The sequence below is a fragment of the Streptomyces sp. NBC_00557 genome (assembly GCF_036345995.1).
GTDB lineage: Bacteria > Actinomycetota > Actinomycetes > Streptomycetales > Streptomycetaceae > Streptomyces.
This window is the reverse complement of sequence record NZ_CP107796.1, coordinates 1,255,562-1,486,247: the sequence shown is the minus strand read 5'-3', so window position 1 is coordinate 1,486,247 and position 230,686 is coordinate 1,255,562. Positions and strand designations below refer to the sequence as shown.

General features: G+C 72.1%; 175 protein-coding genes and 6 pseudogenes (2 of these 181 cut by a window edge). 85 read left to right on the top strand and 96 right to left on the bottom strand.

Annotated elements, in window-relative coordinates; translation table 11 throughout:
* The 3 genes from OG956_RS05855 to OG956_RS05845 form a co-directional block, all read right to left on the bottom strand.
* Window positions 1-1,598, bottom strand: partial view of a DEAD/DEAH box helicase gene (locus OG956_RS05855; protein ID WP_330336866.1) — the 5' portion only. Its footprint begins 1,588 nt before the window's first position; only the first 1,598 of its 3,186 coding nucleotides appear in the window; its start codon is at window positions 1,596-1,598; the stop codon falls past the left edge of the window.
* A complete protein-coding gene (locus tag OG956_RS05850; protein WP_330336865.1) occupies window positions 1,591-2,400 on the bottom strand; it encodes a hypothetical protein in 810 nt (269 codons plus the stop codon). The genes OG956_RS05855 and OG956_RS05850 overlap by 8 nt, the downstream gene beginning before the upstream one ends.
* A gap of 178 nt (window positions 2,401-2,578) precedes the next feature.
* The gene (locus OG956_RS05845) at window positions 2,579-3,016 is read right to left on the bottom strand and encodes an ATP-binding protein (protein WP_330336864.1); all 438 of its coding nucleotides are present in this window, start codon (window positions 3,014-3,016) and stop codon (window positions 2,579-2,581) included.
* Between the two features lie 153 nt (window positions 3,017-3,169).
* Between OG956_RS05845 and OG956_RS05840 the strand changes: the two genes are divergently transcribed.
* Together OG956_RS05840 and OG956_RS05835 are read left to right on the top strand one after the other, a co-directional pair.
* Window positions 3,170-4,000 carry a helix-turn-helix domain-containing protein gene (locus OG956_RS05840; RefSeq protein WP_330336863.1) on the top strand — a complete coding sequence of 277 codons (831 nt, stop codon included), beginning with the start codon at window positions 3,170-3,172 and terminating at the stop codon, window positions 3,998-4,000.
* Window positions 3,997-4,194 carry a DUF397 domain-containing protein gene (locus OG956_RS05835; protein ID WP_330336862.1) on the top strand — a complete coding sequence of 66 codons (198 nt, stop codon included), beginning with the start codon at window positions 3,997-3,999 and terminating at the stop codon, window positions 4,192-4,194. Before OG956_RS05840 ends, OG956_RS05835 begins: the two co-directional genes overlap by 4 nt.
* A 4-nt stretch (window positions 4,195-4,198) precedes the next feature.
* On the opposite strand, the gene OG956_RS05830 is transcribed toward OG956_RS05835, so the two are convergent.
* From OG956_RS05830 to OG956_RS05815, 4 genes are all read right to left on the bottom strand, one after another.
* Window positions 4,199-5,851, bottom strand: coding sequence for a hypothetical protein (locus OG956_RS05830; protein ID WP_330336861.1), 1,653 nt, complete (start codon window positions 5,849-5,851; stop codon window positions 4,199-4,201).
* 112 nt (window positions 5,852-5,963) lie between these two features.
* Entirely contained in the window at window positions 5,964-10,100 is a 4,137-nt protein-coding gene (locus OG956_RS05825) for an Eco57I restriction-modification methylase domain-containing protein (RefSeq protein WP_330336860.1), read from the bottom strand.
* Window positions 10,100-13,132 carry a helicase-related protein gene (locus OG956_RS05820; protein ID WP_330336859.1) on the bottom strand — a complete coding sequence of 1,011 codons (3,033 nt, stop codon included), beginning with the start codon at window positions 13,130-13,132 and terminating at the stop codon, window positions 10,100-10,102. The genes OG956_RS05825 and OG956_RS05820 overlap by 1 nt, the downstream gene beginning before the upstream one ends.
* A gap of 45 nt (window positions 13,133-13,177) precedes the next feature.
* A complete protein-coding gene (locus tag OG956_RS05815; RefSeq protein WP_330336858.1) occupies window positions 13,178-18,427 on the bottom strand; it encodes a DEAD/DEAH box helicase in 5,250 nt (1,749 codons plus the stop codon).
* A gap of 176 nt (window positions 18,428-18,603) precedes the next feature.
* Here OG956_RS05815 and OG956_RS05810 point away from each other — a divergent pair, with 176 nt between their 5' ends.
* Window positions 18,604-19,569, top strand: a complete 966-nt coding sequence (locus tag OG956_RS05810) for a serine/threonine-protein kinase (protein ID WP_330336857.1) — start codon at window positions 18,604-18,606, stop codon at window positions 19,567-19,569.
* A gap of 7 nt (window positions 19,570-19,576) precedes the next feature.
* Here the strand turns inward: OG956_RS05810 and OG956_RS05805 are convergent, their stop codons facing one another.
* From OG956_RS05805 to OG956_RS05790, 4 genes are read right to left on the bottom strand one after another with little or no spacing between them, the layout of a single operon-like run.
* The gene (locus tag OG956_RS05805; protein ID WP_330336856.1) at window positions 19,577-22,573 is read right to left on the bottom strand and encodes a pPIWI_RE module domain-containing protein; all 2,997 of its coding nucleotides are present in this window, start codon (window positions 22,571-22,573) and stop codon (window positions 19,577-19,579) included.
* Window positions 22,570-26,175, bottom strand: a complete 3,606-nt coding sequence (locus OG956_RS05800; RefSeq protein ID WP_330336855.1) for a hypothetical protein — start codon at window positions 26,173-26,175, stop codon at window positions 22,570-22,572. Before OG956_RS05800 ends, OG956_RS05805 begins: the two co-directional genes overlap by 4 nt.
* Window positions 26,168-27,343 carry a restriction endonuclease-related protein gene (locus OG956_RS05795; protein WP_330336854.1) on the bottom strand — a complete coding sequence of 392 codons (1,176 nt, stop codon included), beginning with the start codon at window positions 27,341-27,343 and terminating at the stop codon, window positions 26,168-26,170. Before OG956_RS05795 ends, OG956_RS05800 begins: the two co-directional genes overlap by 8 nt.
* Entirely contained in the window at window positions 27,340-28,983 is a 1,644-nt protein-coding gene (locus tag OG956_RS05790; RefSeq protein ID WP_330336853.1) for a PD-(D/E)XK nuclease family protein, read from the bottom strand. Before OG956_RS05790 ends, OG956_RS05795 begins: the two co-directional genes overlap by 4 nt.
* Window positions 28,984-29,133: 150 nt before the next feature.
* On the opposite strand from OG956_RS05790, the gene OG956_RS05785 reads away from it, so the two are divergent.
* Window positions 29,134-30,621 carry a serine/threonine-protein kinase gene (locus tag OG956_RS05785; protein WP_330336852.1) on the top strand — a complete coding sequence of 496 codons (1,488 nt, stop codon included), beginning with the start codon at window positions 29,134-29,136 and terminating at the stop codon, window positions 30,619-30,621.
* 5 nt (window positions 30,622-30,626) lie between these two features.
* Here the strand turns inward: OG956_RS05785 and OG956_RS05780 are convergent, their stop codons facing one another.
* The gene (locus OG956_RS05780) at window positions 30,627-32,654 is read right to left on the bottom strand and encodes an N-6 DNA methylase (protein WP_330336851.1); all 2,028 of its coding nucleotides are present in this window, start codon (window positions 32,652-32,654) and stop codon (window positions 30,627-30,629) included.
* Between the two features lie 1,007 nt (window positions 32,655-33,661).
* The gene (locus OG956_RS05775) at window positions 33,662-34,216 is read right to left on the bottom strand and encodes a DUF6308 family protein (protein WP_330342750.1); all 555 of its coding nucleotides are present in this window, start codon (window positions 34,214-34,216) and stop codon (window positions 33,662-33,664) included.
* 552 nt (window positions 34,217-34,768) lie between these two features.
* Between OG956_RS05775 and OG956_RS05770 the strand changes: the two genes are divergently transcribed.
* Genes OG956_RS05770 through OG956_RS40190 form a run of 3 tightly spaced genes read left to right on the top strand, consistent with a single transcriptional unit; the run spans window position 34,769 to window position 36,888 of the window.
* Window positions 34,769-35,095, top strand: a complete 327-nt coding sequence (locus OG956_RS05770; RefSeq protein ID WP_330336850.1) for a hypothetical protein — start codon at window positions 34,769-34,771, stop codon at window positions 35,093-35,095.
* Between the two features lie 25 nt (window positions 35,096-35,120).
* Entirely contained in the window at window positions 35,121-36,059 is a 939-nt protein-coding gene (locus tag OG956_RS05765; RefSeq protein ID WP_330336849.1) for a UvrD-helicase domain-containing protein, read from the top strand.
* Window positions 36,019-36,888: a 3'-5' exonuclease gene (locus tag OG956_RS40190; RefSeq protein WP_443065534.1), complete on the top strand. Its 870-nt coding sequence runs from the start codon at window positions 36,019-36,021 to the stop codon at window positions 36,886-36,888. The genes OG956_RS05765 and OG956_RS40190 overlap by 41 nt, the downstream gene beginning before the upstream one ends.
* Here OG956_RS40190 and OG956_RS05760 read toward each other — a convergent pair.
* From OG956_RS05760 to OG956_RS05715, 10 genes are all read right to left on the bottom strand, one after another.
* On the bottom strand, window positions 36,848-38,272 hold the full coding sequence (locus OG956_RS05760) for a DUF6177 family protein (protein WP_330336848.1): 1,425 nt from the start codon (window positions 38,270-38,272) through the stop codon (window positions 36,848-36,850). The genes OG956_RS40190 and OG956_RS05760 overlap by 41 nt on opposite strands.
* Window positions 38,269-42,273, bottom strand: a complete 4,005-nt coding sequence (eccCa, locus tag OG956_RS05755) for a type VII secretion protein EccCa (RefSeq protein ID WP_330336847.1) — start codon at window positions 42,271-42,273, stop codon at window positions 38,269-38,271. The genes OG956_RS05760 and eccCa overlap by 4 nt, the downstream gene beginning before the upstream one ends.
* Complete coding sequence (locus tag OG956_RS05750; RefSeq protein WP_330336846.1) at window positions 42,270-43,193, bottom strand: MinD/ParA family ATP-binding protein; 924 nt, start codon at window positions 43,191-43,193, stop codon at window positions 42,270-42,272. The genes eccCa and OG956_RS05750 overlap by 4 nt, the downstream gene beginning before the upstream one ends.
* Window positions 43,194-43,545: 352 nt before the next feature.
* Window positions 43,546-44,910: a type VII secretion integral membrane protein EccD gene (eccD, locus tag OG956_RS05745; protein ID WP_443065533.1), complete on the bottom strand. Its 1,365-nt coding sequence runs from the start codon at window positions 44,908-44,910 to the stop codon at window positions 43,546-43,548.
* 13 nt (window positions 44,911-44,923) lie between these two features.
* Window positions 44,924-45,232 (bottom strand): hypothetical protein, encoded by a 309-nt coding sequence (locus OG956_RS05740; RefSeq protein WP_330336844.1) that lies wholly within the window; start codon window positions 45,230-45,232, stop codon window positions 44,924-44,926.
* 248 nt (window positions 45,233-45,480) lie between these two features.
* The gene (locus OG956_RS05735) at window positions 45,481-46,347 is read right to left on the bottom strand and encodes an immunity 49 family protein (RefSeq protein ID WP_330336843.1); all 867 of its coding nucleotides are present in this window, start codon (window positions 46,345-46,347) and stop codon (window positions 45,481-45,483) included.
* Window positions 46,348-46,358: 11 nt separating this feature from the next.
* Window positions 46,359-48,848 (bottom strand): hypothetical protein, encoded by a 2,490-nt coding sequence (locus OG956_RS05730; protein WP_330336842.1) that lies wholly within the window; start codon window positions 48,846-48,848, stop codon window positions 46,359-46,361.
* Between the two features lie 2 nt (window positions 48,849-48,850).
* Complete coding sequence (locus tag OG956_RS05725; RefSeq protein WP_330336841.1) at window positions 48,851-49,249, bottom strand: DUF6507 family protein; 399 nt, start codon at window positions 49,247-49,249, stop codon at window positions 48,851-48,853.
* 65 nt (window positions 49,250-49,314) lie between these two features.
* Window positions 49,315-49,626, bottom strand: a complete 312-nt coding sequence (locus OG956_RS05720; RefSeq protein ID WP_330336840.1) for a pore-forming ESAT-6 family protein — start codon at window positions 49,624-49,626, stop codon at window positions 49,315-49,317.
* A 55-nt stretch (window positions 49,627-49,681) separates the two neighbouring features.
* Entirely contained in the window at window positions 49,682-50,014 is a 333-nt protein-coding gene (locus OG956_RS05715) for a hypothetical protein (RefSeq protein WP_330336839.1), read from the bottom strand.
* A gap of 408 nt (window positions 50,015-50,422) precedes the next feature.
* On the opposite strand from OG956_RS05715, the gene OG956_RS05710 reads away from it, so the two are divergent.
* The 4 genes from OG956_RS05710 to OG956_RS05695 are packed head-to-tail and all read left to right on the top strand — an operon-like array spanning window position 50,423 to window position 55,348.
* Window positions 50,423-51,163, top strand: a complete 741-nt coding sequence (locus OG956_RS05710; protein ID WP_330336838.1) for a class I SAM-dependent methyltransferase — start codon at window positions 50,423-50,425, stop codon at window positions 51,161-51,163.
* 5 nt (window positions 51,164-51,168) lie between these two features.
* Window positions 51,169-53,814: an SUMF1/EgtB/PvdO family nonheme iron enzyme gene (locus tag OG956_RS05705; RefSeq protein WP_330342749.1), complete on the top strand. Its 2,646-nt coding sequence runs from the start codon at window positions 51,169-51,171 to the stop codon at window positions 53,812-53,814.
* Window positions 53,815-53,843: 29 nt separating this feature from the next.
* Window positions 53,844-54,077 carry a hypothetical protein gene (locus OG956_RS05700; protein WP_330336837.1) on the top strand — a complete coding sequence of 78 codons (234 nt, stop codon included), beginning with the start codon at window positions 53,844-53,846 and terminating at the stop codon, window positions 54,075-54,077.
* Window positions 54,074-55,348 carry a hypothetical protein gene (locus OG956_RS05695; RefSeq protein ID WP_330336836.1) on the top strand — a complete coding sequence of 425 codons (1,275 nt, stop codon included), beginning with the start codon at window positions 54,074-54,076 and terminating at the stop codon, window positions 55,346-55,348. The genes OG956_RS05700 and OG956_RS05695 overlap by 4 nt, the downstream gene beginning before the upstream one ends.
* 143 nt (window positions 55,349-55,491) lie before the next feature.
* Here OG956_RS05695 and OG956_RS05690 read toward each other — a convergent pair.
* Window positions 55,492-56,169, bottom strand: a pseudogene (locus tag OG956_RS05690) (HAD family hydrolase).
* Window positions 56,170-56,373: 204 nt separating this feature from the next.
* Between OG956_RS05690 and OG956_RS05685 the strand changes: the two are divergent.
* Together OG956_RS05685 and OG956_RS05680 are read left to right on the top strand one after the other, a co-directional pair.
* On the top strand, window positions 56,374-56,568 hold the full coding sequence (locus OG956_RS05685) for a helix-turn-helix domain-containing protein (RefSeq protein ID WP_330342748.1): 195 nt from the start codon (window positions 56,374-56,376) through the stop codon (window positions 56,566-56,568).
* Window positions 56,477-56,813, top strand: a pseudogene (locus OG956_RS05680) (FAD-dependent oxidoreductase); the annotation flags it as partial. The gene OG956_RS05685 and the pseudogene OG956_RS05680, both read left to right, overlap by 92 nt.
* Before the next feature lie 488 nt (window positions 56,814-57,301).
* Here OG956_RS05680 and OG956_RS05675 read toward each other — a convergent pair.
* Complete coding sequence (locus tag OG956_RS05675; protein ID WP_330336835.1) at window positions 57,302-58,201, bottom strand: replication-relaxation family protein; 900 nt, start codon at window positions 58,199-58,201, stop codon at window positions 57,302-57,304.
* A 622-nt stretch (window positions 58,202-58,823) separates the two neighbouring features.
* Here OG956_RS05675 and OG956_RS05670 point away from each other — a divergent pair.
* The 5 genes from OG956_RS05670 (at window position 58,824) to crcB (OG956_RS05650) (ending at window position 61,096) form a co-directional block, all read left to right on the top strand.
* Complete coding sequence (locus tag OG956_RS05670; protein ID WP_330336834.1) at window positions 58,824-59,069, top strand: hypothetical protein; 246 nt, start codon at window positions 58,824-58,826, stop codon at window positions 59,067-59,069.
* Window positions 59,070-59,373: 304 nt separating this feature from the next.
* The gene (locus OG956_RS05665) at window positions 59,374-59,592 is read left to right on the top strand and encodes a hypothetical protein (protein ID WP_330336833.1); all 219 of its coding nucleotides are present in this window, start codon (window positions 59,374-59,376) and stop codon (window positions 59,590-59,592) included.
* Between the two features lie 300 nt (window positions 59,593-59,892).
* Window positions 59,893-60,375 (top strand): fluoride efflux transporter CrcB, encoded by a 483-nt coding sequence (gene crcB / locus OG956_RS05660; RefSeq protein ID WP_330336832.1) that lies wholly within the window; start codon window positions 59,893-59,895, stop codon window positions 60,373-60,375.
* On the top strand, window positions 60,372-60,725 hold the full coding sequence (locus OG956_RS05655; RefSeq protein ID WP_330336831.1) for a DUF190 domain-containing protein: 354 nt from the start codon (window positions 60,372-60,374) through the stop codon (window positions 60,723-60,725). Before crcB (OG956_RS05660) ends, OG956_RS05655 begins: the two co-directional genes overlap by 4 nt.
* A complete protein-coding gene (crcB, locus tag OG956_RS05650) occupies window positions 60,722-61,096 on the top strand; it encodes a fluoride efflux transporter CrcB (RefSeq protein WP_330336830.1) in 375 nt (124 codons plus the stop codon). Before OG956_RS05655 ends, crcB (OG956_RS05650) begins: the two co-directional genes overlap by 4 nt.
* A gap of 96 nt (window positions 61,097-61,192) precedes the next feature.
* Here the strand turns inward: crcB (OG956_RS05650) and OG956_RS05645 are convergent, their stop codons facing one another.
* Window positions 61,193-61,609 (bottom strand): DUF6233 domain-containing protein, encoded by a 417-nt coding sequence (locus OG956_RS05645; protein WP_330336829.1) that lies wholly within the window; start codon window positions 61,607-61,609, stop codon window positions 61,193-61,195.
* 266 nt (window positions 61,610-61,875) lie between these two features.
* On the opposite strand from OG956_RS05645, the gene OG956_RS05640 reads away from it, so the two are divergent.
* The gene (locus OG956_RS05640; protein ID WP_330336828.1) at window positions 61,876-62,103 is read left to right on the top strand and encodes a LexA family protein; all 228 of its coding nucleotides are present in this window, start codon (window positions 61,876-61,878) and stop codon (window positions 62,101-62,103) included.
* A 6-nt stretch (window positions 62,104-62,109) separates the two neighbouring features.
* On the opposite strand, the gene OG956_RS05635 is transcribed toward OG956_RS05640, so the two are convergent.
* On the bottom strand, window positions 62,110-62,925 hold the full coding sequence (locus OG956_RS05635) for a class I SAM-dependent methyltransferase (RefSeq protein ID WP_330336827.1): 816 nt from the start codon (window positions 62,923-62,925) through the stop codon (window positions 62,110-62,112).
* A gap of 54 nt (window positions 62,926-62,979) precedes the next feature.
* Between OG956_RS05635 and OG956_RS05630 the strand changes: the two genes are divergently transcribed.
* From OG956_RS05630 to OG956_RS05610, 5 genes are all read left to right on the top strand, one after another.
* The gene (locus tag OG956_RS05630; protein ID WP_330336826.1) at window positions 62,980-63,699 is read left to right on the top strand and encodes a GntR family transcriptional regulator; all 720 of its coding nucleotides are present in this window, start codon (window positions 62,980-62,982) and stop codon (window positions 63,697-63,699) included.
* 167 nt (window positions 63,700-63,866) lie between these two features.
* Window positions 63,867-64,160, top strand: coding sequence for a hypothetical protein (locus OG956_RS05625; protein ID WP_443065532.1), 294 nt, complete (start codon window positions 63,867-63,869; stop codon window positions 64,158-64,160).
* The gene (locus tag OG956_RS05620) at window positions 64,157-64,423 is read left to right on the top strand and encodes a hypothetical protein (protein WP_330336825.1); all 267 of its coding nucleotides are present in this window, start codon (window positions 64,157-64,159) and stop codon (window positions 64,421-64,423) included. Before OG956_RS05625 ends, OG956_RS05620 begins: the two co-directional genes overlap by 4 nt.
* Before the next feature lie 501 nt (window positions 64,424-64,924).
* Window positions 64,925-65,803, top strand: coding sequence for a hypothetical protein (locus OG956_RS05615; protein ID WP_330336824.1), 879 nt, complete (start codon window positions 64,925-64,927; stop codon window positions 65,801-65,803).
* Entirely contained in the window at window positions 65,800-66,174 is a 375-nt protein-coding gene (locus OG956_RS05610; RefSeq protein WP_330336823.1) for an ASCH domain-containing protein, read from the top strand. Before OG956_RS05615 ends, OG956_RS05610 begins: the two co-directional genes overlap by 4 nt.
* On the opposite strand, the gene OG956_RS05605 is transcribed toward OG956_RS05610, so the two are convergent.
* Entirely contained in the window at window positions 66,156-66,455 is a 300-nt protein-coding gene (locus tag OG956_RS05605; RefSeq protein ID WP_330342746.1) for a helix-turn-helix transcriptional regulator, read from the bottom strand. The two genes, OG956_RS05610 and OG956_RS05605, sit on opposite strands and share 19 nt — an antisense overlap.
* A gap of 765 nt (window positions 66,456-67,220) precedes the next feature.
* Between OG956_RS05605 and OG956_RS05600 the strand changes: the two genes are divergently transcribed.
* From OG956_RS05600 to OG956_RS05585, 4 genes are all read left to right on the top strand, one after another.
* Complete coding sequence (locus OG956_RS05600; RefSeq protein ID WP_330336822.1) at window positions 67,221-68,948, top strand: fatty acyl-AMP ligase; 1,728 nt, start codon at window positions 67,221-67,223, stop codon at window positions 68,946-68,948.
* A 168-nt stretch (window positions 68,949-69,116) separates the two neighbouring features.
* Window positions 69,117-82,817: an SDR family NAD(P)-dependent oxidoreductase gene (locus tag OG956_RS05595; RefSeq protein ID WP_330336821.1), complete on the top strand. Its 13,701-nt coding sequence runs from the start codon at window positions 69,117-69,119 to the stop codon at window positions 82,815-82,817.
* A gap of 57 nt (window positions 82,818-82,874) precedes the next feature.
* Window positions 82,875-85,448, top strand: coding sequence for a thioester reductase domain-containing protein (locus OG956_RS05590; protein WP_330336820.1), 2,574 nt, complete (start codon window positions 82,875-82,877; stop codon window positions 85,446-85,448).
* Window positions 85,445-86,584 carry an alpha/beta fold hydrolase gene (locus OG956_RS05585; RefSeq protein WP_330336819.1) on the top strand — a complete coding sequence of 380 codons (1,140 nt, stop codon included), beginning with the start codon at window positions 85,445-85,447 and terminating at the stop codon, window positions 86,582-86,584. Before OG956_RS05590 ends, OG956_RS05585 begins: the two co-directional genes overlap by 4 nt.
* A 241-nt stretch (window positions 86,585-86,825) precedes the next feature.
* Here OG956_RS05585 and OG956_RS05580 read toward each other — a convergent pair whose 3' ends face one another.
* The 18 genes from OG956_RS05580 to OG956_RS05495 all read right to left on the bottom strand — a co-directional run bounded on the left by OG956_RS05580 (window position 86,826) and on the right by OG956_RS05495 (window position 105,213).
* Window positions 86,826-87,119 carry a hypothetical protein gene (locus OG956_RS05580; protein ID WP_330336818.1) on the bottom strand — a complete coding sequence of 98 codons (294 nt, stop codon included), beginning with the start codon at window positions 87,117-87,119 and terminating at the stop codon, window positions 86,826-86,828.
* Window positions 87,120-87,446: 327 nt separating this feature from the next.
* Window positions 87,447-87,653 carry a hypothetical protein gene (locus OG956_RS05575; protein WP_330336817.1) on the bottom strand — a complete coding sequence of 69 codons (207 nt, stop codon included), beginning with the start codon at window positions 87,651-87,653 and terminating at the stop codon, window positions 87,447-87,449.
* A gap of 74 nt (window positions 87,654-87,727) precedes the next feature.
* Window positions 87,728-88,402 (bottom strand): polysaccharide deacetylase family protein, encoded by a 675-nt coding sequence (locus tag OG956_RS05570; RefSeq protein ID WP_330336816.1) that lies wholly within the window; start codon window positions 88,400-88,402, stop codon window positions 87,728-87,730.
* A gap of 833 nt (window positions 88,403-89,235) precedes the next feature.
* Window positions 89,236-90,069, bottom strand: coding sequence for a hypothetical protein (locus tag OG956_RS05565; protein ID WP_330336815.1), 834 nt, complete (start codon window positions 90,067-90,069; stop codon window positions 89,236-89,238).
* 85 nt (window positions 90,070-90,154) lie between these two features.
* Entirely contained in the window at window positions 90,155-90,667 is a 513-nt protein-coding gene (locus tag OG956_RS05560; protein WP_330336814.1) for a hypothetical protein, read from the bottom strand.
* Window positions 90,640-91,914, bottom strand: a complete 1,275-nt coding sequence (locus tag OG956_RS05555; protein WP_330336813.1) for an MlaD family protein — start codon at window positions 91,912-91,914, stop codon at window positions 90,640-90,642. Before OG956_RS05555 ends, OG956_RS05560 begins: the two co-directional genes overlap by 28 nt.
* Window positions 91,911-93,203, bottom strand: a complete 1,293-nt coding sequence (locus tag OG956_RS05550) for an MCE family protein (RefSeq protein ID WP_330336812.1) — start codon at window positions 93,201-93,203, stop codon at window positions 91,911-91,913. The genes OG956_RS05555 and OG956_RS05550 overlap by 4 nt, the downstream gene beginning before the upstream one ends.
* Window positions 93,200-94,309 carry an MCE family protein gene (locus tag OG956_RS05545; RefSeq protein WP_330336811.1) on the bottom strand — a complete coding sequence of 370 codons (1,110 nt, stop codon included), beginning with the start codon at window positions 94,307-94,309 and terminating at the stop codon, window positions 93,200-93,202. Before OG956_RS05545 ends, OG956_RS05550 begins: the two co-directional genes overlap by 4 nt.
* A complete protein-coding gene (locus tag OG956_RS05540; RefSeq protein ID WP_330342745.1) occupies window positions 94,306-95,286 on the bottom strand; it encodes an MCE family protein in 981 nt (326 codons plus the stop codon). The genes OG956_RS05545 and OG956_RS05540 overlap by 4 nt, the downstream gene beginning before the upstream one ends.
* 260 nt (window positions 95,287-95,546) lie before the next feature.
* Window positions 95,547-96,587 carry an MCE family protein gene (locus OG956_RS05535; protein WP_330336810.1) on the bottom strand — a complete coding sequence of 347 codons (1,041 nt, stop codon included), beginning with the start codon at window positions 96,585-96,587 and terminating at the stop codon, window positions 95,547-95,549.
* Entirely contained in the window at window positions 96,584-97,837 is a 1,254-nt protein-coding gene (locus OG956_RS05530) for an MCE family protein (protein ID WP_443065531.1), read from the bottom strand. Before OG956_RS05530 ends, OG956_RS05535 begins: the two co-directional genes overlap by 4 nt.
* Before the next feature lie 5 nt (window positions 97,838-97,842).
* Window positions 97,843-98,667 carry an MlaE family ABC transporter permease gene (locus OG956_RS05525; RefSeq protein ID WP_330336808.1) on the bottom strand — a complete coding sequence of 275 codons (825 nt, stop codon included), beginning with the start codon at window positions 98,665-98,667 and terminating at the stop codon, window positions 97,843-97,845.
* Between the two features lie 3 nt (window positions 98,668-98,670).
* On the bottom strand, window positions 98,671-99,441 hold the full coding sequence (locus OG956_RS05520; protein WP_093478077.1) for an MlaE family ABC transporter permease: 771 nt from the start codon (window positions 99,439-99,441) through the stop codon (window positions 98,671-98,673).
* Window positions 99,438-100,367 (bottom strand): ABC transporter ATP-binding protein, encoded by a 930-nt coding sequence (locus OG956_RS05515; RefSeq protein WP_330336807.1) that lies wholly within the window; start codon window positions 100,365-100,367, stop codon window positions 99,438-99,440. Before OG956_RS05515 ends, OG956_RS05520 begins: the two co-directional genes overlap by 4 nt.
* A 128-nt stretch (window positions 100,368-100,495) precedes the next feature.
* Window positions 100,496-101,569: a sigma-70 family RNA polymerase sigma factor gene (locus OG956_RS05510; protein ID WP_330336806.1), complete on the bottom strand. Its 1,074-nt coding sequence runs from the start codon at window positions 101,567-101,569 to the stop codon at window positions 100,496-100,498.
* Window positions 101,570-101,671: 102 nt separating this feature from the next.
* Complete coding sequence (locus OG956_RS05505) at window positions 101,672-102,649, bottom strand: lytic transglycosylase domain-containing protein (protein WP_330342744.1); 978 nt, start codon at window positions 102,647-102,649, stop codon at window positions 101,672-101,674.
* A 200-nt stretch (window positions 102,650-102,849) separates the two neighbouring features.
* Entirely contained in the window at window positions 102,850-103,341 is a 492-nt protein-coding gene (locus tag OG956_RS05500) for a DUF3293 domain-containing protein (protein WP_330336805.1), read from the bottom strand.
* A 162-nt stretch (window positions 103,342-103,503) separates the two neighbouring features.
* Window positions 103,504-105,213, bottom strand: a complete 1,710-nt coding sequence (locus OG956_RS05495) for an MFS transporter (protein ID WP_330336804.1) — start codon at window positions 105,211-105,213, stop codon at window positions 103,504-103,506.
* A gap of 476 nt (window positions 105,214-105,689) precedes the next feature.
* On the opposite strand from OG956_RS05495, the gene OG956_RS05490 reads away from it, so the two are divergent.
* From OG956_RS05490 to OG956_RS05470, 5 genes are all read left to right on the top strand, one after another.
* Window positions 105,690-106,520 (top strand): SDR family NAD(P)-dependent oxidoreductase, encoded by an 831-nt coding sequence (locus OG956_RS05490; protein ID WP_330336803.1) that lies wholly within the window; start codon window positions 105,690-105,692, stop codon window positions 106,518-106,520.
* 24 nt (window positions 106,521-106,544) lie between these two features.
* On the top strand, window positions 106,545-108,131 hold the full coding sequence (locus OG956_RS05485; protein ID WP_330336802.1) for a Na+/H+ antiporter: 1,587 nt from the start codon (window positions 106,545-106,547) through the stop codon (window positions 108,129-108,131).
* Between the two features lie 143 nt (window positions 108,132-108,274).
* Window positions 108,275-108,835, top strand: a complete 561-nt coding sequence (locus OG956_RS05480; protein WP_330336801.1) for a DUF2243 domain-containing protein — start codon at window positions 108,275-108,277, stop codon at window positions 108,833-108,835.
* On the top strand, window positions 108,835-109,668 hold the full coding sequence (locus tag OG956_RS05475) for a cytochrome c oxidase assembly protein (protein ID WP_330336800.1): 834 nt from the start codon (window positions 108,835-108,837) through the stop codon (window positions 109,666-109,668). The genes OG956_RS05480 and OG956_RS05475 overlap by 1 nt, the downstream gene beginning before the upstream one ends.
* Window positions 109,669-109,962: 294 nt before the next feature.
* A complete protein-coding gene (locus OG956_RS05470) occupies window positions 109,963-112,395 on the top strand; it encodes a SpoIIE family protein phosphatase (RefSeq protein ID WP_330336799.1) in 2,433 nt (810 codons plus the stop codon).
* A 21-nt stretch (window positions 112,396-112,416) separates the two neighbouring features.
* Here the strand turns inward: OG956_RS05470 and OG956_RS05465 are convergent.
* From OG956_RS05465 to OG956_RS05435, 7 genes and pseudogenes are all read right to left on the bottom strand, one after another.
* Window positions 112,417-112,923 (bottom strand): annotated as a pseudogene (locus tag OG956_RS05465) (aminotransferase class I/II-fold pyridoxal phosphate-dependent enzyme); the annotation flags it as partial.
* 6 nt (window positions 112,924-112,929) lie between these two features.
* Window positions 112,930-113,949: a 3-oxoacyl-ACP synthase III family protein gene (locus tag OG956_RS05460; protein WP_330336798.1), complete on the bottom strand. Its 1,020-nt coding sequence runs from the start codon at window positions 113,947-113,949 to the stop codon at window positions 112,930-112,932.
* On the bottom strand, window positions 113,946-114,599 hold the full coding sequence (locus tag OG956_RS05455; RefSeq protein WP_330336797.1) for an SRPBCC family protein: 654 nt from the start codon (window positions 114,597-114,599) through the stop codon (window positions 113,946-113,948). Before OG956_RS05455 ends, OG956_RS05460 begins: the two co-directional genes overlap by 4 nt.
* Entirely contained in the window at window positions 114,571-116,319 is a 1,749-nt protein-coding gene (locus tag OG956_RS05450; protein WP_330336796.1) for a thiamine pyrophosphate-binding protein, read from the bottom strand. Before OG956_RS05450 ends, OG956_RS05455 begins: the two co-directional genes overlap by 29 nt.
* Entirely contained in the window at window positions 116,316-117,332 is a 1,017-nt protein-coding gene (locus OG956_RS05445; RefSeq protein ID WP_330336795.1) for a GlxA family transcriptional regulator, read from the bottom strand. The genes OG956_RS05450 and OG956_RS05445 overlap by 4 nt, the downstream gene beginning before the upstream one ends.
* A 155-nt stretch (window positions 117,333-117,487) precedes the next feature.
* Window positions 117,488-119,104, bottom strand: coding sequence for a sodium/solute symporter (locus tag OG956_RS05440; protein ID WP_330336794.1), 1,617 nt, complete (start codon window positions 119,102-119,104; stop codon window positions 117,488-117,490).
* On the bottom strand, window positions 119,101-119,703 hold the full coding sequence (locus tag OG956_RS05435) for a DUF485 domain-containing protein (protein WP_330336793.1): 603 nt from the start codon (window positions 119,701-119,703) through the stop codon (window positions 119,101-119,103). Before OG956_RS05435 ends, OG956_RS05440 begins: the two co-directional genes overlap by 4 nt.
* Window positions 119,704-119,978: 275 nt before the next feature.
* On the opposite strand from OG956_RS05435, the gene OG956_RS05430 reads away from it, so the two are divergent.
* Together OG956_RS05430 and OG956_RS05425 are read left to right on the top strand one after the other, a co-directional pair.
* Complete coding sequence (locus OG956_RS05430) at window positions 119,979-120,986, top strand: NADP-dependent oxidoreductase (RefSeq protein WP_330336792.1); 1,008 nt, start codon at window positions 119,979-119,981, stop codon at window positions 120,984-120,986.
* Window positions 120,983-121,789: an SDR family oxidoreductase gene (locus OG956_RS05425; RefSeq protein ID WP_330336791.1), complete on the top strand. Its 807-nt coding sequence runs from the start codon at window positions 120,983-120,985 to the stop codon at window positions 121,787-121,789. The genes OG956_RS05430 and OG956_RS05425 overlap by 4 nt, the downstream gene beginning before the upstream one ends.
* A 102-nt stretch (window positions 121,790-121,891) precedes the next feature.
* Here the strand turns inward: OG956_RS05425 and OG956_RS05420 are convergent, their stop codons facing one another.
* A complete protein-coding gene (locus tag OG956_RS05420) occupies window positions 121,892-122,806 on the bottom strand; it encodes an RNA repair domain-containing protein (protein ID WP_443065530.1) in 915 nt (304 codons plus the stop codon).
* A 354-nt stretch (window positions 122,807-123,160) separates the two neighbouring features.
* Between OG956_RS05420 and OG956_RS05415 the strand changes: the two genes are divergently transcribed.
* The 5 genes from OG956_RS05415 (at window position 123,161) to OG956_RS05395 (ending at window position 133,111) form a co-directional block, all read left to right on the top strand.
* Window positions 123,161-124,123 (top strand): SDR family NAD(P)-dependent oxidoreductase, encoded by a 963-nt coding sequence (locus OG956_RS05415; RefSeq protein ID WP_330336790.1) that lies wholly within the window; start codon window positions 123,161-123,163, stop codon window positions 124,121-124,123.
* A 372-nt stretch (window positions 124,124-124,495) separates the two neighbouring features.
* Complete coding sequence (locus tag OG956_RS05410; protein ID WP_330336789.1) at window positions 124,496-127,114, top strand: LamG-like jellyroll fold domain-containing protein; 2,619 nt, start codon at window positions 124,496-124,498, stop codon at window positions 127,112-127,114.
* A gap of 188 nt (window positions 127,115-127,302) precedes the next feature.
* The gene (locus OG956_RS05405; protein ID WP_330336788.1) at window positions 127,303-128,289 is read left to right on the top strand and encodes a hypothetical protein; all 987 of its coding nucleotides are present in this window, start codon (window positions 127,303-127,305) and stop codon (window positions 128,287-128,289) included.
* A gap of 50 nt (window positions 128,290-128,339) precedes the next feature.
* The gene (locus OG956_RS05400) at window positions 128,340-130,187 is read left to right on the top strand and encodes an HSP90 family protein (protein WP_330336787.1); all 1,848 of its coding nucleotides are present in this window, start codon (window positions 128,340-128,342) and stop codon (window positions 130,185-130,187) included.
* A 2-nt stretch (window positions 130,188-130,189) separates the two neighbouring features.
* The gene (locus tag OG956_RS05395) at window positions 130,190-133,111 is read left to right on the top strand and encodes a hypothetical protein (RefSeq protein WP_330336786.1); all 2,922 of its coding nucleotides are present in this window, start codon (window positions 130,190-130,192) and stop codon (window positions 133,109-133,111) included.
* 84 nt (window positions 133,112-133,195) lie between these two features.
* Here the strand turns inward: OG956_RS05395 and OG956_RS05390 are convergent, their stop codons facing one another.
* The 3 genes from OG956_RS05390 to OG956_RS05380 form a co-directional block, all read right to left on the bottom strand.
* On the bottom strand, window positions 133,196-133,333 hold the full coding sequence (locus OG956_RS05390; protein WP_330336785.1) for a hypothetical protein: 138 nt from the start codon (window positions 133,331-133,333) through the stop codon (window positions 133,196-133,198).
* 61 nt (window positions 133,334-133,394) lie between these two features.
* Window positions 133,395-134,477 (bottom strand): DNA polymerase III subunit beta family protein, encoded by a 1,083-nt coding sequence (locus tag OG956_RS05385; RefSeq protein WP_330336784.1) that lies wholly within the window; start codon window positions 134,475-134,477, stop codon window positions 133,395-133,397.
* A 63-nt stretch (window positions 134,478-134,540) separates the two neighbouring features.
* Entirely contained in the window at window positions 134,541-136,571 is a 2,031-nt protein-coding gene (locus OG956_RS05380) for a serine/threonine protein kinase (protein WP_330336783.1), read from the bottom strand.
* A 666-nt stretch (window positions 136,572-137,237) separates the two neighbouring features.
* Here OG956_RS05380 and fusA point away from each other — a divergent pair.
* A complete protein-coding gene (gene fusA / locus OG956_RS05375; RefSeq protein WP_330336782.1) occupies window positions 137,238-139,310 on the top strand; it encodes an elongation factor G in 2,073 nt (690 codons plus the stop codon).
* A 344-nt stretch (window positions 139,311-139,654) separates the two neighbouring features.
* Window positions 139,655-139,999, top strand: coding sequence for a hypothetical protein (locus tag OG956_RS05370; RefSeq protein WP_330336781.1), 345 nt, complete (start codon window positions 139,655-139,657; stop codon window positions 139,997-139,999).
* Between the two features lie 35 nt (window positions 140,000-140,034).
* Here the strand turns inward: OG956_RS05370 and OG956_RS05365 are convergent.
* Window positions 140,035-141,201: pseudogene (locus OG956_RS05365) on the bottom strand (ROK family protein); the annotation flags it as partial.
* 104 nt (window positions 141,202-141,305) lie between these two features.
* On the opposite strand from OG956_RS05365, the gene OG956_RS05360 reads away from it, so the two are divergent.
* From OG956_RS05360 to OG956_RS05335, 6 genes are all read left to right on the top strand, one after another.
* Complete coding sequence (locus OG956_RS05360; protein WP_330336780.1) at window positions 141,306-141,785, top strand: hypothetical protein; 480 nt, start codon at window positions 141,306-141,308, stop codon at window positions 141,783-141,785.
* Window positions 141,786-141,909: 124 nt separating this feature from the next.
* Complete coding sequence (locus OG956_RS05355; protein WP_330336779.1) at window positions 141,910-143,226, top strand: ABC transporter substrate-binding protein; 1,317 nt, start codon at window positions 141,910-141,912, stop codon at window positions 143,224-143,226.
* Window positions 143,227-143,234: 8 nt separating this feature from the next.
* A complete protein-coding gene (locus tag OG956_RS05350; protein ID WP_330342743.1) occupies window positions 143,235-144,224 on the top strand; it encodes a carbohydrate ABC transporter permease in 990 nt (329 codons plus the stop codon).
* A 34-nt stretch (window positions 144,225-144,258) separates the two neighbouring features.
* Entirely contained in the window at window positions 144,259-145,098 is an 840-nt protein-coding gene (locus OG956_RS05345; protein ID WP_330342742.1) for a carbohydrate ABC transporter permease, read from the top strand.
* A 38-nt stretch (window positions 145,099-145,136) separates the two neighbouring features.
* A complete protein-coding gene (locus OG956_RS05340; RefSeq protein ID WP_330336778.1) occupies window positions 145,137-146,501 on the top strand; it encodes a GH1 family beta-glucosidase in 1,365 nt (454 codons plus the stop codon).
* Window positions 146,502-146,755: 254 nt separating this feature from the next.
* Window positions 146,756-148,633: a discoidin domain-containing protein gene (locus OG956_RS05335; protein WP_330336777.1), complete on the top strand. Its 1,878-nt coding sequence runs from the start codon at window positions 146,756-146,758 to the stop codon at window positions 148,631-148,633.
* Between the two features lie 145 nt (window positions 148,634-148,778).
* On the opposite strand, the gene OG956_RS05330 is transcribed toward OG956_RS05335, so the two are convergent.
* Complete coding sequence (locus OG956_RS05330) at window positions 148,779-149,693, bottom strand: YceI family protein (protein ID WP_330336776.1); 915 nt, start codon at window positions 149,691-149,693, stop codon at window positions 148,779-148,781.
* Window positions 149,694-150,206: 513 nt separating this feature from the next.
* Here OG956_RS05330 and OG956_RS05325 point away from each other — a divergent pair.
* The 4 genes from OG956_RS05325 to OG956_RS05310 all read left to right on the top strand — a co-directional run bounded on the left by OG956_RS05325 (window position 150,207) and on the right by OG956_RS05310 (window position 155,294).
* The gene (locus OG956_RS05325; protein ID WP_443065529.1) at window positions 150,207-152,105 is read left to right on the top strand and encodes an adenylyl cyclase; all 1,899 of its coding nucleotides are present in this window, start codon (window positions 150,207-150,209) and stop codon (window positions 152,103-152,105) included.
* A 361-nt stretch (window positions 152,106-152,466) separates the two neighbouring features.
* Window positions 152,467-153,177, top strand: a complete 711-nt coding sequence (locus OG956_RS05320; protein WP_330336774.1) for a hypothetical protein — start codon at window positions 152,467-152,469, stop codon at window positions 153,175-153,177.
* Between the two features lie 34 nt (window positions 153,178-153,211).
* Window positions 153,212-153,937, top strand: a complete 726-nt coding sequence (locus tag OG956_RS05315) for a YcnI family copper-binding membrane protein (RefSeq protein WP_330336773.1) — start codon at window positions 153,212-153,214, stop codon at window positions 153,935-153,937.
* Window positions 153,938-154,178: 241 nt separating this feature from the next.
* Entirely contained in the window at window positions 154,179-155,294 is a 1,116-nt protein-coding gene (locus tag OG956_RS05310; protein ID WP_330336772.1) for a protein kinase family protein, read from the top strand.
* An 83-nt stretch (window positions 155,295-155,377) separates the two neighbouring features.
* Here the strand turns inward: OG956_RS05310 and OG956_RS05305 are convergent, their stop codons facing one another.
* Window positions 155,378-156,169: a CDP-alcohol phosphatidyltransferase family protein gene (locus tag OG956_RS05305; protein ID WP_330336771.1), complete on the bottom strand. Its 792-nt coding sequence runs from the start codon at window positions 156,167-156,169 to the stop codon at window positions 155,378-155,380.
* 107 nt (window positions 156,170-156,276) lie between these two features.
* Here OG956_RS05305 and OG956_RS05300 point away from each other — a divergent pair, with 107 nt between their 5' ends.
* The 5 genes and pseudogenes from OG956_RS05300 to OG956_RS05280 form a co-directional block, all read left to right on the top strand.
* Window positions 156,277-157,266, top strand: a complete 990-nt coding sequence (locus OG956_RS05300) for a zinc-dependent alcohol dehydrogenase (RefSeq protein WP_330336770.1) — start codon at window positions 156,277-156,279, stop codon at window positions 157,264-157,266.
* 111 nt (window positions 157,267-157,377) lie between these two features.
* The gene (locus OG956_RS05295; protein WP_330336769.1) at window positions 157,378-157,776 is read left to right on the top strand and encodes a 6-pyruvoyl trahydropterin synthase family protein; all 399 of its coding nucleotides are present in this window, start codon (window positions 157,378-157,380) and stop codon (window positions 157,774-157,776) included.
* Entirely contained in the window at window positions 157,749-158,954 is a 1,206-nt protein-coding gene (locus OG956_RS05290; protein ID WP_443065664.1) for a glycosyltransferase family 4 protein, read from the top strand. The genes OG956_RS05295 and OG956_RS05290 overlap by 28 nt, the downstream gene beginning before the upstream one ends.
* Window positions 158,951-160,045 (top strand): class I SAM-dependent methyltransferase, encoded by a 1,095-nt coding sequence (locus tag OG956_RS05285; protein WP_330336768.1) that lies wholly within the window; start codon window positions 158,951-158,953, stop codon window positions 160,043-160,045. Before OG956_RS05290 ends, OG956_RS05285 begins: the two co-directional genes overlap by 4 nt.
* Window positions 160,042-161,157, top strand: a pseudogene (locus tag OG956_RS05280) (lysylphosphatidylglycerol synthase transmembrane domain-containing protein); the annotation flags it as partial. The gene OG956_RS05285 and the pseudogene OG956_RS05280, both read left to right, overlap by 4 nt.
* A gap of 425 nt (window positions 161,158-161,582) precedes the next feature.
* On the opposite strand, the gene OG956_RS05275 reads toward OG956_RS05280, so the two are convergent.
* A complete protein-coding gene (locus OG956_RS05275) occupies window positions 161,583-162,371 on the bottom strand; it encodes a creatininase family protein (protein ID WP_330336767.1) in 789 nt (262 codons plus the stop codon).
* Between the two features lie 38 nt (window positions 162,372-162,409).
* Here OG956_RS05275 and ribA point away from each other — a divergent pair, with 38 nt between their 5' ends.
* Complete coding sequence (ribA, locus tag OG956_RS05270; RefSeq protein ID WP_330336766.1) at window positions 162,410-163,081, top strand: GTP cyclohydrolase II; 672 nt, start codon at window positions 162,410-162,412, stop codon at window positions 163,079-163,081.
* Window positions 163,082-163,139: 58 nt separating this feature from the next.
* Here ribA and OG956_RS05265 read toward each other — a convergent pair whose 3' ends face one another.
* Window positions 163,140-164,372, bottom strand: a complete 1,233-nt coding sequence (locus OG956_RS05265) for a serine hydrolase domain-containing protein (protein WP_330336765.1) — start codon at window positions 164,370-164,372, stop codon at window positions 163,140-163,142.
* A 549-nt stretch (window positions 164,373-164,921) separates the two neighbouring features.
* On the opposite strand from OG956_RS05265, the gene OG956_RS05260 reads away from it, so the two are divergent.
* Complete coding sequence (locus OG956_RS05260) at window positions 164,922-165,368, top strand: PPOX class F420-dependent oxidoreductase (RefSeq protein WP_330336764.1); 447 nt, start codon at window positions 164,922-164,924, stop codon at window positions 165,366-165,368.
* Between the two features lie 48 nt (window positions 165,369-165,416).
* Here OG956_RS05260 and OG956_RS05255 read toward each other — a convergent pair whose 3' ends face one another.
* Complete coding sequence (locus OG956_RS05255) at window positions 165,417-166,295, bottom strand: NAD(P)-dependent oxidoreductase (RefSeq protein ID WP_330336763.1); 879 nt, start codon at window positions 166,293-166,295, stop codon at window positions 165,417-165,419.
* Between the two features lie 105 nt (window positions 166,296-166,400).
* On the opposite strand from OG956_RS05255, the gene OG956_RS05250 reads away from it, so the two are divergent.
* The 3 genes from OG956_RS05250 to OG956_RS05240 all read left to right on the top strand — a co-directional run bounded on the left by OG956_RS05250 (window position 166,401) and on the right by OG956_RS05240 (window position 168,159).
* A complete protein-coding gene (locus OG956_RS05250) occupies window positions 166,401-166,997 on the top strand; it encodes a TetR/AcrR family transcriptional regulator (RefSeq protein ID WP_330336762.1) in 597 nt (198 codons plus the stop codon).
* A gap of 153 nt (window positions 166,998-167,150) precedes the next feature.
* Window positions 167,151-167,732 (top strand): potassium channel family protein, encoded by a 582-nt coding sequence (locus OG956_RS05245; RefSeq protein WP_330336761.1) that lies wholly within the window; start codon window positions 167,151-167,153, stop codon window positions 167,730-167,732.
* Between the two features lie 85 nt (window positions 167,733-167,817).
* Window positions 167,818-168,159 (top strand): VOC family protein, encoded by a 342-nt coding sequence (locus OG956_RS05240; protein WP_330336760.1) that lies wholly within the window; start codon window positions 167,818-167,820, stop codon window positions 168,157-168,159.
* A gap of 18 nt (window positions 168,160-168,177) precedes the next feature.
* On the opposite strand, the gene OG956_RS05235 is transcribed toward OG956_RS05240, so the two are convergent.
* Window positions 168,178-169,536, bottom strand: a complete 1,359-nt coding sequence (locus OG956_RS05235; protein WP_330336759.1) for an MFS transporter — start codon at window positions 169,534-169,536, stop codon at window positions 168,178-168,180.
* A gap of 199 nt (window positions 169,537-169,735) precedes the next feature.
* Window positions 169,736-170,401 carry a TetR/AcrR family transcriptional regulator gene (locus tag OG956_RS05230; RefSeq protein ID WP_330336758.1) on the bottom strand — a complete coding sequence of 222 codons (666 nt, stop codon included), beginning with the start codon at window positions 170,399-170,401 and terminating at the stop codon, window positions 169,736-169,738.
* A gap of 165 nt (window positions 170,402-170,566) precedes the next feature.
* Here OG956_RS05230 and OG956_RS05225 point away from each other — a divergent pair, with 165 nt between their 5' ends.
* Together OG956_RS05225 and OG956_RS05220 are read left to right on the top strand one after the other, a co-directional pair.
* Window positions 170,567-171,460 carry a shikimate dehydrogenase gene (locus OG956_RS05225; RefSeq protein WP_330336757.1) on the top strand — a complete coding sequence of 298 codons (894 nt, stop codon included), beginning with the start codon at window positions 170,567-170,569 and terminating at the stop codon, window positions 171,458-171,460.
* Between the two features lie 32 nt (window positions 171,461-171,492).
* Complete coding sequence (locus OG956_RS05220) at window positions 171,493-173,280, top strand: bifunctional sugar phosphate isomerase/epimerase/4-hydroxyphenylpyruvate dioxygenase family protein (protein ID WP_330336756.1); 1,788 nt, start codon at window positions 171,493-171,495, stop codon at window positions 173,278-173,280.
* A 64-nt stretch (window positions 173,281-173,344) separates the two neighbouring features.
* On the opposite strand, the gene OG956_RS05215 is transcribed toward OG956_RS05220, so the two are convergent.
* Genes OG956_RS05215 through tkt form a run of 7 tightly spaced genes read right to left on the bottom strand, consistent with a single transcriptional unit; the run spans window position 173,345 to window position 182,248 of the window.
* Entirely contained in the window at window positions 173,345-173,932 is a 588-nt protein-coding gene (locus tag OG956_RS05215) for a histidine phosphatase family protein (RefSeq protein WP_330336755.1), read from the bottom strand.
* 6 nt (window positions 173,933-173,938) lie between these two features.
* Window positions 173,939-174,817, bottom strand: coding sequence for a phosphogluconate dehydrogenase (NAD(+)-dependent, decarboxylating) (gene gnd / locus OG956_RS05210; protein ID WP_330336754.1), 879 nt, complete (start codon window positions 174,815-174,817; stop codon window positions 173,939-173,941).
* Between the two features lie 2 nt (window positions 174,818-174,819).
* The gene (pgi, locus tag OG956_RS05205; protein ID WP_330336753.1) at window positions 174,820-176,481 is read right to left on the bottom strand and encodes a glucose-6-phosphate isomerase; all 1,662 of its coding nucleotides are present in this window, start codon (window positions 176,479-176,481) and stop codon (window positions 174,820-174,822) included.
* Between the two features lies 1 nt (window position 176,482).
* Window positions 176,483-177,409, bottom strand: coding sequence for a glucose-6-phosphate dehydrogenase assembly protein OpcA (gene opcA, locus OG956_RS05200; protein ID WP_330336752.1), 927 nt, complete (start codon window positions 177,407-177,409; stop codon window positions 176,483-176,485).
* Complete coding sequence (gene zwf, locus OG956_RS05195; protein ID WP_330336751.1) at window positions 177,406-178,989, bottom strand: glucose-6-phosphate dehydrogenase; 1,584 nt, start codon at window positions 178,987-178,989, stop codon at window positions 177,406-177,408. Before zwf ends, opcA begins: the two co-directional genes overlap by 4 nt.
* Window positions 178,986-180,131, bottom strand: coding sequence for a transaldolase (tal, locus tag OG956_RS05190; RefSeq protein ID WP_330336750.1), 1,146 nt, complete (start codon window positions 180,129-180,131; stop codon window positions 178,986-178,988). The genes zwf and tal overlap by 4 nt, the downstream gene beginning before the upstream one ends.
* Window positions 180,132-180,172: 41 nt before the next feature.
* Window positions 180,173-182,248, bottom strand: coding sequence for a transketolase (tkt, locus tag OG956_RS05185; protein WP_330336749.1), 2,076 nt, complete (start codon window positions 182,246-182,248; stop codon window positions 180,173-180,175).
* 146 nt (window positions 182,249-182,394) lie between these two features.
* On the opposite strand from tkt, the gene OG956_RS05180 reads away from it, so the two are divergent.
* Window positions 182,395-183,300, top strand: coding sequence for a helix-turn-helix transcriptional regulator (locus OG956_RS05180; protein WP_330336748.1), 906 nt, complete (start codon window positions 182,395-182,397; stop codon window positions 183,298-183,300).
* 46 nt (window positions 183,301-183,346) lie between these two features.
* Here the strand turns inward: OG956_RS05180 and OG956_RS05175 are convergent, their stop codons facing one another.
* Window positions 183,347-184,747, bottom strand: a complete 1,401-nt coding sequence (locus OG956_RS05175) for a glycoside hydrolase family 16 protein (RefSeq protein ID WP_330336747.1) — start codon at window positions 184,745-184,747, stop codon at window positions 183,347-183,349.
* Between the two features lie 233 nt (window positions 184,748-184,980).
* On the bottom strand, window positions 184,981-185,739 hold the full coding sequence (locus OG956_RS05170; RefSeq protein ID WP_330336746.1) for an IclR family transcriptional regulator: 759 nt from the start codon (window positions 185,737-185,739) through the stop codon (window positions 184,981-184,983).
* A gap of 214 nt (window positions 185,740-185,953) precedes the next feature.
* On the opposite strand from OG956_RS05170, the gene OG956_RS05165 reads away from it, so the two are divergent.
* Entirely contained in the window at window positions 185,954-187,291 is a 1,338-nt protein-coding gene (locus tag OG956_RS05165) for a 6-phospho-beta-glucosidase (RefSeq protein WP_330336745.1), read from the top strand.
* A gap of 69 nt (window positions 187,292-187,360) precedes the next feature.
* On the opposite strand, the gene OG956_RS05160 is transcribed toward OG956_RS05165, so the two are convergent.
* On the bottom strand, window positions 187,361-189,046 hold the full coding sequence (locus tag OG956_RS05160; RefSeq protein WP_330336744.1) for a carbohydrate binding domain-containing protein: 1,686 nt from the start codon (window positions 189,044-189,046) through the stop codon (window positions 187,361-187,363).
* 186 nt (window positions 189,047-189,232) lie between these two features.
* Window positions 189,233-190,360 carry an ATP-grasp domain-containing protein gene (locus OG956_RS05155; protein WP_330336743.1) on the bottom strand — a complete coding sequence of 376 codons (1,128 nt, stop codon included), beginning with the start codon at window positions 190,358-190,360 and terminating at the stop codon, window positions 189,233-189,235.
* A 320-nt stretch (window positions 190,361-190,680) separates the two neighbouring features.
* Here OG956_RS05155 and OG956_RS05150 point away from each other — a divergent pair, with 320 nt between their 5' ends.
* Entirely contained in the window at window positions 190,681-191,586 is a 906-nt protein-coding gene (locus tag OG956_RS05150; protein WP_330336742.1) for a metallophosphoesterase family protein, read from the top strand.
* Window positions 191,534-192,211, top strand: a complete 678-nt coding sequence (locus OG956_RS05145; protein WP_330336741.1) for a 4'-phosphopantetheinyl transferase family protein — start codon at window positions 191,534-191,536, stop codon at window positions 192,209-192,211. The genes OG956_RS05150 and OG956_RS05145 overlap by 53 nt, the downstream gene beginning before the upstream one ends.
* Window positions 192,212-192,242: 31 nt before the next feature.
* On the opposite strand, the gene OG956_RS05140 is transcribed toward OG956_RS05145, so the two are convergent.
* The 3 genes from OG956_RS05140 to OG956_RS05130 all read right to left on the bottom strand — a co-directional run bounded on the left by OG956_RS05140 (window position 192,243) and on the right by OG956_RS05130 (window position 193,924).
* The gene (locus tag OG956_RS05140) at window positions 192,243-192,470 is read right to left on the bottom strand and encodes a hypothetical protein (protein ID WP_330336740.1); all 228 of its coding nucleotides are present in this window, start codon (window positions 192,468-192,470) and stop codon (window positions 192,243-192,245) included.
* A gap of 225 nt (window positions 192,471-192,695) precedes the next feature.
* Window positions 192,696-193,235 carry a toxin-antitoxin system, toxin component gene (locus tag OG956_RS05135; RefSeq protein ID WP_330342740.1) on the bottom strand — a complete coding sequence of 180 codons (540 nt, stop codon included), beginning with the start codon at window positions 193,233-193,235 and terminating at the stop codon, window positions 192,696-192,698.
* Between the two features lie 32 nt (window positions 193,236-193,267).
* A complete protein-coding gene (locus tag OG956_RS05130) occupies window positions 193,268-193,924 on the bottom strand; it encodes a helix-turn-helix domain-containing protein (protein ID WP_330336739.1) in 657 nt (218 codons plus the stop codon).
* 254 nt (window positions 193,925-194,178) lie between these two features.
* On the opposite strand from OG956_RS05130, the gene OG956_RS05125 reads away from it, so the two are divergent.
* The 8 genes from OG956_RS05125 to OG956_RS05090 all read left to right on the top strand — a co-directional run bounded on the left by OG956_RS05125 (window position 194,179) and on the right by OG956_RS05090 (window position 203,820).
* The gene (locus OG956_RS05125; protein WP_330336738.1) at window positions 194,179-194,850 is read left to right on the top strand and encodes an MmyB family transcriptional regulator; all 672 of its coding nucleotides are present in this window, start codon (window positions 194,179-194,181) and stop codon (window positions 194,848-194,850) included.
* A gap of 202 nt (window positions 194,851-195,052) precedes the next feature.
* On the top strand, window positions 195,053-196,051 hold the full coding sequence (locus tag OG956_RS05120; protein WP_330336737.1) for a LacI family DNA-binding transcriptional regulator: 999 nt from the start codon (window positions 195,053-195,055) through the stop codon (window positions 196,049-196,051).
* A 141-nt stretch (window positions 196,052-196,192) separates the two neighbouring features.
* Window positions 196,193-197,542, top strand: coding sequence for an ABC transporter substrate-binding protein (locus tag OG956_RS05115; RefSeq protein ID WP_330336736.1), 1,350 nt, complete (start codon window positions 196,193-196,195; stop codon window positions 197,540-197,542).
* A 5-nt stretch (window positions 197,543-197,547) separates the two neighbouring features.
* The gene (locus OG956_RS05110) at window positions 197,548-198,504 is read left to right on the top strand and encodes a carbohydrate ABC transporter permease (RefSeq protein WP_330336735.1); all 957 of its coding nucleotides are present in this window, start codon (window positions 197,548-197,550) and stop codon (window positions 198,502-198,504) included.
* A complete protein-coding gene (locus tag OG956_RS05105; protein WP_330336734.1) occupies window positions 198,501-199,376 on the top strand; it encodes a carbohydrate ABC transporter permease in 876 nt (291 codons plus the stop codon). Before OG956_RS05110 ends, OG956_RS05105 begins: the two co-directional genes overlap by 4 nt.
* Window positions 199,377-199,410: 34 nt before the next feature.
* A complete protein-coding gene (locus OG956_RS05100) occupies window positions 199,411-201,015 on the top strand; it encodes a glycoside hydrolase family 13 protein (protein ID WP_330336733.1) in 1,605 nt (534 codons plus the stop codon).
* A 52-nt stretch (window positions 201,016-201,067) separates the two neighbouring features.
* Entirely contained in the window at window positions 201,068-203,245 is a 2,178-nt protein-coding gene (locus OG956_RS05095) for a discoidin domain-containing protein (RefSeq protein WP_330336732.1), read from the top strand.
* A gap of 179 nt (window positions 203,246-203,424) precedes the next feature.
* Entirely contained in the window at window positions 203,425-203,820 is a 396-nt protein-coding gene (locus tag OG956_RS05090) for a group I truncated hemoglobin (protein WP_330336731.1), read from the top strand.
* Between the two features lie 15 nt (window positions 203,821-203,835).
* Here OG956_RS05090 and OG956_RS05085 read toward each other — a convergent pair whose 3' ends face one another.
* The 3 genes from OG956_RS05085 to OG956_RS05075 are packed head-to-tail and all read right to left on the bottom strand — an operon-like array spanning window position 203,836 to window position 205,996.
* Window positions 203,836-204,765: a PDR/VanB family oxidoreductase gene (locus OG956_RS05085; protein ID WP_330336730.1), complete on the bottom strand. Its 930-nt coding sequence runs from the start codon at window positions 204,763-204,765 to the stop codon at window positions 203,836-203,838.
* Window positions 204,762-204,935 carry a hypothetical protein gene (locus tag OG956_RS05080; RefSeq protein ID WP_330336729.1) on the bottom strand — a complete coding sequence of 58 codons (174 nt, stop codon included), beginning with the start codon at window positions 204,933-204,935 and terminating at the stop codon, window positions 204,762-204,764. Before OG956_RS05080 ends, OG956_RS05085 begins: the two co-directional genes overlap by 4 nt.
* Window positions 204,932-205,996, bottom strand: coding sequence for an aromatic ring-hydroxylating dioxygenase subunit alpha (locus OG956_RS05075; RefSeq protein WP_330336728.1), 1,065 nt, complete (start codon window positions 205,994-205,996; stop codon window positions 204,932-204,934). Before OG956_RS05075 ends, OG956_RS05080 begins: the two co-directional genes overlap by 4 nt.
* A 242-nt stretch (window positions 205,997-206,238) precedes the next feature.
* Between OG956_RS05075 and OG956_RS05070 the strand changes: the two genes are divergently transcribed.
* The 3 genes from OG956_RS05070 (at window position 206,239) to OG956_RS05060 (ending at window position 209,730) form a co-directional block, all read left to right on the top strand.
* The gene (locus OG956_RS05070; RefSeq protein ID WP_330336727.1) at window positions 206,239-208,287 is read left to right on the top strand and encodes a phosphocholine-specific phospholipase C; all 2,049 of its coding nucleotides are present in this window, start codon (window positions 206,239-206,241) and stop codon (window positions 208,285-208,287) included.
* 66 nt (window positions 208,288-208,353) lie between these two features.
* Entirely contained in the window at window positions 208,354-209,217 is an 864-nt protein-coding gene (locus OG956_RS05065; RefSeq protein WP_330336726.1) for a phospholipid scramblase-related protein, read from the top strand.
* 177 nt (window positions 209,218-209,394) lie between these two features.
* Window positions 209,395-209,730, top strand: coding sequence for a hypothetical protein (locus OG956_RS05060; protein WP_330336725.1), 336 nt, complete (start codon window positions 209,395-209,397; stop codon window positions 209,728-209,730).
* A 61-nt stretch (window positions 209,731-209,791) separates the two neighbouring features.
* Here OG956_RS05060 and OG956_RS05055 read toward each other — a convergent pair whose 3' ends face one another.
* Both OG956_RS05055 and OG956_RS05050 read right to left on the bottom strand, forming a co-directional pair.
* Entirely contained in the window at window positions 209,792-210,751 is a 960-nt protein-coding gene (locus tag OG956_RS05055; RefSeq protein WP_330336724.1) for a hypothetical protein, read from the bottom strand.
* Entirely contained in the window at window positions 210,748-211,551 is an 804-nt protein-coding gene (locus OG956_RS05050) for a phosphatase PAP2 family protein (RefSeq protein WP_330336723.1), read from the bottom strand. The genes OG956_RS05055 and OG956_RS05050 overlap by 4 nt, the downstream gene beginning before the upstream one ends.
* Window positions 211,552-211,854: 303 nt before the next feature.
* Here OG956_RS05050 and OG956_RS05045 point away from each other — a divergent pair, with 303 nt between their 5' ends.
* Complete coding sequence (locus OG956_RS05045) at window positions 211,855-212,523, top strand: TetR/AcrR family transcriptional regulator (protein ID WP_330336722.1); 669 nt, start codon at window positions 211,855-211,857, stop codon at window positions 212,521-212,523.
* A 135-nt stretch (window positions 212,524-212,658) separates the two neighbouring features.
* Here the strand turns inward: OG956_RS05045 and OG956_RS05040 are convergent, their stop codons facing one another.
* The gene (locus OG956_RS05040) at window positions 212,659-213,735 is read right to left on the bottom strand and encodes a DUF2510 domain-containing protein (protein WP_330336721.1); all 1,077 of its coding nucleotides are present in this window, start codon (window positions 213,733-213,735) and stop codon (window positions 212,659-212,661) included.
* Between the two features lie 349 nt (window positions 213,736-214,084).
* On the opposite strand from OG956_RS05040, the gene OG956_RS05035 reads away from it, so the two are divergent.
* Window positions 214,085-216,769, top strand: coding sequence for an ATP-binding protein (locus OG956_RS05035; protein WP_330336720.1), 2,685 nt, complete (start codon window positions 214,085-214,087; stop codon window positions 216,767-216,769).
* A gap of 193 nt (window positions 216,770-216,962) precedes the next feature.
* On the opposite strand, the gene OG956_RS05030 is transcribed toward OG956_RS05035, so the two are convergent.
* The 8 genes and pseudogenes from OG956_RS05030 to OG956_RS04995 all read right to left on the bottom strand — a co-directional run bounded on the left by OG956_RS05030 (window position 216,963) and on the right by OG956_RS04995 (window position 223,256).
* Window positions 216,963-217,754, bottom strand: coding sequence for an SDR family NAD(P)-dependent oxidoreductase (locus OG956_RS05030; protein ID WP_330336719.1), 792 nt, complete (start codon window positions 217,752-217,754; stop codon window positions 216,963-216,965).
* A 64-nt stretch (window positions 217,755-217,818) separates the two neighbouring features.
* The gene (gene pcaDC / locus OG956_RS05025; protein ID WP_330336718.1) at window positions 217,819-218,946 is read right to left on the bottom strand and encodes a bifunctional 3-oxoadipate enol-lactonase/4-carboxymuconolactone decarboxylase PcaDC; all 1,128 of its coding nucleotides are present in this window, start codon (window positions 218,944-218,946) and stop codon (window positions 217,819-217,821) included.
* The gene (gene pcaB, locus OG956_RS05020) at window positions 218,943-220,286 is read right to left on the bottom strand and encodes a 3-carboxy-cis,cis-muconate cycloisomerase (protein WP_330336717.1); all 1,344 of its coding nucleotides are present in this window, start codon (window positions 220,284-220,286) and stop codon (window positions 218,943-218,945) included. The genes pcaDC and pcaB overlap by 4 nt, the downstream gene beginning before the upstream one ends.
* Window positions 220,283-220,885 (bottom strand): protocatechuate 3,4-dioxygenase subunit alpha, encoded by a 603-nt coding sequence (gene pcaG / locus OG956_RS05015; RefSeq protein ID WP_330336716.1) that lies wholly within the window; start codon window positions 220,883-220,885, stop codon window positions 220,283-220,285. The genes pcaB and pcaG overlap by 4 nt, the downstream gene beginning before the upstream one ends.
* 5 nt (window positions 220,886-220,890) lie before the next feature.
* The gene (gene pcaH, locus OG956_RS05010; protein WP_330336715.1) at window positions 220,891-221,664 is read right to left on the bottom strand and encodes a protocatechuate 3,4-dioxygenase subunit beta; all 774 of its coding nucleotides are present in this window, start codon (window positions 221,662-221,664) and stop codon (window positions 220,891-220,893) included.
* A 16-nt stretch (window positions 221,665-221,680) separates the two neighbouring features.
* Window positions 221,681-221,818: pseudogene (locus OG956_RS05005) on the bottom strand (3-oxoadipyl-CoA thiolase); the annotation flags it as partial.
* A gap of 38 nt (window positions 221,819-221,856) precedes the next feature.
* Window positions 221,857-222,501 (bottom strand): CoA transferase subunit B, encoded by a 645-nt coding sequence (locus tag OG956_RS05000; RefSeq protein WP_330336714.1) that lies wholly within the window; start codon window positions 222,499-222,501, stop codon window positions 221,857-221,859.
* Window positions 222,501-223,256: a CoA transferase subunit A gene (locus tag OG956_RS04995; RefSeq protein ID WP_330336713.1), complete on the bottom strand. Its 756-nt coding sequence runs from the start codon at window positions 223,254-223,256 to the stop codon at window positions 222,501-222,503. Before OG956_RS04995 ends, OG956_RS05000 begins: the two co-directional genes overlap by 1 nt.
* 184 nt (window positions 223,257-223,440) lie before the next feature.
* On the opposite strand from OG956_RS04995, the gene OG956_RS04990 reads away from it, so the two are divergent.
* Window positions 223,441-223,905, top strand: coding sequence for a MarR family winged helix-turn-helix transcriptional regulator (locus tag OG956_RS04990; RefSeq protein WP_330336712.1), 465 nt, complete (start codon window positions 223,441-223,443; stop codon window positions 223,903-223,905).
* A gap of 55 nt (window positions 223,906-223,960) precedes the next feature.
* On the opposite strand, the gene OG956_RS04985 is transcribed toward OG956_RS04990, so the two are convergent.
* Window positions 223,961-224,992, bottom strand: coding sequence for a DUF3048 domain-containing protein (locus OG956_RS04985; protein ID WP_443065528.1), 1,032 nt, complete (start codon window positions 224,990-224,992; stop codon window positions 223,961-223,963).
* 168 nt (window positions 224,993-225,160) lie between these two features.
* Here OG956_RS04985 and OG956_RS04980 point away from each other — a divergent pair, with 168 nt between their 5' ends.
* Window positions 225,161-226,351, top strand: coding sequence for a zinc-dependent alcohol dehydrogenase (locus tag OG956_RS04980; protein WP_330336710.1), 1,191 nt, complete (start codon window positions 225,161-225,163; stop codon window positions 226,349-226,351).
* A gap of 60 nt (window positions 226,352-226,411) precedes the next feature.
* On the opposite strand, the gene OG956_RS04975 is transcribed toward OG956_RS04980, so the two are convergent.
* Entirely contained in the window at window positions 226,412-227,488 is a 1,077-nt protein-coding gene (locus tag OG956_RS04975) for an ATP-dependent DNA ligase (protein WP_330336709.1), read from the bottom strand.
* Between the two features lie 74 nt (window positions 227,489-227,562).
* Between OG956_RS04975 and ligD the strand changes: the two genes are divergently transcribed.
* Together ligD and OG956_RS04965 are read left to right on the top strand one after the other, a co-directional pair.
* Window positions 227,563-228,582: a non-homologous end-joining DNA ligase gene (gene ligD / locus OG956_RS04970; protein ID WP_330336708.1), complete on the top strand. Its 1,020-nt coding sequence runs from the start codon at window positions 227,563-227,565 to the stop codon at window positions 228,580-228,582.
* A 179-nt stretch (window positions 228,583-228,761) separates the two neighbouring features.
* Window positions 228,762-229,889 (top strand): LacI family DNA-binding transcriptional regulator, encoded by a 1,128-nt coding sequence (locus OG956_RS04965; RefSeq protein ID WP_330336707.1) that lies wholly within the window; start codon window positions 228,762-228,764, stop codon window positions 229,887-229,889.
* Window positions 229,890-229,961: 72 nt separating this feature from the next.
* Here OG956_RS04965 and OG956_RS04960 read toward each other — a convergent pair whose 3' ends face one another.
* On the bottom strand, window positions 229,962-230,686 hold the 3' portion of the coding sequence (locus tag OG956_RS04960; protein WP_330336706.1) for a VOC family protein. It continues 67 nt past the right edge of the window; 725 of the gene's 792 nt are visible here — the last part of the coding sequence; its start codon lies off the right edge, out of view — the gene reads right to left on this strand; the stop codon is at window positions 229,962-229,964.

The window sequence follows — 230,686 nt, the reverse complement described above, 5'->3', positions numbered from 1 at the left end:
CGGCTCGTGACCAGGGGTTCCAGGGCGACCCGGAAACCGCCGCTGCCCGGGGCGCGCTCGCGCCGGGCCAGTGCCAGGATGCGGTCGTTCGGGGTCCAGTCCACGGACAGGCCGACCGACTGGCGGCTGCCGCTGTCCAGCCACTCGGCGATGACGTCCCCGTTGTCGATGAAGGGCGTCAGGAGCAGGAATCCCGCGTCCTGGGCTTCACGGTTGACCGTGGCGAGCAGCAGCTCCAGTTTGATCCCGCGCTTGTCCACGCCCAGGTGGTGCGCCTCGTCGGCCACGACCAGACACAGCGGACGCCCGATCTTCTCCTGCCAGCCGGACCGCAGCAGCAGGTCCAGTTTCTCCGGTGTCGACACCAGCACCCGGAACTGCCGCTCGCTGCGGTCGGTGAGCATGTCCGCTTCGAGACCGTCGAACTCCAGGGCCGGACTGACCCGCTCCACCCCGATCCCGAGGCCGGCGAAGTCGCGGCGCAGTCGCCGCGTCACCTGGTTCACGAGCGCACGGTTCGGGGCAACGTACGCGACCCAGCCGCGCTGCTTGTCGTAGGCGTTGAGCGCCTGGAGGATCCGGAACTGGGCGATCAGGGTCTTGCCCGCGCTGGTGGGCAGGCTGACGACCACGCTACGGTGCGCCGTCCTGATCAGGCCCTGCTCGGCGAGGGCCACGCGCTGCGGCGGCAGCACCTCGAAGATCGGTCGCGGCCGTCCCCGGTCGACGAGGGAGGCGACGAAGGCGTTCACTTCCGGGCTGACCGCGCGGGCCACCGTCCACAGGCTGTTGTCGACGATCTGGTCCGCCGTGGCCGTGAGCAGCCGGACCAGCACCTCCAGATCGGGGTCGGCCGAGGCCACCGCCGCTTCCAGCGCCCGGTCGCAGTGCGCCTGCACGCGCTGCCGTACCCCGTAGTGACGGCTGGGGCGCTTCTCCCGCATCAGGTGCCCGGTCGCCAGATACTCGGCGAGCAGTTCCGCCGTCTTGAGCAGGTGGTAATGGGCGGCCAGCGACCAAGCGGCAGGCCGGGCGTCGTCCCCGGCCCCCGCCAGGTACGCCTCCTCCCACGCCGCCTGGTCGTCGCGCAGCCCGGCGATGACATGGTCCAGTGCGTCGAGGTCCTCCCACCCGCGCTTGCGCAGCAGCAGCAGCCACGCGTCCGCGGTACCGCGCCGCACCCGGCCCTCCCAGTCCTCCTCCGGATCCGGTACGGAGGGCAGCTCGACGTCCGCGAGCAGCCGGGCCGCGAGCGGCGTCTCGTCGGCGATCCAGCCCAGGCAGGCGGTACGCAGCAGCTCCAACCGCGCCTCGGGAGAGTCCACCTCGGGCAGCCGCGCCCGCGCCAGGGCGAACATCTGCCCGCACAGCCGCCGCGTGGCCGGAGCCTTCGGATCCTCCGCGATGGCGTCCCACGCCAGCAGATCCAGTGCCCCCACCGCGAAGTCGACCGCCTCGTGACTGTCCGGTGAACCCTGGGGAACCTCCGCGTCGACCGCCCGCAGCGCCGAGCCGATCAGCACCCGCTGCGCCCGCTCACCGGCCTCCCGTACGAGACCCGGTTCGAGCGCGCCTTCAAGCCAGCCCAGATCAGCCACCGTCACCCACCCCCGCGTGGGCGGGCCAAGCGGCCATGCCGATCGGCAGGTACCAGGCGGTCAGCAGCGCGTGCATCGGCTCCACGACCGTCTTGGCCAGCTCGGCCGCCGGTCCGCTCAGGTCCGCGGCCACGGGAGCGGTGTCCCGCACCAGGCAGCCGAACAGCCGGAAGTCCCTGCCCTGCGAGCTGATGAAGCGACGGGCCGCGATCTGGTACGCACTCACATGCTCGGCGCTGCGGCACCGATGGCGCAGCCACTTCATCAGCGTGAAGTGGTCGTTCCCCTGCGACAGCCGCTTGAGCTGCTCGATCATGCCGTCCGGCCGGGCGGTCATCACCTTCGGCGGACTCTTCCCCTCCGACGACGACTTCACCTCGCCGAACAGCAGCGTCGCCGTCCCGTCCGCCACCCATAAGCCCACCAGGTCGGCGCCCGGCAGACTCGCCTTGCGGGTCCGCCGGTCCCGGGCGCCGTCCCACAGCCACACCGCGCCGTGCCAGTGCTCCAGCAGCACCTCGGCCAGGGCCTCGCCGAACTGCCAGGGTTTCGGCTCCGGCTCGGTCGCCAGCAGGGCGCCGATGAACTCGGTCTCCATGTCGGTCGTGGCCAGCGACCGTAACTCGGTGACGATGTCCCGGGTCGCCGCCAGGTCGCCGGCCCGCTCGGCCCACGGCCCAGCACCTAACTCCCGCATCACCTCGGCCGTCAGCCCGACACCGCTCCATGTCACGGCTCCGTCTGTGCCGCCGTACAACTCGATCCCCTGCGGGATGCGCGGTGCGGCGCTGCCTTCCCCCACGCGTACGTCCTTCCCCCCACCCGGCACCCCCGTGCCGGCCCTGTGCCACCGCCCGGCCGGGCCGGGTGGTGCGTCCGGCCACTGCTGAGCACGACGGTGTGATCAGGATTCTCTCCACCTCCCCGGCCGTTGTCCACGCCGTGTGTCCGTCTGTGGACGGACTGTCTCGCATTCCCCGTCAGGTGAGCGGGAGACATGCCCACACGGTTTTCCCGGAGGGCGGCCGGGGCTCCGTGCCCCAGCGGGTGGCGAGCGCGTCGACGAGGAGCAGGCCGCGTCCGGACTCGGCATCGGGGTCGGGGAGGGTGGTGGTACGGGGCTGGGGTTGACGGTCACCGCGAGGGTCGGCGACCTCGACACGGAGGGTGCCCGGCGCCTCGACGGTCAGCCTGAGGCGGAAGCAGCGGCCTCTCACCCGGCCGTGCGTCACCGCGTTCGCGGCCAGCTCGGCGACCACAAGGGCCGCGGACTCGCTGGTGGTGCAGGAGGGCGGCCAGCCCCACTGGGCGAGTTGCTGCACCGCCAGGAGACGGGCCAGGCGGGCCCCGCGCGGTGTGGCGCTGAGGAGCTGGGTGAAATGCCGGGTCGCCCCTGGGGTGGAGATCTGTGACTGCATGTCACCGAGCGTGGTCGGCTCGGTCTACGCTGACCAGGAATCCCTTCGGTACGGAGGGTGCGTGTACCGGTACGGATGGTGTTCCGTACGGGATGTCGGGCGTGACGTGAGATGGCGGTGACGTGACGGAGACGGAGGAGTCCCAAGAGTCGTATGACGAGGGGGGAGCTGAGCAGCGACCTGATGCGGGCGGTCGGCAAGCAGGTGAAGGTGCTGCGGGAGCGGGCCGGGCTCACTCAGCGGGAGTTGGGGGATCGGCTGGGGTACAGCGAGGATCTGATCTCCTCGGTGGAGAGGGGACGGCGGACGCCGCAGCGGGAGTTGCTGGAGGCGGCGGACGAAGTCCTCGACGGGCGGGGGCTGTTGAAGGCCACGGTTGGGGATGTGGAGAAGGCCAAGGCGAAGGCGAGGGTTCGGCATCCGGCTTGGTTTCGGGATTATGCGCGGTTGGAAGCGGGTGCGGTTGAGATCAACTTCTTCAGCACGGTTGCACCGCCCGGCTTGTTGCAGACCGAGGACTTCATCCGGACCCTGCTGAACGGTCGACAGCCCCTGCTGTCCGAGGAGACCATCGAACAGAGGGTGGTCTCGCGGCTCGCCCGCCAGGAGATCCTCACGCGGTGGCCGCCGCCCATGGTGACGGCCGTCATCGACGAGTCGGTGCTGCGGCGCAAACTCGGAGGACGCAAGGTGCGACAAGGGCAGTTGGAGCGCTTGGTCGAGCTCGGTCGGCTGCGCAACATCACTCTGCAAGTGCTGCCGCTCGACTGTGAGGAGAACTCAGGGGTGGACGGGCCGTTCGTGCTGCTGACCCCGAAAGGGAAGCAGCAAGTCGGTTACCTGGAGGTGCAGGGTGTCGGTCAGCTGATCACTGACGTGGAGGAAGTGCGTATCCTGGCCGCGCGCTACGGAAGCATTCGTGGGCAGGCCCTTACCCCGCGTGAGTCCCTCGCCCTGATGAAGGAACTGTTGGGAGAGAGATGAGCACTGACGCAACCTCGCCCGAACTCGCCTGGTTCAGGAGCACCTACAGCGGAGCGGAGGGCGGCGAATGCCTGGAGGTCGCCGCCGCTCCCGGTGCCGTGCACGTGAGGGACTCCAAGGACCCTGCCCGTGCCCAGCTCGCCTTCCGGCGCCGGGAGTGGGACGCGTTCGTACGGTTCGCCTCCGGACGTTGAGCCGTCAAGTCTTGGTGTTGGTGGGGTGCGGGCCGAAGTAACCCACGTACACAAAACCGGTGTTGGGGCCGTCGTCGTGGAAGTAGAGCCGTGGGGCCACCGTGTTGCCGCCGCCGATGCGGAGGTGGGCCTCCATGAACAGCTTCTTGCTCCGATCGACGGCTTCGGGAACCGGGAATGTGCGCTCACGGCGCCAGTCCTCGCGGCTCCCCACGGTCTTGGACTCCTTCATCTTGACCTTGCCCGCCGGGAAGGGGTGCTCGCAGTCGTCCGGCAGGTGGGAACACCAGTAGCGGAAGTCGCCGCCCGCCGTTCCGTCGGCTGACGCCGCGGCGTAGTCGTTGAGCGCGTGGAGGGCGTCCCAGGCGACCTCGACCCAGTTGCCGATGCACTGGGCGTCGAGTTCCCTGGTGATCTTGCGGTTGCCCGTGAAGCTCAGGTGGGGGAACTTGCCCATCCGGTCGAGGATCTCGGCGAAGGTGGCCGGGTAGTCGGCGGGTTCCTCGACGGGTGCGTGCGCGAGGTCGTACTGACCGGCCTTTTCGAGCCGTATCTGAAGGGCCCGTACCTGGCGCTCGGCGTGCTTGAGCTTGGCGTACAGGTCCTGGTTCTCGGCGGCCTGGTCGAACTCCTGCTCCGCAGCGATCTGGAGCTGCTGGCGCAGGTCGCTCAGGACGTCCCCGTAGGCGTTCTCGCGCTGCTCGGCCTCTTCGAGCATCTTGGTGAGGGTGGCGTTCTCCGCGCGGAGTTCGCTCAGGCCGGAACCGTGGGTCGCCGGGCGGGGGCGGGTGCGCTGGACGGGCAGGTTGTCCAGGGGCCCGGGGAGCGGTAGGCGCGAGGCCAGCCGCTGGGGGAGGGCCGCGAGGATGGCCGCCGCGCGTTTCGGGTTCGCCTCCAGCGTGGCCCGTGACATCACGAGGTGGCGCTGGGCGTCGGGTTGCCAGGCCGGGTCCACGCCCGGGAGGTAGGTGCGGATGCCGCCACCGAAGACGCGGTGGTAGTCGAAGGCGTCGTCGAACAACTGCTGGGCGTCCGTGGGGAGCACGTACATCACGGCGAGGCCGGTGAGGTGCTTGAAGGCCGGTTCGACGACCTTCTCGGTCCAGGCTTCCGGGTCCTTACCGAACGGCACGCTCGCCACGACGATGGGGAGCCGGCGGTCCAGGTCGCAGAGTTCCTCGATCACCTCCTCAACGTCGTCCGGCTCGATGAACTTCGGGACCGTGCCGACGTCGGCGAGACCGTCCTGGGTGTCGAGCGCGTCGAGCAGCAGCTTGGCTATACCGGGGATGTTGGCGCGGATGGGCCGCACGGTCGAGGACGCCGGAAGGTGCTCGATGTCGACCTGGATCCAGGTGCGGCGGTCGTCCTCCCGGGGGTCCGAGCGGACGACGAGCGTGGACTGCCAGGTGCCCGGGACCGGCCGCTCCTTCCACTCGCGCAGGCGCCAGCGGGAGTAGGCGCCGTGCCGGCCGGAAACGGTGTCGTAGTCGAGGGTCACCCCCTCGGCTATCTCGTTGCGGCCCTCGTCCAGGGCCGAGGTGTCGTATCGCTTCATCACCCCCAGCCAGTGGTGCAGTTGGCGATCCGCGATGGCGGAGGCCGTGACGAAGTCCTGCTTGGTCGACACGACCATGCGGTAGTTGCGTGGTTCCACGGGCGGCTCCTGGGCGGTGCGGGGTGGTAATGGAGACGCCGAGTACGGCGCACCGCTTGGGCGGTACGCCGGTGGGGGGTTGCTCAGGCGCGGTGGTGTGGTCGCGGTCGGGTCACGCCGGGTGGCGGGGGCCCTGGCCGGGGGGCGGGTCGAGGATGGTCTGGTAGGCGGTGCCCGTTCGTTTGGCCTCGGCCATGCGGTCGTAGATGTCGAGGATCAGGTTCTTGGTGCGGTAGGTGCCGTGGGCGGCTACGTCCTTGCGCTTGATGACCGGGAAGGTGTCCATGACGTACTCGACTTCTTCACGGTCGAGGCCGTAGAGGTGGAAGAAGGCCGCGTCCAGCTCGGCGCGGAGGAGAGTACGGCGCTCGTCGTTCCAGCGATACGGAGGGCCGCCGAGGCCGTGGTCGGTGGCGAAGTCGGCCATGTCGTATGAGGTGTAAACGAGTTCCAGCACACGGGGCGTGCACCAGGCGGCAAGGCTTGTCGGCTCAGGGTCCGGGAAGGGCAGTTCGGCATCCGGCTCGGGAACCGGGAACTGCATGACGTAGCCGTACGTCATGGACGTGCCAGCGACCTTCTGCCGGGCCACGTAGTCGAAGGCGAAAGAGGCAAGGACGGCCTGAAGCGTGGCGGCTTGGGACTGCACAAGCATGAGCGGGAACTTGTGGCCGACGCCGTGTGCCGGAAGAGCCGCCCCGATCATCGTGCGCGTATCGGTCGACCGAGCAATGTCCCGCCACCCCATCAGCCACCCACGGTGCCACTCCCGCTCCGCCAACCGCGAAGCCACCCCAGGCTCCTTGACCGGCTTGCCCTTCCTGTCCTTCTTCCCGGCGTGCACGTCGAGCTCCGGCACCCAGTACCGAGGCATCGGCACAAACGCAGGATCGTCATGCTGCTCCGCCGTCACTCGAGGCAGCGTCCCCATGTTGGCCTGCGCCTCCGTCTGGCCCTCGTACGTGCCCAGTCGGTGGTCGAAGTGGTGCAGCATCTTCGCCTCATACAGCGGCAGGTACCGCTCCCCGTCCCGCTCGAAGACGTTGCCGTTTAGGGTCCAGCCGTCCGCCGACAACTCCTCCTGCGTGCGGAACAGGTGGGAGTCGTTGGACATGTGGAACATCGTCATGAACGACAGGCCCCACGGGTTGCCGTCCGGGTCGTCCTCCCTGATCAGGACCGGCACCCGGCGGTAGATCCCCAGCGTGATCTCGGCGTCCCTGCGTGAGCGGAACACCGGCAGCGTGCCGGTGTTGGGGTTCACCAGCAGGATCTCCTCGGGTGGCATCGCGAAGCGGCGGCTCGGCAGGTCCTCCATGTACCGCGTGCTGAAGGCGAAGGACGCCTCCCGCACCCGCTCCTCCCGGCCCGCCACCGTCAGGAGGCAGAAGCGGACCCGGTGGTCCACGGCCCGGCTCAGCAGGAACGCCTCGTTCTCGAAGTCCAGGAAGGACGCGAGTCGCGCACTGCGCACCAGGTCGGAGAAGAACGGCGCTGTCGTCGCGTCCGTCGCGATGCCCGTCGGCAGCACCAGCCCGAAGCGCCCGTGCGGGGTGATGCCCAGGGACGCCGTTTCGGCGAACACGGCGTACGTGTTCACGTCACCACGGCCCGCCAGCGGGAAGCGGCCGGAGTCGCGCAGCAGGTGACTGATGCCCTCCGCCTGGCGCTTCGCCTCGACGAAGTCCGTGTACAGCTTGCGCTCCGCCGACTCCTCGCTCGTCATCAGCGCCTTGATCAGCCGCTCCCGGGCCGCCTTGTTCTTCGCGCCAGCGATCTTCTCGCTCCGCGTCGCGAAGAACTCCTGCTCCTGGAGCTTGACCCGCTCCCACGGCGGATTCCCCAGCACACAACTGAACCCCCCGCCCCACCCGGTCCGCTCATCCACCCCCGCGGCCGAGAAGTCGGAGTCCTCCGGGACGGAGAACACCTCGGGGAACTCCAGATGCCAGTGGAAGAACCGGTACTCGTCCCGCAGTCGGTAGACCTCGTCCCGCGTGCCCTCCGGCAGCTTCTCCCAGCCGCCCTCCCGCAACGCGAGCAGGCTCTCCAGCGTGAGGGCCGGCGGACGCGCTTCCTTCCTCTTCTCCCAGACGAACGCCGCACACCACGCGTCGGCCAGGTCCCGCTCACGGACGTACTCCGACTCGGGGTCCGCCGTCAGCGCCAGATACGCGTCCCGCTGCTGGTGCACGTGCTCCAGGTCGTCGTTGCGCGCGTTGGTGATGTCCGCCGCCGCCCGAGCCAGCTTCACGTTCGAGCCCGCCAGCGCCGTGACCGACGTGAACAGCTCGCCCTGGTGGACGCCCGACGACCGGGCCTGCCACGCCACCCGCTCCGCCGCGTTGCGCCTGCGCAGTGCCGTCACCCAGGTCTTGTCGTCGCCCTCGATCGGCTTGAACGCGTCGTCGGGCAGCCCCTCCGCCAGCAGCTTCGGCGTCGTACCGACCAGGCCGTTGCCGTGCCTGAGGTGCGAGTCGAGGAAGCTGAGCGGCTTGCCGGGCTCCAGGGACTCGATCCACAGGGAGACTTTGGCCAGCTCCACGGCCATGGGGTTGAGGTCCACGCCGTAGATGCACCGGCTGATGACATCGCGCAGGGCCGTCCTCGTCGCCTCCGCGCTCGGCTCAGGGGAGTCCGTCCGCACGGCCGCCAGACGCTTGGCGATACGGCGGGCCGCCGCGACCAGGAAGTGGCCGGAGCCGCACGCCGGATCGCACACCGTCAGGCGCAGCAGCGCCGCCTCCTGCTCCTCCCGGGTCGTGCCCGACTTGACCGCGTCGTCTATCACCGGGTCCAGGGCGGAGTCGAGCAGGCAGTCGATCAGCGAGGAGGGCGTGTAGTACGAGCCGGTCGTCTTGCGTTCGTTGCCGGCGAGCGTGCGCAGCTCGAAGCTGTTCGCCGCGGGGTTGAACCGGGGCTCCAGCTCCAGCAGGGACTCGTAGATCGAGCCCAGCTCCTCGGCGCCGAGGTGGCGGTAGTCCACGCGGCGCGGGCGGTTCAGCTTGGGGTCGACCACGACGGACAGGGCCTTCACCGCCGTGAACAGGGCCTCGTTGGACAGCTCCAGACCGTCGAGCACCGCGTCCTTCTCCGTGCGCTCGAACAGGCCGCCCAGGCCCGGCAGGCCGAGTTCCGGCAGGCCGCCCTCCTTGCCGAGGCCGTCCAGAACCAGGCGCAGGGCGTGCCACTGGTCGCCGTGCGGGCCGCCCGTGCGGCGGGTAGCCGTGCGGCGCAGACGGGCCGTGGAGAAGTACGCGTCGTAGCGCTCACGGGCCTCGGCCGGCGCGTCCGGCGGCATCAGCAGGCCGCGGTCCTCCGCCACGAACAGGAACAGCAGCCGGTACACCAGGTTCAGCAGCGCCGGACGCATCTCCCGGACCGTGACCTCGGACTCGTGGAGCTTCTCGCGGAGCCCGCCGTTGTCGGGGTGGGAGATGAAGCCGGTGCCGAGGGTGACCAGGGCCTTCTCCACGCCCTTGCGCAGCTGGTCGAGGGCGCGGGTGCCGCTCGCGATGGCCTCCGTGCGCCACTTCTCCAGCCAGCAGCCGGCCGGGCCGCTGTCGCCGTGGACCTCGACGCGGGAGCGGTGGGTCAGGCGCCACAGGAGCAGGAAGTCGGCGAAGCGGTCGCCCTCGAAGATGGCCTCGACGTCGAACTCGACGTACGCCGAGCCCACCATGGAGGTGGAGTCGCGCAGCAGGCGCAGCAGCCGGCCGTTGGCGAGCACACCCCACAGGGCTTGGTCGCCGCTGCGGTTGAGGTACTCCTGGAGCAGCGACTGCGGGGCCGGGCCGGGCAGCGTGGCGCTCCTGCGGTCCAGGTCGACGTTCCAGCCGGTCAGGTGCACGGGCGTGCCCTGCCACACGTGGCTGACCGCGAACCGCTTCTCGCCGTCCGCCGACGGCAGGCCTTCCCCGGGCGCGTCCGGCAGGCGGCCGTAGCCGAGCTGCTCGAACAGCGGCAGCAGCCAGCGCTCGACGGTGACGCCCACGGCCGGGATGCCGTCGTTCCTGTCGGCGCCGTCCTTGGCGAGCTGATCCTGGAAGGCCGCCCACACGCCCTTCAGGTACGACCAGGAACGCTCGGCGGCGTCCCGGACGGTGTCGTTGGCGGCGAACAGGCCGTAGTCGGAGGGCTGGGCGCCGGTCACGTCCTTGCCGTCGCGGACGCGGGTCAGCATGTCGGGCGGCAGCAGACCGCCCACGGTGAGGACGGAGTCGGTGACGATCGTCTTCGCGAGGCTCATCAGCGGGCTTCCCCGTTCGTGGTGGTGCCGGTGAGGACGGGGACCGGCAGGTAGTGGTACACGCCGAGCACGTCCGGGCGGCCCTGGACGGCGACGCGCAGGCCGCGGCGGGCCGGGCCGGAGGCGCCGCGCACGTCCCGGAAGGCGCCGCGCACCCGGCGGTGCGACTCCAGCAGGCGGGTCGCCAGCTCCTCGCCGTGCTGCTCCAGCGTGGGCATGAGGGAGTCGAGAGAGGACAGGATCTTCGTGATGTGGTCCTCGGCGAACTGGCGTTCCGTGTTCTGCGCCGCACGGGCGTCCAGCAGTGCGAACGCCTCCTCCTCGGGCAGCCACTCGGGGTTCGCCGCGCCGCCGCGGAAGGCCAGCAGGCGGGCGTCCTCGGCCAGTTGCTGAGGGTTCTTGTCGTCGCGGCGGGGCAGCGTGAGCTGGAAGCGGTAGCGGACCAGCAGGAGCGTGGTGCGCTTGGCCACCGCCGTCGTACGGACCACTCCGCAGCGGCGGGCCGGGCGCTGCCACTGCGGCATCCGGTCGTCGAGCGCCGCGTCGAGGACGAAACGGGCGACGGCCGCCACGACCGGGTCGGTGCGGGTGAGCGCCACCTCACCGCGCGGGGCGGTCGGCGCGTTGTGGAACGCCACCGGCCGGGGATGGCGCGGGCCGAGCAGCGTGCCGAAGGCGTCGCGCAGGGCGGCGGGCAGGGCGTCGGTGTGCAGGGTGAAGCCGTCCGGTTCGCCGCGCAGCGGGCCCGCGACGCCGCGCAACGCGGTCAGGGCGTGACGGGTGAAGCGGCGTACCTCCTCACCCGTGCCGAGCGACGCCCGAACCTCGGCGACCTCCTGGGCCACCTCCTCCTTCTTCACCGCGTGCTGTGCGTACCGGGAGCGCGACGCCTTCTCCCGCTCGGCGGCGCTCTGCCAGGCCTCGTGCAGGTCCGCCGCCTGCTTCCCGGCGACCGACTCCACCGCGAATAGGCCCTCCTGCTCGAACTCGGCCCGCTCACCGCGCAGGATGAGCCCCTCCAGGACCGCCTGCATCACGTTCTCGGAGGAGTCCGGGACGGGGACGGAGATGCCGGTCGCCTTGCGGATACGGGCGTGCTTGCGCAGCAGCACGTCCAGGACGATGCCGTCGATCGCGTTGTCGGAGCCGTACAGCGTGACCGCCTTGACGACGTCCCGGCGCTGCCCGAAGCGGTCGACGCGGCCCTCCCGCTGCTCGTGCCGGGTCGGGTTCCAGGCCAGGTCGTAGTGGATGACGGCGTCGAAGCTCTCCTGGAGGTTCACGCCCTCGGAGAGGCAGTCGGTGGCCACCAGCACCCGGCGCTCCGGGGGCGTCTCGCCGTCCTCGTCCTCCTCGGTCAGCGCGGCGATACGGGCCACCCGCTGGTCGGGGGAGAGCTCGCCGGTGACCGCCTCGATGGCGTACGCCTTCTTCCCGCTGCCCTTCTTGCCCTTGCCGCCCTTGTTGAGGGCCGCGTCCAGGTGGGCCTTGACGTACTCGGCGGTGGAGATGAAACGGCAGAAGACGATGGGGTTGTAGCCCTCGTCCAGCAGCTCCTGCACCGTGGCGATGAGCTGCTTCAGCTTGCGGTCCTTCGCCGGGCCGGCGAGCGCCTCGGCGGCCTCGGCCATGGTCAGCAGACGGGCGCGGTCCTCCTCGTCCAGGGACTGGGCGTCCGGGTCGGTGTCGCCGGGGACCAGCAGGGTGCCGGGGACAGCGTCGGCGGACTCGGCCGACTCGTCGTCGGCGGGGTCGGTGACCGTGCGGCTGCCGATGGCGTCGGCCTCGGTCACCGAGTCGGCGTCCTGCACCCCGGCCCGGGTGCGCAGCGTCTTGCCGACGGCGGCGGGGGAGGAGCCGAGCGCGCGCAGCAGGGCCAGCGCCGACCACCAGCGGATGCGCTGCTGGAGGGCGCCGTCCGCGCTGCGCACCGTCTCGCGGGCGTAGCCGAGCACCTCGTCGAGGAGGTTCCGGTACTCCGGGTGCAGCGTGTAGGAGACCTCGCGGGAGAGCCGGTCGCTCGGGAAGTTGGCGTCGTCGCGGAAGTCGTCGCGGATGTCGGCGCGGCGGCGCTGCACGAAGTGCCGGGCGAGCAGGGTGCGGCCCGCCTCGTGGTCGAGGCTGACCGACTCCAGTCTCTTGTCCAGCAGGCCGAGCAGGTTACGGAAAGGCTCTTCCTTGCCGCTGTGCGGGGTCGCCGTCACCAGCACCAGGTGGCGTGCGGGGTCGTCGGCGAGGGTGCGCAGCAGGGCGTAGCGCAGCTGGCGCTGCCGGCGGCCGCCGCCCGGGGAGGTGTCCGCGACGCAGGTGTGCGCCTCGTCGACGATCACCAGGTCGGGGCAGTTGTTGATGAACTCGTCCCGGTGCCGGGGCGACTTGATGAAGTCGGTGGAGACGACGTAGTTGCGGTCCGGGCGGAACACCGACTTCCCGTACAGGCGGCTGCGCTCCAGACGCCCGATCGTGGAGGCCAGCACCAGCTCGGCGTCGATGCCGAACTTGCCGCGCAGCTCCGCCCGCCACTGCTCCGCGAGCGCCGGGCTGCACAGTACGACCAGCCCGCGGGCGTCGCCCTGGGCCAGCAGCTCTTTGGCGATCAGCCCGGCCTCCACCGTCTTGCCGATACCGACGTCGTCGGCGATCAGCAGCCGCACGGTCTCCTGCCGCAACGCCATCAGCAGCGGCACCAACTGGTACGGGCGGGGCTCCACGGAGATGCCGGCCAGGCAGCGGAACGGGCCCGCGCTGGAGCGGAACCCGATCCGCAGGGCGCTGCGCAGCAGTCCGGCCGCCGCCTGGTCACCGAGGTCGGCGGGGCTCGGCGGGGCGAAACTGGCGTGCTTCACCGTCTCCAGGGCGGGCAGCACCCCGGCGATGTCGTCGTCGGTGCCGCCCAGCGGGCGCAGGACGAGCAACTCGGGCTTCGACTCGGGCAGCACGACCCATTCCCGGCCGCGGGCCCGCACCAGCGAGCCGACCGCGAACCGCTGTTCGCCGTCCCGGGAGGGCGCGGCGGTGGTGGACGACGTCATCGGTGGACCTTTCGGAAGAACGTGCGTGGTGCGGACAGAGGCAGGTCAGGAGGCGTCGGAGCCGAACACCGAACGGTAGCGGCCGACGACCTCCGACCAGTCGTCGTCATGACGGAAGCGGATGACGTCCCAGCCGTCGTCGTACAGCCGCTCCTGCGCGTCCTCGTCCCGCTGGGCCTGTACGTCGTCGTCGTGGTGCGGCCCGTCGATGAACACGGCCACCGGGCCGGTCTTCGTCTCGTACACGAAGTCCGGGCGGGACAGCGCACTGGAGACGAAGACCTGCTGCTTGTCGGGCAGCTTCAGGCCCTTCCTGGACAGGAAGGCGATGAACCGGCGCTCCAGCGAGCTGTCGGCGCCGTCCGTGAGGGCCTTGGCGCGCTCGTCGCGGGAGACGCCCGGGCCCGCGTCGGCGACCTTGGCTCCGGCGAAGCGCAGCAGCAGGTCCTTCACCAGCTTGCGGTCGATGACCTGGTGCCAGCGCTGGTTGCCGAAGGACAGCAGGCAGTCGTAGCAGCCCATTTCGCAGCGCGGGCCGCCGTCCCGGCCGCCCTTGTCCCTGCCGTCGGGCTCGAAGTGGGCGATCTCCAGAGCACGGGCCGCGGCCCGGCGCAGCGCGTCCGGCTCGGCCTGCAGGCGGCGCAGCACGCCCGCCCCGCCCTCGGCACTCTCGATGAACAGGATGCGGTCCCGCGGACCGTCGAGCGGAGGCAGCTGCTCGGTGTCCAGCTCGCCGTCCTCCAGCTCGAACTCCGCCTCGATACCCCGCTCCAGCGCGTACTGCAGCGTCACCGCCACCTCGGGGGCCACCTTCTCGGCGAGCTGGAGGACCAGGATGTTGCGGGTGTCCTGGACGTACGGGATCACCGGCACCTTGCGGTCCGCCTTCTCCGCGCTCTCCAGCCCGTCCTGCTCCTCGGTGGTTTCCTTGCCCGGCTTGTCCTGGTCCTTCTTGGCGTCCAGCCACTTGCCCTCGACCGGGTCCAGCCAGAAGCCGGAGCGCTGCTTGCTGCGCCGGTAGCCGAGGTTGGTCAGGCGGACGGTGGCGCTGTCGCCGTAGGTCAGCTCGGCGAGCTGCGCACCGTCCGCATCGAGTGCCGCCGCGTTCAGCGATCCGTCCCGCGTGCCGTGCTTGTTGAACTTGTACGACACCTCGACGACGTAGCCGGTGCGCTGCCGCTCCTCCTCGTCCGAGGAGATCCGGTCCCGGCGCTTGGTGAACACCGTGCGCAGCTGGAGCAGGTTGTAGCGGGCCTCGGTCAGCTCCCGGTGACAGAAGTCGCAGGTGTTCTCCAGCGTCTCGCCGGTGTGCAGGTAGCCGCAGTGCTCGCAGACCTTGGCCTCCTCGGTCTGCAGATCACCCGAGGCGCTGGTGGGCAGCTGGATGCGGTCGACCTGGAAGCGGCTCCCCTCGTGGTAGATGAAGGCACCCGGGCCGAACTCGCGGATCGCGATGAAGCGCGAGCGCTGGAGGTAGTCGCCGTCCCGGCCGCCGCGCGCGGCCCGCCCGGTGCCGGGGATGAACGCGGCCAGCGGCAGGCGGGGGAAGGAGTACCCGGGCAGGAAACCCTCGGAGGCCAGATACCGGTAGGGCGTGAAGTCCGACAGCAGGGTGCTGCCCGAGGTGTCCTCGTTCTTCAGCAGCTTCAGCTGCGTCTCCGCCTGGTGCCGGCGGCGCTCCGCCTGCGCGGAGGCCTCCTTGCCCAGCGTGTTGTCGAGGATGCGCCGGTGCTGGACCTCCCGCTCCCGAAGCGCCTTGAGGAACAGCTCCCGCCAGCGGCCGAGCGCGTTGTCGAATCCGCCCGGCGCCTTCTCCACCGTGCGTTCCAGCCACTGCTCGTCCCACCAGGAGGTGGCGCTCAGCCGGTCCAGCGACTCCTTCAGCACCGCGGTGGCCCGCTTCAGCGCCCGCCGCTGCGCCGCGGGGTCCCGGATCTGCTCGACGACGTGCGGGAAGAGCCGCAGCGAGGGCGTCTCGCCGTCGGCGTCCAGGATGTGCGGAATGCGCCGGCCCAGCTCCAGGCCCGTCTCCGCCAGCCAGATGGCGTGCACGTGCGAGCGCACCAGGTCCTCGTTGGCCAGGTCCAGGCGGGGCGGGGCCACCTCGCCGGCCACCATCAGGTGGGACAGACGGAAGTAGTACTGGTCGTGGCTGTTGCCGGTGGCGCAGTACGTCGTGACCAGCGCGGGCTGACCCTGCCGGCCGGCCCGGCCGCTGCGCTGGGCGTAGTTGGCGGGTGTCGGCGGCACGTTGCGCATCGCCACCGCGTTCAGGCTCGCGATGTCCACGCCCAGCTCCATGGTGGGGGAGCAGTAGAGCAGGGGCAGCGGGGTGCCGTTGCGGAAGTCCTCCTCGCGCTTCTCCCGGACCGGCGCGGGCACCTGCGCGGTGTGCTCACGCGCGAGCAGCCCGGCGAGCGTGCCGGCGACGTTCTTGTAGAGGTTCTTGAAGAACGGGTTGACCCGGGGACCCCGGTCCTTGCCGTACGTCCGGCGCAGCCGGTCCACCGCGCCGAACTCGTCGTCGCGGGCCGTCCACACCACCGCCGTGTGGTTGATGCGGTACCCGGGCGACTCCCCGCGCCCCGCGGGCACCTCGGTCAGCAGGCCACCGTCCTCCAGCACCTCGACCAGGTCGACGATCACCTGCTGCGCCTCGTCCAGGGTCAGGGCGCGGTCCATTGCCGGGAACCGGCCGGGCCGGCGCAGGAACTTGCCGAAGGCACCCCGGGCGGTGATGTTCATCTCGCTGCGGGACCGGTTCGGGCGGCCCGGACGCACGTACGCCGTGCCCGGAGGAGGCGGGGTGCGCTCGGTCTCGGCGAGCCCCCACGCGTCGTTCAGCAGATACGACAGCCTGCGCAGCTCATCGAAGTCGGACTGCTCGAAGTACGGGAAGTCCAGGGCGCGCACGCGCCGCAGCTCGTCCAGGAGGATGCGGGACAGCTCCGCGCGGGTGGCCGGATCGGCGGTGCGCAGCGGCCTGGACGCCTGCGCCCAGCGGTCCTCCTCCGCGGTGATCTCCTCCAGGTCCGCGTACTCCAGCCGCAGCAGGCCGGTCTGCTCCAGGTTGGGCATCGTGACCCGCCAGCCGCGCTCCAGGTCGAGGTACAGGCGGTACTCGACCACCTTGGCCAGGGCACCCAGGGTACGCCGGGCCTGGCGGGACCCCTCCTTGGGGTTCGCGGAGTAGTCCTGCGGCTTCAGGCCCAGCTTGGCGACCACCGCCGGTGCCAGGTCCTCGTGCAGCAGGCCCTCCTCGCCGGCCTCCGTCATGGCCTGGTAGAGGGCCCCGCGCAACTGGGTCACCAGGACGAAGTCGTTGAGGTGGCCGGCCTGGAGGCTTGCGTCCTGGCGGTTGTCGACGAACGTCAGCAGCTTGCGGGCGTCCTCGTCGAGCTCGCTGGGCGGCAGCTGCTTGAGGTGGCGCACGATGCTGGAGCTGATGACGGAGGTGGCCGTGGAGCGGCCCTCCTGGTCCATCGTCATCAGCTTGCTGAAGTCCTTACCGCGCGCGGACTCGTAGCTGACCCCGCAGTTGAGGCAGAACATGAACGGCATCGGGATGTAGGCCGCGTACAGGCCCTGATCCCGGTCGACGACCGAGCCGTCGGGCCTGACCCACACCGGTTGCGGCACGCGTTTCCGGCGGCTGTCGACGAGCATCTGGACACCCCGGTCCTCGTCCGACTTCAGCCAGCTGTCGGGGAAGCGCTGCTCGTCGATCGCCTTGCCGGTCTCGTCCGGCCAGGGGTTGTCGGCGCTGACGTACAGGTAGCCGTTGTCCTCGTCGTCCTCGGTGCGCGGCCGGAAGCGGTACGAGCCGTCCGCGCGCTCCTCGCGGGCCACGGTCAGGTACTCCTGGCCGCACTCACGGCAGAAGGACAGCGGCAGCAGGATCTTGTCCTTGGCGCCGGGCACCCGCACCTGGTAGGTGCGGCTGATGTACCGGGTCTGCTCGTCCTCCAGGGAGACGTACACCGAGTCGCCCTTGGACAGGAACTGGTGCAGCCGGAAGGCGAACAGCGGACGGCCGGTCTCCGGGTCCCGGGCCTGCGAGCCGGCGTGCAGCGTGTCACGGATGGCGGCCACGCAGTCCTCGTAGGACTCTCCGGTGCGCCCGGCCAGCTTGCGGGCCGCCCTCTGGACCGTCGTCGGCTCGGCCCGCACCAGAGCGCCCTTGTCCGGGCCGTCGGTGAGCGTGCGCAGCCCGAACTCGGTCTCGATCCAGGAGGCGAGCGGGTCGGCGGCGAGGACGTGGTAGTCGGTCGACGGCGCCTGCGTCCGTATGCGCTCGGCCAGTTCCGCGTCCAACGGGTCCTGGTCGCGCGTTGCACGCACCAGGGTCTCGCCCACGACACGCTCCGGGGTGACCGGCGTGGCGAAGAGGGTCGTCGCCACGTCCGCCACGGCCCGCCGCCGGTCCTCCAGCGTTCCCTGGGTCGACATGGTCGCCGAGGTACCCACCACCTGCAGGTCCGGTGCGGCACAGGCGTCGCGGACCCGGCGCACGAGCAGGGCGACGTCCGCGCCCTGGCGGCCGCGGTAGGTGTGCAACTCGTCGAGGACCAGGAAGCGCAACCCCTGGGCGGCGCGCATGAGGGCCTTGCGCTCCCGGGGCCGGGTGAGCATCAGCTCCAGCATGACGTAGTTCGTAAGCAGGATGTCCGGCAGGCTCTCGAGGATCTTCTCGCGCTCGTCCTCCTTCTCCTGGCCCGTGTACCGCGCGAAGGTGACGGGCTCCCGGCCCTCGCCGTAGCCGTGCTGCAGGAACTTCTCCAGCTCGTACTTCTGGCTGTTGGCCAGGGCGTTCATGGGGTAGACGATGATCGCCTGGACGCCGGAGGTGGCTCCCTGCTGCTTGGCGCGCAGCACACTGTCCACGATCGGCACGATGTAGCCGAGGCTCTTGCCGGAGCCGGTGCCCGTGGTCAGCACGTAGCTCCCGCCGGCTCGGGCCACCTCGATCGCGTCGCGCTGGTGACGGTGGAAGGCGATGGGGCGTCCCTGTTCCGGCGGGCCGTTCTTCTTCTTGCCCACGCGGAAGATCCGCTCGCACTCCGGGTGCAGCAGCCCTTCGGTCACCAGCTGACCGACGGTGCCGCCGGGGGCGAAGCTGGGGTTCAGGGAGAGCCACGGGTCGGGCCACTGGTTGCCCTGCACGAGCGCCTCGCGGACGGTCTCCTCGATCCGCTCGTTCTTCACGACGACGGAGCCCGTGGTGAAGTCCTGGTAGTCGGCGATCAGCTGCTCGTGCACCTTGAAGACGTCCACAAAACCCTCACTCGTTCCCACGCCGACCTGCACCGTTCACCGTAGCGGCTCGGGTGCTCGTGACGGGCCGGTAATCCCTGAGACCCTATGAGAGCACTGTTTGTGAACTCAGTCAACGTGTACGAGTGTTGAGAGCTGTGTACAGGGTCCGCTGGGTGATTCCTGGCCGTGCATGAGAGTGGCACACTCAGTCACCTATGGACATCGGAACGCTCATCGCCAAGCGCTATCGCATCAAGAGCCCCATCGGCCGCGGCGGCATGGGACAGGTGTGGATGGCGGACGACGAACACCTGGGCCGGCCGGTCGCCGTCAAGACGATGACGCCGACGAGCGGGCTGACGCCGGATCAGATCGCCCACGATGCCGGGCGGTTCGAGCGCGAGGCGAAGTCGGTCGCGCGGCTCGACCATACCGGGCTCGCGGCGGTCTACGACCTGGGTGTCGAAACGGGCACGCACTACCTGGTCATGCAGTACGTCCAGGGCCTCGACCTGGGTGATTACATCGCGGAACACGAGACGCTCACCCTGGAGGAGACCGCCGCCGTCGGTGTGCAGATCTGCTCGGTGCTGGCCGCCGCCCATGCCCGGAGCGTCGTCCACCGGGACCTCAAGCCGGGCAACGTGCGCATCCGCACCGACGGTGTTGTCAAGGTGCTCGACTTCGGCGTCGCGGCCATCCTCGACGCGGACACCAAGAAGCTCACCACGACCGGCGAACGGCTCGGCAGCTTCCAGTACATGGCGCCGGAACAGGTGCTGGGCGAACCCGTGGACCGTCGCACGGACCTCTACGCCCTGGGCTGTCTGATCCACGAAATGCTGACCGGCCGACCGGTTTTCGAGCACGAGTCACCGCTGATGGTGCCGAGCCTGCACACCGAGGCCGCGCCCGAACCACTGCGGGCACTGCGGCCCGACGTCCCAGAGGACGTCGAGCGCCTGGTACTGGAACTCCTCGCGAAGAAACCGGGCGACCGCCCCGCACACGCGGGTGAGGTGTACCGGCGTCTCGCCGCTCACCTGCCCACGCCCGGAAACCCGGAGGGGGCCCTGGTCCCCTGGGCCGAGGCGGATCCGTGCCGGCCGTTCCGCTTCCCCATGGCGCCGGACGCGCGGCCCGTCCGCCAGTGGGCCAGTGAGGCGGACGGGCCGCGGTAGCAGGGCCTCAGCGCGGCTCGGTCTCCTTCACATCTTCCGCAGAGGTGGGCTGCGCCGGGATCCCGAATGCGAGCTGCTCCCAATCCGCCCCCTCCGGCTCGGGAGCCGTCTCGACGCCCGGGGCCGCCCCCGTGTCCGGGTCGGCGTCGGATGCGGAGTCGACGGCGTCGGCCCCGTCCCCGCCGTCCTCGTTCTGGGTCGGCAGGACGTACTCCTGCGCGAGTCCCGCGAGGTGCAGCGGCAGCGGCAGGCTCAGTGCGTCCGGCAGGTCGGGGGCCTGCCGCAGCTGGTGCACGGCGAGCGCGAGCGCCTCCGGGACGTCGCCGTCGCCGGGGTGGCACCCCAGAACGGCGATCTCCACCAGCCCGGGGTTCCAGGCCGCTTTGTCCGTGTCGATGGTCACCTTGCCCTTGGTGTTGACGCGGGGCGCCAGCTTGTCGGCGGCGACCGACAGCTTGAAGGTGCGGGCCTTGGGCGTCGTGGACCAGAAGACGCGGGCCTTGTCGGGGTCCGCGGTCGGGTCCGTCCACAGGTGGGCGGCCAGACCGTTGGGGCCGTCCGGGTTCACGCCCCACCACTGGGCGGTCTCCCGGTTGCGTGCCGTACGCACCCGCACCAGCCGCAGGTCCGGGTCCAGGCGGCGCGAGGGGGCGTGACCGTCGCGGAACTTGTCCGCCACCACGGTGCCGTCCTGGAGCCACGTCCAGTGCGAGCGCATGTTCTGCCCGTGGGCCAGCAACATGGTCGGCGTGCCGCGCAGGGTGCGGCGTACCCGCTGGAGCCACTCCTCGGTCGCCCGCCGCTGCTGAGCCATGTCCGCCCACCAGGACGGCCGGGCCACCGGGTCCTCGCCGTCGCGCGGTGCGGGGACGAGGCCCTTCGGCACCTCGCACTGCCTGGTCAGCTTCAGCAGCATCACCGGGTACGGCACCCAGGCACGCGCCTCGTCGTCCCAGCCCTCCACCCGGGCCAGCCCCTCACCGGACGGATCCGGCGTGACCAGCACGGCAACGGGCACATGCCCCGCCCACCGGGTGCGGCTGCGCCGGTTCTTGCGCACCATCCACACCGCCGCGTACCGCATGCCGACGGGCAGACGCTCGCCGAGACTGTGCTCGGGGTGGACCCGCACACCCAGCTGCCGCAGTCCGTCGTCCCAGGCCTTCGCCGCGCGGAACTCCTTGTTCTTCTCGCTGTTGTAGCCCTTGGCCTTCTTCGGCACGGCCATGAACTGGGTGAGCACGCCCGCGTCCGCGCAACCCAGCCGCAGCGCGAACTTCGCGTCGTGGTCGGGGGAGGAGAAGTCCTTGGCCCGGTCGATCTCCACCAGGGCGAGCGTGGGCGCGGGCGAAGAGGCACCCTCCTCGGTGAGGAAGGCCGTCATCTCCCGGCGGCGGTCGCGGATCGCGGTGGTGACCGCGGCCCGCGAATGCCGGGTCCCCTCCGGCAGGGCGAGGTCCTGGCCGAGGGAGCGGGAGAGCCGGCGGCAGCACAGCCGCACGGTGAGTTCGGGGGACTGCCACTCCAGGACCACCGTGCCGTCGTAAGCCTCCTCGGTCGCCGGCGCGCCGCCGTCGCTCTTGAGATCCAGGTGCGCGACGAGCGCGTTGATCGCGGTGTCCCGCATGACCGGGGTCTGCCAGAGCAACTGCGCCTCAAGGGTGGGAAGTTCACCCGGGGAGATGTCATGGGGGAGGTGGCGCAGCGCGAAGGCCGTGCCGCTCCGCCGGGCCTCCGCGCGCCTGCGCTCCTCCTCGGTCTTCGCCGGTTCCTTGGAGGGCTCCTGGCGGGGGTTGCCGGGCGTGCTGCCCGACAGGCGGGTGCGGACCAGCGCGGGCACCGGCTCCAGCTGCTCCGGAAGGGCCTGCAGCGCCCACTCCACGATCTTCGAGCGCTGGTCCGTCATCAGGCCGGCTCCGACCTCGTGCGACCCCATGGCCGTGCTGTACAGGACCGCCGCCCGCATGTCGTCCGCCAGCCAGCCGGCCGGGTCGGTGAGGATGGCGTCGGCGTCCGGGAACGACTCCGTGAGCGACATGCTCCGCAGCATCCCGGCGGGCCCGCCGCCGACCCAGTCGTACCCGTCCCGGCTCCAGGCGAACCGCGCCACAGCGAACCGGTCGCTCGCCGGCGCTCCGGGCAGCCACGGCACGCGCGGGCGCAGCAGCACCGTGGTGCGGCGGCCGAACGGCAGGTACAGCCGCCCCGTCCTGGCGCTCACGCGGGTCGCGTACCGGCGGATGTGGCTGTGCACATGGAAGCGGGGCAGCGGGTCGAAGGGGACCGTGTGCAGCGTGATGTTCAGGACGACGGAGTACCACTCGGTACCCCGGCTCCCTTCGAACTCCAGCGCCTGCGAGACGAGTTCGGCGCCCCGGTCCATCGGCCCGCGCGGCATCGCCCGAAAACGCAGTCGGCCGCCCGCGAAGTCATAGGGCTCCAGGGCGAGGATCCGCCGGGCAAGCCAGTCGGTGGACAGCTGGAACTGGCGCGGCTCCGGAGCGGCCGTACCACCGCCGGTGGGCCGCTCGTGGCGCAGCAGCTCCACGGGGACGCCCTCCTGCCACCGGGGAGGGTTCTCCAGCAGCGACGAGCGGGTCTCGGACAGCAGCGAACGGAACTCGGGCTCCGGCCGCAGGTCCTTCAGCCAGGCGCCGAGAAGCCCCCTGAGCGCCGCGTCGGGCAGCGGATCGGGCACGTCCTCGGGGGCGTACAGCCAGAAGTCCGGGCCCTCCCCGCGGCGGCGGTTGGGGCGGGGCCGCACCAGGACGTCGGGGGCGAGCGCCTGCACGACCTGGTCCATGCGGAACGTGGGCACGGTCTCCAGCGGCTTGTCACGGCCCGCGTTGCACAGGGCCAGCAGAGCCCCGGTCCACTCCTCGGGAAAAGGCAGCACGCGGTACCGCTCGACCACCGAGGCGTCCGCGGAGACGGGACGTGCGGCGGCGGTGCGGATGGAGTCGTAACGGCGAGCCATGGTCGGGGCCTTTCTGGTGAAGGTCAAGACGTGTGGTGTTCGATGGCGCGCAGCGCCTTGTACAGCGGCGCGTACAGCAGCCGGGCGACCGCGGGGTCCGCCGGATCGGGGCAGTCGGGCGGCGGTGCGCCCTCCGCGAAGTAGGGGGCCAGCACGTCACGCAGACCAGTCAGAAGGCCGTCGTCCCGCGGGAGCGACGCCGCCGCGGCGCCGGGGGACAGCAACTTGGCCGTACGCGGCGCGAACCGGGCGTCCACGAAGACCACGCGGGCGGGCACCCCACCCCGCACCAGACGGCCGATGACCTGCCAGATCGTCACCAACTGGTCCCATGTGAAGGACGTCTTCTCATGGTCGGACAGGCGGGAGTAGATGTAGCGGCGGGACAGCAGCCGGCGCCACTCGGCGCGTGCCACGTGCCGGAAGGCCAGCCCGGCCGCGTTCAGGTCCGCCGCGTCCGTGACCAGCTTGCTGAACGTGCCCTGCGGCAGCCCGGGCTCGTCACGGGCGAACCGGGTCGCCCAGTCGTTGATCGCGAACACGGCCAGGGCGAGATCGTCCGGGCGCGGATGGGGCCGGGCCAGGAACAGCGCCGTGCCGAAAGCCGCGTTGCGCTGGGCGTTGAGGATGTTGTGCCCGCGCTCCACCGCCATCAGCGGAGCCACGAGAACCTCGGCCATGGGGTCCTGGGCGAACATGGCGAGGTCGCCCCGGCGCAGCGCCGTGACCCGGTCCGCCTCCGACCGGGGCGGTGCCGAGCCGCGTACGGCCTGCTCCAGGTCGGCGTCGTCGGCGGCCAGCACCCGGACGCGGCCGTGCCAGCGCTCCATCCCGTGCAGGACCTCCGCCGCGGTGTGTGCCTCCTTGTAACTGCCGACCAGGAGGATCGCCCGGCGTCGGCGGCTGTCGGCGACCCTGGCCAGTTCCTGCTCCAGCGGGCTCGGGGCACCGCCCCGGCCGGGGGAGCCGAGCCGGCTGACCATCGCCCGGCAGGCGGCGGGCCGGGCCTTCGGCTCGGTGCCCGACAGGCTCAGGGGACGTCCCTCGTCGTCGTACAGGAAGTGCGTGCTGAACTCCGACTCGCTCACGGCCGCCAGGGACCGCGGTGAAGGCGTCAGTACCGCGCCCACCGGGGCGACCACGTGCGCGCGTGTCGAGGTGCCCGCCCAACTGGTGCCGGACATCAGCACGACGTGCGGTCCTCTGCGCCCGCGGCCCGGGTCGGCCCCCACCTCGGGCAGGGAGAGCAGGAGTTCGCGGCCCACGCCCGCGCACCGGAAGAAACGCAGGGTGCCGCTGTGCCGCCCCTCGACATCGCGTTCCCGCTCGTCGGGCAGGTACTGGAACCCCAGGACGTTGCCCATCGGCGCCTCCGGGACCAGCGGGGCGTAGTCGAGCGGCGGACGGCGGGACAGCTCGTTGCCGGTCGAGTCCAGGTGCAGGGCCGCCTCGACCTGGGGCCAGAGGAAGACCAGCCGGTCGAGACGCTGGTGCAGGGCACTGAGCAGCAGCATGAACTCCAGGCGCCGAGCGGTCAGATCGAGCCACTCCTCGTCCTGGGCCCGGACGGACGCGGGGGTGCCCTCGAGCAGGGGGCGGAGCACGGCGAGGACCCGCTCGCGCGTGTCGGTGGAGGACAGCGTGGTCAGCAGATCCTGGGCCAGGCGCACCAGTTCGTCCGTCACGTTGCCGTACGGGCCTCGGCCGCCCAGGGGATCGTCCCGGAAGTCGTCGAACCGCTCGGTCAGTTCGGCGCGGTGGGCATCCACCTCCGGCCCGGCCGACTCGGGCTCCGGAGCGTCGTCCTCGTATGCCTCGTACAGCTCCGATTCGTCGGACACGCCGTCCGGAGTGCCGGCATCGGGGCCCTGCGAGAACCAGGAGCCGAGCAGCTTCTCCTGGAGCGTCCAGGGGCTGAAGTACTCGATGTCCGCCCACTCGCGCAGGTCCGCGTCGGAGATCAGCAGCTTGTACAGGCGGTCCGTGGCGGCGTGGACCACCGTGAGCGAGGCGGACCAGCGCTCGACCTCCTGGTCGGTGAGCGGCAGCCGGCCCTGCCGGGACAGCTCCTCGATACGGTGCGTCTGCACCTGATCCAGCCAGGACTCGGGGCCGGGAGAGACCAGCGTCGCCGACGGCGCGAAGATCTCGTCCAGCTTCATCTGCACCGAGTCGGCCTCGTCCACGACGATGATGTCGCTGCGCAGGCAGGCCAGTTCCAGGTGGCGCAGCCGCTCGTCGCCCAGGTGACGCGGCACGGCCGACTGCACCAGGCTCGCCGGATTGGCCACCCAGATCAGGGAGTCGACCAGCTCCCGGGCCGCACGGTGACGCGGGCACACGTACCACAAGGGGCACCCGTGCGGGGTTCCCTTCACCTCGGTCGGGCGGTCCTCCTCGGACGGGGACCGCCGCCGCCCCGGCCGGTAGGGCTCGGGCAGCGCGCCGGAGTCCGCCCTCTCGTCCTGCGTGCGCTTCTTCTCCGGATAGAGCGAGGTGCACGGCGCGTCCGCGAACCGCAGGGGCTGCGCCGCCTCGGTGCCGCGCAGAGCGTCCACCACGCACACCGTGCTCAGGTGGTCGAAGCCCGGGTCGTCGTGGTCCAGCAGATTGTGCACGCCGCGGGAGGCGAGCCGCCGGTGCAGCCGCTGCACATGGGTCTCCCGCGTGGTCAGACCCAGCACCGGTGTAGCGGTCAGCCCCAGATCGCGGAACAGGGCCGTCAGACGCAACTGCTCGGCCACGTCGCCCACGACGAGCGTGGTGCGCAGCGCCGGAGTCCGGCGGGCCCCCCAGACCGCGAGCAGCGTCATCAGGGTCGACTTGCCCGCGCCGACCATGCCGGCCAGGTGCAGCAGCCCGTCGAGCCGGAGATCGCCCTCGTGCGAGAAGCCCAGCCCGTCCGCGTCGCGCGGGAAGATGCGCAGCTCGGTGAGGCGGTCCTCCCAGTGGCCGGGGTTCTCCACCTCGTTCGCCCGCTCCGTCGCGTCCATCCAGCGGGCGGTCTCGACGAGTTCGGCCTGGCTGATCGTGAGCGGCTCACCCCTCCCCGGCCGTCCCGCCTCCGGGTCATGACCGGGAACGGGGTCGAAACGCAGCTCCTCAGGCAGCGTCACGGAGGTGGGACGGCGCCGGTCGACGAAGGTGGCGCGGCCGGCCGGCGCGAGGGGCAGAGCCTTGCGGGCCAGCGGAGGCAGCGCCGCGAGGGCGGCGTCGTACACGGCGAACCGGTCCGAGGCGACGGCCGGCTCGCGCCGCCGGGCCGGCCGGTCGAGCGCGAGGACCTCATAGGCCCGCAGCCGGTCCGGCAGACTCCGGTAGGTCTCCAGCGTGCGCTCCCATGCGCGGCCGCGGCGCAGGTGCCACAGCAGATGGCGGCCCGCGAGGAGCATGACCTCGTGCTCGGGACAGGACACGTATCCCCGGGCGTCGGCGAACCGGTAGCCGCCGAACAGGACGTAGGCACCGCGGACGGGTTCGTGGGGCGCGATGTGCTCCAGGATCCGCAGGGCCAGTTCCGTCTGACACAGCAGGCCGGGTTTCACGTCGCCGAGCTCGGCGGGCACCTCGTCCCACAGGCGGGCGAGCTCCTTGCTGACCGGGTGGTGCCAGCCGTCGCGGTCACGCATCGCCGGTCTCCTCCTGGTGCGTGGCTGTGCCGACGCGCGCGAGCCGGTCCTCGGCGCGGGCGAGCAGTTGGGTGTCGGTGAGCAACGGAACCCGGCGGGCGGCGGCCGGGCGGTTGCGCTCGTACGTGGCGATGTAGCCCGGCCGGTCGTCGACGCGGTCCTGCGGCACCACCCAGAACGCCTCGTCGTACCGGGGCTCCTGCGGCACCGGCCGGGCGGCCCGCCCCAGGAACGCCGGATGGGCCCAGTCCTTCACGTCCACCGCCCACACCCAGCCGTCGGGGAAGGTGACGTGCACGTCGTAGGCGTCGTACGTCGGCCACATCCGCACCTTCAGCCCGAGCTCGGTCAGGCGCCCTTCCAGGCGCACCTCCGCCTGCCCGGGACCGGTGACGAACTGGCGCAACGGCCTGGCCAACTGGAGCAGCTCACCGGCCTCCTCCTTCGCGATGCGACGCCCCACCGGCGGCCGGCCCCGACGGCGGCAGCGATCCCGCTCGCACCACCAGCCGCCGTCGTGCAGCGGCGTCAGCAGGGTGAGACACCGGCCGCAGGTCGCGTAGACGTCACCGCGCAGATAACTGTCCGGGACGGGACGGTAGATGCGGCTCAAAAGCTCCTTCACCGGGTCGAGCACATGGTCCATCGACACGGCCCACTCCTCGGCCGAGGTGAGGACGGGCCGGGTGACCAGGAGCCGCCGGAACTCGGTGTACGCGTCCTCCTCGCCGTACTCGCGGCACAACCGCAGCGCGGCGCGGATGATCTCACGGTCGTAGAGAACCAGCGCGCTGTCCGAGAACTGCTCCGCCCACTCGTAGCACAACTCGGTGGGGCGCGAGGAGTCCGGGTCGAGCAGCAGGTCGTCCGGTCCGGCCGCCTCGGCCGGCAGGTCCACCGGCCAGTCCGCCACCGGTCGCTCGCGGCACCAGGACAGCAGGTCCGGAAGGCTCGCCGGAGGCTCGGCCCCGCGCTCCAGGCAGGCCAGCACCGTCCGGTCGAGGGCGCGCTGCACCTCGGGCGGATAGGGCAGGGTGAAGGCTTCGGGGCCGGTGGCCGCGTCGAGCACCGTGAGAGCGGTGGCGAGTGCGCGCATGAGGGGGATGCCGCGATGGGCGGACCAGTCGGTGTCGTGCAGCGGCACTCCGTTGCCGGTCGTCGTGGTCACCGTGCCTCCAGGTGCGCCCGGCCGGCCGCGCAGTGCCTGAGCACGTCGCAGCCGTCGCAGTGGCCGCCGGGCGTCGGCGCGTAGGTCTCGTCCACCGCCCAGGGGCCGGCGAGCCCGGCGATGATGCGGCGCGCTTCGGCCAGGGTGTCGGGATCGCCGGGATCGATCTCCTCGCAGCGCGACTTCCCGGTCCCTTCCGCGTCCAGGTACAGCACCTCCAGCTCGATCAGCGACCGGCGTGGATCACCACCGGGCACTCCGGCGGACATCATCAGCACCGCGAAGGCGAGCTGCGGATACGTCTCCATCAACGCGCGCCCTTCCCAAGGGGGTTTCGCAGCCGTCTTCGTCTCGTGCCAGATCCAGCCTCCGGAGCGGGTGTACAGGAGGTCGGGGTCGGCGATCAGGACGACGTCCAGTTCGGGGTCGTACGCGGTCAGGCGCGGCTGCACCCGTACGACCTCGTCGGACGGCAGGCCGTCGAGAGGGCAGGCCCGCCGGTGTTCTGCGAGCAGGGCGAGGGCGGTCGGCAGTTCGGCGGGGGAGAGGCCGGGAAGGGTGTCTGGGAGGGGAGCCGTGCGACAGCATCCCTTCTCGTGACGGAGGTTGAGCCACTCGTCGACCGCGCGGCCCCTGCGGATCGGCTCGCTCTCCGGATCCCCCGACTTCAGGTGCAGTACGCGGGTGAGGTGGAACTGCGCCGGGCAGCGCGCGTGGACACGCAGGTCGCTCGCGGACACGGAGCGGCGGGCGCGGGGGCGGCGTGGCCCGGGGACCCCGAGAACGCCGGGAGCCCGGGGCAGCTGTTCGCAACCCACCAAACCTTCGCAGCGGGTGCAACTGGAGCCGGGGTTGAGCCGGTCGTTCTCGACTACCCGGCGCAGCACGGGCTTGGCGTGCTCGGTGAACCGCCGCTCGACCTCATCGGCGTCCCAGTCGGCCAGCACGTCGTGATCGCCGCTGCCGCAGCCGATGCCTACGATCCGGACGCGCTGCGGGCGGACGGTGCTGCCGGGCGCAGGACGGAAGATGTCCCTGAATGCCGGCTGGGAAGGGATGCCCGTCAGTGCCACGGCCGCCGCCTCCGCGATCTCGGCGGGCGGCCGGTCCCGCTTCACGGAATTCACGGACAGCAGCCATAGCTCGCGTTCCGACCCGTCGGCGGACGCGTACCGGCGTCCCCACGCCGTGCGCTCGTAGCGGATCGCCCCGCGGGCATCCGGTACCTCGCTCTGGGTGCTGGCCGTCCACTGGGCGCGCACCGGCAGGGTCGGCGGACGCCCGAGCACGCGCCGCTGCGTTTCGAGCGCCGTGCGCGCCAGCAGGTAGGAGCGAACGGCTGATTCGGTCCAACTCGCGTGACCCCCGTGGTACTTCTGATTCTTCAGAAGCCGCGTCAAAGCACTGTCGATGTCCTCTCCCTCGTGCTCGACCGCGTCCAGGACGCTCAAAACCGGCCCGAGAGCGAAGTCCTCGACGGGCTTGCCCCGCGGGCGCGGCGGAACCTGAGCGAGCAGGGCCCGGGCGCGCAGGGCGTTGCCGCGCGGGCAGTCCTGAGGGTCCTCGCGCAGCAGTGGCAGCGAAGTGCGGATGAGTCGGATGTCTCCGTTCGTTCCGGGCGGAGGCAGGTGGAGCGACACGATGCACCCCTTACGGGCGTGGTGAGGCGAGAGCGTCAACGCACCCAGGGAAGCGTATGTTTGTGAACATAGTCAAGCGATTGACTCGATGTGATCCGTGAACCGCTACAGTGTGGCTGACACCATGTCATGAACAGCCGGGGGTGAGGCGTGGAAGCCGGGGAAGTCCTCGACGACCGCTACCGAGTCAAGGAGGCGCTCGACCAGGGCGGCATGGGCACCATCTGGTCGGCCACCGATCTGGAAACCGGGCAGTCGGTCGCCGTCAAGGTGCTGCGGCTCGACGCTTACACACAGGGTCGATTCACTCCGGCAGAGCGCGCGCGACGCCGGGTCGAGCTGCTGAAACGGTTCGAACGCGAGGGCGCGATTCTCGAGGAACTGAAGCACCCTGGGATCCCGCGCCTACTGCACCGCGGCTACCTCGGCGAGGAGCCCCACCTCGTCATGGAATACGTCGAAGGGGTCAGCCTGCGCGAATTCCTGGACATGCGCCGGCCGTTCCCGTTCGACGCCGCTGTCGCCGTCGCCGTCCAGGTCGCCGAAGCCCTCGGGCACGCGCACATGAACGGTGTCGTGCACCGGGACCTGAAACCGGGCAACGTGGTCATCGCCTTCGCGGACGGGGCGGTGAAGCTGCTCGACTTCGGTATCGCCTACCTCACCGACCCCGACGCGACCCGTTACACCGCACTCGGTGCGACGCCGGGCAGCGCCGGGTACATGGCCCCGGAGCAGCTGCGAGGCCAGCAGGACATCTCCGCCTCGGTGGACCTCTACGCGTTCGGCTGTGTGCTGTTCGAACTCCTCACCGGCGAGAGGCCCTTCGAGGACAAGCCGGACCGGAACAGGGACACCCAGCACCTCGAGGACCTGCCGCCGCGCCTGCGGAGCATCAACATCGGCATTCCCGAGGAACTGGACGACCTGGCCTGGGACCTCCTCGCCAAGGCCCCAGCCGACCGCCCCGAGACCATCGACGAAGTGCTGGACGTTCTTCGTGACTTCCTGCCGAAGCCGGGCGACCCGGCCCCGGATCCGGAACTGGATCCGGACCCGACCGCACGCTATCGCCTGCGGGAGGGGTCAGTGGCAGACGCGGCGGGCACGCGGCTCACCCCCCGTGCCGCATCGCGACGTCCGGCCCGCCGTCGTGGCGGGTGGCTGGGACGCAACCAGTTCGCGGGACGGATCGCCCAGGCCCGGGCGGAACTGCTCGCCGACGGTCCTGGCGACCGCTGCGCCGAACTCCTCGACCTGCTGCCCAAGGCGGTGTCGGACTGGGGTGCCCGCGAGCCGGTCGTCCTGGAGGGGCGGCTGGTGTGTGCCGACGCCGCCCGGCTCGACGGTCGTACAGGTGAGGCGAAAGAGCAGTACGAGCAGGTGGCGCAGGACGGAGATCCCTCGGATCCTCTGGTGCTGGAGGCCCGCCTCGGGGTTGCCGAATGCCTCATGCCCGAGGGTGACTTCACCGGGGCGTTCCGCGGCTGGCGTGCGGTGGTGCACAGTCTCTCTCTCGTCGCCGTACCGGATTCGGACCGGCTGACGAGCCGCTGCCGTGAGGTCGCTGCCGAGCTGGCCGAATCCGGCTACGAAGCGCAGGTGACCGACATCCTCGCCCGGCTGCCCGAGCCGTAGGCGGATCATGCCCGAGGAAGCTGCCCCGCGGCCAGCAGGTCCCCCAGCGCGCGGCTCAGCTCGCCGCCCACGCTCTTCATGTCGGTGAGTTCGCGTTCGAAGGTGGTGATCTTCCGGTAGATCTCGCCGTACTGCCGCTGTTCCTCCAGCGTGAGCCTCGGGATGTGCAGACGCCGTACGTCGATGCGTGACGTGGTGGACGCGTGGGTGCCGGCCCTGTGCACATTGGCCGGGGCACGCAGGCAGCCGGACAGGAACCATGGGTCGAGGACCGCGGGATTCGCCCTGAGCGCCGCGAGCTGGGGCCCCAGGACGGACGGGGCGTCGGTGTCCACCCGTACGTCGAAGGCCCGGGCCAGCACCGAGACGATGACGTCCTGGGACGCTGTGACCGTGAGCGAGCCGTCCTGCTCGCCCGCCGCGACGGCCGACGTCGGGAGCCACAGCTGCGCCTGCCCGGACAGCGGAGCACCCGTGAGAACGCGCGCTTCGTCCTCCTGGCGTTCCCCGCGGCGCACCAGAGACTCCGGCAGCCCCTGCCCGGTCCGGATCTCCAGGGCTCCGGCTCGTTCCAGCTCGCCGACGCTGATGAGGGGAACCGTCTCGTCGCCGTCGGCGGGTACGAGTGCGGACAGGGCGTCGGCGGCATCGCGCAGTTCCCTCATATGCGCGTCGAACCGCGTCCAGAGGCGCCTGAGGTCGACGATGGTGGCGGCCCGCGTCCTCGGAACACGCCGTGCGGGCGTGAGGTCCACCTGGTCGTCCAACAGGTCGACCACGGGAACCGAGACGCTTCCCTGCGTGCTTGTGCCGCCGAGGACCCCCACGATCTGCGCCGTCACGGCGGACCAGTCGACGCCGCCTCTGTCGACGGACACGGAACCACCGCCGTGTGTGGTGTCCACGAACGTGAGCTCCGCTCGGTCTGCTCCGCCCGGGCCCTCGGCACCATCCGCGCACAGGATCCACAGATGCAGCCCGACACCGTAAGGCGGGGCGGCACCGGGCGGCAGGGCGATCACGGTCCGGAGCACGCCGGACCGCAGGAGACCGGCCCGGATCCGGCGACCCGCGCGGCGCGCCGCCACACCGGGCGGCAGCACGAGAACCGCGACGCCGCCAGGAGCCAGAGTTGCCGCAGCATGCTGAACCCAGGCGAGTTCCGGCTCGGTGCGCGGAGGCTGCCCGTACACCCAACGCGGGTCTGTGGCGAGTTCCGCGTGACCCCAGTCACGTTCGTTCGAGGGTGGGTTGGACAGGACCACATCGGCCTGCGCTCCGGGGTGGGCATCAGCCCGCAACGTGTCACCCACTGCCAACGAGACGTTGGACAGGTCACGCTCGGCGAACCCGCCGACCGCCAGGCGCGCCTTGGCCAGCTCCACAAGAACCGCGTCGCTGTCCTGGCCTAGGAAAGACAATCCCGCCGCACGGTCAGCACCCCACTGTCGGCCGGCTGCGACGAGCAACGTCCCCACCCCGCATGCAGGATCCAGGACGGTCCGTACTGGTCCTGGGTGGTTCATGGCTGCGGCTTGGGCCATGAGCCGGGCCAGCTGCACCGGAGTCGTCGTGATCTGCCGCACGTGGGTCCGGAGCCACCGCTCCAGAAGGAGGTCGAAGATGCTGTGCTTCTCGTCCGGCTCAGTCAGTTCGAGAGTGCGCTCCAGAAGGCGGGCCTGACGCTGATCAAGGAGCGGCTCCACCGCCGGCCTGCCTGCCTTGACGCTGCTCTGCCGGAGTCCTACCTGGGCCACCAGCAGGCCCGTCGTTTCCCGGTTGCCCAGGGACTCGTATTCCGGCCAGAGCCGGTCGAGCGGGTTCACCCCCGTCTTGAGTTTGTTCTCCCGCCTGAGCCACTCTTCGACTTGCGGAAGTGAGAAGTGCGGGCTTGTCTCGGTGCCGCCGACAGGGGAGGGAAAGTTGTCGTACCGTCGCCGCCAATTGCTGACGGCGGCGCGCCCTACTCCCGCGATGCGGGCGATCTCCGCCAGGGTGACGACGACCGGGGGCGACCCTGCGGTCGTGGACATGATCTCCTCCGGGGCTCGTGGCGGCCTCGCGCCCAATGTATCTGTGATCACCTGCGTATGAGGGGGCGCATTGTTTGACTGAGTTTACGCACATGCTGGTCCCACTCTGCGCACCTCGCACTGCTCGCTCGGCCGGTCCCAGGCGGTCGCATGTGCCGGTGGGCAGGTCCCAAGCCCGAGTGGAGGGCGATCCCTTGAAGTGGCTGTACGAGACGTGGGGTGATAAGTGTGTGCCTTTGGCCATGCGCGCCCTGAGCCCAGGCGATCTGTCTCGTCTGCCATCCATGTTGACCTCCTCGTCATGGTGTCTTCTTGCTGGGGGAGCGCTCCGTGGCCCGCGCCAAGTGCCGCCTACCACAGTTCGGGCCTCGGAGCGGAGCCTGCCGTAGCCTCCCGTTGCCTGGCTCCTCAGCGGAGGCAGGCGTCCACATCGCGGCTCGACCGAGTGCTCGGGTCGAATCAGAGCGGTTTCCTCTGACTGCCTCCGATCGCCTCTGCAACCTGTCCTAGCAGGTCACAGCCGGTCCAATCCCCCAAAGTCGCAGGTCAGAAAGGTGCCCCAGGAATACCCGGCGTACAGCCCGACTCGTCTGCCATTGGGGCTCTGACCAGGGGAAGCTACCTGGTCGGGGCCCCCTTGCATACGGTTGGGCTTCCCGCTTGTTGCCGGGGGGATTGTGCACGGGATGTGCACGCTGGTCCTGGTGCCGGGGGCCGTCGGGCTGCGGGATGGTGCGCAGGCGGGCAGTCCCGGCGGCGGGGGACAGAACATGGCATCGGAAAAATCCGCTGATCGGCGGCACCCAGCTAGTGATCCAGACCATACGCCGATTGAACCGGTACGCGGTCAGCGCTTGGCCATGGGCACGAGTCCTCGGCGGGAGCCGCGGTCCTCCGGCTCGCTCCGTCATGTGGGCGAGCAGCCCTGCCACCGTCGCAGACCAGCAGAGAATCGCGTCGGTCGACAAGCCTGGTTTGAGCGTGGCCGGAATCACGGCCGTGGCAGCTCAGGTTGCTACAGCCTGGCTCTGCTTGCCTTGGTGCATCCAAGCGATGACGTCGAATACGCGCAGAACGCTGATGTCTTCCCCGATGCCTGCCTTGCGACGGAGGTGGACCAGTTGGTTGTAGAAGGTGCCGTTGTCCGCCCGTAGGGTCACTGCCAACGAGGCCCAGAAGGAGTGATCGTTCTTCGGGAGCTGGAAGAGTTGTTTGACACGGATGTCGTAGATCGGGATCAGGTGGGGACGCTTGCGGGCCAGTAGCTTGCCTGCGATCACGGGGCCGCTGCCGTCGGGCTTGTTCGGATGCTTGTTGTCGGCCAGGCGTTCCCACAGCTCCCACGCGGGGCCGCCCTGTGCAATGAGGGCGTCGTTCCTAGGATCCTCCAAGCGGGCGTTGCGAAGGATGAGTGACAGCAGCCGCGCCCAGTGGCCGTCATGCTCGGTGAGCAAGTTGATGGCCCCGTGCGGGTCAAGGGAAACGCTGAGCATGGTGATGGCCACCAAGTCGTTGGAGTCGAAGCGGTCGGCGACCTGTTCGGCGTCACCGCCCCCGCCCAGGCGCTCGAAGTGCGCGCCGGAGTAGAACAGGTCGCCGTTTGCGCGCCGGCGGTGAAGTACTCGACCAGCAGACGTACAGCGTTCTCATCGTCCCAGTAGATGTCCGGGATGTTCAGTTCGGTCACCGCGAAGCCCCCCAGTGCCCTGCCAGTGGTGATCGGTCTGGCGCACGGTACACAGGTGGAGGCCATCCGTGGCTCACAGCAACAACGCTGCGCAGAGGAAGTGGATTGCTCGGGCCGTGTGCCTGTCGGAGGTCACGCTCGATGGCGTCGATCTGGTCGCCGAGTTGGGCGGGGCTGCTGTAGGAGAGGCTGAACACCCACCCGATCACGGAGTTGAGGTCCCGGACGAGGGTGTGGTCCCAGTGGGCAGTCTCGATCTCGGAGAAGGTAGAGCGGGCCAGGATGTGCTGGTGGCGTTCCTTGGGATGGGAGTAGGTGCCGGAGCTGGCGCGACGTTCGGGGCCGAGGTAGCCGTTGCGGGGCTCCGCCTGAGGCGAGGACGTCCGGGGCGGCCCCCTACTCCAGCTCCTGGGCCGACAGCCACTGCATGGTGCTGCTGCTGCCGACGGATGGCGGAGACGTGATGCAGGTCCTCGCGGTCCGCGACGGAGCACGCGCCCGTGACGAACTCGCCCGCTTCACCGTGGAGATCAACCCCGTCTCGGGCGGTGTCGAAGTCGTCGACCAGAGCGAGGTCAGCGAGAACGTCGTCCCGCTGGGCGACCGGGCTGTCCCACTCTTCGCGCGGTACGGCCACCGCGCCCTCACCGACCTCAGCGTGGTGCCGTCCCTGCTGCCGACCCTCGACAAGGTCACCACAGGGCGAGCAGCGGGACAAACTGCTCGCCCACAATCTTCCCGAACTCACCCGTGACGTCCTCCTCGCCCTGCGCGGCGGTATGGACCCGGACGACGTACGCTGGCACATCACGGACAAGTGGCGGGCTGACGAGGAGGTCAACACCGGCGACTGGGCGCGGGCAGCCAAGCGTGCCGTCTTCCAGGCGGAGACCGACGACGATGCGGTGCTCGACGCCTTGGGTAGAAGCTTCGACGCTTGGCGGCTGTTCCTCCACCCTGAGCAACACCGCATCGCTACAGCGGACGTCAAGGGCTCAGCGAAAGTGACCGGCGGCCCCGGCACCGGCAAGACCGTCGTCGCGCTGCACCGCGTCTGCCATCTCGTCGACAGGCTGCCGCCCGGCCACTCACGCCCGGTTCTTCTCACCACCTACAACACCAATCTGGCCCTGGACCTGAAGGAGCGACTGCGCCAACTCGGCGGCGACGAGCTGCTGCGCCGCGTCGACGTCGAGTCTGTTGACGCACTCGCCCACGAGGTCGTCTCGGAGTCCCGCCTGGACCTGGGCCTGCCCTTGGACGACGATGCGGCGATGGCTCTGTGGCACACCGTGCTCACCGAGACGGACCTACTGGCGTGCGACGCGGACTTCCTGGACGCCGAGTTCAGGCATGTAATCCTCGCCCATGGGTGCGGCAGCTGGGACTCCTACCGGCGCGTCACCCGGTCGGGACGCCCCCGCATCAGCACGGCGCAGCGCCATGAGGTGTGGCAGCTCGTCCAGGCCTACCGAGCTCACCTGGACGCGACGCGGCGGACCACGTATGCGCTCATCGCCGACCGGGCGGCCGGACTCGAGCAGCGCCGCATGGCCCGCGTCGAGGAGCAGGCCCGCTACAAGGAAGAGCAGGGTGGTCGGGACCTCGTCCACCGGGAGGCGGGCAGCGGGATGTGGCTGAAGCCCCGCTACCGGCACATCGTTGTCGACGAGGCGCATGGAGGTGCGTGGCCGGGCCTCACGCCGCCTCACTTTTAACTACCGCACCACCCGGCAGATCCTGGGCAGCGCCAACCGTCTCATCGAGGGCGAGCGTTTCGACGACCTGGACACCGGCACCGACAGCCTCGACGGCTATCGGTCCGTGCTGACGGGCCTCGCGCCAGCTCTGGTGTGCTCCGGATCGGCGGACCGAGATGCGCGCTGGCGCCGTACTGATCAAGGAACGCCACGAGCGTACGGCACGCCCTATTCGGCGATGGCCGTGAGCGTTCCCGACGGGGGCTCCGCGCAAGAGTTCGCCAACGTCTTCGTCAGGGAGTTCGGGCTGCTGGCCGTGGAACCCGGTAAGGACGGAGTCCGTCCCGGCCTGGACGCCGTCCGTATCGGCACCATTCACCGCTTCAAAGGGCTGGAGTTCCAGCGTGTGTTCCTGACGTCTGTAGGCGAGGGCCAGGTGCCGCACCAGCGGATCGAGCAGTACCGGCTCACGAATCCGGACCGCTACCGGCAGGAGGGACAGCGGGCCTCTCTTTGGTGTTCGTCGCCGCCACCCGTGCCCGCGACGAACTCGTCGTTACCTGGAGCGGCAGAGCCAGCCGCTTTCTCCCGTCCGACGCGGACGAGACCTCCTACCGCGCCACTGACCTGCTCAGGCAGGACGGACCGCCGTCCGGATCGTCCGGGTCCGCCGATGCCTGAGCCGACCCGGGGCCCCATGGGGCCTTTAGACGGTGCCCTACGTGGTGGGCGGGACCAGTCGCGTGTAGCAGCACAGCAATGCGGCGAGGCCGAGAAAGCCGCCTCCCACGCGAGGGCGAGGGCCTTCACACCGTGTTCGGGGTCCCGGACTTCAAGTGCGCGGTGAGGGTCTGCAGCGCTGGCCAGGCGTCGGCGTCGGTTCCGTTGCCGAGGGGATAGTGCAGGGCCGGGTTCGTTGTTGTGCCGAGTTGTACGGGCTTTATCGGGAGCGGGGGGCGGCGGGCGTGGGTGAGTCCTATGGCTCCGACGTCCCTGGCACCGAGGGTAAACGTGATCGGGATCGGTGGGGCGGTAAGGACGGGGGCCAAGGTCAGGTCGGCGCTGGCTACTGTCAGTGTGGTCAGCATGGTGGCCAGGCCGTGGGCGTCGACGAGTTCGGCGGCTAGGGGCTCGATGGCGTCCAGGGGGGCTTGTTCGGCTGTCGGGTAGCCGATGGTGAGGGTGACGTCCTCTGCGATGCCGGCCGTGGTGCGGGTGGTGCGGTGGGTCGCTATGGCCGGTTGGTCAGGGGGACCGATAACCAAGGCGTGGGTGGGCTGTGGGGAGCGGCTCCGGGCCAGTTCGGTCAGCTGACGGGGTGACCAGGGGAGGTTGATCGGCTCGGCTGTGCCCCAGCCGGTGGGTGGGGCACCGGTGAGGTGGCGCCATGCTGTTTCCAGCGCGGTGCCGAGCACGAGGTCGGTATTGGGGGAGCGGACGGTGCGCAGCGCGAGGGTGAGTCGGCGTTCTTCGGTGTGCTGTGCCCCTCGCGTGAAGGCGTCCGCGACCTTGGCCGGAGTGACCGTCGGTGCGAAGGTGCCGTTCTGCCAGGCGAGTACGGCGCCGGACAGGCCGTCGTAGTAGCCGCCTTCCGGATTCTTGACGACCCAGCGGTTCGGTGCGCCGACGAGGGTCATGCGCAGGGGCAGGGTGAGGCGGACGTGGGGCGGGGTGACGATGTGCAGGGCACGGCCGGTCGCTGCCGTTGAGCGCAGGATGTCGGAGAGCCAGGTGGTGAGAGGCAGGATCGAGCGGTCGGCGATGACCACCGCGGTGGACTCGGTGAGGACGTCGACGGCAGGCAGGGCGCCGTCCGGCAGCCGGGTCGCTGTGACGTCGTCGCCGTCCTGGGGTGTCTCCACGACTGCAGTGCGGGCCGCCTCTGGCGGCCAGGTTGTTCCGCCGAGCAGCATCGTCAGGCGTCCGCAGACGGATCCGGCGAGTGGTTCTGCAGCGGGGATGGCGGTGGAGGCGCGGGTCTCGGTCCACCAGTACGGCGGCTGTGGTGGGGTGATGTGCGGGCTGAGGAGGCGTTCGGCCTCGCCCGGTACGTGGACAAGGAGCGGGGACTCGACGGAGACCAGGGGGCGGCCGGCCGGTGAGCACAGGTGGATGACCGCGCCGTCGTCCGTGGTGGTCAGGCTCAGGTCGGGGCCGCCGGCGTACAGGGCGGCCAGCAGTGTCCGTGCGTCGGGCGTCTTCTCGGTGAGCGCGATGACGTCCTTGGTCATGCGGGCGTCTCCGTGGGTTCCGTCTCGTGTGCGAGGGCGGTCTGGATCAGCTGGTGGCGGCGGCCACGGCGGACCAGGGTGCCGCGGCCGGGCGGCTGGGGGGAGGCGTACAGGCCGGGGAAGAGCTGGCCTTCGGTGCGGTCACCCGTCATCACCAGGGCCGTGGTGCCGGTTTCACGCAGGGCCGTCAGAAATGGCTCATACAGGGCGCGCGAGGCTCCGGCGACCCGGCGGGCGACGACGAAGTGCAGGCCGATGTCGCGGGCGGATGAGATGTACGGCAGGAACGGGGCAAGGGGCTGCTGCCCGGCCGCGGTGAGGATGTCGTAGTCGTCGACGAGGATCACGATCCGAGGGCCGGTGAAGGACGGCTCGTCGGTCAGGGCGTCGGGGTCGGGGGCTTCCGGCAGGCGTTTGACCAGTTCGGTGGCGATGCCGGTGGCGAGTGCCTGGGAGAGGGCGGTGTTGTGCGCGTAGCCGCCGCGGTAGGGCTCGGGGATGACGCCGCGCAGACCGCGCCGAGGGTCGAAGATGCCGAAGACCAGTTCATCCTTGTCGTAGCGGTCGATGAGGGAGCGGGAGACGAGCCTGAGCAGGTTCGTCTTGCCGCACTCGTTGTCACCGAGGACGAGCAGGTGCTGGTCCGTGCCGAACAGGTCCAGGACGGTCGGGGAGAGGGTGTCCTGGTCGACGCCGATCGGGATCGCGCGCGGTTCCGCCACGGTGGAGGGCAGGCGCTGCGCGGGCAGCCTGGTCGGCAGCACCCGCACGGGGGCGGCGGGCTCACCGTGCCAGGTGGCGCGCAGGGTGGCCGCTGCCTGCTCCAGGGCCGGGCCGAGGCCGTCCGTGGTGGCTTGCGCGTCGATGCGGGGGAGTGCCGCCTGTGCGAACAGTTTGCCGTCCGTCAGGGCCCGGCCGGGGGTGTTCGCCGAGAGGGTCACGGAGAGTTTGCGGTCGACGGAGGAGTCGGCGGGGTCATTGAGGCGCAGTTCGATGCGGCTGCCGAACAGGGACTGGGTGGCGATGCGTACGTCGTTCCAGCGGAGCATGCCCGCCACGAGGTGGATGCCGTAGCCGCTGCCACGTTTGAGGAGGTCGGCGATGTCGTCGTCGAGGTGGGCGAACTCGTCGCGCAGGGCGCCGAATCCGTCGATGAGCAGCACCACGTCGGTGGAGCCGAGCTGGGGAAGTTCCCCTCGTTCGCGCAAGGCCCGCAGCTGCTCGATGGAGTCGATGCCCCGTTCGCGGAAGATTTCCTCGCGCTCGGCGAGCATGGCGCGTACCTCGGCGACGGTGCGGGCGACGCGCTCGTGGTCGGTGCGGGTCGCGATGCCGCCGACGTGCGGCAGGTTCGCGAGGGCGGTCAGTCCGCCGCCAGCCAGGTCCAGGCCGTAGACGGCGACGTCGCGTGGGGTGTGGGTGAGGGCGAGGGAGAGCGTGAGGGTGCGTAGCAGGGTTGTTTTGCCGGAGGCCGGGCCGCCGATGACGGCGGTGTGGCCTCCGGCGGTGTTCATGTCGTGCAGCCACGGGCCCTGCCACTGCCGGGCGGGATCGTCGAGAACGCCGAGTGGCACCTGCAACGCGCTGCCGGCGTGGGTGAGTCCGAGGCCGTCGGCGGATGCCTGTACCGGGCCGGCGGCCGTGTCGAGCGTGAGGGTTTCGGGCAGCGGGGGCAGCCAGATCCGTCGTACCGGTTCGGCGGCGTCGGTGAGCCGGCCGACCGCGACGCTGAGGACCGTCGGCCCCGTCTCGCGCTCACGTGGCACCGGGGCGTCCTCGCCCGGCATAGGTGTCTCTGCGACGGGGGTGTTGAACGCCGGATAGGGCTGGGCCAGCGGGTCGGCGTCAGCACCGCTGTCTCGTACGGCGGGGCCGCGGTACGCGCCCGAGACGAAGCCCGCCTTGAAGCGGGTGTAGGTGGAGGTGTCGACCTTGAGGTAGCCGAAGCCGGGCAGGGGCGGCAGGTGGAAGGCGTCGGTGGTCTCCAGGACCGTACGCGACTCGTCCGCTGAGAACGTGCGCAGACCGAGCCGGTACGACAGATACGTCTCCAGACCTTTGAGCTTGCCGCCTTCGATGCGCTGGCTGGACAGCAGCAGGTGGACACCGATGGAGCGGCCGATGCGGCCGATCGACAGGAACAGGTCGATGAAGTCCGGTTTTGCGGTGAGGAGTTCGCCGAACTCGTCGATGACGACGAACAGATGCGGCAGCGGCTCGAGGTCGGGCCGGGTGGTGGCGCGCAGGGTGCGGTAGTGGCCGATGTCGGCGACGTTGCCCGCGTCCTTGAGGACCTGCTGGCGTCGTTTGATCTCGCCGGCGAGGGAGGTGTGGACGCGCTCTACCAGTCCGGCCTGGTTCTCCAGGTTCGTGATGACACCTGCCACGTGTGGCAGAGAAGCGAACGGGGCGAAGGTGGCACCGCCCTTGTAGTCGATGAGCACCATCGCCAGGTCCTCCGGCGCGTGCGTCGTCACCAGAGCCAGGACGAGGGTGCGCAGCAGTTCGCTCTTTCCCGAGCCGGTCGCGCCGACGCACAGCCCGTGCGGGCCCATGCCGAGTTCGGCGGACTCCTTCAGGTCGAGCAGCACCGGCTGGTGCCGGTCGTCCAGGCCGATCGGCACCCGCAGAAAGTCCCGTTCCCCGCGCGGCGCCCACTGCCGGGCCGGGTCGAGGGCGGCCATGTCGTCGATGCCGAGCAGCTTCGGGAAGTCGACCGGGCCGGAGACGGGCGTGCCCTCCGCGGCAGACTCCGCGGACAGCCTCAGCGGCGCAAGCGCCCGTGCGAGGCCTTCGGCTTCAGCGAGGCTGGTGCGGTCGGCCGCTCCGTGCATCGTCACAACCTGCTGTCCGCGCAGGTCCTCCACTGTGACCTGGTCGCCGTCGACGGTGATGCGTACGGAGACGTGATCGGGTTCGTGGATCTGTTCGGCGAGCAGGTGCAGGACGGTGACGCCCATGTTGTCCAGGGCGACGGCGGCATCCGGACGCGGAAGCTCGACGGCGTTTTCCCCGTGCGCGTCGCTGAGGACCAGCAGCCGGTCGGTCAGAGCGAGCGCCTTGTTGTCGGACAGCCCCCGGCGCACTTCGGCCGCGTACGAGGCGCGCCGTCCCAGATCCGTACCGATCACCTGAGCCAGCTGAGCCATGCCAGGGGCGACACGACGCGCTGCGAGGGCGCCGTCATGGCTGTGCGGGTCGAGGACGTGCGGGAGCCACTTCGCCCACTCCCACTCCTCGATACGGTCCCCGGGGGCGGCGAGCGCGATGGCCACGTCGTCCGGTGCGTGGGTCACGGCAGCCTGCACAAGCAGGGCGCGGGCGACGCGCAGGACGCCCTCCCGGTCGCCGACGATGCTGACGTTGCCGGCCCGGTCCAGTGGCACGGTCAACGGATGGTCGGACACGGTGGTGTAGCGGGCCTGCAGGGCGCGCGCCTCGTTCAGCATGAACGGGTCGGGCGGTGTGAGCACGCCTCCGACCGCCTGCTGGCCGATGGTCAGCTCCTGCACGGGTACGTCGCCGACACCGACCCGCACGTGAAGGAAGTCTGTGTCCGTGCGGCGCCGCTCCCACAGCCGGGCGGGATCACGCAGGACGTCGTACAGGGCGGTGGGCGCGGGGTGGAGAACCCGGGCCACGCGGCGGCGCTCCCGCTCGGCCGCGCCCAACTCGGCGCGTAGTTCCTCCAGGTACTCCAGGTACCGCTCGCGCTGGACGCGCCGCTGCCGCTGGGCCTTGCCACGCTGCGACAGGAACAGAGCGACCGCACCGAGCAGCGCGATGACGAGCACGACGGCGCCCAGGCCCGCGAACTGACTGGACCGGATCACCGTCATCATCACGACCGAGCTCATGACACCGGCCATCGGCAACAGCGCGGTCGCCGGGCTGCCGGTCTTGCCCTCGGGCAGGTTCGGCGGCGGTTCGATCGTGCGGGCCGGCGGCGGGAGCAGGGGGCGCGTCGAGCGGGCCGGACGGTGGACCTGCTGCTGTGTCACCGCACCCGCACCGCCCTGTGCAGGGACTCGGCGGCGAGCTGGGTGGCCGCGCGGCGCGTGGCCGCACCCAGCCGGTCGGTCATGATCGGTCCGCCACCGGCCAGGTGCCGGTCGTAGGGCAGATGCACGAGGGTGACTCCGGTTTCCCGCAGGTGGGCCGTGGCGGCCTTCAGGTCGAGGTTCGCGTCGGGAGTGTTCGAGGTGAGGGCCACCACGGTGGAGGCCAGCGCGGCATGAGGCAGCCCGCCGAGCCAGTCCAGGACGATCCGGGTACCGCCCACGCCCTCCGCGGTGAGCGGGGCGACGACCACACGCGCGTGTGCGGTGTCCATCGCGGTGCGGGCCACCTCGCCGGGCAGTGTCTCGCAGTCGACCACCGTGACCGCGAAGTAGCGTCGTAGCGCGAGTGTGACGGTGCGGTAGGTCGCAACGTCCAGTGGGGCGCCCACCCGTCCCTGACTGGCGGGCAGCAGCCAGCCACCGTCCGCGACGGGCACAAGGTAGCCGGTGACGTCGGTCAGTTGCATCGACGGAGTGAGGATCCGGGCGAGCTCGACACATGACCAGCGGACGGACTGCGCGCCCATCCGCACCGGCAGCGTGCCAAGGGCGGCGTCCGCCTCGAGGGCGAGTACGGGATCGTGCCGGTAGTGGCTGAACGCCCGCGACAGCAGCGCGGCGGTCGTGGTCTTGCCGACACCGCCGCGGATCGACGTCACCGCGATCACGCGGCCCGTGGTCACCGGCTGCTGCACCATGCCGCCCAGTCGGCTCTCCTCGGCGACCTCCTGCGCGGCCGACGAGGCCAGCTTGCGCAGCGACCGGCCCGAACGCCGGACCAGCGAATCACCATGCTGTGGGGAACCGAGTGCGATGGCGAGGCGCGGGTCGAGCGTCGGCACCGGCTCCGGCGTCGCCATCGGCAGCCGGACCTGACGGGGCGGCCGTACGGCGGGAGGGGCGCTCGGAGACGGCGCGGCATGGCGCAGGCGGGCTTCGGCCGCAGGGCGTGATGGTGCCTGATGCGGCGCAAGCGGGAGGGGCGATGGGGCATCCGTGCGTGGATCAGGCTCGGTGGCACGCCCCGCGCTGGAGGCGGTGCCGGGCTGCCCCGGACGCGGACGCTCCTCATCCAAGTCGCGTACGGGCAGCGGAGGCCGAGCGTCCTCAGAGGAGGACTCCTGCCTGGCGTCGTCCTCGGCAGAAGCACGGTTCAGGTCGCGCAGCACGTCGTCCTGCCAGCGGCCTGGAGTCGTCATCACTGCCCCCTCCTCAGGCGAAGGTGCCCAGCAGCCGCCCGTACACCCCGAACACCCCGAGCAGCAGCGGGAACAGAGCGATCACAGCGGTCGACTCCAGCACGTCGCCGGCCTTGCGCAGCCGCACCCGCACATGCTCGGCGGGCTGCACGGCAAGCACACCCAAGGACAGCACGACCAGTACGCCGAGAACGGCGAGCGGAGCTGTCGGTCCGGAGTGCTCCAGCCACAACCAGGCCAGCCGCAACGCCACCACCATGGACGCCGCGAACAGCGCAACCACCTCCGCAACCAGCGGGTAGGCGCGCGCCCGCAGCGCGAGGACGAACGTGACGGTGACGGCCAGCGCAGCCGTCCATACGGTGATGGCACGCACCGCCAGCACTCCGGCGACGGCACCGGAGACCGCGGTGACGACCGTCGCCAGCGCCAACCCTCGGTGCGTGGCGGCCAGGGCGGCGGCCACCTGGTAACGACTGACCGATGTTCCCGAGGAGCGCCGGTCGTCCAACCCGGACAGTCCGGATGCGGCGAGCGCCAACCGCGGCAGCACCCCGAGCGCCACCACGGACACCACGGCCAGCAAGGCCCCGGCGCGAGCCGATTCACCCGCACTCGTACCACCCGCCTGGAAGGCGAGCGCGACCTCCCAGAACGCACCGGCGCCGGCCACGGCCCCTGCCCCCAGCAGAGCACCCCGCCCGAACGACGAGAACCAGCCGAGCAGCAGCAATGCCATCACGACGACCGAGAGCAGCGCCGCCAGCCGTACCGCCCCCGACCATGCTTGGGCGTCGGCCAACGCCCAAGCACCCTGGGCGCCCACAGCGGCACTCACCCCGACCAGAGCCGCGGCCAGTCCCTTGCGCCCGGCCCTGCCCAGCAGCACACCGGCCACCGCGGCGACCACGGCACTCACAAGGAGTCCCCATCCGGCGGCCCTGGCCTCGAAACCCTGCCGGGCGATGAACCCGGCGGCGAGTGCCCACACCACGCCCGCGCCCGCTGCCGCGATCCGCCGCGCCCGCGCGTCCCACCGCCAGCCCCGCACATCCAGATCGCCGGCCGCCTCGTCACTCACGTCATGGACCACCGGCGCGGACGGCGCATCCTCGACCCGCACCAGACGCAGCACAGCACCGTCGGGCACTTCGGCCGACTCCAACGTGTCATCCGGCTCCAGGGCGCTGCCGTCGGCCTTCACCAGATGCCGGACCAGGGGACGCTCGTCCACCCGGTCCTCGAGAAGCCGCATCACCTCCGGCAGCAACAGCCCGACCGGCTCCCGGGACGGCAGCACCAGATCCACCCGCCGTCGTTCACCGACCAACGTCACCCGACTCAGCGCCGTACGGTTCACAATCCCCCGGGATATCACGCGTTCGAACCTATCATCGAGCCGAATTCGCAGACTGCGGTGCTCCGTCGGCCTTACCGGAGGCGGGCGCGGAGGGTACGGCCGGGGCAGGCACCGACGTCCCGTAAGGCCCCTTCCCGATCACCCGGTGCGAGATGAACGACCACCCCACACAACCGGCGCACACCACCGCGGCGATCACCACACCCGCGAACGCCTTCCCGAGCCGCTCATCCACGGTGCGCCGCTGCCGCTGCGCACCGAACAACACGGCATCACGCAACCGACGCCGGCGGACCGCCACCGACTCAAGAAGCTGACTGTCGTAGTCCTGGGCTGACACGTAATGATTCCGGTTCGCTGGGGGCCACTGAGTTATCCACTGCGGTTGGCCGATCGGGATCCCTCACCGGGCCGTGCGGGGCTCGCAGTCATCGAACATGCTCTCTCATACCGCGTTGCAGACGCAATGCGGTACCGGCGCCAGCGACGCAGGCCGACGACGCCCCAGCCACGTCACTCTGTCTCCTGACCACCTTGCCCCAACCGGGGAGAAGTCCAGCGAGCGGTTCGAACATCTTGATCTTCCGTTCAGGTGGGAATATGTCCGACCCACCTACGTTCCAAGAGATACTTGGGTAGGTACTCGGACTCCACCTGAACAGGGATATCCGCGTCGAAGGCCATGCAGGCGACGGCGAGCGGACCCAGAGCCACCAACCCCTCACCGCTCTTGGCGCGCGCCTGGTCGGCAGACCAATACTCGCGGTGCCAGATGAGTGCGTCTGCCAGGGCCGCATTGAACCGTTCTGGCTCTCGCCTCTGGTAGCGATGAAAAACTTCAAGTGGTGGGTAGAGGATCTTCAACATGAGTTCGGCACTGGCGATGTGGGGTGCCGCAGGGTCCGTGCCGTTGATGGCGGTGAGCAGGGTATCCCAAGTCTCTCGGCGACCGAACCAGGCGTTCTGCAGGGTTTCCACCCATGCATAGATGTACTCATCGAACTCGGCTCCGGATTCTCGAAGAAATGACACAGGAACGCGGGCGAGTTGGTCGAGTCGATCGTTTTCACGGCAGATAACGGCTAGGTAGTACGAGGTTAGCCAGTTACCTGCGTGCAGATATTGTTGAGGGCCGGTCGCTGGGAGGTTCTTGACCTCGCCATTGATTCCGATGTGACATGGCACCGGGCCTTCCGCAGCAGTGCCCGAGATGAACAGGCCTGAACCAACTTGCATTGCGGTGACCCAAGTCCCCCACGTCGCGAACTCCTCTACCATGGGATCCGCCAGGCAGGACCATTTGGCCAGGGTCAGCGAGTAATCCAGGGCGTCGAAACGATCGAACTCTGAGGTTTCGAGCTCAGACAGCGCTTCTTCGACACTCTGGACGATCGGCTCCATGGCTTCGTCCACGTCCTCCACAGGGAAGTCGTGGCGGGGGATGCGGTTGACCACGTGCTCTTCTCTCAGTAGATCTGCACTTCTTCCACTACGGCCCCAGCATAGAGGGAACCGTTGGGTTCCTGGACCTTAACCAGGACATACCTCAACTTTCCCGCCTTCAGTGCGTTTCGGAACTCGCGTGCGAGCTTGGCGTCAAGGCCACCGCGTTTCGTCATCTCGGCCATGATGGTCCGCAGGTACAGGGTTGTGCCCTGCTTGACCCTCATGCCTTCTGCGCCGCCATCATCGCCTATGTGTGGATTCTCAGGGTCCTCAGGGTCAGCCCGCCCCAAGCGCCAGTCGAGGTCGTTCCCCGGCGCCTTGTCCTCGACGATCAGGATTTCATCGTTCTCGATCCTGTACGCAGCGTCGAACGAATGGGCTCCGTTGGGTGTCTTAGGAAGCGGGATGGGTTTTGGATCCCGGAACGTGATGGGAATCGCATGAAGCCTGGAGGCGTCCTCCCCGAGCCTTTCGGAGATCTTGCTGTTGGGAGGAACATCACCAAGCTGTTCTGCGTATGCCTTCTGAGCATCGGTAAGCGTGGTGTGGTTCTCGGGGGAGGGTGTCAGATCAAACGCTCTTTTAGCATTTGTGAGGTCTCGATAGGCTTGGCGATCGGCAGCTCTCTTGTCGAGAGTCGGCAGAACGTCGGCGGGTGCGGTGTGGCGAGCGAGCGGCTTAGCGCCAAGGCGAATTTCGGACGGACCGCTTGGCAAGTCGTGCTTGGCGATGAAACGCCCATGAGCATCCTTTGCGAGCTGAGGGAGCTCGACCCCGTCTACCAGCCCGACGTTGGGCTTCCTGCGTCCCAGAATATCGTAATGTTGTTTTCGCCACTCGGGATCTTCGTTGGCCTTCCGGACGTGTTCGTCTTGAATGGCCTTTCGCTCTGCTGGAGTCAGCTCGTGGTGGGGATCGTCATGGGTGCCATCGCCGTGGCTTGATCCAGAAGAACCGTGACTGCCGCTCCCGCCATTGGCTCCCGGGCGGTCAAACGATTGTGCTCCAGCGGTTCCACCGGACGAGCCTTCGTGTGAAGCCACGTGGCCGCCGCCACTGCTACCTGTCTCCGCTGGTGTCTGCTCGCCGACGTGAGTGGAGCGGCTGGTGTGTTCGGCTCGGGCGCCGGCACCGACCAAATCATGTGAGTGGTCCGCCAGCCGTGGCCCACTCAGCTCCTGGCGGTCGTCCGAGGAGAGTTCGTGCGTGGCTTCGTCGACGTGCTGCCGCAGGCTGCCGTCGGCGTTGAGGACGTGACCCTCGTCGGTGAGGTAGAGGATCTTGCCGGTGGAGTTGTCGACGTAGGGGATCGCGTTGGCCGGGATCTTGGGGGAGCGGACGGCGTCGGCCTGTTTGAGGAGGTCGGCTGTGACTCCGGTGTGCAGGTTCTTGAGCGTGGTGAAGGCGTCACCGACCTTGGTGAGGGCGAACGTGCCTGCCTTGCCGACGTACGTCATGGGGTCCATGAAGCGACCGACCTTGCCTACGGCCGACACTGCACGGACTGCCGCACCGGCCTTGCCGGCGTCCGAGGCGGCGGCGCCGACTCCGTCGGTGCCCACCAGGGTCAGCACGTTGAAGCCGAAGGCGCCAGCGGCTCGGCCCGGGTTGGTTTTCCACTCGTCCCAAGCCACGAGGCCTTTGGCGGCCTGATTCTGGGCGGTACGCGATTCGCGGAGCCAGGACGGGAGGTTTTTGTCGGGGATGAGGTACCAGGCGCCCATGGTGGCGCTGGTCAGGCCGGCGGCTGTGCTGAGCTTGGCGAGGTTGGTCCATGCCTGCCCGGCGGCGTCCGCGCCGTCCCAGCCGACCAGGGTGCCCAGGCCGTGGACGGTGGCCACCACGCCGTCGTGCCAGAAGCCGTCCCATACCTGCTTGCCTTGGTGGGCCAGCCAGGCCCAGCCCTCGTACTCCCGCTCTGTCGGCGCGCCCCAGGGAGTTTCCTTCGCATGGTCCAGGTCGGCGGCGTTGAAGCCGTACATGTTGCAGCTGTGGGAGCCGTCGTCGGCGATCAATGGACTGCCGCCGATCAGAGCCATGATCTTGTTGTAGGCCCTGCGCTCGGCGGCCTCGAAGGCGGCCACCGTGTGATTGACGTCGTGCCACAGGTCGTTGTTGTGGTTGACCTTGTCCTGGTCCTTGCGCCAGCCGTCGTCCCCGGAAACGGAGTTCACGAAGGCGGTCGCCTCCGCCTTCAGTGAGTCGAGTTTCTTCACCAGAGGCCGGACTTCGAGGCTGTAGTCCGACAGGGTGCCTGCGACCTTCTCCAGATCGCCGGCGAAGGCGTCGGACTTCTTCTGCACCGGGACGGTCGTGCTGAACAACTGCTCGGCCTCGGGCGCCGAGTAGAAGGAGGACAGATGCTGGAAGGTGGTGTGCACGTCTGAACCGGACGCGCGGAACTGGCCCGCGTCCGCGGTCAGCAGCATCACATCGGTGTCCAGGGTGTCCAGGTCACCGATGAAGTGCGGTATGCCCGAAGGGTCGATCAGCTTCGCCTCGTTGCTCACCGTCACCGGCCCTTCGCGCCGTGGCCCGTCTTACCCACGCCGGGCAGATCCACCGTCGGCTCCTTGGCCGCCTCTCGCTGCGCGTTCGCGGCGTGCTCGAGGTCACCGGCTATGTAGTGGCGGGTGGCCTGATCCGCCCCGTGGAGAGCGTTCGAGGTGCGCTTGGCGATGTACACAAGGTCCCGACTCCAGTGCTGCATGAACAGGCCCAGCGCCGAGCCGACCAGCCCGGCTGTGCTGGTGTATGGGCCGTACTGGCTGGTCAGTGTGCCGGCTGCGGAAGCGGCCTCCTCCAGGTTGCTCTGCATCGCACTGCCGGCGTCCGACATGTTCTTCGCGGCGGTGCCGCACTCGGACAGCACCTTGTACACCCCGGTCGGGTGAATGTCCCACCCCGTCACGGAAATCCCCTCGTCCCCGCTTTACGTGCCTGTCGGCGTTCGTTCGCCCGTCAAGGCCCCTGGCATCAGCCGATGTTGTCGACAGCCGCCTTCGCCTTGGCGAGGGTGGCCTGAGCGGTGCCGTCGTTCTGCTCCAGCGTGTTGCGGACCAGACGGATGATCTCGCGCACCTCAGCTGCGGCCCTGTGCCAGCGGACCTCCTTGCCGTGGTACTCGTCCGAGACACCGTCGGCCTCGAAGTCCGCCATCGCCGCCTTGACCGCCCGGTCGCGGTCGGTCAGCACGCGCTCCAACTGGCCGATGATGCCGGACAGGCTGGTCTGTACGTCGGCGGAGGCGCCGGTGTCGTACGAGCGGCGGTCTTGGTTCTGGGCCATGATCGAGTCCCCCTTGAAACGGTGGCGTCAGCGGTGACTTGCTCTTCGAGGACGGTTATCGCGCGCCGAAACGGGCGGCGTCGAAGTTGGCCATCCCCATGTTCTGGTGTGCGTTGTCGCCCAACTCGACGTCACCGCTGCCGAACGCCGTGTCCATACCGGACTGGCCGCCGAGGATCGCGCCCAGCGAGCTGTTCAGCTCCGCCGTGATCTCGTCGGCATGCGCCTTGAACGTGTCGAACGCGGCCTTGCCCGCCCCGTTGAACTTGCCCTCCAACGGTTCGGCCGCCTGGATCAGCAACCTGATCAGCGTGCCCAGGTCGTCACTCGATCCGGCGGTGCTCTTCCCGAGCTGCGACAGGGTCGTCGACCCCATGTCGAACTTCATCCACCCACCCCGTAAGCGTGTTGTGCGCTGGGACTGCTCAGTCGCCGCAGCTTCATCTGAGACCACCCAGAGTGCGCAGTGCATCGAACATCCTCTCGTACCCTGCGTTGCAGACGCAACGCGAAACAAGTCGACTTGGCGTGATCTTGTTCATGGGGTGGCTGTCGTGGGCCGTTCCGGCCTCCGGAACGAGGTCGTCCGCCTTGACCTTTGACCGATGAAGTGAGGTTGCTTCAGGCGCGAGGAGGTCGAACCGGTCGATCAATGTCCAACCGGCCAATTACGCACTGTTGCCGGACAACCACGCGCGATAGCCTGTCCGATGCCTTGTGCGGCATCACTGGCGAGACACGAAGTACACCGAGGGGGATCGTGGAGCGGCGCGACGTGCGGGGACACTATGAGAGGTTGGCGGCCGAGTACGACGAGCACTGGCTCTACGGTCCGCACTACGTTCCTTGGATGTCCGGCCGGATCGTCGAAGCGCTGCGGCTCGCCCCCACGGACCGGATCGCCGACGTCGGCTCCGGGACGGGTCTGTTCGCCAAAGAAGTGGCCAACCAGCTCCGGCCTCGTCATCCTCTTTTGTGCGTTGATCCGTCCGAGGCAATGCTCAGCCAGCTCGGCACGCCGCGTCCGGCCGACCTGATGCCGATCGTTGCTTCTGCCGAGGACATCGCCGAAGGTCGCAGGCGCCTGCCGTACGAACGGCTCGATGCGATGTGGCTAAAAGAGTCGGTGCACCATGTGGCTGATCCGGCTCGCACGCTGCGCGGCCTGGCCGATCAGCTTGCCCCAGGTGGCCGGCTGCTGGTGGTGATGCTCCCGGCCACCATCCAGTACCCGCTGTTCCAGGCGGCCCTCGCGCGCTTCGAGGAGTTGCAGCCGGACCCTGCCGTGATCGAGGGACATCTACGGGCGGCCGGGCTGGAAGCCAGTCTCAGCTATGTCGAGCATGAACTGCGTATCGACCGGGACAAGTACCTCGGCATGGTGAGTGCCCGTTACATGTCCCTGCTCTCCACCTTCAGCGACAGCGAGATCGAGAAGGGCGTCGAGGAGATGCGCGTCGCTCATCCGGAGCCGGTGCTGGTGTTTCCCGATCGGTTCGCTTTCGTTCTCGGCCGGCGGCGTGAGGAGTCGGTGTGAGCACGATGGTCGATGAACGGCTGCGGCGGCTGCGGAGTGAGCTGGACGATCACTCTCGGATCGCTGATCGACTCGGACTCGATCTGGAGCGGCCGTTACGGTCTCTCAATGACGGCTATCCCGAGAACGCGGTGGCCCTGGTCGGCAAGCTCACCGAGAAGCTTCTAAAAGAGTTGTGGCGTCACCACGGTGTCGAGGGCGATCCTTCGACGAAAGCCCTCAACGACCTGGTCAAGCGCTGCCGTCCATACATTCGCAGCAGCACGGTTCTGGATGCCCTCGACGACATTCGGCGGCTGCGCAACCGGTCCACGCACGACGGATACGACATCAGCGACGAGGACGGGCTGCTGGCGGTCCGCAGGCTCGTCGACGTGCTGGTCTGGTTCACCGACACCGGGAGCGCAGCGCTCCTCGGTGGTGAGCCCGATGTGGCGCCCGAGGTGGCGCGTCGCTGTGAGTTCCTTGCCGGGCTGTACGTCACCCTCGGCTATCGGCAGGCCAAGCGGTTCGTCCTCAGTCCGGACACCGTGTATCAGCTGTTCTGCCGTGAGTCGGGGATGCGGCTGGAGTACGTGGAGCTGATGCTCTCCAGGGACGCGGGCGACCTGAGTACCGTCCTTGCGTCGAAGGGAGGGGAACTGCTGCGGACTCGCTTGCCCAAGTTCACGCGGTTCGTCGTCCTGGACGACGACGGCGGTGCGGAGCCCGGCGCCCTCCATCGGATGCTGGGGCTGGACTTCCGGATCGTGCGGTACGACGGGTTCGTCGACACCCTCGTTAGTCTCGAGGCCCACCTCGCCGATCTCACTTCCGCCGACAGCCTGGGAAAGCCCCGGGCCCCTGTTGCCGCGGCGGCGCTGACGACCGACCCGCGCACCGGTGAGTCGAAGGTGGAGCAGTCCGGCGACGCGGCGGAACTCGTGGCGCGCCTGGCCCGCGGTAGCGCGAACGTCCTGGTCACCGGTCGTCCGGGGAGCGGCAAGAGCACACTGCTGCGCTGCCTTGCCGCCGACCCGGAGATCCGCCGCTTCCGCTTCTACTTCGACCTGAGTCTCAAACCGAAGGACGAACCCTTCTCCGAGTACGCGGCCCGCCTCCTCGCGCCGGCCATGACATCGGACCGCTCGCGCGCCTACGACCTCTTCCTTTACCTCATCCGTTCCGGTACCGCGCTGTGCGTGCTGGACGCCGTCGATGAAGGCGTCGGCGAACCGAGCCCCGCCGGCTTCCTGAGGCTTTTCACTGATCTGGCGGCCGTCCTGTCCGCGGAATCGGCGGTGGTCATGAGTTCCCGGGTGTCGTTCCTCGCGGACTCGCCGCAGGTACGTCAGCTGCTGGACAGCGGCGCGGGCCGCTCCGAGCAGCTGGTCGAGCAGATGTACGCCAACGGCCTCGACCCTTCCCGCGTACCGCACTTCCATGTCGTACGCCTGATCGAACCGGAGGCGACCCCTCTCGAGAAGCGCGTCGCGACAATGCTGAACCTTCCGGCGGGCAAGCCGCTTGCGGACATCCTGGGCGCTCACATCAAACGGACGCTGGCCGAGCGCGGTCGCCCCGAACTGGAAGGGCGGCTGCCCGCCGCGTTCGGGCATGCCTTCCTCACCGACCGCACCGTTTTCTCCCTCCTCGACATCCACCGGCAGCTGGGTGCTGATGCCTTCGAGGACGGACGCCTCGACCTCGACGCCTGTGTCCTCGACCCGCTGCTGCGGCCCGCCGGCCCTGATCACGTCGCCTTCGTGCACACGGCCTACCAGGAACTCTTGGCTGCCAGGTTTCTGACCGAGCCGGCGAACCGGGATCTGGCAGCCGGCCTTCCCAGCGGCGCCTTCCTCACCGAGCAGGTACGCGCATTCGTCGCCGGTATGCCCAGCGGCCCGGAGACCGACGACTGCGTGCTGCCTGCGGGCGCTTACCTGGTCGGGCCAGCCGAACGGCTTCTGATCCGCCGAGTCGAGCGCCCCGTTCGCTTCGATCGCCACGCGGTGACTGTCGCGCGCTACCGCCGCTTCCTCGACAGCCTCGATGCGGACGGAACCTCGCAGTGGGACCACCCCGACCAGCCGCCCGGCGTCACACACCGCCCTTGGACGGATCGATTGCGGCGGCCCGACTACTACGAGAACCCGCACTACGACGCCCACCCCGCCATCTGCGTCAGCTGGTGGAGCGCATACGCCTTCGCTACGTTCGAAGGCAAACGGTTGCCGACCTCACTCGAGTGGGAGGCCGCCGCCCGCGGCACCGACGGGCGCCTGTTCCCATGGGGCGACGCCCCCGACGCCACCCGTGTCAACTGCGCCGACGCATGGGTCGGCCGGCCTGTGGTGACGTATCAGGCGTGGTACCGGGACTTCGCAGGTGACGCTGTACGGCGGGCCGGGGCGACCCCCGTGGACGAGCGACCAGGCAACCGCTCCCCGTTCGGCGTCGTCGACATGGTGGGCAATTGCTGGGAATGGACGTCCACCAGCCTGGACGACCCCGGCGAGGCCGTCATCTGCGGGGGCAGCTACGACAACCCGATGCGGGCGGTGCAGGCGAGCAGCAAGGGCATCTACCGCAAGCGCGGCGCCAGCAATGCAGTCGGCTTCCGGTGCGTGCAAGACCTCGACACGCCACAGGCAGAGGAGACGAGGGCATGAGCGGAGGCGGTCAGCGTCACGGAACCATTGTGGACCGACGACCAAGCGGCGGCGGGATAAGCGGTGCGCTCGGCTCCTACATCGTCCGCGACGACGAGGACGAGCGGTACTACAGCTTCGACTACCGGCAGGTCGTGACCGAGGGATTCCGGACCATCCGCACCGGCGAACGCGTCCGCTTCCACGTCAGCACCGAAAGCCCCGACCGGGCCGAATTCGTCATCCGCCTCAACCAGCCCGACCCAGCCGAGTACTACCGGTGAATCCCCACGGAGCTCCCCTTCTTGAGAACGTCACGGGCGCGCGCCAGGAACTGACCGTCATCCTGCCCGTACGGCTGCTGCACGTCCCCAACTGGCCCGAAGGCCCCTTCCCCTTCGAGCTGGGCAGTCGGAGGACCGACGCCCGCACCCGGTCCACCTACTTCGCCCCGGCCTCAGCCCGCGCGATCTACGGGGCGCCCGGGCGGCCGCGTCGCTGGCACCTGCCCCTGGACATCAAGCAGGACGGGCTGCACCTGCTGGGCATGGAACTCCTCCGCGCCGCCACAGCCCGCAACCCGGAACACGCCCTGGCGGTCTTGCACTTGAGCGTGGAAGGACCGCTGCTACCCGTACTTCGCGCTCTGGCCGGCCGCCAGCCGACCCCGGACCCGCTCACAGGGCCCCTTGACCCAGCCGGTCTGCTCGCCGGCATCGCCGACGTCCGTGACCCCGGCGCACCCTTCGCGATAGCCAGGCCCTACACCATCGCCTTCATGACCCCAACGTCACAACAGACCCCCGCCCTCCGCCCCGGCCCGGAAGGCGCACTGCCTGCGAGCGCGGATCGCTGGCTGTGGCAGCTGGCATCGCGCTCCACCCCCGAGGACTTCCCCCTCCCCCCAGAGACGGCCGGCGAACAGCTCAAGGACGTCGTCAGGATCTCGGCAGACTGGAGCGCCCTCGTTCTACGCCAAGGCGCAGCGTTCCTCGGCCACCGAACCGACACCGGCGCCGGAGACTTCTTCGAATTCGCCGCCTTGCACTCCCGTACCGTCTATCTCGACGCCCTGCTCCTCGGCGCACTCCAGCGCGATCACATCGATGAGCTCACCGACGAGCTGTCCGAGGTGTTCAACTCAAAGCTCGCACGTCGGGTCGGCGCACTGGAGAGAAACATCGCTGTCTTTCGCAGCACCTACTGGCGACAGCACCTCACCGCACACGGGCCAGCGAACGACCTGCTGCTCGCCTTCCAGAACCAGCACAGGCTCCCTGCACGCTTCCACGAAATCCTCGCTGAAGCAGCCGACTACAGCAGACTGGTACAGACCCAGGAGAGCCAGCAGATCAGCGGCGCCCTGGGTGTCCTCACCATCCTCGGCTTGCCACTCGGCACGGCCCTCAGCATCCTGCAAGTCCTCGCCGACAACTCTGTGACAGACCTACTCATCGCTCTGGCACTGTCGATCGCCGCCACAGCCGGAGCACTCACCACACGGTACGGACGCCTGGTCCTGTCATCCCTACGCGGCGGGGACAGCGAGGCTTAGGAACTCCGTTGCGGATGATCACGGAATTACATGATCGTCGACAGTCGCCCAGCACCCGGGTCCACCTCGGAAACGCTCCCGTGTGCATCTGTGGCCCCGTCCGGCTGCGGCTGCCAGGCACCGCAGAGATCGGCGGGCCGCACCTACAGGCTGCTACCGGTGACCAGCTTCAACAGACCCTCGGTGGCCGTCAGGTCGGGAATCACAGCGTGGGCACCTGCCGCGCGCAGGTCCTCAGCGGAGCTACGGCCTGTCGCGACGGCGATGACCCGGACACCGGTGGCCAGACCGCCCTCTACATCGGCGGGGGTGTCCCCGATCAGAACGGTCTCCTGGAGCACGGCGGATGAGCTGAGGAGCGCCAATTCCACGAGCTCGGGACGAAGGTCGGCGTCCTCGCCGTAGGCGCCCCCGTCTCACTGGATGTGGGTGTCCAAGCCAAAGATGCTTAGCTTGATCTCGGCGACAGCACGCACGTTGCCGCTGACCACAGTCTGCCGCACCCCGGCAGCGTCGAGGGCGTCGAGGGCGGCTCCCGCACCGGGCAGGGCGTGCCCCTGCTCGCGCAGTTCGCTGGCGTGCCGGAGGTGCTGCGCTGTGAGTGCCGCAGCGAAAGGCTCGAAGTCGGCTCGGTCGGTGGTGAGGCCGTGGAGCTTGGCGGTCTCCCGGAAGATCACGGCTTCGGTGATGCCGTCGATCTTTGCTCGTCGGCGCATCGCCTCACCGGTCACTTCCTCGAACGCCGCGGCGGACAGCCTGCGTCCGACTCCGCGCGTGTCGATGAGTGTGTGGTCGATGCCCCACAAGACGAGCTGTGGCATGCGACGGGCCCTTCCGTACGGAACGTCCAAGCAGATGCGCTGAGTCCCCCAATCGCCGCGGACGGTATCCCCGACGCGGAAGACAGCCCTACCCTGACGAATGACGGAAGGGCTGATGGCCAATTCACCGAAGCTGCCTCTCGGGCGACAGGTCAGGCACTACAGGCGTAAGAACGTAACCGCTCACAGTCTGCCGTCGCGGGCCTGTGCGGGTTCACCGAGCGGTATCTGTCATTGATCGAGACCGGGAAGAAGACGCCGTCGCCCGATGTACTGGCCAGGCTCGCGTGGGAGCTGGGTGTGCCTGTTCTCCGAGGACACCGGCCTTTCCCCGGACCTGCTGTGCTTCTATCCTCATGGCGACACCGTCGTGCTGGGCGGCACAGCGATCGACAGTGAGGGCATCCTGGCCCCCGACGACAAGGCGGCGGCCGATATCCTCGTCCGCTGCGCAGAGGTCGAACCCCGTCTGGCCCAGGCCCGCGTGCTGGAGCACCGGATCGGTGCTCGACCGCCCCGTGCCACGATTCCGTGTGGAGAAGGACCTTTGGGAGGACGGCACCCTGATTGTGCACAACTATGGGCACGGAGGCGCCGGCGTCACGCTGTCGTGGGGATGCACAGAGGAAACTCGAGACCTGCTTCAGCCCGATGACCTGAGACTCCTGAGGGGGTGCGGGCCGCGCGCAGGCCGCACCACCCAATGGGACGTGGGGAACCACCTTCTGTCCCAGCAATGGGGGATGCCGGCACCGTCGGCAGGTCCGACTGCGCAGGGCCCTCGGTCGGTTGTGAAGCCAGGTGCGCATCGCCCGCTCAAGGATGCGCAACCACCATGTGCCCGTTGAGACGGCGGGTGTGCAAAGGCCTGGTGGTTGGGGCGACCATGGGCCCGACCACGGCAGGCAGGAGCGCGGCTGCGTGGGCTGCGATTCGTCTGCGTGTGCAGATTGCGCAGCCGTCCACCGGTACTGCGCATCTGCTGCGTGCTCGGTGTGCAGTTCCTTGCGCAGGGCTGCGGTCGGGGTTGTGGTCGGGTCCACGGTCGGGGTGGTCGGGCCTGTGGTTGGAAAACTCTGCGCAGCTGTCGCATGGAGGCGGTGGGTGCTGCGCAGCGGCTGCGCAGGCCGGTTTACACGTTCTGGGCCTGATTCCAGACCACTGTGCGGTCGGGGTCTCGTATGGGGCGCCACACTGGCTCGGACGGGCCGTTGTTGCGTAGGTCGGCAAGGGAAGCGGCCACAACGGGGACAGCGTGCACGAACCCGGCCACTGCCGGGTCGACGGCGGCCGCGTGCAGGGCGTGGATGCGGGTGGTGATGCCGGCGGGGCCGGTACCGTCGAGGACGAACAGGATGCGGGGGAAGAGCGGGTAGCGCCTTCGCCATTCCTCCTGCACCGGTTCCTGCCCGATGGTCGGCCGGTGGCGACCCGGGGCGGCGGGCACGTAGTGGTAGAGGCGGGCGTAGGCGGTGAGCTTTGCTGCCAGGCGTTCCGGGCCCATGGTGGCCCGGTCGACCTCGACGAATGCCCGCAGCATCGCCCCCTCGCCGTCGGCGGGTCCGCGCCGGTAGTACATCAGCGCGTCGGGGATGACGGCCTCACCACCGCCGATGGGGTGGTAGACCTCGGGCAGCCAGTCCAGCGGCCGGCACGACTCGCCGCGGCGGCGCGCGTCTTCGAGGAAGAGGAGCGCGGCCTCGGTCACCGTCAGAGTGTGTCCGACCCGCAGTCGCGCGGCAGTGGGATCGGACACCGTCTTCGGCGGCCGCCGCCCGCGCAACTCCGGCCACTCCGAGGCGATCTGCACGCCGTAGGAGGTGGGAAACCACGCGCGCAGCCGTCCGGCCTGGGGCAGGGTGATGCGGTCTATGAGTCCCTCATCGCGCATTTTGGCCAGCCGCCGCCGGGTCTGCTCGATGCGCACCTCGGGGGCGATCACCCGGTGCATCTGTTCGGTGGTGGCCATCCGGTACTGCGTCAGCACCGCCAGCGCTAGCCGGTCGCCACCGCCCGCGTCCACGTGGGTCATCGTCGGCCCGCCTCTCTCGTACGGGGCGGCGCCGTCCTGCCCGGCGCCGCGTATACCGGCTACAGCAGCAGGCGACCTCGACCGAAGGACCGACCACGAAGGCCCGACCACGGTCACGATGCAACAACACCGCCCCCGACCGTGCTGGCATCCCCGCCGATATCTCCTCCGACAACTGACCGCGCCCCGCCGCACCCTGGACGACGCAGCCGCAGGTCACCACGCCTTACCGACGGTGATCGGGAGCCCGACATCCCCCTATGCGCCTCTCGCAGCCGACCCTGAAGCAGAAAGAGAAGGGTTGGGGCGGGCTGGGGCCGGCGATCGGCACGGCGGGGGGTCGGGAGGCCTGGAGCTGTTGTTGCGCGTCGGCCGGGGCCTCCACGCTCAGCGCCGAGCAGGCCGGGCGCAGAGGGAGGACTGACGGGCGGGGCGCAGCGGAGGTCACACGCCATCCTCACGATGCCACGCCGCGGTCTCCTGACCGTGCTCGCGTTTATGCAGAGCGCAGAAGTCAGGCGCGAGCGACGTGCGGCGAATTGCTCGGGCCGTGGGACGTCGGCTGCTGCAGAGCGACGTGGGCGTTGAGCACTACAGCGTCGTACTTGAAGATTCTTGCCCGGTGCGGTCGGTCCTTCGGGGCCGGCAGGCCCGCCAGGACCGGCAGGGCCTGCAGGGCCGCAGGGGCCACCAGGCAAGGACGGCCGGGACGGGCACCTGCCCCGACGGCTACTCGTTGCAGGCTCCCAGCTACGACCCAGACGCCCTGGTCTGCCGGAAGGACGGCGCGCCCCAGCCGAGCGACAGCAACACGCCCACCACACCGCAGGCCCTCGGCCTCGACCCGCATCGCCGCCAGTACCTCTGAGCACTGAGCCCCCGCCGCCTTCGGGCAGCGGGGGCTTTCGACCCTGTGCAGGCAATAGTCAGAAGTCACGCGGGACTGATGGGCGTGGCAGCGAGAGGGCCAGTACCACTAGCGGGCAGACATGTTCCACCCCTCGAAAGAGTGAGGCGAGAGTAACAGCAGTAACACGCGGTTCAGTTGGGACTTCCCGACACTCACCCGCCACAATTTTCAGTGGGCTCAACAGAGAGCCCGCCGGGCTTCCTACGGCAACCGGCGGGCTCTTCACGGGTCATGTGTCACTTCGCAGAGACAAGGACCACGTATGCACGGTACACAGCCGTCCGCTTCGGGCGTGCTGCTTCCCAAAGGGATGCGCGTCACAGTCCTCGGCCTGATCGCTGGAATCGCCGGGCTCGTCACCGGAATCTTCGCTGGCACTGTGGGCGGCCTCTCGTTCTACCTGACCTGCGTCGCCGGGGCCGGAGCCGCCTTCGCCGTGTTCACCGCCGGAATGTCAGTGCTCGCGTACCTGCGCGAGTGACCGGTGTGAAGCCGACAGACAGCGCCCCCGCCGCCATCGCGAGGCGGGGGCATTTCGTCATGCCCGCTGACCGGGATTGTCGGCCTCGGCCGTGCGGCAGGCCCGGCATAACTGGTTCTCTGGGAAGAGGTGTGGGTCGTGAGAGACAGCCGGTATCCTCGTAGGCGACGGCGGCCCGTACACGGCCGTCGTACGGCGGTGGGGCTCGCCGGACCCGAACCGCGGCATTGATGCCGCCAACAGTCCCTACTTGCGATGGCGCGCACTCGTGTGCGGGTGCCCGGCGAGTAGGAGACGTGAGTGACATCCCCCCGTAGTCAGGCCACGGAGCCGACCGACCCGGACGTTGACCTGTCGGTGCCCGCCCAGCGCCGCGAGCTCGGGCGCGGGCAGGCACCGGTTGTGGCTGTCGTTGCGTTCGGCGGTGCGATCGGCGCGGCCGCCCGATACGAAGCCTCGCTGCTATGGCACACAGGCCCCGACGCTTTCCCCTGGACCACGCTGGCCGTGAATACGGTCGGGTGCGCGGTGATCGGCGTGTTCATGGTGATCATCAGCGATGTGTGGGCTGCTCACCGGTTGGTGCGACCGTTCTTCGGTACCGGCGTACTGGGCGGCTTCACCACTTTCTCCACCTACGCAGTCGACATCCAGCGCCTCGTCAACGCCGGCCACGCCCGCACCGCTCTCGTCTACTTGGCGGTCACCATCGTGGCTGCTCTCGCAGCAGTGTGGGCCGCTGCGACCGCTACCCGCCGCGTGATCTCCAGGAGGCAGCCATGACCAGACTGCACGGCACTGCCCTGCGGGTGACGATCTTCATCGGGGAGAACGACGCCTTCCACCACCGGCCGCTCTACAACGAGATCGTCCACCGCTCCCACAAGGCCGGGCTCGCTGGCGCGAGCGTCTTCCGCGGCATCGAGGGCTTCGGCGCCTCCTCGCTCGTGCACACCACCCGGCTGCTGTCGCTGAGCGAAGACCTGCCCGTGGCGATCGTCATCGTCGACAGCGAGGAACGCATCCGCGCTTTCCTGCCTCAGCTCGACGAACTGGTCACCGAGGGCCTGGTCATCCTCGACGACTGCGAGGTCATCCGCTACGCCGGCCGCGACGGAAGGGATAAGCGGTGAACTGGCTGCTGGTCATCGCAGGTGCCGTGGTCGGCGCGCCCTTGCGCTACCTGACCGACCGGGCCGTCCAGGCCCGCCACGACACGGTCTTCCCTTGGGGCACCTTCGCCGTCAACGTCATCGGCTGCCTCATCCTGGGTGTGCTGAGCGGAGCGGTCTCCTACGGTGGCGCTTCCCACTCGATGCAGCTGCTCATCGGCACCGGGCTGTGCGGGGCGCTGACGACCTACTCGACGTTCTCCTACGAGACGCTGCGGCTGGCCGAGTCCGGGGCGCGCTTCTTCGCCGCCGCTAACGTCGTTGCCAGCGTCGTAGCCGGGCTGGGCGCCGCGTTCACCGGCGTCGCCCTTGCCCAAGCCCTCTGGGTCTGAAGCTGCGGTCTTTCGGGGCAGCCGCCGATCACTCTCGCTGGTTCAAGGCTCTGGTCACAGCCCCTGTCGTACGGGCAGGGGCCTGGCAGGCGTCGTTCACTCGAGGATCCCCAGCTCGGTGTCCGGCCGGCAGAACTGGCACGGTTCGATGGTCGGGTCGGTAAGGGCTGCCCGTGCCTCGTCGGGCCGGATCCTGTGGGGGGTGCCCTCGATCATCGTGCCGTCAGCCAGGTGGATGACGGCGGGCTCGGGGCCGTACGGGGTGCGCTTCTGCTGGACGACGTAGCCGGTAGTCACCGGCGGGGGGGCGAAGCCGGGCAGTGGGCCACCGCCCTTCACCTTCCGTGCCGGCCGCTGCTGCCGGGGAGGCCGTGCGGCGTGCTCGAGCGCGACGAGGACGGCCTGCCGCTGGAGCTGCAGGTAGATGCCGACGGTCTCGTTCTCGGCGAGCTGCTTGTCGAGGTGCGCCAGGATCGCCCGAAGCCGGGGCGGGTCAGGGGGCAGATCGGACATGGCGTGCACCGTGCAGCGCCGCCCAGCCCGCGGACCGCCGGCCCTGCCAATACGGATGGAACAGCACCTCGGCTGACAGGTGGATCAGGCGCTGGCGCAGTGCGGTGCGTGGGCGTACGGCGAGCTGCTGGTAGGCGGCGCGCCACTCCTCTTGTGCGCGGGTGAGGCAATCATGTGTTCGATTTTTCTCGCATCTTCACGCGCGGGGAGTCGCGGGGCTTGCAGCCCCTCGTAGCCTTGCGTAGAAAATCGAACCCCAGATCTAATTGACACATGCACCGAGTGGAGTACCTGAGCAAGCGGCAGCAGCAGATCGGCAGGGCATCCATGAGGCGATCGCGGAGCGCGGGGAAGGCCCCACGCTCCGCGAGATCGGTGAGCAGGTCGGCCTCGGGAGCATCGGCTCGGTGCACTACCACCTGAAGCAGCTGGAGAAAAAGGGCGTCATCGTCCGCGAGTGCTGGCAGCCGCGCAGCATCCGGCTGGCGCGGTGACGGATCTCAGGCTGGTCGGTGCCCGATGCTCAGCAGGTGCGAGCTGGCGGCCAACAGCTCGGGATACGGCTCGGCCATGCGTGCCGCGGTCAGTGCCGACTCAAAGAGCGGGCTGTCCCTGAAGTCGCCGCCGGTGTTTCGTTCGGCCGCCGCGAGCATGGACCAGGCCGGCCCCTCGATACCGAAGACCTCGGCGTCTACGAAGCCGGCGGTGGCCACCTCGTCGCGCAGCTGCTCGCCGCTGTGGAAGTAGGCCGCGGTGAACGCCTTCTTCCCGTCGTGGATTTGCGAGGCCAGGATGTGGCCGATGCTCTTCTGCATCGGTTCCTTGTAGAGGTGTCCGAACGCGGCGTGCTCGAACAGGCTGGAATACCGGTTGATGCCGGCCGCCGCCAGCAGGCCGCCCGGCTTGAGTACGCGGTATGCCTCGGCGAGCGCCTGGTCGCGATCGGTGCGGGCGATCAGGTGGTAGAGCGGTCCGAGTAGCAGGACCACGTCGAAGGAGGCGTCCGCGGCCGTGAGGCTGCGGGCATCACCGATTTCGACGGTGGCGCCGGTTGCCTTAGCCTGAGCGACGTGCTGGGGGATCGGGTCGACGAGGTGCACGCTGTAGCCGTCCTCGACGAGCCAGCGAGCATGGGCGCCGGGGCCGCCTCCGACATCCAGGATGCTGGCCGGTGGTGTCGGTAGGTGCCGGCGCAGTAGCTCCTGGGTGCGCACCATCTCCAGGCGGCCGTCGGCTGTAGTGGTCAGCCTGTCTGCCTCGTCGATGGTCTCGGTGTAGAACCTCATGATCTCCGGCGCTAGCTCGGGAAGTGTCATGCAGGCATTCTGGTTCGCGACAAGTGGACCAGTCCAGTGATCGGAAACGCGCCTATGGCCCTACTGAAGTACGAACAGATCGCCGACGATCTTCGGACGCGGATCGCTGCTGGCGAGTTCGGCCCCGGCGACCTGCTGCCTTCCGGCCGTGACCTCGCCGAGCAGTGGGACGTGTCCAGGGCCACCGTAGTGAAGGCGTACGACGTGCTGAGGGCCGACGGCCTGGTCGTCGCCCGGCAGGGCGCAGGCTTCACGGTGGTCGAGACACCGATCGCCCGGCCCGCAGGCGGCCGTCGTGCCGGGACCAGCCGAGTCGCTGGCGGCGCACCCTTCCGCCGACTCGGCACGCCTGACCGTCCCGTGCCGCCCGCCCACATCGCGGAGGCGCTCGGACTGAAACCGGGTGTGGCCGCCCTGCGGCGCGCGCGGTTGGTGCTCCTCGACGACGGCGCACCCGGAACGCTGGTAACCGCCTGGTTCCCGCCGGACGTTGCCGACGCGGCGCCCCGCCTATCGCTTCCGGGCCCGATCGCCGAGGGCACGACGCACTACGTGCGACGGGAAACAGGTCGTGCGCCCTGCGAAGGGGTGGACATCACCAGAGTTCGCCTGGCCAGCGACGAGGAGGCACGACTGCTGGAACTGCAACCGCCTGCTGCGGTCGCTGTGGTGCTGCATACCGCCTATGACCAGGAACATCGCCCGCTGGTCTGCGAGGAAGGGGTGACGCCGTCGCACGTTTTCGAGGAGACCGAGACGTACTCGATGCGGTAGAGCGCTTCCGTGCGTGCTTGACTGGACCGGTCCACCGGTCCAGTCTCTTTTTCGTGCCGTTCCAGCGCACAGAGAAAGCACTTGCGCTGCGCCCGGCCACAGATGTCGAAGCCCGGCGACCGCTGACACGGCCCCGGGCACGGCCAACGCTACGAGGGAGCGTCGACATGGCACAGCGTATCGAGTGGCAATGGCGGGATACAGGGTCCGGCCCCGGTCACCACCAGAAGGTCCTTCTCCCCGACGGGACGCCGCACCTGCACGAAGTGGTGGAGGACACGGCGACGCGACGTATCGGCCGCGTCGTGGACTTCATCGGCGGCTACGTGCAGCTGCGGCCCCTCGGGGGTGGCCGCGAGTGGGACGCGGAGGCGCGCGCCCTGCGGCCGGTCGGCGGCGAGGAGGCGCTCAGCGCCGGAGTGGCCGCCGCCAACGCCCGGTCGCGAGGCGAGTGCCCATGACGACCACCGAGCAGGCGACGGACCTGTCCGTCGAGTGCACGCTGGCATGGCAGCCCGGCTACGAGATGGTGCACGGCCAGTGCCGCCAGACCGAGGACGTGCCGCTGCCGTTTGGTCGCGGAATCCTGCTCGTTGGGCGTTGCCGTTGCACCTGCCACCACGGCGACGGAGCCCGCGTGAAGACGGTCACCGGCCTCGCCCTGTACGTGGCGGCCGTGACCGGCCCCGTCCTCGCCCTGGTGCTGGCGCGGACCCCGCACTGACGCACCCCCCTGGCGGCCGCTCTGGCTAAGGGCCGCACCCCGCAGACCCCGTCTCATCAGGCTCCGCAAGACCTGGTGAGGCGGGCCCGCCCGTCCCGTCGGTGTTCCGCAAGACGCCGGCGGGACGGGTCTCCAGACCCCCGCCCTGGCCCCCAACCCTGGACAGGTCGAGCGCCAGGGCGGGTCCATCAAACCTCGGCGGGCGTACGGCAGCTCAGCGACAGACCCGCTGACCACTCCAGTCCCGTTCATGCACCTGGGAGTCGAGCATGACTGCTTATCCCGTTTCACCGAACACGGTGCTCGCGAACGCGCTCGGCGCTGCGGAGGACATTCTCGCGCCCTGCATACGGGTGACCGACCCGTCGCGCGTGGCGTTTGTAGTCGGCACCCAAATCAACGGGGTGCCTCACCTGGGTACCTCGCTCGTACAGTCCCTCTCCTTCGCCGCTGCTGCCCGAGTTCGGGAACGCTTCGGCACGCCCGTCGAAGTGATCTTCGGTGCCCTCGACAACGCGCCGCACGAGGTCGTCGTCGACCCGGCGTCCGGGCACCGGTACCAGCGGGCCTATCGCCCAGGCGCTCGGCGAGGACGCCCTCGCCGCCACCGTCGACGAGCTGTACCGGCCGCTGTTCGACGCCCTCTCCGAGCGGCTGTCGATCCCCTACGCGATCGAGATGTACTCGAGGCAGCAGGCCGACGAGCACTACCGGCGCACCTGGTTGCGCGCGCACCGCCGCATCGACGCCGCCCGCTGGTGGCTCGACCCCGCGCACGGCACCCCACACGTCCGTGTCCCCTGCCCCACGCCGGGCTGCGGATGGGCCGAGAAATACGCCCAGCGGACCCGCGTTCTCCTCGGCGACGAGCACGCCGAAGTGAACCCCGTCTGCCTGCATCACGGGCCGTACGAGGTCGTCATCACACCGGACGGCGGCGGATACCTCGACCTCGCCACTCTCTACCGCAACCTCGTGAAGGAACTCTCCGCGAGCGTGGATCGCGACCGGCTGTCCGTCATGGTCAAGGGGGGCGACTGGATGTTCGGCTCCAGCCTCGTCGACAACGCGCTGACCGCGATCGGACTCATGGCCGGGCAGCTCCCAACCCGGCTGTTCTGCCCGCAGGTCGTCACAGACACCGGGGCGAAACTCTCCAAGAGCCTCATCCGAGACGGCAAGGCCACGTTGCCCGACGGCTCCGCGCCGTGGATGCTCGACACCAGGATGTGGCCCGGCTCGTTGTCCGACTACGCAGACCGGCTGCTCGAGATGGCCGACGTGCTCCTGGCCGACCCGCGCCACTTCTTCCGCTCGTACTCGGCTGGCGAACTCGGCCGGCTGATGACCCAACCGACGAGGAGCGTCACCGCCCTATGAGCGACACCACAACCGCCCGCAGGCACGAGCTGAATCTGTACCGCAGGTACTTCGACCTCGTTGCCGCCGGCCAGAAGACGATCGAGGTACGAGTGCGGTACCCGCACCTCGCCGACATGGCCGCGGGCGACACGATCCGCTTCCGGATCAAGGGCACCGCCGAGACGTGCGACGTGCTCGTGAAGCGGGTCACCGCGTACGACGACTTCGAGGCGCTGCTCGACGGCGAGGGGCCGGCGAACGTGAACCCCACCGCAAGCCGCGCCCAGCAGCTCGCCAACATCCGGGAGATCTACCCGCCGGAGAAAGAGGCGCTCGGCGCCCTCGCGATCGAGATCGAGCTAATCGGCGGTCAGACGCTCGCCGTCTGAACGCCGGGCGCCCCCATGCGGCCCCGCTCGTCCGCTCCCCCCGAGGCGGATGGGCGGGGCTTCTCATTCCACGAGGCGGGACACGGCATGCTGAGAGCTTCGGCGATCAGCAGAAGGTCGGTCAGGTTCGGGGCGGTCTGGGCCGTCTCGTAGCGATGGACGGTCTTGTGGTCTCGGCCGACGCGTTCGCCCAGCTCCACCTGGCTCAACCGGGCTGCGGAGCGGGCGACTCGGATGCGCTCCCCGATCTCCCGGCGGCGGGTTAACACCCAGTCGGGCATGGGGTCGAGAGGCACTTGATCACGCTGAACGACAGAAGATCAGAAGTCTTTACCAGCGCTGGTAAAAGTGCAATGCTGCATTCCGCAACCACTTGAGCACCCAGTGGTCTCATAGCTCCCGCCCTGCCGTAGGTCCGCAAGCCTCGGCGGGGCGGGTTCGTCTTTCCCGCTCCCGAGCTGGTTCAGCCCTGAACAAAGGTCGCTGTCTCGGTGGCCCTTTGAAGGCGCCCGGGTCTCGGCAGTGGCGGTGCCGAAAGGGTGCCCGCCGCGCCGCAGGCTTGCGGACCCGTGGTGCGGCGGGGGTTCCCAGGCGCGGACGGTGGCTGTCACGCCGTCGCGTCAGAAGCCGTCCCGTGCCTGCTTGTTCTGGTGGGCCGGCCAGGCCCATCCCTCGTACTCCTTTTCCGCCGCTGCGCCACGGCGTTTCCTGTGCGTGGTCGAGGTCAACGGCGTCGAAGCCGTACATGTGCAGCTGGGACGGGTGAGTCGCCCCGGCGGAGGCGGCGGACAGTCAACTCCGTTTGGACACGCAGCGTTTACGTGCGTTCGACCCGTCGACCGGCGGGACTTGTTATGGTGTTACTCATTGGTAGCAAGCTGAGTGGGGGGCACGGGGGAGACCTGTGGCCATCTCGCCGCCGGGCAAGTGGCGAGACGGGCGACCTGGCAAGGGGGCCGGGTCAACGGCTTCTGGGCGCGGGGCGTCACGCAGCCATCGAACTCCAGTTCCCGCACCTGCTGACCCGGACAGGGGGGACTCGACACATGGCTCGTTCCCTGGTCGAATTACTGACCGTACACGCCCAGCAACAGCCCGACCGTACCGCCTACCGGTACCTCCTCACCGGCGACTGCGACGGGGACACTCAGGAGATCTCCTACGGGCAGCTGGCCCACCGCTCCCGGGCCCTCGCCGCCTGGCTCCAGGACCGCGGTCTGGCCGGCTCGCGCGCCCTGCTGCTCCATCCGCCCGGCCTGGAGTTCATCTCCGCCTTCCTGGGCTGCCTCGCGGCCGGCGTGGTCGCCGTGCCGGGCGTGCCCCCGCAGGGACGGTCGCAGAACCACCGCGCACTGATCCGGATGAAGCGTCTGATCGCCGACTCCGGCGCCGAGGTGATCCTCGGCGGCCGGGACGTCATCGGCGCCCTGGACACATGGCGCGAGGACCTGCCCGGACTGGACGCGGTCACCCGCGTCGCCACCGAGGACATTCCCGACGACGCGGCCGGCTCCTGGCACGCCCCCGACCTCACCGCCGACTCGGTGGCCTTCCTCCAGTACACCTCCGGCTCCACCTCCGCCCCGCGCGGTGTGGTGGTCACCCACGGCAACCTGCTGGACAACGAGCGGATCATCACCGAGCGGATGGGGCACACCCCGGACGCCCTCGCGGAGCACGGCCGGGAACTGATCCTCAGCTGGCTCCCCGTCTACCACGACATGGGCCTCATGGGCCCGGTGCTGAACACGCTGTACCTGGGCGCCACGGCCACGCTCTTCTCGCCGCTGCACTTCCTGCAGAGCCCCGGTCGCTGGCTGACCGCGATCAGCCGTTACCGGCCGCACACCAGCGGCGGCCCCAACTTCGCCTACGAGCTGTGTCTGAAGCACGCCACCGCCGACCTGGTCGACAGCCTCGACCTGAGCGCGTGGAAGGTCGCCTTCAACGGCGCCGAACCGGTTCGCGCGGCCACGCTGCGACGGTTCAGCGAGACCTTCCGCGCGGCCGGCTTCCGCCATCAGGCGTTCTATCCCTGCTACGGCCTGGCCGAGGGCACCTTGATGGTCACCGGCGGTGCGGTGGACGCCCCGCCCACCCTGCTGGAGGCCGCCGAGACCGGTCCGCACGCCGGCGAGGCCGACGCGGCCGCCGTGGGCTGCGGCCGGCCCGGGACCGGGATCACCGTGGTGATCGCCGACCCCGAACGGCAGGAGGAACTGCCCGAGGGCGAGGTCGGCGAGATATGGGTCGCCGGCGCGAGCGTGGCCCGGGGCTACTGGCGCAACACCCTTGCCACCCGAGAGACCTTCCGCGCCACCCTGTCCGGCCGCGAGGGCCGTTTCCTGCGCACGGGCGACCTCGGTTTCCTGCGTGACGGCGAACTGTTCGTCACCGGCCGCCTGAAGGACCTCGTCGTCATCGACGGGCGCAACCACTACCCGCAGGACCTGGAGCTGTCCGCGGAGTTGTCCCACCCTGCACTGCGGCCCGGCTGCACCGCGGCGTTCTCCGTCGACGCCGACGGCATGGCGGGCGAACAGGTCGTCGTGGTGGCCGAGGTGGCCCCCGAGACGGCCGGCGAGGCCGAGAAGATCAACGACCTGGTGCGCAGCGCGATCGGCCAGGCCCATGGCCTGTCGGTGCGGGAGGTGGTGCTGGTCCGCCCCGGCACCATCCCGAAGACGTCCAGCGGGAAGATCCAGCGCCGCGACTCCCGGGCGGCCTACCTCGACGGAACCCTCGCCTTGGTGGACGTGCCCGGCACGGGATGACCCCACCGCCGTCGGCGCGCCCGCCCGCGCCGGCCGCACGTCCGCCCTCCGCGGCCGTACGTCCGTCGACTTCGGCCGTACGTCACCCGATGTCAGCCGTACGCCGCTGCCGCATGCGGTCGTGCGGAATCCGCCCGCGTCACCGTTGCTTTGAGGACACCTGCCCAGATGCCTGCGAACGAGCCCCGGAAGCAGTCCACCATCACGCCCCTCACCACGGCCGAGGACGTACGGGCCTGGCTGGGGTCGGCCGTCGCCGAGGCCGCCGGACTCGACCCGCTGGCCGTCGACCCGGACCGGCCGATCGCGGAATTCGGGCTGGGGTCACGCCAGTTGGTGACGCTGGCCGGCGAAGTCTCCGCACGGACCGGCCGACCACTGGAGCCATCGCTGGTCTTCGACCACCCCACGATCGCCGCGCTGGCTCAAGCGGCCCTCGGCGAGCCGCCCGCCCCGGCGGCCGGCCCGGTCTCCGCCGCGGCTCCGCCGCGGGCGGCGGACGACGGCATCGCCATCGTCTCCATGGCCTGCCGCTTCCCCGGCGGCGCCGACGACCCCGAAGGGCTGTGGCGCCTGCTCGCCGCCGGCGAGGACGCCATCTCCGAGGTGCCGGCGGACCGTTGGGACACCCAGAGCCTCTACGACCCCGACCCCGAGGCCCGCGGCAAGGCGTACACGCTGCGCGGCGGCTTCCTCGACGGCATCGACCGCTTCGACGCCCCCTTCTTCGGAATCTCACCCCGCGAGGCCGACGCCATGGACCCCCAGCAGCGGCTGCTGCTGCAGACCAGCTGGGAGGCGATCGAGCGGGCCGGGATCGTCCCCGAGACCCTGCACGGCAGCCCCACAGGCGTCTACATCGGCCTGTACGACAGCGGATACCTCGCCTCCGCCTCGCTGGCCCAGCTCGACGGGCACGTCGGCACGGGCTCGGCGACCAGCGCCGCCTCCGGGCGCATCGCCTACACCCTCGGTCTGCAGGGCCCGGCGGTCACCGTCGACACCGCCTGTTCTTCCTCCCTCGTCGCCCTGCACCTGGCGGCCCGCGCGCTGGCAGCAGGGGAGTGCGACCTCGCGCTCGCGGGCGGAGCGAGCCTGCTGGTGACCCCGCGGGCACACGTGGAGTTCAGCAGGCTGCGCGGGCTGTCGCCGTCCGGGAGGTGCAGCCCCTTCTCGGCCGACGCGGACGGCGTGGTGTGGGCCGAGGGCTGCGGTGTGGTGCTGCTCAAGCGGCTCGCCGACGCCCGCCGCGACGGCGACCGGGTGCTCGCCATGGTCAAGGGCTCGGCCGTCAACCAGGACGGCCGAAGCCAGGGGCTGAGCGCCCCCAACGGCCCGGCGCAGGAACGCGTGCTGCGTGCCGCCCTCGACGCCGCCGGACTCGCACCGGACGACGTGGACCACGTCGAGGCGCACGGCACCGGCACCCGCCTCGGCGACCCCATCGAGGGCCGCGCACTGGCCGCCGTCTTCGGACCGGGCCGCCCCGCCGACCGGCCTCTCGGCCTCGGCTCGCTGAAGTCCAACATCGGTCACACCCAGGCCGCCGCGGGCATCGGCGGCGTGATCAAGACGGTGCTCGCCCTCGGGCACGAGCTCATACCGCCGTCCCTGCACGCCGAGACCCTCACGGAGCACATCGACTGGGCGCTCGGCGGCCTGGCCGTGCACGGCAGCGCCCAGGCGTGGCCGCGCGACGGCGACCGCGTGCGGCGGGCCGGGGTCAGCGCGTTCGGCATCAGCGGCACCAACGCCCACGTCGTGCTGGAAGAGGCACCGCGGGACGTCGTCGCACCGGCCCCGGCGGAGGCGGGGCTGCCCGGCCCGACGCTCTTCCCGCTCTCGGCCCGCACACTCCCCGCGCTCCAGGGACAAGCCGATCGACTGCACGCACGTCTCGTTGCCCGGCCCGAGTCGCCGCTGCCCGCCGTGGCCGCGACGCTCGCCCACCACCGCACCCACTTCGAGCACCGTGCCGTCGTCCAGGCGGCCGACCGGGACGAACTGCTGACCGCGCTGCGGGCCCTCGCGGAGGGCCGGCCCGACCCCGGCCTGACCGCCGGCCCCCGGCGGACGCTGCCAGAGGGCAAGGTGGCCTTCGTCTTCCCCGGCCAGGGCGCCCAGTGGGCCGGCATGGCACGTGACCTGCTCGAACGCGATCCCGTGTTCGCCGACGAACTCGACCGCTGCGACGCCGCCCTGCGGCCGTTCACCGTCTGGTCCGCGGCGGCGGTTCTGCGCGGCGCGGCGGGAGCCCCGTCCCTGGACCGCGTGGATGTCGTCCAGCCGGTGCTCTTCGCCGTCATGGTGTCCCTGGCCGCGGTATGGCGGGCCCGTGGCGTCCGGCCGGACGCCGTGATCGGGCACAGCCAGGGCGAGGTGGCCGCGGCCTGCGTCGCCGGCGCGCTCAGCCTCAGCGACGCGGCCGCGGTCGTCGCCCTGCGCAGCCGGGCCCTGACCGAGCTGTCCGGCACCGGCGCCATGGCCGTCGTCGCCCTGCCGCACAGCGAGGTCGCGACCCGCCTCGACGCTCTGGGCGGCCGGGTCTCGGTCGCCGCCGTCAACAGCGGCCGGGCGACCGTGATCGCCGGTGACGTGCAGCCGCTGGAGAACCTGCTCGCCGACCTCGAGCGGGAACAGGTCTTCGTCCGCCGCCTCGACGTCGACTACGCCTCCCACAGCGCCCAGGTCGAGCCCGTCCGCGCGACGATCCTCGACGAGCTCGACGGCGTGACCACGTACCCCACGCCGGTCGCCTGGTACTCCACCGTCACCGGCGAGCCGGTCACCGAGGAACTGGAGGCCGGCTACTGGTACACCAACCTGCGCGAACCCGTCCGCTTCGCGCCCACCGTGCAGCGCATGGCGGCCGACGGCTACCGCCACTTCGTCGAACTCAGCCCGCATCCTTCCCTGCTCACCGCCCTGCACACGATCGGCGAGGACTGCGGCCACGAGCTGGTCGCCGTCGGCTCCCTGCGACGCGAGGAGGACGGACCCGCCTGCCTGGACCGCGCCGCCGCCGAACTGCACGTCCACGGACGCCGGATCGACTGGCGGCGCCTGGTCCCCGACACCACCTGGGCGGACCTGCCGACCTACGCCTGGGACAGCCGGCGCCACTGGATCGCACCCGAGCCCGCGTCGCACGGCCCCGGCCTGTTCGACCGCGCCGCGCACCCGTTGCTCGGCGTCCAGTTGCAGTCGGCCGACGAGACCCGCTGGACCTTCCGCAACGAGTGGTCCCCGGCCACCGCCGCATGGCTGTCCGACCACACCGTGTTCGGCCGGACCGTGGTGTCCGGCACGACCCTGCTGGAGCTGTGCCGGGCCGCCCTCGCCGTGGCCCGCCCGGACGACCCGGCCGACGTCACCGACCTGCTGCTGCTCGCACCCCTCGTGCTGCCCGCCACCGGCACGGTGGAGGTGTCCGTCGAGGTGGTCACCGCCGGGCCGGTACCGGAGATCACCGTGCACGGCCGCCCGCGCGGGCAGGAGGCCACCGGCTGGACCTTGCACGCCACCGCCTCGGCGGCCGGGGCGACCGAGGCGGCGGGACAGCCGCCGGTCTGGCCGGAGGCGGCGGAGCCCGCCTGGAGCCCGGAGACCTACGAGCACCTGTCCGGGCTCGGCCTCGGTTACGGTCCGGCCTTCCAGGGCGCACGGGAGGCGGTGGTGACGGGCGCGGGCGAGCTGCTGGCCCGGCTGTCGCTGCCGCCCGTCGCCCGCGACCTGGCCGACCCCTACCCGGTCCACCCGGCGCTGCTGGACGCCGCGCTGCACGTGGCCGCGGCCCTCGAAGGGGCCGCCGCCTCCGACGCCAGGGTGCTCCTGCCGGTCGCCGTGGGCCGCGCCGCGCTCCCGCACGCCGGCGCCGACGACCTCACCGTGTCCGTGCGGCGCACCGGCGGCGGCGACACGGATCTCACCCTGGACGTGACGCTGTGGGACGCCGACGGCTTCCCGGCCGGCCGGCTGGAGGGCGTACGGCTGCGGGCCGCGAGCCCGGCGGATCTCGCCGGCGGTTCGGGCAACGGACGGCACCTGTACGAGGTGGCCTGGACGTCCGCGCCCGCGCCGGCCACGGAGGCGCCGGCCGGCGACTGGACCGTCGTCGGCGACCCGTCCGACCCGGACGTCGCCGGGGCCCTGCGCGGCCTTGAAGCCGCGCGGATCCCGTGCTCGGCCACGGGCGGCGAGGTGCTCGTACGGTTCTGGCCACGACCGGCCGAGGACGCCGAACCTGCCGCCGCGGCACGGGAGTTGGCGGAAGCGGCGCTGGCCGAACTGCAGACGCTCCTCGCACAGGAGCAGCCGCCCACCCGGACCGTCTGGGTGACGCGCGGCGCGGTCGCGGCCGGTGAGCGGGACACCGTGCCGGGCCTCGCCCAGTCGGCGCTGTGGGGTCTCGCACGCAGCGCCCGCGCCGAGCACCCGGACCTCGGGCTGACGCTGCTCGACCTTGACGGCGGTGATCCCGCGGCTGCCCTGCTCGCCGCCGTGACGCACGGGGACGAGCCCGAACTCGCCGGGCGGGCAGGCACCTTGCTCGTGCCCCGGCTCGTGCGCGCCCGCGCCGACGGCACCGATTCCGCACGCACGCCCGTCGACGGCACCGTACTGATCACCGGAGGCCTCGGCGCCGTTGGACGCCACATCGCCCGGCTCCTGGCCGAACGGGGCGTGCCCCGCCTGCTGTTGACGTCCCGGCGCGGCGCCGACGACCCTCGCGCAGCCGAGGCCACCGCCGAACTGACCGCGCTCGGCGCCGAGGTGGAAGTGGCCGCGTGCGACGTCGCCGACGCCACCGCCCTGGCCGGCCTCGTCGGCGACGTCGCCGGCGACCTCCGCGGCGTCGTGCACTGCGCCGGCGTCCTGGACGACGGGGTGGTCGCCGAACTGACCCCCGAACGCCTCGCGCGGGTGCTCGGCCCCAAGGCCGACGGCGCCGCCCATCTGCACCGGCTCACCGCGGACGCGCGGCTCGACCTGTTCCTGCTGGTCTCCTCCGCCGCTGGTGTCGTCGGCAACGCCGGCCAGGCCAACTACGCCGCCGCCAACGCCTTCCTCGACCAGCTCGCCCACCACCGGCGCGCCCTGGGACTGCCCGCCGTGTCGGTCTCCTTCGGCGCCTGGGCGGGTGAGGGCCTGGCCGCCGGACACGCCGACCTGGAGCGGATGGCACGCCTCGGCCACCGCGCCCTCACCCCGGAACAGGGCCGCGACCTCGTCGAACTCGCGCTGCGCCGCAGCGCCCCGCACCTGGTCGCCTGGGCGCTGGACCTGCCCCGCCTGCGCGAGAGCGCGGCCGGCGCGGGCGGCAGCGCGGGCGCGCTGTGGCGCTCGCTGCTGCCCGCGCCCCGCACCGGGCGGGACGGCGCGGACGCACTGGCGGACCGCCTGGCCCGGCTGCCGGAGGCCGAGCGCGCCGACCGCGTCCTGGACCTGGTCCGCGAGGAGGCCTCTCGCGCCCTCGGCCTGCGCTCGGCCGACTCCGTCGGCCACGACCAGCCGCTGCGCGACCTCGGCATGGACTCGGTGACGGCGCTGGAGCTCCGTCACCGCATCGGTGCCCGCCTCGGCACACGCCTCCCGGCCACCCTGCTGTTCGACCACCCCACCGCGGCCCGCCTGGCCGAGCACCTGCTGGCCACCGTGCTCGCGACGAGCGGCCCCGCCCCCCGCCGCCCCGCAGCCGCGCCGCACACCCGCACCGCGTCGCACGGCGAGCCGGTCGCCCTGGTGGCCATGGCCTGCCGCCTGCCGGGCGGCGTAGGCGGCCCCGAGGACCTGTGGCAGCTGGTCGCCGAGGGCCGGGACGCGGTCGGCCCGTTCCCGGCCGGGCGCTGGGACGTGGAGTCGCTGTACGACCCCGACCCGGAGGCCCCCGGCAAGTCCTACGCCCGCGAAGGCGGCTTCCTGGACGACATCGAGTCCTTCGACGCGGGCTTCTTCGGCATCACCCCGAAAGAGGCCGCGGCCATGGACCCGCAGCAGCGGCTGCTGCTGGAGACCGCGTGGGAGGCGCTGGAGCGCGCCGGGATCGTCCCCGCCGAACTGGCAGGCAGCACCACCGGCGTGTACGTCGGCATGTTCGGCAGCGACTACCTGTCGGGCTCCCGGCTCGACCAGCTGGACGGCTACGTAGGCACCGGGTCGGCGCTCAGCGTGGCCTCGGGCCGGCTTGCGTACGCGCTCGGCCTGCACGGCCCGGCGCTGACGGTGGACACGGCGTGTTCGTCGTCGCTCGTCGCGGTGCACCTGGCGGCTCAGGCGCTGCGGTCCGGCGAGTGCGACCTGGCGCTGGCCGGCGGTGTCACGCTCATGGTGACCCCGCAGACCTTCGTGGAGTTCAGCCGGCTGCGGGGCCTGTCCCCGACCGGCCGCTGCCGCTCCTTCTCCGACGACGCCGACGGCGCCATCTGGGCCGAGGGCGCCGGCATGCTCGTACTGAAGCGGCTGAGCGACGCGCGGCGGGACGGCGACGAGGTGCTGGCCGTGCTGCGCGGCACGGCCGTCAACCAGGACGGCCGCAGCCAGGGCCTGTCCGCGCCCAACGGCCCGGCGCAGGAACAGGTGATCCGGCGGGCCCTGGCGCTGTCCGGCCTCGAACCCGCCGACATCGACTACGTGGAGGCGCACGGCACGGGCACGACGCTCGGCGACCCGATCGAGGCGAACGCCCTGGCCCAGGTCTTCGCCGACCCCCGCCCCCGGAACCGCCCGCTGTACCTGGGCTCGCTCAAATCCAACCTCGGACACACCCAGGCCGCCTCGGGCGTCGCCGGGCTGATCAAAGTGGTGCAGTCGCTGCGCCACCGGATGCTGCCGGCCACCCTGCACGCCGGCGCACCCAGCCGGCACGTCGAGTGGGACGGCAGCGGCCTGCACCTGCTGCAGCAGGCCGTGCCCTGGCCGTCGGAGGCCGAGCGGGTCCGGCGGGCCGGGGTCAGCGCCTTCGGGATCAGCGGGACCAATGCCCATGTGATCGTAGAGGAAGCCCCACCGTCCGCGCCGGAACCCGAGCCGACAGGCGAACTCCCGTCAGACGAACGGCTGTTCGTGCTGTCCGGGCGGAGCGAGGCCGCGCTGCGCGGGCAGGCCGCACGGCTGGCACGGCACCTGACCGGGGACGTCGCGCTGCCCGACGTCGCCTACACCCTGGCCCGGCACCGCAGCCACTTCGCCTGGCGGGCGGCGGTCACCGCGAGCGACCGGGACGAACTGCGCGCCGTGCTCGACGCGGTGGGCAGCGGCCGGGCCCGGCCGGCCACGCCCCGCGAGGAGGAGACGGGCAAGGTGGCCTTCGTCTTCCCCGGGCACGGCGGTCAATGGCCGGGCATGGGGCTGGAGTTGCTGGCCGAATCGCAGGCGTTCCGCGAGGAGCTGACCCGGGTCGACGAGGCGGTGCAGCGGCACGTCGGCTGGTCGGTGCTCAACGTGCTGCGGGCGCCCGAGGAGTTCTCCCCGCTCGACCGCACCGAGTACCTGCAACCGGTGCTGTTCGCGGTCAACGCGGCGCTGGCCGCCGCGTGGCGGGCACTCGGCGTGGCCCCGGACGCCGTGGTCGGGCACAGCCTCGGCGAGATCGCCGCCGCGTACAGCGCGGGCGCCCTCGGCCTGGACGACGCTGTGGCCGTGGTGACCGGGCGGGCCCAGGCCGTCGTCCCACTGGTAGGGCAGGGCGGCATGGTCGCGGTGGAGCTGCCGCGGGCGCAGGCCGAGGAACTGCTCGCCCCCTACACGGACCGGCTGTTCGTCGCCGCGGTCAACAGCCCCGGCTCCACGGCCGTCTCGGGCGACGCCGACGCGCTGGCAGACCTGCGCCGCCACCTGGAGGAGCGGGGCATCGCCGTACGACCGCTGTCGACGCCGTTCGCCTCGCACACCCCGCTGATGGAACCCCTGCGCGAGGAACTGCTCGACCGCTTCTCCGGCATCCGGGGCACGCGGGCGTCGACCCCGCTGTACTCGACGGTGCTGGCCGAACCCGTCGCCGGCGACCGGCTGGACGCCGCCTACTGGTACGACAACCTCAGCCGGCCCGTCCGCTTCGCCGACACCGTCCGGCGGATGCTGGACGACGGCTACCGCTACTTCGTGGAACTCAGCCCGCACCCGTCGCTGCTGTCCTCCATCGAGGCGGTGGCGGCCGAGGCCGGGATCGACGTGGCCGGCGTCGGCTCCCTGCGCCGTCAGCAGGACGGGTCCGACGTACTGCTGCGCAGGGTCGGCGAGTTGTACGTCGCGGGGCACACGCCCGACTGGGCGGCGCTGTTCCCGCACGGCCGTCGCGTCGAGCTGCCGACGTACGCCTTCGCCCGCGAACGCCACTGGCTCGCGCCCGCCCCGGCCACCGCCACGGGCTCCTCACCGCTGTCCGACACGCACGTCCAGTCCAGTGACGAGCCCGACCGGCACCTCTTCCAGACCGACATCGACCTGCGCGACAGCCGCTTCGCCTATCTCGGCGACCACCAGGTGGGCGGCGAGGTCTGGCTGCCCGGCGCCGCCTTCCTCGACATGGTGCTGGAGGCCGCCACCGCGGTGCAGGACGGCGGCCAAGTGTGCCTGGAACAAGTCGAGTTCGTGCAGCCGCTGCGGCTCGATGCCGAACGGCCCGTGCGGGTGCAGCTGGTGCTGCGGCCTGCCCGGGAGGGCTTGCGGTCCTTCACGGTCGCCTCCGCGGCCGCCGGTGAGCGGAGCCCGCGGTGGGAGCGGCACGCCAGCGGCCGCATCGCGGTGACCGGAGAGCATCCCCCGGCCGACGCGCGGTTCGACGACGTACCGCTCGCGGCCGTGCGTGAGCAGTGCACGCAGGACGTGGACCTGCCGGCGGTGTACGCCGGTCTGACCGCCCTCGGCATCGACTACGGCCCCGCTTTCCGGGGGCTGGAGCACGGCCGCCGCGGGCACGCGACGGCTCTGGGCCGGCTGGCCGCCAGGCCCGCCGCGGGGCATCTGCTGCACCCCGCGGTCCTCGACGCCGCGTTCCACACGGCCGCCCTGCCCGGGGACGCTCCCGAGGGCCGGGCGTTCGTACCCGCCGGGATGGGAAGGCTGCGGTTCACCGGCCGGGGCACCACGCCCGCCTGGGCCGGCTGCGCACTGCGCTCCGTGTCCGGCGACACCGCCACCCTGGACCTCAGGATCTGGGACGAGGACGAGCAACTCCTGCTGGAGATCGAGGAGTTCCGGCTGGCCGCGCTCTCGCCGCTGGACGGCGCCCTCTTCGAGACCCGCTGGCAGCCGCGCCCGGCGGCACAGCAACCGCCGGTCAAGGGCAGCTGGCTGATCCTGGCCGACGACACCGGGGTGGCCGCCGCGCTCGGCGAACGGCTCGGCTCCTCGGTACCGCACGTCGTCGCCCGCAGGGGCAGCGCCTTCGCCGCCGAGGGACCAGGACGCTACGTCCTCGATCCGGCCGACCCCGGCCACCTGGCCCGGTTGCTGGAGGAGGCCTTCGCGGACGGGCCGCCCGAGCAGGTGGTCCAGCTGACCGCGCTCGACGCCCCGGCGATCGGCGACGCCGGATCGGCCGAGCAGGCGGCGCGGCTGTGCTGCCTGAGCACCCTGCACCTGGTGCGCGCCCTCGCGGGCCGCCCGCAGGGCCGGGCCCCGCGCCTGTTCGTGGTCGTACGCGGCAGCCAGGCCGCCGGTGACAGCACCACGGTGACCAACCCGCAGCAGGCGCTCGCCTGGGGCTTCGGGCTCGCGGTGGCGCAGGAGCACCCGGAGCTGTCGACCACGCTGATCGACCTGCCGCCCACCGGCGGCGTCGACGCCCTGTGGACCCAGCTCAGGCACGCCGACGACGAACGGCTCGTCGCCCTGCGCGGCACCGGCCGCCTGGTGCCGCGCCTGGCCCGCACCCGCCCGGACGACGGCGCCGGCGAGACCTCCGTGGACGGCGTGCACCTGATCACCGGAGGTCTGGGCGGCCTCGGCCGCGTCGTCGCCGAGCGGCTGGTCCGCCGCGGGGCCCGCCGGCTGGCCCTCCTGAGCCGGGGCACGCCGGACGCCGAGACCAGGAACTGGATCACGGGTCTCGAGGAGCGAGGCGTCACCGTCCACCTGGCCCGCGCCGACGTCGCCGACCGGGCACGTCTCACGGCCGCCCTGGACGCCGTACGCGACGCCTGCGGCCCGATCGCCACGGTCGTGCACGCGGCCGGCGTGCTCGACGACGCCACGGTGGCCAACCTGACCGACGAACGCATCCTGCGCGTCCTCGCCCCGAAGGTCCTGGGCACCGCCCTGCTCACCGAACTGGTCCCGGAGGCACGGAACCTGGTCCTGTTCGCCTCCGCGGCCGGACTCCTCGGGTCGGCCGGGCAGAGCCCGTACTCGGCGGCGAACGCCTTCCTCGACGCCTGGGCACACCACCTCTCCCGCACCGACCGCCGGGCGCTGAGCCTGGACTGGGGCGCCTGGGCCGGTGTGGGCATGGTCGCCGGGTCCGGCACCCGGGCCGCCGAGACCAGCCGCTCCGGACTGGTCGCCTTCCTGCCGCAGGAGGGCGGCGAGCTTTTCGAGCGGGTGCTGGCCACCGGCCGCCGCCAGCTCGCGCCGATCGCCCTGGACTGGGAGATGCTCACCCTCGTCCCGGACGCCGTGCGCACCCGCCCGATCCTGGGCGACCTGGTCACCGTGCCCACGGGCAGCGCCGCCTCGGACGACCTCGTCAAGAAGGTGTTCGCCGCGACGACCGACCAGGACCGCGCCACCTGGCTGGAGGCGTACGTCCGGGCCCGGGTCGGCGAGGTCTCCGGGGGAGCGGCCGACGTGTCGGCGGCCACGGCCCTGAAGGAACTGGGCCTGGACTCCCTGATGCTGGTGCGGCTGCGCAACGCCTTCGTGCGCGAACTGGGCGTGGAGCTCCCGGCCGCGGACGTGTTCGCCGCCTCCGACATCCACGGCCTCGCCCAGGCCCTGGCGGAGGGCCTTCCGGAGCAGGGGGCCGTGACGCGGCAGGACTCCGGCGATCCCGCGGGTGAGGTACCGGAGACCGAACTGCGGCCCGCGACGCGCGACGTCGTACGACTGCTGCGCAGCGCCCGGCCGGACATGCCGGACGCGGCACACGGCATCGGCCTCGCCGTACGGCTGACGGAGCCGACCACCGCCGAGACGCTCACCGGCATCCTCACCCGGCTCGTGGCGCGGCACGCGGCCCTGCGCACCGCGATCGTCACCGGCGCCGAAGGCGTCCGGCAGCTGCGCGTGGACCGGGAGCCGGCACAGCCGGTGCTGCGCTGGACGGCCGTCGAAGGCCCGGTCGACGCCGCCGAGCGGCTGCGCGCACTGCTGGAGCCGCCGTTCGACCTCGCGGGGACACCGCTGTGGCGGTTCGAGCTGGTGGACGGTGGCCCACACGGCCAGACCTTGGTGTTCGGCGCCCACCACGCGGTCAGCGACCTGCAGTCGTTGCTGCTCGTGGCCGGGGAGATCGACGCGGAACTGTCCGGCACCCCCCTCGACGCCGCCCTCACCAACCGCGACATCGCCCTGCTCATCGAGGCCCAGCAGGGCGGTGAGGGCGCGGGCGCCGAGTGGCGCGAGCACTTCCACGGCAGCGAACGGCTCGACCTGGAGCCGGACCGGCCGCGCCCGGCGACCCGGTCCTACCGGGCCGGCAGCGTGACCGTGACGATTCCCGACGGGCTCATGGAACGAGTAGCGGCGGCCGCGAGCAGGCTGGCCATCACTCCCGCCGCCTTCTGCCTGGGCACCCTGACGGCGCTGCTGGCCAGGAAGCGGGAACGGGAGCGGTTCGTGCTCGCCGTGCCCGTGGACACCCGCATCCACGCCGACGCGTACGACGCGGTGGGCTTCTTCGGCGTGCCGGTGCCGTTCCCGGCCGAGGTCCGCGCCGGCGAACAGGTCGCCGAGGTGCTGCACCGCACCGACGCGCGCCTGCAGCAGGTCCTGGCCAAGGGCGCCATGTTCTCCGACGTCCTGGCCACCCTGGCCCGGCAGGGCCTGCACCGGGAGAACGCGCCGCTCGTCGAGGTCTACTTCAACTACGCGCGGTCCTCGCGGCGCCTGACCCGGCTGGAGGTACTGCCGGCCGGCACCGGCTACTCCGACCTCGACCTGATGATCACCATGACCCCGGACGCGGCCCGCATCCGGCTCGACCACAACCTTGACATCCTGGACGCCGCGACCACCGCCGGACTGGGTGAGGAGTTCCTGCGGTTGCTGGGGGAGACGGCTGAGGACCCGGCGGTGCCGGCGCGCGCCGGCACCCGGGCTCCCGCCGGTACGCGGCCCGCGCCTCGCCGGTCCCTGGCCCTCGCCGCCACCTTCGCCCTCGGCAACCTCCCGCTGATGTGCCAGGCAGCCGTCGAGGACAGGGCCGAGGACGGCGGACTGGCCGTCACCGAGGCGCCGTACCACCACGTGCTCGCGAGCCTCCAGGACCCCTCCGGCGTCTTCGCCGACCCCGCCACGGCGGTGGGTGCAGTGCTGCTGCGCGCGGTGGACCTGGAGCGCTTCGGACCCGTCGACGACGCGCTGCTCGCCGAGCTGCGCACCGGCTACCCGGCCGCGCTCAAGACCCTGGCCGAACGCACCCGCAAGCCGCTGATCGTCGGCTTCCTGCCCGCCACCCGCCAGGAGGACCGCCTGACGCGGTGGGAGCGCGAGGTCGCCGCCGACCTCGCCGGCCTGCCCGGCATCGCGGTGCTCGGCCCCGACGACTGGACCCGGTACCACCCCGTGGCAGAACGCTTCGACGAGCGGACCGAGCGGCTGGCCCACCTGCCCTTCACCCCGCACTTCCAGGCGGCCGTGGCACTGCGCCTCGCCGAGGCCGTCCGCGCGGTGCTGCGCCCCGCACCCAAGGTCATCGCCGTGGACGGCGACGAGACCCTGTGGGGCGGGGTCGCCGGCGAGATCGGCCCCGAGGCCGTCGACCTGACCGGCCCGCGCGCCCTGCTCGCCCGCAGGCTGCTGCAGTGGCGGGAGGCGGGCGCGCTGCTGGCTCTCGTCAGCAACAACGACGAGGCCACGGTCCGCGCCGTTCTGGACCGCCCGGACAGCCTGCTGAAGGCGGAGCACTTCAGCGTCCTGTCGGCCGCCTGGGGACCGAAGCCGGGCCGCCTGGCCGAGGCGGCGCGCACGCTCAACCTCGGCCTGGACAGCTTCCTGTTCCTGGACGACAACCCGGCCGAGATCGCCAAGGTGCGCGCCGCGCTGCCGCAGGTGCTGTCGGTCACCTGCCCGGCCGCGGACGAACTGGAGGAGTTCCTGGGCCGGTTGTGGCCGCTGGTCCCCGTGGCGGCGACCGCCGAGGACGCGCTGCGGGCCCGGTTCTACGCACAGGAGCAGGAGCGGGAGGCCGTCCGCGAAACCGCCGGCTTCGAGGAGTTCCTCGCGCAACTGCAACTGGAGGTCGACATCCGGGCCCTGTCCGATGAGGACGGGCCGCGGGCCGAGCAACTCGTCCGCCGCACCAACCAGTTCACGCTCCACCCCCGGTCGGCCGACGGCGGCGACGTCGCCCGGTGGCGACAGCGGGGCGAGGTGTGGACGGCGGCGGCCCGGGACCGGTTCGGCGACTACGGCCAGGTCGCCCTTCTCGCCCTGTATGCGGACGGCGACCAACTGGACGTCCTGGGCTGGCTGATGAGCTGCCGGGCGCTCGGCCGAGGGGTCGAGGAACGCCTGTTGCGGTGGCTGGCCGACCGTGCCGAGGAACTGGGCTGCACGAAGGTCCGGCTGACGGCGGAGCGCACGTCGCGCAACCTACCGGCGCGGCGTCTGGTGGCCGCGCTCGGCGGAGGCGACCAGGACGACGAGCGCCTGGAGGCCGTGGTCACCCCGGACCACCTGAGGACATTCAAGTCCTGGGAGCAGCACTGAAGGAGCAAGGACCTTGCCGAGCAAGGGAAAGGACGTGCACATCGTGGAAAGGGTCTCATGCGTGACATGACGGAGGACTCCGGGCAGCGGGCGACCGCCGAGGCGATCGAGCGCGGTGGCGGCGGGCTCGGCGTGGACGACCTGCTGGCCAGGGTGATGCAGGCCGCCACCGGTGAGGGTTCCGGTGCCGCCCCCACCCCGGCCCGGGACGTGGACGGCCTGGCCGCGGCCATCGCCGCCGCGGCCGGCCGCTACCTGCCCGCGGGACACCTGTCGCCCGACGCCGACTTCTTCGACGCGGGGGGCACGTCCGTGCACGCCGTGGAGCTGGTCGCGGAGCTGGAGGGCGAGCTGGGCATCGAGTTCGACCTGGACGAGGTGTTCGCCGACGCCCGTCCGATCAGCCTCGCCCGGCGCTGGCTGGAGGCGGCCGGGTCGGAAGCGCCGAGCGGTGCCGCCGTGCCGCCCGTGCCCACGGACACCCAGGAGCCCACCGCCCGGGGCGCTCTGCCGGCGCCGACCGCCGGTGCGCTTCCGCCCTCCGCCGGCGCGGACGCTGTCGCGGACGCCGCCCCCGGGACGCTGTCGTCCTCCGGTGCGGATGCTGCTCCGCTCCCGACCGCGGGCGCGCTGCCGCTTCCCGGCGGGGACGCCGTTCCGTCCCCGGCCCCTGGCACCCTTCCGCTCTCCGCGGCGGGCGCTCCCGCGCCCCCCGCCCCCCGTACCCTTCCGATCCCGACCCCGCGCACCTCACCGGCGCTCCGCCCCCGTGCCGGCAGTGGCGACGAACGGTATACCAGGGCCCGCCACGAGGACCTCGAGCAGATCCTCGCCGATCTGAGCCTCGCCGACCGCCTGCCGTTCGCCGACGTGCCCGAGCCGCTGCCGCCCCGCCGGATCCTGCTGACCGGCGCCACCGGCTTCCTCGGCAGCCACATGCTGCTCGACCTGCTCCGGCACAGCGACGCGCATGTCTATTGCCTGGTGCGCGCGGCCGACGAGAAGGCGGCCGTCGCCTGGCTCGGCGAGGCGCTGAAGAGTTACCGGCTGCCCTGGTCGTCCGAGGTGCGGCGCCGGGTGACCGTGCTGCCCGGCGACATCCGGCGGCCGCGGCTCGGCCTGTCCGACGACCTGTGGCACACGCTCGCCCACGAACTGGACAGCGTCGTCGGCGTCGCCGCGGCCGTGGACTTCCTGCGCGGCTACCAGTCGCTGCGGGCGAGCAACGTCCTCGGCGCGCTCACCCTCGCCGAACTCGCGGCCACCGGGCGGCCCAAGCCGCTGCACCACATCTCCTCGATCGCCGTCTTCAACGAGGTCGGCATCACCTCCATGGGCGAGGACGACCCACTCGCCCACGTCGACCGGCTCATCTCGGGCTACGACCAGTCGAAGTGGGCCGCCGAGGTCGCCCTGCGCCGTGCCCGGGACCACGGCCTGGTCGTCACCGCGCTGCGCCCCGGCGGCATCGGCGGCCACACGAAGACCGGCGCCTGCAACCCGCAGGACCTCAGCAGCGGCCTGATCTCGGCCTTCGGCCGCTTCCGCACCGTACCCGCCTTCCGCTACCTGAACGCGGCTCCGGTGGACTGGGTGAGCCGGGTCGCCGTCGCCGCCGTCTGCGAGCCCGACGCCTGGGGCTACGACTACAACCTCACCGGCGTGCCCAACACCCTCGACGACGTCGTCCGTGACATGGCGTTCGGCGGCATGCACGTGCACGTCCAGGACTGGGACGAGTGGCGCACCGACGCCCTGGCCCGCCTGGAGGCCGACCCGGTACCCGAACTGGCCTTCCTCACCAGGGTGTTGCAGAGCCCCACTGCTCTCAAGCTGTGCGAGGCGACGCTGAAGGGCCCGGTGGCCGAAGGCGCACGCACCGCCGCGCTGGTCGAGGCTCTTGGGCTGCCGCCCGCGGCCCGCTACGACGCGCAGGCCCAGCTGAGGACCTTCGAGCGGCTCGCCGAGGACGGCCTCGCCCGGCTGCCGCACAAGGACGACCAGCCCTATCTGTGGTTCTCGGAGACGACACAGGGCAGCGTGGGGCCGGTCGGCGCCCCCGCCGACAGCCCCTGCTCCATGGAGCTCACGCTCTCCATCGCGAGCATGTACCAGCTGGTGAAGGAGCGCAGGGTGGACGTGACCGGCGAGGTCGTCTGCACCGCCGTACATCCCGAGCCGCTGACCGTCGAGCGCGGCGACCTATGGGTCCGCCCCGAGGAGGGGATCCCGCAGCAGCACGGGCTCAGGCACCAGCTGCTGCGCTACCGGCTGCGGTTGCGCGACGCCGACGGCGGCCACTGGTGGCTGGAGGGCCACAAGTACGCCCGGGCCCGCCGCGACCTGTGGCGGCAGACCCGCACGCTGACCGTGCGGATCGGCCGCGAGGGCGAACCGGCGAGTGTGGCCGGCGAGGTCGTCGTGCCCGCGGACTCCTACGTCCGCGACCAGATCGACGGCATCAAGGTCGACCCGCGTCTTACCGGTCAGGAGAAGCGGGCCGCCAAGCTGACCTGGCTCGCCTGGTTCGGCCTGGAGATGGGCCGCGGCCTGCTCGGCCCCTTCGCCCGCGCCACCGCGGACCTGCTCGACCTGCGCCGCACCCCAACCCTCACGGAGCACCACCGATGATCTTCAGGACGACCACCTCCCGCGCCGGCGGGCCGGCACTGCGCCGGGTCAGGACCACCGCGGCCCTGCGTCCGCTCCGCCACCGCCTCGACCCGGCCCGTGTCGAGGAGATCCCCTTCCGGGCGGACGACGGCGTCCGCCTCGGCCTGACCCGCATCCACACGGGTGCCGCGGACCGTCCCGCCGTGCTGATCCTGCACGGACACACCGCGTCCGCCGACATGTTCCTGCTGCCGGAGACCCGCAATCTGGTCGACGTCCTCCTCGACGACGGCTACGAGCCCTGGCTGCTGGACTGGCGGGGCAGCTGCCGGTTGCCGTACAACGAGACCGGCCAGAGGTACACGTACGACGACGTGGCCCTGTACGACATCCCCGCGGCCGTCAAGTACGTCCGCGAGTGCACGGGCGACCGCCCGCTGTTCGTGGTCGCCCACTGCATCGGCTCGCTCACGCTGTCCCTGAGCATGGCGGCGGGACTGGTGCCGGGCCTCGCCGGCGTGGTGTCCCAGGGTGTGTTCCTGACGCCGAAGCTCGCCGGCCGGACATCGCTGCGGATGTCGCTGGCGGGAGAGCTGCTGAAGACGCGGATCGACCACATCCCGGTCGACTTCCGCAAGGTGGGCCTGTGGTCGAAGTACACCCCGCTGTTCGCGCTGGCGTCACGGAAGGCGAGCTGCCCGGACCCCACCTGCCAGATCCTGCACAACTCCGCCTGGGGCACGGGCGCCTCGCTCTTCCTGCACGAGAACCTGTCCGAGGCGACCCACGACCGCCTCGCCGACCTCCTCGGCCCCGCGCCGCTGTGGATCCTGCCCCACCTGCGCCGCATCGAGCTGGCCCGCAGCGTGGTCCGCTGGCACGAAACCGACCACCGCTACCGTGACCTGCCGCCCAATGCGCTGGACGCGGCCGGCCGCATCGACACCCCCGTGCTGCTCCTCGCGGGCAGCGACAACGGGCTGTGGCTGGACTCCCAGCGGCTCTGCCACGACGTACTCGCCGACCGCCAGCCCCAGTTGGACGTCTCCTACACCGAGATCCCCGGTTACGGCCACCTGGACACATTCCTCGGCCGGGGCGCCGCCGTGGACGTCTTCGGGCACATCCTCGATTTTCTCGGCGGACGGCGGTGACGGACGGCTGGTCGGCCGACCATCGAACCCGCCGGTGACCGAACCACGCTCCAGGAAGCACCGCGTGCCGCAGCTCGCCGCCGACGGTGCGCGACGACGTACGACGTGGCTCCCGCCCCGGCATCGCGACCCGATGAGGACGGCGGCCCCGGTACGGCCGGCCAGCGGAGCAGCGATTGCGGCCCCGCCCTTTCGGGCTGCGCGCTGCATGTCCAGCACGTCGTCGGCCCGCCGGGCCCGTTCAGGTGCCGCCGTGCCCGTACGCGGAGTCGAGCCAGTTGGGCAGACGCTGGCCCTGGCGATCGGTGAGCATGGCCGCGAAGGACCGGACGTGCCGGGTGGTTGCGTCGAGGTCGGGGCAGTGGGCTCGGACGGTCTCGAGCTGGAGCGTTTCCGTCTCAGCGAGACTCTCCGGACAGTGGAGGAGGTAGGGCTTGTACTCGGTGACGACGGAGGTCCGGTTGCACCACGGGCCGCTGAGGAGCTCTTCTGGCGCCGCGGCGTCGGCAAGAGGTTGGACAGTGCGGTAGGTCATGCCGTGCTGCCTCTGGACGGAGCGTCGGCTGTGGCCAGCCTCCAGCAGTTCGCGGACGGCAGCGTGTCGGGCCCGAGTACGGTCGGCCAAACGGTGCCCGGCTTGCCACGGTGAGCCGGAGGGCTCATCGGCTGGGGCAGCTTCGGCCACTGATTGCGGCGCCTGGGGGACGAGGACGCGCAGGCAGCGGCGGTGCTGGGCGACGGCCCGCTCGATGGCCTCTCTTAGGTTGTTCCACAGATGGTCGATGCGTCTGGGTACCTGGTGCATGGGTCCGCATGCATGACCGGTTACATGAGTGGGGCAGCTCGTCGACACGACGGATGCTCACGGCGGGTCGATGCCCCACTCCGGTCGGCAGAACCGGCAGGCTCGATGGTGGGCGGTGAGCTTCTGCTGGGCGACGTAGCCGATCTTGACGGACCGCGGAGCGAAGTCCGGGGGCCGCCTCCCCGCCTTGCGGTGCGGCTTGCTGAGGCGCTCGGCACGGGCGAGCGCCCCGTGGACGCCATATACGACTTCCTGGACCGCCACGAGTCCCGCGCTGGGAAGCCGGCGGGACGTCGGCGGATGACCTCGCAGACGGCAAGATGCCGACAGCGTCGAGCTCAGGCCGGGAAGCCGTAGCCGTAGCCCTGAGTGTCCAGCTGGTTGAGGAGACGGGCGAGCGCCTGCACCGTCTGCGAACGGTCACCTCCGCCGTCGTGCATCAAGATGATCGCGCCGGGTCGCAAGTCCTGGTTGATGTTGCGCAGGATGCCGTCCACACCCGGGCGCCGCCAGTCGTTGGCGTCGTCGCTCCAGCCGAGCGGCTGCAGGTGGTTGGCGCCGGCTATCCCCCGGATCGTCGGGCTCCAGTCGCCGCCGGGTGCCCGGTAGTACATCAGCTTCAGGTCGTTTCCCGCGGCGTTTGTTATCTCGCGCTTGGCGTCGACGATCTCGTGGATGTTGTACTCGACCGACTTGCGGTCCTGCTGCTCGTCATGATGGACCGAGTGGTCGCACAGCCGGTCCCCGTCCGCGACGATCGCCTTGGTCAGGTACGGGTAGCGCTGGGCGAGCGGCCCGATCTCGCAGAAGGTGGCCTTGGCGTGGTGCTGAGCGAGGAGGGCGAGTACCTGCGGGGTCCACCGCGGGTCTGGGCCGTCGTCGAAGGTGAGCGCTACGGACCTGCCGCTGCCTTCCACCCCGTGGCCGACCAGCGCGTCGGAGCCCGCCGGAGCGCTCGGCAGTTGCCCGAAGGTGTTCGCCGAGCCCGATGGCGAAGCGGGCCTGGACGGCACCGCGGCCGAGCCTCCATTACGGCCGGACTGCGCTGCTCCTGCCGCGCGGTCGGATGCCGACGCGGACGGGGAAGCGTACGAGGGCGACGGCTCCTGGGACGACGAGTGCGCCCTGGAAGAGGACCGCGTCGTCGGGGGAGTCACGTTGTGGGGCGAGCTCTGAGGCGTGTGCCCGCCTGAGTGGTGCCCGCACGCCGTGATCACGGCTCCTGTGATCGCCGCAATGAGGGCGGTTGCCGTCGTCACTTTGATTCTGGCCAACGCCACAGATCTACCTCCGTCGGCACCACTCGGTGCGCACATCGGTGCTGGTACTGGTCACGTCGAGGCAGGGCTGAGCGCTGGCGCGCTGCCGGTCGACGGCACAGCGGCATCCGCAGTCGGGGTCCGCTGGTGACCTACTTCCCTGTGCGTCGGCGCCCAGGGGTTACAGGCCGCTCCAAGTGCTCCGGGGGTCGGTCTGGCGGCGGGCTTCGTCGCCCGGCCCCGGACCCCCGCTGTCGATGGAGATGGCTGGTACATCCGGTTTAGGCCTGATGTCCGACCACATTAAGGGAGGCGTGTCGCCGTGCTAATAATTCCGGTCTGTGATGAATGTCGCTTTGTTTCTGAGTTGTAGGGCCGGAGCCTGAAACAAGGCCGCCGGCATTGAATCGGAGCTGGAGAAGTCAGGGCCCGTAACATTGCCTGATCCAAGCTGCAGTAACTGAACGTGTAGCGGTCTGGTCCTGCGCCGGCGGGACGATCGCTCGGTGGCTGCCGTGGGCACCTGCGTGATCGTGGATCCCGTGACCTGGTCCAGCCAGCCCGGGAGGAGACAAGCGCATACGCCTTCACAGTGCGTCCACGCCGCTCACCTTCCAGCCGTCGGGGGTATGGGTGAGCGTCAGCCGGACCCGGTTCAGGTCCAGCCGGGGCTGCGGGAGCCGGGTGCTCCGGGTGACCTGGTTGACGAAGAGCAGGACGACGGCCCTGTCCGGTGTGGCCGAGACGACGGAGGCGGCGGGGGCGCCGCCGTCGGTGGGGGTGGCCACGGTCGCCTTCACCACGCCGTGGTACTTCGTCGCGGTCGGCGCGACCACCGTCTTCGTGGTCCTGCCGTACTGGTCGCGGAAGTGCCCGGTCAGCAGGGCACGGGCCCGGGCGAAGTCACGGTCCAGGTGGCGGTAGTCGTACGACAGCACGACCGGCGCCGCCTTCTGCGCGGCCGCGAGGGCCTCGCCGCGGGCCTGCTCCGCCTGCCGGCCCTGCCGGTACTGCGATCCGAGGACGGCGGCCACGGCCAGGGCCGTCACGAGGAGGACGCCCAGCACCGCGGTGAGCACACGCCGTCCGATCCTGCGCGGGGGCGGGGTCTTCCGCGGGCCGTCCTCGAAGGGTGCGATCTTCTCCGGGTCGTTCTCGACGGGCGCGGGATCCGTCTTGTTCCCGACGGGGGTGGGCTCCGGCTCCTCGTCGACGGGCGTGGGTTCCGGCTCCTCGTCGACGGGCGCGGGCTCCTGTGGGTCCACCCAGCCGTTCGCCGGGGGCTCGACGAGCAGGGTGCGGCCGGAGGCGGCTTCCTCTTCATGGCGGGCGGCGCGCTTGGCCGCCGCCCGTGCGGCCGCGGTCATGGTGCGGCGGGCGGGGGAGCCGGTGCCGCGGGTGCGGGAGGTCGGGTTCGCCACGGTGTCTCTCCTCAACGATGGCCTCAGTCATGGACGGTCTCGGCGATGGCCTCGGTCATGGCTCATCGACGGCCTCAGGGGCGGGTCAGCCGACGAACGTCACGTCGGACGTCAGCCAGCGGCCGGCCACGCGCACCAGGTCGAGCTGGAGGCGGTAGGTGCGCGCCTGGCCGTCGGGCGCGGCGGTGTTGGTCACCTTGCTGTCGGCCACGACCAGGACCCGGGCCGCGTGCGCGTCGGACCGCACGATGCCCGCTTCCAGGACCTGTCCCTCGGACACCGACTTGTTCTGGGCGACGAGCTTCGTCAGCTGGGCGGTCTGCGCGGCGAACTGCTTCTTGAAGTCGCCGGTGGCGCCCTGCAGCACCGCGCGGCTGTCCCGGTCGTAGTGCCGGTAGTCGAGCGAGGTGAAGTTCAGCGCCGACTGGCGGGCCGCCGCCAGGACGTCCTGGCGGCGCTGCTCCGCCGCGCGCTGGTCGGACAGCTTCAGGCCCAGCCAGACCGCCACGACGGTCGTCAGGACGGTGGCGGCGACGAGTCCCGCCGACAGCAGCCTGACGCGTGTGCCTGTCACGCCATCGGTCCCACGAGCAGCCATTGCCAGGACTCCTTTCCGAACACGGTCTGTTCGCCGCCCGTCGAGCCGATCTCGACGGGCGATCCGTCCGGGCCGGTCGCGGTGCCGGTCTCCGGGTCGTACGGCGCCACGAACGCGGCCCGGTGCGCGCCGGACGGACCGGTCGTCGCGCCCGGCGCGTTCTGGGCTCCGCGCACCGAGGTCTTGCTGCCGCGCGGTGCCGCGCAGTGCGCGGCGGTGTTCGCCGGGCGCGTGCCGGTGTCGGCGGGGTCGCGCCGCCGGGTGTTGTAGCCCTGGGTGCACGCGGGCGGGTCGTCGGCGTTCACGGTCAGCCCGAAGTGGGTGGTGCCGTCGCCGGGGATGACCGTGTAGCTGCCCGCGACCGTGAGCGGGAGCGTCACCAGGGCCTGTTCGACACCGGGCAGCCGGGCCAGGGTGATCTGGCCGCCGCTGATGAGGTTGGCCAGCAGGACCGGCACGTGCGGCCGGGTGGACTTCAGCAGGGAGTCCAGCTGCTCGCCGGCGGGCGGCGTGTTGCCGATCAGCCGGCGCAGATCGCCGTCGCTCGACTTGAGCTGCGCGGTGAGCGTGGCCAGGTCGCGGGAGAACGACTTGATGGCCGAGCCCTGGCCGGCCTGGGTCCTGAGCACCTTCCGCGAGTCCTCGATCAGCGAGACCGTCTGGGGGAGCGACGCGGACGCGGACTCCACCAGTGCGTTGCCGGAGTCCACCAGCCGGCTCAGGTTCGGTCCGGTGCCGGCGAACGCCTTGCCCAGCTCGTCCACGGTGACCCGCAGATCGTCCTTGCCGACCGACTCGACCAGCCGGTCGAGGCTGAGGACCAGGTCGGTGACCGGCAGCGGGGTCCGGGTGCGGCTGCGCGGGATCGGGCTGCCGTCCATGAGGTACGGCCCGCCCGACCGCCGAGGCTGGAGGTCGACGTACTGCTCGCCCACCGCCGAACGGTCGGCTACCACCGCGAGCGTGTCCGCCGGGATCCTCGGCGCGCCGTCCTCGATCTTCAGCGCCACCGACACCCCGGACCCGGTCAGCCGCAGATCGCCCACGCGGCCCACCGGCACGCCCCGGTAGGTGACCTCGGCGCCGGGGAAGACGCCCCCGGACTCGGCGAAGTCGGCGCGCACGGTGTACCCGCGGTCGAGGACGTCGTCCACGAGGCCCGTGTAGCGGGCGCCGACGTACGACACCCCGAGGGCGGTGACGGCCGCGAAGGCGAGCAGCTGGGCCCTGACCGTACGTGTGATCACGGCAGTATCCCCTTCAGCATCAGCTCGGCGAGGCCGAGGTCGGTCCCGGGCGGGAGGCGACGCGAGCCGGCCCCGGTGCCGTAGCCGGCGGTGCACACCGGCGGGCACAGCAGGGTGCTGCCGCCGGAGGGCGTCGAGGGCACGGCGGGGGCGGAGGGCGTGGAGGGCACGGGCGGCACGGACGGGGTGCCCGGCAGGGACGGCACGGACGGCAGCGGGGCGGGGGTGGGGAGGCCGGGAAGGTGCGGGGCCTTGGGGGCCGGGGACTTCCCGCCCTTGCCCGGCTTGCCGGTGACGTTGCCGTACAGGTCCGCCAGGTCGAGGTCGGCGGTGATCCTCAGGTTGACGTAGTCGCCCTTGACGGCGTCCGTCGCGTTGCGCGGGAACGGGTAGGTGGTGAGGAGTTCAAGCGAGTTGGGCAGGTCGTCGCCCGCCTTGTTCAGCTCCCGCAGGATGGGCTGGAGCTTCCTGAGGTTGGCGACGGTGTCGTCGTGGGAGGCGTTCACCACCTTGGTGCCGGTCTTGCCGAGTGTCGACAGGGCGGTGAGCATCTTCGTCAGGTCCTTGCGCTGGCCGGCGAGGGCCTTCAGGGCGGGCGGCATGGTGTCGACGGCCAGGGCGATCGTCTTCTTCTCCTTCTTCAGCCGCTTCGCCAGCCGGTCGACGCCCTCGAGCGCGCGCACGATCTGCGCCCGTTGGCGGTCGAGGCCGCCGAGGAACGTGTCGAGCTGCTTCAGCAGGGACCTGACCCGGTCCTCGCGGCCGCTCAGGGCCTGGTTCAGCTCGACGGTGATCGTCTTCAGCTGGGCCACCCCGCCGCCGTTGAGCAGCGCGGACAGGGCCGACAGCACCTCCTCGACCTCCGGGTTGCGGCCGCTGCGGGACAGCGGGATGACGTCGCCGTCGTGGAGCCGTCCGACGGGAGCGGTGCCGGCCGGCGGGGACAGGGCGACGTACTTCTCGCCGAGCATGCTGGTCTGCCTCAGATCGGCGACCGCGTTGCCGGGCAGCTTCACCGAGTCGGCGATCCTGAGCCGGACCCGCGCGTGCCAGCCGTCCAGTCGCACCTTCTCGACCGCGCCCACGGTGACGTCGTCGACCTTGACCGCCGACTGCGGCACCAGGTCCAGGACGTCCCGGAACTCGACGGTGACGTGGTAGGCGTGGCCGTCCGAGGCGGCGCCGCCGGGGAGCGGGACGTCGTACCAGCCGTTGAACTCGCAGCCGGTCAGCAGCAGCGAGCCGGCCGCCGCCCAGGCGGCCGCCCTTCCCAGGTGCCGCGCGCTCATGCCGGTGCCCCCAGGAGCCCGCCGAGGGTCTTGTCGACCGTGCCCGTCGACGCCGGGGCCGACGGCACCTCGGGCAGGGAGTCGAAGAGCTTCCTCAGCCCGGCGCAGCTGCCGTGGTCGTCGCCGGTCGTCTTCAGGATCGAGCAGAGCAGGGACGCCGGATCCTGCGGGCCCTGCGCGTTGTTGCGGGTGTCGAGGGTGCCGGCGGCGGGGTTGTAGGCGTTCTGCAGGTTCGACAGGCCGGTGGGGGCCACGGTCAACAGCTCCTGCAGCGCGGACCGTTGGGCGACGAGCACCTTGGTGACCTTGGCCAGGCCCTTGACGTCCGACGTCAGGGCCTTCTTGTTGCCCCTGACGAAACCGGCCACGTCCCCGAGCGCGGTGGCCAGGTACTTCAGCGCGGCGGCGAGATCCTCGCGCTCCCCGGCGAGCTGCCCGGCCACGGTCGCGAGGTCGGTGGTGAACGACCGCACGCTGGTGTCGTCCGCCGCGAGCGCCGCCGTGAACACCTGCAGGTTCCGTACGGTGCCGAAGAGGTCGCCGCGTCCGTCGGACAGCGTGGTGACCGCCCGGGACAGGTCCGCCACCGTCTGGTTCAGGTTCCTGCCCTGCCCCTGGAGGTTGTCGGCGCTCACCCCGAGCAGCCGGGACAGCGAGCCCTGCTTGTTGGCACCGTTCGGGCCGAGCGCCTCGGCGGTGGTGTGCAGGCTGTCGAAGATCCGGTCCAGCTCGACGGGGACGGCGGTACGGGACTCGGGGATGACGTCGCCGTCCCGCAGCACCGCGCCCTTGCGGTACACCGGCAGCAGCTGCACGTAACGGTCGCTGACCACCGAGGAGTTGATGATGGCGGCCCGCGCGTCGGCGGGGACCTTGCGGCCCCGGTCGTACTCCAGCTCCACCCTCACCCGGTCGCCCTGCGGTGTGATCTTCCTGACCTCGCCGATGCGGACGCCGAGGACGCGGACGTCGGATCCGGGGTAGATGCCGACGGTGCGCGGGAAGTAGGCCGTGACGCGGACCGGGCCGGGGCCCGGCCAGAGGGCGACGGCGAGGCCCGCGACGACCGCGAGCGCGGTGAACAGGGCCAGGAGTCTGCGGGTCATCGGGTGCCTCCCGTCCGTGGCGTGACCGGGGCGGCGACCAGGTTCTGGACGTAGGAGTCGAACCAGCGGCCGTTGCCGAGGGTGTTGGTGAAGAGCCGCACGTACGGCGCGAGGAGCTCGACGCTGCGGTCGAGGCTCGCCTGGTTGCGTTCGAGCATCTTCAGGAACGTGTTGAGGTTCTTCAGCGCGGGCCCGATCGCCCTGCTGTTGTCGTCGACCAGGCCGGACAGCTCGACGCCCAGCAGCGCGGAACTCTTCAGCAGCGTGTGGATCGCCGCGCGCCGCTGGTCGATCTCCTTGAACAGCGCGTCACCGTCCTTCACCAGCGCGGAGAAGTCCTTCGTGTGACCGGCCAGCACCTTGGTGACGCCGTGCGCGTGGTGGAGGAGCCCGCGCAGCGCCTTGTCACGGGCGGCGACGGTCCGGGAGATGCGTGACAGTCCCCTGATCGACGCCCGCACCTCCGCGGGGGAGTCCCGGAAGGTGAGGGAGAGGGTGTCCAGCGCCTTCGCGAGCCGGTCCGTGTCGACCTTCTCGCTGGTGGTCGTCAGGTCGCTGAAGGCCTGTACGACGTCGTACGCCGACACGGTCCGCCCGAGCGGGATCTCACTGCCCGGCCGCAGCTGGCCGGGCCCCTTCGGGTACAGGGCGAGGTACTTGGCGCCGAGGATCGTCTTGACGCGGATCGCCGCGCCCGTGTCGGTGCCGAACCCCGGGTGGCCCTTCACCTTGAAGGTGACCTTCACGTGGCCGCCGTCCAGGTCGACGCCCTCGACCTTGCCGACCTTGACCCCGGCGATCCGTACCTCATCGCCCGGCTTGAGCCCGCCGGCCTCGGAGAAGGCCGCGCTGTAGGTGTCGCCGCCGCCGATCAGCGGCAGGCTGTCGGCGTTGAAGGCGGCGAACGTGAGCAGCGCCAGGACGGTGAGGCCGACGGCGCCGACGACGACCGGGTTCCGCTCCCGGAACGGCTTCAGGCGTGGACGCCCGAACCGGATCCTGGGCAGCTTCGGCGGCAGGACGCGCACCTTGACCAGGGGTTGGGGGCGGGGCGCGCGCCTGGGCAGCAGCCTGGGGAGTCCCGGCAGCCGGGGCGGCAGGACCCGTACCCTGACCAACGGCTGGGGGCGGGGGGTGCGCCTGGGCAGCAGCCGGGGGATTCTCGGCAGCCTCGGCGGCAGGACCCGTACCTTCACCAGGGGCTCGGGGCGGCGCCGCCGTCCCGGGACACGCAGTCTCATCCGCCACACCTCGCCCGCGCCACGTGCAGCTCCGGGGTGATCACCTGCTTGGTCTTCGGCAGCACGATCCGGCCGTCGAAGTCGCAGAGGTAGAAGTTGAACCACGAGCCGTACGAGGCCGTCCCCGTCAGCTTGTCGAGCTTGTTCGGCAGCCGCTTCAGGACGCCCTCCACGGTGTTCTGGTTCTTGTTCAGCGTTCCGGTCAGATCGCCGAGCCCGGCGATGTCGTCCTTCAGCGGCGGACGCGCGTCCTTCAGCAGCCCCGATGTGACGTCGGCGAGGTCGCCGATGCTCACCAGCGACTCCCCGATGGGCTTGCGGTCGGCGGACAGTCCCGAGATCAGCCGGCGCAACTGCGTGAGCAGGTCGGAGAAGCGGGAGCCGCGCTTGTCGAGCGTCGCCAGGACGGTGTTGAGGTTGTCGACCACCGAGCCGATCAGCTTGTCGCGGTCGGCGAGGGTGGTGGTGAGCGAGGCCGTGTGCGCCAGGAGGCTGTTCACCGTGCCGCCCTCGCCCTGGAGGGTCTGGACGATCTCGGTGGCGAGCTGGTTGACGTCGCTCGGGCTGAGCGCGGCGAACAGCGGCTTGAAGCCGTTCAGCAGGGCGTTGAGGTCCAGCGCCGGCCGGGTCCTGGACAGCGGGATGGTGCCGCCCGGCCGCAGCCGGGCGGTGACGTCGCCGGGGCCCTCGGTGAGCGCGATGTACCGCTGCCCGACCAGGTTGCGGTAGCGCACGACCGCGTGGGTTCCCGCGAGCAGCGGCCGGTCGGCGTCGACGGTGAACGTGACCTCCGCCAGGGTCCGGTCCTTGATCCGGATGTCCTCCACCTGGCCCACCCGCACGCCGGCCACCCGGATGTCGTCGCCGGTCTCCAGCCCGGTGACGTCGGTGAACACCGCGTGGTAGGTGTCCTTCGGGGTGAAGGAGATGTTGACGACGGTGGCGGCGAGCAGCGCCGTCGCCGCGATCGTGACCAGGGCGAAGAGGCTGAACTTGATCAGCGGGGCGGCGGTCTGCCGGGCTCCTGACCTGCTCATGCGACGCTCACCGCCGTTCCGCGCGCGAGCGGGCCGAACAGCAGGGTCGCCACGGGCGGCACCCGGTCGGCGGGGACGCCCAGGACGGGGGCCACGAGGGAGCCGACGGCCCGCTGCTCGGCCCGGGTGGCGGACACGGGGGCGCCTCCGGGGAGTGCGCCGCCGGAACCTCCGGCCGACGTACCGTCGTTGAGACGGGGCTTCGGCCCGGGCACCGGCGGATGCGGCAGACCACGGCAGTCCGGCCCCGACCGCTCCCCGTACACCGGCTCCTCACCGGGCCGGTACGCCCCCTGCGGCCGGACCACCTCGAGGGTGATCCGCATCTCGCCGCCCCGGAACGCGTCCTCCGACGCCCTCTCCTGCCGGACCAGGCCCTGGAAGAGGCACGGGTACTCGGGGGAGTAACGGGCGAACAGCTCCAGCGTGGGGCGGGAGACCCGGCCCAGGGTGATCAGCCGGTCGCCGTTGCCGGACAGGAAGTCGTTCGCCGTGCCCGCCACGGCTGCGGTCGAGCGGAGCCCCGCGGCCAGCCGGTCCTGCTTCTCCACGATCGTCCGGCTGGTGGTGACCGTGTTGCGCAGGATCCGCATCAGGTCGGGCGCGGCGTCGCCGTACACCTCGGCGACGTCCGCGAACCGCGAGATGTCCTCCTTGAGGGAGGGCATGTGCGGGTTGAGCCGGCGCAGGTAAGCCCCGACCCGGGTGAGGTTGTCGCCGATCCGGTCGCCGCGGCCCTCCAGCGCGGTGGCGAACGCCGAGAGTGTGGCGTTGAGTTCGCCCGGCCGGACGGCCCGCAGCAGCGGCAGCAGGTCGTTCATCAGCTGCTGCACCTCGATGCCGGCCCTGGTGCGGTCCTGGGTGATGACGTCCCCGGCGCGGATGGGCCGCGCAGAGGTGCGCGCGGGCGGGACCAGGTCCACGTACTTCTCGCCGAACAGCGTCTTGGGCAGCAGCCGCGCGCGCACGTCCGCGGGGATGTACGGCACGTACTGCGGCTTGAGCGCGATGTCGAGCGTGGCCTTCCTGCCGTCCGCGTGCACCTCGCGCACCTCGCCGACCAGCAGCCCGCGCAGCTTGACGTCGGCGCGCGGATCGAGCTGGTTGCCGAGGGTGCCGGCCTGCAGGGTGACGGGCACGACGTGCGTGAACGCCTGCTGGTAGACGGCCACCGCGAGCGACAGCAGCAGCGCGAGCACGGCCAGGAACGCGATGCCGTACAGCCTGAGTCTCCATCTGTGCGTGCGCACCGCTCTCACCCCGCTATCCGTACGGTCGTGTTGGCGCCCCAGATCGCGAGGCTCAGGAAGAAGTCCAGGACGTTGACGGCGACGATCGAGGTCCGCACCGCCCGGCCCACCGCGACGCCGACTCCGGCCGGGCCGCCGCTCGCGTGGTAGCCGTAGTAGCAGTGCACCAGGATGATCAGCACGGCGAAGACGATCACCTTGCCGAAGGACCAGAACACGTCGACGGGCGGCAGGTACTGGTGGAAGTAGTGGTCGTACGTGCCCGTCGACTGCCCGTAGTAGCCGGTGGTGATGGTGCGGGCGGCCAGGTAGGAGGACAGCAGCCCGATCACGTACAGCGGGATCACCGCGACGAAGCCGGCGATCATCCGGGTCGTCACCAGGAACGGCAGCGACGGGACGCCCATCACCTCAAGCGCGTCGGTCTCCTCGCTGATCCGCATGGCGCCGAGCTGCGCGGTGAACCCGGCGCCGACCGTCGCGGACAGGGCGAGTCCGGCCACCAGCGGGGCGATCTCCCGGGTGTTGAAGTACGCCGACAGGAACGCCACGAAGTTGGAGGTGCCGAGCTGGTTGAGGGCCGCGTAGCCCTGGAGGCCGACCTCGGTGCCGGTGAAGAAGGACAGGAACGCGATCACGCCGACCGTGCCGCCGACCACGGCGAGCGCCCCCCGCCCGAAGCTCACCTCGGCGAGCAGCCGAAGGATCTCCTTCTTGTAGCGGCGCAGGGTGCGGCCCGTCCACGCGAGCGAGCGCCCGTAGAAGGACAGTTGGGCGCCCAGCTCTTCGAGCGATCGAAAGGGGCGGTCGAGGACTTTGTGAGGTCTCATCGGCTAACCCCTCTGCGGGACGACCTGGAAGTACACCGCGGTCATCACGAAGTTGGTCACGAACAGCAACATGAAGGTGATCACCACGGACTGGTTGACGGCGTCGCCCACGCCCTTCGGGCCGCCCTGCGCCGTCAGCCCCTTGTACGAGGCGACGATCGCCGCGATGGCCCCGAACACCAGCGCCTTGATCTCCGCCGCCCACAGGTCGGACAGTTGGGCGAGGGTGGTGAAGGACGCCAGGTAGGCGCCGGGCGTGCCGTGCTGGAGGACGACGTTGAAGAAGTAGCCGCCCGCGACGCCGACCACCGACACCAGGCCGTTGAGCAGCACCGCCACGACCATCGACGCCAGCACGCGCGGCACCACGAGCCGGTGGATCGGGTCGATGCCGAGCACCTGCATCGCGTCGATCTCGTCCCGGATCTTGCGCGCCCCGAGGTCGGCGCAGATCGCCGTGCCGCCCGCGCCGGCGATCAGCAGCGCGGTGACGATCGGCGAGGCCTCGCGCAGCACCGCGAGCACCGACGCGGCACCGGAGAAGGACTGCGCGCCCAGCTGCCGGGTCAGGCTGCCGATCTGCAGCGCGATGACCGCCCCGAACGGGATCGAGACCAGCGCCGTCGGCAGGATCGTGACGCTCGCGACGAACCACGCCTGCTGGATGAACTCCCGTGCCTGGAAGGGCCGTCGCGGAAGGGTACGGACGACGTCCAGCGCCATCGCGAAGAGGTTGCCGGAGTGCCGGAGCGCACCCGTGGGGGAGAGCCTCACGAGCCCGTCACCCCCGTCCCGTGCAGCTGGGCCTCGCGTCTGGCGATCGCCTCCCAGCGGGGCGGACGGGCGATGCCGGGGCCGGGCAGCAGGCGGGGAGTGAGCCCCTCGGGCCGCGGGCCCTCGTCGATCTGGGCCAGCTCCTGCTCGACCTGGGCCGCGTCCTTCTCCTCCGCCATGCCGATGGGCCCCTGCATCCGGCCGTTCAGGAACTGCCGTACGACCGGCTCGTCACTGGTCAGCAGCTCCTCGCGGGGCCCGAACATCACCAGCTCCCGCCGGAACAGCAGCCCGATGTTGTCCGGGACCTGGCGGGCCGAGGCGATGTCGTGGGTGACGATCAGGAAGGTCGCGTCGATCTGCGCGTTGAGGTCGACGATCAGCTGGTTCAGGTAGGCCACCCGGACCGGGTCCAGGCCCGAGTCCGGCTCGTCGAACAGGATGATCTCCGGGTCGAGGACCAGGGCGCGGGCGAGCCCGGCGCGCTTGCGCATACCGCCGGAGATCTCGCCGGGCAGCTTCTCCTCGGCGCCGATCAGCCCGACCATGTCCATCTTCTCGAGGACGATCCGCCTGATCTCGGTCTCGGACTTGCGGGTGTGCTCGCGCAGCGGGAAGGCGATGTTGTCGTACAGGTTCATCGAGCCGAACAGAGCGCCGTCCTGGAACAGCACGCCGAACAGCTTCCGCACCTCGTACAGGTCGTGCTCCCGGAGCCTGGTGATGTCCCGGCCCTGGATCGTGATGGAGCCGCGCTCCGGCTTCAGCAGTCCCACGAGCGTCTTGAGGAACACCGACTTGCCCGTCCCCGAGGGGCCGAGCATCACCGAGACCTCACCGGCGGGCAGTGTCAGGGAGACGTCCTGCCAGATGACCTGGTGGCCGAAGGACTTGGTCAGCCCTTCCACACAGATCTCGACACCCATCCGCTCCACCCTTCGCCCGTACTCGCGCCGTGAGCAGCTCCGACATCTGCTCTACGGGGAGGGGCGGGGCGTCCGTCGCGGGGAACGGAGATTTTTTTCGGACGCGTTCGGACGCGCTTACCGGGGTGTTACGGCAGCTTCGGTGACGGCGTGCTGGTGGGTGTCCTCGGGGTGGGGACGCCGGCGGGGGCGGACAGCGGTGCGGACGGTACGGCGGGAGCGGCCGGGATCGGCGCGAGCGACGGCGCCGACGGGGCGGCCGGCCTCGCCGGCAGGTCCGGTACGGCGGTCGGCAGGCCCGGCACCGCCGGCACGTCGGGCACCCGCGGGACCTGCGGCGCCGGCAGGTCCGGGAGCGAGGACGCGTCCGGCAGGGACGGCACGGACACCGGCAGGGACGTTTCCGGGGAGGGTGAGGGCTTCCGGGCCCCGGGCCCGGCCGCCGGAGCCGGAGGAGTCCGCGTCCCGAGGGCGGGCCCTGGCCCCGTGGCCTCGCCGCTCACGATCCGCGCGTCACCGGACACCGCCGGCCGCGGCGCCGGAGCCTTGCCGTGTCCGCCCGCGTCGAGCGCGTACGGCAGCAGGAACCCCGCCACCGCCAGGGTCGCCGCCGTCGAGGCGACCGCGACCGCCTGGGCCTTGCCGCCGCCGCGCAGCCGGCCGCGCCCGACGAGGAACAGCGCCAGTGCGAGCGTCCCGGCCAGCGAGGCGCGCAGCGTCCGCCGGGCGCGGGCGAGCAGCGACTCGACGGTCCGGTAGCTGAGCCCCATCCGCATCGCGACCTGGCCGACGTCCAGGTCCTGGGACTTCAGCCGGAGCGCCTCCGCCTGCCGGGCGGGCAGTTCACCGCTGCGCACGGCGAGCCACTTCGCCTCGGCCCGGTCGCACACCACCTCCTCGACCGGTACCGGGCCCGGCGAGACGAGCGTGGGGCGGCTGCCCACCTCGGCCTCGCGGTTGACCTGCCGGTACCGGTCGACGCACAGCCGCATCGTCACCGTCGTCAGCCAGGCGCCGAGCCGCTCGTCGTCGAGGTCCGGGCGTTCCGCGGCCCGCAGCATCGCCTCGTGCACGGCGTCCTCGGCGTCCTCCTGGCTCATGGAGCGCCGCCGGGCCACTTTGAGCAACTGCTCGCGATGGCTCCACATACGCTGCCAACGCTCGTCGGCGGCCGCTGTGTCCGCAGGCATGTCCGTCGCCATGAGGGCCCCTTCGCACTCACCCGCCGGTCCTGTGCTTCCCGGCGGGTGGCGACATTACCGCCGGGTAGGCGCGGTTGTGGAGGGGGAGGCGCCCATCGTGTTCTAGCCGTTGCCGATGGTCAGCGGCCCGGTGCCGGGCAGCACGCCGCCGCCGGGCAGCGTGAGGGTAGGCTCGGGCACGGGCACCGGCGGCGTCGGGGACGCCTTCGGAACGCTCGCCGTACGGGACGGCCCGGGTGACGGCGAGGCGGGCGGCGCCGAGGGCGTGCGCGAAGGACCGGGGGTCGGCTTCCGGTCGTCCGACGGCTTCGACGGCGAGGGCTTCGGCCGCTTCGGGCGGGCCGGCGCCGGACGGTCCGACCGGGACCCGCCGGACGCGTCCGGCACCACGCGGTGCCCGGTCAGGTAGTACGCGTACCAGGCCTTGACGGTGTCGAGGTAGGCGTCGGAGTGGTTGTAGCCCAGGATCGCCCGGTCCAGGTCGGCGGGGTCGGACAGGTCCCGGCCGCCCGCGCACAGGTAGCGGCCGGCGGCGAGCGCCGCGTCGTAGACGTTGTCCGGGTCCGCCCGTCCGTCGCCGTTGCCGTCCGCGCCCCAGCGGGCCCAGGTGGACGGGATGAACTGCATCGGGCCGACCGCGCGGTCGTACACCGCGTCGCCGTCGTACGCGCCGCCGTCGGTGTCCGCCACGGCGGCGAAGGCGCCGCCGGTCAGCCGGGGGCCGAGGATGGGCGTCACGGTCGTACCGTCCGGGGTCACCCGGCCGCCCCATGCCTGCCCGGACTCCACCTGCCCGATCGCGGCCAGCAACTGCCAGCGCAGCCGGCAGCCGGGCGCGCTGCGCGCCAGCTCCTCCTCCGCACGCCGGTAGGCGGCGAACACGGTCGCGGGCAGGGCCCCGCCGCCCGTCGCCTCCCGTGCCGGGCCCTTCCCCCGCGTCCGCAGCGGGGGAAGACCGGTGCGGTACGGGGTGTCGCCGGACACGCTGGGGCCGTGCTCGGCGGGCGCCGCCTTCCGCGCGAGCGCCGCGGCCCCGGCCGACACCGCCGCCGGCGCCTGCGAAGCGGTCAGCACCGCCATCGCCGCCGCCGCGACCGCCGTACCCCTGGCACCCCTCAGTGCCCCCTTCAGTGCACGCCCTGTCACTGTGCAGTCCCCTCCGTGGATGAGTCCGTCGACTGCTCTACGCGGCCGGAGGGCGGGTCCGTCGCACGAATCGGGGCGGACCGGGCGGACGCCTTCGTAACGGCGAGACTTCCGGTGCCGGCTACACCGAGGACTCACCCGCGTTCGCGGCCCAGGAGCTCGGCGTGCCAGTCGCTGACGACCGTGTCGTGGGTCGTGTCGGCGCAGTCCAGCAGGCGCCAGGCGGTCGGGGACCAGGCGAACACGGCGTCCTGGCCGAACCGCCGGCCCAGGGCCCTGGCCTGGGCGTCGTTCATGCCGAGGACGGCCGCGCTGATTTCGGCGCGGGTACCGGCCGCGTCACCCCCGACGGCCGGCCACCACTGCAGGCCCCGCAGACCGAGGATCCGCAGCAGTTCGTGCTGCGCCCGGAGGTTGGCCCGCACCGTGGCGTTGCGTCCACGGGGATTGAAGGCGGTGACGATGTGGAGCGTGTGCGCGCTGTCGAGCGGGTACGCAAGCCCCGGCCCCTCGCCTGAACGATGCGGTGTCACGCGAACGTTGTGCGAGCAGAAGGCGATGTCCACTACCGCACGCAGGTAGTTCGCCCACTGCGCGGGCTCGGCGGATCGAGAAAGGGCAGGCACGGGAGTCTCCTTCGGCAAGGGACCCCCTTACCTGACGGCAGGGAGATCTAAGAGCCCGCAGATCATGCCACACGCCTCGCGTGCTGTGAAGGGAACGCCGATGCCGCAGCCCGGGCAGGCGGTGTGGGGGCTGCCTGCCCGGGCGGGAGGGTGGGCGTGGGGTCAGTCGTCCTTACCCGTGAGGGCCGCCAGTTCGCGGTCGACCGCGCGCTGGTGCTCCAGTGCCTCGTCGCGGGCCTTGCGCGGGCTCCAGCGGCCGGCCATGACGAAGATGAACGGCAGGAAGACGATCTGCCCGGCGACGCAGATCAGCCACCAGGTGCGCCACTGTTCGGGGCCCTGGGCGGCGGCGCTCTTCACCTTCGCGCCGTAGCGCTGCAGCAGCGCCAGCTGCGGCTGGGCCTTGCGCACGGTCGCCAGGCCGTCCGCCCCGACCTCGCGTGCCGCCTGGGCCGCCAGGGCCGGCGGGACCTCGTTCGGGGGATACGCCTGGAGTCTGGCGAAGAGCCGCGGGTGCGCGTCGATGATGGCGAGAGCGGGCGCTGCCTGGACGCTCGCGGCCTTCACCTGGGCGCCGTGCTCGACCAGCGGCGTGGCCGACGTCACCACGACCGGGACGAACGCCGTGGAGATCGCGACCACCGCCCGGATGATCCATCCCCACACGGCCAGACCGGTCGCCGTGGCGGCCGGGTTCCGCTTCTCCACGGTCTCGGTGAAGCTCGCCATCCAGGGGGCGTAGGCGACCCCGGTGAGCACACCGATGGCGACGAACAGCGCGGCGAAGGTGTAGTAACCGGTGCGCGGCTCCGTGGCGTGCAGCGCGAACAGCGTCGTGACCGCGATCGATCCGAGGGCTCCGGCGAGCATGAACGGCTTGCGCACCTTCAGCTTGTCGGAGAGCAGACCCGCCACCACCAGTGCCACCGCGTTGGCCGCCCAGTACCAGTTGGCCAGCCCGTTGGTGCGCTGCTCGCTGTAGCCGAAGGTCGCGGCGAAATAGACGACGAAGTTTCCCACGGCGCCGAAGTAGAGCAGGAGGAAGAGGCTGACGGCCGTGGCCGAGCCGACGATGTCCAGCCGGAGCATCTGCCGCCAGTGGCCCGCGGCCGCCGTCTCCGGATGCGTGCCCTTGGCCCGCGCTTCGACGAGCGCACGGTCGCGGAGGCTGACCATGATCTGGTCGCGCAGCCGGGGCGACAGCTCCCGCAGCCCGACGAGCGCCGGCACGAAGACGGCGAGCCCGGCCCAGCCGGAGTAGCGCAGTTCGTCCTGCCAACTGGCGAAGGACAGGGTGCTGCTGGTGACGACGGTGACGACGAGGCTGCCGATGACCGGGCCCATGGTCCAGTAGCCCATCGCGGTGGCCCGGCCGAGCTGGGGGGAGAAGTCCCGGATCAGTGCCGGCGTGGCCACCAGCACGATGCCTTCGATGAAGCTGAGGGCGGCGAAGAGCACCAGGTAGGTGCCCTTGTTCGGCGCGTTCGGCAGGCCGAGGAGGCTGAGCAGGGCGGCGATGAGAAGGCCGTAGACCACCATGTTGGCCCGGCCCCAGCGGTCGGCGAGGCCCGCCACGAGCGAGGCGAAGGCGCCGACCGCGTTGCCGATGACGCTGACCCACACGAAGTAGCTGTAGGTCATGTGGAAGTGGGTGATGATCGATGTGGCGACCGCGTACTGCACGTAGAGGGCGTAGTAGAGGACCACGGTGGTCAGCACCACGATCCCCAGGTATGCCAGCCGGTGTGCGGTGACGGGGTAGTGGTGCAACTCGCGGCGCCACAGGCGGGCGACGCGGCGGGGGGATTCCGGCGTGCCGGTATCGGCCGGTCTGACATTCGTGTCGTCGGGCGAAGCGGGCATGGCGGTCATGCGGCGGCTCCTGGGTTCGGGCCCCATGGGCCCGGTGCGGTGGGTGCGGACAGTCCACGCCTTGCGGTGGGGCGGGTACGAGCACTGTTCGGCGAGGTGGGCCGAACCCCGGGGTCTGTGTCCGGACGGGGAATGTGCGCAGAGGCTAGTACCGACTAGTCGGTACGGCCTAGGGGTGTGCGCGGGGATACCGAAACGTGACCTGGCGCCCGGGAAGCCGCGGGGGCCCGGTCGCACCGGGAAGCGGCCGGGTCGCGCGGCCGGGAGGGCGCCCGCCTCCGTGCGGCCGACGGCGGGCGCCCGGCGGATACCCCCGTTCGAGGCGGCCGACGGCACGCTCGAAGCAGGCGCGGAGGCGGTCTTGCACCAGGTGGTGCAAGCTTCGAAGAACAGGGCGGCACCTCGTCGGCGGGCGGCGGTGCGAGGCTCGCGGAACCGCGGCCTGCCCTGGGCGGGATGACCTGCGAAGGGTGGTCATGAGTGTGAGGGATCCGGACGCCGGGCGCGCGGCAGCTGCGGATCAGGGCGTTGCGACGGCAGGCGACGCCGCCGGCGGCGACGCCCCCTTGGCGGGGTGCGCGGCGCTGGTGACGGGCGCGTCCAGCGGCATCGGTGCGGCCACGGCCCTGTCGCTCGCCCTGCAGGGCGCCGCCGTGGCGGTGGTCGCCCGCCGTGCCGGGCGGCTGGAGGACCTGGCCGCGGTGATCCGCGACCGGGGCGGCTCGTGCCGGGTGCTCACAGCCGACCTCCGGGACGCGGCGCAGGCACGCCGGGCCGTCGAGGACGCCGTGGAGTGCTTGGACCGGTTGGACGTGCTGGTGAACAACGCCGGTTACGTGGCCATGGGCACGATCGAGGAGGGCGACCCGGCCGAGTGGGAACGGATGGTCGGTCTCAACCTCACCGCCGTCCTGCACCTGTCGCAGGCGGCCCTGCCGCACCTGCTCCGCGCGGCGGCGGACGGCCCGCGCGGGGTCGCCGATCTCGTGAACGTCAGCTCGGTCGGCGGCCGGGTGGTGCGCAGGAACAACGGTGTCTACTCGGCGACCAAGCACGCGGTGGGGGCGTTCAGCGAGGCCCTGCGCCAGGAGGTGACCGGAAGAGGCATCCGGGTGGGGCTGATCGAGCCGGGCCTGACGGCGACGGAGATGGCGGCCGGCCCCGGAGCCGCTGCCGCCCGGGGCGTGCCGCCGAGCGACTGGCTGACCGCCGAGGACATCGCCCGCGCCATCACCTTCGTGGTCACTCAGCCCCGGCATGTCGCGGTCAACGAGATCATGGTCCGCCCCACAGCCCAGGAACACTGACCGTCGACCCCCCGGGGACGCTCCATGACCGGCCTGATCGTCGTCCTGCTGCTCGTCATCCTGGCCACGGCGGTGGCGGCCGGAGCCCGGCGCTGGAGCCTGCCCGCCCCGTCACTTCTCGTGATCGCCGGTGTGGTCGTGGGACTGATGCCGTGGGTCCCCGAGGTGCGGCTGGCGCCTCATGTGATCAGCGTGCTGGTGCTGCCACCCCTGCTGTACGCCTCGGCCGGGGAGATCTCCGTCCGTGACCTGCGCACCGTGTGGAGGCCCGTGAGCGTTCTGGTCTTCGGCCTGGTCCTCGCCTCCGCCGTCGGCGTCGCGTACGTGGCCGCCGCGATCACTCCGCTCGCCTCCGCGGCCGCGCTCATCCTCGGCGCCGTCCTGGCCAGCACCGACCCGGTGGCCGTCACCGCGCTCGGCCGGCGTCTGGCGCTGCCGCCGCGCGTGCAGGCCCTGGTGCAGGCGGAAAGCCTGTTCAACGACGCCACCTCGCTGGTCCTGTACAAGGTCGCCGTGGCGACCGCGGTGACCGGCAGCGCCATCAGCGTGCCCGGGACCGCCCTGCAGTTCCTGCTGCTCGCAGGCGGGGGAGCCCTCATGGGTGCGGCGGTCGCCACCGTGGTGACCCTGGTCCGCAGACGGACCGACGACCTGATGCTGGAGACCGTCATCGCACTGGTCACCCCCTACGCCTCCTACGTCATCGCGGAGCAGTCGCACACCTCGGGCGTGACCGCCGTCATCGTGTCCGGGGTCGTCCTCGGCAGCACCGGCCACAAGCTCAGCGACGCCTCCGTCCGCCTCCAGGTCCACACCGTCTACGACACCGTGAGCTTCCTGCTGGAGAGCGTCGTCTTCGCCCTGATCGGCCTCGAGCTGCCCTCGGCCGTCCGCCATCTCGCGCCCGATGAGCACGGCTGGCCGCTGTGGGTGCCGGTGATCGCCTTCACCCTGCTGGCGATCCGGCTGCTGTGGATCTTCCCGCTGTCCGCCCTGATCCATCACCGGCACAGCCTGGGCGACAACCGCCTGTCCTGGCGCGTTCCGGCCGTCCTGTCCTGGGCGGGCACCCGGGGTGTCATGCCGCTGGCCGCCGCGCTGTCCATCCCGCTGGTCACGCACACGGGCGCGCCGCTGCCGCACCGGGCCCTCATTCTCACGCTGACCACCGGGACCGTCGCGCTCACACTCGTCTTCCAGGGGTTCACCCTTGCTCCTGTCGTCCGCCGCTCCGGCATCGCCCTGGAACCGGAGCACACCGCCCGCGAGGAGGCGCGGACCCGCCGGCGCATCGCCGCTGCCGCTCTCGAAGAGCTCAAGCAGGTCGGCGATCCGGAGGAGCTCGCCGAGCTGGGCGCCGCCGCGCAGGCCGCGTTGAAACAGGCCCGGCGCCATCTGGAAGCGCGCATCCACCAAGTGGAAGACGCCCACTACAGCGACCCGGACGCGCGTCCTGCCGACGCCTACCGCGAGATCCGCCGGACCCTCATCGCGATCGAGGCGGCCGAGCTGCAGCACCTCTACGAAGCGAACAAGATCAGCAACGCCACCCGGCGCCGTATCCAGCACGAACTCGACCTCGAAGAGGCCAGCCTCCGCCCCCGCGACTGACCGACGACCGGTCCAGGGGGAGACGGCCGCCGGCCGCCGCGGGGCCGGATGGCGGACACGCCCGGGCGTGAGCGCCGCGGAGCGGGGAACCTGCCGCTGAGGCGACTTCAGCGGACTGCATGAGGCAGGAGCGGAGACGGGCGATGGCCACCACGACGGGCGAGGCGCGGGCCTGCCCGCAGCCGCGGAGCATCCGGCTGCCGGGCATCGTGCTCGGCGTGGGGCTGGGCGGCTTCGTCGATGGCATCCTGCTGCACCAGCTGCTCCAGTGGCACCACATGCTCACCAGCACCAACCATGATCGCATCGGGGTGAAGTACCACGACCCCCACACGGTGTCCGGGCTGGAGATGAACACCGTGTGGGACGGCGTCTTCCACACCGTGTGCTGGATCGCCGTACTCACCGGCCTGGCGATCCTGTACTCCCGGGTCACGCACCACCGGCGCGCGGTGTGGACCTCGCGCGTGCTGTGGGGCTGGATCCTGGCCGGCTGGGGCCTGTTCAATCTGGCCGAGGGCGTCCTCGACCACCAGATCCTGGGCATCCACCACGTCCACGGCGGCCCGTACCAGGCATGGTGGGACGCCGGATTCCTCGTGCTGGGCGGGCTGCTGGTGATCGGCGGCCTCCTGCTGCAGCGCAGCGGCCGGCCCTTCGGCCCGGCCCACCCCGCCGGCCGGCACGAGACCCGGCGCTCCTGATGGACCACCATCACCTGCCCGGGCAGCCCGCGGGACACGGCCTCGTGGAGTGCCTGCCGCCCGCGCTCGTCCTGACGGCCGCCGCCGGCGCCTACCTGCTGCTCGCCCGCCGGGCGCGCCGCCGCAATCCGGCCCTGGGCTGGAGCCGGTGGCGGACCGCCGGATTCCTGAGCGGGACCGTCCTGCTCGCCGTCGCACTGCTGCCGCCGGTGGCCCCGTTCGCCCACGAGGACTTCCGCGGACACATGGCCCAGCACATGGTCATCGGCATGTACGCGCTCCTCGCGTTCGTCCTCGCGGCCCCCGTCACCCTCCTGCTGCGCACGCTGCCCGCACCCCGGGCGCGGCAGCTGACCGCGGTGCTGCACAGCCCGCCCGCCCGCGTCATCACCCACCCGGCGGTGGCGCTCGCGCTGTCCACGGGCAGCCTCGCGGTGCTCTACTTCACCCCTGTCTACGGCGCGACCACGGGCGACCCGGCGGCGCACCGGCTGCTGCACACGCACTTCCTGCTCTCCCGATGCCTGTTCGCCCACGTCATCGCCGGACCCGACCCCGCGCCCTCCCGCCCCGGCGTGCCCGACCGGCTGGTCTGCCTCGGTGTCGCCATCGCGGCGCACGCGGTGATCGCCCAGCTGATGTACGGCGGCTTCTGGGTGGACATCCACGTACCCGTCGACCAGGTGCAGGCAGGCGCGGAGATCATGTACTACGGCGGTGACATCGCCGAACTCCTGCTGGCCGCCGCCCTGGTCGCCACCTGGCGCCCCGGCCCCCGCCGTACGGCACGCCGGGCGGCCGCCGCTCCCCGGCGGGCATCGTCCGCCGTCTGACACCGCAGGCGCCGTCCACGGCGCCCTCCCCGCGCCGGGCCGGGGAACGGCATCAGCCACACAGCATCCTGCTCGCCCGGCGGACTGCGCTTCATGGAAGGAGCGTCCACCGCCGGAGCGCGCGGCGGACGGGAGCGCGGCCGATCTCCGGTTTCAATAGGCTTGCAGGGCATCAGCAGGTCGGCGTGGCCCGGGGAACGCCGGGTCACCGCACCGGCCGCCGCCGCGCCGGTCACCGGCCGGGGCAGGGACCTGCGGCACAACATCGGTGACCGTACAAGGTGGTGTCGAGCGGTGCAGAAGCGGACGAGCGAGCCCGGCGCGAGCCACGACGATCCGTTCGCCCCGCACCTCGCCGCCCTGGCGGTGCTCGACGACGGGGGAGCCGTGGTCGGCTGGAGCCGGCGGGCCGAGGAGCTGCTGGGCCATCCGGGTACGGCCGTGATCGGCCGTCCGGCCTGCGAGGTGCTCGTGGATCCGCAGGACCTGCCGGGTGTCCGGGAGGCCGCGGCGGACTGCAGGAGAGCCGGCGGCTGGTCCGGGATGCTCACGGTGCGGCACCGAAACGGACGGCTCGTGGAGCTGGGACTCCGGGCCCAGGCGCTGACCCGCGACGACCGGGTCCGTGAGTGGCTTCTCGCCGGGGCCCCCGCGGCCGACGTCCTGGAGTGGCAGAGGGACAGCGCCGTACTCGACGGACTGTACCGCCGCTGCCCGATCGGCCTGGTCGTCCACGGCCCCGACCTGAGGATTCTCCGCGTCAACCGGGCCATCGAACGCTTCACCGGCGTCCCGGCGGCGGAGTTCAGGGGTCTGCCCACCGGGCACATGCTCCTGCCCGACGACGCGCGCAGGGCCGTGGACCGGGTACGCCACGTCATCGACACCGGCAAACCGCTGATCTACTCCGAGCAGTTCGCCCGCCTGGAGCGGGATCCGGCCCGGGAGCGGGTCGCCATGGTGTCGTCGTTCCGCATGGAGGACCCCTCCGGCCGCATCCTGGGCGTGGCCGAGATGATCGAGGACATCACCGAACGCCACCGGGCCCAGCGTCGGCTCGCACTCCTCGACCAGGCCGGCAGCCGTATCGGAACCACCCTCGACGTGGCCGAGACCGCGCGGGAACTGGCCGAGGTGATGGTGCCTCATCTCGCCGACCACGCGTCGGTGGACCTGCTGCAGCCGGTGACGCGGGGTGAGGAACCGGCGCGGGCCCTGGCCGGGCCCGTGGTACGCGTGGGGACCTGCGGTGTCGGCGCCCAGCAGGCCGGCCCGCCCCACCCCCAGGGCGAGCCCGTCGAGTTCGGGTCCGGCACGCCGCAGGCCACGTGCCTGGCCGAGGGGCGGCCCGTGCTGGAACCGGTGCTCCCGCCCGACTGGTTCTCCAGCGAGGGCCACGAGGGGGCCCACGCTCCGGACCTGGGCGTCCATTCGCTGATCGTGGTCCCTCTGGCCGCACGTGGCCTGGTGCTGGGCGTGATGACCCTGTGGCGTTCGCGGCGCCCCGACCCCTTCGAGCCGGACGATCTCACCCTCGCCCAGGAACTCGCCTCGCGCGCCGCCGTCGCCATCGACAACGCCCGGCGCTTCACCCAGCAGCAGCAGGCCGCGTTCACCCTGCAGAGCAGCCTGCTGCCCCGGGCGGTTCCGGACCAGTCGGCCGTCGAGGTGGCCCTGCGGTACCTGCCGGCCAGCGCGGCGCCGGGCCTGGGCGGCGACTGGTTCGACGTCATCCCGCTGTCCGGGGCCCGGGTCGCCCTCGTCGTCGGCGACGTGGTGGGACGCGGCATCCACGCCGCCGCCACCATGGGCCGGCTGCGCACTGCCGTCCACACGCTGGCCAGCCTCGACCTGGAGCCGGACGAGGTCCTGTCCCGGCTGGACGACCTGGTCGGCCTGCTGGCGGCCGAGCAGGAAGCGGTGGGCGAACGGCCCGTGGGCGAGCAGGTCGTCGGCGCCACCTGCCTGTACGCCGTGTACGACCCGGTCTCCCGGCTGTGCTCCATGGCCCGCGCCGGCCACCCGCCGCCGGTGGTGACCGCTCCCGGCGGACAGGCCGCCCCGCTGGACCTGCCCGCCGGCCCGCCGCTCGGCCTGGGCGGGCTGCCGTTCGAGGCGCAGGAGACCGAACTCGCCGAGGGGAGCCTGCTGTGCCTGTACACCAACGGACTCGTCGGCGAACGCCACATCGACGCCGACATCGGCCTGACCAGGCTGTGCGCAGCACTCGGCCGTCCTGCGGAGGCCCTCGAACGGACCTGCCAGGCGGTGGTCGACTCGCTCGTGCCCTCGCGCCCCACCGACGACGTCGCCCTGCTGATCGCGCGCACCCGCATGCTGCCCCCGGACGACGTCGCCTCCTGGAGGCTGCCGCCGGAGCCGGCCAGCGCCGCCCTGGCCCGGGAACTGACCTCGGCCAAGCTGACCGAATGGGGCCTGGAGCACCTGGCGTTCACCACCGAGCTGATCGCCAGCGAACTGGTCACCAACGTCTACCGGTACGCCGGCGGCCCCGCGACCCTGCGGCTGATCCGTGAACGGTCCCTGGTGTGCGAGGTCAGCGACACCAGCCACACCTCACCCCACCTGCGCCGCGCCCGCAGCACCGACGAGGGCGGGCGCGGCCTGTTCCTGGTGGCCCAGCTGTCCGAACGCTGGGGCACCCGCTACTCGCGCGAGGGCAAGACGGTGTGGACCGAGCAGCCGCTGACCGGCGCGTTCACCTGACGGGACCGGTCCGGCGAACTCCACGTACGCCTCGTCCAGGAGCACGATCACGTGCCGGGGGACCCGGCGCAGGAACGCCGCCAGGGCGTCGGCGGCGATCAGGCTTCCGGTGGGGTTGTGCGGATTGCACACCACCACGACCCGGGTGCGGTGGTCGACCGCCGCCAGCAGGGCGTCCGGATCCTGGTGTCCGTCCGGTGACAGGGGCACGGGGACGGGCCGGGCGCCCGTCATCCCGGCCAGCAGCGGGTACGCGTCGAAGGTCCGCCAGGCGTGCACCATCGTGTCGCCCGGCTCGACGACCGCCTGCAGCAGCTGCAGGGCCACCCCCACCGATCCGCTGCCGACCGCGACGCTGTCGGGGGCCACCCGGCACCAGGCGGCGATCCGCTCGGTGAGGCCGTCGGGATGGAACTGCGGGTACCGGTGCGCCCGGGCCACGGCCCGCCGCATCGCCCTGCGCACCGAGGGCAACGGCGGGTACGGGCTCTCGTTCAGGGCCAGCCGGTGCAGTACGGGAACGCCCATGGGCCGTCATCCCCGCCCGCCGTGCCAGCGGACGGCGGCCGCCCCGGCGAAGTCGCCCGCGTGGGCGAACCCTCCCAGCACCACCAGGTCGCCGTCCTTCACCCGGCCCGAGCGGACCGCGTGGTCCAGGGTGACCGGGATCGCCGCTCCGAAGAGGTTCCCGCACCGGTCGAAGGTGTTCGGGTGCCGTTCGGCGGGCAGTTGCAGCGCCTCCCGCCAGTTCCGCAGGAAGGTGCGGTTGGGCTGGTTGGTGATGAGGACGTCGATGCCGGCGGGCGGCACGCCGAGCCGCCGGCACAGGTCCGTGACCACCTCGGGGACCAGGCGGTTGCCGCGTGCCAGGACCTTGGCCACGCTCGCGTCGGTGAACCCGATGCGCAGCTGGGACTCGCCCGGCTCCCAGTACTTGCGGCCGTCGTCGACCGCCACCGTCATGTCCCCGGCGTACGCGCCGATGTGCCGGGTCTCCACGTCGAGCACCGGGGCGCCGGCCGACGTCGTCACGTATCCCACGCCGCAGCCGTCGCCCGGGATGGCGGCCTGGGCCAGCTTGCGCACCTCGGACTGGGTGAACCACTGGCCCGCGGCGCTCTGCGCGTTGCAGATCAGCGCGCGCTTCGCGGAGGTGGTGGTGAGGATCTGCCGGGCCAGCTTCAGCATGTACACGAAGGACGCACAGCCGGCGTTGGCCACGTCGACGAGCCACTCGGGGTTCAGGCCCAGCCGGCGCGCCACCTCGGTCCCGGCGCCCACGAACGGCAGGTCCGGCAGCTGGCTGTGCACCAGCAGCACGTCCACCGCTTGGATCTCCGCCCTGCCGTGCCGGTCGATCAGCGGCTGTACGGCGCGTTCGACCATGTCGGCGTTGGTCTCGTCCGGTGCCACGTGGTGCCGTGACGGCGGGACCTTGAACATGGGGTGGTCGCGGAGCTTGTCCTCCGCTCCGGGGTGGTCGGTGTAGAACGCGGCGGGGACCGGATCGCCGGGGAGGTAGCTCGCGACGTCCGTGAGACTGACCCCGGTCACCGCTCCACCGCCCGCGCCGGGGCCACGCCGACGGGCAGGCCGCGCCGGTGACGGTGTTCCAGGATGGCCTTGAGGTTGTTCATCTCCACGGTGTGCCCGGCGTAGAACAGGTCCCAGTAGTCGCCCACCCAGGGCCGGTCCGGGCGGGGCGCCTTCTCGGGGTGCGGGTTGGCGTCGTAGTAGGGGTGCCGGCAGTTGGTCCAGGTGATCACCGATCCCGGCTTGCCGAGCACCAGGCGGGCCGGCACGACGCGCATCAGGTAGATCATCCACAGTGTGTCGCCCTGGTCCCAGGCGCAGTGGTAGTCCACGGTCATGGCCTCGGGTTGGGCGGCCACCCTGCAGTAGATCCTGGTGTCGTCCTCCAGCCGGTCGCGGCCGACCCACAGCCCCGGCGTGCCGGACGGCGCGAAGTCCCGCAGGCTGCAGGTCCACTCCTCCAGGTGATGACCCTGGCGCAGGTAGTCGTAGGCCTGCTCGGGCGGGCAGTCGACGTACTCGTGGATGGTGCAGTACCGCCCGTACACCTGATGGTGGGGGTAGACGGCGTGGGTGAGTTCCATGCAGTGGGCGGTCAGCTCCTCCCTGCCCGTGTTCTCGATCCGCATCAGGCCGGGGATGTCAGCCAACGTGGACGACTCGTCGCTCATCGGGGTTCTCCTTGCTGTCGGGGTGTCCGGTACGGCCGGCGGCTTCGGCGAAGGGCCGGAAGGGGAGGAACGGGGGTATCTCCCGCGGGTCGCAGTCCAGCGCGACGAACGCCGGGCCGCCGCCCGCGTTGCCGCGCAGCAGCGCCTCGCGCAGCTGGGCCGCGTCCGCGGCCGCGGTGACGTCGAGGGACGGGAAGGCGGCGGCCACCCCGGCGGCGATGTCGGTCCGGCCGAACAGGTCGTCGCCGCGGACGCCGCCCTGGAGGAACTCCTCCCGCAGCGCGCACATGGCGTGGGCGTTGTTGTTGAAGATCACGAACGTCACGGGTGCGGCGTGCTCCACGGCGGTGTGCACTTCCATCCCGTGCATGAAGAAGGCCCCGTCGCCGGCGAGGACGTAGGTGCGCCGCCCGGTGGCGAGCGCGGCCCCGATGCCGGCGCCGAAGGTGTAGCCCATGCCGCCCATGCCGACCGCCACCACGAAACGGCCGTGGCGCGGTGCCGGGAGGAGATGGACCGCGCTGGCGCCCGCGTTGCCGGCGTCCACGAAGACGTGCGCGTCCTCGGGGAGTGCCGCCGCCACCGCGGCGATCGCCCGGGCGTAGGGGACGGCGCGCCCGCGGACGGCCGGGGAGGCAGGGTCCGGCAGCGGACCGGAGTGCGCGGGGCAGGCGGGGGAGCGGGGCGGGAGCCGGCCGGTCACCGCGCGCAGCGCCTCGCGCAGGTCCCCGGCCAGCACGGTGCCCGGCACGAACGGCGGTTCCGCGCCGAGGGACACGACGTCGGCGGCGTCCAGCGCCCGGTCGAGGCCGGCGCTCGCCAGGAGCGGCAGCCGGGTGCCCGCCAGCAGGCACACATCGGCCCGCCGCAGACAGTCCTCGACGTTGGCATGGCCCATCACTCCGGCCACACCCGCGAAGCGCGGGTCACGGTTGTCGAAGACGTCCTTGGCGTCGGGGGTGACCGCCACCCACGCCCCGAGGCGCCGGGCCAGTCCGGCCAGTTCCGCGCGCGCGTCCGCGGCGGCGACGCCCTCTCCGGCGATCACGAGGACGCGGCCGGCCCCGCGAAGGGCGTCCGCCACGGCGGTGAGCGCCGCGCCGTCGAGTGCCGCCGCCGGTGCCGTCGGCGCCGGCGCCGGGACGCGGCCGGGCCACCGGATCCGGGCCTGCTGGACGTCCTTGGGCAGCAGCAGCACCGCCGGTCCGCGCGGATCGGCCCGGGCCGCCGCCACCGCCCGGGGCAGCAACTCCGGGAGCGCGTCCGCGTCCTCGACCCGGGCGCAGAACCGGGAGACCGGGGCGAAGACCTCGCGGGCGTCGAAGGAGCCCGCCTTGCCGCTGGAGTCCTGGAACGCCCCGCGTCCCTCCTGGCCGGTCGGCGGCTGGCCCACCAGGGCCAGCACGGGCACCCGGGACGCGTACGCCTCCGCCAGGCCCGGTACCAGGTTCATCGCACCGCCGCCCGAGGTGGCGGCGACGACGCCCAGGCGCCGGGTGGTCCGCGCGTAACCGTCGGCCATCGTGACGGCGGAGAACTCGTGCTTGGCCACGACGGGGCGGAGGGTGCCGCCGCGGTGGACGGCGTCGTACAGGTCCTCGATGTTCGCGCCGCCGACGCCGAACAGGTGGGTGACGCCGGCCCTGGCGAGTTCCGCGGCCAGGTGGTCCACCAGGCGTACCGTGCCTGCCGTGGGTAAGAACGGGGTCGTGGTGGTCATACGGGGGTCCTCTCCGTCTCGTGGTGCCGGTCGACGAGGCCGGACGGCGAGATGGTCTGGAAGCGGTGCCGGTACTCCTTCGGGGTGAGCCCCAGGGTCCGTCCGAAGGAGCGGCAGAACGTCTCGGGGGCGCCGAACCCGCAGCGGCCCGCTATCTGACTCATCGGCAGATCGGTGGTCTCCAGCAGCTCACGCGCGCGGGCGATGCGCGTCCGCTCGACGTACTGGCCGGGGGTCGTGCCCACCTCGCGGCGGAAGACCCGGGCGAAGTTGCGCACGCTCATGTTGGCCCGCCGGGCGATCTCGGCCACGGGTAAGGGGTTGTGCAGGTTCTCCAGGATCCACTCCTGCGCGGTCCGGATCGGCGGATGGTCGGCCAGCTGGGCGTCCAGGACGGCGCTGAACTGGGACTGCCCTCCGTGCCGTTTGAGGAAGAGCACCAGGAACCGCGCCGTCTCCAGCGCGAGCGCCGCGCCGTGGTCGGCCTCCACCAGGGCCAGCGCCATGTCGATCCCGGTCGACACACCCGCGGAGGTCACGTAGGGGCCGTCCCAGACGAAGATCGGCTCGGCGTCCACCGTCACGTCCGGGTAGCGGCCGGCCATCGCCTCGCTGTACGCCCAGTGCGTGGTGGCGCGTCTGCCGTCCAGGAGGCCCGCCTCGGCCAGCAGAAAGGATCCGCCGCAGACGGAGGCGACCCTGCGCGACCGGGCCGCCGCCTCGCCGATCCACGACACCAGCGCCCGGTCCCGGAGCGCGTCGCCGAGACTCCACCCGCCCGGCACGAGAAGGGTGTCGATGGGGCCCCGCCCGTCCTGAAGCGGGGAAGCCGCCACGCTCACGCCGGAACTCGTGCGCACCAGGGGCGCGTCGGCCGAGACCAGGTCGATCCGGTACGGGGCGGCCGCCGGCGGAAGGAGCCGGTTGGCGGTGTCGAACACTTCGATCGGTCCGGTGATGTCCAGGGCCATGGCGCCCGCGTACACCACCACAACAACACGTCGCTCTGCCACGGTCACAGCCTGTATCGGCCGCCGTACTGGCTGCAATGACAGATTATTGACGCATCCGGCCATCAGGCGGCCGCCGGGGCCGGGAGGGAGCTGTCGACCAGGCAGTTCGCAGGTGCCGACAGCCCCGCCCGGTGAGGCAGTTCACAGTGACCGGGTCATTCGGCCGCGGCCAGCAGCCGTGCCTCGCTCTCCTCGTACAGCCGCCGGTTCTCCTGGCTGTCGGCGGCGCGGCGCCGGTGGTCCAGACGGCTGCCCAGCCAGCCCGCCAGATAGCCGAACGGGACCGAGACCAGGCCGGTGGACTGCAGGGGGAACCAGTGGAAGTCCGTGTGCGGGAAGACCGCGGCGGGGGTGCCGGAGACGGCCTTGGAGAAGACCATCAGCACCACCGCGCAGGCCGTGCCGCCGTAGAGGCTCGCGAGCAGGCCGGTGCGGGTGAACCCGCGCCAGAACAGCGAGTAGGTCAGCGCCGGGGCCACGGCTGACGCCCCGATGCAGACCGCCAGCGTGGTCAGCACGGCGACGTCCCAGTTCTGCACCAGGACGGAGAGCAGGATGGCGACGCTCCCCACCGCCACGCTCGTCCACGCCGCCACCGTCATCTCCGTACGCGGCGCCGCCCGTTCCCGCCGTACCGCATGGGCGAACAGGTCGTGGGCGAGGGACGAGGCCGCGGCCAGCGTCATGCCCGCCACGGAGGACAGCAGGGTGATGAACACCGTGCCCGCCATGGCCGCGTAGAGAACCGTCGTGCCCACGGAGCCGGCGCCGCCGCCCAGTGCCCGGGACAGCATGAGCACCGACGTCCTGCCGTGCGGGTCGACGGCGGTGATGGAGCGCGATCCGACGAGGGCGGCCGCACCCGTGCCCATGATGATCACCGTCAGGCAGAAGGTGGTGACCGTACCGACCGCCCAGGACATGGAGCGGCGCACGGCGGGCACGTCCCGCGCGGAGTACAGGCGCATCGTGATGTGCGGCAGGCAGGCCGCGCCGAGGATCACGGTGATCTGGAGGCTGGCGAAGTCCAGCCGCTCGGTTGCCGACGTCCCCAGCTGGACGCCCTGCCGGAGGAAGGCCGGGCCCGTTCCGCTGCCGTGCTCGGCGGCCCGCAGCAGCTCGCCGAGGTCCCAGTCGAAGCGGTTCAGGACCAGGGCGGCCACGGTGAGGCTGGTGCCGAGCAGGATCACGATCTTGATCACATGGATGAGCGCGGTGCCCCGCATGCCGCCGATCGCGGCGTAGATGATCATCAGGCTGCCGACCAGGGCGATGCACGCCGTCCTGGCGCCGGTCTCGTGCGGCAGGCCCACGATGAAGGTGAGCAGCGACCCGGCCCCGGAGAGCTGGACGACCAGGAAGGGGAGGGTCGCCGAGAGCGTCACCACGCAGGAGGCGATCCGCACGGCCCGTCCGGGCACGGTGCGGGCCAGCACGTCGCCCATGGTGAAACTGCCGGAGTTGCGCAGCGGTTCGGCCAGCAGGAACATCAGCAGCACCAGCGACAGGGCGGTGCTGACCGCCAGCACGTAACCGTCGTACCCGGCGAGCGCGATGATGCCGGTGGTGCTCAGCACCGTGGCCGCGGAGATGTAGTCGCCCGCGATCGCCAGGCCGTTCTTGAGCGGGGTGAGCGAGAGGTAGCCGGTGTAGAAGTTCGTCAGGTCGTCGCGGTCCGGACCCGCCATCACGCACATCAGCAGGGTCAGCGTCACCAGCGTGCTGAACAGGACCAGGACGATCGCCTGCGTTCCCGAGCCGAAGTCGTTCATCCCGCCACCCCCGCGTCCTGGCCCGGCCGGACCGCTCGCTGCCGGACGGCCAGCGCCAGCGGGTCCACGGAGCGCCGTGCGCTGCGCCCGTACCACAGGACGGCGGCGAAGGTGACGACGAGCTGGAGGATCCCCAGGCCCATGCCCAGGCTGAGCTCTCCGGCGATCCTGGAACCCATCAGGTCCGGCGCGCAGCAGGGCAGGACCACGTACACCGCGAAGGAACCGAGCGCGGTGAGCGTGGAGACCCGGCGGAGCACCTGGTAGGCCGAGCGGAGGGCGGCGAGGTCGGCGCCGTGCGGACGGCTCTCGTGCGCGTGCGGTTGACGCCGGGGGACCGGCCCGTACCGGTCGTCGTCAAAGGCGTCGGGTACCCAGGGGGCGTCCTGCGGGGCGTGGTGTCCGTACGACTGCTGCCGTGCGGATCCGTACGGCCCCTGGGGCGGCCGGCCGTACGGCTCCTGGGGCGGCCGGCCGTACGGCTCCTGCCGCGGAGCCTGCCCGTACGGCTGGGGCCAGGGGGCGTGGCCACGGGGCTCGGTCCGCTGTGTCCATCCCGGCGGTGCTGGCGGCGGGTACCGGTCGTCGGGGTGTGTCATCGCATGGCCTTCCGGTGCGGCTCGGATCCGTGGGAGGTGGCGGTGAAGCGTCGGTGTGGCGGCGCACGATACCGACTGGTTGGGATGGCTGATAACCCCGCCGGAAATCACGTTTTCGGCTCGGTGCGGCATCGGGTCGACGGCGATCCGCCGGAGGGTCCACGGCCTTTGCGCGCCAGTCCCGCGGCCGCCCGGACGACCTGTGGGGAATGTCACGCCGCCAGGCCTACCTACTGGTCGGTATGGTCGCGGGAGCCGCGACAACAGGAGGCGCGATGTCCGTGACCAACCGTCAGATCCGTCTGGCAGCCCGACCCGTGGGCGAAGTGAAACCCGAGGACTGGGAGCACTGTTCGGCACCCCTCGAGGAACCGGGTCCGGGCCGGTTCGCCGGCCGGACACGCGTCATCTCCCTGGACCCGGCCATGCGGGGCTGGCTGGACGACCGCCCCTCCTACCTGCCGCCGGTGGGCATCGGAGAGGTGATGCGCGCCGGATCGGTCATCGAGGTCACCGCCTCCCATCACCCCGGCTTCCAGCCCGGCGACCACGTCGTCGGCACCTTCGGCGTGCAGGAGTACGTGGTCTCCGACGGCCGGGGCGCCCTGAAGATCGACACCTCCCTCGCCCCGCCCTCGACCTACCTGGGAGCGCTGGGCATGCCCGGCATGACCGCCTACTTCGGCCTGCTGGACGTCGGCGCGCTGAAGGAGGGCGAGACCGTCGTGGTGTCCGGTGCGGCCGGCGCGGTCGGCACCATCGCGGGCCAGATCGCGAAGGCCAAGGGCTGCCGCGTCGTCGGCATCGCCGGCGGGCCGGAGAAGTGCGCCATGCTCACCGGGGAACTGGGCTTCGACGCGGCGATCGACTACCGCGCCGACGACGTGAAGAAGGCGCTGCGCGAGCACGCCCCCGACGGCATCGACGTCTACTTCGACAACGTCGGAGGGGACATCCTCGACATCGCCCTGACCCGGCTGGCGATGCACGCGCGCGTCGTGGTCTGCGGCGCGATCAGCCAGTACAACAACGCCACGCCGGTCAAGGGCCCCTCCAACTACCTGTCGCTGCTGGTGCGCCGCGCCCGCATGGAGGGTTTCGTCGTCTTCGACTACGCCAAGCGCTACGCGGAGGCCGCACGGGAGATCGCCGCCTGGATCGGCGACGGCCGCATCAAGGTCAAGGAACACGTGGTGCGCGGCACCGTGGACGACTTCCCCGACACCCTGCAGATGCTCTTCCGCGGCGAGAACGTCGGCAAGCTCGTGCTGGAGCTGGCATGACCGCCGCCGGCGGCGGGGCCGCCGTCCCGCGGGGAGAGCAAGAAGACGGCGGGGTCCTCCGGGGCAAGGTGGCGATCGTCACCGGCGCCGCGAGCGGACTGGGCCGGGCCTCGGCGCTGGCACTGGCGAGGGCGGGCGCGCGCGTGGTCGTCGCCGACCTCGACGCGCAGGGCGGCCGGGAGGTGGCCGACCTGGTCGACGGCCACTTCCACGCCTGCGACGTCTCCGACCTCGACGCCAACCGAGCCCTGGTGGAGTTCACCCAGGAGCGGTACGGCGGTGTCGACATCGCCCTGCTCAACGCGGGCGTGGCGACCGGATGCGGAGTCGGAGAGGACTTCGACCCCGCGCGCTACCGCCGGGCGATGGGCGCCAACCTCGACGGCGTGGTCTTCGGCACCCACGCGGTGCTGCCCGCGCTGCGGGCCCGCGGCGGAGGATCCATCGTGGCGACCGCGTCGCTCGCCGGCCTGGCCGCGGTGCCGTTCGACCCGCTGTACGCGGCCAACAAGCACGCGGTCGTGGGACTCGCGCGCTCCCTGGGGCCGGCTCTCGCCCCGGACAATGTGCGCTTCAACGCGGTCTGCCCCGGGTTCGCCGAGTCGCGCATCATCGACCACCTGCGCGGCATGCTCTCCGAGCAGGGTCTGCCGGTCATCCCGGCCGAGGCCGTCGCGGACACCGTGCTGCGGATCATCACCGGCGACGGCACGGGGGAGTGCTGGTTCGTCCAGGCCGGCCGCGAGCCGGAGCCGTTCCGCTTCCGCAACGTGCCCGGCCCGGCCAGGCCGGTCGGCGTCTGAGCGGGCGGGACCGCCGGTCCGTCGGCACGTACGCGGAGGCCGATGGGCCGACGGACCGGAACCCGTCGCGCGGTGGCCCCGGCTGCTCGGGGCCGTGCGGCCTCATCTGTCGGTGATCGGGGTGAGCCATGCCGTGTGCTCCGGGCCCGGCGCTTCGGGGCCGGGTGGGGGCAGCCGGCGGATCTCGCCGGTTCGCAGGGCGACCGTGGCCCGTGGCCGCATCGGGCCGTCGCCGCGGCGGGAGAGCAGGACCAGTTCCCAGACCGTCGCCGTCATGGCCTCGAGCCGGGCGGCGCAGTCGGCGCCGACCCGCCGCGGGTCCCGGGTCCGGCCGAGGGACAGATGCGGGGTGAAGTCCTCGGCGGGCCCGCGACAGCGCGGGAACCGCTGCCGCAGTGCGCGGTGCAGCTCCGCCCACGGCGCGCTGCCGGCCGCCGCCGGGTCGAGCCACACGGTGGAGTACGCCCTGTGCCGGAAGGTGCGCACCCCCTCCAGCCGGGCGGTGAAGACCGGGACCGCGGCCGCCGCGGCGGTGAGCAGCGGGGCGGCCCGCTCGAAGTCGGACTCCGGTACGAAGCCGAAGAGCACGTTGACGTGCGGCGGCCAGCGGTGGATCTGCGGATCGTAGTCCCGGCGGATGTCCTGGACGGGCGGCCACAGCTCCGCGGGCGGGATCCAGGCCACCGCCGTACGGGCCGTCGGCGGCACGTCCAGGCCACCGGCGGACGCGGCCGTGCCGGGGCTCGCGCCGAAGCCCCCGTCCTGTCGCCGTTCCCGCACCCGGCCGGCGCCCGACGCGTCGATGCGGTCCACGCCCGTGGCCCGGTCCCAGACCACCTCGCCGTCCGCCTCGATGAAGACCACCCGGTGCCACGGGATGTCGCCCCCGGGCACGAAGGAGGACAGCGGGAGGCGCGTGCAGCCACCCCCGCGCCGGCTGATCCCCAGCACGAACCGGGCCGGGTCGAACCGCGGGTCCCAGCGGATGCGGTGATAGATCTCGTCGCTGGTGCGCATCACGCCACCTCTTCCACCGTGACACCTCGCCCTTCCAGGGTGCGGCACGGGTGTGGCCTTCGGGGCGTGGCATTGGGGCTTTCGGGGGCGCGCTATGGGGTGTGGGCGTCCGGGGGCATTGGGGCTTTCGGGGGTGCGGCACGGGTGTGGGCGTCCGGGGCGCGGCACTGTGGCTTTCGGGGGCGCGGCGCGGATGTGGCCTTTCCGGAGCGCGGCACGGATGTGGCACGGGGCGCGGCGTCACCCAGGCGGCACACGCGCTCGGCCTGCGGGAACGCCGGTGCCGTGACGTGCCCGTGCCGGCTCGCGGCTCCGCTTGACTTCGAGTGCGCTCCAATTCGTAGCGTTCCGGACATGAGTACTGCACAGCACAAGATCGGATCCGGTTTCGGCGCCACCAGCACCGCCGACGACGTCCTGCAGGGCATCGACCTGACCGGGAAGCTCGCCCTCGTCACCGGCGGTTACTCGGGGATCGGCCTGGAGACCACCCGGGCGCTCGTCAAGGCCGGAGCCCACGTGGTCGTGCCCGCCCGCCGCCCGGCCGTGGCCGAGCAGGCGATGACCGGCATCTCCGGAGTCGAGCTGGACGAGCTGGACCTCGCCGACCTGGAGAGCGTGCGCGGCTTCGCCGAGCGGTTCCTGGCCTCCGGACGGACCATCGACATGGTGATCGACAGCGCCGGGATCATGGCATGCCCGGAGACCCGGGTGGGGCCGGGCTGGGAGATCCAGTTCGCCACCAACCACCTCGGTCACTTCGCCCTCGTCAACCGGCTGTGGCCCGCGATCGCGCCGGGCGGCGCCCGGGTCGTCTCCGTCTCCTCCCGCGGCCACCACTTCTCCGGCATCCGCTGGGACGACATCCACTGGCGGCAGGGCTACGACAAGTGGGGCGCCTACGGCCAGGCCAAGACCGCCAACGTCCTGTTCGCCGTCCAGCTCGACAAGCTCGGCCGCGACGCCGGCGTCCGCGCCTTCGCCCTGCACCCCGGCGGCATCATCACCCCGCTCCAACGGCATCTGCCCAAGGAGGAGATGATCGAGCGCGGCTGGATCGACGAGGACGGCAACGTGCTCAACCCCGAGGGCTTCAAGACGCCGCAGCAGGGTGCGGCCACCCAGGTGTGGGCGGCGACCTCGCCGCAGCTGGACGGGCTCGGCGGCGTCTATCTGGAGGACTGCGACATCGCCGAGCCCGCGCTGGAGGGCGAGGAGCGGCTCGGCGTGAAGGACTGGGCGATCGACCCGGAGCAGGCGGCTCGCCTGTGGGAGCTGTCGGCGGAACTGACCGGCGTCGACGCGTTCGCCGTCTAGAACCGGCCGGACTGCGCGGGCGGTTCGGGGAGCGCCGCGCCGCCGCACGCCTGCGCGCCGGCAGGCGCCGTGCCTCCTGCCGGTGAGGGGCGCCCCGGGCGGCCGGGGTCTCCCGCCGGACCGCTGGTGCCGGCCGCGCCGCGGTGACGCCGGTGCTAGCGGTGCCGTACGCGCCGGTGACGAAGTCCTCCTGTGCGCCTGCCTCTTGGGGGCGGTGAGGCGGCGGAGGCCTCGAGAAGCATTGCCGTACGAGGGGTGTTGACGGGTCGCTCCGACACCTTAGGATCCCTGCTGCTCGAAGTACCGACCATCGTTCGAGATATCGAACGTACGGTGCGTCACGCAACGGTCCGTCACAAAGGAATGAGCCGCATGCCTTCAGAAGCCGGAGTGCCGCGCAGAACCGTCCTCAGCGTCCTGGGCGCGGCCTCCCTCGCCGGGACCTTCGCCGCCGCCGCTCCCGCCGGGGCCGCCCGACTCACCGGCACCGCCGCGGGCGCCACCGCTGCGGACCTCCCCGCCGCGGCCGCCCACTGGGCCTTCGACGAGGGCTCCGGCGCCTCGGCCGCCGACTCCTCCGGCCACGGCCGTACCGCCACGCTGCAGGGCGCGGCCGGCTGGGGCACCGGACAGGCCGGCGCCCACAGCCTGAGTCTCACGGCGGGCGGCAACGCCACGGCGTCCGGGCCGGCCCTCGACACCTCCAAGGCGTTCTCGGTGGGCGCCTGGGTGAACCTTGCTCAACTCGGCGGCTACCAGACCGCCGTCAGCATCGACGGCAGGACGGTCAGCTCCTTCTACCTGGGGCTGCGCGACGACACCGGCACCTTCGCCTTCGCCCGGCTGGCCTCGGACGCCCCGCAGAACGCCGCCGTGGCGGCCGCCGCCTCCGCCCCGTCCACCGGCACCTGGACCCATCTGACCGGCGTCAGCGACCCGGCCGCCGGCGTCATCCGCCTCTATGTCAACGGTGTGCTGGAGGGGGAGACCGCCTACACCGCGGGCTGGGCCGGCGGCGGCGACACCGCCATCGGCCGTGCGCTGTACGGCGGCGGGCACGTCGACCAGTGGCACGGCCTGATCGACGACGTGTGGATGTTCCCGTCCGCCCTCACCTCCGAGCAGGTCGCGGCGCTGGCCGGGGTCCCCGTGGAGACCACGACGCCGCTGCTGAGCGTGGACGTCGCCCACCCCGCGCACGCCGTGTCGCCCATCCTCCCCGGGTTGATGTTCGAGGACATCAACCACTCCGGGGAGGGCGGCATCTACGCCGAACTGGTGCAGAACCGCTCGATGATGGCCGACGACACCGAGCCCGTCCACTGGTCCGCCGTCGGCGGCACGACCCTCGCACTCGACGAAGGGACCCCGCTCAACGCCGCGCTCGACCGCTCCCTCAAGGTCGAGTTGCCGGGCGGAACCGGGGCCGGCAACCGGGCCGGCGTCGCCAACGACGGTTTCTGGGGCATACCGGTGCGGCCCCGGACCACGTACACCGCCCGGCTGTTCGCCAAGGCCTCGCGCCGCATCGGCCCGCTCACGGTGGCCGTCGAGTCGGCGGACGGCACGGCCGTGTACGCCGCCGCCCGTGTGCCGCACATCGGCACCGCCTTCCCCGGCCGCCCGTTCGAACTGACCCTGCGCACCGGTGCGCGCACCCCCGTGACCGGTGACGCGAGACTGACCGTGACCACCGCCGACCCCGCCGCCGCGGGCGAGACGCTGTGGCTCCAGCACGTGTCCCTCTTCCCGCCCACCTACCACAACCGGCCCAACGGCCTGCGCATCGACCTGATGGAGAAACTGGTCGCGCTGAAGCCGAAGTTCCTGCGCCTGCCGGGCGGGAACTACCTGGAGGGCAACACGATCGCGACCCGGTTCGACTGGAAGAACACCATCGGCCCGGTCTGGGAGCGCCCCGGCCACATGGACGACGCCTGGGGCTACTGGTCCACGGACGGCCTCGGACTCCTCGAATACCTGCAATGGGCCGAGGACATGCACGCCCAGCCGGTCCTGGCCGTCTACGCCGGCTACTCCCTCAAGGGGGAACACGTCACCGGGGACGCGCTGAAGCCGTTCGTGCAGGACGCACTGGACGAGATCGAGTACGTCACCGGCCCGGTCACCAGCACCTGGGGCGCACGGCGTGCCGCCGACGGCCATCCCGAGCCGTTCCCGCTTCAGTTCGTGGAGATCGGCAACGAGGACTGGTTCGACACCTCGGGGTCGTACGACGAGCGCTTCGCGGCCTTCCACGACGCGATCAAGGTGAAGTACCCGCAGCTGAAGCTGATCGCCACGACGCCGGTGACGAGCCGCACACCGGACCTGATCGACGAGCACTACTACCTCGCGCCGTCCGCCGCCCAGGCCTCCACGCACAAGTACGACAACCGGGACCGCGGTTCGACGAAGGTGTTCGTCGGAGAGTGGGCCGCGCAGGAGGGCCGCCCGACCCCCGACCTCAACGCGGCGCTCGGCGACGCCGCCTGGCTGGCCGGGCTGATCCGCAACTCCGACCAGGTCCTCATGGAGTGCTACGCGCCGCTGTTCTCGCACGTCAGGAACAACGTCTGGGCCACCAACCTGATCGCCTACGACAACCTCACCAGCTATGTGTCGCCCAGCTACTGGGCGCAGCACATGCTGACGAGCAGGCTCGGCGACACGGTGCTGCCGGCCACCGCACGGGCGCTGCCCGGCCTCGCCACCGTGGCCACCCGCTCCGGAAACCGCCTCTACCTCGCGGTCGTCAACTGCGGGACGGAGAAGCTGAGCGTGCCGGTCGAGCTGAAGGGGCTGACCGAGGGGGTCAGCAGGCAGGCCACCGCGACGGTGCTGACCGGCCCCGCGCGCACCACCACCAACACGCTGACCGCCCCCGACACGCTGGTGCCCAGGACGACCACCGTGACCGGCGCGGCGGCGTCCTTCACCAGCACCGTGCCGCCGCTCTCGGTCACCGTACTGGAACTCGTCCTGACCTGACCGGCACCGCCCGGCACTCGGCACGGCAGCGAGGGCCTCGACCCCAGGGCCGAGGCCCTCGCCCGCGTACACGGGCTCCGGTTCTCGTGGGAGCGGGGAAGGGGGCGGTGGAAACCCTGTGGAAGCGGTGTCGGTGGTGGCGCTTATGCTGCACCGAACGATCACGCGGAACCTGGGGAGGGCGCGGCATGTTCGGCAAGCTGTTCGGCAGGGGCGGGGACAGACCGGCGGCGGATCCGCACGCCCTTCCCGTGCCGCGCACCGCGAAGAACGGGATGTACACGCTGCACGCGCTCGGGGACGCGCGGGTGCTGGCGCTGGTGGAGGCGGCCGGGGCGGGCGACTGGCCGGCGGTGAAGGCGGCGCTGGCCCCCTTCGATCTCGGCCGCGACCATCAGGTCCTCGGTGAGCTTGCCGACCTGGACGGTGTGCAGGACTGGATCGGCCGGGCCATCGAGGAGGACAAGGACGACCGGGCGACGGCCCTGCTGATATCCGGGGCGCGCCATATCGCCTGGGGCTGGGAGGCCCGTACCTCCGCGCGTGCCGTGGACGTCACCCAGGAGCAGTGGCGGATCTTCCACGAGCGGCTCCGCATCGCCGAGGAACAGCTCTTCGAGGCCGCCGAGTCGCGGCCGGACTGGATCACGCCGTGGCGCCGCCTGCTGACCTCCGCCCGCGGCATGTCGCTGGGCCCCGCCGTCGCCGAGGCCCGGCGGGACGCCGCCCTGCGCCGCGACCCGCTGGACCTGGAGACCCACATCGAGTGGGTGTCGCAGCTGCAGCCCCGCTGGGGCGGCGAGCCGGGCCAGGCCCTGGCGTTCGCCCGCGAGGCGTTCACCCGGGCGCCGGAGGGCCACCGCCTCGGCTGTGTGATCGCCATGGCGCACATCGAGGACTGGGTGGAGTCGGACAGCAAGGACTGCCTCGACAAGCCCGGGATCCAGGCCGAGTTGAGAGACGCGGCCAACCACAGCATCCTCCACCCCGCCTACGAGCGCCGCCCGGGCTGGCAGCAGGACTTCAACATGTTCGCCATGGCGCTGGCGCTGTCCGCCGAGAGCATCGCGGCCCCGCGTGTCTTCCACGAGCTGGGCGGCGCCTACACCCCATGGCCATGGCAGTACATGGCGCAGCCGGAAAAGGCGTACGCCCGCTTCCGGCGCACCGCCTGACCCCGCCGCCCGCCCGCCACTCCACGATTCCCCTCACCCCGGACTGCCCGATGACTCTGCCCGACACACCTTCCGGCCCGGCCGGCGCCAACCGCACCTTCCAGGTGGACCTGCGCGGCCTCGTCGACCTGCTCTCCCACCACCTCTACTCCAGCCCCCGCGTCTACCTGCGCGAACTGATGCAGAACGCGGTGGACGCGCTGACCGCCCGGCACAGCCTCGAACCCGCCGCCCCCGCCGGCGCGTTCGGCATCCGCCTGTACGCCGACGGTTCGGCCGTACGCGTCGAGGACGACGGCGTCGGCCTCACCGAGGCCGACGTGCACACCTTCCTCGCCACGATCGGCCGCAGCAGCAAGCGCGCCGAGAAGATCGCCGAGCAACGCGGCGACTTCATCGGCCAGTTCGGCATCGGCCTGCTCTCCTGCTTCCTGGTCGCGGACGAGATCCACGTCCTGAGCCGCTCCGCCCGCACCCCCGACGCACCCGCCGTGGAGTGGCGCGGCCGCGGCGACGGCAGCTACACCGTCCGCACCCTGCCCGCCACCGCCCGCCCCCGGCCCGGCACCACCGTCACCCTGACCCCGCGCGCCGACGCCGGCGAGTGGACCCGGCCCGCCCAAGTGCACGCGCTGGCCCGCCACTTCGGCTCCCTGCTGCGCCACCCGGTGACCTTCGACGACGGCACCGGCGGTCCCGGCGCGTCCGTCAACCCCGAGCCCGCGCCCTGGGCGCGCACGTACCCCACCCCGGGGGCACGCTCCCGCGCGCTCGCCGTCTACGGCGAGGAGGTCTTCGGGTTCACGCCGCTGGACACCATCGAGCTGGACCTGCCGGCCGTGGGCCTGAAGGGCATCGCGTGCGTGCTGCCCGAGGCGGTGCCGGCCGGGCGCCGCCACGGCCACCGCGTGCACGTCAAGGGCATGCTGCTGTCCGAGCAGGCGGCGGAGATCCTGCCCGAGTGGGCGTTCTTCGTCCGCTGCGTCGTCGACGCCGAGAGCCTGCGCCCGACGGCGTCCCGCGAGGCCCTGTACGAGGACGACACCCTCGCCGCCGTACGCGACGCCCTCGCCGAACGGCTGCGCGCGTGGATCGCCCGCACCGCCGCCAGCGACCCGGACCTCCTCGGCCGCTTCCTCCAGGCGCACCACCTGGCCGTGAAGTCGCTGGCCGTGCACGACGACGAGATCCTGCGGATGCTGCTGCCCTGGCTGCCGTTCGAGACCACCGACGGACACGCCACGCTGGACGAGTTCGCCCGCACCCACCGCACCGTGCTCGTGACCTCCAGCGTGGAGGAGTTCCGGCAGATCGCGGCGATCGCCTCGGCCGCCGGACTCGGCGTCGTCAACGGCGGCTACACCTACGACCGCGAACTGGTCCACCGGCTGCCGGAGATCAGGCCGGAGGTGAGCGTCGCCGACCTCGACCCGGCCACCCTCACCGCCCACCTCGACCCCGTCGACCGGGAGACGGAACTGGCCGCCGCGGCCTACCTCACCCTGGCCCGCGACGCGCTCGCCGTCTTCGACTGCGACGTCGCACTGCGCACCTTCCAGCCCGCCTCCGCCCCCGCCCTGCTCCTCGACAGCCGCGAGGCCCGGCACGAACGCACCCGCTCCCGGCTCGCCCGCGAGCAGCAGGGCGGCGTGTGGGGCGACATCCTCGGCCACCTGCGCCAGGAGGCCCCGCGCGCCCAGCTGATCCTCAACCAGCTCAACCCGCTGGTCCGCACCGCCGTCACCATCGACGAGCCCGAACTGGCCCGCACCAGCGCCGAAGCCCTCTACGGGCAGGCCGCGATGCTGTCCCGGCGCCCCCTCAGGCCCGCCGAGTCGAGCCTGATCAACCGCTCCTTCCTCGACCTTCTCGCCCACGCCCTCCGCAAGGACAGCTGACGATGCCGACCGCACCCCAGACCATCGACGAGCTGTACCAGGCGCTCCAGGAGAACGACCGGCGCCCCTACGGCCGTACCCGCACCGTCACGGCGGAGGAACTGGCCGAAGCCGCCGAGCAGTTCGCCGAGCCCCTGCCGCTCGTCCACGCGCTCCTCGAACTGCAGGAGGCGTACACCTACGGCTCCGAACCCCGCAAGTCGCCCGTGGTCTTCGCCCGCCTGCTCACCCTCTTCGACGAACAGCCCGACGTCTTCGACGAGCGCCTGCGGCACTCGCTGTTCTGGCGGTTCAAGTGGGTGGCGAACGCCCTGCGCCAGCTGCCCGAGATCCCGCTGGCCAGCCTGCGCCAGTGGCTGACGGAGATGCGCGACCGGTACGAGAAGGCCGGCCTCGCCCTGCAGCCGTACTACGGACAGGCCTACCAGCTCGCCGCCCACGTCGGCGAGGACACCACCCTCGCCTACGAGCTGTGGGCGGGCCGCGCCCGCACCCGGCTCAGCGACTGCGAGGCCTGCGAGACCTGCGAACGCGCCCTGTACCACCTCGGGGCGGGCGACGACGAGCGGGCCCTCGCCACCTGGGAGCCCGTCCTGGCCGGGAAGGAGTCCTGCCGGGAGGAACCCGCCCGGTCCGTCTCCTACGCGCTGCTGCCCCTGCTGCGCACCGGCCACGCCGACCGGGCCCGCGAACTGCACCTCGCCGGCTACCGGGCCTGCCGCCGCGACCCCTCGATGTCCGGGGAGGTCGGCCGGCACCTGGAGTTCTGCGCGCTGACCGGCAACGAGGCACGCGGCCTGGAACTGCTCGCCGAGAACCGGACCCTGTTCGACGAGGTCGACTCGCCACTGGACCAGCTCGGCTTCCTCACCGGCGTCGAGGTCCTCCTGAAGCGCGTCGAACTCCTCGGCCACGGCGACCTGCCCGCCGCCGGATACGCGGGCCGCACCTGGACGGTGGCCGCGCTGCGCGCCGAGGTGCGCCGCCGTGCCGACGACCTCGCCGCCCGCTTCGACGCCCGCAACGGCACCACGGCCCACACCGACCGGCGCAGGGCCCGCCTGGAGTGCGCCCCCCTCCTCGACGGGCTCGAACTGACCCTGCGTACCCGTGCCCTCGACGACGTGGCCCCGGCCGCCGCGCCCGCTCCCCGCACCGCCGAGGACGTCCCCGAATCGCTGCCCGAACTCGTCCTCCGCGCACGGGAGCTGGACGAGCAGGGGCACCCGGACGCGGCGGCCTGCTGGGACCGGCTGCGCGCCCTCGTCGCCGCACCCGGCTACGCCCACCCCGACGACCCGGCCGTCGGACCCCTCGCGCGGCTGCGCGCCGACCTGCTCGCCGACGAGGCGAGCCGGGCGGCCGACAGGGACCGCTTCGACGAGGCCGCCGCCCTGTACGAGGAGGCCGCGCGCCGGTACGACGAGGCCGCAGAGCCGGGACACGCGGTGGTCGCCCGCGCCTGCGCCCTGCTCCAGACGGCCGAGGCCGTGGAGCGGGCAGGCGACGGCGAGGCGCAGGCCGCCGCGCTGACCGCCGCCCACACGGACCTCGTCCGGCTGCACGAGGAGACGCCCGGCCTCCCCCCGTACCAGGAGGCCCGGCTGCTGCGGCTGCGGGCGACCGCGCTGGGCCTGCGGCTGCAGGTGTCGGGGGACAAGGAGCACGTCGCGCCGGTCTTCGCCGAAGTGGACCAGCTGCTCGACTTCGCCACCCGGCACGGCATCGACGGCCAGGTCTCCGGCGCCCTGCTGCTGCGGGCCGGCACCTACGCCCTGGCCGGCGACCTCCCCGCCGCGGCCACGGAGACCGACGCCCTCCTCGACCGGCTGAAGGCGCACGGACCCGCCTGGCACCTGCCCCGCACGCTCGGACTGCGCGCCCGCATCCGGCTCGGCCTGCGCGACGCGCAGGCCGCGCACGCGGACCTCACGGAAAGCCTGCGCCTGGCCGCCGCATGGCCGTCCGACACGGCCGACACCGCCCGCCTCCACGGTGACCTGGCCCAGGCCTGCATGTACCTGGGCCGCCCCGACGAGGCACTGCGGCACCTGACGCGCTCCGCGGAGCTGGACCTTCGCCGCGGCAGCCGCACGGACGCGTTCTGCACCTACAGCAACGCGGCCGGGCTCAGCCTCGACCTCGGCCGGGTCGAGGACTGCATCGCGCTGCTCGACTCCCTCCTGGCCGAGCCGGACGTCACCGCCGGAGAGCTGGACGACCGGCTCGTCGCCCAGCTGCGCCTGACCCGCGCCCGCGCCCTGCACGCGGGCGGGGACCTCAAGGCGGCCACGGCGGAGTTCGCCGCCCTCGCGGCCGAGTCGGCCGGCTGGGACGACGACCCCGGCAGCCACGCCATGATCGCCGCGGAGACCGCCGTACTCCTCGGCGAGTCCGGCGAGTTCGGCCGGGCCCGCGAGGCCGCGGACCAGGCCCTCGCCGCCCACGCCAAGGCCCCGCGCTACGAGCAGCTCAGCAGCTGCCTGCGCGAACTGGCCCGCCTCCAGGCCCAGCGGCAGGGCTCCGAGGGCCTGCCCGGCGCCCTCGCCTTCCTCGCCGACGCCGGCCGGGTCGCCGACGAGGCCCGCGCCGCGGAATACCAGGCCCGCGGCCGGTCCCTGGACAGCGCCCTCGCCTACGAACACGGACGGGTCAACGCCTACGCCGGTGAGTACGAGACCGCCCTGACCGCCCTGGATAAGGCCCTCACCCTGCTCGGCGAGCCCGGCCCCGACGCGGACCAGGCCGGCGAGTGGGCCGAGTGCGTCCGTCTCGCGGGCGCCGTGGAGGGCATCTACCTCGAGCGCCCCGCCCCGGCCCTGGCCCGCCTCGACGCGGCGGTCTCCCGCCTGACGACGCTGGGCCACACCGAGGAGACCGAAGCGCTGACCTCCCTGGCGGCCCGCTTGCGCGACGAGGCGTGAGGCGGCGGACGCACCCGCCGGGGCGGGCCCCGGCACCCGAACGAAGGGCCCCTGCGCACAGGGGCCCTTCGCCATGTCCGGGTGTCAGCTCATCGTGAAGGAGTCCAGGCTGAACAGGTCGCCGCTGCCGCCCTTGAAGACGAAGTACAGCTTGTGCGTCCCGCCCGGGTCGGTCACCGGTGCGCCGACCGTCGTGAAGGCGCCGGAGGTGTCGCCGACCACCTGCGCCCGGCCGCCGTACGCCTCCTCCTCGGGCGGCCGGGCCGGTGACGGAGCGGTGCGGCTAGTCGTCGAGCCGGACCGGCATCAGGAGCGAGAAGGTGTGCGCCTCGTCGGGGCGGCGGATCGCCAACGGGGCGGTGGGGGCGCCGAGTTCGAGGACCAGCTCGCCGCGGGCGCCCGCGGCGAGCGCGTCCAGCAGGAAGTCGCGGTCGACACCGACGGCGCCCTGGTCCTCCCCGCCGTCCGCGCACACGGTCACCGTGCCGTCGTCCGCCGGCCTGATGACGCTGACGGCGCGGGGTCCACCGTCCCCCTTGCGTGCGTCGCTCGTGCGGACCGGACCGGATCCCAGTGCTTCCCGGAAGGCCGCGACATCCACGAGGCACCGGCGGCCGGCCGGCAGCCGGACCAGCCGGCGGTAGTCGGGGAAGTCGTGGTCGAGGCACTGTCCGGCCGTCCGGCGGTCGCCGGCGTCCAGGGACACGCGGTCACCGTCGACAGTGAGCCGCACCGGTTCCTCACCCCGGAGCAGGGCCCGCATCGCATCGGCCAGCGGAAGCGGCACGAGGGCCTGCACGCGCGGCCCGTCGTGGCCCGTGGCGGCGGTCCGCGCGACCGCCATCCGGTAGCGGTCGGTGGCCACGACGGTCAGTTCCTCCCCTTCGACGTCGAAGAGGACCGCGCCGAGCATCGGCAGCTCGGGGTCCGTACCGGCCGCGAAACGGACCGCGTCCAGCGCGGCGGCCAGCCCCGGCGCGGGGACGGACAGACGGGCGGTGGCGGCGGCGAGCGGGGTCATGGGGTTCTCCCTGTGGTCGAGGACGGCTCGGAGTGCGGAGAACTCGCCGCGGGCGTCGGCCAGGCCCCGTTCGAGGCGGCGCAGGTGCGCCTGGAACAGGCGGCGCACCAGGTCCGTGTCCGCGCCGGACCAGCCGGCCAGGACCAGCCGGATGTCCGCGAGGGGCATCCCGGCACGCCGCAGACGGGCCAGCAACCGGGCCTCCTCCAGCTGGTCCGGCTCGTACCAGCGGTAGCCGCTGACCGGGTCCACCCATGCCGGGACGAGGACACCGGCACGGTCGTAGAACCGCAGCGCGCTCACGCTCAGTCCGCTGTCCCGTGCCATCTCGCCGATGCTGCGCATCTCGCTCTCCACACCCCAACCCTGAGCCCTCGACAAGGTCGAGGGTCAACCCCGGCCCGTCGCTCAGCCGGGGCAGCCGGCCGGCGTCGTGGCCGTGCCCCAGCGGATCATCAGGTACCCGGACCCGCCGATCTCCGCCACGGCATAGCGGGTGTACGGCCAGGCGCCGCCCGCGCTCCGCCGTTCGCTCACCAGGGCCCGGCACGCCTTGCCGGCGGCCACGTCCGCCCAGGTTCCGACCTGCTGCTCGTTCCACTGCACGTAGTCCGACCAGACGTACATCGCCGCATGCGCGGGGTCGAAGCCCACCTTGATCTCGTTGTTGCCGAGTACGCGATCGGTGCCGAGGCTCCCGCGCATCCCGTTGGTCGCCGCGATGATCTTCCGGGCGGCGCCGTCCGCGACCCGGATCTCGGCGTCGTCGGTGCTGGGGATCATGGCCTGCCCGAGGCCGTCCTCGTCCGGCTGCCAGTCCTGCGCGGCGCCCGTGCCGTCCCCGGCGCCGTCGTCCGCGCCGTCGACCGCGCCGTCGTCGGCGGCCGACCGGCACGCGGAGTTCGCCACGAAGTCGTCCGCCCACGTCACCTGCGGGGCACGTCCTGGATCCTCCCTGACCATCACGTACGTGCGGTAGGCCAGTTCCGGGTGCAGACGCAGCACGACGTCACGCATCGTCAGGCACATGGTCCTGGCGATCTGCGTCTCGGCGTACATCGTCCCGGACGCGTCCGAGGTCAGCCGGTACGACAGGTACACCTCGCGGCGCGACGGATGGAACCGCACGTCATCCGGGGTGAAGTCGGCTCCGTCGCCCAGCTCCTGGGCGACGGAGCCCTCGTCGTGCAGCACCGCGCGCGCCACGTCGTGCTCGCCCGCGCCCTGCGCCGCGCGCGCCTCCTGCCAGCTCCGCGCCGTCGCCGCACCGCTGCCGACGCCCTTCCGGCGTGCCGCCGTGTCGCCCTTCGCCACGCTCGCCGAGGGCCGGGCGGCTCCGCCCGAGGCGGGCGGGGACGACGCGGACGAGGACGCGTGCGCGGCGTGCCCGGCGTCCCCGGGCAGCAGCGCCGCGGCCCCTCCGGCCAGGCCGCCGACGACGCCCGCCGCGAGCACGACGGCGCCGACCAGCCGCCTCTTCGACCGGTTCCGGTCCGAGGGAAGCCGCCATGCGGGGTCCTCCCCGGCCGGTACGTCCCAGACGGCGGCGACCATGTCCACGGGCGTCGCCGGCGGCGGGCCGGCGCTCGCCGCCCGGGTGGCCTGCGAGGCGAGCAGGGCCGCGCATTCCCGGGCGGCCCCGGCGGCCGACGGCCGGTCACCCGGCTCCTGCGCCAGCGCCTTCTCCACGAGGGCGCGCAGCGGGACCGGGACACCCTCCAGATCCGCCTCGCCGGACATCACGCGGAAGGCCACCACATCGGGCGCCCCGGTGCCGAAGGGCAGCCGCCCGGTGGCGGCGTAGGCGACGAGCGCTCCCCACGCGAACATGTCGCCCGCCGGGCCCGCGGTGCCCGCACGGTACTGCTCGGGGCTGATCCAGCCGGGGGTGCCGGTCGTCACCCCGGTGCGGGTGACGCTGGTGCCGTCGGCGGCGTGCGCGATGCCGAAGTCCAGCACCCGCGGTCCGGCGGGGGTGAGCAGCACGTTCTGCGGTTTCACGTCGCGGTGCACCACCCCGGCGGCGTGGATGGCGGCCAGCGCCTGCGCCGTGGCGGCCGCGAACGCGAACAGGCTTCCCTCGTCGAGCGGTCCATGCGCGGCGACGTGCTGGTTCAGCGAGGGGCCCGGAACGAACGCCGTGGCCAGCCACGGGGTCGGCGCGTCCGGGTCGGCGGCGAGCAACGGGACGAGATGGGGCCCGGCGACCCGGGACGACAGCTCGACCTCGCGCCGGAAACGCGCGCGGAACTCCGGATCCTGCGCCTGCTCGGGGTGGATCACCTTCACGGCCACCCGCATGCCGTCGGCGGCGACACCGGCATGGACCGTGCCCATGCCTCCGGCGCCGAGACGGCCGACGATCCGGTAGGGGCCGATGCGGGAGGGGTCACCCGGACGGGCCGGCCGGACTCTTCCGCTGGGACCGTTCTCACTCACGAGCACTTCCTTGGACTGGACAGGCCCGGGCGGGCCAGGATGAGACAGGGGACGAGCGGACGGCCGCGAGCGCGCGCAGGAGCCGGCCGGCGGCCCGACTCCCCGCCCGCGGCGGCGCATCGGCGTACTCGGCGGCGCGGCCCTCCGTACGGGCAAGCGCGATGACGATGCGTCAGGTCCGGGCCGCGGAACGCGTCACCTGGCCGGTGTGCCGCTCCGCCGAGGTCTTCCGTGCGTCGAGAGGTTCCGTCCCCTGGCGTCCGTACCCGACACTGCCCTTCCGCATGAGCGGCCCCCTCCCCGGTGTGCTGCGGGGCCAGCCTATGGCCTGGTGAGCCGGGCGGTGCGGTCCGCGGCGGAAAAATCACGTGCCCGCGCCGCGCGCCTCTCGTACCGTCATGCCGTACCGAGCGCCGCCACGACCGTACGGCGGCGCCTGTCGTCCGACACCGAGGGGAGCCCGGCCGTGCGCGCACGTACCGCCGTCGTCGCTCCCCGCTGCCGGTTCGAGGTGATCCTCGTGTCCCGGTGGTGCCGGTGCCCGCTGCGCGGCCGGCACCGGACGCCCGTGACGTCCCGCTGACCTCGACGCACGGGGAATCGCGCTGCCCTTTTCCCGATACGGGCCTGAGCTGTCAGGCCCGGTCCGCAGAAAGGCCCTGGGCCGTGCGCACGAACACCACCACCCCCGCCACCCTCGCCGCCGTCCGCAATCTCGGCATCCTCGCTCACGTCGACGCCGGCAAGACCACCGTCACCGAGCGGATCCTGTACGCGACGGGCACCACCCACAAGCGGGGAGAAGTGCACGACGGCACCACCGTCACCGACTTCGACCCACAGGAACGCGACCGCGGCATCACCATCTTCGCCGCCGCCGTCAGCTGCGCCTGGGACGGCTGCCGCGTCAACCTCATCGACACCCCCGGCCACGTCGACTTCGCCGACGAGGTCGAGCGCAGCCTGCGTGTCCTGGACGGGGCGGTCGCCGTGTTCGACGCCGTCGCCGGGGTCGAGCCGCAGAGCGAGTCGGTGTGGCGGCAGGCGGACCGGCACGGTGTGCCGAGGATCGCGTTCGTCAACAAGATGGACCGCGCGGGCGCCGACCTGGACCGGGCGGTGGACTCCATCAGGCGGCGGCTGCATCCCGTACCGCTCGTCGTACAGCTTCCCATCGGCGCGGAGGACGCGTTCACCGGCGTGGTGGACCTCGTCCGGATGCGCTCGCTGGTCTGGCACGACGGCGCGGGTACGGCCGTGGCGGGGCCGGTGCCCGAGGAGCTGGGCGCGGAGGCGGCACGGCGGCGACGCGCGCTGGAGGAGACGGTGGCGGAGCTGCACCCGGCCGCCCTGGAGGAGTTCTGCGACCGGGAGACCCTCTCCGCCGCGACCCTCGCCGCCGCGCTGCGCGACCTCACCCGCACCCGGGACGGCGTCGTCGTGCTGTGCGGTTCCGCCTACCGCAACCGCGGCATCGAACCCCTGCTGGACGCGGTCGTGGCGTACCTGCCCTCGCCGCTGGACGTGCCCGCCGTGCGCGGCGTCCACGCGGGCGCCGCACAGGAGCGTGCCGCCGACCCCGAAGCGCCGTTCGCGGGGCTCGTGTTCAAGGTGAACGCGAGCGCCACCGGGCGGCTCGCCCACGTCCGCGTGTACTCGGGCACCGTCGAGAAGGGAGACACCGTGTGGGACCCTGCCACTGGCCGCACCGAGCGCGTGGCGCGCATCCTGCGGGTCATGGCGGACCGGCACGAACGGCTGGACCGCGCGGTCGCCGGCGACATCGTCGCGCTCGCCGGTGTGAAGTCGGCACGGGCCGGCTCCACGCTCTGCGATCCCGGCGCGCCGCTGCTCCTCGAACCGCCCGTGTCCGCCGAGCCCGTGGTGTCCGTCGCCGTCGAGGCCCGGCGCGCCACGGACACCGGCCGGCTGGCGGCGGCGCTGGCGCGGCTGGCCGAGGAGGACCCCTCGCTGGTGGTGCGCACCGACGCCGAGACCGGGCAGACCGTGCTGTCCGGCATGGGCGAACTCCACCTGGAGGTCGCGGTGGAGAAGATCCGCCGCGACGGGGGACCGGAGGTGTGCGTGGGCCGCCCGCGGGTCGCGTACCGCGAGACGGTCGTCGAGGGCGTGACCGGGTTCGTCTTCCGGCACGTCAAACAGGACGGCGGGACGGGCCAGTTCGCCCATGTCGTCCTCGATGTGGAACCGCTCGGGCCCGAGGCCGGCGCCACCGGCTTCGAGTTCCGCTCCACCGTGGTGGGCGGCGCGGTGCCGCAGGAGTACGTGCGCGCGGTCGAGGCCGGCTGCCGGGACGCGCTCGCCGAGGGCCCCCTGGACGGGCACCCGGTGACCGGCCTGCGCGTCACGCTCACCGACGGCTCCACGCACGTGAAGGACTCCTCCGACACGGCCTTCCGCACCGCCGGCCGGCTCGGCCTCCGCGCGGCCCTGCGCGCCTGCGCGACCATCGTGCTGGAACCGGTGGCCGAGGTCACGGTCACCGTGCCGGAGGACGCCGTGGGCTCGGTCCTCGGCGACCTCGCCGCCCGGCGCGGCAGGGTCGGCGGCTCCGAGACCCGGGGCGGCGTGGCCGTCCTGACCGCGACGGTGCCCCTGGCGGAACTGTTCGGCTACGCCACCCGCCTGCGCAGCCGAACCCAGGGCCGCGGCACCTTCACCACCCGCCCCGCCGGCTACGCCCCGGCCCCGGCAACCCGCCCGGCGCCGGTGCGGTAGCCCTCCTGGTGTCGGTGTGCGGCGATCCGTCTGGTGCCGGTGCGGTAGGGGCAGTCCGCCTGGTGTCGGTGCGGTGGCGGCGGGGGAGCACGCCGGCACGTCCGGCGTCGGCCGGGGACGCATGGCCGTGTGCCGGGTCGGCCGGGGGAGGGGACTGCGTCGCCGGCTGTCGTGTCGGCCGGCGGCGCAGTCCCCGCTGCCACGTGGCGGGCAGGTGCCCGGTCGTCGTGGCGGGGGCCTGCCCGGAGCGGCGGGACCGGCACGGGTAGCGTGAGCCGGGGCGTCCCCGCGGACATGTGTGCCGTGCGCGGTGCCCGGAAGGCCGGTCCGTCCCAGGGAGTTCCGTGAAGCACAGGGTCGCGCTCGTGGTGTTGTTCCTGCTGCCCGCGCTCTGGGGAGCGGGAAGCCTCGTCGGCGCCCTGACGGCCTCGGCGGAGGTCGAGTGCCCCGGAGAGAACGTGGGCAAGGACGGGGAGGAGCGCCCGGGCCCGATGCGCCCCGGGGACACGCAGTGTTCCGTGCTGGACGGGTCCGTCGCGGTGGCGACGCGGACGTACGAGCAGCAGCGGAGCCTGCAGTCCCTGCAGCGGTGGCGGGACGTCCGCAACGGCTGCCTGCTTCTGATGTACGGCACTGGGGGCGCCCTGCTGACCTGGCGCGCCGCCAGGTCGGTCCCGGACGTCACGTAGCCGGGGACCGCGCCTGACCCGGCGGGCTCGCCCTGTCACACCGACCGTCCCTCCACCACCGCCCGCCACGCCGGTGCCGGTGGGGCCTTGGGCGCGGGGCGGTGCCCGCCGGCCGAGAAGAACGCGGCCAGGGGAAGGACCGCCGCCCCCACGGTCACCGCGTCCGGGCCCAGCCGGCCCGGTTCGATGCGCACCCGGCCCGCGGGATGGCGCAGGGCCCGGGCCAGGGCGTGGGCGCGAACCTGGTCCAGGAACGCGTCACCGAGCTGGAGCCCGGCCCAGCCGCCGATCAGCACCCGCTCCGGCTGGAAGAGGTTGATCAGGTCGGACAGCCCGGCGCCGAGATACTCGGCGGCCTCCGTGAGCACGGCCACGGCCACCGGATCGGGACACCGCTCACCGCTGGCACCGGTCGCGGCCGGCCCCCGCCGCTCACCGCTACCGAAGCCGCCGACGACTGCCGGCCGGGAACCCCGACTGCGATCGGGACTGGAGCCGACGCCCTGGCCATCACGACGGATCGCGGCGCCGGCCAGCGCATCGGCTCGGGCGTCATCGGGCCTCGCGGCGCCGGTGAGGTCGGCGGCCCGACCACCGTCGCCGCTTGCGGTGCCGGTCAGTTCGGCGCCCCGCCCGTGCTCGACGCGCGCTCCGCCGGTGGAGTCGGCGGTCCAACCGCCGTCGAGGCTCGCGGCGCTCATGAAGTCGGCCCCCCGGCCTCCATCGCTGCCCGCGCCGTTCCCCCCGCCTCCGCCCCCGCCTCCGCCCCCGTCCGCCCGTGCCGCCGCCAGCAGTTCGGTCAGGGCCTGTTCCTCCCCGGCGCCTGGTGACGGCCGGCCGCCCGCCTCGCGCCAGCGGGCGACCAGGGCCGACGCGCCCGCGTACGCCTCCAGGCAGCCGCGCGCACCGCACCGGCAGCGGCGCCCCGCGACCCGGACCGTCAGATGCCCCCACTCCACCGCCCGCCCCTGCGCCGCCTCCTCGGTGACCACGCACGCGCCGACGCCCGAACCGAACAGCACCACCACGGCGTTGCGGGCGCCGCGCCCGCCGCCGAACCACATCTCCGCCTGCCCCGCCGCCTTGGCGCCGTTGTCGATGAAGTACGGGATGTGCGGCGGGAGTTCGCCGGTGGCGCGCAGCAGCCGTTCCAGCGGTACGGCGTCCCAGCCGACCGTCTGCCCGTGCACCACGGCGCCGCACGGACCGCCGTCCTCGACGATGCCGGGCACGCCGACGCCGACGCCGAGCAGGTCGCCGGGGCGAGCCCGGCCGTCCGGAGCACCTCCGCGATGCCGTCGGCGACATGACCGACGACCGCCTCGACGTCGTACCCGCGCGGCCCCAACGGCCGCTCCGCGCGGCTGAGTTCCGCGAGGCCGAGGTCGAGCAGCTCCACCCGTACCCGGGTCTCGCCGACGTCCACCCCGATCAGCCGCCCGCTGTCCGGCCGTATCCGCAGCAGCCGGCGCGGGCGGCCCGCGTCCGCGCCGACCACGCCCGCCTCCTCCACCAGCCCGTCGGCGAGCAGCCCGGTCACGACGTTGCTGACGGAGCCCGAACTCAGACCGGTCGCCGGCCCCAGCGCCTGCCGGCTCATCGGCCCGTCGAGATACAACCGTTGCAGAACGGCGCCCCGGCTCTCCCGCCGCAGGTCACGTACCGTACGGCCGCCCACCGCTGCCACCTGTCCTCCCCGGTTTCCGGCATTTCCGCGCCCTTTTCCGGCCTGTCCGGCCGCTTGCCGTTGCCGGATCCCTTGACGAGCGTTTCTCTTGAGGTTTAACTCACGTCCTAAATTAAGCCATGAGGGGCTTCGGTGGCCGCACGGGTCCCACGGGTCCGCACCCGTGCCGGCCTCCGCCAGCACCCTCGGGGTTCTCGACCCCCGGAAAGGGACACCAGGAGCCATGCGCAGCATCCGAGCCGCGGCCACAGGCGCCGTCACCCTGTCTCTCGTCCTCGCGGCCACGGCCTGCGGAGGCGGCTCGTCCAGCGGCGGCGGGTCCGGCGACTCGCCGAAGACGCTGACGTACTGGGCCTCCAACCAGGGCGCCAGCATCGCCGTCGACAAGCAGGTTCTCCAGCCCGAACTCGACAAGTTCCAGAAGCAGACCGGGATCAAGGTGAAGCTGGAGGTCGTGCCCTGGTCCGACCTGCTCAACCGGATCCTCACCGCGACCACCTCGGGTCAGGGCCCGGACGTGCTGAACATCGGCAACACCTGGAGCGCCTCGCTGCAGGCGACCGGCGCGCTGCTGCCGTGGGACGCCGAGAACTTCGACAAGATCGGCGGCAGGGACCGGTTCGTCGACTCCGCGCTCGGCTCGACCGGCGCACAGGGCAAGGACCCTGCCGCGGTCCCGCTGTACTCGATGGCGTACGCCCTCTACTACAACAAGAAGATCTTCGCCGACGCCGGGATCAGCAAGCCGCCCGCCACGTGGGACGAACTGGTCGCCGACGGCAAGAAGATCAAGGCCAAGGGCAAGTCCCCGCTCGGCGCCGAGGGTTCGAACCTGTCGGAGAACATCCACCACGTCTTCGTCTTCGCCAAGCAGCGCGGCGCCGACTTCTTCACCGCCGACGGCAAGCCCGACTTCACCAACCCGAAGGTGGTCGACGCGGTGAAGGCCTACGTCGACCTGATGGCGAAGGACAAGGTCATACCGGCCGGCGACGCCGAGTACGCGCAGAACCAGTCCGTCAGCGACTTCGCCAAGGGCAAGCAGGCCATGCTGCTGTGGCAGTCGGCCGCCGCCAACCTCAAGTCCCAGGGCATGAGCGAGGACGCCTACGGCATCGCGCCCGTCCCGGTGATCTCCGGCACGCCCGGCACCGGCACCCAGGTGAACTCGATGGTCGCCGGCATCAACCTCGCCGTCTTCAAGAACACCCACAACCTCGACGGCGCCACGAAGTTCGTGAAGTTCATGACCTCCGACGACGAGCAGAAGATCCTCAACAAGGCCTACAGCTCCATCCCGCCGGTGAAGTCCGCCCAGGCGGACCCCGCGTTCGGCTCCTCCGCGAACGCCGTGCTGAAGACCACCCTCGCCACCAGCGCGGCCGCCCTGCCGCAGGTCCCGTCCGAGTCGCAGTTCGAGACGGCGGTCGGTACGGCCGTCAAGGACCTGTTCGCCGACGCCGCCGCCGGACGCTCCGTCACCACCGACACGGTCAAGGCCGCGCTGACCAAGGCCCAGCAGCAGATGCCGGCGGCGTGAGCGAGACGATGACGACCACCGCCTTCAAGGAGCCGGTGACGCAGGCGCCGTCCGGCGCGGTGGCGCGCGAACCCCGCCGCCGCGCCGGACGGCTCCGCCGCGCCTCGCTGCCGTACCTGCTGCTCCTGCCCGCGCTGCTGCTCGAACTCCTCGTCCATCTGGTGCCGATGGTCATCGGCATCGTGATGAGCTTCAAGGAGCTCACCCAGTTCTACATCCGCGACTGGGGCACCGCCCCCTGGTCCGGACTCGGCAACTACAAGGTGTCGGTGGACTTCGACGCGCCCGTCGGCGAGGCCCTGCTGCACTCCTTCTTCGTCACCGTCGGCTTCACCCTGCTCTCGGTCGGCCTGTGCTGGCTCATCGGCACCGCCGCCGCGCTCTTCATGCAGGACACCTTCCGCGGCCGCGGCCTGCTGCGCGCGCTGTTCCTGGTGCCGTACGCGCTGCCCGTCTACGCGGCCGTCATCACCTGGGTGTTCATGTTCCAGCACGACAACGGCCTGGTGAACCACGTCCTGCACGACCAGCTGCACCTCACCGGCAAGCCGTCCTTCTGGCTCATCGGCGACAACAGCTTCTACGCCCTGCTCACCGTGTCGGTGTGGAAGGGCTGGCCGTTCGCCTTCCTCATCGTGATGGCCGGACTGCAGAACATCCCCCGCGAGCTGTACGAGGCGGCCGCGCTGGACGGCGCCGGGATGTGGCAGCAGATCCGCCGCATCACCCTGCCGTCCCTGCGCCCGGTCAACCAGGTGCTGGTCCTCGTCCTCTTCCTGTGGACCTTCAACGACTTCAACACCCCGTACGTGCTGTTCGGCAAGTCCGCCCCCGAGGCCGCCGACCTCATCTCCGTCCACATCTACCAGGCGTCCTTCGTCACCTGGAACTTCGGCACCGGCTCCGCGATGTCCGTGCTGCTGCTGCTCTTCCTGCTCGTCGTGACGGGCGCGTACCTGCTGTTCACCTCGCGCGGACGGAGGGCCGCCGATGTCTAGCCCGCCGCTCGCCCGGCCCACGCGCAACTCCCCGATGGCGCCGCCGCGTTCCTTCCTGTGGTCGCGCCGGATCTTCCTCACCCTGCTCACCGGCTTCGTGCTGGTCCCGGTGTACGTGATGGTCTCCAGCTCGCTGAAGCCGCTGGCGGACGTCACCGGCAAGTTCCGCTGGCTGCCGAGCGGGCTGACCATCCGGCCGTACATCGACATCTGGTCGACCGTCCCGCTGGCGCGGTACTTCACGAACTCGCTGATCGTGGCGGGCTCGGCGACGGTGTGCTCGGTGGTCATCGCGGTGTTCGCGGCGTACGCGGTCAGCCGCTACGACTTCCGGGGCAAGCGCATCTTCACGGTCACGGTCCTGTCGACGCAGATGTTCCCCGGCATCCTGTTCCTCCTGCCGCTGTTCCTGATCTACGTCAACATCGGCAACGCCACCGGCATCGCCCTGTTCGGCTCCCGAGGTGGTCTGATCCTCACCTATCTGACCTTCTCCCTCCCGTTCTCCATCTGGATGCTCATCGGGTACTTCGACTCGGTGCCGCGCGACCTGGACGAGGCGGCGCTGGTGGACGGCTGCGGCCCGCTCGGCGCGCTGCTCAGGATCGTGGTGCCGGCCGCGATCCCCGGCATCGTCGCGGTCGCCGTCTACGCCTTCATGACGGCGTGGGGCGAAGTCCTCTTCGCGTCCGTCATGACCAACGACACCACCCGCACCCTCGCCGTCGGCCTCCAGGGCTACTCCACCCTCAACAACGTCTACTGGAACCAGATCATGGCCGCCTCGCTGGTCGTCAGCGTTCCCGTGGTCGCCGGATTCCTGCTCCTGCAGCGCTATCTCGTCGCCGGTCTGACGGCGGGCGCCGTCAAGTGAACCGAGTGACCAACTCCCCTGATCCCGAAGGGACTTCCGTGTCCGAACCCATCGACCTCGCCGCGCTCCCGCACGACTTCCTCTGGGGCACGGCCACCGCGGCGTACCAGATCGAGGGAGCCGTCGCCGAGGACGGCCGCTCGCCCTCGATCTGGGACACCTTCTCGCACACCCCCGGGAAGGTCGCGAACGGCGACACCGGCGACGTCGCCTGCGACCACTACCACCGCTGGCGCGAGGACATCGCCCTGATGCGCCGGCTGGGCGTCAACGCCTACCGCATGTCGGTGGCCTGGCCCCGCGTGATCCCCGGCGGGACGGGCCAGGTCAACCCCAAGGGCCTCGACTTCTACGACGAGGTGGTGGACGCCCTGCTGGAGGCCGGCATCACCCCGTCCGTCACCCTCTACCACTGGGACCTGCCGCAGGTGCTCCAGGACCGCGGCGGCTGGCCCGAACGCGACACCGCCCACGCGCTCGCCGAGTACGCCTCCGCCGTCGCCGCCCGCCTCGGCGACCGCGTCAAGCTCTGGGCCACCCTCAACGAGCCCAGCTGCTCGGCCTGGATCGGCCACCTGGAGGGGACGATGGCCCCCGGCTGGACGGACCTCACGGCCGCCGTACGCGCCTCGGTCCACCTCCTCCTGGGCCACGGCCTCGCCACCCAGGCCATCCGCGCCGCCGCCCCCGGCGCCCAGGTCGGCATCGTCAACAACCTCTCCACCGTGCACCCGGCCACCGACCGCCCCGAGGACCTCGCGGCCGCCCGCCGCCACGACGGCCACGTCAACCGCTGGTGGCTCGACCCGGTGCACGGCCGCGGCTTCCCGGCCGACATGGTCGAGACGTACGGCGTGGAACTCCCCCTCCGCGAAGGCGACTTGGACACGATCGCCACCCCCCTGGACTGGCTGGGCCTGAACTACTACTTCCCGGCGTACGTCGCCGACGCCCCCGACGCCCCGGCGCCGTACGTCCGCGCGGTCCGCCGCGAGGGCGTTCCGCGCACCGGCATGGACTGGGAGATCGACGCGAGCGGCATCGAGACCCTGCTGCTGCGGCTGACGGAGGAGTACGGCGCCCGCAGGATCTACGTCACCGAGAACGGCTCCGCCTTCCCCGACGTGGTCCGCCCCGACGGCAGCGTGGACGACCCCGAACGCCAGGACTACCTGGAGCGCCACATCGCCGCCTGCGCCTCGGCCGCCCGCAGGGGCGCCCCGCTCGCCGGCTACTTCGCCTGGTCCCTGCTGGACAACTTCGAGTGGGCGTACGGCTACGACAAGCGCTTCGGCCTGGTCCACGTCGACTACCGGACCCAGGTCCGCACCATCAAGGGCAGCGGCCACCGGTACGCGGACATCGTCCGCGTCCACCGGGGGCAGACCCGCCGGGCGGCGTGAGCCGGGCCCGCCGGGCGGGCTGAGCCGGGGCTGCCGGGCGGGCTGGGCCGGGCGCCGAACGTTCCGAGTGCGGCCCGGTCGGCTGGTCGGCTGGTCGGCCCCGTCGGCCAGTCGGCTGATGGGCTGGTCGGCTGGTGGGCACGGGAGGGGAGCCCGTGCCCACCAGCAGCCCCTGGGCCAGACCACCCCCACCCCTGCATGTCATGCGCACGACACACGACTGACCGGCACCTCCACCCCACGAGGAGACCCGCATGTCATCCCATCGCATCCCCCGCACCCTGCTCGCCGCCCTCGCCGCCACGGCCCTGCTGTGCACCGGCCCCCTCCTGACCGCCCCCGCCTCCGCGGCCCCCGCCGCCGTCAGCTGGGACACCGACCGCGCGGCCGCCGCCTACGCGGTGAACCCGGCCGCCGTCACCGCCTCCGGCAGCGAGAACGCCGGCACCGCCCCCGGACTCGCCTTCGACGGCAACGGCTCCACCCGCTGGTCCAGCAACTTCGCCGACGACGCCTGGATCGAGATCGACCTGGGCTCCGCGATCCGGATCGACCATGTCGTCCTGGACTGGGAGGCCGCCTACGGCAAGCGCTACGTCCTGGAGGTGTCGAGGAACGGCACCGACTGGACTCCCTTCTACACCGAGACCGCGGGCACCGGCGGCTCGGTCACCGCGCACACGTACCCCCAGGAGGTGGTGGGCCGGTACGTACGGATGCGCGGCGTCGAACGCGCCACCCCCTACGGCTACTCCCTCTGGAACTTCAAGGTCTACGGCGGCGAACCCGCGCCCGCCTCCACGACCCGCACCAACCTCGCCCTGCACCACCCCGCCTTCTCGAACTACTACCAGGACGCGGGCCATTCACCGGCCTACGTAACCGACGGCGGCTGGCCGGCCGACCTCAAGGGGGACACCAGCCGCTGGTCGAGCGACTGGAACGCGGACCGCTGGGTGTCGGTGGACCTCGGCGCACAGTCCACCGTGGACAGCGTGGACCTGTACTGGGAGTCGGCGTACGCGGTCGACTACCTGCTGCAGGTGTCGGCCGACAACCGCACCTGGCAGACGGTCTACGAACCGTCGTCGGCGGACATCGCCGCCCGCCGCGCCAACGTCGCGTCCCCCTCCGACGCGGCCGGCCTGCACGACACCGTCAAGCTGCCCTCACCGGTGACCGCCCGCTACGTCCGCGTGCTCGGCAAGGAACGCCGCTCCTTCTACAACCCGGCGCCCGCCACCGCCCAGTTCGGCTACTCCCTCTACGAGTTCCAGGTGTGGGGCACCGGCGGCAGCGCGTCCGCCGCCTACCCGGTCCTCCCCGCCGACCAGTCCGGCGCCTACCGCACCACGTTCTTCGACGACTTCACCGGCGCCGCGCTCGACCGCTCCAAGTGGCGGGTGGTGCGCACCGGCACCGAGATGGGCCCGGTCAACGGCGAGTCGCAGGCGTACGTCGACTCCCCGGACAACGTCCGCGTCGCAGGCGGCGAGCTGATCCTGCACGCCAAGTACTGCAAGGGCTGCACCCAGGCGGGCGGCGGCACCTACGACTTCACCTCGGGCCGCATCGACACCCACACCCACGTCGACTTCACCTACGGCCGGGTCAGCGCCCGCATGAAACTCCCGGTCGGCGACGGCTTCTGGCCCGCCTTCTGGCTGCTGGGCTCCAACGTGGACGACCCGTCCGTGTCCTGGCCGGCCTCCGGCGAGACCGACATCATGGAGAACATCGGCTACCCCGACTGGACCAGCACCGCCCTGCACGGCCCCGGCTACTCGGCCGACGGCAACATCGGCGCCCGCCAGACATACCCGGGCGGCGGCACAGCGGACCAGTGGCACACCTACGCCGTCGAATGGACCCCGACGGCCCTGCGCTTCTACGTCGACGACCGCCTGGTCCAGGAGACCACCCGCAACGTCCTGGAGTCGACGCGCGGCCAGTGGGTCTACGACCACAACCAGTACGTCATCCTCAACCTCGCCCTCGGCGGCGCCTACCCGGCCGGCTGGAACAAGACGACCAGCCCTTACTGGGGGCTGCCGCAGTCGAGCGTCGACAAGATCGCCGCCGGGGGAGTGCAGGCGGAGGTGGACTGGGTGCGGGTGGAGCAGAAGGGGTGAGGGCCCGACAGCGGACAGGGCCGATCGCCCTGCATCACCGAGCTGACGACTGATGGCCCGTCAGATCGAGGCGCGTAGCCCGGATGGAGGTCGTGCGACGGTCGCAGCTGCGCGGCCGTCGCACCGCCGGTGCCGGAGGAGGCGCCTACTCCGGCGGCGTGGGGGTCTCGGGGGTGCGGTACATCGCCTGGACGTCCAGTTCCAGTTGCACGGTCGGTCCGACGACCGCGATGCCGCGTGCCAGCATCGAGCGCCAGTTGAGAGTGAAGTCCTCGCGGTGCAGTTCTGTCTTCGCCAGTGCCGCGCAGCGGAGTTCCTGGTCGTAACCGCCGTTCACGGTACCCAGGTACGTCGTGTCCAGGGCCACGGAGCGGCTGGTGCCGTGCATGGTGAGCGTGCCGTGCAGCGTCCACTTGGAGCCACCGCGGTAGACGAACCGGGTGCTGGTGAAGTCGATGTACGGATAGCGCTCGACGTCAAGGAAGTCCGCCGAACGAAGGTGGTTGTCACGGGTTTTGTTGCCCGTGGCGATGCTGGAGGCGTCGATCCGCACCGAGACCTGGGAGTCGGCCATGTCCGGTCCGATGCGGATGCCGCCGTCGAAACGGGTGAAACGGCCGTGGACGTGGGCCATACCCACGTGCTTGGCGATGAACCGGATCGCGGTGTGCGGAGGATCGAACAACCAGCTGCCGGGCGGCGGGAGTTCCAGCTGACGGGCGGGCAGCAGGGAGATGCGCGCCGGTGGGAGGACGACCCCGGCGGCTATGTCGACACTCTTACGGGCCGGTGTCAGCCCCTCTGCCGTGGCCATCACGCTGTAGGAGCCCGGCGACAGCGTCGCCATGAACAACCCGTACGGATCGGTGGTTCCGCGGGCGACGACGCGATGGCTGTCCACTGCGGTCACCGTGATCTCGGCGCCGCCCATGGGCTGGCCCATGGGATCCACGACCTCGCAGCCGTAGGCGCCCGCACCGGCCGGCAGGGGTATCGAGAGGCCCGGCGCGGCGTCGGCAGCGCTGCGGGAACGCCGACGTCGGAGCAGTCCGAGGGCCATGCTGTTCACCTTTCTTTACATGTGTCACTACGGCGAGGCGCGCGCAGTTGTCGGCGTGTGCGGTCGCCAAGACCCATCCGAGACTGGTTGCAGACGCGATGAGATCAACTATTCAACGATCATAAGACAGGGTCTGAGCGGGCCTTCTTCGACTTGAGCGACGCAGAGCAACCTCATGTCATGCATACGAGCGCCTGTGACGCCGTAGGTGCGGGCCGCGTCGCGACTTCTCGACCCCGATGCTTTGCAGCACTGCTGTGGCGAATAACACCTGAAGCGCCACGCCAATTCACATGGGGCTCTCCGTTCCCTCACGCACTTCACGCATTCGGCGCCGTGACACAGCTGCGCAGGCGTGTGGTGCGGGGTCCGAGACCGAGGGGAACGGCTTCCGTCCGGACGGACGAGAGGCGGTCAGGCGCGGTCCTCGCGCTGGGGCCGCCACGGCAGCCGACCACCCGACACTGCCCGAACGCCTTATTGGTGCAGACTTATTGACGCTGCATACCGGCGATGATTCACTCCCTGGCTGAGAGCGCTCTCTCGCGGTTGGGGACCAGCCGCGGTCCCGATTGCCCACCACCTTCAGGGAGAGCCGTGTCCGTGATTCCCTCTCGCCGTGCCCTGCTCCGCGGAGCGGCGGCCGCTGCCGCAGCGGTGCCGCTGGCCGGCGCCACCGCAGGATCCGCCTTCGCGTCGTCCCCCGCCTCCGCCGGCGGCACGGACGGCCACGGCACGGCCGGTCTGGGGCCGAACGTCCTGGTCTTCGACACATCGATGGGCGACGCGGCGATCCAGGCGCAGATCGACGCCGTGTTCGCCGTCCAGCAGTCCAACCAGTTCGGCACCGAGCGGTACGCCCTGGCGTTCAAGCCGGGCACGTACAACGTCGAGATCAACGTCGGCTTCTACACCCACGTACTGGGGCTCGGCGCCAGCCCCGAGGACGTCGTCATCAACGGCCATGTCACCGTCGACGCCCAGTGGTTCGGCGGCAACGGCACCCAGGACTTCTGGCGGGCCGCCGAGAACCTGACCATCGTCCCGCCGGACGGGCTGGAGCGCTGGGCCGTCGCCCAGGCCGGACCGATGCGCCGCGTCCACGTCAAGGGCAACATGATCCTCATGCCGAGCCCGCCCGGCAACGGCTGGTCCAGCGGCGGCTTCCTGGCCGACACCGTGGTGGACGGCCAGATCAACTCCGGCTCGCAGCAGCAGTGGCTGTCGCGCAACGACACCATCGGCAGCTGGACCGGCGCCAACTGGAACATGGTCTTCGTCGGCGTCCAGGGCGCACCCGCCACGTCCTTCCCGACCCCGCCTTACACGACCGTCGACCGCACCCCGGTGATCCGGGAGAAGCCGTTCCTGACCGTGGACCGACGCGGGGCCTACCACGTCTTCGTGCCCGCGCTGCGCCGCGACAGCGCCGGCACCTCCTGGGCCGACGGACCGGCCGCCGGCCACAGCATCCCGCTGACCGAGTTCCACGTCGCCCGCCCCGGAGACTCCGCCTCGAGCATCAACGCGGCGCTCGCCCGCGGCAAGCACCTCCTGCTCACCCCGGGCATCTACCCGCTGTCCGCACCACTGCGGATAACCCGGCCCGGCACCGTCGTCCTCGGCCTCGGCCTGCCCACCCTCCAAGCAGTCAAGGGCAACTCGCTCATCGAGGTCGCCGACATCGATGACGCGTCCGTGGCCGGCGTGATCCTCGAGGCCGCCTCCGCCGATTCCCCCGTGCTGCTGCGCGTGGGCGACGGCCGCAGCCGCAGGAACCACGCGCACCGCCCCACCGCACTCTTCGACGTCTTCCCGCGCATGGGCGGCGCCGTCCCCGGCGGCACCCGGGTCAGCATCCAGATCGACAGCAACGACGTGATCGTCGACCACGTCTGGGCCTGGCGCGCCGACCACGGCCTCGACGGCACGGTCGGCTGGTCGGTCAACCCCGCGGGCGTCGGCTTCCTCGTCAACGGCGACCGGGTCACCACCTACGGCCTGTTCGTCGAGCACCACCAGAACTACGAGGTGCTCTGGAACGGCAACCATGGCCGCACCTACTTCTTCCAGAACGAGCACCCCTACGACGTCCCGACACAGTCGGCCTGGAGACACGGCAACACCAACGGCTTCGCCGCCTACAAGGTCGGCGACCACGTCACCGAGCACCACGCGTGGGGCCTGGGCAGCTACGCCTACTTCAACCTCAACGCGAACATCTACACCGACCGCGCCTACGAGGTCCCCGACACCCCGGGCGTCGTCTTCACCTCGCTGATGACCGTCTGCCTCAACGGCGCGGGCGGCGGCGGCATCCTGCACTGCATCAACAACGCCGGTGACCCTGTGGAGAACGGCTTCGGAACCTACAACATGAAGTCGTACTCGAACGGCGTCGGCATGGTCTGAACCGCCTCACAGACATGAGTGCCCACAAGGTGCTGGTGGGGAGGCGTGCACCGAGGGTGTCGGTTGCGCTGAAGGCGCATGTGAGTCCGCAGGGCAGCGGCCGGACTCGGTGCCAGGTCTTCGCCGAGTCCGGCACTCCGATGCACGTCCGCGGACCTTGGCGTACCCCGGCCCTTGTTGAGTGAACCGCACAGGGTGGTCGGCGCACGCCTGGAGCTGTACCCGGCGTGTGCCGGCAAGTCCGCGCTGTCGGTGTCGTTTGCTCGACGCGACGGGAGTGGAGTAGGCGCGCTTGCCGCCGTGGCGGTGAACGGCGCATCGGTGCCGTACGTAACACCCATCCGTGGGAGGATCCCTCACCATGAGCGCGTCCCCGGCGGTGAGAGGTTTGCGTGCCGCGGTGTTTTCCGCGGTGTGCGTGCTGCTCGCCGCCGCCGGGCACGGGCTCGCCATGGGCGACATGCCGCCGCTGTGGGCCGACGCGGCCGCCTTCGCCGCCGTGCTCGCTCTCGGCTGGCTTCTCGGCGGCCGGGAGCGCTCGTTGCCCGGCATCGGCGTGGCCATGCTGCTCGTCCAGGCGGGCCTGCACCTCGGCTTCGACGCAGCCCACGCCAGTTCGGGGCACGCCGGTCTGCCGGGTATGGCAGCCATGCCCGGGCACGGCGGGGCCATCGGCGCCCCGGCCACGAGCTTGGTGTCCGGCCATGTCATGGCGCCGCCGATGTCCGGTCACGTGATGGCATCCATGTCCGCGATGCACCTCCGCATGGCCGCCCACGCCTCCGCCCACGCGCACGTCACTGCCTACGCCACCGCCGCCCACCTCCTCGCCGCCCTGGTCGCCTCCTGGTGGCTGTGGCGAGGCGAGGCCGCGCTGTGGTCGTTGCTGCGGCGGGCCGGGACGTTGGTGCCCGGGCTCGTCGCCTGGTGGCGGGACACCCCGCTGCCCGCCCCCGCCGGGGCCGCACCGGGTGTCCCGGCGGGCCCCGAACCGCCCCGGCCGACCCTGCTGCGGCACGCCGTCAGCAGACGCGGACCCCCGGCACCGATCCCGTACTCGCTCTGCCCCTGAACGACACATCACCCGTACGGAGATCGACTCACCCATGTCCGCATCGCATCCCGCCGCCCGCCGCGCCGGCGCTGTCGCTGCTCTCGCCGTCACGACGGTGCTCCTCGCCGCCGGTGCCGCTTCCGCGCATGTCACCGTCCACCCCGAGAGCTACGCCAAGGGAGCCACCGACGGTGTGCTGACCTTCCGCGTGCCCAACGAGGAGGACAGCGCCTCCACCACGAAGGTGCAGGTCTTCCTGCCCACCGACCACCCCGTTCTCGGCGTGCTCGTGCACCCGCAGGACGGCTGGACCGCCAAGGTCACCACCACCAAGCTCAAGACACCGGTCAAGACCGACGACGGCACCATCACCGAGGCCGCCTCCGAAATCACCTTCAGCGGCGGGAAGATCGGCGCCGGGCAGTACGAGGACTTCAACGTCGCCTTCGGCCAACTGCCCGACGACACCGGCACGTTGGTGTTCAAGACCCTGCAGACCTACTCCGACGGCAAGGTCGCGCGCTGGATCGAGGAGCCGGCCGCCGGCGGTGACGACGAACCGGAGAACCCGGCACCCGTGCTGAAGCTCACCGCCGGTGACACTGCCTCCGCGCCCGCCAAGAACGCCACCGACACAGCCACAGCCACCGCCAAGGCGGGGCCCGACGCCAGCGACTCCACCGCCCGTGGACTCGGCATCGCCGGTCTGGTCGTCGGTGTCCTCGGGCTCGCGGCCGGCGCCTTCGCGATCGTACGGAGCCGGTCGGCGCGGTCGTAGCGGTCCTAGCGGCCGTAGGCGGTATGACGACATAGAGACCTGTCGGCATCACGATAGGGGGCCGAGGACAGGTCATGGCGCGCCACGCGCGCCCCGTGGGGGAAGGGCCGTACCGGTGGTGATCCGCGCTCGGGTCCGGTCCTCCCCCCGCCGGGCCCGGCCGAAAACGGCTTGCGCTCGCCTCGGCGGTGGTCAGGATGGGCGCGTGCAGAGCCGTGCGAGTGCGATCGAAGGTGCGCCGATGGATCCGACCGAGTCAGGGCATGCCGCGCGGGTGTCCGCCCACGCGGCCGTGTCAGCGCGGCTGGCGCTGTTCAGCGACCGCCGGCTGCGCGACGCGGTGGCCGCCGCGCCGGTGCTCGGGTCCGGTGTCGGCGGCCGGTCGGGCGAGATGGAGGTCGAGGGCGTACCGGTCTTCGTCAAACGCGTGCCGCTCACGGACCTCGAGCTGGCCGGGGAACATGTCCGGTCCACCGCCAACCTCTTCGAGCTGCCCCTCTTCTACCAGTACGGCGTGGGCTCCTCGGGCTTCGGCGCCTGGCGGGAGCTGGCCGCGCATCTGATGACCACCGGCTGGGTGCTGGAGAACGAGTACGCGGGGTTTCCGCTGCTGTACCACTGGCGGGTCCTGCCGGACTCCCCGCCGGACGGGTTCACCGACGTGTTCGGCGGGATCGAGGGCGCCGTCGCGCACTGGGACGGGTCACCAGCCGTGCGCCGGCGGCTGGAGGCCATCGGCAAGGCCTCGTACAGCCTGGTTCTGTTTCTGGAGCATGTGCCCCGCACGCTCTCCGCCTGGCTCCGCGACACCCGGGGCGCGGAGGACACCCGGGACGCGGGCGGTGCCCGGCAGCCGGGGCACGGAGACGGCTCGTCGCCGTACCGGTGGGTGGAGGAGGCGCTGGTGCGGGGCACGCAGTTCATGAGCGGCCGCGGGCTCGTGCACTTCGACGCGCACTTCGACAACCTGCTCACCGACGGCCGCCAGGTGTACTTCGCGGACTTCGGGCTCGCCCTGAGCCGGGACTTCGAACTGTCCGGGCCCGAGCGGGAGTTCCTTGCCGGGCATCTGGTGTACGACCGGTCCTACGCCCCCACCCACCTGCTGCGGCATCATCTCCCCGACGACGTGCGGGGCGGGATGGAACCCGGCGCGTTCCTGCGCGCCTGGGCTGCGGGGCGCCGGCCCGGCAGTGTGCCGTCCGGTCTCGCCGCGCTCCTCGACCGGCATGCGCCGCACGCGATCGTCCTCGACGACTTCCACCACCGGCTGCTCACGCGGAGTAAGCGGACGCCGTTCCCCGCCGCCGAGGTCAGACGGGCACTGGAGGCCGCCGGGCCTGCGCCGGCGCGCTGAGGGCTCGCCCCGGACCTGGCACAGGGGCACCGAGCCCTCGCCCCGCCCCTCGCGCGCGGCCCAGAGCACATCCGTACCCGCCCTCACCTCGCCCCCAGCCCCACCAACCGCGGCTCCGCCGCCTCCGGCTGGACCGCTTCCGCCGCTTCCGCCGCCGCCGGCGTACGCCGCGAGGTGCGCCACAGCCACCGTATGTCCCGGCCGAAGGACCACAGCAGCGAGCCCAGGGCGAGGACCACGATGGTGAGGTTCACCAGGTGGGGGAGGAGGCCGGAGCCCGCCAGGAGCAGGGCTATGCCCTGGATCGCCGCGACCGTCTTGCGGGCGAAGGACGGCGGGAGCGGGGCGTTCAGCCAGGGGGCGAACCGGGCCGCGGCGGCGAAGGCGTAGCGCATCCCGCCGATCAGCAGCACCCACGGGCCGAGTTGCATGGACACATACACGCTCAGCACCAGGATCAGGAACGCGTCGACCTCCATGTCGAAGCGCGCGCCGAGCGCGGTCGACGTGCCGGTGCGGCGGGCCACCTTGCCGTCGACGCCGTCCAGGAGCAGGGCGACCGCGGTCAGGCCGACCAGCAGGGTCACCGGCGGTGCGCTCTCGAAGGAGTCCGCGACCAGCGCCGTCACCCCGCCCACCAGGGTGGCCCGGCCGAGCGTGACACGGTTGGCGGGGCCGAAGGAGCGCAGGCAGGAGCGGTGCAGGGCCCGGGCCAGGACCGCCCAGGTGGCGAGCGCGAACGCCAGGCCCGTCAGCCAGCCGGCCGGCCCCATGCCTATCGCCGTGCCGAGCAGAGCCAGCAGCAGGAGCTGTATGCCCGCTCCGACAGCGGTCTCCTGCTGGGGCCTGGCGTCATACGTGTTGTTCAGGGCCACCGCACACCCTCCGGCCGAGTGACAGAGTCGATCAACGCCGCGTACTGTGCGCGGCCTGTGCACTTCTCGGTACGTGAACAACTTCCCTACTGTTCAGGAGGATGCCGATGAACCGCTCGGCCCGCGCGTTCTGGCTCCGCTCACCGGGCCTCGGTGAGCTGCGCGACATCACGCTCGCTGAGCCCGGCGAGGACGAGGTCGTGGTGCGCGCCCTGTACTCCGGGGTGAGCCGCGGCACGGAGACGCTGGTCTTCCGCGGCGGGGTTCCTCAGAGCCAACACGCAGTGATGCGGGCGCCGTTCCAGGAGGGCGAGTTCCCGGCTCCGGTGAAGTACGGCTACCTCAGCGTCGGCGAGGTGGAGGAGGGGCCGGCGGGCCTCGTCGGGCGGACCGTGTTCTGCCTGTATCCGCATCAGACCCGTTACGCCGTTCCGGTGAACGCCGTGACCGTCGTGCCCGAGACGGTTCCCGCCGCGCGGGCCGTGCTCGCCGGGACCGTGGAGACCGCCGTGAACGCGCTGTGGGACGCCGCGCCCCTGATCGGCGACCGGATCGCGGTGGTCGGCGGCGGCATGGTCGGCTGTTCGGTGGCCGCGCTGCTGGCCCGCTTCCCGGGCGTACGGCTGCAACTGGTCGACGCCGACCCCGCCCGCGCCGAGACGGCCGAGGCGCTCGGCGTGGACTTCGCGACGCCCGACGGCGCCCTCGGCGACTGCGACCTCGTCGTGCACGCGAGCGCCACCGAGGCCGGTCTCACCCGCGCCCTGCAACTCCTCGCCCCGGAGGGTACGGTGGTGGAACTGAGCTGGTACGGCGACCGGCGTGTCACCCTGCCGCTCGGCGAGGCCTTCCACTCCCGGCGGCTCACCGTGCGCAGCAGCCAGGTCGGCACGGTCGCCCCGGCCGCCCGGGCCGGACGCGGTTACGCCGAACGGATGGCGCTCGCCCTCGACCTGCTCGCCGACCCGGCACTGGACGCGCTCATCACCGGGGAGAGCGACTTCGAACAACTCCCGGACCTCATGCCCAAGCTCGCCTCGGGCGAGATCCCCGCCCTGTGCCACCGGATCCGGTACGCCGAGACGGGCCTGACCTGAGAAAAGAGTGAGAGTGAGCTGAACACGGGGAACCGAAGAGCCGTACTACACGGCATCCCCCGACGGGTAAGGGCAGGGGGACCAGACGCGTCGTACCTGGAGGGTCGTCCGTTGTTCAGCATCACCGTCCGCGATCACATCATGATCGCCCACAGCTTCCGCGGCGAGGTGTTCGGGCCCGCGCAGCGTCTGCACGGCGCCACGTTCCTCGTGGACGCCACCTTCCGCCGCGAGCAGCTGGACGAGGACAACATCGTGGTCGACATCGGACTGGCCACGCAGGAACTGCGCCTGATCACCGCCGAGCTGAACTACCGCAACCTCGACGACGAACCCGAGTTCGCCGGCGTCAACACCTCCACCGAGTTCCTCGCCAAGGTCATCGCCGACCGGCTCGCCGAACGCGTCCACAAGGGCGCCCTCGGGGAGGGCGCCAAGGGGCTCGCGGGCATCACCGTCACCCTGCACGAGTCGCACATCGCCTGGGCGAGTTACGAGCGTGGCCTGTGACCGGGGCGATCACGCGGCGGGCCCGGCTGTCGTACGTCCCGGCACAGCCCACCACTGCCGAGAAGGCCGGAATCATCCCCATGTCCCTTCGCACGGTGCACTTCGTCGTGCCGGGCGGCGTCGACGACCCGGCCGCGCCCAGCGGCGGCAACGCCTACGACCGCCGGGTCTGCCTGGACCTGCCCGGCTTCGGCTGGCAGGTCACCCGCCATGCCGCGCCCGGCGCCTGGCCGTGCCCCGACCAGGCCGCCCGCGACCGTCTCGCCCGCACCCTGCACGACCTGCCGGACGACGCCGTGGTGCTGCTCGACGGGCTCGTCGCCTGCGGCGTTCCGGACATCGTCACCCCGCACGCCGACCGCCTGCGGCTGGCTGTGCTCGTCCACCTCCCGCTCGGCGACGAGACGGGCCTCGACCCGGCCGTCGCGGCCGACCTCGACGCCCGCGAGCGCGCCGTGCTGCGCGCCGCGCCCGCCGTCGTCGCCACCAGCGACTGGGCCGTACGGCGGCTCGTCTCCCACCACGGACTCGCCCCCGAACGCGTGCACGTCGCCGTGCCCGGCGCCGACATCGCGCCCCTCGCACCCGGCACCGACGGCGTCTCCCGGCTGCTGTGCGTGGCCGCCGTCACCCCGCGCAAGGGCCAGCACCGGCTCGTGGAGGCCCTCGCGGCGGTCCGGGACCTGCCGTGGACGTGCGAACTCGTCGGCGGACTCGGCCACGACCCGGAGTACGTCGCCCACTTGCGGGACCTGATCGCCCGGCACGGCCTCGCCGACCGGCTGCACCTGACCGGACCCCGCTCCGGCGCCGACCTCGACGCCACGTACGCCGCCGCCGACCTGATGGTGCTCACCTCGTACGCCGAGACCTACGGCATGGCGGTCACCGAGGCCCTGGCCCGCGGCATCCCCGTCCTCGCCACCGACGTCGGCGGAGTGCCGGAGGCGGTCGGCCGCGCCCCCGACGGCGGGGTGCCCGGCATCCTCGTCCCGCCGGAGGACCCGGCAGCGCTCGCCGCCGAACTGCGCGGCTGGTTCAGCGAACCCGACGTACGCCGCCGGCTCAAGGCCGCCGCCCGCGGCCGCCGCGCCGCCCTCGACGGCTGGGCCACCACGGCCCGCAGCCTCGCCGGCGTCCTCGCCCGCCTGCCCGAAGCCCCGAGGAGGGCGGCATGACCACGCCGGAGACCACGACGAACGTCACGCCGCGCATCCCGGCGGCCCAGGGGACGGCGGCGAACGGCGCCGGGGAGTCCGGTGCCGCCGCTCACATCCGGGAGAGCGGCGTCCGCGGCTCCCTCGCCCCCGGGGGCGAGGGTGATGCCGCCGGTGACGTGGAGCCGGGCGTGGGTGCGTCCGTCGTCGCCGGGGCCGGGCCCGTCGGGCGGCCCGGGGAGCGGGCCACCGTACGGCTGCGCGACGGCGAGCCGGAGGAGCCGCCCCGGTACGCGCCCGAATGGCTGCGGTTGCGGGAGGGGGCCGACGCGGCCGCGCGCGCCGAGGAGTTGCTGGACCCGCTGCGGGCCCGGCTGGCCGGCTGCGCGGGCCAGGGCGGCGCGCTGGCCGTGCACGACCTGGGCTGCGGCACCGGTTCGATGGGCCGCTGGCTCGCGCCCCGGCTGGCCGGCGCACAGCACTGGATCCTGCACGACCACGACCCCTACCTGCTGCACTTCGCCGCCGTGGGCTCTCCGCGCTCCGCCGCCGACGGCAGCGGCGTCACCGTGGAGACCCGGCGCGGCGACGTCGCCCGGCTGACACCGGACGCGCTGGCCGGGGCGTCGCTGGTCACCGCCTCCGCGCTGCTCGACGTGCTCACCCGCGAGGAGGTCGTCACCCTCGCCGACGCCTGCGCCGGGGCCGGCTGCCCCGCGCTGCTCACGCTGTCCGTGGCCGGCCGGGTCGAACTCACCCCGGACGACCCCCTGGACAGGGACATCGCCGAGGCGTTCAACGCCCATCAGCGGCGCAACGGGATGCTCGGACCGGACGCGGTCACCGTGGCCTGCGAGGCGTTCGCCGCGCGCGGGGCCGCCGTACGGGTGCATCCGAGCCCGTGGCGGCTCGGCCCCGAGGAGTCCGCGCTGACCGAGCAGTGGCTGCGCGGCTGGGTGGGCGCGGCCGTGGAGCAACGGCCCGGACTGCGCGAGCGTGCGGAGCGGTATCTGCGGGACCGGCTCGCCGCCTGTGCCGCCGGTGAACTGCGGGTCGTGGTCCACCACAGCGACCTGCTGGCCCTGCCCCGGCCGACGGGCGGAGCGTCATGAACACCGGGACCGGGGGCCACGCGCGCGTGGGCGGCAGGGACGCGGCGCACGCGCGCGTGCACGGCGGCGGCCCCGCCGAGGCGTGTGCGTACGGCGTCGGCACCCTTCACGCGCGCGTACCCGACACCGGCGCGGTGCGGGCGATCCACGAGGCCGGCACCGGGCTTCCGCATCCGCCGCCCTCGCCGTCGGAGCCACACGCCGTGACGTCCGATGCGCCGGCCCCGCTCCGGCGAGCGCTCGGGCCGTCGCCGGCGTCGCCCGCACCCGACCAGCCCCCCACCGCCCGGCGCCCCGCCCTGCACACGCTGCGTACGCACTTCGGCACCCTCGCCGGTGCCCTCATCCTCGGGGCCCTGCTGTGGCGGCTGGGCACGGGCGTGCTCGTGGACGGGCTGCGGCGGATCGACACCGGGACGGTGCTGGCCGCGCTGGCGATCGGCGTGGTCACCACCGTCCTGAGCGCCTGGCGCTGGCAGTTGGTGGCCCGCGGCCTGGGCATCCGGCTGCCGCTGGGCGCCGCCGTCGCCGACTACTACCGGGCGCTGTTCCTGAACGCGGCGCTGCCCGGCGGGATCCTGGGCGACGTGCACCGGGCGGTCCGGCACGGGCAGAGCGCCGGAGACCTGCGGCGCGGCGTGAAGGCCGTCGTACTGGAACGCGTCGCCGGGCAGCTCGCGCTGGCGGCGCTCGCCGTGGCGGTGCTGCCGACCCTGCCCTCCCCGGTCCGCGCCCAGGCCCGCGACTTCGCCCCGCTGGCGGCCCTCGCCGTGGCGGGAGCGCTCGCCGTCGGCCTCGCCGTACGGATGAACCGGGCGCCCTCCCGCCGGACCGGTGGCCTGCGCGCCGCGCTCGGCGAGGCGCGCCGGGGCCTGTTCTCCCGCCACGGCGGACCGGGCATCGCGCTGTCCTCCGCCGTCGTACTGGCCGGGCACCTGGCGATGTTCGCCGTGGCCGCCCGGGTCGCCGGCTCCGCCGCCTCCGTCGCGCAGCTGGTGCCGCTCGCGGTCCTCGCCCTGGTCGCCATGGGCCTGCCGCTGAACGTCGGCGGCTTCGGCCCCCGCGAGGGCGTCACCGCCTGGGCGTTCGGCGCCGCGGGACTCGGCGCGAGCACCGGAGTCGCCGTCGCCGTGGTGTACGGCGTGCTGAGCTTCGTGGCGAGCCTGCCCGGCGTCGTCGTCCTGGCCGCGCGCTGGTACGCCGGCCTCCGCACACGGGTCGCCTCGCCGGACGAAGCCTCGCCCGCCGACGCGGACACCGCCCCCGCCGTGCGCGTGGACACGGCCCCCGCCGCCCGGACGGACGGGGCGTCGACCACTCCGGCGGCCGGCCCCCGGACCGCTGAGGCGGCACCGGTGCCTGCCACCCCGGCGGACGGCGGCACCCCAATCACCCCCGCGGACAAGGCTTCGGCCAGTCCCGCGGACAAGGCTCCGGCCAGCCCCGCGCCCGGCGCCGCGGCCACCTCCGCCGGCAGCCCCCCGACCGTCCCGGCGGACCCCTCCGCGACCGCCGGGACCAGCGGCCCCGGAACCGGCTACCCGCGGGCCTCGTCGGACGTGAGCAGCGTGAAACACGGCTCGAAGGATTCCGTCAGGCTCGCCAGGAGTTCCTTCCCCTTTTCCGCGGATCCCAGGGAAGGACGGCCGATGACGCCCGATTCGGTGTAGGCGGACATTCCAACTGTGAGCAGATGACGACGGTCGTCAGCGGTGAAATCGGCGGACTCGTAACCAGGGCGGACGAATTCGGGATGAGCGTGCAGCAGAATCGAGGTCTCGATTTCCCCCGCGTGCATGTCGGTGAGCAGCGATGTCTGCACCCCCGCCCGCTCCCGCGCCGCCTCCCAGTCCTCCGCGGCCGGGAACAGCGCCATCCGCTCACCGCGCGCGGAGGCCTCCTGGACGACGTTGCCCAGGACGTAGTTCCCGCCGTGCCCGTTGACCACGACCAGCGCCTCGACGCCCGAGCGGCGCAGCGACGCCGCGATGTCACGGACCACCGCATGCAGGGTCACGGAGGAGATGCTGACGGTCCCCGGCCAGTCCGCGTGCTCGTGCGAGCAGGAGACCGTCACCGGAGGAAGGAGGTGCACCGGGTACGCGGCGGCGATCTCCCGCGCCACGGCGCAGGCGACGAGCGTGTCGGTCGCCAGCGGAAGGTACGGACCGTGCTGTTCGAAACTGCCGACGGGAAGGACGGCGACCTGTGCTGACACCTCCGCGCCCCGGGTCCGTACGTCTTCCGTGGTGTCCGTCGGCAACACGCCGCAGGCCACGCCGTACGCCACCTCGCCTGCCGCCGCACGCGCGCCCGAACCACTCATCTTTTCATGGCCTTTCGTCTCTGTTTAGGAATCAGATCATGACAGAAAACACCGGCGTCAACATGGGCGTACTCGGCAAGAAGTCCCCGCGGCGTTCGGGCGCGGAACGCGTCGTGAACGCACCGCTGCCCACCGTGTACGGCGAATTCCAGGCGATCGGCTACCTGGACCACGACCGCGGTGACGAGCAAGTGGCCCTGGTGTACGGCGAGATCGGCACCGAGAACGTGCTGACCCGGCTGCACTCCGAATGCCTCACCGGCGACGCGTTCGGCTCCCGGCACTGCGAGTGCGGCGACCAGCTGGCCTCCGCGCTGCGTGCCGTCGTCGCCGAAGGCAGCGGCATCGTCGTCTACTTGAGAGGCCACGAGGGCCGCGGCATCGGACTGCTCGCCAAGCTGCGCGCCATGGCCCTGCAGGCGGAGGGCCTGGACACGGTGGAGGCGAACCTCGCGCTCGGTCTCCCCGTCGACGCCCGCGACTACGGCATCGCCGCCGAGATCCTGCACGACCTCGGGGTGCGTTCGGTCCGCCTGATGTCCAACAACCCGCGCAAGCGGGAGGCGCTGGTCCGGCACGGCATCCAGGTCGCCGAGCGGGTGCCGCTGCTGATCGAGCCGTGCGAGAGCAACATCACGTATCTGCGCACCAAGCGGGAGCGGCTGGACCACATCCTGCCCCACCTGGACGCCGTCGCCCACGGCTCCTGAGCGGGCCGTCGACCGGACCGCCCGCCGCCTCCCCCATGGGCGGCGGGCGCCGCGGCGGTCAGTCCCGCAGGGCCTCGTGGACCAGCCGCCGCAGCTCGGGGAAGACCTTCAGCGTCTTCGGGCGCACCTGCGTCATGAACTGCACCGTCAGCTCATGGGCCGGGTCCACCCAGAACGCGGTCGTGGCCGCGCCGGTCCAGCCGTAGGTGCCGGGGCTGGAGGGGGCCAGGGTGCGGGAGGGGTCGGTGACCACCGAGACGTTGAAGCCGAAGCCGAGCCCGTCGTTGCCGGGCTCCTGGTGGACCGGCGCGCCGAAGGACCGCAATGTCGCGTCGCCGGGCAGCTGGTTGCGGGTCATCAGCCCGACGCTGTCCGCGGACAGCAGCCGGACGCCGTCGAGTTCACCGCCCCGGCGCAGCATCTCCATGAACCGGTGGAAGTCGTACGCCGAGGAGACCAGGCCGCCGCTGCCGGACAGGAACCTCGGCCGGCCGTGCACCGGCAGTCCCGGCACCGGCTGGATGCCGCCGTCGTCCGTCTCGCCGTACAACTCGGCCAGCCTGCCCGCCTGTTCGGACGGTCCGGGCTCGATGTGGAAACCGGTGTCGGTCATGCCGAGCGGACGCAGGATCCGCTCGGCGAAGAAGGCGTCCAGCGGCTGCCCCGACACCACCTCGACAACCCGGCCCAGCACGTTCGAGGCGACCGAGTAGTTCCACCGCGTGCCCGGCTCGAACTGCAGCGGCATCCGCGCGTAGACCTCGGTGGTCTCGGTCAGATCGGCGCCGGGCGGCACCGAGTACTCCAGGCCGGAGTCGCGGTAGAGGGCGTCGACGGGGTGCCGGTGGTAGAAACCGAAGGTCATGCCCGCGGTGTGGGTGAGCAGATGCCGGATCAGGATCGGTCCGCCGGCCGGGCGGGTGCGCATGTCCGCACCCGATCCGTCCACGTACACCCGGGGGTCGGCGAACGCGGGCAGGTGCCGGTCGAGCGGGTCGTCCAGGGACAGCCGGCCCTCCTCCACCAGCAGCAGCACGGCGACGGCGGTCACCGGCTTGGTCATGGAGTAGATCCGCCACAGCGTGTCCGCCTCGACCGGCAGCCCGGCCGCGACGTCGCGCCGGCCGTAGGTGGTGAGGTGGGCGATCCGGCCGCCGCGCGCCAGGGCCACCAGAAAGCCGGGCAGCCGCCCGTCGTCGACGAGGCGGGTGACATACCGGTCCAGCCGGTCCAGCGCCTTCTCGTCCAGCCCCGCCTCAGCCGGGTCGACTTCCTGCCGCAGCCGTGCCATCGCTCTCCTCCGGTCGCTCGTCCGCGACGCCCCCGGCGTCCCGCCGGAACGCATCCGCTGCTCCATCGTCGCCCAGAAACCCCGTCACGCACCCGCTCATCAGCGGTTTTTGTGATCGACACGACGCCTACGGCCGCCTCCGGCCCGCGATCGCCACCCGCGCCCCGGTCAGCGCACGGTCGCCGTGACCTCCGGCGGCACACGGTGGTGACCGCCCCCGAGCAGCGAGCCGTCGCCGGCCGGTGCGCGGTGGCGCCCTGCACCGGGCGAGGCGTGGTGAGTGGCGCCGGGGAGGCGACGCCGGTCCCCGGTACCGCCTCGTCGCTGTCGGCAGCCTGCGGGCCGAGGGCACGCCCAGCGCCGCGACGGCCGCCGGGGCGGGCAGGGCCGGACCGGTTCCCCGGCGGCGCCCAGGAGCGCGTGCGTACGCAGACACCGTCCACCGGAGCCGGTCGGGTGTCGCGCGCTCCGTGTGCCGGCCGTCGGCCGGGGGCCGGACGCGGCCGGCGCGGGGGAATGCGAGGCCCGTTCCAGGGAGTTGACCGTGCCATGAGCGAAGACACCTCGGCACCCGCGCAGGACGCGCTGCTCGGCCTGCTCTCCGAAGGCCACGCCGGCACCCTGGTCACCCTCAAGCGCGACGGCCGCCCCCAGCTGTCCAACGTCACCCACGCCTACTACCCCGACGAGCGCGTCATCCGGATCTCCGTCACCGACGACCGCGCCAAGACCCGCAACCTGCGCCGCGACCCCCGCGCCTCCTACCACGTCACCAGCGCCGACCGCTGGGCGTACACCGTCGCCGAGGGCACGGCCGACCTCTCCCCGGTCGCCGAGGACCCGCACGACGACACCGTCGAGGAACTGATCCGCCTCTACCGGGACGTCCAGGGCGAACACCCGGACTGGGACGACTACCGGGCGGCCATGGTCCGCGACCGCCGCCTGGTGGTACGGCTGCACGTCGAGAGGGTGTACGGCATCCCGAAGCGCTGACCCGCCCCGGCTCCCGGCCCGGAAGCGCCGGCCCGCTCCGGTTCCCCGTCACGACGCTTCGGCGGTCCGCGTCTCGATGGCGTGCAGGACGGCGACCATGTCCTGGGCGCCGTGCCCCTGCGCCACCGTCTCCTCGAACAGGGTGTGGCAGACGTCGAGGAGCGGCGAGGCCAGCTGCGCCTTGCGGGCCGCCTCGGCGATGAGCCGGTTGTTCTTCAGGACGTCCAGCGCGGCCGCCTGCACCGAGAAGTCCCGGCCGAACAGCTTGGGCGCCTTCATCCGGGACACGCCGCTGGCCATGGGCCCCGCGTCGAGGACGTCCAGGAACAGCCGCCGGTCCAGGCCCTGCCGCTCGGCGAAGTGGAACGCCTCGGTCAGCCCGGTCACCTGGGTGATCAGGAAGAGGTTCACGGCCAGCTTCATCAGCAGCGCGCTCGGCGCCGGGCCGCACACGAACGTCTCCCGGCACATCGGCGCGAGCAGCGGCCGTACGGCGTCCACCGCGTCCGGTTCCCCGGCGAGCATCGCCACCAGCTGCCCCTCCTCCGCGGGCACCCGTGATCCGGAGACGGGCGCCTCGACGTACCGGCCGCCGGCCGCGCGGACGTCGGTCTCCAGGGCGTGGGAGTACTCGGGGGAGGTGGTGCCCATGTGGACGACGGTGCGCCCGGCGACCCGTGCGGCCAGCGCCGGCGTGCCGCGGCCGAGGACGGTGTCGACTGCGGTCTCGTCCGCCAGCATCAGCAGGACGGCCTCCGCCCCGGCGAACACCTCGTCGGCGTCCGCGGCGACCCTCGCCCCGGCTTCCCGCAGCGGCGCGGCGCGCTCCGGGGTGCGGTTCCAGACCACCAGCGGAGTGCCGGCGGACGCCAGGCGCTGTGCCATGGGGCGGCCCATCACCCCGAGACCGATGAAACCGACGTTCACGGCGACCGTCCTCCGCTCCCGGACCCAACCTTATGACGGCTGTCATAGTAGCGGCCGTTATGACGCCGGTCATAGAGTGGGGAGAGACGAATCGGAGGGCGGCGCATGAGCGAGGCGCGACACGGGCCGCGGGAGCGGATGGTCTTCAGCGCGGCCCAGCTCATCCGGCGCGACGGCGTCGCCGCGACCGGCATGCGCGAGGTCGCCGCACACGCGGGCGCACCGCGCGGCTCGCTCCAGCACTACTTCCCGGGCGGGAAGGAACAACTGGTCAACGAGGCGGTCGGCTGGGCCGGCCGGTACGCCGGCAAGCGCATCGCGCGCTTCCTCGCGGGGCTCCAGGAGCCGACGCCGAGCGGTCTGTTCGCGGCGATGGTCGCGCAGTGGACCGACGAGTACGCGGCGCACGGCTTCGCGACCGGCTGCCCGGTCGCCGCCGCCACCGTCGACTGCGCCTCCGCCGGCGGCTCGACCCGCGAGGCCGTGGCCGCCGCCTTCACCACCTGGCGCACCCCGCTCGCCGAGGCGCTGGCCGGCATGGGCGTGCCCGAGGCCCGCGCCGAGTCCCTGGCCACGCTGATGATCAGCACGCTGGAGGGCGCGATCCTGATGGCCCGCGCCGAACAGGACGTACGGCCCCTGACCACGGCCGTACGGGAACTCGGCCCCCTGCTGGACGCGGCGGTGGCCCGGGACCGTTGATCCCCCTTGCGGGTGAGCGTCTTCCCCGCCATGTCGTCCTCCGGCTCCTCCATCCGGCGCAGCGCGCGCACCGCGGCTCGGCGGAACGCCGACGATGGGGGATGGGTGCCGAGGCCGCCAATGGCCCCGGCGGAGCGGACGAAGAGGCGCGAGATGACCGATCCTGGGGCTGCCGGGAAGCGGCCGAGCCCACCGCGGCGGGATCGGCCGCTTCCCGGCGCTCCGGGGCCCGGAGCCACGGCCCTGTCCATCGCCCGGTCGGCCGTTCTCGCGGTCGCCCTCGTCGCCGCGTACTACCTGTTGCCGCTGGCCTGGCACGGCGTGGACGCCGACGCGCTGGTCCTGGTCGGGGGCCTGCTGATGGCCGGCCTGTTCTTCGGGTGGGAGATGTGGCTCATCACCCGGTCGCCCTCGCCGCGCCTGAAGGCCGTCGAGGCCGTGGCCGTCACGGTCGTCCTGTATCTGGTCCTCTTCGCGAGCGGCTACTACGTGCTCGAACACACCGTGCCCGGCTCCTTCAGCACACACCTGACCAGAACCGACGCGTTGTACTTCACCCTCAGCACGTTCGCCACGGTCGGCTTCGGCGACATCACCCCGGTGTCCCAGGCGGGCAGGGTGCTGGCGATGTGCCAGATGGCCGGCGGTCTGCTGCTCGCGGGCGTGGCCGTCCGGGTGCTCACGGGCGCGGTACGGGTGGGGCTGCGCCACCAGGGGCGGGAGCCGCCGGAGTGACGGTCCCTGCGTGTGTCCCGCTCCGCGACGGCCGGCGCGGCCGCCGGTGCTTGCCCGGGCCCGCTCGCCGCACTAGCCTCCGCGCGTGATCAACGGTGCACATGTGGTGCTCTACAGCCGGGACGCGGAGGCCGACCGCGCCTTCCTGCGCGACACCCTCGGATGGGCGCACGTCGACGCGGGCCACGGATGGCTGATCTTCCAGGCGCCGCCCGCCGAGGCGGCCGTACACCCCACGGACGGTGAGCCGGCGCACGAGCTGATGCTGATGTGCGACGACCTGGACGCGACACGGCGGCAACTCGCCGAGCGCGGAGTGGAGTTCACCCGGCCGGTCGAGGAGGCCCGCTGGGGCCGGGTGACCGCCCTGCGCCTGCCGGGCGGCGGCGAACTGGCCCTGTACGAGCCCCGCCACCCGCGGCCGTAGCAGCCCCGCGCCCGTGTCTCAGGCCGTGATCCGCTCCGCTCGCGCGTCCTGCCGGTCCGCGCGCTCCCCGAGCAGTTCCGTCGGGACCCGGTGGGTCTCGCGGGCGGTGAGGGCGGCCAGGGCCGGCGGGACGCACAGCGCGGCCGTGAACAGGGCCACCGCCGACCAGTCGTCGCCGCCCGGACCGGCGATCCCGGCGGCGAAGGTGACCGCGAACCCGGCCACCGCGAAACCGGTCTGCGTGCCGACGGCCACGCCCGACAGCCGGACCCGGGTCGCGAACATCTCGCCGTAGAAGGCGGGCCACACCCCGTTCGCGGCGCTGTAGACCAGACCGAAGGCCACGATCCCGAGGACGAGGGTCAGCGGGCGGGAGCCGGTGGAGATCGCCCACAGATACCCGGCCATCGCGGCCGCGCTGCCCACCGCGCCGGCCAGGAACACCGGCCGGCGCCCGATCCGGTCCGACAGTGTGGCCCACAGCGGGATCGCGGCCAGCGCGGCGACGTTGGCCAGCGCGCCCACCCACAGCATGAACGTACGGGACATGCCGACCGCGTCGCTGGTGGCGTACGCCAGCGCCCACACCGTGAAGACCGTGCTGACCGAGGCGATCAGCGCGCCCGCGATCACCCGCAGCACGTCCGCCCAGTGCTCCCGCAGCAGCACCGCGAGCGGCAGCCGGACCACGCCCCCGCGCGCCGCCTGCCGGGCGAAGGCGGGGGTCTCGCGCAGCCGGCGCCGGATGACGTAGCCGGCCACCGCCACCGCCACGCTCAGCCAGAACGGCACCCGCCAGCCCCAGGACAGCAACTGGTCCTCCGGAAGCCGGGAGACGGGGATGAAGACGAGGGTGGCGATGAGCTGGCCGCCCTGGGTGCCGCTGAGTGTGAAGCTGGTGAAGAAGCCCCGCCGGTCCGGCGGCGCGTGCTCCAGGCTCATGGAAGTCGCGCTCGCCTGCTCGCCGGCCGCCGATATGCCCTGCAGCACCCGGCACAGCACCAGCAGCACCGGGGCGAGCGAGCCGGCCTGGGCGCGGGTGGGCAGACAGCCGATCAGGAAGGTCGACAGGCCCATGAGGAGCAGCGTGAACACCATGATCTTCTTGCGGCCGAGCCGGTCGCCGACGTGCCCGAGGACGAGCGCGCCCAGCGGCCGGGCGGCGTAGGCGACGCCGAAGGTGGCGAGCGACAGCAGGGTCGCGGTCGCCGGGTCGGAGGAGTCGAAGAACACCTTCGGGAAGATGAGGGCGGCGGCGCTGCCGTAGACGAAGAAGTCGTAGTACTCGAGGGCGCTGCCGATCCAGGCGGCCGTCGCCGCCTTCCAGGGCTGGCCGGGAGGGGCGTCGGCGGCGGGCGCTGGCGTGGGGACGGACACGGCGGTGCTCCTTCGGGGGAAACCCCACCCTACGGAAGGGCGCGGTGGGCGACGGGGGAGGGAGCGGGCGGAGGGCCGGATCTCGGCGGCTAATTAACCCACTGGATAGTTAGTGGCGGTTGGGTGGGATGTTGCGCGCGTGTTTCCCCGCTGTCAAGAGACCGTGCGGAAGTCCCTGTGGCGCGACGCGAGTCGGGCGTCAGCCGGCCGTGCGCTCCGCGGTGAGGTAGGCGATCACCATGTCGCCGAGCATGGTGCGGTAGTGCTCCCGCTGGGCGGGGTCCACCAGGTCCCGGCCGAACAGGGCGCCGAAGGTGTGCCGGTTGGCGACCCGGAAGAAGCAGAACGAGCTGATCATCGCGTGCAGGTCGACCGCGTCCACATCGGCCGTGAACAGCCCCGACTCCTGCCCCGCGGTGAGGATCCGGCGGATCACCTCCAGCGCCGGCGAGCCGATCCTGCCGAGTTTCTCGGAGGCCGCGATGTGCTCGGCGCCGTGGATGTTCTCGATGCTGACCAGGCGGATGAAGTCCGGGTGCCGCTCGTGGTGGTCGAAGGTCAGCTCCGCCAGCCGCCGGATCGCCGCGACCGGGTCCAGGTGCTCGACGTCCAGCTGCTGCTCGGCGTCCCGGATCACCCCGTACGCCCGCTCCAGCACGGCCGTGAACAGCTGCTCCTTGCCGCCGAAGTAGTAGTAGATCATCCGCTTGGTGGTGCGGGTGCGGGCCGCGATCTCGTCGACGCGGGCGCCGTCGTAGCCGGCCCGCGCGAACTCCTGCGTGGCCACGTCGATGATCTCGGCCTTGGTGCGGGCGGCGTCGCGCACCCGTCCCCCGGGTCGTACCGGTTCTTCGACGCTGGTCATCGCTGTCCTTCGGGCCGGGGAACGCCTGGCGGCGTGCGCTCGTGTGCGTGCCGGTGATTGTAGAAGCAGGCCGCCGGAGGACGCCGGGGTCTTCCGTGCGTGCCCGGGCGGCTGCTATAGCTAACGTACTGGTTCGTACATTAGCTCCGCCCCCGGGAGGGTCACGTGGCCAAGGACTCGTATCTCGTCGGGCTGATCGGGGCCGGGATCGGCCCCTCGCTCAGCCCCGCCCTGCACCAGCGGGAGGCGGACCGGCAAGGCCTGCGCTACCTCTACCGGCTCCTCGACCTCGACGTCCTCGGGCGGGCGCCGGAGGCGGTCGGCGACCTCGTCCGCGCGGCCCGCGACCTCGGTTACGACGGGCTGAACATCACCCACCCCTGCAAGCAGCTGGTCATCGACCACCTCGACGCGCTCGACCCGCGGGCCGAGGCGCTCGGCGCGGTCAACACCGTGGTCTTCGACGGCGGCCGCGCCGTCGGCCACAACACCGACGTGACGGGATTCGCCGCGGCCTTCGCCCGTGGTCTGCCCGACGCCCCGCTGGAGCGGGTCGTGCAGCTCGGCGCGGGCGGCGCGGGCGCGGCCGTGGCCCACGCCGTGCTGACCCTGGGCGCGGAGCGGGTCACGATCGTCGACGCCGCGCCCGAGCGGGCCGCCGCCCTCGCCGGTTCCCTGGTACGGCACGTGGGCCCCGGCCGGGCCGCGGCCGCGACGCTCGACCGGTTGCCCGAGCTGCTGGCCGAGGCCGGCGGCGCCGGGGGGCTCGTGCACGCCACACCGACCGGTATGGCCGCGCACCCCGGGCTGCCGCTGCCCGCCGGGCTGCTGCATCCCGGACTGTGGGTCGCCGAGGTGGTGTACCGGCCTTTGGAGACGGAACTGCTGAAGGCCGCCCGCGCGCGGGGCTGCGCCGTTCTGGGCGGCGGCGGGATGGCCGTGTTCCAGGCCGCGGACGCCTTCCGGCTGTTCACGGGGAGAGAGCCGGACAGCGGCCGGATGCTCGACGACTTCGAGGAACTGGTGGGCGTCGAGCGCACGGGGAGTGCCGTCGGATGACCAGGAACACAGGCACGACCGGGAGCACAGGCATGCACACGTCCATCGCCACCGTCTCGCTCAGCGGCACCCTCACCGAGAAGCTCGCCGCCGCCGCGCGGGCCGGGTTCGGCGGGGTGGAGATCTTCGAGAACGATCTCCTCGCCTGCCCGCTCGCACCCGAGGAGATCCGGGCCCGCTGCGCCGACCTCGGGCTGAGCATCGACCTCTACCAGCCGATGCGCGACATCGAGGGCGTCCCGGACGACGTCTTCGCCCGCAACCTGCGGCGCGCCCGGCACAAGTTCGAGCTGATGAACCGGCTCGGCGCCGACACCGTCCTGGTGTGCTCCAGCGTGTCGCCGGACGCCGTGGACGACGACGCACGGGCGGCCGGCCAGCTGGCCCGACTGGCCGATCTGGCGCAGGAGTCCGGGGTCCGGGTGGCGTACGAGGCGCTCGCCTGGGGACGGCACGTGAACACCTACGAGCACGCGTGGCGGATCGTCGAGGCCGCCGGGCATCCGGCGCTCGGCGTCTGCCTGGACAGCTTCCACATCCTCTCGCGCGGCTGCGACCCCAAGGGCATCGAGGACATCCCCGGCGAGAAGATCTTCTTCCTCCAGCTCGCCGACGCCCCGCTGCTCGCCATGGACGTCCTGCAGTGGAGCCGGCACTACCGCTGCTTCCCCGGCCAGGGCGGCTTCGACCTGGCCGGGCTGCTGCGGCACGTCCTCGCCGCCGGGTACGAAGGCCCGCTGTCCCTGGAGGTCTTCAACGACGTCTTCCGGCAGGCCGACGCCGGCCCCACCGCCGTCGACGCCCACCGCTCCCTGCTGCTCCTGCGCGAGGCCGCCGGCGCCGCCGAACTGCCGCCGCCCGTCGTGCCCACCGGGGTGGCCTTCGCCGAACTCCTCACCCCGGACGCCGAACCCGTCACCGCCCTGCTGGCCGCGCTCGGCTTCACCCGCGCCGCCCGCCACCGCGGCAAGCCCGTCGACCTGTGGCAGCGCGGCGAGGCCCGCGTCCTGGTCAGCACCGCCGCCGGCGCCCGCCGCGACGGCACCCGGCTCGCCGCGATCGGCCTCGAGTCACCGGACCCGGCCGCAGCGGCCCGCCGCGCGGAAGCCCTGCTCGCCCCCGTCCTGCCCCGCCGCCGCGCCCCCGGGGACGCCCCGCTGGAGGCCGTCGCCGCCCCCGACGGCACGGAACTGTTCTTCTGCGCCACCGGCCGCCCCGGACTCCCCGACTGGCGGGCCGACTTCGCCGACCTGACGGACACCCCCGCGGGCCCGGCCACCCGCACCCGCATCGACCACCTCGCGCTCACCCAGCCCTGGCACCACTTCGACGAGGCCGCCCTCTTCCACCGCAGCGTCCTCGGCCTCACCGCGCACGAGAGCGTCGACCTCGCCGACCCGTACGGCCTGATGCGCAGCCGCGCGGTCACCACCGCCGACGGCAGCGTCCGAATCGCCCTCGGCGTCGGCGCGGCGCCCACCGACGACACCGTGCACGCGGCGCACATCGCGCTCGCCACCGACGACGTGGTCGCCGCCGCCCGCGCGTTCCGCGCCGCGGGCGGCCGCCTGCTGCCGGTGCCGGCCAACTACCACGACGACCTCGCCGCCCGGTACGACCTCCCCGAAGCCGAGCTGGACGCCTACCGCGACCTGGGCATCCTCTACGACCGGGACCCCGGCGGCGCCTTCCGCCACTGCTACACCGAGACCGTCGGCCGGGTCTTCTTCGAACTCGTCCAGCGCGACCCCGGCTACCAGGGCTACGGCGCCGCGAACGCACCCGTGCGGCTGGCCGCCCAGCACGCGGGACGGCGCTGAAAAGAGACGCCGGACGACTGCGGCCCGGCCCACCGGAAGTGGACCGGGCCGCGACGACGGGCGGTTACGGCCGTCTGTTCCACTCGGCGATCACCGGGCGGCCGTGCTCGGTCGACAGCCGGCCGACCGTGCCGGTGGCCAGCTGGAAGAGCCGGCCCTCGGCGGGCGGCAGACCCAGCCGGCGGGCGGTGAGCACCCGCAGGAAGTGGGCGTGGGCGACGAGGACCACGTCCCCCTCCGCGAGCGCCGGGGACACGCGGGCCAGCACCCGGTCCGCGCGGGCGCCGATCTGCTCCGGTGACTCGCCGGGGTGGCCCTCGGGGCCGGGCGGCACGCCGTCGGTCCACAGGTCCCAGTCCGGCCGGGTGCGGTGGATCTCGGCGGTGGTGATGCCCTCGTAGCCGCCGTAGTCCCACTCGTGCAGGTCCGGATCGGGTACGACGCCGACGAGGCCCGCCAGTTCGGCGGTGCGCAGCGCGCGGCCCAGCGGACTGGACAGCGCCAGGGCGTAGGCCCGGCCGGTGAGGAGCGGGGCGAGGGACTTGGCCTGTTCCTCGCCGTGCCCGGTCAGGGGCAGGTCGGTGTAGCTGGTGTGCTGTCCCGACCTGCTCCACTCCGTCTCACCGTGGCGGACGAGAAAGAGGTCGCCCACGGCGGGTCAGTCCTTCTTCTCGACCGCGTGGCCGCCGAACTGGTTGCGCAGCGCGGCGACCATCTTCATCTGCGGCGAGTCGTCCTGCCGGGAGGCGAACCGGGCGAAGAGGGAGGCGGTGATCGCGGGCAGCGGGACGGCGTTGTCGATGGCCGCCTCGACCGTCCAGCGGCCCTCGCCGGAGTCCTCGGCGTAGCCGCGCAGCTTCTCCAGGTGCTCGTCCTCGTCGAGGGCGTTGACCGCGAGGTCGAGCAGCCAGGAGCGGATGACGGTGCCCTCCTGCCAGGAGCGGAAGACCTCGCGGACGTTCTCCACCGAGTGGACCTTCTCCAGCAGCTCCCAGCCCTCGGCGTACGCCTGCATCATGGCGTACTCGATGCCGTTGTGGACCATCTTGGAGAAGTGACCGGAGCCGACCCGGCCCGCGTGCACATAGCCGTACGGGCCCTCCGGCTTGAGCGCGTCGAAGATCGGCTGGAGCGGCTCCACGTGCTGCTTGTCGCCGCCGACCATCAGCGCGTAGCCGTTCTCCAGGCCCCACACACCGCCGGAGACACCGGCGTCGACGAAGCCGATGCCCTTGATGCCGAGCGCGGCGGCGTGCTTCTCGTCGTCCGTCCAGCGGGAGTTGCCGCCGTCGATCACCGTGTCGCCGGGCTCCAGCAGATCGCCCAGCTCGTCGATGACGGTCTGCGTGGCGGTGCCGGCCGGGACCATCACCCACACATGGCGCGGCGCCTCCAGCTTCTCCACCAGTTCGGCGAGGGACTTGACGTCGGAGACCTCGGGATTGCGGTCGTAGCCGATGACGTGGTGGCCGGCGCGGCGGATCCGCTCGCGCATGTTGCCGCCCATCTTGCCGAGACCGATGAGACCGAGCTGCATGATCAGTTCACTTCCTGAGCGTTCTTGAGGGTGCGGTAGGCGGCGACGAGGGCCGTGGTGGACGGGTCGAGACCGGGCACGTCCGCGCCTTCGGTGAGGGCCGGTTCGACCCGCTTGGCGAGGACCTTGCCGAGTTCCACACCCCACTGGTCGAAGGAGTCGATGTTCCACACCGCGCCCTGCACGAACACCTTGTGCTCGTAGAGGGCGATCAGCTGGCCGAGCACGGACGGGGTCAGCGAGCCGGCGAGGATCGTGGTGGTGGGGTGGTCGCCGCGGAAGGTGCGGTGGGCCACCTGCTCCTCGGGGACGCCCTCGGCGCGGACCTCCTCGGCGGTCTTGCCGAAGGCGAGGGCCTGGGTCTGGGCGAAGAAGTTCGCCATCAACAGGTCGTGCTGCGCCTTGAGTTCACCGCTCAGCTCGGCCACCGGCTCGGCGAAGCCGATGAAGTCCGCGGGGATCAGCTTGGTGCCCTGGTGGATCAACTGGTAGTAGGCGTGCTGCCCGTTGGTGCCCGGCGTGCCCCACACCACCGGACCCGTCTGCCACTGCACCGGCCGGCCGTCGCGCTGCACCGACTTGCCGTTGGACTCCATGTCCAGCTGCTGGAGGTAGGCGGTGAACTTCGACAGGTAGTGGCTGTACGGCAGCACGGCGTGCGACTGGGCGTCGTGGAAGTTGCCGTACCAGATGCCCAGCAGGCCCAGGATCAGCGGGGCGTTGGCCTCGGCGGGTGCGGTGCGGAAGTGGTCGTCCATCAGCCGGAAGCCGTCGAGCATCTCCCGGAAGCGGTCCGGGCCGATGGCGATCATCAGCGACAGGCCGATCGCGGAGTCGTACGAGTACCGGCCGCCGACCCAGTCCCAGAACTCGAACATGTTGTCCGGGTCGATGCCGAACTCGGTGACCTTCTCGGCGTTCGTGGACAGGGCCACGAAGTGCCGGGCGACGGCCTTCTCGTCGCCGTCGAAGGCGTCCAGCAGCCACGAGCGTGCCGAGGTCGCGTTGGTGATCGTCTCGATCGTGGTGAACGTCTTGGACGCGACGATGAACAGCGTCTCCGCGGGGTCCAGGCCGCGGGTGGCCTCGTGCAGGTCGGCGCCGTCCACGTTCGACACGAACCGGAAGGTCAGCTCGCGCGCGGTGTACGGGCGCAGCACCTCGTAGGCCATGGCGGGGCCGAGGTCGGAGCCGCCGATGCCGATGTTGACGACGTTCCTGATCCGCCTGCCGGTGTGCCCGGTCCACTCGCCGGAGCGGACCCGCTCGGCGAAGGCGGCCATCTTGTCGAGGACGGCGTGCACCTTCGGCACGACGTTCTCGCCGTCGACCTCGATCACCGCGTCCCTCGGAGCGCGCAGGGCGGTGTGCAGCACGGCCCGGTTCTCGGTGACGTTGATCCGCTCGCCGCGGAACATGGCGTCGCGCAGCGCGAACACGCCGGTGGCGGCGGCGAGTTCCCGGAGCAGGGCCAGGGTCTCGTCGGTGATCAGGTGCTTGCTGTAGTCGATGTACAGGTCGCCGACCCGTACGGCGTACCGCTCGGCGCGGCCGGGGTCCGCCGCGAACAGGTCGCGCAGGCGCGGCTTCCCCTTGGCGCGGTGGTCGGCGAGGGCCGTCCACTCGGGCCGGTCGGTGAGCTGGGGCAACTCGGACTGGGCCATCTCAGGCGTTCTCCTTGGCGGCCTCGCCCTTGAGGGCGATGGCGTACATCTCGTCGGCGTCGAGGCGGCGCAGCTCCTCGGCGATGAGTTCGGAGGTGGGGCGCACCTTCAGGGCGAGCGTGCGCGGCGGCTGGCCCGGCAGGGACAGCGTGGCGAGCGGCCCCTCGGGGCGGTCGATGACGACCTCGCCGTTCTCGGTGCCGAGGCGCACGGCAGTGACGAACGGTCCGGCGGACGGCACCCGGTCGACCGGGAGGCGGAGCCGGGCCTCGAGCCAGCGGGCGAGCAGCTCCGCGCTGGGGTTGTCGGCCTCGGCCTCCACGGCTGCCGACATCACCTTCTCGCGGGCCTGGTCCAGGGCGGCGGCCAGCATCGACCGCCACAGGGTGAGCCGGGTCCAGGCGAGGTCGGTGTCGCCGGGCGCGTAGTTGCGCACCCGGGTCTGCAGGACCTCCAGCGGCCGGTCGACGGCGTACAGATCGGTGATCCTGCGCTGCGCGAGGGCGCCGAGCGGGTCCTTGGACGGGGCGTCGGGCGCCTCCACCGGCCACCACACGACCACCGGGGCGTCCGGCAGCAGCAGCGGCAGCACGACCGAGTCGGCGTGGTCGGACACCTCGCCGTAGGTGCGCAGCACGACCGTCTCTCCGGTGCCCGCCTCGGAGCCGACCCGGACCTCGGCGTCCAGCCGGGAGTGGGTGCGGTCGCGCAGGGTGCGGGCGTGCCGCTTGATGACGACCAGGGTGCGCGAGGGGTGCTCGCGCGAGGCGTCCTCGGCGGCCTTGATCGAGTCGTAGGCGTTCTCCTCGTCCGTGACGATGACCATCGTCAGGACCATGCCCACGGCGGGGGTGCCGATGGCGCGGCGGCCCTGCACCAGCGCCTTGTTGATCTTGCTTGCCGTGGTGTCGGTCAGGTCGATCTTCATGGCCTGCGCCAGCTCCGTCCGTCTCGTGCGAGCATCTCGTCCGCTTCCTTCGGTCCCCAGCTGCCCGACGCGTACTGCGCCGGCCTGCCGTGCGCCGCCCAGTACTCCTCGATCGGGTCGAGGATCTTCCAGGACTCTTCCACTTCCTGGTGACGGGGGAACAGATTCGCGTCGCCCAGCAGCACGTCCAGGATGAGCCGCTCGTACGCCTCCGGGCTGGACTCGGTGAACGACTCGCCGTAGGCGAAGTCCATGGACACGTCCCGGATCTCCATAGAGGTACCCGGGACCTTGGAGCCGAAGCGGACGGTCATGCCCTCGTCGGGCTGGACGCGGATCACGATCGCGTTCTGGCCCAGCTCCTCGGTCGCCGTGGAGTCGAAGGGGGAGTGCGGGGCCCGCTTGAAGACCACCGCGATCTCGGTGACCCGGCGGCCCAGCCGCTTGCCGGTGCGCAGATAGAACGGCACGCCCGCCCAGCGGCGGTTGTCGATGCCGAGCTTGACCGCCGCGTACGTGTCGGTCTTCGACTGCGGGTCGATGCCCTCCTCCTGGAGGTAGCCGACGACCTTCTCGCCGCCCTGCCAGCCTTCCGCGTACTGGCCGCGCACGGTGCTGCGGCCCAGGTCCCTGGGCAGCCGCACCGACTTCAGCACCTTCAGCTTCTCGGTGAGCAGCGCCTCCGCGTCGAACGCGATGGGCTCCTCCATGGCGGTCAGCGCCATCAGCTGCAGCAGGTGGTTCTGGATGACGTCGCGGGCGGCGCCGATGCCGTCGTAGTAGCCGGCCCGGCCGCCGATGCCGATGTCCTCGGCCATGGTGATCTGCACGTGGTCGACGTACGACCGGTTCCAGATCGGCTCGTACATCTGGTTGGCGAAGCGCAGCGCCAGGATGTTCTGGACCGTCTCCTTGCCGAGGTAGTGGTCGATGCGGAACACCTGGTCCGGCTCGAACACCTCGTGCACGATCGCGTTCAGCTCGCGGGCGCTGGCCAGGTCGTGGCCGAACGGCTTCTCGATGACCGCGCGCCGCCAGGAACCCTGGGGCGGGCTCGCCAGGCCGTGCTTCTTCAGCTGCTGGACGACCTTCGGGAAGAACTTCGGCGGCACCGACAGGTAGAACGCGAAGTTGCCGCCGGTGCCGCGGGAGGCGTCCAGCTCCTGCACGGCGTCCTTGAGCTGCTTGAACGCGGTGTCGTCGTCGAAGTCGCCGGGGATGAACCGCATGCCCTCGGCGAGCTGCTGCCACACCTCCTCGCGGAACGGGGTGCGGGCGTGCTCCTTCACGGCGTCGTGCACGAGCTGCGCGAAGTCCTGGTCCTCCCACTCGCGGCGGGCGAAGCCGACCAGGGAGAAGCCCGGCGGCAGCAGACCCCGGTTGGCGAGGTCGTACACGGCCGGCATCAGCTTCTTGCGGGACAGGTCGCCGGTCACGCCGAAGATGACCAGGCCGGACGGGCCGGCGATGCGCGGCAGCCGGCGGTCGCGGGTGTCCCGCAGCGGGTTCTCCCAGTCGGCGGCCGGGACCACCGGGATGCGCACCTCGGGTGCGTCGGCGGCGGGTGCGTTGTCGGTCATCGGGCGTCAACTCCCTTGCTCGTCAGGGACTTCGCTACGGCGTCCAGCAGCTCCTGCCAGGCGGCCTCGAACTTGGCGACGCCCTCGTCCTCCAGCTGCCGGACGACCTCGTCGTAGGAGATGCCGAGCCGTTCGACGGCGGCCAGGTCGGCGCGGGCCTGCGCGTAGCCGCCGGTCACCGTGTCGCCGGTGATCTCGCCGTGGTCGGCGACGGCGTTCAGCGTGGCCTCCGGCATGGTGTTCACCGTGCCCGGCGCGACCAGCTCGTCCACATACAGAGTGTCCTTGTAGGCGGGGTCCTTCACACCGGTGGACGCCCACAGCGGACGCTGCTTGTTGGCCTTCGCGCCGGCGAGCGCCAGCCAGCGGGCGGAGCCGAACACCTCCTCGTACGCCTCGTAGGCGAGCCGGGCGTTGGCGAGGGCCGCGCGGCCCTTGAGGGCGAGGGCCTCGTCGGTGCCGAGGGCGGTCAGCCGCTTGTCGATCTCGCTGTCCACGCGGGAGACGAAGAAGGACGCCACCGAGTGGATGCCGGCGAGGTCGATGCCGCGCTCGCGGGCCTTCTCCAGCCCGGCCAGGTAGGCGGCCATGACCTCGCGGTAGCGCTCCAGGGAGAAGATCAGGGTCACGTTGACGCTGATGCCGAGCCCGACGACCTCCGTGATCGCCGGCAGGCCGGCCCTGGTCGCCGGGATCTTGATCATCACGTTGGGGCGGTCGACCAGCCAGGCGAGCTGCTTGGCCTCGGCGACGGTGGCCGCCGTGTCGTGGGCGAGGCGCGGGTCGACCTCGATGGAGACCCGGCCGTCCCGGCCGCCGGTGGCGTCGTACACCTCGCGCAGGATGTCGGCGGCGTCGCGCACGTCGGCGGTCGTCATCATGCGCACCGCCTCGTCCACCGTCACCCCGCGCACGGCGAGGTCGGCGAGCTGCTCCTCGTAGCCCTCGCCGGAGCCGATGGCGGCCTGGAAGATCGAGGGGTTCGTCGTGACGCCGACGGCGCTGCCGCTCGCCACCAGCTCGGCGAGGCTGCCCGAGGTGATCCGCTTCCGCGACAGGTCGTCGAGCCAGATCGACACGCCCTCGTCGGCGAGGCGCTTGAGGGCTCCCGGGGTCGCGATTGCTTCGGTCACAGTGATCATTCTTCTTTCGGATCGGATTCGGGGCGAATCGGGCGTCGGTGTCAGGCGCGCGCCGCGGCGAGCGACTCGCGGGCCGCGGCGGCGACGTTCTCGGGGGTGAAGCCGAACTCGGCGAACAGGGTCTTGGCGTCGGCGGAGGCGCCGAAGTGCTCCAGGGAGACGATCCGGCCGGCGTCGCCGACGTACCGGTACCAGGTCAGAGCGATCCCGGCCTCCACGGCCACCCGGGCCTTCACGGCCGGCGGCAGCACCCGCTCGCGGTACTCGCGCGGCTGCTCCTCGAACCACTCCACGGACGGCATGGACACCACGCGCGTGCCGATGCCCTCGGCCTCCAGCAGCTCCCGCGCGGCCACGGCCAGCTGAACCTCGGATCCCGTCGCGATGACGATCACCTCCGGGACCTCGGTCGAGGACTCGCGCAGCACATAGCCGCCCTTGGCCGCGTCCTCGTTCGGCGCGTACACCGGCACGCCCTGGCGGGTGAGCGCGAGCCCGTGCGGGGCAGGGCGGGTGGCGTGCCTCTTCAGGATCTCGGCCCAGGCGACCGCGGTCTCGTTGGCGTCGGCCGGGCGGACGACGTTCAGGCCCGGGATGGCGCGCAGCGAGGCCAGGTGCTCCACCGGCTGGTGGGTGGGGCCGTCCTCGCCGAGGCCGACGGAGTCGTGCGTCCACACGTACGTCACCGGCAGCTGCATCAGCGCCGACATGCGCACCGCGTTGCGCATGTAGTCGGAGAACACCAGGAAGGTGCCGCCGTAGATCCGGGTGTTGCCGTGCAGGGCGATGCCGTTCATCTCCGCGGCCATGGAGAACTCGCGGATGCCGAAGTGGACGGTACGGCCGTACGGGTCGGCCTCGGGCAGCGGGTTGCCCTCCGGCAGGAAGGAGCTGGTCTTGTCGATGGTGGTGTTGTTGGAGCCGGCGAGGTCGGCGGAGCCGCCCCACAGCTCGGGGAGCACCGGGCCGAGCGCCTGCAGCACCTTGCCGGAGGCGGCGCGGGTGGCGACGGACCTGCCCTCCTCGAAGACGGGGATGCTCTGTTCCCAGCCCTCGGGCAGCTCGCCCTTGGCGACCCGGTCGAAGAGGGCGGCGCGCTCGGGGTTGGCGGTGCGCCACTCGGCGATCCGCTTGTCCCAGGCGGCGTGCGCCTCGGCGCCCCGGTCCAGGGCCCGCCGGGTGTGGTCGAGGACGTCGTTCTCGACCTGGAAGGTCTGCCCGGAGTCGAAGCCGAGCAGCCGCTTGGTGGCGGCGATCTCCTCCTCGCCGAGCGCCGAGCCGTGGGAGGCCTCGGTGTTCCGCGCGTTCGGGGCGGGCCAGGCGATGATCGTGCGCATCGCGATGATCGACGGGCGCTCGGTCTCGGCCTGCGCGGCCTTCAGCGCGGCGTACAGGGCGGGCACGTCGATGTCGCCGTCGGCGGTGGGCTCGACGCGCTGCGTGTGCCAGCCGTAGGCCTCGTACCGCTTCAGGACGTCCTCGGAGAAGGCGGTCGCGGTGTCGCCCTCGATGGAGATGTGGTTGTCGTCGTAGAGGAAGACGAGGTTGCCGAGCCTCTGGTGGCCGGCGAGCGAGGAGGCCTCGGCGGAGACGCCCTCCTCCAGGTCGCCGTCGGAGACGATCGCCCAGACGGTGTGGTCGAAGGGGGAGGTGCCGGCGGGGGCCTCGGGGTCGAACAGGCCGCGCTCGTAGCGGGCCGCCATCGCCATGCCGACGGCGTTGGCGACGCCCTGCCCGAGCGGACCGGTGGTGGTCTCGACGCCGGCCGTGTGCCCGTACTCAGGGTGGCCCGGGGTCTTGGACCCGTGCGTGCGGAACGCCTTCAGGTCGTCCAGCTCCAGCTCGTACCCGGCGAGGAACAGCTGCGTGTACAGGGTCAGCGAGGTGTGACCCGGGGACAGGACGAAACGATCCCGGCCGGTCCACTCGGGGTCCGCGGGATCGTGACGCATCACCTTCTGAAAGATCGTGTACGCGGCAGGCGCCAGGCTCATCGCCGTGCCCGGGTGGCCGTTGCCCACCTTCTGCACCGCGTCGGCCGCCAGGAGACGGGCGGTGTCCACGGCACGCCGGTCGAGGTCGGTCCACTCGAAGCCATCGGATGTGTGCGTGGTCATCTTCAAGAAGTCCTCGTTCCGTGCGGAAGTGCTGGCCTGACGCCTTCAAACTTAAAAGTCTGACTTTTTCGAAGAAAGGGCGGGGTGTGTCAGCCTGTGGTGAATCTGGGACAGTGATCGCGGGACAGGGACGGCGTAAAGAGGACATGGCTGACAGAACGCCCCACGGCGAGGGCGCGCACGCGGGCGGTGAGGGCATCGAGACCTTCCCCTTCCCGACCGACCGGTCCGTCGCAGGCGTCGGCATGCAGATCGGCCCCATGGGCGCGGGCCGCACCTGGCACGCCGACGCCCCCCTGCACCGCGTCCACCGCATCGACTTCCACATCGTCATGCTGTTCAGCGACGGTCCCGTACGGCACATGATCGACTTCGCCGAGTACGAGGCCGGCGCCGGCGACCTGCTGTGGATCCGCCCCGGACAGGTCCACCGCTTCTCCCGGGAGGCCGTGTACCGCGGAACCGTCCTGACCATGCAGCCCGGCTTCCTGCCCCGCGCCACCGTCGAGGCCACCGGCCTGTACCGCTACGACCTGCCGCCCCTGCTGCACCCCGACCCGGACCGGCTCGCCGCGCTCCGGGCGGCCCTCGACCAGCTGCGCCGCGAGTACGAGGACACCACGACGCTCCCGCTCAGCCTGCACACCGCCGTGCTGAGACACACGCTCACCGCGGCCCTGCTGCGCCTCGCCCACCTCGCGGCCAGCTCCGCCGAGGGCGGCCGGCCGCAGACGGACAGCACCTTCACCCGCTTCCGGGACGCCGTCGAGCACGGCTTCGCCACCAACCACAGCGTCAGCGCCTACGCCGACGCGCTCGGCTACTCCCGGCGCACCCTGGTGCGCGCCGTGCGCGCCGCCACCGGCGAGACGCCCAAGGGGTTCATCGACAAACGCGTCGTCCTGGAGGCCAAACGCCTCCTCGCCCACACCGACATGCCGATCGGCCGCGTCGGCGCGGCCGTGGGCTTCCCCGACGCGGCGAACTTCACCAAGTTCTTCCACCTGCACACCGGGCAGACACCGGTGGCCTTCCGCGCCGACATGAGATGACGGCCGGTGACCGGAGCGCGCCCCGGTCACCGGCCGAACGGGCCGGTCAGTGCCCGAAGTCGAACCAGTTGACGTTCACGAAGTCCGCCGGCTGGCCGCTGCTGAAGGTGAGATAGACATCGTGGGTGCCGGTCACCGAGCTGATGTTGGCCGGGACCGTCTTCCAGGACTGCCAGCCCCCGGTGTTGCCGACGGCGAAGCTGCCGATGGGAGCGTTGCTCCGGCTGTCCAGGCGCACCTCGACCAGTCCGCTCACGCCGTCGGCCGCGCCGCTCGCCACCCGGGCGTAGAACTGCCTGGCCGCCGTGGAGCCGAAGTTGACGCCCTTGTACAGCGCCCAGTCGCCGTTCGCGACGTACCCGATGTCCTGGCCGCCGCCCGTGTCCGTGGTCGCCTCGGTGCTGACGCCGGACTGGCTGTCGTAGGACTCGGCCTGAATGGCGCTGTAGGCGTCGCGGTTGCCGCTCGGCGGGGGAGTGGTGCCGCCGCCGCTGCCCGAGGACTGCAGCACCTGGACGTAGTCGACGACCATCGGGTGGCCGGACTCCGTGGCGCCGGTCGGGCCGCCGCCGAACGCGCCGGGGAAGCCGCCGCCCATCGCCACGTCGAGGATCACGAAGAAGCCGTGGTTCGTGGCGTTCGCCCAGGTGGTGGCGTCCATCTGGTTCGCCGTGACCGTCTGGTAGTTGACGCCGTCGACGTAGAAGCGGATCGCCTCCGGGCTCACCGAGCGGTCCCACTCCATGGTGTAGGTGTGGAAGCCCGACTGGCAGGTGGTGTTCGGGCAGGCGGTGGAGTTGCCGAGGCCGGTGGTCTCGTTGCAGGGGCCGCCCGGGTTGGTGCCGCAGTGCATCGTGGCCCAGGTCTTGTTCAGGCCGTTGACGTTCTCCATGATGTCGAGTTCGCCGACGCTCGGCCAGTTCTGGTAGTTGCCGCGGAACGGCGCGCCCAGCATCCAGAACGCGGGCCAGTAGCCGGCGGCAGCGTTCCCGGTGACGTTGGGCATCTGGATCCGCGCCTCCACCCGCAGCCTGCCGCCGGCCGGGGGCTGGAAGTCGGTGCGGGTGGTCTCGATCCGGCCGGAGGTCCAGTTCCCGGATGCGTCGCGGCGCGGGGTGATGAGCAGGTTGCCGTTGCCGTCCAGGGCGACGTTGTTCGTGCTGGAGGTCATCGACTCGACCTCGCCGGTGCCCCAGTTCGCGGCCCCGCCCGGGTACGAGGTCCCGGTGTCGTACTGCCAGTTCGACGTGTTGACGCCGGAGCCCGCCGAGCCGTTGAAGTCGTCCAGGAAGACCTGGGACCAGCCGGAGGGAGGCGCGGGGGCGGTGGCGTTCGCGGGCGCGGTGGCGGCCGTGGCGACGGCCGCGGCCAGGCCCAGCGTGGCGACGACGGCGACGAGCGCGCGCCGCAGCGGGCGCGGTCTGGGTATGCCGGAGGATGCGCTCATGGGGAGGCCTCTCGGGTACGGAGTGTGCGGGGGGTCTTGAGGAGCGCTCCCGCGGTCGTTTCTGAGAGCGCTCTCAAGGTGCCGCCAATGTGCTCCCCGCCCTCGCGGTCGTCAAGCCTTGAAACAAAGAAAGTCCCACCCCTGTGCGGGAGTTCAGGGGGTGAAGCCGCCCGTACCGGCGCAGAGCGCGCCGCCCGCCGTCCCGCCGGTGCCTTCCGTGGGGGCCGCGCCGCTCAGCCTCCGCGCCGCTCCGGCCGCCAGCCCAGGGCCCGGGAGATCCCGCGTGCCGCCAGCCGTACCGCCGGGGTCAGCGCCGGCACCTGGGCGGTCGCCCGGGGCACCACCACCGACACCGCCGCGACCACGTCACCGTCGGCTCCGCGCACCGCCGCCGCCACCGACAGCGCGTCCTCGGTGACCTGCCGCTCGCTCACCGCCACGCCGGACCGGCGCACTTCGGCGAGGGTACGGCGCAGCCGCACCGGATCGGTGATCGTGTACGGCGTGAACGCGGCCAGCGGCCCGGCGCAGTACTCCTCCTGCAGCTCCGGCCCGGCGTGGGCGAGCAGGACCAGCCCGACGCCGGTGGCGTGCAGCGGCCAGCGTCCGCCGACCCGGATGTGCACGCCCACCGCCGAACGCGCCGACAGCCACTCGATGTAGACGACCTCCGTGCCGTCCCGCACCGCCAGCTGCACGTTCTCGTGCGTCGCCTCGTACAGATCCTCCAGGTACGGCAGCGCCAGCTGTCTCAGGCCCAGGCCGCGCGGCGCGAGCGCGGCCACCTCCCACAGCCGCAGCCCCACGTGGTACACCCCGGACGCGTCGCGCTCCAGCGCGCCCCACGCGGTCAGGGCGCCGGCCAGCCGGTGCGCGGTGGTCAGGCTCAGCCCGGCCCGGCGGCTGATGCCGGTGAGGGAGAGGGCGGGGTGCTCGTGGTCGAACGCGGCGAGCACGGCCAGCAGACGGTCGGCAGCGGACCGCTCGCTCACCCGCACCTCGCCCAGTCGCCGTACGTCCTCGCCGGATCGTAGCCCACCGCCGCCCCCGCGGCGACGGGCCGCCGCGCCGGGCTCCGGTCGGCGGTGCCGGCGGGGCAGGGGGAGCGCCCCGGACGTCCAGGGTGCGCGGGATCATGTGATCCTCCGCGGGAGTGCTCGATACTCGGGGAGACGCGGTGATCGTGGCGGCAGGGAAGGTACGGGCGTGAAGCTGACGATTCTGGGCGGTGGCGGCTTCCGCGTCCCGCTCGTGTACGGGGCGCTGCTGACGGACCGCGCCGAGGGCCGGGTCACCCGGGTCGTGCTGCACGACCTGGACGCGGGCCGGCTCTCCGCCGTGACCCGCGTCCTGGCCGAGCAGGCCGCGGGGGCGCCCGGCGCGCCCGAGGTGACCGCCACCACCGACCTCGACGAGGCCCTGCGCGGCGCCGACTTCGTCTTCTCCGCGATCCGCGTCGGCGGCCTCGAGGGCCGGGCGGCGGACGAGCGCGTGGCCCTGGCCGAGGGCGTGCTCGGCCAGGAGACGGTCGGCGCGGGCGGCATCGCCTACGGCCTGCGCACGGTGCCGGTCGCCGTCGGCATCGCCCGGCGGGTGGCCCGGCTCGCCCCCGACGCCTGGGTCATCAACTTCACCAACCCCGCGGGCCTGGTCACCGAGGCCATGTCCCGCCACCTCGGCGACCGCGTCATCGGCATCTGCGACTCACCGGTCGGCCTCGGCCGCCGTATCGCCCGGGTGCTCGGCGCGGACCCGAAGGAGGCGTGGATCGACTACGTCGGCCTCAACCACCTCGGCTGGGTGCGCGGACTGCGCGTCGCCGGGCGCGACGAACTCCCGCGCCTGCTCGCCGACCCGGGCCTGCTCGGCTCCTTCGAGGAGGGCAGGCTGTTCGGGCCGGAGTGGCTGCGGTCGCTCGGCGCGATCCCCAACGAGTATCTGCACTACTACTACTTCAACCGCGAGACCGTCCGCGCCTACCGGCGGGCCGAGAAGACCCGCGGCGCCTTCCTGCGCGACCAGCAGGCGCGGTTCTACGAACAGGCCGCGCGGTCGGAGGGGTCCGCCCTCGCGCTGTGGGAACGCACCCGCGCCGAGCGGGAGGCGACCTACATGGCCGAGAACCGCGAGACCGCGGGCGCCGGCGAACGGGAGGCCGACGACCTGTCCGGCGGCTACGAGAAGGTCGCCCTCGCCCTGATGCGGGCCATCGCGCGGGACGAGCGCGCGACCCTGATCCTCAACGTCCGCAACCGCGGCACCCTGTCCGTCCTCGACGCCGAGGCGGTGATCGAGGTCCCGTGCCTGGTCGACGCCAACGGCGCGCACCCGGTCGCGGTCGACCCGCTGCCCGGCCACGCCACCGGCCTGGTCTGCGCCGTCAAGGCGGTCGAGCGCGAGGTGCTCGCCGCCGCCGACTCCGGCGACCGCGCGGCGGCCGTGCGGGCGTTCGCCCTGCATCCGCTGGTCGACTCGGTGAACGTGGCCCGCAGGCTGGTCGACGGCTACACGGCGGCCCACCCCCAGCTCGCCTACCTGAAGTGACCGGTACGGGCCCCGGCGAGCGCGCCGGGACGGCCGGCCCTCGTGGGACCGGCCGCCGGTTCGGTGGGGTCAGCCGGTGAACCCGGCCGTGATGGAGGTGAACTGCCAGGTGTTCTGGCTGATGCCGGAGCAGTTGCTCACCACGCCGCCGCCCGCGCACGGCCGGTCGCGGTTGACCGCCCAGAAGGCGAGCCGCGCGATGTGGCGGGAGTTCGCCCAGTCCCGGATCTGGGTCCAGATCGCCGGGGTGGTCGTCTCCTGCTGGTCGGACAGGCCGTTCATGCCTGAGATGCCGATGTGGGCGTAGGCGGTCGCGTCGTCCCAGCCGAAGGTCGACCTCAGCTTGTTCTTCAGGCCCTCCGCCGCGTTCACGGTGTTGCCGTACATGTCCGAGCCGCCGCCGAAGTCGAACGGCATGATGGTGAACACGTCGATGTTCGCGCCGAGCGACTGCGCCTGCTCGATGAGCCGGTTGCCGTAGTACGTCGGGCCCGTGGTGGAGGTGCCGAAGGTGACGATGGTCTTCAGGCCGGGGTTGTTCGCCTTGACCGTCTTCAGCGCGGTGAGGATCTTCGCCTGGACGGCCTCGTTCTCGAACTCGTCCGTGTTCTCGATGTCCATGTCGACCGCCTTCAGGCCGTAGGCGTCGATCACCTTCTGGATCGCGCCGGCCAGCGCGGCGGCCGAGGAGCAGTTGGCGCCGAGCTTGCTGCCCTGCCAGCCGCCGAAGGACGGCACGACGTCCCCGCCGGCGGAGCGGATCGCGTTGATCGCGCTCTGGTCGGCGCCGCCGGTGAGCGGCCGGCTGCCGTCCCAGGCCGGGGTGCAGCCGCCGGAGTCCAGCACGAACGCCATCGTGAACCACTTGATGCCGGTCGCGCTCATCACCGTCGTCGGGCTCGGCGGATCGCCCCAGCCCTCGTACAGATACGGCGCGGCCTGCTTGAACCCGGTGCCGCCACCGCCGCCCGCGTTCGTGGTCACGGAGACGGCGTTGGAGGCGGCCGAGACGTTCCCGGCCGCGTCGTGCGCCTTCACCGTGAAGGTGTACGACGTGCTGGGCGAGAGCCCGCTGACCGTGGCGGACGTGCCGGAGACGGTCAGCACCTGGTTCGAGCCGCTGTAGATGTCGTAACCGGTCACGCCCACGTTGTCCGTGGCGGCGTTCCACGACAGCGAGACGCTGGACGACGTCTTGCCGGTGGAGGTCAGGCCCGTCGGCGCGGTCGGCGCCTGCGTGTCCCCGCCGCCCCCGCCGCCCGGGCCGTCCAGGCTGATGTCGTCGGCCCAGTAGGTGCCCTGGGCGTACCAGCCGTGGACATAGACGGTGGCGCTGGTCTGCGAGGCGCCGGTGGTGAAGGAGACGCTCAACTGGCTGTACGCCGTCGGCGAGGTCGTCCAGGTCGAGGCGCCGCCGTTCACGCCCAGGTAGACGTAACTGCCGCGGACCCAGCCGCTGAGGGTGTAGGTCGTGTTCGGCTGCACGGCGACCGTCTGGCTGCACTGCGCGTTGTCGCTGTCGGTCACGGCGCCCTGGAGCGCCTTGGCGCCGCCGTGCACGGGGGAGGAGACGACCGAGCCGAGGTTGCCGGTGCAGGTCCAGGGGGAGAGGCCGCCGGACTCGAAGCCGGGGTTGGTGAGGACGTTGGCCGCCTGAGCGGTGCCCGGGAGGGCGACGGCCCCGCCGACGGCGAGGGCGGCGGCACCGAGCAGGGCGAGAAGCCGGCGTCTGTGACGCCCGAGTGGATTGCGCACGCGATCTCCCTGTGGGGAAAAGGGTGTTCGGGAGTGCACGGGAGTGTGCGGAGGTGCGCTGAAGAATTTGGTATGGACCAATGCGGCTGTCAAGGGGGCCCGCGCCTCAAGAGGCGCGGGCTGTAGGGGACATGCCGCTCCGCCGCGGGTGCGGCCGGCCACACCGGAACCGGGCCGGCGGGCGGTCTAGAGCGGCAGGACCTGGGCCGTTTCGGGTGCCGGAGCGGGCGCGGGCACCTTCGGCAGCAGCACGTCGGCCGACTCCGCCCTCTGCTGCGGAAGCGCCGCAGGCACGGGCAGCAGCGACCGCGGCCCGGCCACCACTGTGTAGTCCTGCCCCAGGAACGGCGGCTCGAGGACCCCGGGGTCCTCGCCCAGCGCCAACTGCACCGCCGCCCACGGCGCGTTCACCCCGCACAGCGACAGCTGGTGCAGCCCCCCGGCGGGCCGGGTGTTGACGTCCATCAGCACGGGCCGGTCGCCGAACATCCGGAACTGGACGTTGGACAGATGGTGCAGCCCGAAGCCCTCCGCGATCAGCCGGGCCGGTTCCAGCCACCGCTCGTCCAGCGTGAAGCCCCTGCGGCGCCCGTTCTTGGTGCGGCCCACCGCGAGCCGCAGCCGGTTGTCCGTCCCGGTCAGGCAGTCCACGGACACCTCGGGCTGGTCCAGGCGCGGCATCACCAGCCAGTCCACCGGCTCCCCGGACCGCCGCAGCGCCTCGACGACCAGGTCGAGCTGGACGTACGGGCCCGGGAACCCCTCGAGATGGGCCAGCGAGAACGGCGCGCGGGTGATCACGCGGAATCCGACCCCGCCCGCGCCGGCGGCCGGCTTGAAGCACGCCCTGTGCCCGCCGGCCTCCAACTCCTCGACCGCGGCGAGGAGTTCGTCGGCGGTGCGGACCCGCCACCACGGCGGCACCGGCACCCCCACCGAGCGGACCGCCTCGTACGCGGTCGCCTTGTCCTCGAAGACGGCCACCGCCTCGGGCGTCGGCGCCAGCAGTGCCGTACCGGCCGCCGCGAACTCCGCGCGGTGCGCCACGATCGCCGCCTGGTGCAGCCGCGGCACGAACACGTCGATGCCGCGCCGGGCGCACTGGTCGAGGGCGTACTCGACGTACGCGGCCGGGGACAGCCCGTCCGGCTCCAGGTCGGCGGTGTCGGCGGCGGCCAGGACCGGGGAGTCCGGGTCGGCGTGCGTGGCGTGGATCTCCACCGCGCGGTCGCTGGGATTTCTGCGCAGCTGATCCATGAAGAACACGTTCTCCGCGTACGTGCGGTTGAGCCAGACGCGTACGCGAGAGAGCATGCAGGCCGCCTTTCATGGTGTGCGGGCAGGGCGCAGCGGCCCGGGCCCGGGCAGGAGGAAGGAAGGGACACCGAAGCACCCCTGCGAAAAGGGGGATTGGGGTGATGGTGTCGAGGCGATCATACGGCTTTCAAGAGCCCTCGCGTGCAACGCGGACGTTACGGATTTCCGGCGCCCGTCCAGGAGGCGCGCCGGGGTCCGTACGGCCGCTGCGCGCCCCGTGCCGCGGGCCGCCGGCGCGGCGGCCGGGGAGCGTCTTGTCCGGTCTGCGGAAATGTGTTCTCGTGGTCCCGGCAGAGGATGATCGGAAGGGGAGCCGGGTGACGTCTGCGGCCGGGGCCGGACAACTGCTGGCCATCAGCGACCTGCACATCGGCTATCCGGAGAACCGCGCCCTGGTCGAGGACATGCGGCCCGAGAGCGACGAGGACTGGCTGATCGTGGCCGGCGACGTCGCCGAGACGGTCGCCGACATCCGCTGGACCCTGGAGAAGCTCGCGGGCCGGTTCCGAAAGGTGCTGTGGGCGCCCGGCAACCACGAGCTGTGGACCCATCCGAAGGATCCGGTCACCCTGCGCGGCGTCGCCCGCTACGAGCACCTGGTCGGACTCTGCCGCGAGCTGGGCGTCGTCACCCCCGAGGACCCCTACCCCGTGTGGCAGGGGCCCGGCGGCCCGGTCGCCGTGGCCCCGCTGTTCCTGCTGTACGACTACTCGTTCCTGCCGCCCGGCTGCGCCACCAAGGCCGAGGGGCTGGCCTACGCCGAGGGCACCGGCGTCGTCTGCAACGACGAGTACCTGCTGCACCCCGATCCCTATCCGACCCGTGACGCCTGGTGCCGGGCGCGGGTCGCCGAGACCGAGCGCAGGCTCGCCGAGCTGCCCGCCGGCCTGCCGGTCGTACCGGTCAACCACTATCCGCTGCACCGGCACCCCACCGAGGTGCTGTGGTACCCCGAGTTCGCCATGTGGTGCGGCACCCTGCTGACCGCCGACTGGCACCGGCGGTTCCCGGTCGCGGCGATGGTCTACGGCCATCTGCACATCCCGCGCACCACCTGGCACGACGGAGTCCGCTTCGAGGAGGTCTCCGTCGGCTATCCCCGCGAATGGCGCAAGCGCCCGGAGCCGCCGGGCCGGCTGCGCCGCATCCTGCCGACGGAGGTCGAAGCCGGTGATCGAGGAGCTGCTCCCGGAGTCGGTCGTGGCCGTGGAGGCGCACCGTGACGACCCGCTGTGGGACGCCGGGTTGCACCCCGGGGAGGCAGCGCTCGTCGAGCGCGCGGTGGCCAAGCGCCGCCGCGAGTTCGCCGCCGTGCGCGGCTGCGCCCGGCGCGCCATGGAGAAGCTCGGCGTGCCGGCGCAGTCCGTCCTGCGCGGCGAACGGGGCGCACCGCGCTGGCCGGCCGGCCTGATCGGCAGCATGACCCACTGCGACGGCTACTGCGCCGCCGCCCTGGCCCGCGCCGGCGACCTGGCCTCCCTCGGCATCGACGCCGAGCCGCACGAGCCGCTCCCCGACGACGCGGGCCACATCGTCCTGCCCGCCGAGGCCGGGCGGATCGCCCGGCTGCGCGAGCGGCAGCCCGGCGTGCACTGGGAGCGGATCCTGTTCAGCGCCAAGGAGTCCGTCTACAAGGCGTGGTTCCCGCTGACCGGCGCCTGGCTGGACTTCTCCGAGGCCGACATCACCCTCCACGCGGCCCCCGGCGGCCGGCCGCACGGCACCCTGCGCGCCGAACTCCTCGTCCCCGGGCCCCAGGTCGGCGGCCGCCGGCTGCAGGCCTTCGAGGGCCGGTGGGCCGCACGCGACGGCCTGGCCCTCACCGCGGTGGCCGTCCCGCACTCCTGAGGCACGGTGGCGGCCGTCCGCACCGGCGCGGTCAGTCCGGCGGGCACCAGTCGCGCAGCAGGCGGAAGAACTCCTCCTCGTTGCCCGCGAGGCCCGCGTGCGCCAGGGCGCGCTCCGCCTCGGCCAGCACGGCCGGCGGCACGAGGGCGGGCCGGCCGCCGTCCGGCGGCCCGTCGAAGGCGGCGCGCACCGTGTGCAGCAGCCGAAGGTAGGCCTGCACGGCGGTGCGCTCACGGTCGGTCAGTACGGCGGTGGGCATCGGTCGGCTCTCCCCGAGTAGGCATCACGGTCGCGCGCCCTGCGGCGCACTCTCCAGCTTGCCGCCCACCACTGACAACGCCCCCCGGCTCCGCTCCGGTTCGCCCGCTCGGCGCAGCCCGAAGCCTGTCACCGGGGTCCGGAAGGGAGCCCGGGCGCGGGGGCACACCGTGCGGTGCGTGACCGTGTACCGGCCCCGGACTCCGGCGCCGTACGGCCGTCCGGATCAGCCCTGCGGCCCCGGATAGCCCAGCGACGCCTCGATGCGCCCGGCCACGTCGTCGCGCTGCACCGGGCCGCGCAGGGCCGAACCAGCGAGCCACGTACGGCACTTGCTGGCCAGAAGCAGACCGAACGTCTCGGCCTGCCGCTCCTCGGTCAGGTCGAACCGGGTCCGCGCCGCGACCCGCTGCACGGTGGCCTGCAGCGCCTCCTGGTCGGTGTCGTCGTGCAGCAGCCGCGTGGCGACCCCCACGCCGTCGACGTGGTGGCCGCGGTGGTCGGCCTGCATGTGCCACAGCTCATGGCCGAGAATCACCAACTGGTGGTCGGGCGCGGTGCGTTCCTCCACGACCACGAGGTCCCGGTCGGTCAGGTCGAGCCACAGCCCGCTCGCCGTGCCCGGCGGGAAGGCGGCCGCACGGAAGTGCACCGGGCGGCCCCGGCGGCGGCTCATCGCCGCGCACAGCGCGCCGTACAGCTCGCCCGGTGGCGCGGGCGCGGGCAGCCGTACCCCGCCCACCAGTTCGTTGCACAGCCGGCGCATGTCCCTGCCGATGCCCACAGTCCTCCCCCGGCTCACGACTCGGGCCGCTTGACGCTCTCCAGCAGCATGTCGAGCCACTCCGCGACCTTGTCCCGGTGCTGGTCGGTGGGCAACTGCGCGGCCCGCCACGCTATGCCCCGCACCCCGTGGTCCTGCAGCAGCCGCTCCAGCGCGTCCTCCTCGGCCCCGGCCGCGGCCCGCTCCCGGTCGGCGAGCTTGGTCAGCAGCTCCTGCTCGGTGCGCTGCAGCGCGCCCGCCAGCGCCTCGGGGTCCTCCGCGGTGAGGAAGCCGGCGTGCACCTTGAAGAAGCGCTGCAGCGCGTCGCAGTGCTCCATGGTGGGCCGCCGGTCGCCGTTGATGAGCGCGCCGGCCTGCTGCCGCGACATGCCCGCGCCGTCGGCGATCTCCTGCTGGGTGTACTTGCGGCCGTTCGGTTTCAGACGGGTGCGTCGCAGCAGGCCCAGGCGCTGCAGAAAACGCGCCTGGACGTCCGGCTCACCGGCGGGCCGGCCGGCGAGCAGGGCCTTGACCACCGGCTCCGGGACGCCGCAGGCGAAGGAGAGCCGCCCGACGTCGAAGACCTCGGCATGCGGCACGCCGAGCCGGTCGGCGAGCGCGGTGACGCGGGCGACGACGGCCGGCAGCTGGGCGGTCGCCGTGGCGCCCGGATCCTCGTAGCCATCCGTCACCGACAGAACTCCTACGTCTCTCAAGGGCTTCCGATGTGTCCGTGTTGCTGAGCCGGTGCTTCTCACGAGCGATCGCCGTGAACTTCCCGGAGAGTAGCGGGTGCCTCGAACTCACATCCAGGTGTCGCCACAACTGTGGCGAATTTCAGCCTTCAACGGCCGCGAAATGCCACGATAGTTGACACGGTCTTGCCGGGGGCCGCAGGATCGCAGGGCCGCGTGAAGGCCGCAGAGGCAAGAGGGGTGACCTCCCGATGGCACATCAGGCAGGAGGGCAGCGGCCGGCACCGCGGCCCGTCCCCGAGACCTGCGAGACCCAGGCGTACCTCCAGGACTACGCCGTCCTGCTGGAGTCCCTCGCCTGCCCGTCCGTGGTCGTCGACCACCGCTGGGACGTCGTCATGGCCAACGGCGCCTTCGAGACGCTCTTCCGCGGGGTGCGCCGGCACGTGACGGCCATGCCCCAGGACAACCTCCTGCGGTTCGTCCTGTTCCATCCGGACGCGGGCGACGTGCTCGGCGAGCACGAGCAGGGCTGGTGCCTGCCGATGCTGGCCCACCTCAGGGCCGCCCTGGAGACGTACGGCCACGACCACGAACTCCAGGCGATCCGCCGCGACCTCGCCCAGGACCCGCTCCTGGAGGCCGCCTACCGGCAGGGCCTGCCGCACTGGATCCGCGCCGTCGGCGAGAGCGCGGCCCGGCTCGACGGTGCCGTGCGGCTGCTGCGCCACCCCGACCCGCGCCGCGGCCCCACCGAGTGCCGCGTCGTCGAGGAGACGCCCCATGTGCTGCGGGACCTCGGCTACCGGCGGCTGACGCTGGTCCTGCGCGAGGGCCGCCGGCCCGCCGCGCCGGTGCGCCGCCCACGCCGCCCGCGCGGCCCGGGCGCCCACCTCACGATCGTCCCGGCCCCCGAGAACTGATCCGGCACCGCCGGCGTTCAGGTCGCCGGCGGCGCCGGGTCGAAGGACGAGCGCTCCCGAGGGGCGCGGGGGGGCGCAGGGACCCGCGATCGTCCCCCATCGGGCCCGCATCCGCCGGACGACACCACCCTTCGGCCTGTCGGCTGCGACCGGCCGCCTGTCTACGCAAGCCGCTTGCAAGACTTGCGCTACGCTTGCGTCCATGACACGGCGACTTGCGGAAGTGGCGAAGAAGGTCGGGGTCAGCGAGGCGACCGTCAGCCGGGTGCTCAACGGCAAGCCCGGGGTCTCCGAGGCCACCCGGCAGGCGGTGCTGACGGCCCTCGACGTCCTCGGGTACGAACGCCCCACCCAGCTGCGCGGTGAGCGCGCCCGGCTCGTCGGCCTGGTCCTGCCGGAGCTGCAGAACCCCATCTTCCCGGCGTTCGCCGAGGTCATCGGCGGCGCGCTGGCCCAGCTCGGACTGACCCCGGTGCTGTGCACGCAGACCAAGGGCGGCGTCTCGGAGGCCGACTACGTCGACCTGCTGCTGCAGCAGCAGGTCTCCGGCGTCGTCTTCGCCGGCGGCCTGTACGCGCAGGCGGACGCCCCGCACGACCACTACCGGCTGCTCGCCGAGCGCAACATCCCCGTCGTGCTGGTCAACGCGGCCATCGAGCACCTCGGCTTCCCGGGCGTCTCCTGCGACGACGCCGTCGCCGTCGAGCAGGCCTGGCGGCACCTCGCCTCCCTGGGCCACGAGCGCATCGGGCTGGTGCTCGGCCCCGGCGACCACATGCCCTCGGCGCGCAAGCTGGCCGCCGCCCGCGCGGTCGCCGGCGACCTGCCCGAGGAGTGCGTCGCCCGGGCGATCTTCTCCATCGAGGGCGGCCACGCCGCCGCCTCCCGGCTGATCGACCGGGGGGTCACCGGCATCATCTGCGCCTCCGACCCCCTCGCGCTCGGCGCGATCCGGGCCGCCCGCCGCAAGGGGTACGACGTCCCGGGGCGGATCTCGGTCGTGGGCTACGACGACTCGGCCTTCATGAACTGCACCGAACCCCCGCTCACCACCGTCCGCCAGCCCATCGAGGCCATGGGCCGTGCGGCCGTCGAGCTGCTGAGCGCGCAGATCGGCGGCAGCGCCGTCCCCGCCGAGGAGCTGCTGTTCGAGCCCGAGCTGGTGGTGCGCGGATCCACTGCGCAAGCCCCGCGCCGCTGAGTTCCCGGAGGAGATCGAGAAGATCCAGCTGGCTGTCGAATAATTACAGAATCCGCGCGACATCTTGCGGGTAGATGCCGGCGGTGCTTGAGTGTGCGGCGCCCACCGCTCCTGCCATGAGTGCCATCTGGGGGTCCACCGATGAGAAGTGCCGGGTTCCGCCGTACCGTCGTCGCGATCGGCGTCGTCACGTCGCTCGCCCTCGCCGCCACCGCCTGCGGCTCGGGCGACGACTCGGCGAGCGGCAAGACGCGCATCACCGTCAACTGCGAGCCGCCCAGGAGCGCCAAGACCGACCGCAGGTTCTTCGAGGAGGACCTCGCCTCCTTCGCCAGGCAGAACCCGGACATCGACGTCGTCGCCCACGACGCCTTCCCCTGCCAGGATCCGAAGACCTTCGACGCCAAGCTCGCCGGCGGCCAGATGGAAGACGTCTTCTACACGTACTTCACCGACGCCGAGCACGTCGTGGACATCCACCAGGCCGCCGATCTCACGCCGTACCTGAAGGACTTGAAGTCGTACGGCAGCATCCGCAAGCAGCTGCGGGACATCTACACCGTGGACGGCAAGGTCTACGGCATCCCGCGCACCGGATACAGCATGGGGCTGATCTACAACCGCAAGCTCTTCCAGAAGGCCGGGCTCGACCCCGACAAGCCCCCGGCCACCTGGGACGAGGTCCGCGCCGACGCCAGGAAGATCGCCGCGCTCGGCGGCGGCACCGTCGGATACGCCGACTACAGCGCGCAGAACCAGGGCGGCTGGCACTTCACCGCCGAGCTGTACTCGCAAGGCGGCGACGTCGTCAGCGCCGACGGCAAGAAGGCCGCCATCGACACCCCCGAGGGCCACGCAGTGCTGCAGAACCTGCACGACATGCGGTGGACCGACGACTCCATGGGCAGCAAGCAGCTCCTCGTCATCAACGACGTCCAGCAGATGATGGGTTCGGGCAGGCTCGGCATGTACCTCGCCGCCCCCGACAACATCCCGATCCTGGTCAAGGAGAAGGGCGCGAACTACGACGACATCGCCATCGGCCCCATGCCCGGCGGCAGGGCCACCCTCATCGGCGGCGACGGCTACATGTTCAACAAGCACGACACGCCCGCCCAGATCCGCGCCGGCCTGAAGTGGCTGGACCACATGTTCCTCACCCCCGGATCCGGCTTCCTCGGCGACTACGCCCGCGCCAAGAAGAACAACGCCCCGGTCGGCCTGCCCGAGCCGCGCCTGTTCACCGGCGCCGCCGACGCCGAGGACCAGCAGGTCAAGAAGGCCAACGCCAACGTGCCCGTGGGGAACTACCAGGCGTTCCTCGACGGCAGCGCCCGGCTCCGGCTGAAGATCGAGCCGCCGGACGCCCAGCAGATCTACTCCGTCCTCGACTCCGCCGTCTCCGCCGTCCTCACCAAGAAGGACGCCGACATCGACCAGCTCCTCAAGGACGCCTCAGGCAAGATCGACAGCATTCTGGCCCGGAGCTGACCGCCATGACGAAGACGGCCGAGCGGCGGCCCGTGACCCAGGCCGCCGTCCACCCGGTCCCCGCGCCGCCCCGGACAGGGGGCCTCGGGCGGCGCCGCCTCGCCGACCAGGCCCGCGCCTACGCCTTCCTCCTCGGCGGCCTCGTCTGCTTCGCCCTGTTCTCCTGGTACCCGGCGATCCGCGCGGTCGTCATCGCCTTCCAGAAGTACACGCCGGGCTCGGCGCCGCAGTGGGTGGGCACCGCCAACTTCACCCGCGTCCTGCACGACCCCGAGTTCGGCGCGGCCTGGCGCAACACCCTCACCTTCACCCTGCTGGCCCTGCTCCTCGGCTTCGCGGTCCCCTTCCTGCTCGCCCTGGTCCTCAACGAACTCCGCCACGCCAAGGCGTTCTTCCGGGTCGTGGTCTACCTGCCGGTGATGATCCCGCCGGTGGTCAGCGCCCTGCTGTGGAAGTGGTTCTACGACCCCGGAGCCGGCCTCGCCAACGAGACGCTGCGCTTCCTGCACCTGCCGACCTCGAACTGGTCCAACGGCACCGACACCGCGCTCGTCTCCCTGGTGATCGTGGCGACCTGGGCCAACATGGGCGGCACCGTCCTCATCTACCTCGCCGCCCTGCAGTCCATCCCGGGCGAGCTGTACGAGGCCGCCGAACTCGACGGCGCCGGCCTGCTCCAGCGCGTCCGGCACGTCACCGTCCCGCAGACCCGGTTCGTCATCCTGATGCTGATGCTCCTTCAGATCATCGCGACCATGCAGGTGTTCACCGAGCCGTTCGTCATCACCGGCGGCGGCCCGGAGAGCGCCACGGTGACCGTGCTCTACCTCATCTACAAGTACGCCTTCCTCTACAACGACTTCGGCGGCGCCTGCGCCCTCAGCGTCATGCTCCTGGTCCTGCTCGGCGCCTTCTCCGCCGTGTACCTGCGGCTCACCCGCGGCGAGGGGGACACCGTATGAGCACCCGCACCCTGATCTCCCCGGCGGCCCTCGCCCGCCGGCGCGGCAAGGCGGTCTACTGGACCGTGTTCACGGCCGTCGTCCTGCTCTTCGCGCTCGCCTTCCTCTTCCCCGTCTACTGGATGGTGACCGGTGCGGTGAAGTCCCCGGACGAGGTCGCCCGGACCCCGCCGACGCTCGTCCCGGAGCACTGGCACCTCAGCGGCTACACCGGCGCCTGGGACCTGATGCAGCTCCCGCAGCACCTGTGGAACACCGTCGTGCAGGCCGCCGGCGCCTGGGCGTTCCAGCTGGTCTTCTGCACGGCCGCCGCCTACGCCCTGTCCAGGCTGCGGCCCGCGTTCGGCAAGGTGATCCTCGGCGGCATCCTCGCCACCCTCATGGTCCCGGCGCAGGCCCTCGTCGTACCGAAGTACCTGACCGTCGCCGACCTGCCGCTGCTGCACACCAGCCTGCTCAACGACCCGCTCGCCATCTGGCTGCCGGCCGTCGCCAACGCCTTCAACCTCTACCTGCTCAAACGGTTCTTCGACCAGTTGCCGCGCGATGTGCTGGAGGCCGCCGAGATCGACGGCGCCGGGAAGCTGCGCACCCTGTGGTCGGTGGTGCTGCCCATGTCCCGGCCGGTGCTCGGCGTGGTGTCGATCTTCGCGCTGGTCGCCGTCTGGCAGGACTTCCTGTGGCCGCTGATGGTCTTCTCCGACACCGACAAGCAGCCGATCAGCGTCGCCCTGGTCCAGCTGTCGCAGAACATCCAGCTCACCGTGCTCATCGCCGCGATGGTGATCGCCAGCATCCCGATGGTGGCGCTGTTCCTGCTCTTCCAGCGGCACATCATCGCCGGGATCAGCGCGGGCAGCACCAAGGGCTGACGCCGCCGCCTCCTCCACAGAAAGGTCAAGCTCCGTGGGACAGCCCACCCATGCCCGCAAGGACCGCGACTGGTGGCGCTCGGCCGTCATCTACCAGGTCTACGTCCGCAGCTTCGCGGACGGCGACGGCGACGGCACCGGCGACCTCGCGGGCGTCCGCTCCCGGCTGCCGTATCTCGCCGAACTCGGCGTGGACGCCCTGTGGTTCACCCCCTGGTACCTGTCACCCCTGAAGGACGGCGGCTACGACGTCGCCGACTACCGCGCCATCGACCCTGCCTTCGGCACCCTCGCCGAGGCCGAGAAACTCATCGCCGAGGCAGCCGGGCTGGGCATCCGCACGATCGTCGACATCGTGCCCAACCACGTGTCCGACCAGCACCCCTGGTTCCGGGCCGCCCTCGCCGCCGGACCCGGCAGCCCGGAACGCGAGCTGTTCCACTTCCGCCCCGGGCGCGGCCCGGACGGCGAACTCCCGCCGAACGACTGGCCGTCGCAGTTCGTCGGCTCCACCGAACCGGTGTGGACCCGCCTGCCCGACGGCGACTGGTACCTGCACCTGTTCACCCCCGAGCAGCCCGACCTCAACTGGGCCCACCCGGCCGTCCGCCAGGAGCACGAGGACATCCTGCGCTTCTGGTTCGAGCGGGGCGTCGCCGGCGTCCGCATCGACTCCGCGGCCCTCCTCGCCAAGGACCCCGCCCTGCCCGACCTGGCCACGCACCCCGAGCCGCACCCCTTCGTCGACCGCGACGAACTCCACGACATCTACCGCTCCTGGCGCCGGGTCGCGGACGAGTACGACGCCGTGTTCGTCGGCGAGGTGTGGCTGCCCGACGCCGAGCGCTTCGCCCGCTACCTCCGCCCCGACGAACTCCACACCGCCTTCAACTTCTCCTTCCTGGCCTGCCCCTGGGACGCCGGCCGGCTGCGCGCGTCCATCGACACCACCCTGGCCGAGCACGCTCCGGTCGGCGCCCCGGCCACCTGGGTGCTGTGCAACCACGACGTCACCCGCACGGTCACCCGCTACGGCCGCGAGGACACCGGCTTCGACTTCGCCGCCAAGGCCTTCGGCACCCCGACCGACCTGGCGCTCGGCACCCGGCGGGCCCGCGCGGCCGCCCTGCTGTCGCTGGCGCTGCCCGGCTCGGTGTACCTCTACCAGGGGGAGGAGCTGGGGCTGCCGGAGGCGGAGATCCCCGTCGACCGCATCCAGGATCCGATGTACTTCCGCTCCGGCGGCGTCGATCCCGGGCGCGACGGCTGCCGGGTGCCGCTGCCCTGGGCCGGCGGCCTGCCGTACGCGGGATTCGGCGCGCGGCAGGAGCCGTGGCTGCCGCAGCCGGCCGGCTGGCCCGCGTACGCGGTCGACCGGCAGCAGCGGGACCCCGGTTCCATGCTCTCCCTGTACCGCCGGGCCATCGCCACCCGCCCGGTCTTCGGTGACGGCCCCCTGACCTGGCTCCCCGCCCCCGACGGGGTCCTCGCCTTCACCCGCGCGGAAGCGGTCTGCGTGGTCAACCTCGCGCCCACGCCCGTGGACCTCCCCGCGCACTCCCGGCTCCTGCTCGGCAGCGGCCCGCTGGACGCCGCGGGCCGGCTGCCGCAGGACACGGCGGCCTGGCTGCACGCCTGAGCCGCGCCCGTACCAGCTGTCCCACGAACCCCCACCACGAAGGGATCAGCCCATGCCCACCAGCACCGCCAGACATGTCAGGCGTATGCCGGCCATCGGGGCGGTCGTCGCCCTCGCCGCCGGCATGCTCGTCACCATCGCCCCCGCCGCGCACGCGGCCGCGGGCGCCACCCTGCCCTTCACGTCCGTGGAAGCCGAGTCGGCGACCACCACCGGCACGAAGATCGGCCCCGACCACACCCAGGGCTCCCTCGCCTCGGAGGCCTCCGGGCGGCAGGCCGTCCGGCTGTCGGCCGGGCAGCGGGTGGAGTTCACCGTGCCGCGCGCCGCCAACGCCGTGAACCTCTCCTACAGCGTCCCGGACGGCCAGTCCGGCTCGCTGAACGTGTACGTCAACGGCACGAGACTCGCCAGGACCCTGCCGGTGACGTCCACGTACTCGTACATCGACACCGGCTGGATCCCCGGCGCCAAGACGCACCACTTCTTCGACGACACCCGGATGCTGCTGGGCCGGACCGTGCAGCCCGGCGACAAGGTCGCCGTCGAGGCGACCGGCACCCAGGTCACGGTCGACGTCGCCGACTTCGAGCAGGTCGCGGACGCCGCCACCCAGCCCGCGGGCTCGGTGTCCGTCGTCTCCAAGGGCGCCGACCCCACCGGCAACGGCGACTCCACCCAGGCCTTCCGGGACGCCATCGCCGCCGCCCAGGGCGGCACGGTCTGGATCCCGCCGGGCGACTACAGGATCACCTCGTCGCTGAACGGCGTGCAGAACGTGACACTCCAGGGCGCCGGCAGCTGGTACTCCGTGGTGCACACCTCCCGGTTCATCGACCAGTCCGGCTCCGCGGGGAACGTCCACATCAAGGACTTCGCCGTCATGGGCGCGGTCACCGAACGCGTCGACTCCAGCCCCGACAACTTCGTCAACGGCTCCCTCGGCCCCAACTCGTCCGTCTCCGGCATGTGGATCCAGCACACCAAGTGCGGCATGTGGCTGACGGGCACCAACGACAACCTGGTCGTGGAGAACAGCCGCTTCCTCGACACCACCGCCGACGGCATCAACCTCAACGGCACCGCCAAGGGCGTCGTCGTCCGGAACAACTTCCTGCGCAACCAGGGCGACGACGCCCTCGCCATGTGGTCGCTGTACTCCCCGGACACCGACTCCAGCTTCGAGAACAACACCGTCTCGCAGCCCAACCTCGCCAACGGCATCGCGATCTACGGCGGCACCGACCTGACCGTGAAGAACAACCTGGTCTCCGACACCAACGCCCTCGGCAGCGGCATCGCCATCTCCAACCAGAAGTTCATGGACCCCTTCTCCCCCCTGGCCGGCACCATCACCGTCTCCGGCAACACCCTGGTGCGCACCGGCGCGATGAACCCCAACTGGAACCACCCCATGGGCGCGCTGCGCGTCGACTCCTACGACAGCGCGATCGACGCGACGGTGAACATCACCGACACCACCATCACCGACAGCCCGTACAGCGCCTTCGAGTTCGTCTCCGGCGGCGGGCGCGGCTACCCGGTGAGGAACGTCAACGTGTCCGGTGCGACCGTGAAGAACACCGGCACGGTCGTCGTCCAGGCCGAGACGCAGGGCGCCGCCGCCTTCAGGAACGTCACCGCCACCCAGGTCGGCTCCGCCGGCGTCTACAACTGCCCCTACCCGGCGAACTCGGGGTCCTTCGCCCTCACCGACGGCGGCGGCAACTCCGGCTGGAACAGCACCTGGTCGGACTGCTCCACGTGGCCCCAGCCCGGCCAGGGCAACCCCGAGCCCGACCCGAACCGCAACCTCGCCAAGGGCCGCCCGGCCTCGGCGACCGGCTCGCAGGACGTCTACACGCCGGGCAAGGCGGTCGACGGCGACGCGAACTCCTACTGGGAATCGGCGAACAACGCCTTCCCGCAGTCCTGGACGGTCGATCTCGGCTCGTCCTACGCCGTGCGACGCCTGGTGCTGAAGCTGCCGCCGTCCTCGGCCTGGGGCGCCCGCACCCAGACCATCACCGTGCTCGGCAGCACCGACGGCTCGGCCTACTCGACCGTCGTGGGCTCCCAGGGCTACCGTTTCGACCCGGCCACCGGCAACACGGCCACCGTCTCCCTGCCGAGCGGCACGAACCTGCGGTACCTCCGCCTCACCGTCAGCGCCAACACGGGCTGGCCGGCGGGGCAGTTCAGCGAGGTCGAGGCCTACCTGACGAGCTGACCCCCGCCCGGGCGCGTCCCATCCCCCTCCTCCGGTGCGGTGTTCCGGCCGCCGGCCCTGCGTGCGAGAAACCGGTTACGAAGCGTTCCTCCGCGCCGCGCACCGCACCGGAGAGGGCTCTGACGGCCCGGCAACGGTCCCCTCACGCCCCGGCAAGACGGCGGCGCGACGCTGGGGCCATGACCGACACCACCTCCGGCACCCCGGCCGCGACCGCCTCCCCGAGCCTGTTCGAGCAACTGGGCGGTGAGGAGGCCGTCGCGGCCGTCGTCGACGCCTTCTACGCCAAGGTCCTCGCCGACCCCGCCCTGGAGCCGTACTTCACGGGCGTGGACCTCGACCGGCTCAAGCGGCACCAGCGCCGCTTCATCGGCCAGGCGCTGGGCGCCGCCCGTCCCTACACCGGCCGCTCCATGCGCAAGGCCCACGAGCACCTCGCGGTGACCCGGGCCGCCTTCGACCGCGTCGTGCCCCACCTCGCCGCCGCCCTGTCCGAGGCCGGGGTGGCCGAGGGGACGATCGGCACGATCGCCGACGCCCTGCTGCCCCTGAAGGAGGACATCGTCACCGCGTGACGGTCCGGCCGGTCCTCACAGGTCCAGCACCAGCCGGGCGCCCCGGCACCGGGAGACGCAGATCATCATCGTGTCGCCCGCCGCCCGTTCCTCCTCGGTGAGGACCGAGTCCCGGTGGTCCGGGGTGCCCTCCAGCACGTCCGTCTCGCAGGTGCCGCACGTGCCCTCCGTGCAGGAGTACAGCACCTCGACCCCGGCGGCGCGCACCGCGTCCAGCACGGAGACGTCCGGCGGGACGGTGACGGTGAGCCCGCTGCGGGCGAGGGAGACCTCGAACTCCTCCTCCCCGCCCGCCTGTTGCTCCTTCGGCGCGAACCGCTCCACGCGCAGCGCCGCGGCCGGACAGCGTGCCTCGACGGCGTCCAGCAGCGGACCCGGGCCGCAGCAGTACACCAGGGTGCCCTCGGCGAGGTCGTCCAGCACCGCAGCGAGGTCCAGCAGGCCGGTCTCGTCCTGCGGGGCGAGGGTGACCCGGTCGCCGTAGCGGGCCAGCTCCGCGGTGAACGCCATGGAGGCGCGGGTGCGTCCGCCGTACAGCAACGTCCAGTCCGCGCCCGCCTCGTCGGCCGCCGCCAGCATGGGCAGGACGGGCGTGATGCCGATGCCGCCCGCGATGAACCGGTAGCGCGGCGCGGGCTCCAGCCGGAAGTGGTTGCGCGGCCCGCGCACCCGTACCTTCCCGCCCTCGCCCACCTGCTCGTGCACATAGGCCGAGCCGCCCCTGCCGGCCGTCTCGCGCAGCACCGCGATCCGCCACGCCGACCGGTCCGCCGGATCGCCGCACAGCGAGTACTGCCGCTCCAGCCCCGGCCCGAGCAGCAGGTCCACATGGGCGCCGGGCTCCCAGCCGGGCAGCTCACGGCCCAGCGGATCGCGCAGCGTCAGCGCCAGCACGCCGTCGGCGGCCGGCTCCCGCCTGCTCACCACGAGTTCGAGTTCGCTCACCGTACGGCCTCTTCGCCGGTGTCGTGTCCTTCGGGATGCGCCAGCATCCACTCCCACATCAGCACCGGGTCCTCGGCGGTGTGCTCCGCACCGCAGTGGCAGGTGCCGTGCAGCACATCGGTGCCCGGCAGCCAGTCGATGCGGTACACCTCGCCGGTGCCGGCGCTCACCGGACCCCCTCGGCCGGCTTGTCGCCCTCCTCCACCAGCCGGGCCAGGATGCGCCGGGCGGCCAGACCGCCGGTGTCGATGTTGATGCTCAGCTCCTGGTACCCGGTGCGTTCGGTGCCGAGCGTGCGCTGCAGCAGGTTGAGCGCGTCCACGTCCTGCATCACCACGGTGTGGTTGTTGGCCCGCAGGAACTCGGTGACCTCGGCGTCCTCGGTGGCCCAGTCCCGGGACACCGCCCAGAAGTCGTACACCTTGCCGTCGGCCGACGGGGTGATGGCGTAGGTGATCTCGGTGTGGAAGCCGTGCGGATCACTGCCGTCCGGCTCGGGCACGACGCCCACCGGTGCGATCCGGCTGTGCAGCAGATACAGGCAGGGCGCGTGGTACTCGATGTCCTGCCAGCGGGTGATCCGGCCCTCGATGCCGGTCGAACGGGCGTAGAACGGCGGGCACTCGGCGTCGTCCATGTGCCGGCTGACCCGGACCACGCCCGCGCCCTCGTCCACCTCGGTGGTGATGGGCGTCTCGGCGACCTCGGGCGTGCCGATGTAACCGCCGTGCAGGTACGTCTCGTGGGACAGGTCGAGGAGGTTGTCGACGAGCAGACCGTAGTCGGCGTCGATCGGCTCCATGCCGCGTACGGTGGTCCAGCCGGGGGAGTCCAGGTGCCGGGCCCGGGGGATGGTCTGCGGGTCGGCGAGCGCCGGGTCGCCGATCCACACCCAGACCAGCGAGTCCTGCTCCACCACCGGGTAGGAGGCGACACGCGCGGTCCGCGGGATGCGCTTCTGCCCCGGCACGTACACGCAGGCGCCGGTGCGGTCGTAGGTGAACCCGTGGTACCCGCACACGATCCGGTCGCCGTCCAGGCCGCTGGAGGAGAGCGGATACCTGCGGTGGACGCACCGGTCGTGCAGGGCGACCGGGGAGCCGTCCTCCTCGGAGCGGTACAGGACGAGCGGTTCCCCGAGGATCGTCCGGCCGAGCAGCTCGCGCCCGACCTCCTCGCCGTAGGCGGCGACGTACCACTGATTCCTCGCGAAAGCGGTCATGTGCGGCATCTTTGCGGCTCCCGTCTGTGGGTGTGGCCACATCGTCGGGAGGAGCCGCACCAGGCGCAACGCCGACTTCCGTCTGACGGAAGCCTTCGTGCGACCGCAGGGGCACCGCACGGACCGCCGACTTTCACACAGGCGCCATCGCACCCTTCCCTGACGTTTGCTGCTCTTGGAACACTCGCTCCGCGCAGATTCCGTCAGTTGCACGGCATCACGTACGCCAGGACGAGAGGACCCCCAGACCCATGCCCGAAGTCAACCGGCGCCGCTTCCTCCAACTCGCGGGCGCCACCACGGCGTTCACCGCGCTGTCCAGCAGCATCCAGCGCGCCGCCGCGCTGCCCGCGCACCACCGTACGGGGACGGTCCAGGACGTCGAGCACATCGTCGTCCTGATGCAGGAGAACCGATCCTTCGACCACTACTTCGGCACGCTCCGGGGTGTCCGCGGCTTCGGCGACCCCCGCCCCGTCACGCAGAACGGCAGGTCCGTCTGGAAGCAGTCCGACGGCACCAGGGACCTGCTGCCCTTCCACCCCGACGCCGACGACCTGGGTCTGGCCTTCATCCAGGACCTGCCGCACGGCTGGCAGGACACGCAGGCCGCGTTCAACGGGGGCAAGTACGACAAGTGGGTGCCGGCCAAGGGTACCACCACCATGGCGCACCTGACCCGCCAGGACATACCGTTCCACTACGCGCTCGCCGACGCCTTCACCATCTGCGACGCCTACCACTGCTCGTTCATGGGCTCCACCGACCCCAACCGCTACTACATGTGGACGGGTTACGTCGGCAACGACGGCCAGGGCGGCGGCCCGGTCCTCGGCAACGACGAGAAGGGCTACGGCTGGACGACGTACCCCGAGCGCCTGGAGAAGGCCGGGGTTTCCTGGAAGATCTACCAGGACGTCGGTGACGGCCTCGACGCGAACGGCGGCTGGGGCTGGATCGACGACGCCTACCGTGGCAACTACGGCGACAACTCCCTGCTGTACTTCAACCAGTACCGCGATGCCAAGCCCGGCGACCCGCTGTACGACAAGGCCCGCACCGGCACCGACGCCCGCAGGGGCGAGGGCTTCTTCGACCGGCTGCGGGCCGACGTGAAGGCCGGCACGCTGCCGCAGGTCTCCTGGATCGTCGCGCCCGAGGCCTTCACCGAGCACCCCAACTGGCCCGCCAACTACGGCGCCTGGTACGTCTCCCAGGTCCTGGACGCGCTCACCTCCAACCCCGAGGTGTGGGGGAAGACCGCGCTGTTCCTCACCTACGACGAGAACGACGGCTTCTTCGACCACGTGATACCGCCCTTCCCGCCGGCCTCCGGCGACCGGGGCAAGTCGGCCGTCGACGTCTCCCTCGACCTGTACAAGGGCGACGCGAGCCATGTCGCCGGCCCCTACGGGCTCGGCCAGCGCGTGCCGATGCTGGTCGTCTCCCCGTGGAGCAAGGGCGGTTACGTCTGCTCCGAGACCTTCGACCACACCTCGATCATCCGGTTCATCGAGCGCCGCTTCGGCGTGCACGAGCCCAACATCTCGCCCTGGCGCCGTGCCGTCACCGGCGACCTCACCAGCGCCTTCGACTTCTCCCGCAGGGACACCAAGCCCATCGCGCTGCCGTCCACGGCCTCCTACCAGCCGCCGGACCACGACCGCCACCCCGACTACGTGCCCAAGCCGCCCGCCGACCCCGCCCTGCCGAAGCAGGAGCCCGGCAGCCGGCCCACCCGCCCGCTGAAGTACGCCCCCCTCGTGGACGGGTCCGCGGACACCGCGGCCGGCACCCTGAAGCTCACCTTCGCCTCCGGGGCGCACGCGGGCGCCGCCTTCCTGGTGACCTCCGGCAACCGCACCGACGGGCCCTGGACCTACACCACCGCGGCCGGCACGTCCCTGTCCGACACCTGGAACTCGGCCTACTCCGGCGGCGTGCACGACCTCGCGGTGCACGGCCCCAACGGCTTCCTGCGCGTCTTCAAGGGCAGGGGCAGGGCGGCGGGACCGGAGGCGACCGCGCGGCACGTGGGCGACAACCTCGAACTCACCTTCACCAACAAGGGTTCCGGCACGGTGCGGCTGAAGGTCGTCAACGGGTACGGCGGCGGCCCGGTCACCGTGACCGTACGGCCCGGTGCCACCGTCAGGCACACCGTGGACCTCACCGCGAGCAGGCGCTGGTACGACGTGACGGTCACCTGCGACGCCGACCCGGCCTTCCTGCGCGGCTTCGCCGGCCATGTCGAGAACGGCAGGCCCGGCGTCAGCGACCCGGCGATCGCCTCGGAGTGAACGGGCGATGAACACCGCTCCGTGCGGACTGGTCAGGTACCGGTCACATCAGGGTAGTGTGCCCCGGTGACCACGCAATCGAACACTCCTGCAGGCTGGTACCCGGATCCGCACGGAGCACCGCAGACGCTCCGCTACTGGGACGGCGCGCAGTGGACCGAGCACACCAACCCGGCGCAGCAGGCCGCCGGTCAGGTGCCGCAGCAGCAGGCGGCCCCCCAGCAGGCCGCGCCCCAGCAGTACGGCGCCCCGCAGGCGCAGGGCGCCGACCCCAAGGTGCAGCGCCAGGTGCAGCAGCAGGCCGGTGTCGCGGCCGGCGGTGCCGGCGGCGGCACCCTGTTCACCGAGCCCGTCCTGGTCGTGAACCAGAAGGCCAAGCTGATCGAGCTGACCAACGAGTACAAGGTCATGGACCAGAACGGCCGGGAGATCGGCTCGGTCACCGAGGTCGGGCAGAGCGCGCTGAAGAAGATCCTGCGCTTCGTCTCCAGCCTCGACCAGTTCATGACCCACAAGCTGGAGATCCGCGACGCCTACGGCCAGCCGCAGCTGCTGCTGACCCGGCCCGCGAAGTTCTTCAAGTCCCGGGTGATCGTCTCGCGTCCGGACGGCTCGCAGGTCGGCGAGATCGTCCAGCAGAACATGATCGGGAAGATCAACTTCGCGATGAACGCGGACGGCCGGCAGGTCGGCGCGATCAAGGCGGAGAACTGGCGGGCGTGGAACTTCGCGATCGTCGACCACGCGGACAACGAGGTCGCCCGGATCACCAAGACCTGGGAGGGCCTCGCCAAGACGCTCTTCACGACCGCGGACAACTACGTCCTGCAGATCCACTACCAGCTGCCCGAGCCGCTGCTGAGCCTCGTGGTGGCGACGGCCCTCACCGTCGACACCGCCCTCAAGCAGGACTCGCGGGGCTGGAACTGAGCGGGCCCCGACGGGGGAGCGGGCAGGCCTCGCACCACGGCGACGGCGGCCGGTGCACGCACGGGTGGCGGGCACCGGCCGCCGCGGCACGTTCCGGGCCCCGTCGCCTTGGCGGGCACCTCTGAGCAACCTCAAGTCCCTTGCCGCCCAAGGGGCTCGGCGACCAGCATGATCCCCATGGCTGTTTTCACGGGGCTGAGCAGGAAGCACGACGTCGTACCGGTCATCCGGGACGCGGACGTGGTCGCCGACGCGCTGCGTGCGGCGCTGGCCGGGGCGAAGCCCGAGGAGCGTCCGGGCCTGGAGCGCGCCCTGGCCGTCGTCGAGTCGACCGCGGCCGCCAGCGAGGGCCGGGTGCGCGCCCGCTGGACCCGGTCCCGGCTGGCCGCCGTGGGCTTCGCGGGGGACCTCGCCTCGGTCGCCGCGGTGAAGGCACTGCGTCAGGCGGAGCCGAGGCTGAGCCTGCTGGCGGCCGTGCAGCTCCAGAAGGAAGCACTGGTCCACGCGGACTGAACCGGTCCGCCGGCGCGGGACCCGCGTCGCCGGCCGCGCCGGCGTGTTGCGGCCCCGGGCGTCAGAGCGCCGTGAGATGTCCGGGCTGTTCCGGCTGCCGCGGTATCAGGGCCGGTTCGGCCGCAGCCGTGTCCGGTTCCAGGGCCAGCACCCGGGCGACGGGGTGGTCCTCCTCCGCGTGCACCTGCTCCGGCGCGCCCTGCGGCCCGACCCGCGTGAGCAGCACCACGCCCCAGGACGCCAGGCCCGCACCGGCGAGGGCCAGCAGGACGCCGGCCGGGCCGCCGTGGAGGCCCTGGCCGAGCAGGGTCAGGCCGATGACCGCGGCGGCCACCGGGTTGGCGAGGGTGACCAGGGCCAGCGGTGCGCCGAGGCCGCCTCGGTAGGCGGTCTGCGACAGCAGCAGCCCGCCGACGGCGAACGCGGCGACGAGCACGGCGACCACGATCACCTCGGTGCTCAGCGCCGGGCCCGTGCGGTCGGTGGCGGCCACGGTCACCGTCTGGGTGAGCGCGGAGGCGACCCCGGAGGCGAAACCGGACGCCGTGGCGTGCCTGAGCCCGGGCCGGGCGCCGGGCCAGGAGAGCATGCCGATCGCGGCCGCGGTCGTACCGGCGACCGCCAGCGCCTCGGTGAGCGACAGCACCCGCGCGGGCGCCGGACCGGAGGCGGTCACGAGCAGCGCGGCGAGTCCGAGCAGCGTCAGCGCCGTACCGCGCCACTCCACCGCGCTGACCCGGCGCCCGGCCGCCCGTGCGCCGAGCGGCACGGCCGCGACCAGGGTGAGCGCGCCCAGCGGCTGGACCAGGGTGAGCGGACCGTACTTGAGGGCGACGACGTGCAGCAGCGCGGCGGCCGCGTTCAGCCCGACCGCCCACCACCAGGCGCCCGTGCCGAGCAGCTGCAGCAGGCCGGTGCCGGTGGTGCGGGACGCGAGGCGTTCCTGGGCGACCGCGGCCAGCGCGTAGGCGACCGCGGAGACGAGGGAGAGCGCGACGGCGGCCACGGCGGCGGCGCTCATCGGCCCGCTCCCGCCAGGACGGGCTCGCGCGGCGCGAGCCGGCCGGTACCGCGCCCGGCCGTGGTGGCCGTCCGGTGCGGCGGATGGATCACCGCGAGGGTGATGCCGAGCATGGCGGTGGCGATGATCGCGTCGAGCCAGTAGTGGTTCGCCGTGCCCACGATCACCAGCAGGGTGATCAGCGGGTGCAACAGCCACAGCCATCGCCACCGGGACCGGGTGGCCGCGATCAGGCCGATCGCCACCATCAGCGCCCAGCCGAAGTGCAGGGAGGGCATCGCGGCGAACTGGTTGGACAGATGGTCGCTGGAGGGCGGGCCGTACACGTCCGGGCCGTAGACCCGCGCGGTGTCCACCAGGCCGGTGCCGGTGAGCATCCGGGGCGGGGCCAGCGGGAACGTGAACGGCAGCACCAGCGCGGCCGTGGTGACGACCGCGAGCACCCGGCGGGCCCACACGTAGTGCGCGGGGCGCCTGAGGTACAGCCAGACCAGGAAGGCCAGCGTCGCCGGGAAGTGGACGGTGGCGTAGTAGGTGTTGGCGAGGTGGACCAGGGTGGTGCCGTGCAGCAGCGGGGACTGCACCGCGGTCTCGTGCGGCAGGTCCAGCGTCCGCTCCAGGTGCCACACCCGGTGGGCGTTGCGCAGGGCCTCGGCGGTGTGCCCCGTGGCCAGCTGCCGGCCGAGCTTGTAGACGAGGAAGAGCCCCGCGACCAGCAGCAGCTCACGTATGAGCGCCGGGCGCGCGGCCGTGTGCCGCGGCTCCGGCGCCGCCTGTGCAGGCGCGGTTCGCGCAGTCATCCCCCGGCCCCTTCGCTGACGGTGGTGCGTGTGGTGGTGCGGACGAGCCCCCGCGCTGGGCCAGGGCTCTTCGATACGTCCTCGTACCGATACGGCGATGCACCGATACGGTGAGGTACCGATACGGTGTGGTACCGATACGCCAGTGTACCGATACGGCCGAGTACCGGTACACTGGCGTATCGGTTGATGTACGACACACTGGAAGCACAGGCTCCACAGCCCGGCTCGAGCCCGGCTCGAACGAGGCTTCAGCGGGCCGTACCGAAGTCACCGCCGGACACGAGTGAGGGGAAGCAGCGCATGACGTCGCAGGCCGCGGACGGACCGGAGACGGTCGTCGCCTCGCGCCGCTCCAAGATCACGCCCGAGCGTGAGCGGGAGTTCTTCGACGCCGTGCTGGACCAGATCCGCGAGTGCGGTTACGAGTCCGTCACCATGGAGGGCGTCGCCGCCACCACCCGGTGCAGCAAGTCCACGCTGTACCGGCAGTGGAAGACCAAGCCCCAGTTCGTCGCCGCCGCGCTGCGCGCCAACCGCCGGGTGCGGTTCGCCGGCATCGACACCGGATCGGTCGCCGAGGACCTGCGCCAGGCCGCGCGGGCCGCAGGGGACTGGTCCGGCAAGGACACCAGGCTGCTGCAGGCACTGGGGCCCGCGGTGACCGCCGACCACGAACTGGCCCAGGCGCTGCGCGAGGCGCTGGTGAACCCGGAGATCGCGGCGCTGCAGGAGATCCTCGCGCGAGGCGTCGACCGGGGCGAGATCAGGGCCGGTCATCCGGCGCTGGAGTTCGTCCCGGCCATGATGTTCGGCGTGCTGCGCGTGCGGCCGGTGCTCTGCGGCGAGTACGCCGACTCCGACTATCTGAGCCGGTTCGTCGAGGCCGTCGTCCTGCCCGCGCTCGGACTGGCCGAAGAGCCGCACGACGACGAGCGCGAACCCGAGCCCAGGCCGCCGTTCAGGGGATGACGGAACGGTGACCTGTACGCGCCGCACCGTGGGGACGGGGGCGGCGCGCACCACCGGCCGGGTGGGGCACCTCCTGAGCGGAGGGGTGCCCCGCCCGGCCGCACACGTCCGGGCGCGGCCCGCCCGGGCCGGCGGTCAGACGTCCTGGCCGCTGCCGTCGGCGGAGGAGACCTCGATCCCCTTGAGGATCTCGTCGACGACCGACGTCTTCTGCCCGACGTCGATGCCGAACCGCACCACCACCATCCGCCTGGCGTCCTCGGGCGAGGGGAAGGCGACCGACTCCACATAGCCGTCGGCGCCCTTGCTGGTGACCGCCTTCCAGCGCACCATGTACCCCTTCTGCCCGGCCACCGTCACCGTGCCGGAGCCCAGCACCTGGTGCGAGGTGATGCCGCCGTAGACCTTGCCGCCGTAGGACTCCTTGGCGTTGGCCGTGATGTCCGCCTTGGCGACCTCCTCGGCCGTGTCGCCCTTCGTGCCCAGCACCTGCGCCGGGGCCGAGTAGGCGCCGCCCGGGGTGCACGTCTGCGAGGAGTCGCCCGGGCACTTGTAGGAGTCGTCGGAGGTCACCTGCGCGCCGGCGCGGAACGTCTGCCCGGTCCAGCCCTTCGGCACCGGCAGGCTGATGCCGTCGACCGGGTCCGGCACCATGCCGCCGCCCGGCACCTTGGGCGCCGCCGACTCGTCCGGCGACGGCGAGGCGCCGCCGGAGCCGCCCGGCCCTCCCGGACCCTCCGGGCCGCCGGACCCGCCCTGGCCGCCGAAGCCGCCGCCCGGCCCGCCCCGGCCGCCGTCCGGTCCGCCCGCCGCCCCCTGCCGGGACCCGGCCCGGTCGGCACCGCTCCCGGTGTCCTTGGTGAGGGCCCACACGCCGACCCCGATGCACGCGAGCACCGCGGCCGCCACCGTCACGGCTATGCCCGTGCGCACCCCGCGCCGCGGCCCGGCCGGGGGCGGCACGGGATACGGCGGATACGCCGGGTAGGCGGGCTGCCCGCCGTACGCGGGCGCGGCCGAGTACGCCGCCGGCTGTGCCGGCTGCGGGGCGCCGGCCGCCGGGGGCTGCGGTGGGGGACCCCAGGCGGCGGCCGTGCCCGCGGGGCGGGTCCGGTCCGTCCAGGCCCTGCCGTCCCACCAGCGCTCGGTGGGCGGGCCGTCGTTCGTCTGCCCGGGGTCGGGGTACCACCCGGGAGGAGTCACCTGCGTCATGTCCCCACCGTATGAGGCGTCGGTGAAAGCGGGATGAGAGGATCCGCCGCCACACCACCGGACCGGACATTTCACCCCGGGTTTTTTTCTCCGCATCGCTCCAGACCGTTCACGCCGCCGCCTTGAGCCCCGTGGGCCTCGCGAGAGTCCACGGAGAACCGGCTTCCGGTCCGCCCCGGCCGACACTGTCTCCGCCGCCGAGCAGACGCCCGGCCCACCCGGACGTCGCCCCTCCCCGCCCGCTTTCACCCGCCGGGGCAACACCTGCCCCGTGCGGCCACCACGCGTCCCACCGGACGGCTACGCTCGGGCGTGTACGCCATCCGGGCGACCTTGGGGAGGGAACGGCATGACGGAGGGACGGCCGCCGGCGGCCGCCTCGGCTTCCCTGTGGGAGCGGGACGCGGAACTCGCCACCGCCACGCGGGCACTGGACCTCCTGTGCGCCGACCAGTCGTCCGCGGGCGGCCTGCTGGTCTTCCGCGGCGAGGCGGGCATCGGCAAGACCGCCCTGCTGGCCGAGATCCGCCGCATCGCCGAACGCCGCGGCTGCACCGTGTGGTCCGCGCGCGGCGCCGAGACCCTGCGGTCCGTCCCGTTCAACGTCGTACGGCAGCTGCTCCAGCCCGCCCTGCTGTCCTTACTCCCCGAGGAGGCCCGCGAGTACCTCGGCGACTGGTACGACATCGCCGGCCCCGCCCTGGGCATAGCGCACCCGCAGGAGGCCAGCGCCGACCCGCAGTACGTGTGCGACGGCCTCGTCGCCGCGGTACGCCGGCTCGCCCGCCGCGCATGGCCGCTGGTGCTGATGATCGACGACGCGCACTGGGCCGACCAGGAGACCCTGCGCTGGCTCGCCGCCTTCACCGCGCGCCTGGACGACCTCTCCGTCCTCGTCGTCGTCGCCCGCCGCCCCGGCGAGGCCGGCGGCGACAGCGCCCGCCACCTCGACGCGGTGGCCGCCGCGGCGGGCCGCCCCGTCGGCAACCTCAAGGCCCTCACCCCCGACGCCGCCGCCGGACTCACCCGCGCCGCCCTCGGCCGGCACGCCGACGACGCCTTCTGCCGCGAGGTCTGGGCCGTCACCGCCGGCAACCCCTACGAGACCACCGAACTCCTCGCCAAGGTGCGGGACAGCGAGCTGCACCCGGTCGAGGCGAGTGCCGGCGAACTGCGCGCCCTCAACCGCGCCGCACGCGGCGGCGGAATCGTCGACCGGATCAAGCAACTCGGCCTGGAGGCCACCCAGTTCGCCTGGGCGGCCGCCATCCTCGGCACCGGCATCACCGTCGACATGGTCGCCCGCCTCGCCGCCATGGACGAGCCCGTCGCCCGGCACTGCGCCGATCTGCTCCGCACCGCCCGCATCCTCACCGCGCCCGACCCCGCGGCCGGCGGCGAACACCAGGACGGCGAGCTGGAGTTCGTCCACCCGCTCATCGCCAGCGCCGTCTACGACTCCATCCCGTCCGGCGTGTGCACCGCCATGCACGGCGTCGCCGCCCAGCTCATCACCGAGCTGGGACGTGGCGCCGCCCAGGCCGCCCGGCACCTGCTGAAGGTCCACCCCGACGGCGACGAGGAACTCGTCGAGCAGCTGCGCGAGGCCGCCCGCGAACACCTCGCCGTCGGCGCGCCCGACGCCGCCCGCACCTGCCTCGAACGCGCCCTGCGGGAACCGCCGCTCCCCGAGGTCCAGCCGCACGTCCTGTACGAACTGGGCTGCGCCACCCTGCTCACCGCGCCCGCCGTCACCGTCGAACACCTCCGGCACGCCCTCGGCATGCCCGGCCTCGACCCCGAACGCCGGGTCGACGCGGTGGTCCGGCTCTCCCAGGCGCTGCTCCACAACGACCAGCTGGAAGACGCCGTCCGCACGGTCGAGGCCGAAGCCGCCCGGCACCGGCCCGGCCCCGTGCGGATGCGGCTGCAGGCCGTGCAGTTCATGTGGGAGGCCATCCACGGCGAGACCGTCTCCCCGGCCCGCTCCCGGCGCCTCGCCGAACTCGCGAGCACCTGCACCGGCCGCGACAACTCCGAACGCGCCCTGCTCATCCTGCGCGGCTTCGACGCCATGGCCCACGGCGAGAGCGCCGAGGAGGTCCTGGACCTGTGCGACCGCGCCCTCGTCAACGGCCGCCTCGCCCCCGGCCTCGGCTGGACCGACCCCGAATGGGGCATCGAGCTGCTGATGATGCTCGGCAGCGCGTACGCCTACGCCGACCGGCTGGACCGCGCCGAGAGCCTGTTCGCCGAGGCCCTGCGCGTCTACACCACGGCCGGCTGGCGCGGCGGCCACCTCTCCCTGGCCAACGCCTTCCTCGGCCTCGCCTACCGCAGGCAGGGCCGGCTGCGCGACGCCGAGTCCGCCCTGCGCGAGGCCCTCGTCCTCGCCGAACGCGTCGGCCGCCGCCTGCCGCTGTACTGGTCGGCGACCTGCGGACTGGTCGACACCCTGCTCGCCCGCGGCCGTACCGAGGAGGCCTGGTCGATCGCCGAGCAGTACGGCTTCGCACCGCCCTACCCGTCCACGATCGTGCTGCCCGACATCCGCTGTGTGCGTGGCCGGCTGCTGCTCGCCGTCGGCCGCACCGAGGACGGCATCCACGAACTGGAGGCCGCCGAGAAGACCGCGGCCTCACGCGGCGGCCACAACCCGGTCCTGTCCCCGTGGTCCATCGACCTCGCCAAGGCCCTCGCCGGACAGCACCCCGAGCGCGCCGCCCACCTCGCGGCCGAGGCCCGCCGGCAGGCCGAACGCTTCGGCACGGACACCGCCATCGGCGAGGCCCTGCGCTGCGCCGCCGCCCTGGAGACCGGCCGCCGCGCGGCCCAGCTCGCCGCGCGGGCCGTCGCCTACCTGGAGTCCTCACCCTGCCAGTACGAACACGCGGCGGCCCGCGTCGAGTACGGCATCGCCGCCCGCTCCGTCACCGAACTGACCCGGGGCCTCGACCTCGCCCGGGCCTGCGGCGCGGAGGGACTCGTGGCCCGCGCGAGCCAGGCACTGGAGACGGGACTCGGGCTGCGGTAGGCGGATGCGTGCGGGCGGACGACTGTGTGCAGGCGCCCGTATACCGTCGACCGGCTGCCGTATGCGGCGTGCGGTATCCCGTGGGCGGCCGACGGTCTGCAGACGACCGCAGACGATCCGCCGTTTGCGGTATGCAGTCGCCGGTGTCCGGGCGACCGCGGCTCGTATGCCGTCGACGCCGTACCGCAGCCCCTCACACCGTCAGCAACTGCTCCGTGACCGCCGCCAGCCGCTCGCGCACCCGGGGGTCGTACGTCTCCTCGTGCGCCCGTGCACGCCGCGTCCCGTCGAAGTAGCCCCCGCTGCCGAGATCCTGCGTGGCCAGCGCCAGGACGCCGGGCGCGCCGTCGGCGACCGGGTTCCACGGGGTGATCCCGCCCTCGCGGACCATCGCGGTGTCCATGAAGGTGGCCGGGTGCAGGACGTTCACCGAGACCCCGCTGCCGGCGAGTTCCTCGGCGAGGGTGAAGGTGTGCGCGGCGAGGGCGAACTTGCTGCGGCAGTACGCCGACATCCCGGTGTAGCCGCGGGTGAGCTCGGGGTCGGCGAAGTCGAGGGGTTCCTGGCCGGCCGAGCCGACGTTCACGATCCGGGCCGGCGCGTTGGACCGCAGGACCGGCAGCAGGGACCGGGTGAGGACGACGGGCGCGAGATAGTTCACGGCGAGCCGCAGCTCGTGCCCGTCGGCGCTCAGCTCCCGCCCGGAGCCGGGCGCGCCGCCGCCCACCCCCGCGTTGTTGATCAGCACGTCGAGGTCCGGACGGGCCCCGGCGACCCACGCGCCCAGCTCGCGCACCTCGGCCAGCCGCGCCAGGTCGGCGACGAACCCCTCGGCCTCGCCCTCGGTGCGCAGCTCCGCGACCAGCCGCTCGGTGCGGTCCCGGTCCCGGCCGTGGACCAGGACGGCATGGCCGGACCGGACCAGTTCGAAGGCGACGTACCGGCCGAGTCCGGAGGTGGCGCCGGTGATCAGAATGGTGGACATGCTTCCACCCTAGGCACGGCCCGGCGCCGCGAGGGAGGTGCTGCCGAAGCTACGACCGGCAGGGTCACCCTCCTTCGCCGTCCTCCTCGTCGAGCACCCGCTGGGCCGTCGCGAACGCCGAGTTGGCGGCCGGCACCCCGCAGTACACGGCGGTCTGCAGCAGCACAGCGCCGATCTCCTGAGGAGTGAGCCCGTTGCGCCGCGCCGCCCGGACGTGCATCGCCAGCTCGTCGTAGTGCCCGTGGGCGACCAGCGCGGTCAGCGTGATCATGCTGCGCTCGCGCCGGGACAGCGTCGGATCGGTCCAGATCTCGCCCCAGGCGTAGCGGGAGATGAAGTCCTGGAAGCGGGCGGTGAACGGGGTCTGCCGGGCCTGCGCCCGGTCCACGTGCGCGTCGCCCAGCACCTCCCGGCGCACCGCCATCCCGCTCGCCGGCGGCCCGTCGAGCAGGGTGCGCAGCGCGGCCAGCACGGCCTCCGGGCACTCGGCGGGCGCGAGATGGGAGGCGCCGGGCAGCTCCACCAGCGTCGCGCCGGGCACCGCGTCGGCGATCTCCCGCAGATGCGCGGGCGGCGTCGCGGGATCCTGCTTGCCCGCCACCAGCAGCGTCGGCACGGCGATGGCGCCGAGCCGGTCGCGCAGGTCGAACGCGGCGAGCGCGTCGCAGCAGGCGGCGTACGCCTCCGGATCGGCCTCCCGGTGGTCCCGGACCAGCCCCGGCACGGTGAACCCGGGGGTGAACCAGCGTGCGTCCGCGCTCTGCGCCAGCCACTCCATGCCCTCCCGGCGCACCCGCTCGGCCCGCTCCCGCCAGGGCGACTCGCCGCCGAAGTGGGCGGAGGAGCAGATGACCGCCAGCGAGGTCAGCCGGTCGGGGTGGTGCACGGCCAGGTGCAGGCCGACCGCGCCGCCGAGGGAGACGCCCGCGTAGGCGAACCGGTCGACGCCGAGCGCGTCGGCGAGATCCAGCACCAGCGCGGCGAGGTCGGCGACGGTCGCGCCCGGCCCGATCAGCTCCGGCGCGCAGCCGCCGTGCCCGGGCAGGTCCCAGCGCACCACGCGGTGACGCACCGACAGTTCGGGGGCGAGCGCGTCCCACAGGGCGTACGAGGTGCCGAGCGAGGGCCCGAGCAGCAGCGCGGGGGCCGAAGCCGGGCCTTCCGCCCGGTGGTTGAGGAGTTTCTCGGTCAACGTCGCTCCAGGGCACGGTCGGTGAGGGCACCGGCGAAACCGGTGTAGCGGGCGGGGTCGGTCAGCTCGCCCAGGTCCAGGTCCAGGTCCTTCAACTGGGGCTCTTCCGCCAGGAGTTCGCCGAGCGAGCGGTGCTCGGCACGCGTGCGGCGGGCGAGCGTGGTCAGCAGCTCCTTGGCCCGGGCGCGGCCGAGCCGGGGCGCCAGGACGGCGGACAGCCGCTCGGAGACGATCAGCCCGCGGGTCAGGTCCAGATCGCGGCGCATGACACCGGCGTTCACGCCGAGGCCCGCGGCGAGTTCGGCCGCGTCCCGCGCCGCGCCGCCGGTCAGCCGGAGCAGGTCGCGCAGCGGCTCCCACTCGGCGTGCCAGGCCCCGGCCGGGCGTTCGTCCCCGGCGGCGACACAGCCGTACAGGGTGGCCGCGAGCTGCGGGGCGCGCCGGGCCGCGGCCGAGAGGAGGGTGGAGCGCACGGGGTTGGCCTTGTGCGGCATGGCGGACGAGCCCCCGCCGCTGCCCTCGGTCACCTCGGCGATCTCGGTGCGCGACAGGGTCAGCACGTCCTCGCCGATCCTGCCCAGGGCGCCCGCGGTGAACGCCAGGCAGCCGGCCAGGTCGGCGATCGGGGTGCGCAGGGTGTGCCAGGGCAACCGCGGTGCGGCCAGGCCGGCCTCATGGGCGTAGGCCGCCGTCAGGGCGACCGGGTCCTGGGCCCCGTACGCCTCGAAGGCCGCCAGTGTCCCGGCGGCGCCGCCGAGTTGGGCGGGCAGGGCCTCGCGCACCGCCGTCACGCGGTCCCGGGCGTCCAGGACCAGCGACCGCCAGCCGGCCGCTTTCAGGCCGAAGGTCGTCGGCACCGCGTGCTGGGTGAGGGTGCGGCCCGGCATCGGCGTGTCCCGGTGTGCGGCGGCCAGGTCCGCCAGCGCGCGCCCGGTGCGGTCGAGGTCGGCGCGGAGCAGGTCCAGGGTGCGGGCGGCGACCAGCATCAGCGCGGTGTCCAGGATGTCCTGGCTGGTCGCGCCCCGGTGCACATAGGGGCCGTACGGCTCGCCCACGGCGGCGGTGAGGTCGGCGACGAGCGGGATGACCGGGTTGCCGCCGGCGCGGGCGCGTTCGGCGAGGGAACGCACGTCGAAACGGGCGGGGTCGGCCGCCCGGGTCACCGCCTCGGCGGCCTCGGCCGGGGCGAGGCCGAGCGCGGCCTGGGCCCGGGTCAGGGCGGCCTCGGCGTCCAGCAGGGCCCGCAGGCACGCGCTGTCGCCGGTCGCGTCGGCGGCGGGGGAGCCGGCCCACCCGGGGGCGAGCAGGCCGGTGTCGCCGTCCCTGTGGATGGATGTCACTGGTACTCCAGGAAGACCGTCTCGCCTTCGCCCTGAAGGCGGATGTCGAAACGGTAGGCGGCCGGACCCTCCTCGGCGGCGATCAGCGTGTCGCGCCGCTCGCCCACCCGGGTGAGCAGCGGGTCGGCGGTGAGCGCGGCCTCGTCGCCCGGCAGATAGATCCGGGTGAACAGGTGCACGAGCAGACCGCGGGCGAACACGCAGACACTGAGGTACGGCGCGCCCCGTCCGCGGGCCCCGGGGCGGAGGGTGCGGGCGTACCAGTGGCCGTCGGCGTCGGTCTGGATGCGGCCCCAGCCGGTGAACTCCACGCCGTTGCGGCCGAGATAGCCGCCGGTGGCCGGATCGCGCCGGATGGAGCCGTCCACCCGCGGGACCGTGCCGTCGGGGCGCGGACCCCACAGCTCGACGAGCGCGTCCGGCAGCGGCTCGCCCGCGCCGTCGAGGACGTACCCGTGCACGGTGATCGTGTCCGGGTGGCCGAGCGGGGCGATCTCCTCGCCGCCGCGGAAGGGCAGGGCGTAGCCGTAGAAGGGGCCGACCGTGTGGGACGGGGTGGGCAGCACCCGCTCCGGGCTGCTCGTGTCGATCTTCGTCATGGCGGTCAGCGTCCTTCTTCGATCCAGGTGGCGGCCGGGCCGTCCAGCACGATGTCCCAGTGGTAGCCGAGGGAGAACTCGGGCACCGACAGGCTGTGGTCGTAGGTGGCGACCAGCCGCTGCCGGGCCGCGTCGTCCGTCACCGACTGCAGGATCGGGTCGTACGGGAACAGCGGGTCGTTCGGGAAGTACATCTGCGTCACCAGCCGCTGCGTGAACGCCGTGCCGAACACCGAGAAGTGGATGTGCGCCGGGCGCCAGGCGTTCACGTGGTTGCGCCACGGGTAGGGGCCGGGCTGGATGGTGGTGAAGTGGTAGCGGCCCTCGGCGTCGGTGAGGGTGCGGCCGAAGCCGGTGAAGTTCGGGTCCAGCGGGGCGTCGTGCTGTTCCCGCTGGTGGGCGTAGCGGCCGGCCGAGTTGGCCTGCCAGATCTCGATCAGCTGACCGCGCACCGGGCGCCCGTCGCGGTCGAGCAGCCGCCCGGAGACGGTGATCCGCTCACCGACCGGTTCGCCCCGGTGGTGCCGGGTGAGGTCGTTGTCGATCATGGTGATGTCGCGTTCCCCGAAGGCGGGGGAGTGCAGCTCCACCATCTCCGGGTCCTGGGCGGTGTCGATGGCGACCAGGGGCTGCTTGGGGTGGCGCAGCACCGAGGACCGGTACGGCGCGTAGTCACGGCGCGGGTGGTGCTCGACGGGCGCGCCGTCGGCGACGCGCTTCTCGTACGCCGCGTGCTCGGCGGCGATCTCCTGGTCGATGTCCTGCTGGGTGAGCGTCATGGCAAGTCCTGGGGGGTCAGCGTTCGAGGACGGGGGCGAGGCCCTGGCCCACGCCGATGCAGAGGGTGGCCACGCCGGTGCCGGAGCCGCGGCGGGCGAGCTGGTGGGCGACCGTGCCGGCGAGGCGGGCGCCGGAGGCGCCATGGGGGGTCCCCCGCTCGGGCTCGACGACGTACACCGTGTTGATCGCGTTCACAGCAGGTCCTCGCTGATGAGGAGTTCGGCGTCGGTGCGGGCGACGACGTCGTCGACGGCGACACCCGGCGCGCACTCGGCCAGGGCGAGACCCCGCTCGGTGACGTCCAGCACCGCGAGATCGGTGATGACCCGGTTCACACACGCCTTGCCCGTGAGCGGCAGCGTGCACTCCTTGAGGATCTTCGGGGAGCCGTCCTTCGCGGTGTGCGTCATCACCACGATCACCTGCCGGGCGCCGTGGACGAGGTCCATCGCGCCGCCGATCCCGGTGACCAGCTTGCCCGGCACCGCCCAGTTGGCCAGATCGCCGCCGGCGGACACCTGCATCGCGCCGAGCACGGCCACGTCGATGTGCCCGCCCCGGATCATGGCGAAGGACAGCGCGGAGTCGAAGAAGGACGCGCCCGGCAGCACCGTGACGGTCTCCTTGCCCGCGTTGATCAGATCCGGGTCGACCTGGTCGTCGGCGGGGTAGGGGCCGGTGCCCAGGATGCCGTTCTCGCTCTCCAGGACGACCTCGACGCCTTCGGGCAGGTGGTTGGGGATCAGCGTGGGCAGGCCGATGCCGAGGTTGACGTACTGGCCGTCCCGCAGCTCCCGCGCCGCCCGCGCGGCCATCTGTTCGCGTGTCCAGGCCATCAGCCGCTCACCGTCCGCCGCTCGATCTTCTTGTCCGCCGCCTGCTCCGGGGTGAGGGCGACCACCCGCTGCACGAAGATGCCCGGCAGATGCACCGCGTCGGGGTCGATCCCGCCGGGCTCGACCAGCTCCTCGACCTCGGCGACGGTGATCCGCCCGGCCATCGCGGCCAGCGGGTTGAAGTTCCGGCTGGACTTGCTGAAGACGAGGTTGCCGTGCCGGTCCCCGCGCGCCGCCCGGACCAGCGCGAAGTCCGTGCGGATGCCGCGCTCGAGGACGTACTCGGCGCCGTCGAACTCCCGCACCTCCTTCGCCGGCGAGGACAGCGCGACCCCGCCTGAGCCGTCGTAGCGCCAGGGCAGTCCGCCCTCGGCGACCTGCGTACCCACTCCGGCCGGCGTGTAGAACGCGGGGATCCCGGCACCGCCCGCCCGCAGCCGCTCGGCCAGCGTGCCCTGCGGGATCAGCTCGACCTCGAGCTCACCGGCCAGGTACTGGCGGGCGAACTCCTTGTTGGCGCCGATGTAGGAGCCGGTGACCCGGGCGATCCGGCCCGCGGCCAGCAGCACCGCGAGACCGGTGTCCATGGCCCCGCAGTTGTTGGAGACGACCGACAGAGAGCCGACTCCGCGCTCGTACAACGCCTGGATCAGCACGTTCGGCACGCCGCTCAGCCCGAACCCGCCGACGGCGAGGGACGCGCCGTCCGGCACGTCGGCCACCGCCTCAGCGGCCGTGGCGACCACCTTGTCCATCCGTGAAGCCCCATCTCTTCAGCAATTAATCAGGGCACTGAGTATTTCAGCGAGGTGTCCCTCACGCTGCCACCGGCGCGCGCAACCGTCAATACCTCAGCTTTTCCCGGCTCGGTGTGGACGACACGCAACCGGGGCGCCGGGTATTGTTCAGTGCACCTACGAATCGATCAGGGGAGTGCACATGGCCGCGGTGGACCTCACCACCCATCCCGGGCACCTGGCGCGGCGGCTGCAGCAGGCGCACTACCTGCTGTGGAACACGATGGTCTCCGAGGAGATCACCTCACCGCAGTTCGCGGTCATGAACGCGCTCGTCGCCGAGCCGGGCCTCGACCAGCGCACCGTGGGGGAGCGGGTGGGCCTGGACCGGTCGACCGTCGCCGAGGTCATCAGCCGGCTCGGCCGCCGCGGTCTGCTGCACAAGGTGCGCGACCCGCAGGACGGCCGGCGCTTCCTGCTCCGGCTCACCGACGAGGGGCTGCGCAGCCACCGCAGGCTGACCGTGCGCACCGCCCGGATGAACCAGGTCTTCCTCGCGCCGCTGTCCGCCGAGGAGCAGACCGTGTTCTTCGACCTGCTCCGCCGGGTCGCGGACGCGGCGGAGCACCTGCGCAACCCGGCCGAGCCGCTCGCCGCCCAGGGCTGACCGCGCGGGAACGGCAGGGCCGCGCGGGAACGGCAGGGCCGCCGTGCGGCACACGTCACGGCGCCGGCGCGAACACCACCCACACCTGGCCGTCGGCGAAGTTCATCCGGCTGCCGTCCGCCGCCGTGAACGTCGTGCCGTCCGCCGCGGCCGGCCGCGACCAGGAGGCGTCGAAGGACCGGCCGTCGCGCAGCACCTGCGCCTTTCCCGAGCCGACCGTCCCGGTGTACGGCGTGTGGTTGCCGAGCACGTCGTGGTAGCGGGAGGCCGTGATCTTCACGTACTGCACGACGACCGTCGCCGCCGCCACCCGTGCGCCGTCCGTCGTCGTCGTGGGCGTGCCGTCCATCGCGACCAGCCAGCGGTGCCGTCCGGGCGACCAGGTGAAGCCGAAGCGGGCGGCCGGGTAGCGGACGGTGCGCGAGGCGGTGGGGGTGCCGCCGGCCGGGGCCGGGCCGTAGCCGAAGCCGGTCGTCAGCGCCGCCCTGCCCGGGGCGGACGGCAGCAGCTTGCCGGGGTGGACGTAGAGGTTGTGCGGGGCGGCCCTGCCGCTGCCCCGGTAGTAGGCGGCGGGGGCCTCGTCAGGGGACTCCGCCCGCAGCGGCGCCTTGTCGATCAGCGGAAGCAGCTTGTGCTGGGCGCCGGAGAAGGCGAGCGTCGGCCGGTGGAACTGGCGCAGCAGCTCCAGATCCGACGCGCGGACGCTGCGCACCGGCCCGACCGTCCGGGGGAGCCGGGTGGCGTACACCGCCATGAGCCGGCTCAGGCCGCCCTCCACCTGCTCGGCGTACACCACGTCGGCCCCGTCGAGCCCCGTCTGCGGGCGGGCCGCGGACACGTTGTCGATCTTCACGGCCAGCGGCGAACCGGCCGCCGTGACCGAGGGAGCCGGGAGCGAGGGCGACGGCGGGGGAGCGGTGGGGGTCTGCCGCGGGGCGCGGGCGTCGTCCCGGCCGTGGTGGGTGCAGCCGGCCAGGAGGGAGACGGCCAGGGCCAGGGCCAAGGCCAAGGCCAGGGGCAGCGGAGCGGTCGGCGCTGCCCGCCGCGGTGCCGCGTGTCGTATGCGCGCTCTGTGTCCTTCGCCCATGATGCCCCCCGTTCGTCTGTCCGATTGTGCGCTCATCGGTCGTCGCCGGCCATACCCGCACCCGGTGCGGTGGTGCGGGCCGGCCCGGCCGGGAGGGGTTCGGCGCAGGTGGCCCGGGGTACCCGGGCGCCACCGCGAAACGCCCACGCGAGCGAGGGAGCGCGCCCCATGAAGGCAGTCACTTGGCAGGGCAGGCGGGACGTCCGGGTCGAGGACGTGCCCGACCCGCGGATCGAGGAGCCCACCGACGCCGTCATCCGGATCACGTCCACCGGACTGTGCGGCTCCGATCTGCACCTGTACGAGGTGCTCACGCCGTTCATGACACCGGGGGACATCCTCGGGCACGAACCGATGGGCATCGTCGAGGAGGTCGGCCCCGCCGTGCCGGATCTCAAGGCCGGCGACCGGGTCGTGGTGCCGTTCCAGATCGCGTGCGGCACCTGCTGGATGTGCCTGACCGGGCTGCCGACCCAGTGCGAGACCACCCAGGTCACCGGCGAGCACATGGGCGCGGCCCTGTTCGGCTACACCCGTCTGTACGGCTCGGTGCCCGGCGCCCAGGCCGAGTATCTGCGGGTGCCGCAGGCGCAGTTCGGGCCGATGAAGGTGCCGGAGGGCCCGCCGGACGACCGCTTCGTCTACCTCTCCGACGTCCTGCCCACCGCCTGGCAGGCCGTCGAGTACGCCTCCGTACCGCCCGGCGGCACCGTCGCCGTCCTCGGCCTCGGCCCGATCGGCGCCATGGCCTGCCGGATCGCCAGGGTGCGCGGCGCGGAGCGGGTGTTCGGCATCGACCTGGTTCCGGAACGGCTGGCGCGCGCCGACCGCGACGGCGTGGAGACGTACGACCTGCGGGCCTTCGACGACGAGAAGGCGCTGGTCAACGCCATCCGCGACGAGACCGGCAGCCGGGGCCCGGACGCCGTGATCGACGCCGTCGGCACGGAGGCCCACGGCAGCGCCGCCGCCAAGCTCGCCCAGACCGCCACCGGGCTGCTGCCGCGCAAGCTCAGCGCGCCCCTCGCGGAACGCTTCAGCGTCGACCGGCTCGGCGCCCTGTACATGGCGATCGACCTGGTACGGCGCGGCGGCACCATCTCACTGAGCGGTGTGTACGGCGGCATGGCCGACCCGATGCCGATGCTCACCCTGTTCGACAAGCAGATCCAGATGCGCATGGGCCAGGCCAACGTCCGCCGCTGGACCGACGAGATCATGCCGTATCTCGTCGACGACGATCCGCTCGGCGTCGACGACTTCGCCACCCACCGGCTGCCGCTCGCCGAGGCGCCGCACGCCTACGACATGTTCCAGCACAAGCAGGACGGCGCCATCAAGATCCTCATGCACCCCTGAGCCCCACCCGCCCGCTGACGCCCGCGCCTCCCGGGGCTCGCCCCCTCCCGAGGCCGGCCGTCAGCCCCGATCCTTCTCGCCGAGGATTTCCGCGAGGTCGTAGCGCACCGGCTCCTCCAGCTGGGCGTAGGTGCAGCTCTCCGGGCTGCGGTCGGGGCGCCAGCGGCGGAAGCGGGCGGTGTGCCGGAAACGCTGCCCGTTCTCCATGTGGTCGTAGGCCACCTCCGCGACCCGTTCCGGCCACAGCGGCACCCAGGACAGGTCCTTCCTGCCGGACCAGCGGCTCGGCGCGCCGGGCAGCCGGGCCGTCTCGTGGGCGGCCTCGTCCGACCAGGCCGCCCACGGGTGCCCGGCCACGTCGTCCATGCGCAGCGGCTCGAGTTCCTCGACCAGCTCGGCCCGCTTCTTCATGGGGAAGGCGGCCGACACGCCCACGTGCTGGAGCGCGCCCCGGTCGTCGTACAGGCCGAGCAGCAGCGAGCCGACCACCGGGCCGCTCTTGTGGAACCGGTACCCGGCCACGACGACATCCGCCGTCCGCTCGTGCTTGACCTTGAACATGACCCGCTCGTCCTGCCGGTAGCGCAGGTCCAGGGGCTTGGCGACGACGCCGTCGAGTCCCGCGCCCTCGAACTGCTCGAACCAGTGCTGCGCCACCTCGATGTCGGTCGTCGCCGGCGCCACGTGCACCGGCGGTGTCGCGTCGGCGAGCGCCCGTTCCAGCAGGGCCCGGCGGTCGGTCAGCGCCACGTCGAGCAGGGACTCGTCGTCCAGGGCGAGCAGATCGAAGGCGACGAAGGACGCCGGGGTCTTCCGGGCCAGCATCCGCACCCGGGAGTCGGCCGGGTGAATCCGCTCGGTCAGCGCGTCGAAGTCCAAGTGGCCCTCGCGCGCGATCACGATCTCCCCGTCCAGCACGCACCGCTCGGGCACCCGCTCCGTCAGCGCCGCGACCAGCTCGGGGAAATACCTGGTCAACGGCTTGCCGGTACGGCTGCCCAACTCGACCTCGGCCCCGTCCCGGAACACGATCGAACGGAACCCGTCCCACTTGGCCTCGTAGTGCATGCCCGGCGGGATCTTCGCCACCGACTTGGCGAGCATGGGCTTCACGGGCGGCATGACGGGGAGATCCATGACACCGATTCTGCGCGCATCCGTCCCGAGCCGCCCGGTATGCGAGCGGCGCGGGGTGCGCCTACCGTGGCCGCATGGGTGCTGCGGTGGAACTGGAGGTGGACGGCCGGACCGTACGGCTGTCCAGCCCGGACAAGGTCTTCTTCCCGGAGCGGGGCTTCACCAAGCTCGACCTCGCCCGGTACTACATCGCCGTCGGCCCCGGCATCCTGCGCGCCCTGCGCAACCGCCCCACCACCCTGGAGCGCTACCCGGACGGCGTCGGCGGCGAGTGGTTCTTCCAGAAACGGGCCCCGAAGGGCATGCCCGACTGGATCCCGACCGCCCACATCACCTTCCCGAGCGGCCGCAGTGCCGACGAGATGTGCCCCACCGAGCAGGCCGCCGTCGTCTGGGCCGCCCAGTACGGCACGCTCACCTTCCACCCCTGGCCGGTGCGCGCCACGGACGTCGACCACCCGGACGAACTCCGCATCGACCTCGACCCGCAGCCCGGCACCGACTACGACGACGCCGTCCGCGCCGCCCACGAACTGCGGGCCGTCCTCGACGAGTTCGGCGGGCTGCGCGGCTGGCCCAAGACCTCCGGCGGCCGGGGCCTGCACGTCTTCGTCCCGATCGAACCGCGCTGGACCTTCACCCAGGTGCGCCGCGCCGCGATCGCCGTCGGCCGGGAGATGGAACGCCGGATGCCCGAACGGGTGACGATCAAGTGGTGGAAGGAGGAACGGGGCCGCCGTATCTTCCTCGACTACAACCAGACGGCCCGCGACCGCACCATCGCCTCCGCCTACTCCGTGCGCCCCCGCCCGAACGCCACCGTCTCCGCACCCCTGCGCTGGGAGGAGGTCGGCGTCGCCCGCCCCGCCGACTTCGACCTCGCCACCATGCCGGCCCGCTTCGCCGAAGTCGGCGACGTCCACGCCGACATGGACGACCACGCCTACTCCCTCGAGGCCCTGCTGGAGCTGGCCCGCCGGGACGAACACGACCATGGGCTGGGCGATCTGCCGTACCCGCCCGAGTATCCGAAGATGCCCGGCGAACCCAAACGCGTCCAGCCGAGCCGGGCCCGCCGGGAGCCGACGTCCTGAACCGGCCGCGCGGAGCCGGGAGTGGTCCGGGGCGGCCTTCCGCGGGGCGCCGGGGCAGGCCCGGTGGGCGCGCTGTTCGTGCGGCCGGTGACAGGCGGGACGTGCTTCCGCCGCGGCCCCGTGGGTCCGCCCGCTCGCGGTTATCCTGACCTGCAGCCGCCGATGAGGAGAGTCCCGAAGTGACCGAGGCAGTGTCGCGTCCCACGCTGGAGGCCGTGGCCGCGCGGGCCGGAGTGTCCCGGGCCACGGTGTCGCGGGTGGTCAACGGCGGTGACGGGGTGCGCGAGCCGCTGGCCCAGCGGGTACGGCAGGCCGTCGCGGAGCTGGGGTACGTCCCCAACCAGGCCGCCCGCAGTCTTGTCACCCGGCGGCACGACGCCGTCGCCGTCGTCATCGCCGAGCCCGAGACCCGGGTCTTCGCCGACCCCTTCTTCGCGCTGCAGCTGCGCGGCATCAGCAAGGAACTGACCGCCCACGACAACCAGCTGGTGCTGCTGCTCACCGAGGGCCGGGACGACCACGCGCGCGTGGCCCGGTACCTCGCCGGAGGCCATGTCGACGGCGCGCTCGTCTTCTCCCTGCACCTCGACGACCCGCTGCCCGGCCTCATCCACGACGCCGGGGTGCCCACCGTGTTCGGCGGGCGGCCCGGCTGGGGCGACGACGGCCGCGCGGGCGGCGCCGCGCGCTGCACGGGGAAGGTCCCGGACGTGGTGTACGTCGACTGCGACAACCGGGGCGGGGCACGCGCGGCCGTACGGCATCTGGTGGCGCTCGGCCGCACACGCGTCGCGCATCTCACCGGCGTCCTGGACCAGACCTCGGCGGTGGACCGGCTCGACGGCTACCGGGACGTCATGGCCCAGGTGCCGGGCGGGTACGACCCCCGGCTGGTCGTGGAGAGCGACTTCACCCCGGCCGGCGGCGAACGCGCCATGCGCGAGCTCCTCGACCGCTGCCCGGACGTGGACGCCGTGTTCGCCGCCAACGACCTCACCGCGCTCGGCGCCCTGCGGGTGCTGCGCGCGAGCGGCCGCCGCGTGCCCGAGGACGTGGCCGTGATCGGCTTCGACGACATGCTGCCCGTCGCCGAGGAGGCCGACCCGCCGCTGACGACGGTCCGTCAGGACATCGAGGGCATGGGCCGCCTCATGGCCCGCCTGCTCCTCCGCGGCCTGTCCGACGGCCGCGAGCGGGGGAACGGCGGCGAGCGCACCGGCGGCCGGGACCGGACACGGGCGGCGGACGGAACGCCCGACGGGGGCGTGATCCTGCCGACCACGCTGATACGACGGGCGTCCGCCTAGGCATCGGACGGGGGACCGAGCACGCCGGTACGGGCGTGCGCCAGGCGGCGGGACCCGGCGGAGCCGGCCGTCTCAGCCCTGCTGGGACTCGCTCTTGATGACCGCGAAGCGGGCGCCGTACGGGTCGGCCAGCTTGGCCATGCGGCCGACGCCCTCCATGGTCGTCGCCGGCATCCGCACCTGCCCGCCGAGCTGCTGCGCCTGCTCCACCACCGAGTCCGCGTCCTCGACCTCGAAGTACGGCAGCCAGTACGGGCCGCTCGCGGCCTCGGAGGGGTCGTCGGCCAGCGGCACGATCCCGCCGAACATCGCGTCCTCCCCGCCCGTGGACGGATTGACGCAGGTGTACGTCCCGCCGGGGAAGGGCGCGGCGGAGGTCTCCAGGCCGAGCACCTGGTGGTAGAAGGCGGCGGCCGCCGCGATGTCCGGGGTGTACAGCTCGACCCAGCACAGCGAGCCCGGCTCGCTCGCCACGTCGATGCCCTTGGTCCGGCCCGGCTGCCAGATCCCGAAGGGCACGTGCGCCTGGTCGGCCAGAACGGCCATGTGTCCCTGGCCCATCACGTCCATCGGCTGGACCAGCACGCTGCCGTGGGCCTGCTCGGTCGCCTTGGCGGTGGCCTGCGCGTCCGCGCTCTGGAAGTACACCGTCCAGGAGGGCGGGCCCTGTTCGGGGCCGGACTGCATGCCGCCCGCGACGGTCCTGCCGCCCAGCTGGAAGAAGCCGTAACCTCCGGCTTCCGGCCCGGCCGACTGGAGCTGCCAGCCGAAGAGACCGCCGTAGAAGGAGGCGGCGC

Coding starts and splice junctions, on each gene's coding strand:
- OG956_RS05845 (WP_330336864.1), bottom strand. CDS start 3,016: ATGCAGTCACAGATCTCCACCCCAGGGGCGACCCGGCATTTCACCCAG.
- OG956_RS05840 (WP_330336863.1), top strand. CDS start 3,170: ATGACGAGGGGGGAGCTGAGCAGCGACCTGATGCGGGCGGTCGGCAAG.
- OG956_RS05835 (WP_330336862.1), top strand. CDS start 3,997: ATGAGCACTGACGCAACCTCGCCCGAACTCGCCTGGTTCAGGAGCACC.
- OG956_RS05825 (WP_330336860.1), bottom strand. CDS start 10,100: ATGAGCCTCGCGAAGACGATCGTCACCGACTCCGTCCTCACCGTGGGC.
- OG956_RS05820 (WP_330336859.1), bottom strand. CDS start 13,132: ATGACGTCGTCCACCACCGCCGCGCCCTCCCGGGACGGCGAACAGCGG.
- OG956_RS05810 (WP_330336857.1), top strand. CDS start 18,604: ATGGACATCGGAACGCTCATCGCCAAGCGCTATCGCATCAAGAGCCCC.
- OG956_RS05800 (WP_330336855.1), bottom strand. CDS start 26,175: ATGCGTGACCGCGACGGCTGGCACCACCCGGTCAGCAAGGAGCTCGCC.
- OG956_RS05780 (WP_330336851.1), bottom strand. CDS start 32,654: ATGTCCACGACCGCAGGGTCGCCCCCGGTCGTCGTCACCCTGGCGGAG.
- OG956_RS05770 (WP_330336850.1), top strand. CDS start 34,769: ATGGTGCTGCTGCTGCCGACGGATGGCGGAGACGTGATGCAGGTCCTC.
- OG956_RS05765 (WP_330336849.1), top strand. CDS start 35,121: ATGGACCCGGACGACGTACGCTGGCACATCACGGACAAGTGGCGGGCT.
- OG956_RS40190 (WP_443065534.1), top strand. CDS start 36,019: ATGGAGGTGCGTGGCCGGGCCTCACGCCGCCTCACTTTTAACTACCGC.
- OG956_RS05760 (WP_330336848.1), bottom strand. CDS start 38,272: ATGACCAAGGACGTCATCGCGCTCACCGAGAAGACGCCCGACGCACGG.
- OG956_RS05750 (WP_330336846.1), bottom strand. CDS start 43,193: ATGGCGACGCCGGAGCCGGTGCCGACGCTCGACCCGCGCCTCGCCATC.
- OG956_RS05720 (WP_330336840.1), bottom strand. CDS start 49,626: ATGGCCCAGAACCAAGACCGCCGCTCGTACGACACCGGCGCCTCCGCC.
- OG956_RS05715 (WP_330336839.1), bottom strand. CDS start 50,014: ATGAAGTTCGACATGGGGTCGACGACCCTGTCGCAGCTCGGGAAGAGC.
- OG956_RS05705 (WP_330342749.1), top strand. CDS start 51,169: ATGGTCGATGAACGGCTGCGGCGGCTGCGGAGTGAGCTGGACGATCAC.
- OG956_RS05675 (WP_330336835.1), bottom strand. CDS start 58,201: ATGACCCACGTGGACGCGGGCGGTGGCGACCGGCTAGCGCTGGCGGTG.
- OG956_RS05665 (WP_330336833.1), top strand. CDS start 59,374: ATGCACGGTACACAGCCGTCCGCTTCGGGCGTGCTGCTTCCCAAAGGG.
- OG956_RS05655 (WP_330336831.1), top strand. CDS start 60,372: ATGACCAGACTGCACGGCACTGCCCTGCGGGTGACGATCTTCATCGGG.
- OG956_RS05645 (WP_330336829.1), bottom strand. CDS start 61,609: ATGTCCGATCTGCCCCCTGACCCGCCCCGGCTTCGGGCGATCCTGGCG.
- OG956_RS05635 (WP_330336827.1), bottom strand. CDS start 62,925: ATGACACTTCCCGAGCTAGCGCCGGAGATCATGAGGTTCTACACCGAG.
- OG956_RS05630 (WP_330336826.1), top strand. CDS start 62,980: ATGGCCCTACTGAAGTACGAACAGATCGCCGACGATCTTCGGACGCGG.
- OG956_RS05625 (WP_443065532.1), top strand. CDS start 63,867: ATGGCACAGCGTATCGAGTGGCAATGGCGGGATACAGGGTCCGGCCCC.
- OG956_RS05620 (WP_330336825.1), top strand. CDS start 64,157: ATGACGACCACCGAGCAGGCGACGGACCTGTCCGTCGAGTGCACGCTG.
- OG956_RS05610 (WP_330336823.1), top strand. CDS start 65,800: ATGAGCGACACCACAACCGCCCGCAGGCACGAGCTGAATCTGTACCGC.
- OG956_RS05605 (WP_330342746.1), bottom strand. CDS start 66,455: ATGCCCGACTGGGTGTTAACCCGCCGCCGGGAGATCGGGGAGCGCATC.
- OG956_RS05600 (WP_330336822.1), top strand. CDS start 67,221: ATGGCTCGTTCCCTGGTCGAATTACTGACCGTACACGCCCAGCAACAG.
- OG956_RS05595 (WP_330336821.1), top strand. CDS start 69,117: ATGCCTGCGAACGAGCCCCGGAAGCAGTCCACCATCACGCCCCTCACC.
- OG956_RS05590 (WP_330336820.1), top strand. CDS start 82,875: ATGCGTGACATGACGGAGGACTCCGGGCAGCGGGCGACCGCCGAGGCG.
- OG956_RS05585 (WP_330336819.1), top strand. CDS start 85,445: ATGATCTTCAGGACGACCACCTCCCGCGCCGGCGGGCCGGCACTGCGC.
- OG956_RS05580 (WP_330336818.1), bottom strand. CDS start 87,119: ATGACCTACCGCACTGTCCAACCTCTTGCCGACGCCGCGGCGCCAGAA.
- OG956_RS05560 (WP_330336814.1), bottom strand. CDS start 90,667: ATGGCTGCTCGTGGGACCGATGGCGTGACAGGCACACGCGTCAGGCTG.
- OG956_RS05550 (WP_330336812.1), bottom strand. CDS start 93,203: ATGAGCGCGCGGCACCTGGGAAGGGCGGCCGCCTGGGCGGCGGCCGGC.
- OG956_RS05545 (WP_330336811.1), bottom strand. CDS start 94,309: ATGACCCGCAGACTCCTGGCCCTGTTCACCGCGCTCGCGGTCGTCGCG.
- OG956_RS05535 (WP_330336810.1), bottom strand. CDS start 96,587: ATGAGCAGGTCAGGAGCCCGGCAGACCGCCGCCCCGCTGATCAAGTTC.
- OG956_RS05525 (WP_330336808.1), bottom strand. CDS start 98,667: ATGAGACCTCACAAAGTCCTCGACCGCCCCTTTCGATCGCTCGAAGAG.
- OG956_RS05515 (WP_330336807.1), bottom strand. CDS start 100,367: ATGGGTGTCGAGATCTGTGTGGAAGGGCTGACCAAGTCCTTCGGCCAC.
- OG956_RS05510 (WP_330336806.1), bottom strand. CDS start 101,569: ATGGCGACGGACATGCCTGCGGACACAGCGGCCGCCGACGAGCGTTGG.
- OG956_RS05505 (WP_330342744.1), bottom strand. CDS start 102,649: ATGGCGGTGCTGACCGCTTCGCAGGCGCCGGCGGCGGTGTCGGCCGGG.
- OG956_RS05495 (WP_330336804.1), bottom strand. CDS start 105,213: ATGACCGCCATGCCCGCTTCGCCCGACGACACGAATGTCAGACCGGCC.
- OG956_RS05490 (WP_330336803.1), top strand. CDS start 105,690: ATGAGTGTGAGGGATCCGGACGCCGGGCGCGCGGCAGCTGCGGATCAG.
- OG956_RS05485 (WP_330336802.1), top strand. CDS start 106,545: ATGACCGGCCTGATCGTCGTCCTGCTGCTCGTCATCCTGGCCACGGCG.
- OG956_RS05480 (WP_330336801.1), top strand. CDS start 108,275: ATGGCCACCACGACGGGCGAGGCGCGGGCCTGCCCGCAGCCGCGGAGC.
- OG956_RS05475 (WP_330336800.1), top strand. CDS start 108,835: ATGGACCACCATCACCTGCCCGGGCAGCCCGCGGGACACGGCCTCGTG.
- OG956_RS05455 (WP_330336797.1), bottom strand. CDS start 114,599: ATGAGCGACGAGTCGTCCACGTTGGCTGACATCCCCGGCCTGATGCGG.
- OG956_RS05450 (WP_330336796.1), bottom strand. CDS start 116,319: ATGACCACCACGACCCCGTTCTTACCCACGGCAGGCACGGTACGCCTG.
- OG956_RS05440 (WP_330336794.1), bottom strand. CDS start 119,104: ATGAACGACTTCGGCTCGGGAACGCAGGCGATCGTCCTGGTCCTGTTC.
- OG956_RS05435 (WP_330336793.1), bottom strand. CDS start 119,703: ATGACACACCCCGACGACCGGTACCCGCCGCCAGCACCGCCGGGATGG.
- OG956_RS05430 (WP_330336792.1), top strand. CDS start 119,979: ATGTCCGTGACCAACCGTCAGATCCGTCTGGCAGCCCGACCCGTGGGC.
- OG956_RS05425 (WP_330336791.1), top strand. CDS start 120,983: ATGACCGCCGCCGGCGGCGGGGCCGCCGTCCCGCGGGGAGAGCAAGAA.
- OG956_RS05420 (WP_443065530.1), bottom strand. CDS start 122,806: ATGCGCACCAGCGACGAGATCTATCACCGCATCCGCTGGGACCCGCGG.
- OG956_RS05415 (WP_330336790.1), top strand. CDS start 123,161: ATGAGTACTGCACAGCACAAGATCGGATCCGGTTTCGGCGCCACCAGC.
- OG956_RS05410 (WP_330336789.1), top strand. CDS start 124,496: ATGCCTTCAGAAGCCGGAGTGCCGCGCAGAACCGTCCTCAGCGTCCTG.
- OG956_RS05405 (WP_330336788.1), top strand. CDS start 127,303: ATGTTCGGCAAGCTGTTCGGCAGGGGCGGGGACAGACCGGCGGCGGAT.
- OG956_RS05400 (WP_330336787.1), top strand. CDS start 128,340: ATGACTCTGCCCGACACACCTTCCGGCCCGGCCGGCGCCAACCGCACC.
- OG956_RS05395 (WP_330336786.1), top strand. CDS start 130,190: ATGCCGACCGCACCCCAGACCATCGACGAGCTGTACCAGGCGCTCCAG.
- OG956_RS05385 (WP_330336784.1), bottom strand. CDS start 134,477: ATGCGCAGCATCGGCGAGATGGCACGGGACAGCGGACTGAGCGTGAGC.
- OG956_RS05360 (WP_330336780.1), top strand. CDS start 141,306: ATGACCGACGACCGCCTCGACGTCGTACCCGCGCGGCCCCAACGGCCG.
- OG956_RS05355 (WP_330336779.1), top strand. CDS start 141,910: ATGCGCAGCATCCGAGCCGCGGCCACAGGCGCCGTCACCCTGTCTCTC.
- OG956_RS05350 (WP_330342743.1), top strand. CDS start 143,235: ATGACGACCACCGCCTTCAAGGAGCCGGTGACGCAGGCGCCGTCCGGC.
- OG956_RS05345 (WP_330342742.1), top strand. CDS start 144,259: ATGGCGCCGCCGCGTTCCTTCCTGTGGTCGCGCCGGATCTTCCTCACC.
- OG956_RS05335 (WP_330336777.1), top strand. CDS start 146,756: ATGTCATCCCATCGCATCCCCCGCACCCTGCTCGCCGCCCTCGCCGCC.
- OG956_RS05330 (WP_330336776.1), bottom strand. CDS start 149,693: ATGGCCCTCGGACTGCTCCGACGTCGGCGTTCCCGCAGCGCTGCCGAC.
- OG956_RS05325 (WP_443065529.1), top strand. CDS start 150,207: ATGATTCACTCCCTGGCTGAGAGCGCTCTCTCGCGGTTGGGGACCAGC.
- OG956_RS05320 (WP_330336774.1), top strand. CDS start 152,467: ATGAGCGCGTCCCCGGCGGTGAGAGGTTTGCGTGCCGCGGTGTTTTCC.
- OG956_RS05315 (WP_330336773.1), top strand. CDS start 153,212: ATGTCCGCATCGCATCCCGCCGCCCGCCGCGCCGGCGCTGTCGCTGCT.
- OG956_RS05310 (WP_330336772.1), top strand. CDS start 154,179: ATGGATCCGACCGAGTCAGGGCATGCCGCGCGGGTGTCCGCCCACGCG.
- OG956_RS05300 (WP_330336770.1), top strand. CDS start 156,277: ATGAACCGCTCGGCCCGCGCGTTCTGGCTCCGCTCACCGGGCCTCGGT.
- OG956_RS05285 (WP_330336768.1), top strand. CDS start 158,951: ATGACCACGCCGGAGACCACGACGAACGTCACGCCGCGCATCCCGGCG.
- OG956_RS05275 (WP_330336767.1), bottom strand. CDS start 162,371: ATGAGTGGTTCGGGCGCGCGTGCGGCGGCAGGCGAGGTGGCGTACGGC.
- ribA (WP_330336766.1), top strand. CDS start 162,410: ATGACAGAAAACACCGGCGTCAACATGGGCGTACTCGGCAAGAAGTCC.
- OG956_RS05265 (WP_330336765.1), bottom strand. CDS start 164,372: ATGGCACGGCTGCGGCAGGAAGTCGACCCGGCTGAGGCGGGGCTGGAC.
- OG956_RS05260 (WP_330336764.1), top strand. CDS start 164,922: ATGAGCGAAGACACCTCGGCACCCGCGCAGGACGCGCTGCTCGGCCTG.
- OG956_RS05250 (WP_330336762.1), top strand. CDS start 166,401: ATGAGCGAGGCGCGACACGGGCCGCGGGAGCGGATGGTCTTCAGCGCG.
- OG956_RS05245 (WP_330336761.1), top strand. CDS start 167,151: ATGACCGATCCTGGGGCTGCCGGGAAGCGGCCGAGCCCACCGCGGCGG.
- OG956_RS05230 (WP_330336758.1), bottom strand. CDS start 170,401: ATGACCAGCGTCGAAGAACCGGTACGACCCGGGGGACGGGTGCGCGAC.
- OG956_RS05220 (WP_330336756.1), top strand. CDS start 171,493: ATGCACACGTCCATCGCCACCGTCTCGCTCAGCGGCACCCTCACCGAG.
- gnd (WP_330336754.1), bottom strand. CDS start 174,817: ATGCAGCTCGGTCTCATCGGTCTCGGCAAGATGGGCGGCAACATGCGC.
- pgi (WP_330336753.1), bottom strand. CDS start 176,481: ATGGCCCAGTCCGAGTTGCCCCAGCTCACCGACCGGCCCGAGTGGACG.
- opcA (WP_330336752.1), bottom strand. CDS start 177,409: ATGAAGATCGACCTGACCGACACCACGGCAAGCAAGATCAACAAGGCG.
- zwf (WP_330336751.1), bottom strand. CDS start 178,989: ATGACCGACAACGCACCCGCCGCCGACGCACCCGAGGTGCGCATCCCG.
- tal (WP_330336750.1), bottom strand. CDS start 180,131: ATGATCACTGTGACCGAAGCAATCGCGACCCCGGGAGCCCTCAAGCGC.
- tkt (WP_330336749.1), bottom strand. CDS start 182,248: ATGACCACGCACACATCCGATGGCTTCGAGTGGACCGACCTCGACCGG.
- OG956_RS05180 (WP_330336748.1), top strand. CDS start 182,395: ATGGCTGACAGAACGCCCCACGGCGAGGGCGCGCACGCGGGCGGTGAG.
- OG956_RS05175 (WP_330336747.1), bottom strand. CDS start 184,747: ATGAGCGCATCCTCCGGCATACCCAGACCGCGCCCGCTGCGGCGCGCG.
- OG956_RS05155 (WP_330336743.1), bottom strand. CDS start 190,360: ATGCTCTCTCGCGTACGCGTCTGGCTCAACCGCACGTACGCGGAGAAC.
- OG956_RS05140 (WP_330336740.1), bottom strand. CDS start 192,470: ATGCCCACCGCCGTACTGACCGACCGTGAGCGCACCGCCGTGCAGGCC.
- OG956_RS05135 (WP_330342740.1), bottom strand. CDS start 193,235: ATGCGCCGGCTGTGCAACGAACTGGTGGGCGGGGTACGGCTGCCCGCG.
- OG956_RS05125 (WP_330336738.1), top strand. CDS start 194,179: ATGGCACATCAGGCAGGAGGGCAGCGGCCGGCACCGCGGCCCGTCCCC.
- OG956_RS05120 (WP_330336737.1), top strand. CDS start 195,053: ATGACACGGCGACTTGCGGAAGTGGCGAAGAAGGTCGGGGTCAGCGAG.
- OG956_RS05115 (WP_330336736.1), top strand. CDS start 196,193: ATGAGAAGTGCCGGGTTCCGCCGTACCGTCGTCGCGATCGGCGTCGTC.
- OG956_RS05110 (WP_330336735.1), top strand. CDS start 197,548: ATGACGAAGACGGCCGAGCGGCGGCCCGTGACCCAGGCCGCCGTCCAC.
- OG956_RS05105 (WP_330336734.1), top strand. CDS start 198,501: ATGAGCACCCGCACCCTGATCTCCCCGGCGGCCCTCGCCCGCCGGCGC.
- OG956_RS05095 (WP_330336732.1), top strand. CDS start 201,068: ATGCCCACCAGCACCGCCAGACATGTCAGGCGTATGCCGGCCATCGGG.
- OG956_RS05090 (WP_330336731.1), top strand. CDS start 203,425: ATGACCGACACCACCTCCGGCACCCCGGCCGCGACCGCCTCCCCGAGC.
- OG956_RS05075 (WP_330336728.1), bottom strand. CDS start 205,996: ATGCCGCACATGACCGCTTTCGCGAGGAATCAGTGGTACGTCGCCGCC.
- OG956_RS05070 (WP_330336727.1), top strand. CDS start 206,239: ATGCCCGAAGTCAACCGGCGCCGCTTCCTCCAACTCGCGGGCGCCACC.
- OG956_RS05060 (WP_330336725.1), top strand. CDS start 209,395: ATGGCTGTTTTCACGGGGCTGAGCAGGAAGCACGACGTCGTACCGGTC.
- OG956_RS05055 (WP_330336724.1), bottom strand. CDS start 210,751: ATGAGCGCCGCCGCCGTGGCCGCCGTCGCGCTCTCCCTCGTCTCCGCG.
- OG956_RS05050 (WP_330336723.1), bottom strand. CDS start 211,551: ATGACTGCGCGAACCGCGCCTGCACAGGCGGCGCCGGAGCCGCGGCAC.
- OG956_RS05045 (WP_330336722.1), top strand. CDS start 211,855: ATGACGTCGCAGGCCGCGGACGGACCGGAGACGGTCGTCGCCTCGCGC.
- OG956_RS05040 (WP_330336721.1), bottom strand. CDS start 213,735: ATGACGCAGGTGACTCCTCCCGGGTGGTACCCCGACCCCGGGCAGACG.
- OG956_RS05035 (WP_330336720.1), top strand. CDS start 214,085: ATGACGGAGGGACGGCCGCCGGCGGCCGCCTCGGCTTCCCTGTGGGAG.
- OG956_RS05030 (WP_330336719.1), bottom strand. CDS start 217,754: ATGTCCACCATTCTGATCACCGGCGCCACCTCCGGACTCGGCCGGTAC.
- pcaG (WP_330336716.1), bottom strand. CDS start 220,885: ATGACGAAGATCGACACGAGCAGCCCGGAGCGGGTGCTGCCCACCCCG.
- pcaH (WP_330336715.1), bottom strand. CDS start 221,664: ATGACGCTCACCCAGCAGGACATCGACCAGGAGATCGCCGCCGAGCAC.
- OG956_RS05000 (WP_330336714.1), bottom strand. CDS start 222,501: ATGGCCTGGACACGCGAACAGATGGCCGCGCGGGCGGCGCGGGAGCTG.
- OG956_RS04995 (WP_330336713.1), bottom strand. CDS start 223,256: ATGGACAAGGTGGTCGCCACGGCCGCTGAGGCGGTGGCCGACGTGCCG.
- OG956_RS04990 (WP_330336712.1), top strand. CDS start 223,441: ATGGCCGCGGTGGACCTCACCACCCATCCCGGGCACCTGGCGCGGCGG.
- OG956_RS04985 (WP_443065528.1), bottom strand. CDS start 224,992: ATGGGCGAAGGACACAGAGCGCGCATACGACACGCGGCACCGCGGCGG.
- OG956_RS04980 (WP_330336710.1), top strand. CDS start 225,161: ATGAAGGCAGTCACTTGGCAGGGCAGGCGGGACGTCCGGGTCGAGGAC.
- OG956_RS04975 (WP_330336709.1), bottom strand. CDS start 227,488: ATGGATCTCCCCGTCATGCCGCCCGTGAAGCCCATGCTCGCCAAGTCG.
- ligD (WP_330336708.1), top strand. CDS start 227,563: ATGGGTGCTGCGGTGGAACTGGAGGTGGACGGCCGGACCGTACGGCTG.